Genomic DNA, 230,686 nt, shown 5'->3' on the forward strand with positions numbered 1-230,686 from the left:
TCCTCCTCTATTATTCAACGCATAATCTTGCGACAAATATTGTTTAACACCTCCAATTGTGGCATAATATCTCATATAATTTGCACCACCGTAAACTGATGGCTCCTCAACAATCGGATACGTTGCTCCATCTTTCACGAAAGACACGTATTTTCCTGCAGCATCTAAAGTTGCATTATAAAAAGCATACTCATATCGATTGGCCTTCGCATTAAACACGGTCCAATAAACAACAGGGGTCTTCTTACCCGCTTTATCCAAAGTGTAATCAGGTGTGATAAATTGATTTCTAACATCTTGTGGGAACCTTTTCACCGTTTGCAAATAGGTGCTTGCTGCGTACATTTCACCCCAGCCTGCATTATCAATAACAGCAAACATAGAACCCAACATACTTCCAGCCGCGTATTGTCCAGGTTTATTTTCTACACGAAATGCAAAAATAGTTTCGGCATTATTCTCCGGGGTTGCTTGAGCATAAGTTGGTAATGCATCCTTAGATAACAAAGTATATCTTCCCGAATTGATTACTTTGTCGGCATATTCTAAGGCTTTATCATTATTCTCCATATAAAGATAAACTCTAGATAATAAAGCTTGAGCAGAGGCTTGCGTAGCTTTAACATTATTTTTAGAATCACCTGCCATTAAAGTTTCTGCTTTTAGCAAATCTTCAACAACCGCGTTATAAGACTCCCCAACAGTAGAACGCACTGGTCTTTCATCAATACTACTCGTTTTCTTCAAAGGAATCCCCAAATTACTTTGTCCTTGTGAATACGGGAAAGAGTACAATTGAAGCATTGCAAAATTGGAAAAAGCTCTTAGATAGTAAGCTTCACCAAGCATATGATCCAAAGCTGCCGATTTTCCTTCTTTTAAATTTTCAAAAATAGCATTGGTTGCGTTTACTGCTTGGAGACCGTCGTTCCAAACTGCATTTGAACGAGCACCAGATGCATTCCTTAGATAGTTATAAAATTGAGACAAATCATCCGAAGATGCTGAACTCATATGGATTTCATCGGCACCAAAAATACCCGCTCTGTATAAATTTAAACTAGCACTGTTTCCTACGTAATCGGTTGCTCCGTATGATAGTTTACTATAAATTCCATTAAGAAACTGCTCTAATCCAGTTTCTGTGACCACAACTTGGTCTGTAATTGCACCGTCATAAGGCTCTCTATCTAAATTACAACTTACTAAAGAGGATAGTACAAGTGCTGTTAATAATATCTTTTTCATAATTCGTTCTTTTAATTAAAAGGTTGCATTTAACCCGATTGATGCTCCTTTAGGCGCAGGGTAGTTTACATAAGAATAGTTAGAACCTCCTGAGTTATTCCCTGTATATCCCATTTCTGGTGAAAATCCAGAGAATTTCGTAAACATAAACATGTTTTCTAAATTCACAGATAACCTTAAGCTCTTAATCATGTTGTTTGCTGGTAAAAACTGCTTTGGCAAGTCATATGACAAGCTGATACTTCTAATTTTAAAGAAGCTTGCATCTTCTAAATACCTTGTTGATTCTCCATTAGACTGTCTCTTATCTTCGTAAACCAATGATGGGTGAGTCGCATTTGCATTCTGTTCCGGTGTATTGTTTACGCTCCAACGAGACCAATCTTTTGTAAGGACCATCTGGTTATAGAATGGATAAATACCATCATTATCTGTGAAATTTTGTCTCATGGCGTTATACAAATAACCGCCTTTTGAGAATGTTGCTTGGGCTGCTAAAGTAAACCCTTTGTAGCTTAATGCCGTAGAAATACCCCCTGTAAAATCTGGTAATCTAGATTTGTCTTTAAAATTAATATAAGTCGCATTACTATAGGTAGTAGTCGTTGTTTTTGCAATGACAGCATCTGGATTCGCCGTTTGATAATCACTTAGAGAAGCGACTCTGGTATCACCTGTATTGTATGATCCGTTTCCGTCTTTGTCAATATAATACATTGTCCAAAGTGGATTTCCATTCGCTGCATCTACTCCTGCCCACTCTCTTAAATCATAGGTATAAATTTGCTCACCAACGGTATATCTGAACTGTCCTGACTTGTAATTTTCATTCGCCAACTCAACAAGTGTTGATTTGTTTTTAGCAAAATTAAATCCGATATTCCATTTAAAATCTGACTTTTTGATAACATCTGCATCAATCGAAAATTCAATACCTCTATTTCGCAATGTCCCGAAGTTAACGACTTGAGATGTATATCCTGTTACAATCGGTAATTGAAGGTTCGTAATTAAGTCTTTCGTTTCTTTATTATACCAGTCAAAAGTAACATTAATACGATTATTTAAGAATGAAATATCCGTACCTAGGTCTAATTGATAAATTGTTTCCCATTTTAAACCAGTGTTTCCAAAAGCACTTGGGAAAAGCCCTACCAATCCATTATACGGTCTTGATGAACTTCTATTAAAATTCACATAATAGTCCGTCGGAGCATTTCCTTGTACCCCGTAACTTCCTCTAATTTTCCAACGATTAATCGTACTTGCTAATGGTTCAAAGAAGGCTTCATTGGAGATATTCCATCCTGCACTTACAGCCCAGAAAAGACCTGTTTTGTATTGTTTTGGGAATCGAGAAGATTGATCTATTCTAACGGACCCCTGCAATAAATATTTATCAGCATAGGAATATTCTGCGTTTGAAAGATAGGATTGGAATGCATATTCATTTTTTTGACCATTTGGCACGCCTAATGCTTCTGCACCGTTAGACAAAACTTCCGAACCTACAACCAAACCTTTCACAGTTGCTCCATTAGACTTGTACATATAGTCTTGATATTCATACGCTACTAAAGCATTAAATTTATGAACATCATTCCATGTATTTTCGTACTTCAACATTTGGTTTGTATACTTCGTCCATCGAATTGCATTAGACTGAGAAAGCTGTCCTTTGTTTGTTGCTTGCGAAAGCATCGAAGGATCTGAATACCCTAAACCATCATAGTTATAATACGTTAAACTGTTGGTTGAAATAAATTTCAAATTTTTCGCTAAACGAACTTCAAAATCTAAATTACCCTGTCCATTAAATGTATTGTTTTTCCCGTAAGACTTCGGTCTATCCAATAAATAATTTCCACGATCCCTTGAGAACCAAGGCAATGTATTGCTTGAACGAACGTCATAGATAGACCCATCTGGATAAAATGGAGAATCCCAAGGCATATTATACATACCGGCATACAGACTATATTCTTGATCATAAACCTGATCGAACGTAAACGTTAATTTTGGGCTGAATTTTAACCAATCGTAAATTTTACTTTCTTGATTTAATTTAGCACTAAAACGTTCAAGTTTATACCCTTTAACGGTTCCTTCTTCTTTATAATATCCTGCATTGAAATATGTTCTATTTCCATCAGAGGATTTGTTTAAACTTAAATTGTAATTGTTAACAACACCGACTTGTGTAGCTAAATCTAACCAATCAAAATCTCTTGTTATTTGATCAAGACTTGTGATTGGCGTCATTCCTGATTGCGTCGTATACTGCTTATTAAGCATTGAGAATATATCGGTTCCATTTGCTGCAAACTCAAGAAAACGCTCTTTCTGTTGTTGAGAATTCATTAATTTGAAATTCCCCATGTTGTAGAAGTTAAAGGTATTATTTACACTTAAACTTACCGAATTTCCTCTTCCCGACTTCGTTGTAATTACGACAACACCAGAAGCTCCTCGAGATCCATAAAGCGCCGTAGCGGCAGCATCTTTAAGAATAGTTACGTTTTCAATTTGATCCGGTGGTACATCTGCGTCACTGTGAATAATTACCCCATCAACAACGTATAAAGGGTTTTGGTTAGCCGCAATAGAGGAAACTCCTCTAATTCTCATTACTGGCGATGATCCTGGTTTTCCAGCACTAACCGCCGCAACAACTCCGGGCATTTTCCCTTGTAACATGGTTTGAAAATTAGAACTGGTAACATCCTGCAATTTTTCTGCAGAAACAGTCGTTACAGACGATGTCAAAGTTTCTTTTCTTTGCTGCTTGTACCCTACAACAACAACTTCTTCAATTTTCTTTTCAGAAGAAATAGTATCTTTTGAATCATTAGTTTGCGCATGCAACAAACTTCCCATCAAAAAGAAACCTACCCCTACTGTAGAAATCGCTTTTCTTTTTACACTCATATTAAATCACTTTGTATTTAAGACAAGTTTATTCATTTTTTCTCAAAACCTTAACAAATATTAACATTGAATTAAAAAAAAATTATTTTGCAAAAAATGAGTACTGAAAATCAGAAATTTACATAAAATAGATCTTAAAAAATCGGGCAAAAAATATTTTTTAATTTCAGAATTTTTAAAATTATTTAGTTATTTTCTCTAAAAAAAACACCAATTATGGAACTGAATTCCAATAAAATAAGAAAGTGCAATAAAATTATTGCACTTTCTATCAATATATTTATATCGAAACTTTGACCTTATTGAACTTCTACATTCCTTCCAAGCGTCTTAAAACGAACCCCATTTTCTTGCTTTACGGTAATAGTAATTTCACCTGATTTACTTGTTTTAATATCGTGAATCGTTCCGGACTTTCCTTTATGTGTCCCACCTATTACTTTACAAAATGCACCGTCTTTTAATTTTGATAAATCCATACTTTAAGTATTTGTATCATTTAACATAGGAACAAATTTATAGGCACCAAAATCTTCTTTTTCAATTTCAGTATCCGACACTTTAGTAAAACGATATAAGATTTGCTCATCAATTGGCCCTAATGGGATCACCATTTTACCACCAATATTCAATTGACGTAATAATTCCGTGGGGAGAACTTCTGCTCCACAAGTCACTAATATTTTATCAAAAGGGGCAAACGTTGGAAGCCCAGCAAAACCATCACCAAATAATTGAAATTTAGGTCTATATAATAGCTGTCTTAGTTTCTTTGACGAGAAATCATACAAATCCTTTTGTCGTTCAACGGTGTAAACTTGTGCACCCATTTCTAACAAAACCGCCGTTTGATATCCGCATCCCGTTCCTATTTCTAGTACTTTTTCGCCATTTCGAACTTGCAAAAGTTCTGATTGTTCAGCAACCGTTGAAGGGTGTGAAATTGTTTGTCTCGCAGCAATAGGAAATGCCCGATCTTCATACGCATAGTCTTCGAAAATACTTTCGATAAACAAATGACGCGGCACTGCGTTCATCGCTTGAAGAACATTTTCATCTTGAATCCCAATTCTGGTTCTCAAATAATCGATTAAAATTTTTCTTTTTCCTCGGTGTAGAAAAGAATCCTGCATGATTGTATCCGTTTTTTAGAAATTCGTTTTGCGAACTTCTTACAAAAGTAGAAAATAAAAAGACTACAAGGCAAATAGAAAACAAACCAAAAATTTTACCCATTTTCGTATCTTTGACACAAAGAAAATTGATATGCTAAACGCAGGATTGGTAGGTGCAGGGCATCTTGGAAAAATACATTTGAAACTTTTACAAATGTCTGAGAAATACAACTTGGTTGGTTTTCACGACAAAGACGTCGAAAATGGAAAAAAACTGGAAGCCGAATTTGGATACAAGTATTTTGAAAACTTTGACGATTTACTAGATCAAATCGACGTATTGGATATTGTAACGCCAACAATCTACCATTACGATTTTGCTTTGAAAGCGATTGACAAAGGAATTCATTTTTTCATTGAAAAGCCAGTTACTCAAACCTTAGAGCAAGCCGAAGATTTACTTCAAAAATGTACGGAAAAAGGCATTAAAGTTCAAGTTGGTCATGTTGAACGTTACAATCCGGCCTTCATCGCAACTAAAGAGTACATCAACAATCCGATGTTTATCGAAATCCATCGTCTCGCAGAATTTAACCCTCGTGGAACTGACGTTTCTGTGGTTTTGGACTTAATGATCCATGATTTGGATATTTTGTTGAGCATAGTGAAATCAAAAGTGAAAGACATCCATGCAAGTGGTGTTTGCGTCGTTTCTAAAACTCCAGATATTTGCAATGCCAGAATCGAGTTTGAGAACGGCTGTGTTGCCAATTTAACGACTTCAAGAATCTCAATGAAAGCGATGCGTAAGTCCCGTTTTTTTCAGCAAGACGCGTATATTTCAGTAGATTTCTTGGAGAAAAAAGCAGAAGTTATTCGTATGAAAGAAGCTCCCCTAGAGCCTTCTCCATTCGATATGATTATTGAAAATGCGGACGGTGAGAAAAATCAAATCCTTTTTGAATATCCAAATATTCAGTCGAATAATGCGATTTTGGATGAACTTAATTCTTTTGCAGAATCCATCGAATTAGATCAGCCGTCTCAGGTTTCTCTTCAAGATGGAACTGAAGCTTTAAAAATTGCCCTAAAAATCATGAATCTGATTCAGAAATAAATCAACGAATTTCAAAAAATAGAAACCTGAAGCAGAATTGTTTCAGGTTTTTTTGTTATGATATTTTGAAATTTTGAAATTCACGCCGTTATCATTGTCTCAAAATGAGATTTTGTAGAAAATTTTTCTATCTTTATCAAAATTTACATTTCTGCTATGAAAAAATTAAGCATTCTAGGGATCGTTTTGGCATCTCAATTTTATTTTGGACAAGGGTTTTTGAAAGTTGATGGGCAAAAAATAGTTGATGAACAGGGAAACAATGTGGTTTTAAAAGGACTTGGACTTGGTGGCTGGATGTTGCAAGAAGGATATATGCTAAAAACAGCCGATTTTGCTGGCCCGCAATATCAAATTAAAGCTAAAATCGCCGAATTAATAGGTGAAGAGGGAAAAAACGAATTCTACGCAGCTTATTTGAAAAACGGCGTAACAAAAAAAGATATTGACGCTCTTGCAAAGTGGGGATTCAACTCCGTTCGTTTGCCAATGCATTATGATTTGTACACGCTACCAATTGAAAAAGAACCTGTTAAAGGTCAAAACACATGGTTAGAACAAGGTTTCAAAATGACAGATGAACTTTTGAAATGGTGTGCAGATAATAAAATGTATTTGATTTTGGATCTTCATGCAGCGCCTGGTGGACAAGGAAATGATGCAAATATTTCGGATAACGATAAATCGAAACCAAATCTTTGGGACAGTGTTGAAAACCAAAATAAAACCATTGCACTTTGGAAAAAGCTGGCGGAACGTTACAAAGATGAAGCTTGGATTGGTGGATATGATTTAATTAATGAACCGAATATTAATTTCACAGGAAGCAATCCGAATGGAACCGATGAACAATCGAATGCACCGCTTTGGAAATTGCAAAACGACATCACCAAAGAGATTAGAAAAATCGATAAAAAACACATTATTTTCTTAGAAGGAAACGGTTGGGGCAATAACTACAATGGTCTTACCACTATTGAAGACAACAATACGGCTTTAAGCTTCCATAAATATTGGACAAACAATAATACAGGTTCTATCCAAGGAATTTTAGATTTGAGAAAAAAATTCAACGTTCCGATTTGGTTGGGTGAGACGGGCGAAAACTCCAATGTTTGGTTTGCTGAGTTGAATAAACTTTTGGATGATAATAACATCGGTTACGCATATTGGCCAATGAAAAAAATCGACAATATTGCAGGAGTTACCAATGTAAAAATCACGCCTGAATATCAAACTTTGTTGAATTATTGGAAGAATGGCGGAACGAAGCCAACACCAGAATTTGCAAAAAAGGCATTGATGAAAATTGCGGATAATTACAAATTCGAAAATACTGAAGTTAAAAAAGATGTTATTGATGCTCTTTTCCGTCAGGTAAAAGAAGACACAACGCTTCCTTTTGAAAAAATGAGTGCTCCAGGAACAATAAAAGCAACATCCTACGACTTAGGACGAATCAACAGTGCGTATTTCGATAAAGACTTCCAAAACCTTTGGGTGAGCGATCCTAACCAACGTTCTGAATGGAATTCGGGTCAAAAATTAAGAAACGATGGTGTCGATATTTATCAAGATGGAAACACCTATTATGTAGGTAAAACCGAAGCGGGAGAATGGTTGCAGTACACTTTCGATGTGAAAAAAGCCGGAAGTAAGCAGGTTTCTTTAGAATATGCATCGCAGGAAAATGGAGAAATTCAGATTACAGATGCAAAAGGAAACGTTTTGGCTACTTATAAACTTAATGCTACGGGAAGTTATACAAGTTGGAAAAACTCCAGCCCTGCAAAAATCAACCTTCCAAAAGGGCAAAACAGTTTGCGAGTTCAGTTCAAATCGAATGGAATCAACTTAAAAGCCATTCATATCAAATAAAATTAATTTTAAAATCCTTTTCCAACCGAAAAGGATTTTTTATTTTCGATACATGAATAAATTCCTTCTTTTTCTCCTTCTACCCGTTTTTTGTTTGGCACAAAAAAACAGCTTAAAATCTAACCTTAACGCACTTACAAAAGACAAAAAAGCCACGATTGGCATTTCTGTAAAAGGAATTGATTTCCCGTTTGAATTCAATAATTCTCATGCAAAAGAGCATTTACCGATGCTAAGTGTTTTCAAATTTCATATTGCAGCAACCGTTTTAAATGAAGTTGATCAAGGAAAATTCAAATTAGATCAGAAAATTTTAGTCAAGAAAAGTGATTTATTAGAGAACACACACAGCCCAATTCGAGACGACTATCCTAATGGAAATGTGGAATTAACTTTGAACCAAATTATCGATTACACCGTCGCAAAAAGCGACAATAATGGTTGTGATATTCTATTACGTATGCTTGGTGGAACGGAGAAGGTACAAGCATTTATGAATTCGAAAGGCGTAAAAAATTTTCAAATAAAATACAACGAAGAATGGATGCATAAAGGCGTGGAATATCTTTACCCAAATTATTCATCGACGCAATCCATGTCTCAGCTTCTTTCGGTTTTTGCGAAAGGAAAAATCCTTGCTAAATCATCAACCGATTATCTTATGAAAATCATGTTGGGAACGTCTACAGGAACTAATAAGTTAAAAGAACAACTTCCAAAAGGAACTTTGATTGCCCATAAAACTGGATCTTCAGGGAATGTAGGAAATTTAACGATAGCAGAAAATGATGCGGGAATAATCACACTTCCTAACGGAAAAAGATATGCAATTACCGTGTTTGTAAAGGACTCTAATGAATCTTGGGAAACCAATTGTAAGTTAATTTCGGATGCTTCAAAAGTTGTTTGGGACTATTTTAACCAAGAACAAAAAGGGCTATTCTTTCATTTGAAGTAAGTTTCTCATTTTCATAATTCCTCGTAAATACGTACATTTAGGCTTAAATTTTAAACCTAAAAAATGAAAAATATTGTCGTTATTGGAGCAGGAACTATGGGCAACGGAATCGCTCATACATTTGCGCAAACAGGCTTCCAAGTGAGTTTGGTGGATGTTTCTCAAGAAGCTCTAGATCGAGGATTAAAAACCATTACGACCAATCTTGATCGTATTATTGCGAAAGGAAATCTTACCGAAGAGCAAAAAAATCAAACCTTAGGGAACATTAAAACGTTTACAGACCTAAAATCTGCAGCAACCAACGCTGATCTTATCGTAGAAGCAGCCACTGAAAACCAAGATCTGAAGTTGAAAATTTTCGGTCAAATGGATGAATTTGCACCTCAAGATTGCATTTTAGCAACCAATACATCTTCTATTTCTATCACAAAAATTGCCGCAGCAACAAAACGTCCCGAAAAAGTAATCGGAATGCATTTTATGAATCCAGTTCCTATTATGAAATTGGTAGAAATCATTAAGGGGTATTCTACGTCAAAAGAAACATTTGATTCGATTTACGAAATGAGCAAAACACTAGGAAAAGTTCCTGTTGAAGTGAATGATTATCCAGGTTTTGTAGCCAACAGAATTTTAATGCCGATGATTAACGAATCTATAGAAACATTATACAACGGCGTTGCTGGCGTTGAAGAAATCGACACCGTGATGAAATTAGGTATGGCTCATCCGATGGGCCCGCTTCAATTAGCAGATTTTATTGGTTTGGACGTTTGTTTAGCGATTTTGAATGTGATGTACGACGGCTTTAAAAATCCGAAATACGCTCCAAATCCATTATTAGTAAACATGGTGATGGCAGGAAAATTAGGTGTAAAGTCGGGTGAAGGTTTCTACGATTATTCCGAATCAAAAAAGGCTGAAAAAGTAGCAAAAATGTTTGCGAAGTAATTGAAAAACTTCGAGATAAATAATTGACAAAAATTAAATTCAGAGACTCATCGTTTTTCAATAAAATTAGTATCTTTGAATCAAGTTAAAATCTTTTACAAATGAAATTACCTAAGTTTTTATTAGCAGATAACACAGAATTTCCTGAAGATCTATTCGTAGTGCATACAGAATATCCGCGTTTTATCTTGAACGTTGAAGAGGAAGAAGTTGAGTGGCTTGATGATTTAGAAGGCGACGACGAAGAAACCATGGCGGATGAAGCAACGAAAGTAGTAGAAGCAGCATTCAGATGGTGTGATGACGAACTTGCAAAATACGAAGAAGACGAAGAATAATTCGTAATTAAAATAAAAAAAGGAACTCGGTTGAGTTCCTTTTTTTATGCTTAAAACTAAAATATTAGTTGCTTTTGTTCAATTTCATTAACAATAGTCCGTCTTTGTAAAGCTCCAAAGTCGTTCCAGAAACCACATAACGGTTTGCTTCACTAAGAACTTTCAAGAAATTATCTTCAACAGACATATTATCACAAAACATTTTTGTAGATCCCATTTTCCCAGCTGTAAAACCTCCAGCAGAAGGATTCAGAACCACTTCACCGAAATAATTGTTACATCCAGCGTTACCCGTCAACTTTCCATTTTCTAGGTTTAAAGTTGGCGTTTTACCTTTCACAGATTCCGCTAAAACCCATTGAGAGTTTGCAATAGAAGGCTGCGCTTTTCCTACTTTTGAAGTAGATGATGTAGCTGTACAAGATGCCAAAACCGCTCCTGCAAACAGACATATGAATACATTTTTCATAAGATTACTTTTTAGGTTGATCAAAGGTACAAAAAACCAGTATAAAATCGTATTCAAATAAAAAAAACACTGAAATTTCAGTGTTTTAGTAAATAATATTTTGAAATACTCGATTTTAACGTAATGTTGCACCGAAATCCTTCTCATACGTTTTAATTAATGAATTCATCACTTCGTTAATATCTTTATCTTCCAAAGTCTTTTCTTCATTCAACAATTCGAAACTCAAAGCATACGATTTTTTCCCTTCTGGAAGGTTTTTCCCTTCGTAGACGTCAAACAAATTAATCGCTTTCAAGTACGGTGATTTATTCTTTTTCGCCGCTTCATACAATTCGGAATACGAAATATTTTTATCTAAAAGCAACGCCAAATCTCTTCTAATTTTATTGAATTTTGGAATATCAACAAACTTCAACGCTTTTGCTGAACGAAGCTCTTGTGCTGTTTCCAATTCAATCTCAGCGTAGAAGCATTCTTGATCGATATCAAATTCTTTCATCAACGAAGTGGATACTTTTCCGATTCTAGCGACAACTTTTCCTTCATGTTCAAACACCATGGCATCTGAAAAACGGAAATCTTCAATTGCCTTTTCAGTTAATGAAAGTCCTAATTTCCCAAGCAAAACTTCAACATAGCCTTTCAAATGAGAGAAATTTGTTGTTGATTTTAGAGTCAACCAATTTTCCGCAACATCTCTTCCCGAAACTAAAACAGCCAATTGCTTACGCTCTAAATATTCTTCCGTCTTGTGGTAAATTTTACCCAATTCGAAAAACTTAATATCCGGATTTTTTCTATTGATATTGTACGCTGCATTCTCCAACATCCCTTCAAGAAGAGATGTTCGCATAAACGCCAAATCCGAACTTAGAGGATTCAACAATTTCACTGGATTTTCACTTACATATTTCTCAGCCGTTAAAGAATTGTTCATAACCTCGTGGAAACCGTAGCTTTGCAACAATCTCGCCCAGAAATTTTCTAGTGCATCTTGATCTTCAGCACTCAATTTTACGGGAGTAAATGATATTTTCTTAGGTGAATCGATCTTGTTGTATCCGTAAATTCGCAAAACCTCTTCAATAACGTCAATTTCTCGTGTTACATCAGCTCTATACGCCGGAATAGACAATTCTAAACCATTTGGAATTTCATTTAAAACAGAAATTTCTAATGATTTCAAGATTTCTTTAATCTTCTCACGGTGAATTTTCACTCCTAAAATTTGCTCCAATTTCGAAAAACGTAAAATCACATAATGATTTTCAATTTTCTTTGGATATTGCTCTAAAATAGGACCTACTAATTTTCCACCAGCGATATCTTCAATTAGTTTAATCGCATGAGTCAATGCCGTACGCGTTAAATTTGGATCAACACCACGTTCAAAACGGAATGATGCATCGGTAGAAAAAGCATGACTCTTAGCCGATTTTCGAATCGCCACAGGATCGAAATACGCACTTTCTAAGAAGATTGTAGTCGTTTCTTGAGAAACTCCAGAATCTAAACCTCCGAAGACGCCACCAAAACACATTGGTGTATTATTTCCATCTTTAATAATGATTTCGTGCCCTTTAATTTTGCGCTCTACTCCATCTAACGTTGTAAACAAAGTTCCTTCTGGTAAAACGCCAACTTTCACTTTTTGACCTGCAATTTTAGACGCATCAAAAGCGTGTAAAGGCTGGCCTAAACTATGAAGAATATAATTTGTAATATCTACGATATTGTTAATTGGCGACAAACCAATTGCTTTCAAACGATTTTGAAGCCAAGCCGGAGAATCTGCAACTTTAACATTTTCAATCACCGCACCCATATAACGTGGACAAATAGCTTCATCTTCAATTTCGATAGAAAACTCATGTTGACCTTCAATTTCTAATGATTCAGACTTCACTTTCAAGAATTCTGATTTCATTTGATTCGAAACCAAATACGCGTGCAAATCTCTTGCAACTCCATAATGCGACATCGCATCAGATCGGTTTGGCGTTAATCCAATTTCAATCACTTCGTCTTTTCCTAACTCAAAATACTCAGCAATTTTTTTTCCTACTTCATATTTCGTTTCGTCCAGAACCATGATTCCAGCATGATCTTCGCTAAGACCAAGCTCGTCTTCGGCACAAATCATTCCTTGAGAAACTTCGCCACGGATTTTCGCTTCTTTAATTTCAAAAAAGCTACCGTCTTTTGCATAGATTTTTGTTCCTACCACAGCGACAGGAACCGTTTGTCCTGCTTCCACATTAGGAGCGCCACAAACAATATTTAAAATTTTTCCAGAACCAACGTCTACCGTTGTTTTCTTCAATTTATCTGCATTCGGGTGTTTATCGCAAGTAAGTACTTTTCCTACAACGATCCCTTCCAAACTTCCTTTGATACTCTCAAACGTATCAATACCTTCTACTTCTAGACCAATATCCGTAAGGAATTCTCCTATTTTTTCAGTTTTTAAGTCGGTTTTAATGTAGTCTTTAAGCCAATTGTTAGAAATCTTCATTATGTTATCTTTTCGTCAGTAAAATTTTGTCAATTCGTTGACCGTCTTTATCTATAATTTCGAATACAAAATTATCAAATTCTATTGAATCTCCCACATCGGGAAGCTCAGGACTTTGATTTAAAATAAATCCGGCAACGGTTTGTATGTTATTCAGAACCTCTTCAGGAATATCGATTGGAAATTCTTTGGAAAATGTTTTCAAAGAAAATTGCCCATCAACCAACCACGAGTCTTCTGACCTTTGTGTTATTCTGAATTCGTCATAATCATCTTCGGACATATCGCCAAGCAACGCATCCATAACATCGTCCATGGTAAGCATTCCTTGTGTATTTCCGTATTCGTCGATAACGATTCCGTAATGTATTTTTTGTTTTTTAAATGATTCTAAAATTCGGTAAGCCGTCGTATGTTCCGTTACAAAAACAGGCTTTTTCATGTAATTTTGAAGGTTGAAATTCTCCATCGATGCATGAAGAAAAATATCTTTCATCAAAACAATCCCAACAATTTTATCCAAATTTCCGTCTTCGGTAACAGGATATGCGGAATGCGGTTCTTCTTTGATTTTTGCAATCACTTCTTCATACGTATCCTCCAAATCAAAAACCAACAACTGATTTCGGTAGGTGAATAAGGAATTGGCTTTGGTATCGCCTAATTCAAAAACACGCTCTACAATATCATGTTCAATATCTTCAATTTCGCCACCTTCGGCACTTTCTTTAACAATAGATTTAATTTCTTCCTCAGAAACTCGAGAATCGATTGTTTTTTTGATTCCAAAAATCGTTAAAAGAAACTCGTTTGTCTTTGTCAACAACCATACAAATGGAGATGTAATCAAAGACAACAATCGCATCGGTTGCGAAATAATCACCGCAGTTTTTTCAGGAAATGTCATTCCTAGTTGCTTTGGAAATAACTCACCAAAAACAATGGAAATATAGGTGATAAAAACAACGACAATTGGTCCTGAAATCTGAGCTGCATACGGCGCCAAAAATGAAATCTTACTTAGCAAAGCAGAAACGTGACCGCTTAAAGCCTCGCCAGAATAGACCCCGAGCAAAATCCCAATTAACGTAATCCCAATTTGTACTGTTGAAAGGAATCTCGCCGGTTTTTCCGTGAGAGATAACGCTGCTTTTGCTCCTTTACTTCCTTTCTTAGCTGCATTCTCTAATTTGAATTTCCGAGACGAAACCAAGGAAATTTCAGACATTGCAAAAACGCCATTCAACAAAACCAAAATAACAATGATGATTAATTCCATAAGGGTTTATCTAAAAAGAATTTGAGATCTGAACTTCCATCCAAATCTCAAAAACAATTCTTATTATGATCTATTACATCCCAATGACCGGCATTGAAAGCATCAAAATATTTTCGTTTTCTTCTAAACCATCAATTGGCTCGATGATTCCTGGACGGTTCGGTTGCGACATCTTCATCGTGATATCGTCTGCACTTAAAACAGAAAGCATTTCCGTTAAGAACTTAGAACTGAAACCAATATTGATATCTTCACCGTTATAATCACATGGAATCTGCATGTCTGCTTTGTTTGCAAACTCTGTATCTTCTGCATGAAGATGAAGGATATTTCCCGATAATTTGAAACGAACTTGGTTCGTGGATTTGTTAGACATGATAGAAGCTCTACGAATAGCGCTTAACAACAAGTTTCTGTTAATCGTTAACAAGTTTGGATTTTCTTTCGGGATTACCGCAGAATAATTCGGGTATTTCCCATCAATTAAACGGCAAATCCAAATATGATTTCCAAAAGAGAATTTCGCCATGTTATCGCTGAATTCAATTTTCACATCATCATTCGCATTTGCTAAAATATTTTTGAAAATTGAAAGCGGTTTTTTCGGCATGATGAACTCCATTGGTTCCGAAATTAAATCCGTTCTCTTGTATACCACCAAACGGTGAGAATCAGTAGACACGAAGTTGGTTTCGTTTTCACCAAACTGAAATAAAACTCCCGTCATAACAGGACGTAAAGAGTCGTTACTCGTTGCAAACAACGTATTGCTTAATGCTTCAGAAAGAACTCCTGAAGGTACGGTTACACTTTTCGCAGCATCAAATTCTGGCAATTCTGGATAATCTTCTTCGTTGTCTAATGCCACCGCGAAATTATCTTTTTCATCCAAAATTTCCAACTGCTTGCCAGTTCCCTCTTCGTTATCTTTCACTGAAAGCGTCAAAGGTTGCTCGTTATATGTTTTTACAAAATCTTGAAAAATCTTTGCAGGAACTGCAATTTTTCCTTTGTCATCCGACTTCACTTCCAAAGAAGTAATCAAGGTAGTTTCCCCATCTGATGCCGTAATGGACAAATTATTTTGGTCCAATTCAAATAGAAAATTTTCTAAAATAGGTCTCGATTGAGAACTTGAAATAACACCGCTTACGGTTTGCAGTGCTTTCTGCAATTCACCACTTGAAACAATAAACTTCATACTTTGCTTAAAAAATATATAATTGTACAAATATAATTAATTGGCCTTGAATAATAACTATTAAGCACTTAGAGTTTTCAACAATAGACTGATAATTTAGTAAATTTCAAAGCAATCGTTCTATTCATCAAGTTTTAAACTATCTAAAATATTGACATTTTTGTAATCGTTGATGGAAGCATCGAAAATTTCTGCGGTGTAATAACTGATGTTAACTTTCTTTTCTGATTAAATTTGTACTTTTATCCGTTCAAATACCTCGTACCATGAAGAAACCTTCTTTGTTTCGAAGCTTTATTCATTCTGGAAACGGAATTCTCCTCGCTCTAAAAGAAGAACGAAATATTAAAATCCATTGCGCTGCATTAGTAGTTAACATTGCTTTGATTTTTGGTTTAAAATTAGATCGCGTGGACGCTTCCATTATTTTAATTTGCTGTTTTATGGTGATCGGATTTGAAGCCCTGAACACCAGCATCGAGAAACTTTGCGACTTTGTTGAACCCAATTTCGATAAACGTATTGGAGCGGTTAAAGACATTGCCGCAGGAGCGGTGTCCATTGTTTGTATTTGCGCCGTGGTGGTTGGAATTTTAATTTACAAGCCGTATTTATTCTAGTTTTTTTTGAAATAAAATCGATTTATTATAAAAAACAGTTTCGGGCGCCTGCGGCGCCCGAAACTATTATATCCACTGAAAAAATCAGTTCAAATTATTTAAAATACTCCACTCCATTTTTGAAAATATTATGATAATTTGCCGTTGGAATATTTTTCATTAAACCTTCTGCAAAACGTTCTGGATGTCCCATTCTTCCGAAAATCTTTCCGTCTAAACTCGTGATTCCTTCAATTCCGAATAAAGAATTATTTGGATTGAACGGCATTCCGTGCGCGATATTCCCATCAAAATCGATGTATTGTGTTGCGATTTGCCCGTTTTTGTAAAGTTCTGTCAACACTTCTTCTGAAGCCATAAAACGACCTTCACCGTGAGAAATCGGAATCGTATATTCCAAACCTTTCATGCCTTTTAGCCAAGGAGAATCTTCGTTTACGACTTTCACATTCACCATTTGAGAAATGTGTCTTCCAATGGCGTTGTGCGCCAAAGTTGGAGAATTTGCATCCAAATCACGGATTTCACCATAAGGAAGCAATCCAGATTTCACTAATGCTTGGAAACCGTTACAAATTCCTAAAATCATTCCGTCGCGTTGCAATAAAGCATGAACGGCGTCTTTCATCTTTTGGTTTTTCAAAACATTCACAATGAATTTTGCTGAACCATCTGGCTCGTCACCCGCAGAAAAACCTCCTGAGAAAACTAAAATTTGAGATTGGGCGATTTCTTTTACCCAAGCATCAATACTTTCATTTAATTTATTAAAATCAAGATTGATTAACGGCAAACTCGAAACTTCCGCACCTTCTTTTCTGAAAGCATTTTGTGTTTCGTATTCGCAGTTCGTTCCTGGGAAAACTGGCGCGAAAACTTTAGGTTTTGCTAAACCATGTTTCTTAATATTGATTGTTCTTGGACTTGTAGAATTTAAGCTTTCATCGATATTGACAACAATTTTCTCTTTCTCCGAAGTCGGGAAAAGGTTTTCGAAAGTACCAACGAAGTTGGATTTCAGATTTGAGATTTGAGATTCGAGATTGTTGATTGTTAAAACTGAATTATCAACAACATTTCCGATTTTTTGTAAAGCCGGATGCGATAATTCTTCAACAGATTCGATGATTAAACCACCAATATTTTTTTCTAAAATTTGATTTTCCTCTAAAGAAACAGTCGCTCCGAGATTATTTCCAAATGCCATTTTCGCCAATGCAACCGCTACTCCACCTTCTTTGATGGTTTTTGCAGAAACAATGGTTTTTTGTAAAATCCCATCATGAATAAACTCGTAAACGTCTTTTAAAACCTCATAATTTGGAAGTCCATTTTCGACCGTTTGATGGTAAAAATGGTACAAATGATTTCCACCCAATTTAAATTCTGGCGAAATAATATGACGTTTTACACCGTTTGCACACGCAAAAGAAATCAAAGTTGGTGGAACATTAATATTTTGGAACGTCCCACTCATCGAGTCTTTTCCGCCGATTGCAGCCAATCCAAGATTCATTTGCGCATTGTAAGCTCCCAACAACGACGCCATTGGTTTGCCCCATTTATCAGGTTGATTTCCTAATTTTTCAAAATATTCTTGGAAACTCAAACGGATTTTTTTGTAATCGCCACCCATTGCAACGATTTTCGAAACGCTTTCTACAACAGCATTTGCAGCACCAACCATCGAGTTTTGACTCGAAATATCGGCATCAAATCCCCAACTTGCCAAAGAAACGGTTTCTATGTTTTCAGCATTCAAAATTGGAAGCGTTTGCACCGAGCCTTCCATTTCTGTCAACTGATATTTCCCTCCCAAAGGCATTGCAACCGTCGTCGCCCCAACCGAAGCATCGAACATTTCTAACAATCCTTTTTGTGAAGCGTTATTTTTATCTTTTAAAATGTTTACAAAATTCTCTTCTGTAAACTCTATTTTTTCTGTTTTTACAGGTTCTAAGTGCGAAATTTCAACCGTTTGCGTTTTTGCACAACCGTTCGTATCCAAGAAATCACGGCTCAAATCCACAATTTTATTGCCTTTCCAGAACATTTGCATTCTTCCAGAATCAGTCACTTTCGCAACCACAACCGCTTTGATGTTTTCTTTTTCGCAGAACTCAATGAATTTCGCTTCGTCCTTTGCTTCAATAACCACTGCCATTCTTTCTTGAGATTCAGAAATCGCCAATTCAGTTCCGTTCAAACCTTCATATTTTAAAGGCAAAACATCCAAATTAATTTCCAAAGAATCTGCAATTTCACCAATCGCAACAGAAACGCCACCTGCGCCAAAATCGTTTGATTTTTTGATTAAAGTCGTTACCTCAGGATTTCTAAACAAACGCTGAATTTTACGTTCTTCAACGGCATTTCCTTTCTGAACTTCCGTAGAAAGCGTATGAATAGAGGTTTCGTCTTGTTCTTTTGAACTTCCCGTTGCTCCACCAACACCATCGCGACCTGTTGCACCGCCTAAAAGCACCACTATGTCGCCATTTTCAGGTTTCTCACGACGAACCCACGTTTTCGGAACTGCGCCAACTACGAAACCAACTTCCATTCTTTTGGCTTTGTAACCTTCGTGGTAAATCTCGTTCACTAAAGTTGTCGCCAAACCGATTTGGTTTCCGTACGATGAATAGCCGTTTGCAGCTTGTTTAGTAATCGTTCTTTGAGGAAGTTTCCCAGCAATTGTATCTGAAATTGGTTCTAAAACATTTCCAGCACCCGTCAAACGCATCGCTTGATAGACAAACGCACGACCCGACAAAGGGTCACGAATTGCGCCACCAAGACATGTTGAAGCCCCACCAAAAGGCTCAATTTCCGTTGGGTGATTATGCGTTTCATTCTTGAATAATAAATACCAAGGTTCTTTTTTACCATCGTACTCAGCTTCGATTTCAATCGTACAAGCGTTGATTTCGTCTGAAACCACAAGGTTTTCCAAGTTCCCTGTTTTGCGGAAATATTTGGCCGCGATAGTACCCAAATCCATTAAGGAAATTGGTTTTTCTTCGCGTCCTAAGAATTTTCTTTTTTCTAAATAATCATTGAAAATAGTTTCTAAAGTCGATTTAAACTGACCTTTGAATTCAATTTCCGTTAACTCTGTTTCGAAAGTCGTGTGACGGCAATGGTCGCTCCAATACGTATCCAAAACTTTAAGTTCGGTTTCTGTAGGATTTCTATTTTCCGATTTAAAATGTGCTTGAATAAACTCTAAATCGTCCAATCCAAATGCAAAACCATGCTTATTGTAAAATTCGTTAAGTTGTTGATTTGTAAAGTCGACAAATCCTTCATAAACGATAACAGGTTGTGGTTCGTTTTCAGCTGGAATTTCTAATTTGGATAAATCTTTTTCCTTAGATTCTACTTTGTTAATCAACAAATCCTTGATTTTAACCAAATCTAAATCATTAACTCCAGAAAGTTCAATTAATTTTCCACTTCTAACCGTTGCGTTGCCATTTTGCGTCAACAAAGAGATACATTGCTCTGCAGAATCGGCTCTTTGGTCGTATTGACCAGGAAGAAATTCAGTTGCAAAAAAGGTGTTTTTCGCAGGATTTTCTTCGTGCAGAATATCGGTCACTGGATCCACAAAAGTAGAATTCACCACCTTTTGGAAATCGGCATCTTCAATTCCGAAAATATCGTAAACATTATAAACTTTCACGCTTGCGATGTTGGGAACGACGTTCAAGATTTCCGAAAAAATCTTTGGACTTTCCACATCAAACAAGCCTTTCTTTTCTACAAAAATTCTTTTATTCATTTTAGATATTAGATGTTAGACATCAGATATTAGATTTTTTTACTATTTCGTCACTTCGAGTAGAATTTGAAAAATTCGTATCGAGAAGTTCTAATAAAAGTTCTCGATACATTTTTCTTCACTTTGTTCAGAAAAACACTCGAACTGACGTTGTATTTCTACTTTTTTTTTGCGGTATGTTTTTCGCAGCCCGACCTGAGTGGAGCTCTTTATTATTTTTTGCAAAAAAAATAATAAAAGCGGGAACGGAGGGCGGAAATAGCTGCCATAACAAAATTTGAGATTCTAAATTCGAGATTTGATATTCCCCAAACCACGAAAATTAATTTCAAATAAAAATTAAAAATGCAGCCGACAAGACTGCATCAAATTTATACTTTTAAATCTGCTTCAAGACCAATTAAATCCGAATATTTATCCGTGATAGGCTTCGCCTCGTTTTGGATAAATTCTTCCGTTTGTATCGGCGCAAAACCAATGAAGTTTTTCGGGTCCATTACTTCCGCAATCTTCGATTTGTCCATTTTCAGGGAAGAATCGTTCATTAATCTTTCGATTAAATCGTTTTCTTTGCCTTCCATTTTCACTTTCTTAGATGCTTCCATTGAGTGAACGCGGATAATTTCGTGGATTTCTTGGCGGTCGCCGCCTGCTTTCACTTCTTCCATAATCACATATTCTGTCGCCATGAACGGCAATTCTTCCATAATATGTTTGTGGATACGGTTTTCATACACTACCAAACCGTCCATAATGTTGTTCCAAATCAACAAGATGGCATCAATCGCTAAAAATGCTTGCGGAATTGTTAAACGTTTGTTTGCTGAATCATCCAAAGTACGCTCAAACCACTGTGTAGAAGCCACCATCGCCGAACTTGACGACAACGACATCACGTATTTTGCTAAAGCTCCGATTCTTTCCGAACGCATTGGATTGCGCTTGTACGCCATCGCTGATGAACCGATTTGGTTTTTTTCGAACGGCTCTTCAATTTCTTTTAAGTTTTGAAGTAAACGTAAATCGTTCGTGAATTTATGGGCAGATTGAGCAATATTTGACAACAAAGCCACCACTTTTGCATCAATTTTTCTATCATACGTTTGTCCAGAAACACCGAAAACTTTTTCGAAACCGAATCTTCTTGACAATTCTTTATCTAAAAGTTTTACTTTGGAATAATCGCCATTAAAAAGCTCCAAGAAACTTGCTGCTGTTCCTGTAGTTCCTTTCACACCACGGAATCTTAAGGTTTCTAAGAAAAATTCTAATTCTTCAAAATCCAAAATCAAAGATTGAAGCCACAAAGTCGCTCTCTTCCCCACCGTGGTTAACTGCGCAGGTTGGAAATGCGTGAAGCCCAAAGTTGGCATATCTTTATATTTAATCGAAAAATCTGATAATTTTTTGATCACGTTTACCAATTGTTTTCTCACAATTTTTAAACCGTCACGGATTTGAATTAAATCTGTATTATCTCCCACAAACGCCGAAGTTGCCCCCAAATGGATAATTCCTTTCGCCAACGGTGCAACGTCTCCATACGTGTGAACGTGCGCCATCACATCATGACGGAATTTTTTCTCATAAGCCGCAGCCGCATCAAAGTCGATGTTTTCTGCTTGCTCTTTCAATTGATTGATTTGCTCATCTGTGATGTCTAAGCCTAAATCTTTTTCGATTTCTGCCAATGCAATCCACAATTGTCTCCAAGTTCTGAATTTATTATTCGGGGAAAAATTGTAAAGCATTTCCTCACTTGAGTAGCGTTCTTCAAGAGGATTTTTGTAGGAATTCATTGTTTCTTTTTACTTTTTTAGATGTACAAATTTAGTGATTTCTATCGAAATATTTTGGTGGAAATTTTAGGAAAAGAAAAAGGCGTTTCTCAAAGGAAAAACGCCCATTTTCTATTTAAAATATCGATTATTTTGACCAGTTAATTCGTGTTGTTTTCACTTCTGCGGAAGAAGTTCCGACCATCACATCAAATTCTCCAGCTTCCCAATCAAATTTTAATTGGCTGTTGTAGAATTTCAATTCTTCTGGTGTAATGTTAAACGTTACTTTTTTGCTTTCTCCTTTTTTCAAGAAAACTTTTTGAAAACCTTTCAACTCTTTTACCGGACGTGTTACGCTTCCAACCAAATCACGGATGTACAACTGAACAACCTCAGTACCATCGTAATTCCCAGAGTTAGTAACCGTTACCGTTGCTTGAATGGTTTGATTTCCTTTTGGGTTTGTATTGGAAACCGCTACATCTGAATAATTGAATTTCGTATAACTCAACCCATATCCAAACGGATACAAAGGCGTATTACACTCGTCCATATAATTCGCACGGAAACGATCGTACTGACATTTTTCCACCGAATTTTGATTCAATGGACGACCTGTATTTTTGTGATTGTAGTAAATTGGAACTTGACCTAAACTTCTTGGGAACGTCATTGGAAGTTTTCCTGAAGGATTCACCTTTCCGTAAAGAACATCTGCAATCGCATGACCTGCTTCAGAACCCGCAAACCAAACATTCAGAATCGCATCTGGTGTATCTTTAATATTCGTTAAAGCCAATGGACGACCTGTAAACAAGACAACCGCAATTGGTTTTCCTGTTTTCTTCAACTCGTTCAATAAATCCACTTGAGATTGAGGAATTGTGATTTCTGCTCTTGAAGACGACTCACCACTCATTTCCGCTGATTCGCCGATTGCTAAAACAATAACATCTGCTTTGTTTGCCGTTTCAACCGCTTCTTTTAACATCACTTCTTTCGAACGGCTATCTCTATCCGTCAACTTTCCGTGAGCTGCATAAACATTTTCTAATTTTTCGCTGTAATCCACGTTCGCACCTTTAGCAGAAATGAATTTAACATCCTTTCCAAATGTATCTTGCAAACCTTTCATCAACGAAATTGCGTTGGCATGTTTTGCACCAACACTCCAAGTTCCAGGCATGTTAAGCGAATTATTCACCAATGGCCCGATTACCGCTACCGTTCCTGATTTTTTCAAAGGAAGAACGTTGTTCTCATTCTTCAATAAAACCATTGAATTTGCAGCAACATTACGTGCAATTTCACGATTTTCTTTGCTGTAAACTTCTTTCGCTTCTACTTTTGGATCGCCGTATTTGTATGGGTTTTCAAACAAACCTAAATCGTATTTTGCCTCCAAAATTCGTCTTGCCGCAAGTGTGATTTGAGCTTCGGTAACTTTTCCTTCGGAAAGAGATTTTTTTAACGTTTTCAAGAAACCTTCACCAACCATATCCATATCAATTCCCGCATTCATTGCTAAAGCTGATGACTGCTGCAAATCTCCCATTCCATGGTCGATCATTTCGTTAATCCCTGTATAATCAGTTACGATGAAACCACCAAATTTCCACTGATCACGAAGAACATCCTGCATCAGCCATTTGTTCCCTGTTGCAGGAATCCCGTCTACTTCGTTAAATGAAGCCATAACCGAAGCTACGCCTGCATCAACAGCCGCTTTGTACGGTGGAAAATACTCATTAAACATACGAATATGACTCATATCAACCGTATTATAATCCATACCACCTTCTGGAGCTCCATACAAGGCAAAGTGCTTAACACAAGCCAAAATCGTTTGATCTGCTGCCAAATCTTTTCCTTGATACCCGTAAACCATTGCTTTTGCGATCTCACTTCCCAAGAATGGATCTTCACCCGAACCTTCGGAAACTCTTCCCCAACGAGGTTCTCTAGAAATATCCACCATGGGTGAAAATGTCCAATTGATACCGCCTGCTGCAGATTCTCTAGCCGCAACTTGAGCAGATTTTTGTACTAAATCCATATCAAACGAAGCTGCCAAACCTAAAGGAATTGGGAACGTAGTTTCGTATCCGTGGATGACATCCATCCCGAAAAGCATCGGAATTTTTAATCTACTTTTTTCAACAGCAACTTTTTGTACTGCCTTAATTTTTTCTGCTCCTTTAATATTAAAAAGCCCTCCAACTAAGCCTTGTTCAATCTTTTTACCGATATCCGAACTTTGCGCTTGCCCCGTTGTAAAGTCTCCAGAGGTTGGCAAATTAAGTTGTCCGATTTTCTCGTCCAAAGTCATTTTGGCTACTAAATTATCGATAAACGCTTTTTTCTTGGATTGATATTGCGCGGTTTGAAAACTCTGAACCGGCTTATGTACCAATTCTTGCGCCGGGAATACCGATGCCAGCAAAACAGAGGCTACTACAATTAATCTTTTCATTATACCATTATTTTGAGGTTGTACTTACTTTTTTCTGTGAAAACATCCATTCGTAAAGTTTCGGATCCGAATAGGTAGAATCCCAAGAATTGTGATTATCATTAGGAAAAATCACCAATTCGGCTTTTGGATTTATAGGACGTAGTTTTTGATAAAAATTGAATGCATTTTCTGGAAGAACGATATCGTCCATTCCGCCATGAAAAATTTTCATATTCAAATCTTTGTAATGATGAATATTCGCTTGCATTACACGATCTGTCGGTGCACACACCGAAGCCACAGCAGCAAACATTTCAGGATGCTCCATTGCAAGAGTTAATGTTCCCCAACCGCCCATAGATAGGCCGGTAAGATAAATTCTCGAAGCATCAATCTTGTATTTCGACTGAATTTCTTTAATCAAATGGTAGATTGCATCCGTATCCCACCATGTATTTGAAGGACATTGTGGCGCTAAAATAGCCACCGGTTCCATCATTAAATTTTTGTATTTGAAAGGTCCGTTCACCTTCACTTTATCCAAATCAATTCCTCTTTCGCCAGCTCCATGTAAAAAAACCATCAGCGGAACCGAACCTTTCGCATCTTTTGGATAATCTAAAATATACGAAATGTTTTTCTGCTCTTTAACTTCTTTGTTAAAATTAGCTTTCACTTCTTGAGCTTGCATGAACGAAAGTCCAACAAAAGAAAGCGAAAGACCTATAAAAATTGATTTCAACATATTCAATTTAGTTTAAATTAAAATCCATATTGCGTTGAATGAAAACCTAACTTCTTCAATCCTTGTTGAATTTCAGGTGCATTCATCATTAATTTCCATAATAAACCCGTACGATAATTTTCAATCATCGGCGAAATCGTCCCTTGATCGATTGCTAAATACCGTTTCGTTACCCAATCATACTGCAACGATGTTGCATCATACGGCCCTGCAGAACCAATAAATTCCGGATGTTCCGTATATAAAAAACGAAGCATCGCCATCGATTCTTTTGGCGTATACGGGAAGCTGCTTAACGCCGCAGTTGGCGTAACCACCCCGTTATCATTATTCGGTTGGTGCGCTGTATAGCCAACACTTCCATCTGCATTTCTCGTGTAGGAAGCCGTTGTTCCCCAATAATTTGAACTATAGCCTTTAAATTTATTAGGATTTTCAACATGGAATTCATAGTTAATTTTCGCGTGATTACGCGTCACATCCCAGAAATTTTTCACCATTTTATCGGACAAACCACGAGGATCTAAACCAATGTAGGAATACTGAGCCCAGAAAAGTGGACCGCCATATTCTTCGGCGCCATTATGTTTTACAACTAAAGGCAATCCATATTTTTTCTTGTCTGTTAGATACTTTCCGTCTCTCGCCCAACCTTGATAATAAACTTCTGGTTTGATAGAGTGCGTTGGAGAAGCTGCCGCCATAATATACGTAATCAACGTTTCATCATAACCTTGAAGCTTATGATTCATCTCCCAACCGTATTCTTTAGACCAATGCCAATATAAAACGTTTTGGCCTTGCGTGTACCAATTCCAATCGATACCACGCCAAAGCTCATCGCATTTTTTTGCTAATGCTTTTTCCTCTGCATTTCCGTTTTTAAAATATTCACGCACCATTAGTATTCCCGAAGCCAAAAAAGCCGTTTCCACCAAGTCGCCGCCATTATCTTTTTTTCCAAAAGGAACGGTTTTTCCGGTTTCACCATTGATCCAATGCGACCAAGCACCATGAAAACGATCGGCTTTTGCTAAGAAATCCATCATGTGAGAAAGCCGTTTCACCACATCTTTTCGAGGAACAAAACCTCTTTCTACACCCACTAAAATCGTTGCCAAACCGAAACCCGAACCTCCAGTTGTAATGACATGAGCATCATTTTGAGGATAAACCCCATCTTCGTGATACCGCTCTCGTGCTAAAAGTGAATTCGGTTCTGCAAAATCCCAAAAATACTTCAGCGTTTGCTTCTGAACCAAATCCATAAGTTGTTGGTCTGAAACATTTTTGGAAACTACGGTTTCCGTATTCGATTTAGAGATTTGAGGTGTACACGCGGCAAATAATGACGCTACACTTATTGTAATAAGAACATTCTTTAACTTCATACATTCAATTTTACATACGTTCAAAAATTAGGATTCGAACAAAGATAAGAAAACCACTTTCCTAAAACCCATATTTTGAGGAATGGAAACCTAGTTTTGTTAATCCAACTTTAATTTCAGGAGCGTTCATAAATAAACTCCACAAAAAACCTGTTTGATGATTTTCAATCATCGGGGCTATTGTCCCTTGATCAATTGCTAAATATCGCGGTGTAACCCAATTAAAATGTGTAGAATATGCATCATAAGGACCCGCAATTCCTACATATTTATCTTTATTTTCATTATATAAAAATCGAAGGACATTCATACTTTCTGTCCACACATAAGGCATACTAGAAAGTGCCGCGGTAGGAGAAATTACTCCCGTATCGTTACTTGGAGAATGCGCTAAATACCCAGTAGTTCCATCTTGATTTCTAGTATAACTTGCGGTTAATCCCCAATTTTTAGTTCCGTAACCGTTCCACTTTTTTGGATTAGCAACGGCATATTGAACCATAATTTTAGCATGATTCGTCACCACATCACCATAATTAACAAAATCATCGGATAAGCCATTCGGATCTAATCCTAAAAAGGAATATTGAGACCAAAACATAGGTCCTACATTTCCATTTTGACCATTATGAGCAACAACCGTTGGAATACCATATTGAACACTTCCTGATTTGATCATCCCACTTCTTGCCCACCCTTGCGTATATACCTGTTTTGAAATTGAAAAACTAGGAGAAGATGCTGCCAAAACATAGGTAATCAGCGTTTCATCGTATCCTTGAATTTTCATATTCTTAGCAAATCCCGAAGTTGGTGACCAATGCCAGTATAAAACATTTTGGTTCTGAGTATACCAATTCCACTCAATTCCTTTCCAAAGTTCATCAGCTTTTGTTGCCAAGTCCTTTTCTGTTTGAATTGTTGATGATTTAAAATATTCACGAACCGTTATTAAACCTTGTGCTAAGAAAGCGGTCTCCACCAAATCACCACCATTATCATCCGCTCCGAAAGGAATAACTTTCCCAGTTAATCCATTGATCCAATGCGGCCAAGCACCGTGAAAACGATCTGCTTTTTGTAAAAAATTAAGAGCGGTAGTTAATCTAGAAACAGCTTCGGCTCTAGGAATCGTACCATTCTTAACTCCCACAAGAATCGTCATTAAACCAAAGCCAGAGCCTCCAGTAGTTATTGTTTGCGCATCATTGCCAGGATTATCTGTATGGTATCTTTCGCGAGCAAGTTTCGAATTGGATTCGGCAAAGTCCCAAAAATATTTTAAAACATCGGCTTTTACCATGGTGAGAAGTTCAGCATCCGAATACGTTGGCTTAGGTGGGACAACAACAGGCGGTTCGGGTGTAACACCTTCACCAGAATCACTGCTACAACCAATTGCAAACAAGCTAATTATTGAAATAACGCAAAGTTTCTTCATAATTTCATGATAAAAAAGGGGAAGTAAAAACTTCCCCTTTAATGATTATTTCTTTTTAGTAAATAATTGGGAAACTTCTGCAGCTGAAAGCGCTGAAGTATACATTCGGAATTGATCTATTCCTCCAGCCCATCCGTTCTTCAACCAGTCATCCGCCTGATTTGTCACTTCTGCTGCTGAGAACTCTTGCGGTCCCGCTCCGATTTTAAGACCTGTAATTTTACTAGGTTCAAGAAGTATATTACCGTGCCCTGTCCATTCCGGAACGTAAGCATGGGCTTTTCCATCAAAATACAATGTCATTTTGGAAGTAGCGGCATCATAAACAAATGCTAGATGATGCCAATTTCCGTCATAAAAACCGGTTACAGCATTCGCATTCACCCATTCAAACCACTTTTCCGAAGTTGCATCTTTCACAAAAAACTTCACTGCAGGTGTCGCTACCGTACCTTCTGTTAACAAAAACATAGATCCCGCCGACCAGTGGTATGAAGCTGCTGTAGGCATACTAAAGATATGATCGGTCTGAAGTTTTCCTTTTTTCGCCCAAACAGAAACCGTGAAACTTTTTGCATTTTGCGCAAAATCGTTTGCACTTGTATATTTGATGTATTTATACTTATCCCCCTGAACTGCTTTACCACTAACCCCATCAATGGAAGCCAATGGATTGCTTGATGGAAATTTTGCACGAATACTATCCACAGCATTCATTAATGCATTTTCACCTGTTCCATCAAAAGCGGTATAGAATTTTAATGGTCCTCCTGGAGCATTCGCATCTTTAGGGTAATCAGCTGGAAGTTCGGGACGATCAAGTTCTTGACAACTCCAAACCATTGCTGCTAAAGAAAAAATACCTAAAACTTTAAAAATATTTCGTTTCATTTTGATTATTCTTTAAAAAAAATTAATAATTCGGGTTCTGTACAAGAACACCTTGAGATTTGTCAATCGCTTCTTGAGGAATTGGGAAATACTTATTACGCTCTTGGTAGCCTTTTGCCGCCAAAACTGTAATAGCATCCCCCCAACGAACAAGGTCATAGAATCTTTCGAACTCCATACCAAATTCAACTCTTCTTTCCTGCTTAATAGCGTTACGAATAGAAACCTGATCCCCTGCTGTTGTGTTAGCCAAACCTGCACGAGTTCTAATCGCATTAACCCAAGTCGCTGCTTTTGCTGTTTGTCCTAATTCGTTTGCTGCTTCTGCTGCAATAAGCAAAACATCTGCATAACGGAAAATTTTAATATTCTCCCAATGGTTTTTTGTTTGCGCATATTGTGTTCTCTCCGCTGGCAACGTGTAAGCTTTACCATTCCAATATTTCTGAGCTAATGGTGGCGAATCTGGAAGCGTAAGTCCTGGCGTATTATAAATATCCGGACCACCAGAGGTAAGAATTGTCGTTTTCTTACGCAAATCTCCGTTTTCGTATGCTGCTACCAAGCCTACTGATGGAACGTTGAAGCCCCATCCTAAATCCCAAGCTCCAGAACCACGGACACCTTGACTTTCATAAAAATTATTGGAATATTTCGTTGGAAAATCATATGTTTTTTGAACTTCAAAAATGGATTCTTTTGAATTGTTTCCCGCTTTTGTAAATTCTGTATCATATGAAGTGTTCAAAGCGTATACCCCTGAATTAATAACACTTTCTGCAGCAATTTGTGCTTTAGCATAATCTTTCTGAACCATATACAGTTTCGCAAGAATTGTATTTGCAAAACCTTTGGTTGCTCTACCTAGATACGCACTTGCCCATTGATTTGGAAGATACTCTAACGCATCTGTTAAATCTTTAACAATTTGAGCGTCTACTTCTGCAATTGTGTTTTTAGCTGCTACTTCGTCTTTAGGAACGTCGATTGTTTTCAAGTTAATTGGTACTTCTCCAAAGTCACGACGTAACTGGAAGTAACAATAAGCACGAATTGCTTTAGCTTCTGCAATATTGATTTTCGTTCCATCACTTGTATCTCCAGATGCCTCGGCTTCGTTAATTAGCTCATTCGCATCATAAATAATTTTATAATGTCCATTCCAGCCATTTTTGATATGGCCGTTCGTTGCTACATATCCAAAATTATCAAATACATTACCATCCGCAGAGGCGTCCGTAGAGGTACTTCCTTTATCAGCATCATCTGCTCGAATAGAGTGCGTCCATACATAGGAAAAATCACTTACTCCACTTTCCGTTCTCATACTTGCATATAATCCGAAAGCTTGCGCTTCATATCCTCCTACAGTAACTTCTGTTCCTACGGGACGTCCTTCAGGTTTCAGGTCTAGCCATTCATCAGAACAACTTTGGAAAGACAAAGCCGCGATAGAAAGTACACCTGTTACTACTATTTTTTTATAATTATTGATTTTCATTGTTGATTCGTTAAAAAGTTGCGTTAATACCAAAACTCACAATTCTTGGGTTAGGATACCCACTTCTGTTTACTCCAAATTCGGTTGCAGAACCACCAAATTCTGGTGTAAATCCATTAACATGATCCCAAGTTTTCAAATTCTGAATATTGAAATATAATTTCAAAGCTTGAAGGCTGTATCTAGAAACCAAATCTTTGTCAAAGTTATATCCTACTTGGATATTTCTAATTCTAAAGAAACTTCCATCTTCAATCATATACGTTGAATTCTCTCTGTTATATGATGTTCCTGAATAGCTTCTTGGTTCCCAATTCGACGTTCCAGCTCCCGTCCAACGATCCATACGATCTTCTCTATAATTGAAAGGTGCAAACGAGTTTCCATTACCCCAGTTTCTAAACACTTCGTTTCCGTATACTCCGTAAAAATCTACATTAGCAAAAAGACCTTTATAGTCTGCACCAATGCTAATTCCATACGTAAAATCTGGAGTTGGGTTACCAATCACCGTTCTATCATCTGGTGAAATTTTACCATCACCATTGATATCTTTATATTTGAAATCACCAGGACCAACATCTCCAATAGTTGATGCAGGAGAACCTAAGATATCAGCATAGGATTGATAAAGACCATCAACAACGTATCCATAAAATGCGCCTACTGGCAATCCTTTTTTATAGATAGAAGGATTGTAATACACTTCATAACCATCTTCTAGTGTACTTAAAACTTTAGTCTTCGTCGTTGTTAAGTTTCCATTGATAAAGTAACTAAAGTCTTGAGAAACTTTCCCTTTCCAACCTGCAGTAAATTCAAAACCTTTTGCTTCAATAGAACCTGCGTTCATAAAGTAGTTCGGGTTACCTGGAACGTAATTCAGTAAATCTTCTGTTTTCTTATTATAGTAAGTTGCATCAAAAGATAATTTTCGTCCAAAAAACATGGTTTCAATACCCACTTCATAGGATTTTAAATGCTCCCAAGATAAATCCGTAGATTCCTCATAGGCTTTAATAAAAGCTGGATAAAGGTTTCCATTAAATACACCTGTTCCCCCTTCCATATAGTACGGATATCCGAAATAATTGTAAGGCGTAAACTGGTTTCCTAAGTCACCATAAGATCCTTTAATTTTTAAAAGATCCAATCCTTTTACATTAGCCATAAAATCTTCCTTAGTCACCTCCCAAGCAGCTCCTACCGACCAGAACCAATCAAATCTATTTCCAGATGCTAAAGCAGAAGATCCATCATTACGTAAAGATCCGTTTAGCATATATTTCCCTGCATAGTTGTACAAAACTCTTCCTAAATACGAAACTTGTCTTGTTTTGTAAGCCGAAGTATTAACTTCTTTTGTTGTAGAATCTACAAAATCAGAATGTAAATACCAGAATCTTTTGTTATTCGGAATTTGCCCAAGCGGATTTGTTAAACTTCCTCTTGCGTTTCCAGACATACTATTATACTCTCTATTAATCGTCTCGAAACCAGCCATCACAGTTAATTCATGCTCATTCCACTTATTTTTGTAAGTAAGGAGTTGATTTTGTTGGAATGTAAGATCTCTGTTTTCAAACTGATTAATGTTCGTCAAGATTCGTCCTGAATATGGAGAAACGGAATTCGTTTCTGGAATGTAAATATTAAACACAGGCTGATATCCTCTTCCAGTACCATTTCTATAATTTACGAAATAGCTAGAACGGAATGTAAAATTCTTTGCAAAATCAAATTCCACATACGCATTCGGGTTAAACTGGAAATCTTTGTTTAACTGTGTATATTTATGACCTTCAACTAAAGCTAAAGGGTTCCCAATTTGTGCTGCCCCCAATTGCTGTGGTAACGAGTTGTACAACCCATAATAATCACCAGCAATTGTGTTGATAGGTGCAACTACAGGCGTAGCATTTAAAGAAGACTCAAACCCACGAGTTTGTGGAAGATTTGCGTACGATCCTGTAAAACCAAATCCAGCTCTTAACCCATTGGTAATTTTAAGATCGTCGTTAAACTTCATCGTCATACGATTATAATCTTCATACTTAATATTTCCTTGTTCTGTTTGATAACCGAATGAAAAACTTACTCTGTTTTTCTCAGAACCGTTAGAAATAGTCACATTGTGTTGCGAAATAATCGGTCCTTTTTTACGTATTACATCAACCCAATTTGTATTTGCATTAAATAAATCAAATAAAGCATAAGGTGCAAGACCTTGGTTTGCTAGATCTTCATTATAAAGCGTTCTAAACTGATCACCATTTGTGACATTCGGGCGATTATCCAACGACTTCACTCCTATCGAAGAAGTTAAATTCACTGTTGTTTTTCCTGATTTTGCACGTTTAGTGGTTACAATGATAGCTCCGTTGGCACCACGGCTACCGAAAATTGCAAGAGACGATGGATCTTTTAGAATTTCCATCGATTCAATATCCGCGGGGTTTAGGAAATCAATATTATTAGCAAATACACCATCTACAATATAAACGGGATTCACCCCATTAATAGATACCGTACCTCTAATTCTTACATCGGCTTGTGAACCTGGTTGACCAGAGTTAACAATAGAAAGCCCTGCAACTTTACCCTGCAAAGAGTTTACGGGGTTAGATGCAGGTTTATCTGCAACTACATCCCCTTGTACTCTAGCAATAGAGCCAGTAAGGTCACGCTTTTTGGCTGTTCCATACCCAATCACGACAACTTCCTCGATCTTTGTTTCTCGAGACGTAGTGTCACTTGGCGTTTGTTGTGCCATCATGTCATTCCCAAAATAGAATGCTGCAATTAGGCACGACAATTTTAATGTCGTTTTTCTCATACTAGTTAACAATTTTCTTTAAGATTTTCTCCATACTCATTCATATAAAGTAAGACAAACAAGTATTGTCTCAAAGTTAGAAAATATATACTAAATTTTATATTTTTTTTAAGACAGTGTTAATTTACGTTAAATAAACACTTTGGCGTAAATTTTGACTAGCTTGTTCTACTAAATCCAAGTATTATGAATACCAAAAATGTACTCATTGCCACCGTTTCTGTTGTCGGAGTTGCAACAGTGTCTCATTCTTGTGTTGCGTTGGCAACATCAGCAATCGGAGTATCCATCCTAAAAAAGGTTTTACTAGGCGGAATTACGAAGGGAGTCGGTATTTTCAAAAATAAAAATGCATTCTTACAAAGTGACCTTATTGATAAAGCGTTACCGAAAGAGTTACGAGCAATAAACACATTGCTAGAAGGTGTTGCGCCAAATCTTGTCGCAAAAGAAAAAGACTATATCGCACAAGCAGCTGCTTATACCGTTGATCTTTCGGAACCAATTTTGGTGAATGCCGTTAATTCCCTTACCAGCCAAGATGTAGAGCGTATTGCTACTGGAGGCCAAGGAATGGCAACTCAAATTTTGAAAGAAAAAACATCCCAACAATTGATTCAGGCCATTATGCCGAAGGTTGATCAAAAGCTTAATTAATTTGACATTATTCGCCCTATTAACAATGCATTGAAAGCTAATAATCTGTTAGGGAATATCTTAGGAAATTCGAGTACTCCAGCGGACGGTTCAATGTTGAGTAAATTGGCTTCAGAACAATTGGTAAACGGATTATTTAATATTATAGAAGACTACGAAAAACAGAATGCTTCCGAAATCTACAAAGCTTTTGGGAAATAGTCGTACCTTCGTTAAAACGAATTAAACTTATGAACATTTTAGAACAAAATAGCGCCAAAGATCCAGAAGAATTTTATGCGTCTCTTAGTGAGAAATTAACCGAAACACATGACTTCCCAGAAGATTATGTTTACAAATTTATCATCCCAAGTAGCGAGCAAAAATTAACGGAGATCTACCGTGTTTTTGATGGTATCAAAACATCTTTTTCAAACAAAGAAAGTAAGAATGGAAAATACACGTCAATAACGGTGAGTGCTTTTGTATTAGACGCTAATCAAGTGATTACTATCTACAAAGAAGTTGGTAAAATTGAAGGTGTAATTATGCTGTAAAATTTTATCTAAACCATAAAAGAATCCCCGAAACTTTGTTTCGGGGATTCTTTTATTTATCATGAATTGATTTATTGATGCGCCTCAACGAACGTTTTAAAAACTTCGAAAGGCCGACCAACAACTGCTTCTTCATTAAATTCTAAAATTGGACGTTGTAGTAATTCAGGATTCGCTTCTAAAACCAAAAACAATTCTTCATTGCTCAGATTTTTATCCGAAAATTCTTCTTGAAATAATTTTTCATTCGTTCGAACGATATCCAAAACGGGAACTTCTAGTTTTTGAACCAATTTTTCTAAATCTTCTTTAGATAAAGGATTGTTCAAAATATCAACCAATTGATACGGAATATTTTCAGTTTCTAAATATTCTAACGCACAATTAGATTTGGAACAAAACGAGTTATGATACAGCGTAAACATAATATATCACCTAAAATAAACCGTGTAATTGACCTTCAATTTTCTCCAAAATGAAACCAAAATCTTCCGGTCTTTCTACGAAATCCAAATCATCAACATCAATAATCAACAATTTTCCTTCATCGTAATTATTGATCCATTTTTCGTATTTTTTGTTCAGTTTAGAAAGGTATTCAATACTAATCGAAGCTTCGTAATCACGACCTCTTTTGTAGATTTTCTTCACCAAATTAGGAACATCCGAACGCAAATAAATCAACAAATCTGGAGCCGAAACGAAAGATTTCATCAAGTTAAAAACCGACGTATAATTATTAAAATCACGATCCGTTAAAAGATCCATGTCATTTAAGTTTTCCGCAAAAATATGCGCATCTTCATAAATCGTACGGTCCTGGATAATATTTTTCCCACTATCACGAATCTCCTTCACTTGGCGGAAACGGCTTCCCAAAAAGTAAATTTGCAAAGCAAAACTCCACTTCGACATATCCGAATAAAAATCCTCCAAATACGGATTATGATCTACATCCTCGTACTGCGCATGCCATCCGTAATGTTTCGCCAACATCCCGGTAAGCGTCGTTTTTCCTGCGCCAATATTTCCTGTAACGGCTATATGCATTCTAAAATCTCAAAAAATTAATTGAAAATCAGACAGATGGCTCAATCACCTGCCCTACTGATTGATTTCGTAAAGATAGACTTTGTTCGTTCTATATTCAAAGTAGGAAGCGGAGTTTTTATCCACAATTTCTGCGGAAGCTTTTGAAAAGTCCTTCCTGATACCTTCTAGCGACGTATACGAATAGATTTCATCGGGAGTAAAGAGCAGAATTCGCTCATTTTCTCTTTTGATTTTTTTCAAATTCGGGATTTCTTTTTGAAATAATTGATTTCCTTTAAAATCATAAACTTGAAACTCTTTTGAAGAAATTAAATACAATTTCTGATTAAAAACCACCATCGAAATAACGTCGCTAAAATCTAACGACAAAGGAAATGAATTAATGACTTGCTGATTTCTAAAATTGTATTGAATCAAACGTCGTGAACTTTCTTCCAGCAACCATATTTGTTGCAAATCTTCCGCATAAGCAGCTTTGATAAATCCAAAATTCAATCGAAAATCAACTTTCTGAATTTCATTTAAATTTTGATCAATCACTTTCAGTTCTTGGGCATTTTCCGAAAAAAGCATGATGCTCAACGGATTCTGAACATTTTGCAAACGAAAAGGAACCGTCATCATGAGCCGACCTAAAATTTTTCCTGTAGAATCCGTTTTTGTTAAACTAAAATCTTGCGTTTTATAAAGATAAAAATTACCATAATCATCCAACTGCATTTCCTTCACCCCTTTCAACTTAAAAGAATCCAACGCCACCTGACGTTGCGCTCCCATAAAGGAAAAACAGAAAAATAAAAGTGTGCAAAGGATTTTCGACATAGACCAAATATACAAAAAAAGACGCTCGAAAGCGTCTTGTATTATTTGTGCTTAAGGTACTTTTGTGAACACCAAATCTTTTGTCACAGGAAGATAGACTGTTAAATCTAAACTTTTAGGACAATCCTCTTCTAAAAGCAAACTTGAATTAGGTAAGTAGGTCCAGTTTATATGTGTAGCATCTAGCTTCCGTAGCAATACAGAACCATTACCAACCCCACAATTCGTTCCACTATAAATAAATGATAATACATTTAAACGGGATAGTTTAAAAGAACTTACCAATTTATTTAACCATCCAGCAGAATTTCGAGAGTCAATCAAAACCTTGCCTGTGCTATCTTTTACGACAAACTTGACATTCAGTTGATCTGTATAATAGTACCCTTTTAATGCTGAAGCTTGTTTTCTAACTTCCTTTTCAAAATATAACGTGGTTTCTTTCCCTTGAAATTGTGCTTTATAAACACCTACATATTGATCCAATTCGTTTTCTAAATCTTTCACATACGCATTATTAGGCAAATCCATATAACTCGTATTCAATGGTAGTATGACCTCTTGGGCGTGGCAACTCACGGAACCAAATAGGAATACAATTATAAATAGAACTGTTTTAAACATATTTTTTTTCATTTTTTTGTTTTTTTTTAATTTGTTGGACATTTTTCATCTTTTGGACCCCCACTTGAATCTAAGACTATATTATTAATGTTTAAATTTCCATTATCATCTTCATTTACCCTTTGAAGACTGAATAAACTGGAATCTAGCCCCATCAACTCTAAAAGTTTGTAAAATAGAACTTCAAAACCTTTGGTACCCATATAATTTCCATTTTGGGAGGTATAGAGTGGCGAATCTCTCAATGCCAACTCTAATTTTTGGTATTTGACACCTAAATCATCAAAATTATACATCTTATTCGCAATTGCTTCTGCTTGTTCTTTTGTTCCATTAAATCGGAGAAAATATTGAAAATACTCGTACCCTCCATTGCATGTATGACAACCTTCCTGCGAGCCAATCATACCTGCAAAAGCTTCAAAAGGTTCTACACCCGCTGGTAAAGACATCACTTGTTTTGCAAAGGTATGTACATCACTCCCAGAAAACATTTTGATACCCGACGGGGTATGGTTATGTATATAACCTTTATAATTGCTTAAATTCGTTAAATAAACACTATGCTCTTTTCCTGGTACTGGTGCCCCTGGCTTCCCTTTAAAATCAACTTGAAAAGCAATCTCACCCCCCCTTTTTAGATTTACCTTTAAGGCTATCTATTGCAATTTTTATCTCAGAATTACCATAAAGTTCTTTTCTCGTTTTATCACAAGGATCACCATAAGACAAAGCAAAATCAAATTCGGCAACACATTTAGTAACTGGGTTACTGCATTGATTTCCGCCCGTACCCGAACCTCCTCCAGTATCCGGTCCAGACCAATTTCCTAATCCACCACCTATAGACCCACCACCGACAGGGTAACATACCCTTTCCTCAGTAACGGCATCTAAAGTCGTGTGCGAATACGTTAGTACATTATCTACATTCCAAATAAAATAATGGTCTGTATAATGATAGGTGAAAACTTTGAGACATTCCATTTCCGCATCTTGAGCTTGGGTATTGATCTTTGCAAATGGTTTCATTCCAGCAAAAACTTGCCCTCCATAAACTCCATCCTTATATCGCTTATCAAAAGCAAGCTCATCATTCTCTAAAAACAACTTTAGTTGCCCAGTAAAATCTTTTTGATCAGTAATACTCGCAACTAAATTTTTTGAATTAAAACTAGGGTTAACTTTTAGCAAATAAAAACTAACATGCTCATCACTTCCTTTTGCTATCAAGTGAAAATGCGTTTTATTATTAGGATTCCCATTGACTTTAAGTGCAATAGGAAAAGTGGTTATATTATCTTGAAAATAATCGGAATAACTCGTTTTTCCTTTATTCCATTCTATCTCAAATGGAATTTTCACAGTACTTTGAAAACGATTTTTATTTTTATTATAGATTTTATAATAATCATTTTTCGCATTAGCATTGTAGATATCATCTCGAATACAGCTTGTCAAGAAAGAAAGAAAGAAAGAAAGAAGTATAGCACTCCTTAAAAAATTAAGTAGTTTTTTATCCATATTGTGTTTATTTTTACGAAGCCAATATAAGTAAAATCTTTATATTAAAATGAAAAAAATAAAAAAGACGCTCGAAAGCGTCTTGTATTATTTGAATTGAACTTCGTAAATCGTTGGCCACATTTTCCCAGTAATCAACATATTATCACCTTTGAAAGCGATTCCATTAAGAACATCATCCACTCCTTTGGTGTGTTTTTTTGCAATTTCTGTAAAATCAAAACTTCCAACAACTTCACCCGTTTTAGGATCGATTTTAAGAATAATCGGTTGTTGCCAAACATTGGCATAAACAAATCCGTTATGGAATTCAAGTTCGTTTAATTGATCGTAACCTTTTTTATCACTTGCTACACCAATCTGGCGAACTACTTTGCTTGGATCGTTCGGATTTAAGAAATATAAAAACTTGGTTCCATCAGAAAAAATTAATTGCTTTCCGTCGAAAGTCAATCCCCAACCTTCTGCAATCATGTTAGAATATGGGAATTCGCTCAATAATTTCAATGAATTCTTATCGTAAACAAAGCCTTTTTTATTCTGATAGGTCAACTGATAAATTTTGTCACCAACTACCGTTGCGCCTTCTGCGAAAATATCCGCCGCTTGATCAACAGATTGCGTTGGCGTTGTGCTGCCCAAAGAATATTTCCAAAGACGTGAAGTCCCGTACTGACCATCACTTTCCAAAATCATATTATCCACATATTGGAAACCTTGGGTAAAACTTTTAGGATCGTGAGGGTATTCCTTTACAATTTCGTATTGAATTTTTGCTTCTGGAGTTTTAGAATACACATTAATATTCGCATCTTGCGAAATGGTTTCGCCATTAGATTTTGTAATAACAAACGTAACCGCATTGGTTCCTAAAGTAAAATAAGCTGGATCCACCACCATTTTATCGGTTTCTTTTTCTCCAAAATTGATGGTTACTTTTGCTGCATTATCTAAAACATCAGCTGGAAGTTGAAGCGCATCACCAAAATGATATCCTTTATCTTCCATCGAAGTATTGTATTCATTTAATGTATTTAGGATTTTTTCATCCTTGTTACAAGATGCCAAAAGAGTGAGTGCCAATACAGAAATAAATAGAGTACGTTTCATTATCACAAATTATTTTTTCAAAAATACGCTTTTGTTACGGATTTGTATCAAAGCATGTTGTTTATTAGCCGATAATTAGCAAATTTTATACCTTTCCTAAAATCCACAAAAAAACGCAGACTCCTATAAATCTGCGCTGAATAACTTTTATCGGGGAAGTTTTTTAATTCTCAACGAATTCTTTTAGAGATTTTTCTACAATTTCTTTCCAGCCTTCTTCGAAGCTTTCACGAGAAAATGTGGTTCCTAAATGTTCGAAATTCTCCAAACCTTTATGCGTTAACGTAAGTACCGTTCCGTCGCCTTCGGGCGTCAGTTCCCATTTTACCAAGGTCTTATCTTTGGTATATTCAGGGTACGTCCAAGAATGTTTTAATTTTTGCTGAGGAATTATTTCTAGAATCTCACCATGATGCAAATACTTGTTTTCGCCTCCAGGTTCATAAAAATTGAACGCTTGATTCATTTCTAATTTGAAATCTGGGATATCAAAATACCATTTTTTCATATTTTCTTTGTCGGTAATTGCATCCCAAACCTTTTCTACTGGCGCATTTAGCTTTTGTTTTACAATAATATTTTCGTGCATAGTACTATGATTTTTTGGTTTATCTAAAGTTAGCCTTTATTCCCGCGAAAGCAAAAAATAAACATGTAATAAATATCATGAAACTCTTTTTAAAGTATTTTTGCACCCAATACGTCTTTGAATTAATAAACTGAAAAAAACAAGATTTTGAAACTTTTCAAAAAAATTACAATGACATTAATTATACTCATCATCCTTTTGGTAGTTGGTGTTTGGGCATTTATGCAGCAAGATCAATTCGGAAAATTACCAACTGGAAAACGCTTGGAGCGCATCCAAAAATCTCCAAATTACAAGGATGGTCAATTTAAAAATCTAAATCCCACACCGCAACTTTCAGAAAATTCATCGTTACCCAAAGCTTTATGGAAATTTGTTTTTGATAAAGTGGAAAACGGAACGCCGAAAAAACCTTTTCATTTTGTAAAAACGGAAATCAACAAGATTCCAAGTAATGAAGATGTTTTTATTTGGTTCGGACATTCATCCTATTACATTCAAACTGATGGAAAAAAGATTTTAGTTGATCCTGTTTTCAGTGGTGCCGCTTCGCCCGTGAAAAGCACAACAAGAGCGTATGCTGGATCTGATTTGTATACAATAGAAGATTTTCCAGAAATCGATTATCTTGTCATTACGCATGATCATTGGGATCATTTGGATTATGAAACGGTGAAAAAACTACAACCCAAAGTGAAAATTGTTGTTACTGGTTTAGGAACCGGAGCTCATTTAGAACATTGGGACTTCCCAGAATCTAAAATCGTTGAATTGGATTGGTTTGAAAAGAAAGATTTTAACAATCAATTTGTTTTCAATGCAGAACCAGCGCGCCATTTTTCAGGACGTGGATTCAAACGTGATCAGTCTTTATGGATGAGTTTTGTAGTTCAAACGCCAACAAAAACGATTTACATTGGCGGTGATTCGGGTTACGATACGCATTTCAAAAAAATTGGAGATAAATACCAAGGGATTGATTACGCAATTTTAGAAAACGGACAGTATAACGAAGATTGGCGGTACATCCACATGCTTCCTGGCGAACAGGATAAGGCAATGCTTGATTTGCAAGCCAAAAATTTAATTCCGGTTCATAATTCCAAATTCAAACTTTCTAAACACTCATGGAAAGAGCCTATGGAAAAAGTAGTAGAAAATAAAAAAGGGAATTATGGACTTCTCATGCCTCAAATTGGTGAAAAACTTTCACTTTCGACTGATGCTAAAACATCAAATTTGTGGTGGAAAACCTTAGAATAATCCCATTTTAAATTCGATAAAAAGTCTCAAATCTATTTTGGTTTGAGACTTTTTTTATTTTCGAATTAAATGGTATCTTGACCTACTTTAAATTTTTGAAAACAAATCAAAAGAATCAAGTAGACAATAACAACGAAACAATGAATCAAGAAGCCTATATTTTGGATGGAGTTCGCTCTGCAATTGGAAATTTCAAAGGAAGTTTAGCAGCTGTTCGTACAGATGATCTAATCGCGGATGTAATTAAAGCTTTGGTAGAAAAAAATCCAAATATCCCAACCGACAAAATTGACGATGTAATCATTGGTTGTGCCAATCAAGCGGGAGAAGACAACAGAAATATAGCAAGAATGGCGTCTTTGTTAGCTGGTTTACCAACGACCGTTCCCGGAGAAACCGTTAATAGACTTTGCGCCTCTGGAATGAATGCTATTTCTCATGCTTTCCGAGCAATAAAAGCCAACGAAGGTGATATTTTTATTTCCGGCGGTGTAGAAGGAATGTCACGCGGTCCGTACGTTCTTTCGAAAGCAGAAATGGGTTTCGATACCAATCAAAAAATGTTTGACAGTAGTTTTGGTTGGCGTTTTATCAATCCGAAAATGGAAAAAATGTACGGTGTTGAAGCGATGGGAAAAACCGCAGAAAACTTAGCCGAAATGTATTCCATTAGTCGGGAAGATCAAGATCAGTTTGCTTTGGCTTCTCAGCAAAAAGCGGCAAAAGCCCAAGAAAATGGAATTTTAGGGGAAGAAATTATTCCTATTTCAATTCCACAAAAAAAAGGTGAAGCCTTAGTTTTCAACCAAGATGAATTCATTAAAGCGCAAACAAATTTAGAGAAATTAGGTTCGTTAAAAGCTGCATTCAAATCTGATGGCAGTGTTACTGCAGGAAATGCATCGGGATTAAATGACGGTGCTGCGGCTTGCTTTGTCGTTTCGGGTGAAGCAGTGAAAAATTTTAACTTGAAACCTTTAGCTCGAATTGTTTCCACTGCAGTAACCGGAGTAGAACCTAGAATTATGGGAATTGGCCCTGTTTCAGCGTCTCAATTAGCATTAAAAAGAGCTGGACTTCAATTAGAAGATATGGACATCATCGAACTTAACGAAGCCTTTGCTGCGCAGGCTTTGGCGTGTACACGTGAATTAGGTTTAGCAGATAATGATGAACGCGTAAACCCTAATGGAGGTGCGATTGCTTTAGGCCATCCTTTAGGCATGAGCGGAACTCGAATTGTTGTTGCAGCGGCAAAAGAACTTAACAGAAGAAATAAACGTTACGCACTATGTACCATGTGTATAGGCGTTGGACAAGGCTATGCATTAATTTTAGAAAATTGCAACCTTTAAAATGAAAATTATACTATTATATTTAACATAATGTGAAATATTTTAAAAAAAGTATATATTTGCAGTGAAGGGATTGAGAATTATTAGAAAAACTGTCCTTCATAAAACTAAACCACAAAACTAAACTTGAGAACATGAAAAAATTCAGATCAAACTGCCCATTGGCGCGGAGTCTCGATCTTGTTGGAGACAAGTGGACCATGCTAGTTTTACGAGATATATCTGTAAAAGGCACGGCAACGTATAAAGACCTTGCAGCAATGCCAGAAGGTATTGCAACCAACACTTTAGCAGAAAGGCTAGACAAATTAGTCAGGGCAGAAATGCTTATCAAAACCAAAAGTGAAAAAAACAAGTTGGTTTTCAATTATCAAATTACAGAAAAAGGAAAGCAACTGCTTCCGGTTCTCAATGCTTTATCAGATTGGAGCATAAATCATCTTTTCCAAAAAGATGAGCTCGCGCACCTCGCGTACTAACATCACATCATTATTTATATTTTATTAAAGACTTTACATGTGTAAAGTCTTTTTTTAGTATTTTTAATAAAATTCTCACACCTAAAATGAAAGCAATACTTCTTTTTTTCATTTTATTAGTAGGCAGTTTTCATTCTGCTCAAGGTTTTGTATTACCCGTCTCTAAAAAAACAAAAATAAAATTCAAGCTTCTTAATAATCTTATTTTTATTCCCGTGAATGTTAATGGTGTAGAGCTTACATTCCTTTTGGATTCGGGCGTTTCAGAAACGATACTTTTTAGTTTAGAAAACAAAACAGTGAATTTTGAAAAAATGACCAAAACCGTTTTCAAAGGTTTAGGTAGTAATATGCAAGTCGATGGTTGGGAATCTACAGGAAATACCGTTAAAATAGGGAGTAATTATGTGGACAACCATCATATGATCTATTTAATTTTAAATGAAGAATTTAATTTTTCTGATCATATCGGAATTCCAATTAATGGAATCATTGGTTATAGTTTTTTCAAAAATTATCCTTTGAAAATTAATTTTCAAAAGAAAGAAATCATCTTCTATCCCGATCAGAACACTTTTGAAAAAGAAGCTTCGAAAAAATACAATGAACACCCAATAACGCTTGAACTAAACAAACCCTATATTTGGTTGGATGTACAACAAACCAACGAATACGTTTCTTCAAAAATGCTCATCGACATCGGAAACAGCGATGCCGTTTGGCTTTTTCCAAGTTTAATTCCGAATTTTAAATATAACAGACCTAATATTGAAGATTTTCTAGGACGTGGATTTAATGGAGACATTTACGGTAAACGAAGCCGCATTCATCGCGTTAAAATAGGAAACCATATTTTGGAAAAGCCCATCATTGCAATGCCCGACGAATATTCGGTTCAGCATTTAAAATTGGTTCCAGATCGCAAAGGCTCCATTGGAAATGAAACATTGCGACGCTTCTCCGTTTTACTAAATTATCCTGAAAAAAAGATTTATTTCAAACCAAATTCTGCGATTCGGGAACCTTTCCATTTTAACATGAGTGGCTTGGATATTAAACACCATGGTATGATTTGGAGTAAAGAGCTAGTTCATATAAACACGGAAGGAAAGAAAGCTGGAATTTCTGATGCAACACCAACATATGACACAAGAAAAACGGAACTGCAATATAAATTTGTTTTGGTTCCCAATTACATCGTTGCTGGCGCTCGCTCAGATTCACCATCCTATAAAGCCGGAATTCGAAAAGACGATCAATTAGTAAAAATTAATGGAACTAGCGTTACCAAAATGTCTTTGGAACGAATCAACGAGCTTTTCAAATCTGAAAATGGTAAATCTATTCATATTAGTATTGAACGCAACGGAAAACTACTGAATTTTGAATTTCACCTAGAAGACCCAATTCCTTATGACGACTCAGAATAACAACCCGATCACAGAAGAAAGTACATTTGACCGAATCCGAAATAGGCCTCGGTTCAAAATGCATACCCATCTCGAGCCTGAGGAATTTGAAAAAATCATCATGGCGAGTTTGAAAGAACATCCAGAACTAACGGGAAATGTCAATCGTGAAGTTTCTACAATCATTGTAAAAACACAAGATCATCCTTTTTGGAAACCTAACCTCGCTTTGAGAACCGAAATAGAAGATGGCACTACCGTGATACGAGGAATATTTGGTCCAAACGGAGATGTTTGGACTTTAGTGATGTTTCTTTACTTTCTTTTTGGCATTGCGTGGATGGTTTTTATAACCCTTTGGTTTGTTGGACTTCAAATCAATTCCACAGATTATACTTGGGGATTACCTGCATCAATAGGCATGCTGATGATCATTATCTTCTTGTATTTTGCCGTACGAATGGGACACAAAAAAGCCGAACCTGAAATGGAAAAACTACGTGACTTTGTTATAAAATCTACGTTGAAATATGAAAAAACTAGCTAGTCGCAGGCGTTGATTGAGATTGAGAATTGGGTTTTTGCTCAGCTACTTTAGCCGCTAAAACCTCTTCCCTATTTTTCTGTTCTTTAAGGATTTTCTCCTTGAATGGCTGAATTTCAGAATTCATTTGTTCCACAGTAATCGTTGTTGCATTCGGGTTTTTGTCTAAAACCTTCCAAGGTTTTTGCTTTCCCCATCCGTATTCACCAAAGACGATTACAGGGATTCCATTGGCTTTTACTGTTGCTCCGCCTTTATTTAAAACCCATTGTTCACCAAAGTTAAACATCCACTTCGCATCGTCCATCAACATTCTCAAACAGGAATGTGATGCGGGATAACCAGGCAAATCGTATTGATGCCAACCAATTCCTAGAGTATTATGAATATTGAAATTGTATGGTAATTTCCAAGATTTATTCACGGTAGAAATAGCGAGTTCCTTTTTCCAGTTTGTGAACATTAAACCGGTTTTTGTCTTTGCTGCTTTTTTACCCATACTCGATGGACCCCATTTCACTAAATTCCCGTTTTCATAGGCTGCATATGCTTGAATTGGATAGGAAAAAACCACCAATTTTCGAACATCCTTGGCGATATCTAATTGTCTTGGGAAAGGAGAATATTGTAAAAAATCGGATTCGATTTTATTTGGAATCATCAACGTATCAGCACGCCAAGCATTTTCCAAATCCAATCGATTGAGCGCCAAAATAGTATAGCGTTCTTCTTTCGTATATTTTTCTTTAAAAGCTGCCATGACCGAATCCTTCTTTTTCGCCGGAAACAGCATGGCAGTATATGTAAAAGTCTCTTGTGGGACGACTTCTTTAGGTTTTTCTTTGGTAGCAGAATCTTGCGTAGTCGAATTTGAATTCGAAGACCCATCTTCTGCTTGGGCATCTTTTTTACATTGAATTAAGGAAATCGCTACAAGGAAAGTTGCAGCATATAGCAAATACTTTTTCATAGTTTAATTTACCCTAAAATCAAGGCAAGAATAATACCAATTTATTCCCATTCTATCGTTGCTGGCGGTTTACTGGAAATATCGTAAACAACTCTGTTAATTCCTGAAACTTCGTTGATGATTCTTGATGAAACAATCTCTAAGAAATCGTAAGGTAAACGACTCCAAGTCGCCGTCATAAAATCAATTGTATTGGCAGAACGAACCGCAGCTGTATATTCATACGTACGCTCGTCTCCCATCACGCCAACAGATTTCACAGGAAGTAAAACAACGAATGCTTGAGAAACCTTTTCGTATAAATCGTGTTTGTATAATTCTTCAATAAAAATATCGTCTGCTTCTTGTAAAATGCGCACTTTTTCGTGATCAACTTCACCAAGAATACGAATTCCTAAACCAGGACCTGGAAATGGATGTCTATACACCAAATGATGTGGAATACCCAACTCTTCACCAACTTTACGAACTTCATCCTTGAATAATTCGCGAAGCGGCTCTAGCAATTGCAATTTCATATCTTCTGGAAGTCCACCCACGTTATGATGCGATTTAATTACCGCTGAAGGACCTTTTACAGACTGACTTTCGATGACATCTGGATAGATTGTTCCTTGCGCTAAAAAGCTTGCATTTTCGAACTTTTTCGACTCTTCATCAAATACGGCAACGAATTCATTACCAATGATTTTTCTTTTTTGTTCAGGATCCGAAATACCAACCAATTTATTTAAAAAACGATCAGCAGCATCAACCATTTTGATATCCATGTGGAAATGCTCGCCGTAGTTTTCCATTACTTTTTTCCCTTCGTCTTTTCTCAAAAGTCCAGTATCAACGAAAATACATGTCAATTGATCGCCAATTGCTTTGTGAATAAGTACGGCAGCCACAGAAGAATCAACACCTCCTGAAAGTCCTAAAATCACTTTCTTATCGCCTACTTTTTCTTTAATATCTGCAATTGTTCTGTCGATATAATTCGTTAAAGCCCAGTTTTTCTCTGATTTACAAACGTTGAAAACAAAATTTTCAATCATTTTCGCTCCTTCATCGGTGTGCGAAACTTCAGGGTGAAATTGCAACGCATAAATTTTCTCTTTTTCATTAGCCATCGCAGCGATAACATCAGATTTTCCAGAAATTTCAAATCCTTCTGGAACTTCTTCAACCTCATCAAAATGACTCATCCATACCGTAGAATGTCTCGAAATTCCAGACAAAATGGAATTAGAACGAACCACTTCAAATGTTGATTTTCCATATTCCCCTTTTTCACCTTTCTTCACTTTTCCACCCAAAAGATGCGTTGTTAATTGCATCCCGTAGCAGATTCCCAAAACCGGAATTTCTTGTTGAAACAAAGCTTTGTCCACCAAATGAGCATCTTCTGCATTCACCGAACTCGGACCTCCTGAAAGGATAATCCCGCTAGGTTTTTTCTCCAAAATCTCGCTTAAAGGCATATTAAAAGGAACAACCTCTGAATAAACCCCTAATTCTCGTACTCTTCTGGCAATAAGTTGGTTGTATTGCGAACCAAAATCTAATATGATAATTCCGTTTTGCATCGTAAATTGACTGAAATAAAAAAAAATTAAATAAAATTCTGCTTTGCAGAAATACTAAAAAAAATGCCCCGAATTTTCAGGGCAGTATCTTGCTAAAATTTACCGATATCGTCTCTGTAAAAAGCGTAATCAAAATTAAGGGGAAGTGCATCTTGGTACACTTTCTTTCTTGCGTCATCATACGTATCGCCAACACCTACAAGGTTAAGAACTCTACCACCAGACGTTACCACTTTATTACCGCGCATTTGGGCACCTGCGAATAAAAGTTCGCTGTGTGTTACTTTATCCATCCCTTTGATTTCGAAACCAACTTCGTGATTCAAAGGATATCCTCCTGAACACATCACCAAGCAAACTGCTTTTTGATTCTTAAATTTCAACTCAACCTCTTTTCCTGCTAAACAATCTTCGATAACATCCAAAAGATTATTTTCTAGCAATGGAAGTAAAGACTGCGTTTCTGGATCTCCCAAACGCATGTTGTATTCTAATAGGTATGAGCCGTTTTTCGTCACCATCAAACCAAAGAAAATAAATCCGTGGAAACCAAGACCTTCTTCATGAAGCCCTTTCAAAGTAGGTTCTAAGATATTTTTTTCGAAATCTTCTTGATGTTCTGGCTTAAATTCTGGACTCGGAGCAACGCTTCCCATTCCACCTGTATTCAAACCTTTATCACCATTTCCAACTTTTTTGTAGTCTTTCACCGGGATACAAGGGAATAATTTCTTTCCGTTTGAAAATGCAATGATCGAAGCTTCGAAACCATCCAAATAATCTTCAATAATCACTTGAATACCTGCATCACCGTAGATTTTAGAAATCATGAATGAATGCAAAGTTGCTTTTGCTGACTCGATATCGTCGCAAATTACAACCCCTTTTCCACCAGCAAGACCGCTTGCTTTAACTACGATTGGGAACGTTTTCCCTTCCAAATAATTCAACGCATCTTGGTACGATTCGAAAACTTTAGCTTCTGCTGTTTTCACACCGTATTTCTGCATGAATTTCTTAGAAAAAGCCTTACTACCTTCCAATTGAGCGGCACGAGATTTAGCTCCAAAAATACGAAGACCGTTTTCTTTGAACTCTTCTACAATCCCATCAACAAGTGGAGCTTCTGGCCCAACAATCGTAAGATCTATTTTTTCTTTTAACGCATAAGCCGCCATTTCTTTAGGCGTTGATGCGATAATATTTTTTCCTAATTTATCAGTTGTTGCATTTCCGTTCGCAAAATACATTTCCGAGATTCTAGAATCTTTGCATAATTTATTTGCGATTGCGGATTCTCTACCGCCGTTTCCTACAATAAGTATTCTCATTAGTGTTCTATAAGTTTTATGACCAACAAATTTACATTTTTGCATGGGTAATGCAAAAATTATATGTTCTTTTTTTATTAATGTAAAAAGTGACGCATTCCCGTGAATAACATCGGAATATGATGCTCGTTCGCTGCCTCAATACTCTCTTCATCACGCATACTTCCTCCCGGCTGAATGATCGCTTGGACACCTTCTTGAGCACAATAATCAACCACATCGCGAAATGGGAAAAACGCATCTGAAGCCAAAACTAAAGCGCCATCAAACTTTTCTTTTGCACGTTCAATCGCTTGCTGAGTCGCCCAGATTCGGTTTACTTGTCCACCACCAATTCCTAACGCTTGAACGCCATCTGAAACAACAATCGCATTAGATTTTACATACTTAACAACTCGTTGAGCAAAAAGTAAGGCTTTTCTTTGTGCTTCCGTAGGTTCTAACGTGGTTACTGTTTTAATATCCGTTGAAAACTGATTATCGTTGTCTTGAACTAAAATTCCACCATCTACTTTTACCCAAGTTTGCTTGTCGCTTAATGGATTGGTGATTTTAATAATTCGAAGGTTTTTCTTCTTTTTCAAAACTTCCAAAGCTTCCTCCGTAAAGTCAGGAGCCATCACAATTTCTAGGAACGTTTTGTTCATTTCCTCTGCGGTCGATGCGTCCACAGTAAAGTTAGCTGCAACAATTCCGCCAAAGATAGAAACCGGATCACATTCGAATGTTTTTTGGTAGGTTTCCAAAGCCGAAGTTCCGATCGCAACTCCACAAGGTGTGGAATGTTTTACCGCGCAACAAGCCAAATCTTCTTTGAACTCATTAACCACTTTCCAACAAAGATCCATATCTCTTAAATTATTAAAAGACAACTCTTTACCACCTAATTGTTCAAAATCCTTCATCGCTCCGTTTTCTACTGTAGAAACGTAGTAAGCAGCCGTCTGATGCGGGTTTTCACCATAACGCATATCTGCTACTTTTTTATACGAAGCATTTAAATATTGAGGATAGTCTTGATCCAGAAGCATTTTTGCAATTGCTGCATCGTATGCGGCCGTTAAATTGAAAACTTTTCCAGCCAATTCTTTACGAGTTTCTAGCGTTGTATCACCAGAATTCGACATTTCTTGTTGAACTTTTTCGTAATCTTCAACATTCGTGATTACTGTCACTGATTTGAAATTCTTCGCTGCAGAACGCAACATGGAAGGTCCACCAATATCGATGAATTCTACTTTTTCGTCTAAAGAAATATCTTTGTTTGCGTTTTCGAAAAATGGATACAAATTCACAATCACCATATCGATTAACCCAATTTGATGTTCTTTTACCGTATTCATGTGCTCTGCATTATCACGAACCGCTAACAAACCACCATGAACTTTTGGGTGAAGCGTTTTCACACGACCGTCCAACATTTCAGGGAAATCAGTCACCTCATCAATCTGAATTGGCGCTAAACCCGCATCTTTCAAATGCTTGAATGTTCCACCAGTTGAGATTAATTCGTAGCCTTGAGTTTCTAAGAATCGGGCAAAATCAATCAGATTTGTTTTGTCTGAAACACTGATTAATGCTCTTTTTTTATCCATTTTTACTTTTTATTTTATTTTTATAAGATTGTAGAATCAAGAATCGGGGTTCAAGATTTTATCTATTGCTTTTGGGAAGATTTCGTACTCAAGATCGTGAATTTTGGTAGCCAATGTTTCTGGCGTATCCGTTTCATCAATCTGTACCTTTCCTTGAAGAATAATTTCACCCTCATCAATTCCAGAAGTTACGAAATGTACCGTTGCACCACTTTCCTTTTCTCCCGCTTCAATTACCGCATTATGAACGTTCATTCCCCACATTCCTTTACCACCAAATTTCGGTAGCAATGATGGATGAATATTGATGATTTTACCTTTCCATTTATCGCAGAAATCTGGTTTCAAAATCGAAAGGAATCCTGCAAGAACAATTAAATCTGTACTTTCAGGAATCAGCATATCCAATTTATCTGAAAATGATTTCCCACGAGGAATTAATACATTTTCGATCTTATGATTTTCAGCTCGTTCTAATCCAAAACACTCGCGATCTGCAACCACTAAATTGACCTTCGCATTGCGAATTTCACCTTGATCAATACAATCAATAATTCGTTGCAAATTCGTTCCAGAACCCGAAATTAATACTGTGATATTTTTCATTTTAGATATTAGATGTTAGATTTTAGATATCAGATCTGAGAAAAATCTTGGATCTAGTATCTGAAATCTAGTATCTCTTTAAACTAATTCAATTTCTTCGTTGCTTTCTGTAATTGTTCCGATTTCGTAGGTATCGTCCAGTAAATCCATTACTTTTTGCGCATCAGCTGCATCAACAACCACGACCATTCCGACACCCATATTGAATGTTCCAAACATTTCTTTACGTTCAATACCACCACGTTTTTCAAGTTCCAACATAATGGAAGGAATCTGAATTTTTGAGGTTTCGATAGTTGCACACAAACCTTTTGGAAGAATACGCGGAACGTTTTCAATCAATCCACCACCGGTGATATGTGCAATTCCGTGAACATCAACTTCGTTAAGAAGCTTGTGAACTGGTTTGTAATATAATCTTGTTGGAACCAATAACGTTTCATATAAAGGTTTTCCTTCAAATTCTTCTTCAAAATTTGGGAACACTTTTCTAACTAAAGAAAATCCGTTTGAGTGAAATCCAGAACTTGGAATAGCTAAAATTTTATCTCCAGCTTTAATTTTAGAACCATCGATAATTGCATCTTTTTCTACAATACCAACGCAAAATCCAGCAACATCGTAATCTCCTGGCTGATACATCCCTGGCATTTCCGCGGTTTCACCACCAATCAAAGCACATTCGTTGTCTTTACATGCTTTTACCATTCCTAAAACGATTTCCGCAGCAACGTTAGAATCCAACTTGCCACACGCCAAATAATCTAAGAAAAACAAAGGTTTTGCTCCATGACAAAGGATGTCATTCGCGCACATTGCGAAACAATCTACCCCAATAGAATCGTATTGTTTAGTATCTAAAGCTATTTTCAATTTGGTTCCTACACCATCGGTACCACTCACCAATACGGGATTGTTGTATTTTCCGATTTCATAAAAAGCCCCAAAGCTTCCCAAATTGTTCAACACATTTTTATTGTGGGTTTCGGCAACTGCAGTTTTTATTTTATCAACTGTTTTGTATCCTTCTTCTTTGTCTACACCTGCAGATTTGTACGTGTTACTCATTGTTTTCTTTGTTTTTGGTTTTCTTTTCTTGGAACAGTAAAGACGCAAACCTTTTTCTATCTACGTCTTTATGCCCAATTGAAATTACGACTTCTCGCAACTTCACTTTCACTTTTCATTTTTGCAAGTTCGAACCCGAAAGAACCCCTTGCTTAGATTTATTTCAAACATAAAGTCTGAAAAAATTACGCTCCCAAAAGGAGAATAAAAAAGCCGACAATCGTTCAGATTATCGGCCGTTATATTTTTAGACACTTGTAGAGCCTGCTTTTTTTCCTTGCAGTCGAAAGGTGAAAAATTACGCTCTATGGTCTGTATATTCACTGGGTAAATTCTTTGATGCAAAATTAAAAAAATAAAAAGAAAAATCCTACTACTATTTCTCCACAATCATGTTTCAGTCTTTTCTAAAACCCACACCAACCCTTTGACAATCAGCTAAAAATCAAATAAAACAGAGTTAGATTTAAACTAAATAAAGCTTTTTGTCGGCTTTTTTACTTTGCTAAAATCGCTTCTAGCTGTGCAATTTTCGCCACTTTTTCGACCAATTCTTGATTCTTCTCTTCGTTGGTAATTTTTCCCTCAGTCGAGTTGAATGAATCGTAGAAAAATGGAAGTGAAAAGGTATCAACCACATTTCCTCCATGAAATGGGAAACGATTTGCGGCAGCTTCTAAAACTCCTAAGCCGCCTCTACCACCTGGAGAAGTTGACATTAACAACATCGGAATTTCGCCCCAAACCGTTCTGTCCTTGATTCTTGAAACCCAATCAAATACATTTTTGAACGCTGTAGAATAAGTCCCGTTATGCTCACCCAAAGCCACAATTAACAAATCTGCTGAATCTACTTTTGCTGCAAAATCTACTGCTTCTTGAGGAATTCCCGACTTCACTTCTCTTTCATGCTTATAAATGGGCATTTCAAAAGGATTCATATCCAAAACTTCCACCTCATCAAATCCTGTAAAAAGACTCGCCGCATAGGCTGCTAATTGCTTATTAATTGATACCTCCGAGTTACTTCCTGCGATTGCTACTATTTTCATTTTTTAATTAATTTATTATTGTAAAAAAGTGCAGAAAGTCGCTTTCTGCACTCAAAATTTGATTATTTTAAATACGATGGTAACTCCATTGGAACTTCCATCAACAACACTTCTGCATCTTCTGTTGCTTCTAGAGTAAAGGATTTTGTATCCCAAATTCCCAATCCATCTCGGGTATCCAAATCTTGATCTCCAACTTTTGCTTTCCCTTTCAATACGAAAACGTAAACACCGTTTCCTTCTTTATGCAATTGATATTCTCTGGAAACTCCTTTATCAAAATTAGCCAAATTAAACCAAGCATCTTGGTGAATCCAAACTCCAGCATCATCGGCATTTGGAGACAAAATTTGTTGAAACTCGTTTTGTACCGCATTTTCTTTAATACTAATTTGATCGTAACGAGGCTCTACTCCAACTTTATTTGGGAAAATCCAAATTTGTAAGAATTTTACTTCTTGATCTTTATTTTTATTGTATTCGCTATGCTGAACTCCCGTTCCCGCACTCATAACTTGGATTTCACCATTTCTGATCACCGAAGAAGTTCCCATAGAATCTTTGTGTTCTAAATCTCCTTCTAACGGAATAGAAATAATTTCCATATCCTTGTGTGGATGCGTTCCGAAGCCCATTGCTTGCGAAACAGTATCATCATTCAACACTCGAAGTGTACCGAAGTTCATTCGTTCTGGATTGTAGTAATTGGCGAAACTGAATGTATGAAAAGAGTTTAACCAACCGTGATTAGCGTGACCTCTTGTATTTGCTGCGTGAAAAATTGTTTTCATAATATATCTCATTTGTTATAACACAAATTTCCGAAAATTTGACCACCCAATCCATTGATGTAGGATAATAAATTAAAAAAGGCCACTTAAGATTAAGCAGCCCTCCAAAAAAAAATTAATTAAGAATTATATTAAAAGATTCAATACACTCGGGGTATCATTAAGATAGGCCTCAAAATAGCCCCGATCTTGCATTCGTTGTAACAATCCATCAAAATCGGATGCTTGTTGCAACTCAATTCCAACCGTTGCCAAAGCCGTTTCGCGAGAGTTTTTCTTCGTATATTCAAAAAAAGCAATATCATCAGTCGCGCCCAAAACATGAAGTACAAATTCTTTCAACGCCCCAGGACGTTGCGGAAATTTCACCATAAAATAATGTTTCAAACCGCGATATAACATCGCTCGCTCTTTGATTTCCTCCATTCGTGTGATGTCGTTATTACTTCCACTCACCACGCAAACCACATTCTTGCCCTGAATTTGATCTCGATATTGTTCTAAAGCGCTTATAGATAAGGCTCCTGCGGGTTCCAAAACCATTGCGTCTTTATTGTACAGCTCCAAAATCATCTCGCAAACCTTACCTTCATCCACTGAAAGACAATCGGACAAATAGTCTTTGCAAATTTCAAAATTAAGTGCGCCAACTTGCTTCACCGCCGCACCATCAACGAATTTATCAATCTCGGCTAATTCAATATTGAAGCCTTTTTGCAACGCTTCTTTCATTGATGCCGCACCTTTTGGTTCTACAGCAATTAATTTTGTTTTTGGTGATAATTGGGAAAAAACCGTCACAATTCCTGAAGCCAAACCCCCACCACCAACAGGAACAAATACGTAATCTATAGGTTCTGTTGCTTGTTCTAAAATTTCTAAAGCCAAAGTCGCTTGACCTTCGATAATTTGAGCATCTTCAAATGGATGAATAAATTCGGCGTCATGTTGCAAGCAATACTTCATCGCTGCGTGTTTTGACGCATCAAACGTATCACCCGTCAATTGAACGGTTACATAATCACCACCAAACATTTTTACTTGCTCCAATTTTTGTTTTGGTGTGGTGATCGGCATAAAGATTACACCATGAATTTTCAAATCATTACAAGCCAAAGCAACGCCTTGAGCGTGATTTCCTGCACTTGCGCACACGACTCCACGACTGGTTTTCCTTTCTTGAAAAGCGGATTTTATTTTATGATACGCACCACGTAACTTATACGAACGAACCGGCTGTAAATCTTCTCTTTTCAAGAAAATTTTAGCACCAAGATCATTTGATAATCGGTGATTGTGCTGCAATGGCGTTTTCACCACTACTTTTTCTATGTTTTTTTGAGCGGATTTGATTTGCTCGATCGTTATTTCTAAAACTGTTTCTTTCATTTGTTTTTAAATTCTTAGGCTTGAAAACAATCTATTTTTGAATTCTGTGAGAACATTTCCAATTCTTCATTTGATTTCACTTTTCCCTCGTGAAGTTCGAGTTTATGGGATAGTTTTTTAGGAAGTTGACTTTCAAAATGACCAACGTAAATCAAGGTTTGTCCAGCTTCAGATAAATCATCAACCAACTGATTAAAAAATGCAATTTGATCTTCATCCATTCCTTGACAAGGCTCATCAAAAACCAATAATTTAGGCTTTTTCACAAGTGTGCGAGCCAATAAAACCAAACGTTGTTTTCCAACGGAAAGACTTTTTAATTTTTGTTTTCGAACATCTTCTAAATCAAAGTAATTTAAAATCTCATTCAACTGTTGATTTTGAATAAAACTCAATTTTTCTAAAACGCCCATCGCAGAGAAAAATCCTGAAGCAATCGCATCGGAAACCGACATTTCACCATCAAAATACCAATGCAATTCAGGTGAGATAACGCCAATTTTATCTTTGATTTCCCAAATACTTTCGCCACTTCCTCGTTTGGAACCGAAAAGTTCAATATCGTTCGCATAGGATTGCGGATGATCAGCGTTGACTAAACTCAACAAAGTTGATTTTCCAGAACCGTTTGGACCTTTTAACAGCCATTGCTCACCAGATAAAACGCTCCAATTCACCTGATTCAGAACGGCTTTTTCACCGTATTGAATGGTTACATTTTTGAAATCTAATATTTTTTCTTTGGTTGAGTTTCCAACTTTCAAAAAAGCAGGAAATAGTTTTCTTGTTTGATTTTTGCCGATTTTTTGTTCGTATTTGTCAAGAGGTTTCAAAACTCCATTTTCTAATTCGACTTCTTGAACTGGAATTGACGTTGAAATTTCATCATTTGAAAAAATGAGAACACAAACATTTTCTTTGACTAAAGATTCCAAATGACGCGTCAAATTCTCTCGAGAATCCACATCCAAACCCGAAAAAGGCTGATCCAAAACCAAAAACTGCGGCTTCTTCAACAAGGCTTTGATGAGTTGCATTTTCTTATGTTCACCACTCGAAAGCTCAATTAATTGTCTTTCCCATTGAGGTTTCATTTGAAAAATATCCAAAATTTCATCTACTTCTTCTTGTGAAACCTTAGTATCAAATGCTAAAATGGATAGTTCTTGCCCAACCGTTTTTGTGTCTTGCCAAGCATAATTTTGATAGCGTTGCTGATAAAAAAAATTGCGATCGCCTTCCAAATTTTGAAATTCGTACCAATTTTCAACTACAACAATTTCAGGATTCCATTTTGAATTTGTAGAAAACTGAACTTCAATTTCAGAGGAATTCGATTCTAAACTTGAACCCAAATATTTCGCTAAAGTTGATTTCCCAGAGCCACTTTTTCCACGTATGATCCATAGTTCGCCCGATTGAAATCGAGCATCCAAGATGTTCAGCACAACCAATTGGTCGTACTGAAATCTTAGACTTTTGATATGGATAAACGTTTCTTTCAATTAGTTTGTTTTGATGGATTTCATGGCAGTCATCGCTTTTCTCAATTTGCGTCCAATCACCTCTACTTCATGATTTCTTAAAATATCGTTTACTTCAACTAGACGGGCATTATCCACTGAACCATCTTTCCCTTCGTTGTAATTTTTTCCAACCAAATCAACATCCACTTTCTTCATAAAGTCCGCTAATAAAGGCTTACACGCTTGATCGAATAAATAACAACCGTATTCTGCGGTATCAGAAATCACGCGATTCATTTCGAATAATTTTTTACGCGCAATCGTATTGGCGATTAGCGGCGCCTCGTGAAGCGATTCGTAATACGCCGATTCTGGCTTGATGCCTGCTTCCACCATCGTTTCGAAAGCCAATTCGACTCCCGCACGAACGAAAGCAACCATCAAGGTATAGTTATCAAAATATTCTTGTTCAGCAATTTTCACATCCCCAGCTGGCGTTTTTTCAAAAGCTGTTTCACCTGTTTCTGCTCTCCATTTCAACAAATTCGCATCGTTATTCGCCCAATCTTCCATCATCGTTCTGCTGAATTCACCTGACATAATATCGTCTTGATGCTTTTGGAAAAGTGGACGCATAATGTCTTTCAATTCTTCTGAAATTTCAAATGCTTTTAACTTTGCGGGATTACTCAAACGATCCATCATTCCGCTTACACCACCATGTTTCAATGCCTCTGTAATTACTTCAACACCGTATTGAACCAATTTGGATGCATATCCAGGATCAATTCCTTTTTCAACCATTTTATCAAACGACAAAATAGATCCGGTTTGCAGCAAACCACATAAAATCGTTTGTTCGCCCATTAAATCAGACTTCACTTCCGCCACAAAAGACGATTTTAAAACACCTGCTTTGTGACCACCTGTTCCTGCACAATACGCTTTTGCTTCCGCCCAACCTTTTCCTTGCGGATCGTTTTCTGGATGCACCGCAATAAGTGTTGGCACCCCAAAACCACGTAAATATTCTGCACGAACTTCGGAACCCGGACATTTTGGAGCCACCATAATCACCGTTAAATCCTCACGAATTCGCATTCCTTCTTCGACAATATTGAAACCGTGTGAATACGAAAGTGTCGCTCCTTGCTTCATTAAAGGCTGAACCGTGTTGATTACGCCCGTATGTTGCTTGTCTGGTGTTAAATTGATCACCAAATCTGCAGTAGGAATCAGCTCTTCGAAGGTTCCAACGTTGAAATTATTTCCTGTTGCATTTTTCCACGAATCTCTTTGCAGATCGATCGCATCTTGACGCAACGCATACGAAACATCCAAACCGCTATCACGTAAATTAAGACCTTGATTAAGACCTTGCGCACCGCAACCTACGATGACGATTTTCTTTCCTTTAAGCGCATCTACACCATCCGAAAATTCAGAAATTCCTAAAAATTCAGCGTGACTAAGTTGATCTAATTGTTCTCTTAAAGAAAGGGTATTGAAATAATTTGTCATTTGTTTAATTCTAGTTATACTACTTTTTATAATGTATTTGTGTTTTTTCTTTCGACTACATCGTAAAAACGTTGTCTTGTTGGTCTAAATATTCATTTTCAACCAAAACTGGCGAAGGTTCTTTTCGTTCGAATTGAAGAATTTTCTTGTGGAAACCTTCGCTATTTTTAATGATCGCAATTCGAGCACTTCGTACAAACTCAATAAGTTCATATTTTGTTAATTCGTCTGTAAGTTTATCAATTTCTTCTCTGTGGCCCGACGTTTCGAAGACGATATAGTCATTTCGAATCACGACTGCATTTGCACCATATTGTCTTAAAAGTCGCTCTACATACACCTTTTCTGTCACAACGTTGGTCGGAACTTTGAATAAAGCTTGCTCTTGCCAAACGATTTCGTCATCCGTATTGTAGTATGCTTTCAGAACCTCGATTTGCTTTTCCATTTGGCGGCAAAGTTTTCGTACAACTTCCTCCGCTTCGTGGATAACAATCGTAAATCGATGAATTCCTTCCACTTCAGATGGTGATGTATTTAAACTTTCAATATTGATTTTTCTTCTTGAAAAAATTCCAGCGATACGACCTAAAAGCCCGATTGAATTTTCCGTAAAAAGCGATATGGTGAATTCTTGTTTTTCCATTTTTTAATCTTTTAAAATTATTTCAATCGGATTTCTGACACCGACGTTCCTTGCGCTACCATTGGGAAAACGTTGTTTTCCTTCCCTACCATCACTTCCAATAAATACGATGAATCGTGATTAATCATTTCCTCAAGAGCGTTTTTCAAAACATCACGTTCCGCAACTCGTTTTCCATCAATTCCATACGATTTAGCTAAAGCCACAAAATCTGGACTTGTAATATTCACAAATGAGTAGCGTCTATCATTGAATAATTCCTGCCACTGACGCACCATTCCTAAGAATTGATTGTTTAGAATTAGGATTTTTACTTTCGCACCAAACTGCATAATCGTTCCCAATTCTTGCAAGGTCATTTGGAAACCTCCATCCCCGATAATTGCAATTACCGTTCTTTCTGGAGCCCCGTACCACGCGCCAATTGCCGCTGGAAGACCAAATCCCATGGTTCCTAAACCTCCGGAAGTCACACTCGATTTTGATTTATTGAATTTTGCATATCGACAAGCCACCATTTGATGTTGACCAACATCCGTAACGATAACCGCTTCACCTTGGGTAATTTCGTTGATTAAATTCACCACTTCACCCATGGTTAGCGTATCACCGGTAGGTTGAAGTTCTTTTTGAATCACTTCTTGAATTTCTTCTTGTTCTAAATCTCGGAACTTCTGCAACCATTCTGAATGTTGATTGGGTTTTAACATTGACGTAAGCAACGGTAATGTTTCTTTACAATCTCCCCAAACCGGAACCGTTGATTTAACATTTTTATCAATTTCGGCAGGATCAATATCGAGATGAATAACCTTTGCTTGCTTCGCATATTTGTCTAAACGCCCTGTAACACGGTCGTCGAAACGCATCCCTACCGCGATAAGAACATCGCATTCGTTGGTCATCACGTTTGGTGCGTAATTCCCATGCATTCCTAACATTCCCACGTGAAGCGGATGATCGGTTGGCAGTGCACTCAATCCCATAACCGTAGCTGCCGACGGAAGACCTGCCTTTTCGATAAATTCTTTAAAATCCTGTTCCGCTTTTCCTAAAATCACCCCTTGACCAAACAAAACCATTGGCTTTTTCGCTGAATTAATCAATTCCGCAGCTTGTTCAACATAAGACTTTCTAACCTCAGGTTTTGGACGATAGCTTCGGATATGATCGCATTTTTTATAGCCTGCATACTCGAAAAGTTGCATTTGAGCATTCTTTGTAATATCAATAAGTACAGGGCCTGGACGACCTGTATTTGCAATATGAAAGGCTTTCGCAATAGCCTCGGAAATTTCAGAAGCATCCGTTACTTGATAATTCCACTTGGTAACTGGCGTTGTAATGTTAATCACATCCGTTTCTTGAAATGCATCAGTCCCCAAAAGAGACGCGAAAACTTGTCCCGTAATGCAGACCAAAGGATTGCTATCAATCATGGCATCTGCCAATCCCGTCACTAAATTTGTTGCTCCAGGTCCACTCGTTGCAAAAACAACGCCCGTTTTACCCGAAGTACGAGCAAAACCCTGAGCGGCATGAATTCCACCTTGCTCATGACGAACCAAAATATGATTCAGCTTATCTTGATAATCATACAAAGCATCGTAAATAGGCATAATTGCTCCACCCGGATATCCAAAAACAGTTGTTGTTCCTTCCGCTAACAAAGCCTCTAGTACGGCTTTTGCACCTGTAATTTCTTGCGTATTCCCAGTGGAAGCCTTTTCTTTTTCTTTCGTTTCCATCAAACTCATACTATAATTATTTTGCGATTCTAAATTTTTATAAATCGGTTACACAACCTTGTGAAGCATCGGCTACCGATTTAGCGTATTTGTATAAAACACCAGATTTCACTTTGAAATCGGGCTGAACAAAATTTTGTTTTCGTGAAGCGATTTCTTCCTCAGAAACCATCAAATTCATGGTATTGTTTACCGCATCAATTTCAATAACATCACCGTCTTTCACCAAGCCAATTAAACCGCCTTCAAACGATTCCGGTGTGATATGACCAACGACAAAACCGTGTGTTCCACCAGAAAATCGACCATCGGTAATCAAAGCCACATTTTTTCCTAATCCAGAACCCATCAAAGCCGAGGTTGGTTTCAACATTTCAGGCATTCCCGGTGCTCCTTTTGGACCTTCATTTTTAATAACAACCACGTTTCCTTCTTTAATTTTGCGATCTTCAATACCTTGGATAAATTCTTTTTCACCATCAAAAACAACCGCTTCGCCCTTGAAAAAGTCACCTTCTTTTCCTGTAATTTTTGCTACAGCCCCTTTCTCTGCAAGGTTTCCGTACATGATTCGGATATGTCCCGTTTCTTTAATCGGATCTTTGATGTCTTTGATGATATTCTGTTGGCGATCAATAATTGAAGTCACATGCTTTAAATTCTCCGCCATTGTTTTTCCGGTAACCGTTAAACAATCGCCATGAAGCAAGCCTAAATCCAATAAATATTTCAAAACCGCAGGAACTCCACCTACATTATGCAGATCTTCCATTAGATATTTTCCGCTCGGTTTTAAATCTGCTAAAAGAGGCGTTTCATCACTCATTTTTTGGAAATCATCCAATGTTAAAGGAACTCCAATACTTTTCGCAATCGCAATAAAATGTAAAACTGCATTGGTACTTCCTCCCAAAATCATTATTAAACGCAATGCATTTTCAAATGCTTTGCGCGTCATGATATCGGAAGGTTTGATATCTTTTTCAAGAAGAATTTTTACGTAATGACCAGCAAACGCACATTCTTCTTTCTTTTCGTTGCTCAAAGCAGGATAGGAAGACGAGTACGGCAAACTCATTCCCAGCGCTTCAATCGCTGAAGCCATTGTATTTGCCGTGTACATTCCGCCGCACGCACCTGCACTTGGACAAGAATGCTGAATTATTCCTTGAAAATCTTCTTCCGACAGTTTTCCAGCCAATTTATTTCCTAAGGCTTCAAAAGCGGAAACGATGTTTAAATCCTCTCCTTTATAATGCCCTGGATGAATACTTCCTCCGTAAACCATGATAGATGGGCGATCGAGACGAGACATCGCAATTAAAGAACCCGGCATATTTTTGTCACAACCTGGAACCGTAACTAATGCATCATAATATTGTCCCGCGCAAACTGCTTCGATAGAATCTGCAATGATATCGCGGCTTACCAAAGAATAGCGCATTCCATCCGTTCCGTTGGTCATCCCATCGCTAATTCCTATTGTGTGGAACATCAGTCCCACCAAATTTTCCTTTTTTACGCCTTCTTTTACAATTTCGGCAAGACCGTTCAAATGCATATTGCAGGTATTTCCATCGTAACCCATACTCGCGATGCCCACTTGCGCTTTACTGAAATCTTCTTTTGTAAATCCGATCCCGTAATACATCGCTTGTGTAGCTGGCTGCGTAGGATCTTGAGTTAATGTCTTGGAATATTTATTCAACTCCATAAGTTTCCTTTTCTTTTAAATATGTATAATCTTGTTCGTAAACTAAATGTCTGTACGCTTGCTGAATTTTAGATGAAAGACTGTCTTCCCACGATAATTGGAAATCAACCTCATCCATAGAACCTAGTGCGACAACCTCCGCCGCTGTTCCACAGAAAAAGGCGGCATCCGCACCACGCATTTCTTCTGGTTTGAAAAATTTTTCTTCAACAGGAATCCCCAATTCTTCACATAAATTCAAAACAGTTGCTCGCGTAATTCCTGGAAGAATGCTTCCTTTCGCAGGCGTATATAGTTTTCCATCTTTTTCAAAAAATACGTTGGCTCCAGAACTTTCAGCAACATTTCCGTTAACATCAAGAACAATTGCTTCATCAAAACCTTTATCTTTTGCTTCTTGACATGCTAAAATTGAATTCACATAATGTCCACTGACTTTAGCTTCCACTAAAAATGCATTTGGATTTGGACGCTGAAAACTTGATGTCATCACCCGCATTTGATTTGCTAAATACCCATTATCCCAATTCCAAACTTCAATTGCTAAATAAGACATCTGGCCTTTGGAAAGTGCCATATTGGGCGAACACAACACAATTGGACGAATATAAGCGTTCGTTAAACCATTCATTTCCAAAAGTTGGTAGGTAAAATCAACCATTTCTTCTGTGGTGTACTTCAACGGAATCATCATCATCTCCGCTGATTTCCGTAATCGATCGTAGTGTTCTTTTGCCTTGAAAATTTTTGTCCCGTTTTCGGTTGCATAAGATTTAATTCCTTCAAAAACGGCATAACCGTAATGAAGAGATTGGCCGTATAAATCTGTTTTGGCCTCGCTTGCTTTCTTAAATTCCCCATCAAAAAATAGGACCGTGTTGTTGTCGTAGTACATATTCATCTTACTTGTTACTTTAATTTTTCCCATTAAAAAAAGCCATCCTGCGGTGAGGATGGCTTTTAAAAAAATTTACTTTAAAACTTTATTTTTTAATGTGCACATATTACCATCCTCACTATTGGCTACCAATAATGTTAATAATAATGATGATAATATGCAGTGCGCTGTTCATAAATTGTTGATGCAAATCTAGAGAGTAATTTTATAACCACCAAACATTTTTTCAATAATTTATTAAAAATATATTTTGAAGGTTATTTTATTATCATTTAAACACCAAATTTAATATTTGATTGAATTAATGAAATTTAGACTAACGTTTTAAAAATGAGCTAAAAAAAATCCGTGTAAATGCGGATTTCTATTTAAAAATGTACTTGTTTTATTTCTTCTTCGATAATTTTGGGTTCTTCTTTGCCTTCGCCCTTAATTAGGAAAACGGTGACTGCCGCAATGAGCATACAAACGCCACCTACAACCACATATTCCATGGCATAATTTCCGAAAATATTAGTAACAATAGGCCCTCCAAAGATTCCATTGATAATTTGTGGAATCACAATAAAGAAATTGAAAATCCCCATATACACTCCCATTTTGTTCTGCGGAATTGCATCAATAAGCATCGCATAAGGCATTGCCAAAATACTTGCCCAAGCAAAACCTAATCCCAACATGGAAATCCAAAGAAGATTAACATCTTTGATAAAATACATGGAAATTAGTCCAAAACCACCACATACTAAAGCTATAGCATGGGTCTGTTTTTTACCAATCGCCTTCGCAATCGGCGTTAATGCAAACGCAAATGGAATCGCAAATAAGTTATACAAACCAAACAATTCCCCTGTTAAATCCCCAGCATCATTAAATAATTGTGATTTCGTATCATCAGGGGACAAACCAAAATGATGCGTTGCCAAACCACTTGTGGTATACACCCACATCGTAAATAAAGCAAACCAGGAGAAAAACTGAACAATACCTAATTTTTTCATCAATGATGGAATTTTTGCAAAATCCTTAAACATATCCGAAAATTTGGAAGGTTCTGGCTCCACTTCTTCGCCTTGAAATTCTCTAAATTCTTTAGGTGAATACTCTTTCGTTGTTAAAATCGTATATACAATGGTGATCAAAAGCATTGCTGCACCAACGTAAAATGAGTAGATCACATTATCGGCAACGTAGCCTTCAGCAGCCACATTCGAAACGCCTAATTTCGTAAGCCAGCTTGGAAGATTGGATCCAATTACAGCACCAATACCAATTAAAATAGTTTGAACGGAAAACCCGATGGTTCCTTGATGTTTCGGCAACATATCGCCCACCAAAGCACGAAAAGGCTCCATTGCAATATTAATTGACGCATCCATCATGGCTAGGAAAATAACGGCTAGCAACAAAACATTAGCAGCAAGCAAATGCGTTGCAGAAGCTGCATTTGGGAGCAGCACCAAACCAATAGCGCATAATACAGCACCAATCAAGAAATACGGTTTTCTTCTTCCCAGTGGACTCCACGTATTATCGCCCATGTGACCAATAATTGGCTGAACGACAAGCCCCGTGATAGGCGCCACCAGCCAGAACCACGAAAGTTCGTGAACATCAGCTCCAAAATTGGCTAAAATCCTACTGGCATTACCATTCTGCAATCCAAAAGCCATTTGAATTCCTAAGAATCCCATACTCATATTGACAATTTGAGCAATCGAAAGATTCGGTTTTATTTTTTTCTCCATAACGAGTTCTTATTGAAGTTCTAATATTAAGGAAGATTTCGGAGAAATCGTGATTTTTTCATTCGTTTTTACCGAAAATTCGCTACCTGAAATCACATCTTTCCCTTGGGTTTTCCCTTGAAGAGATTCAGCAAAACGAGCTAAGTCTAACGTTTGTTCTTTCTCATTATTATTGATAAGAACCATCACTTTATCTGTATCATTGTAACGAAAATACACAAACACATTATTTTCAGGAACGTAATTTGTTGTTTTTCCTGTGTGAATAACGTCTTTTGACTTTCTCCAATTCAAAACTTTTTGGGTGAAATCAAAAAATTCCTTTTGTTCTGAAGTTTGGGTTCTTGGATTAAATGCATTTTGCACATCGCCTTTCCAACCACCTGGGAAATCTCTTCGAATATCCGCATCACCTCCTGTAGGCTTGCTTCCACGCATTCCTATTTCTGATCCATAATAAATTTGTGGAATTCCGCGAACCGTAGAAATCAATGTTAACGCCATTTGATAGGCTTTAGAATCCCCATTGAAAATTTCGTTCCAACGCTCGGTATCGTGATTTTCAAAGAAAACCAAGAAATTATTGATATCAGGATACAAGAAATCGCTCGTAAACGAATTATACAACTGCACCATTCCTTTGTCCCAAGATTCTTTATTTTTGAACGCCGATGGCATTTCAGAAAACAACGTAAAATCCATTACTGATGGTAAATGTGAATTGTAACCATCAATTTCTCCGATTTTAGAGTCTTTTTGCCAATACGCGATATGAGCCGGTGAATACAACCACGCCTCCCCAACAATATTGAATTTTGGATATTCATCGGTGATAGCTTTCGCCCATTTCGCCATCGCATCCTTGTCATTGTACGGATAGGTGTCAACACGGAAACCATCTAAATCAGCATATTCAATCCACCAAATTGCATTTTGCGTCAAATAATTCAACACCAAAGGATTTCGTTGATTTAAATCGGGCATCGACGAATCAAACCAGCCATTCAAGGCTAATTTTCGATCCGCTTCCGAAGCGTTTGTATCCGCTTGCGTTGTTGTTTTGTAATTCGAACGTTTAAAACCATTCGGTTCGACATCAAACCAATGAATCCAATCTTTTGTAGGCAAATCTTGAATTAACCAATGTTTACTCCCCCAATGATTGGTTACGTAATCCATCACCAATTTCATATCTCGTTTTTTCAATTCACGAGAAAGTTCTTGATATTCCTGATTTGTTCCGTAACGCGGATCCAAACGGTACAAATCCGTTTGCGCATAGCCGTGATACGTTGTTTTATCTTCGTTATCTTCATTTGCTGGAGTTAACCACAACGTCGTCGCTCCTAGATTTTTAAGATAATCGAGTTGATTGATAATTCCACGTAAATCGCCTCCATGACGACCGTCAGGGAGATTTCGATTCGCTTTTTCCGTTAAACCTGGCATCGTATCATTCGAAGGATCACCATTGGCAAAACGATCAGGCATAATTAAATACATCACATCTTTCGACGTGAACGAATTTCGATTTGCCGAATTTGCTTTTCTGTCTTTCAATTCGTAAGAATAGGAATGTACTTTTTTTCCTTTCGAATTGATGAAATTCAAATTAAAACTTGAAGCCGAAATTCCTGCCAAATTAACCGTTACAAATAGATAATTTGGGTTTTCAACTTTCGTAATATTCGTTACAGGAACCTGATTGGTGGCTTCCACCTGATATTGTGCAATGTTCTTTCCATAGACCAAAATTTGCAATTCAGGATTCTTCATTCCCTTCCACCAAAACGCTGGTTCTACCCGCTGGATTTGACCAAAAACCAAACTCACCACGAGCAAAAACAACATACTAAGATATTTGTTCATGCTATTTTTAGATAAAAAACCTTAAGAAACCGAAGCTCCTTAAGGTTGATGAAACATTATTTTATAGGCTTAAGTGAGATTGCATAACCACCACTACGCGCCAATTTTACCGGAATTTTCGATTTTGAAGTCACCGTTTTTTTGTAGATATTGTAGCTCTGAGGATTCGTTACGTAATCTGCATCTTTACCATCTTCATACACCGTTGCTTCGTATTTCGCATTCTTTGGAAGGAATGAGAAATCAACCGTAAACGTACGTGCATTTTCATCGGTAACACCACCAACGAACCATTCATTTTTCCCTTTCGCTTTACGAGCCGTGTGAATGTAATCTCCGGGCTCAGCAGAAAGGATAATCGTATCATCCCAATCCGCTGCGACATCCTTGATAAACTGGAATGCATCCAAATGCTTTTCGTAATTTTCTGGCAAATCTGCCGCCATCATCAAAGGCATATACATAACCACATACAATCCCAATTGTTTAGCCAAGGTTGTCGTTACAAAACGTTTGTCATCTGGAAAATAATAATCCATTTTTGTTTGGAAAATTCCTGGTGTATAATCCATAGGACCGCCTATCCATCGAGTAAATGGAAGAATTGTATGATGATCCGGATCATTCCCACCGAAAGCGTCGTATTCTGTACCACGAGCTGCTTCCGCTGCAATCCAGTTTGGATACGTTCTGCTTTCACCAGTCGGACGAACCGATTCGTGAGAATTTACCATTACTTTATGATCCGCTGCCATATCTAAAATTCGGTAATAGTGGTTGATTGTCCATTGTGAATAATGATGTTCACCACGTGGAATAATATTTCCTACATATCCCGTTTTAACAGAGTTGTAGCCGTACTTATTCATTAATTTGAATGCTTCAGGAGCCCATCTTTCGTAATTCGTCGCCGAACCCGAGGTTTCGTGATGCATAATCAACTTAATTCCTTTAGAATGTGCGTAGTCATTCAACATTTTGATGTCGAAATCTGGGTAAGGCGTCACAAAATCGAAAACAAATTCTTTAGAATGTCCGAACCAATCTTCCCAACCAACGTTCCAACCTTCCACCAAAACGCCATCAAAACCATGTTTAGAAGCAAAATCAATATATTCTTTTACCTTGGTATTGTTTGCTGCGTGGTTTCCGTTAGGCTTTAATTTATCAAAATCGGTTTTTCCGATATGAACGTTTTTCACTGTTGAATACGCCCATTGCGACTTTCCGAAAATCATTTCCCACCAAACACCCATGTATTTGGTTGGTTTGATCCACGATGTATCTTTAAATTTCGTTGGTTCGTTTAGATTAAATAGCATTTTAGAAGCCATAACTTCTTCCGCTTTTGGTGAAGCGATAATCGTTCTCCAAGGCGAAACTGCGGGCGTTTGGATATATCCTTTTGCTCCTTGCGCGTCTGGAGTTAAATGCGTTTTGAATTTAAATTCAGATGCATTTACTTCCAAATGAGCTGCTGGATAATTAAGAACAGCCGCTTCTGCAACGTTGATATACAAAGGCGAATTGCCTTCTTTCTTCATCATTAATGGAACTTGAACTCCATTTTTCACCAAACTTTGAGACGCATTTCCTTCGTATGATTTTGGCCAAAGAGCTGGAATTTCAGACACTTTGCTGGTTTGGTTTTTATATTCTTGCGTATCGTAATCCGCAGCCAACCACCAAGCTTTCATGTCTGTCGGGAAATCAATTTCCGTATCTTCTTCTTGGATAACAAAATAGTTCAGATTTTCTTGTTCTGGAAACTCATAACGGAATCCCAAACCATCGTTAAACATTCTGAATTTAACAATCATATGACGTTTTTGATCGGGTTGATCCAGCGTAATCGCCAATTCGTTATAGTGATTTACATAGGATTTTTTCTCGCCTAATACGGGATCCCATGTTTCATTTTTTGAATCTCTTTTCTCGTCAATTTTTACAAAGCCAGAATTAAGATCTTTTCCTTTATTGGTCGTTGTTTCGATCTCAGATGCAAATTTAATATCACCATCTTTCACCAATCGGAGTCCCAATTTGGAATCTTCTACAACGGTTTTTCCCTCGTAAGAAAGCTTATAATAAGGTACTCCCGACTTCAACTGAAAATTCATTTCAAACTTTCCGTCTGGTGATTTCAATGATTGCGCATGCAACATCGCACCACCCATCAACAAAAAGAATGCACTGGTTTTTAAATACTTCATGTAATTATTTTTAAGCTATAAAAGAGGAGCCTGCTGCTGTGCAGCAGCAGGCCCCGATAAAATTATTAGAAATCTAATTTACTTCTTTACAAAAACGTAAGCTCCTGTAAAATCGTTAAAATAGATTGTGTACGTTCCTGCTTTCACCGGAATATTATCTCCACCTGGAGTTCCCGTTCCGAATAACTCAGACTTCGATCCCCAGTTTACATCCCAAGAATTGTTTGCACGGAATTTTGCTTCACCGTCCTTCAAAACAACGTTAGAAATCACCCATAAATGACTGTCTGTTGCAGATTTTGTCATTGCCGTACTGCTGTCCCAAGAATTTGGTGTCGCATCTCCGATGATTCCAACTGTAGCATATGCCGTTGTTGTAGGAATAACTTCTGTCAATGTGTACGTTAACGTACTTACATTCAACGTTAGTTTATAATATCCGTCTTTAGCGACAGGAATATTTCCTGAACCACCACTAGCACTTAATTGTCCAGCAGCGTCTCCAAGACCGTATTGGTTATCCCAACTTCCTCTTGTTTTGATTAATTTGAAACCTCCTGCTTTGAAGAATCCTGAATACGTGTAAACCGTAGGAGTTACTCGAGAATTCAATAATGGATACATTAAATCGTTGGTTGCTGCATTATCCCATCCAGCAGCCGTTGCATCACCAATTAGATACAAGAATACATTGCTTTCGAAAGGGGTTACTTTAACCGTTACTAGGTCTGAAACTAAATCAATTGTTCCACCTGTAGATTTTGTTGAAGCACCTACTTTTAAATCATATTCTGCTGCTGTACCCGGAATTCCTCCCAGTTTCAAAACAGCATCATTTAATTGCGATTGCGTTAAAGCCAATTCTTTAACATTCGTAGATGTTCCTAAAACTTGGAAGGCTGTTGTACCTTTTTTCGCAATTGAAAGTGTATAAACAACATCAACACCATACGATTGGTAATCTGACCAAGTGAATTTTGGAAGATTCTCCGCCGCTTTATCTACTGCTAAAACCAAGGCTGTTCCCGCTGTAGGAGCTGTAATAATTGGTTTTTTCACAGGATAAGGTGTTACATCAAAAGAAATTGCATTTGAATTTCCTGCAGCCGACTCTACTCTTACGAACACTTTTTGCGCTTTATACGGATTAACTCCCGCTTGCAACATCGCCGTGTTTAACGCTCCGATATTCGTTTTATATGAATTGGTATCTGATTTTCCTAATTCAACTTTAGAAGCAAAATCTTCTGTTGACGAAACAACCACTGTAAAAGGTGCTCCCGTAGTAGCTTCCCAAGACAAAATAAATGGGTTATTTGCCATTGTTGCGTACAACACATTTGCTCCCAAAGTGGTATCATTCAACTTGAAAGTAGCTTCTGGTGTCGTCCAATCTCTATCTGCATCATCCGTACAAGCGATAATCGCCACAGCCGCCAATAGAGGTAATATGAATAATTTAAATATATTTTTCATGTGTAATCCGCTTATTTGATTGTATAAGTACCTTCCTTAATGTTTACAGAAATGGTATATGATTTTCCACCACCATTGAATTTAACGTTACCGTTATCTCCTTTTGGTCCTAAGAAACCTGTATTTCCAGCATTATCTTTCATGATGTTACCCCATTCTAAATTACCCCAATCTTTTTGACCTAGGAATTTGAATTCGGCACCATCAGCAATCGTTGTTGTGTACTCATAAACACCATCCGATACTTTAGCCATTGGGATTGCGTTTCCAGCATTCCAATCATTTCCTGCAACACTTCCTACTAAGTAAATCTCCGTAAAGTTATACGTTGGAATTGCAGAAGCCGTAGCTGTTAACGTATGTTTCCCTTCCGTAGCGTCAATAACAATTTTGTAAATACCACTTTCTCCTGAGAATGTCATATTCTCATCGTCTCCCGCAGATTTTGCAATATTGTCAGAAACTGATTTAAAGTATTTATATCCGTCTTTCGTTGCAGATGCATCAATACTATAGTTGATTGGATTCCACGCTTTTTGACCTAAGAATCTAAAGTTTTTCCCTTTTTCTAAATACGTGTAAATTGTATTTTTATATTCCGTTTGGAATAAAAGAATCGCTTTCGTTTCTGACCAGCCAATCGCAGAAGCTTCCCCTACAAGGTAGAAATCTGGATAGTCAATAATCACCACATACGGCGTAATCGTTAAAGGAGTTACATTAGAAGTTGATGCAAGAGAGTCGTTTCCAAGATAAGAAACCACACGTACAAACATTTTCTGTGCAACATCCGGAACCAAACCGATATCACCTGCCGCTTTATTCATTTGGCTTACCGTAAAACTTGTAACAGACTCTGATCCGGAAACCGTTGCTAATGTTACTGGAGTTTTGAAATCTTCTGTTTTTGATACCTCAACTCTGTATTTGACTTCTACAGGAACCGAATATTTAGCAGGTTCCCAATTAACTGTCAACACAGGATTTTCTGGAAAGTTTTGATCTAAGAAAATCTTATCCGTAGAAAGATCCATCACAATCGGAGCGCCCGAATTATCAACGGTAATCAGCTCACGATCGTCGCACGAGATGATACCTAAAAGCATCACCAAGGCAAGGAAAAATTTATTAAAAATTGATTGTTTCATTTTTTGTAAAATTTGTTATTAGTACCCTGGATTCTGAACTAAATTAGAGTTCACCACCATTTCGTTATTCGGGATTGGGAAAAGGTTTCTGTAGTCTTCTACAGCAGCACCATTTTTCGTATTTCCTTTCCAAGGCCATAAATAAGCCGAAGTTGTAAATCTTCCGTAACGAATAAGGTCGGTTCTTCTTGTCATTTCCCAAGAAAGTTCTCGAGATCTTTCATCCAAAATAAAATTCAAGTTAATCGCTGCAACGGTACTTGCTTTTGCACGAGTTCTCAGTTGATTAACATATCCTAATGCTTTAGAAGCATCACCACCACCACCTCTAAGGTTGGCTTCAGCGTACATTAAATAAACATCAGCTAGACGATAAACAGCTAAATCTGCTTCAACCCAGTTGTCATGAGAACCAGCTTTGCCATCGCTTTTAATGTTTTTATACTTGATAAATGCATATCCATCCGTAAAGCTTCCCAAATCATTGATTTCCAATGTTTGTCCGCTCTTATGGAAACGACCTCTTGCATCAGCAGCCTCAAAACGGTTAACAAAAGATGACGTGGTACGTAGACCACCCCAACCTCCGTTGACACCGAAAAGCGCTGGATCCATATTTCCACCAATAGCAGCGTGAACTAAGAAAGTTGTTCCACCATTGGTTTGTGTTTTCTGACCGTCATAAACGATAGAGAAAATATTTTCTGGATTGTTTACATTGTTATCCGCCAAGAATAAATTCTCATATTTCGGATTCAAAGAATATCCAGAATTGATTACTTTATCTGCATACGTAATAACATCTTGATTACGCTCTGTTCCTGAATATACTTTAGCATTCAAATACAATCTTGCAAGAAGCGTCCAAGCCGCTGCCTGATCTACTCTTCCGTACAGATTTGATTTTGGAGCTTTCAATTCGTTTGAAGTTGCCAATAATTCGGATTCAACGAATTTAAATAATTCTGGACGCATAATCTGTTTTGGAACCGCTTGACCTGGAGTCATTGTTTCATCTACAAAAGGAACGTTTCCATACAAATCTAACAAATGATAATATGCTTGTGCTCTTAAGAAACGAGCTTCTGCACGCATTACTTTCGCTTCTTCAAGATTTGCTCCAGAAATTCCGTTTGCTGCTAAACGCTCATCCGTTGTATTACGCATAAACTCATTGGTAAACGCAATTTCTGTATACAATCTGTAAAACATTGCGTTGTTGAATTCATTCGTTGGCGTCCAAATCATTTTATGGAATTCGTGTAACGTACCGTCATTCCATCCGATTACCGCTTCATCCGTGGTTACTACTTGCATGATATACATCAAACGCATGTAGTTTGAGAATCCACCATCAATATCAGCGATATCTCCGCCACCATCTCCACCTTCTTGTCCACCAACAGCTAATCCGCCGTAAAGTTTCGCCAAAAGGTTGTTATAATTATTAAAATCTTTGAAAAGACTTGCTGAGGTAAGTTCTGTAATTGGCTCTTGTTTCAGATCGTCAACACAAGACGTCATCGTCAAAGAAAGCCCAAGAACTACGGCAGCTATTGATTTTTTATAGAATCTAAAATTTTTCATTGCTTACTTTTTAAAATTGGAAGTTTAATCCTAACGAATACACTTTTGGTCTTTGGTAGAAACCGTTATCGATATTTCCGAAGATTTCAGGATCTACACCTGAATATTTCGTTACAACGAATACGTTTTGAGCCATACCAAACACACGAAGGTTGCTTCCAGAACCGAATACATCACCAAAGTTGTATCCTACTGTTAAATTATCCATTCTCAAGAACGATGCATTTTCTACGAAAATATCACTCCAATATTGTGGAGCTCTGAATCCGTATCCAGCCGCTGTAGAAGAGATATTTTGCAAATATTCGTTTGTTGCAATACTCTGAATTGTAGATTGTGATGCAAAGTTATTGTACACGTAATTCCCTATTACTGCTCTTAAAGCTGTAGAGAAATCCCAGTTTTTGTATTTCACTTTTGTTGAGAAACCAAACGTTGCATCTGGAGTTGTTGATTTGTAGAAATATTTGTCTCCATCTGCAGAAACTTTTCCGTCTCCGTTACGATCTACATAAACACCCTCTAGAGGCTTTCCATTGGCATCATAAACTTGTTGATACACATAGAATCCGAAAGGTGTGTATCCTACGGCATGTCCTTGAACCGTATTACCTGTACCACCAGAAATTCCACCAACTTGGTTTACATAACCGTCTTCCACTTGTCCAGAGAACGATGTGATTTTCGGATTATAATGTGCTGCATTAAAGCTAAAATCCCAAGTTGTCGTTTCATTTTTAACTGGAGTTACATTCAACACAAATTCAAATCCATCAGTTTCCATTTCACCAATGTTCTTGTTGTTTCTGTTAGAAAATTCTCCCGCAGGTACTGCAACATTAGCAAGCAAGTTCACTGTATTTTTCTTAAACCAATCAAATGAACCAGAGATTCTATTATTCAAGAAACCATAATCTAAACCGGCATTAACCGTTTTTGTCGTTTCCCAAGTTAGATTCGGGTTGTACTGAGTTGGACGGTACATGAAATAGAAATCGTCTCCAAATCCGTATTGAGCCGTTCCTTGCGAAATATTATACGATGGGAACGAGTTATACCAACCACCAATTTCTTGCTGACCAGTTTCTCCATAACCTGCTCTTAATTTCAAATCTGAAAATACTTTTGAACCTTCCATAAAACTTTCGTTCATGATTTTCCAAGCTCCAGAAACAGAGGTAAACGTCCCCCACATATTGCTGGTATCGTCTGTTCCGTTGTAGAATCTTGAAGTTCCATCACGACGAACTGCTCCTGTAAGGATATATTTGTCTGCAATCGTGAAAATTGCTCTTCCGTAGAAACCTAATAAAGTTAATTCTCCTTCGTAACGGTTACTAGAAACTGGTAACTTTTCAGGATTCCCAAAAGACGTTGTCGCAACAGGAACCACATTTGTGAAGTTTTGATATGAATATCCAGCCATTAAATCAACCTTCGTGTTGATTGCTGTAACATTCTTCACGTAATTCAAATACGTTTCAATTAACTTGTTCGTTTTTTCTTGGGTATAATCTCTTCTTGTACTCACGTTGTTAGAAGCAACTACACCGGCATAGTTAGGAAATTCGGTAACCCCTCCTGTTCCTTTTTGATAATCGTAACCAGCATTAACATTCCAATGCAAATCTGGCAAGAAATGGAATTTATAATCCAATTGTAAACTTGCAATACCTCTAAATACGGTAGACATATCTTTTCTTCCGTAAAGCGATCCTAGTGGGTTTCTTGTTGCATTAACATTCAAAAGATCAGCAGTTTGCCACCACTCCCAATAATTAGCAACTCGATTTCCACGTGCTGATTGATCATACACCTCCTGAGTAGGGTCAAAATATTGAGAAGCACCAATAACGCCTGCATTAAAGCGGTTTTCTGTCATGGTACCTTTCAAATTCGCCGTTACACTCAGGTGGTTATCGAAGAATTTCGGAGTCAAATTCAAACCAACGGAAGTTCTTCTAAACTCGTTCGTTCTAATAATCCCGTTTTGCTCGTTATATCCTAATGATAAACGATACGGTAATTTTTTTATTCCACCAGAAATAGCCAAGTTATTATCCGTTCCCCAAGCTGTTTGGAAAACGAGATCTTGCCAATTGGTGCTTGCATTTCCTAGTTTGTCAATGTAGTTTTGTGAAGCATTTGCTTTTACAAATTCTCTAAACTCATCACCGCTTAATACACCAAGGTTACCCATTTTCGTTGAAACGGAACCTGTTGTAGAAAAGCTAATTTTCATTTTTCCAGAAGATCCTCTTTTCGTCGTAATTAAGATTACACCATTAGAAGCTCTGTTACCGTAGATTGCAGCAGATGAAGCATCCTTCAAAATACTGAATGACTCAATATCATCTGGGTTAATTAATGCCAATGCATTACTAGCACCACTAACACCTGCGAAATCCATTGGGATACCATCAATAACAATTAGCGGGTCGTTGGATGCACTTAAAGAAGCACCACCACGAATACGAATTGTAGATCCAGATCCAGGATTACCACCGTTACCAGTTACCGTCACACCCGGAGCTTTACCTTGGATCAATTGATCTGCAGAGGTAGAACCACCGTTAAAATCTTTCGAAGAAATGGATGCGATAGAACCTGTAAGGTCTTCTTTCTTTTGCTTACCATAACCAATAAGAACAACTTCTTCGATTTTTGTCTCTTTCGATGTTGTATCGGCTACTTGTGCATTCATCAGTGATCCTGCCAATAGGAAAGCAGGAGCAACCTTCAAAACTTTAGAATAGTTTCTCACAAATAATAATTTTTGGGGATTAATAATCAATTTTTTCTTTTAACGTTCCAAAAAAATTGGTCTCCCAATTTATAAATATTTTAATATACATTAAAAAAAATTAACATTACATATATCATCCCTGAATAATATGCATAACCACGTTGAGATAATGCGTATTTTACTATAATTTTCGTACATTATAGTACAAATTTTTTCCACCAAGGAATCTTAAAAACGATTAAATATTAAACAATTGTTTAACAAATAGAACCTGAAAATTCCATTTTCTCATACTAAATTATCCAAACAATCGTTCTCGCTACTTTTCTGCGATGTCGTATATTTGCATAAAATTGGAAATAGAATAATGTCAAACAGAAAAATGATAACCGCGGCGTTGCCTTACGCCAATGGACCTGTTCATATAGGGCATTTGGCTGGTGTGTATGTACCGGCGGATGTTTACGCAAGATTTCAAAGACGATTAGGACAAGATGTTGCGTTTATTTGCGGATCCGATGAACACGGGATTCCCATCACGATTCGTGCAAAAAAAGAAGGCGTTACCCCTCAAGATATTGTTGATAAATACCATGGAATCATCAAAAAATCATTTGAAGATTTAGGAATTTCATTTGACGAATACTCAAGAACAACTTCGAAGAAACATTATGAAGTGAGTCAGGATTTCTTTACGAATCTCTATTCCAACAACAAGTTTTTAGAAGAAGTTTCGGAGCAATATTTTGATGAACAAGCAAATGAATTCCTAGCCGATCGTTATATCGTAGGAACGTGCCCGAATTGCGGTAACGACAATGCATATGGTGATCAGTGTGAAAAATGCGGTTCTACCCTTTCGCCATCGGAGTTGATTAATCCAAAATCGATGTTGAGTGGAAACGTGCCCGTTCTGAAGCCAACAAAAAACTGGTATTTACCTTTGAATGACTACGAAAATTTCTTGAATGAATGGATTATCGAAGGTCATAAAAACGATTGGAAACCCAATGTTTACGGACAAGTTAAATCTTGGTTAAGCGAAGGTTTGAAGCCTCGTGCGATGACTAGAGATTTAAACTGGGGCGTTCCTGTTCCGCTTCCTGATGCAGATGGAAAGGTGCTTTATGTTTGGTTTGATGCACCAATTGGTTACATTTCGTTCACTCAAGAATGGGCAGAAAAGAATGGAAAAAATTGGAAAGATTATTGGCAAAACCCAGAATCTGATTTAATTCACTTTATTGGAAAAGATAATATTGTGTTTCATTGTATTATTTTCCCTGCCATGATGAAAGCTCACGGCGATTATATTATGCCAACCAATGTTCCTGCGTTCGAATTTTTGAATTTAGAAAATGAGAAGATTTCAACTTCAAGAAATTGGGCAGTCTGGGCACATGAATATGTTGAAGAATTCCCAGGACAGCAAGATGTTTTGCGTTATGCATTGCTTTCTTCGGCTCCTGAAACCAAGGACAATAACTTCACTTGGAAGGATTTCCAAACCAAAAACAATTCAGAATTGGTGGGGATTTTCGGTAACTTCATCAACAGAGTTGCAGTTTTAATTCATAAATATTATGATGGTGTTATTCCGCAAGGCGATGCGAATGCTCCAGAATTAAATGAAATTTCCAAAGCTGCGAGAGAAATTCACGAATTCTTAGACAAATTCGAATTCCGAAATGCATTAACTGCTTTGATGAATTTGGCTCGATTTGGAAATCAATATCTACAGACCGAAGAACCTTGGAAAACCATTAAAGACAATCCTGAAAAAACAGCACAATCGTTGTTTGTTGGAGCTCAAATTGCGGTTGCATTGGCTCAACTTTCAGAACCGTTTATGCCATTTAGCTCAGAAAAATTACTACACATGTTCCAAGTGGAAAAAGCATCTTGGACAACCGTTGAAAACAACAAAGTGCTTGTAGAAGCTGGACATAAAATTAATGAAGCGGAACTTTTGTTCTCGAAAATTGAAGATGACGTGATTGTCGCTCAAATCGAAAAATTAGAGAATACAAAGCAAAATAATAAGAAAACCAATCCCAACGCCAACCCAATGAAAGACGAAATTACGTTTGATGATTTTACAAAAATCGATCTAAGAACAGCAACAATTATTGAAGCTGAAAAAGTAGAAAAAGCAGATAAATTATTAAAACTAACCGTTGATACAGGTGTGGATGTACGAACTGTAGTTTCTGGAATTGCAGAAAGCTTTACACCAGAAGAAGTTGTTGGAAAGCAAGTGATGATTTTGTTGAATTTGGCGCCACGAAAAATCCGCGGTATCGAATCTCAAGGAATGTTATTGCTTACAACAAAAGAAGACGGTAAATTATCTTTTGTAACGCCTGATGATTCTGTACAAAACGGAATTGAAATCGGGTAAACAAAAAATACTATTTTAAAATACGAAAAGTTCTCAAAAACGATGTTTTGAGAACTTTTTTATTAATTTAGTTCAACCAAAATGGAACGACATGAGAAAAATCGATCAACTTTTTGCAGAGTATGGTGAAAGCCACCAAAACACAACGAACAAACTGATTCATTGGATTTGTGTCCCACTCATTTTTTGGACAATTTTAGGCTTTATATCGATTATTCCTGCGCCACATTTGTGTTTTTCTTATTACGGATGCATTAGCATTGCAAGTCTTGTAGCAATCATTTTGGTCAGTCTTTTCTATATACGATTGTCGCCGCTCATCACATTCGTCATGGTTTTTGTGATGTTGATTATGGAATATTTCGCATATCAAGTAAATATTTCTTGGGGACATCAATCGTGGATTGTTTTCCTCAGCGTTTTTGTAGTGACTTGGATTTTGCAATTTGTTGGTCATAAAGTGGAAGGAAAAAAACCGAGCTTTTTGAAAGACCTTCAATTTCTGTTGGTTGGCCCAGCTTGGCTATTGAGTTTTATTCTAAAAAAATTAAATATCAACTATTAATATCAAAAAAAACGGAGAATAAGTCTCCGTTTTTATTTTCTTATGTTTCTAAATTACTCGTTGTAATGGGATTTAACATCATTTAAAACTACATCGGGATTAGAATCTGTAGAAGTTCCCAAAGTAATATTTAAATTTTTGTATTGCGGTGTATCCAAAAGATAATTTCGTAATTCTTCTTGTGCAATTCCAGGTCCTGTAACATATAAATCAACGGAGTTGGTAATTGCTTTTTCGATTTCTTTATAAAATTTTACCTTGTTTGTTTTCTCAGCATTATTCGCTGCGTTTTCATTTGAATTCCCGTGTTGCACATCCGCTTTTAACGTATCAGAAACATTCCATTCGGTCACTTCAAAATCGTTATGGTTTTTTACAACAACTGCTTTTGTTTGGTCTATCCAAAGACCCGCTAATTTTTTATCAGACATAATTTTATGATTTTAATTATCCAAGAATCATCAATTATCATGCAAAGCATATCATAATACTTGTTAAAAAATAAGTAAAGAAGTTATTATATAAAAAGAAGCCCCAACAATATAAAACTGTTGGAGCTTCCGTGAAAAAAAACAAGGATTTTATATATTACTAACACCACCGGCATCTTTCAGCTGGTTGATGGTTTCTTTCAGTAATTTTTGTTCTCTTCTTCGGCGTCTTGCGATGTAGGATTTCCCTTTCAAAACTCGAATTAAACGAACTTCGGTATGTTTTATTCTTCCAAAATGATGGAAATAAATATAAATCAGAATGAAAAATCCTGCGATACTTACCAAGCCAAGAAGCTTTTTATTGGCAACGAGAATGGCATTTAACTGGATGGCTTTCAAATTAGCCATTGCCGCTTGCGGATTTAAAATCATACTGTCCATATGAACTGCCAAATCGCCAACCGCCTGAACTTGAAATTGATATTGAATCCACGAAAACGCCGCTGAAAACAAGCCAATCGTGATAAACGAACGCCAACATAAAACGAATCCGAATGCCGGCAAAAGGTCATTAACATCCAACTTATCCATCGCGTAATACCAAACCCCGATGAAAAGACTACACATGCCGTAACCTTTTAAAAACATCGGAAGATACCAACGTTCAAAATTCATTTCAGGAACCATGGAAAAATAAAGGATGATGCTAAACATCAGCATTGCGCCAAATCCAGAAAAAATGAACATTCTAAGATTAAATTCTTTTTTGAACCAATACAAAGCCACAATTGCAGCCGCAATAAGTCCAGGAATCATCAAAAGATTCAATTTCGCATTCGTCATTTGATCGTATTGAAGAACACCCAACGCAAAGGTATTTTGCATCGATCCAAGCGCCATGTACATTCCTAAACAAAATAACATGAAAAGCCCATGCTGAACGTTATTCTTTTTAAAAATATTAAATGATAAAAATGGACGTTTTAGATGGGATTGACGGGCAATCAGCAAGACTAAGCTCACGACAAAACCAATGGAATTCCATACGATATACGGCGAATTGAACCAATCTTGTTGTTTCCCGAAAGACAGTACATAAGCCAACATAAAAAACGTTGCCACAAACATCAACATACTCATCCAATCGATGTAATACAACGGCATTTTGAGTGCGAATCGTTTATCATGCATGAAAATCCAGCTCATCAGCGCCAAAATCAAACATGTAACCGCTGTTAGAATATAAAAATATTCCCAATTGTAGAGGATCGAAAATTCGACCACGTAATAATTCGCCAACTGTGAAAGTACGAGCACAAAACCGTACAACATGCTGTAAAATGCGCCACGACTGGGCACCATCATCATAAGCGGCAGCATAAATTCCATAACAACAGCCATCTTTAAAAACCCGATCAAAAGGGAATTAATAACGATAATCCACGGATTTTCGGTTGTCCCACTAATGAATAATAACGCGGCTAAAGCAATTAAAATAAAAGTGACTTTATCTCGAATTTTGAAACGCATTTTTAGTCGAATAGCAATCGGCATCACCGCGCCCATCCCAATGGATGAAACGAAATTCGCCATCATATAATATTCTGTCATGGATCCCGAATCACTCGCCATAAAAGCGATGTTTCCCGTGTAAATCCCGCCCATTGGCATCAGAATACCTGCGAAAAGTATCACCAGTAAAAGCTGGACAGGTTTCGGAACCCAATCATTAAATAATCCTTTATTGTACATTGTTGTTTTTTAGATGTTAGAAATTAGAGATCAGATGCTAGACTTAAGATTTCAGATTTATAATTCTTACATAAACTGCTTTACGCCTTGTTTCTTTTCTGATATCTGACATCTGCTATCTTGGTTCTTGATTCTTGGTTCTTGACTCTCATGTCCACTATTTTTCCAGCTTCAAAACCATGTTCATCCCTGCGCGTAATTGTTTTACTTTCGCAGCATCATTTTTATCTGTAAACTCTATTCGAACTGGAATACGTTGCTGAACTTTCACAAAGTTTCCTGTTGAATTATCCGTTGGTACTGCGGAATATTTAGAACCTGTTGCCGCTGAAATCGCTGTAACAACACCTTCAAATTTTTCACCACCCAAAGCGTCAGCCGACATCACAATTTTACTTCCAATCTTGATATTTGGCATTTGACGTTCTAAAAAGTTCGCAGTCACCCATTTGCTTCCTTCCAAAACGATGGTCGCAACTTGTTGACCCGGCTGCATTAACTGACCTTCAGAAATCGTTCTTCTTCCCATAATTCCGTCGTAAGGTGCTGTAATAACTGTATACGAACGATTTAATCGCGCCATATCCAAAGCAGATTTGGTTCTTTTAATTTCCGCGTCGTTGATTCCGATTTTGGATTTTACTTCCGTAATCGAAAGGTTCGCCGATTGTTTTTGATTAATCAAAGTTTCGTAAGACGCTTTCAAGGCATCATATTCCGTTTTTACAGCGTCGTATTGTTGCTTTGTAACCGCTTCCGCAGCCAAAAGATTTTTATATCGATTTAAATTTTGTTCTGCATTCCAAAGTCTTGCTTTAGCTCCTGCAATGTTCGATTCCATCACGTTAACGTTATTCGAAACTGTATTCACCGAAGATCCTGTTGCACTTTTTTGAGCCAAAGCGTTTTGATAAGCCGCTTCCGCTTGTCCAAGTTGCGTTTCGATTTCACGTTCATCCAAAACAACCAACGTATCGCCTTTTTTCACAGCTTGATGTTCATTGAATTTTATTTCTTTAATATATCCCGAAACCCTTGTATTAATCGGGTTAATGAATTCTTCAACCTGCGCAGCTTCGGTGTAATTTTTATCTCCAATGTGGAAATATTGCGTAATCAACCAATAAATTCCAAATCCGATAATCGCTAAAACCAAGACGTTTGAAATCATCGATTTTGCTTTGTTTTTCTTATTTTGTTTTACTTTTTCAGCCGTTGTAGGTCGCGAAACGTGTTGCGTTTTTGGTTCGTTTTCCTGATGCTGAGTTGTATTTTCTTGTTGTGTATCCTTGTTTTCCATTTGTAATTGTCCGTTATTAAAGAGTTCCTGTCGTTTTTAGTAAGTTGTAATATTGATACAGAACGTTGATTTCTGCATTGGCAAAGTCCAGTTCTGCTTGAAGTTTTTGGTTCTGGGCATCAATCATTTCGGCTTGTACTGCTAATTGATTTAGATATTTAGCCTCAGTAATTTTGTAGTTTTCTTCCGCTAATTTTTTCGAATCGTTGAACAAATCCGCTTGCTGAATCGCTTCCACATATTTCACATAAGCCGCATTAACGCCAACTTCCAACTGATCTTTGATAAGTGAGGTCGCCTCGTTAGCTTGCTCTTTTTGCAATTGTCCCAACTTCACTTTTTCTTTGGTTTTGTAGAGATTATCAATATTATAACTCAAAGAAATTCCGCTTTGCCACGAATTTGTATACATGTCCATCGCTGGAACCCTTGTCGTTATTGGTCTTTGCATATTGTAACCTCCGAAAGCCGCAATGGTGGGCATTTTATCCGTGTTAATGATTTCAATATTCTTATCCGCAACTTCCACGTTTTTATAAGCCGCTTTTATTGCTGGATGATTTTCGAATGCTAAATTTTGATAGTAATCTCTATCCAAACCTCTTTCCTGAATATCTATACTTTCTGTCGGATTGATTTGTGAGTTCGGATTTAATCCTAAAGCAACGTTTAACTGATACGTAACTATTTTTCGGTTGTTCTCTAAAACCAAAAGCCCTTGATCCAAATTCTTAATCGCCAATTCTGCACGAATTACTTCATTTCGCGTAATCATGCCTTGTTGATAGAATTTTTGAATATTTTTTAAACGTTCTTGAGCTAATTTTTTGTTGTTCTGATAAACTTCCGTTTGATTGATTAATTTGTAGATGTCCAAATAATTGGAAGTCACCAAAAACTTCACATTTTGTTGATCTTTTTCAACATCCAATTCGGCTAATTGTTCGCGTAAATCATACATTTCTATCGACTTATTCACCAATCCACCTTTGAAAATAAGTTGCTGCGCTTGTACGGAATACGTGCTTCCGTAATGCGGCATTTCCACTTTGGTCGAATTGGAAAGATCCTTATCAATAATGAGTGCGTTTCCTAGAAAGAACTGACTTGTAGATGCTGTAATAGAAGGCAACTTCTGAAGTTTTGCAACTTCGGTTTGTTGTTTTGCAATGTCGATATTTTTTGCTGAAACTTTAAGTTGCTGATGGTTTTGTAAAGCCAAATCCATCACTTGATCTACAGATAGATCGCGAGATTCTTGAGCATAAGACAGTCCAAATGTTAGTAGACTGAGTGCTAACATCGTTTGTTGTACCTTGTTTTTCATTGTTTTCCTTGTTGTTATTTTGAAGTTTTTTCTACTTCAATTTTCACAGGACAAAGGTAGGTTGCTAAACAAACGTTTAAAATGATTCAGTTTACGTGTTTTGATGTTCAAAAGTAAGATAAAAATCTAAAATTGATTTCGATACTGAGAAGGACTCAAATTTTCATGTTTTTTAAAGAAATGACTGAACGAATATTGATCACTGAATTTCAGCTCGTTAGAAATCTCATTAATCGGTTTTAAACTCGAACTGAGTTGCGCCTTGGCTTCGTTCAAAACAAATTCATTTAGAATCTGAATGGCACTTTTCCCAAAAACTTCTTTTAAAACCACAGTTAAATGTCTGCTTGAAATCATTAAGCGTTGCGCATAATATTCTACGTTTCGTTCAATTTTAAAATTTCCCGTAACCAGTTTTATAAAATCGAACGCAATCTCCTGAGAGCGTGACATTTTCTGTTTGGATATCTTCCGTTGATGTGCGACAATATTGGCCAATTGATAAACCAAAGCCGCAAATAAAGATTCAATAATTTCGATTTGATACTCCTGTTGATCGATGTTCTCGATATAATATTGAATATTGAGAACATTTTGCCACAACACCGGAAACTCGGATTCGCTTGCTTGATAGCCTTTCTTAAATTCGGCGCGAATACTTCGAAAAGCGTGAAGTCTATTGAGTTTTAGGTTAAGTGTATCAAAAAAATTTCGGTTATAAGCAACGATAAGAATATCGATATTTTCACTGTATTCAAGGATTTCGTAAACGGAAGTGCTATCAATAAGAATTACGCCGTTTTTATGAAGCGTGTACACATTAATCTGTTCACGAAGCTTGATAGAACCTTCTTTCAAAAACAAAAAAGCAGGTCTTGCGGGATGATACGGATGTCCTACAACCAAATGTTCCAAAAGATTTCCTTTGCTAAAAACTTTGGCCGCGTCAAAAATCATATTCTTACAATTTGTTCAAAAGTAAGAATATTAATTTATTTTATTTATACAATTTTGCTAAATACGAATCCTCTTCTTGAAGAACTTTAACTATTTTAAAACCGTTATTTTCAGCGGCATTTTTTAAGGTTTCAAAATCCAAATACAACCATTTTATAGGTTCTTCGGATTCTCCTTTATAATGAACAATGTAGTCTAATTCGCCATAGTAACCATCCGCAGGAATGTAATAACCACCATCTTCATCTTGATCGAACATGTACAAAATATCCGTCCCATCAATTAAAATTTGACCGTCTTTTTCTAAAAGCTCTGTCAACTTTTTCAGATAAAAATCAATAACATTCAAACTTTGAAAAATTCCTGTGCCATTCATCAACAAAAGGATCGTATCGAATTTCTGACCTTCAAATTTCATAATATCGCCTACCCAAGTTGATTTCACACCTCGAGCATTGCAAACTTCGATGGATTTCGGAGATATATCCAAAGCCAAAACATCTAATTTTTTTTCGTTTTGCAAATACAAACTATGAGAACCTGCACCAGAACCGACGTCCAAAACCTTTCCTTTAGCCAAAGCCAACGCTTTTTGTTCAATCGCATTCATTTCTAGAAACTCCCGAAACAAATAAGAAACTGGAAGTTCATCAAGTTCAGAAATGGAGGTTTCCGTTTGTAGATCTTCCGGTTTTTCATTGTAATAAAAGTCCCAAATCGCCTGACCCATTAAATCTTTCATAGAAAAAGTTTGAGCAAATTAATCGTTTAAAATCTTAAAAACCTCACCCAATTCTTTCACCAAATCTGATGGAAGAACCGATTCTTTGGAATATTTCTCCGTGGCAAAATCTCCCGCTTTCCCATGCAACCAAACACCCAAAAGCGCCGCTTGTAAACTCGTATAATTTTGTGCAATTAAAGACGTGACTATTCCCGTAAGAACATCGCCACTTCCTCCTTTTGCCATACCAGAATTTCCGGTAACATTATAGTACACTTTACGATCTGGTGTTATGATTTGAGTTCTATGATCTTTTAAAACGATGTAAATTTGATATTTCTCAGCTGCATTTCTAGCTGCTTCCAAACGTTCATACGAATTTTCAAATGTTCCAAAAATTCGTTCAAATTCCTTTGGATGAGGCATTAGTACTGAATCTTTAGGCAATGATTCTAACAAATCAAGGTCAAGCGAAATAATATTTAAAGCATCAGCGTCAAGAACTAAGGCTTTCGTACACTTTTTCAAAAATTTAGCAAAAGCCTTTCGTGTCGTATCTTCTGTGCCCAAACCAGGGCCAATAGCGGTTGTAAAATCGCTATCCACTTCAATTTTATCAATAAAATCTTCGCCTGCTTTAATAAACATCGCTTCTGGATTGGATGTTTGCATAATATGGTATCCAGAATCCGCCGAAATGGAATAGACCAAACCGCTTCCCGTTCTCAATGCAGCAGAAACAGACAGAACCGCAGCTCCCATTTTCCCGTAACTACCCGCGACAATTGCGGATTTTCCGAAACGACCTTTATGGGAAAAATCTTCCCTCTTTTTAAAGAAATCTTGGATTATTTCTTGATCGTTTACATAAAAATCAGTGTCTACTTTATCAATAAAATCTTGACTTAATTTAATATCCAAAATATGAACTTTCCCTGCAAACATCCCAGTTTCAGGATGCAAGAACGTTCTTTTCCACGTTTGGAATGTTAACGTATCATCGGCTCGGAAAATCACCGAATCTTTAGGGTGCAAGTCGTTTGCGAATAAACCAGACGAAATATCAATCGCAATTCGTCTGACTTTTTCAAGTTGATTAACTTTCTTAATCAACTTAGCCAAAACACCATCAATACGACGATTCAATCCCGTACCAAACAAGGCATCAATCACACATGAATTTTCTTCATATTTTAAATCCAAGGCTTTTTCGTAATCAATAATCTCAATATCGCCATTTTCACGAATACGCTTTAGATTTTTTGTGGCTTCTGATGTAAAATCTTGACCAATTACGGTAACAACTTTCACATAAAAACCTTTCTTTTTCAATAAACGAGCAATCGCAAATCCGTCCCCTCCATTATTTCCAACGCCACTTAAAATAGTGAATTGTTTTATCTGGTACAGATTTTTGGATATCCAATCAACACAAGCTTCCGCAGCACGTTCCATTAAACTAATCGACGAAACCGAGGTGTTTTTAATTGTAAAATGGTCACAATCCTTAATCTGTTTTGCACTTAAAATTTTCATAAAAATAAACTATATGCAAAATTACTGATTTACGGCCGTATTATCCTCCATCTTTACCCATTCTTCATATGATATTTACACGATTTTAACAATATTTTATTCTTCTGTAGGTATTTGGAAAATTAATTCTATTTTTGTCGAGAATTTAAAAACACTAAAAAATGGGATTTATTAAAGAATTCAAAGAATTCGCAATCAAAGGAAATGCATTTGATCTTGCAGTTGGGGTTATCATTGGTGGTGCTTTCGGTAAAATTGTTACCAGCGTTATTGATGATTTAATCATGCCAATCGTTGCTGCTCTTGTTGGAAAACCAGATTTCAGTAGTATCTACTACGCAATGGGTAAAGGGTCTGAACTAATTCCTGCAGGTGCGACGCTAGAAAAAGCAAAAGAAATAGCTCCAGATGCAGCAATCTTTGCTTACGGTAACTTTATTACCGTTGCTATTAATTTCTTTTTATTAGCATTAGTTGTTTTCATGATGGTGAAAGCGATTAACAAAATGAAGAGAAAAGAGGAAGAAGCCGCTCCAGCAGGACCAACTCAAGAAGAATTATTAGGAGAAATCAGAGATTTGTTGAAAAACAAATAAATTCTTTAGTACAAAAAATAAAAGCCACTTTTTCAAGTGGCTTTTTTTATGTTTCAATTTCAAATTATTGAACTTGTAAAATACTGCAAATTTGTTCTGCTAAGGAAAGGGCAATTCGATCTTGCGCTTCTACCGTCGAAGCTCCTGTATGAGGCGTCAACGAAATTTTAGCATGATTTAAAATTGCTTTCGAAGGTGTTGGTTCGTTAATAAAAACATCCAACCCGGCAAACGCAACTTTTCCAGAATCTAATGCTTCAATTAAAGCATTTTCATCGATCACACCGCCACGAGAGCAATTTACAACCGCAGCTCCGGTTTTCATTTTCGAAAACTCATGAGCTCCAATTACAAAACCATCTTTTTGAGCGGGAATATGCAACGTAATAAAATCAGCATGTTTCAAAACATCTTCCAAAGGTTCGGTCTCAATATCAACATTGATAAACTGATTGTTATAGAATTTTACTTTGATACTTGCTTTTCCAATATTGGTATCAGCGGCGATTACTCGCATTCCTAATCCTAACGCGATTCTCGCAACTTCTTGCCCAATTCTTCCCATCCCGATAATTCCGATGGTTTTTCCTCGTAATTCAATTCCTTCAGCGTAGGCTTTTTTCAATTTTGAAAACTCGGTATCGCCCACAACTGGCATCTTACGATTCGATTCTTCTAAGAATCGAGCTCCTGAAAAAAGATGCGCAAAAACCAATTCCGCAACCGAACCCGATGAAGCAGCTGGCGTATTGATTACATGCAGTCCTTTAGAACGCGCATAATCAACATCAATATTATCCATACCAACACCGCCACGACCAATAATTTCTAAACTCGGACATTGATCGATTAACTCTTTTCTAACTTGTGTTGCGCTTCGTACCAAAAGCGTTTTCACTTGATGTTCGTTAATATAGTCGGCAAGTTGATCTTGGAGAACTTTGTTTGTTTCTACATGAAATCCCTTGGCTGTCAAAGCATCAATTCCTGATTGCTCTAATCCATCATTCGCTAATACATTCTTCATTCTTAATCTTTAAATACTTCTACAGTCACTTGTTTTTCTACCAAATCTGTAAATTTTCCTTTATATCTGGTCGCTCGCACAATGTGGTTATCAATCCAATGATAATTTCCACCACGAGGTTTTCCGCAAAGCACACTATGGTATTTGAAACCGTGTTTATCTAACCAATCGATGGTTATTTGTTTCAAATCTTCGGTTCTAGAAGTGAAAAAACAAATCTGATGTCCTTCATCATACCAACGATTCACCATTTCCAAAGCATCTGGAAAAGGTTCGCACGTACTCATTCTCTCAGGTTCCTCATTCGGAACATCCTCCGTAATTGTCCCATCGATATCGATAAGATAATTTTTTACTCCATTTTTCAGTTTCGGACTGATTTTTCCATCATATTCTAGTTCCATAGTTGTTATTTTTTCACTGCAAAAGTACAAATAATTGGGGTTTTAAAATGGCGATTCAGAAGTAATTAACAATTTATTTAAGTAAGCGGAAAAGAAATCAATGCTACATTAGTATTTTTAGTATTTTTGAAAAAATCTTAATCTATGAAATGGCTTTCTATCCTATGTTTGGTAACGCTTTCTAATTGGGCTTTGGCACAAGAAAAATATGTATTGGTAATTCACGGCGGCGCGGGAGCAATGACCAAGGAAATGATGACACCGCAAATGGAAAAACAGTACAAAGAAAAACTTACTGAATCTTTACAAGCAGGTTACCAACAATTGAAAAATGGAAAATCCTCTTTGGAAGCCATTGAAGCAGCAATAATGGTAATGGAAAACTCGCCACTATTTAATGCTGGAAAGGGAGCTGTTTTCACTCATGAAGGGAAAAACGAACTCGACGCTTCGGTGATGCTTGGAAAAGATAAATCAGCGGGTGCAGTAGCCGGAGTTACTACGATTAAAAACCCAATTAAAGCAGCGATTGCCGTCATGCAAAAATCAAAACACATCTTACTTTCTGGAAAAGGCGCTGAAGAATTTGCGAAAGAACAAAATATAGAACTTGTTGATCCAAAATATTTTTGGACAGAAGATCGTTGGAAAGGCTTGCAAAAAGCCATAGAACGTGAAAAAAATACAGCAAAACCAAGTGCCCAATATTTCGATTCCAAAGAAGCGTTCTTGATGAATGATTCGAAATTTGGAACTGTAGGAGCCGTAGCCGTAGATAAAGATGGAAACATCGCTGCAGGAACCTCGACGGGCGGAATGACGAACAAGCGTTGGAATCGTTTAGGCGACTCACCAATTATCGGAGCAGGAACCTATGCAAACGAGCAAGTAGGTATTTCTGGAACGGGTTGGGGCGAATATTTCATCCGTTCAACAGCGGCAAGAACGTTGGCTGCAAAAATGGAATATCAGAATAAATCCGTACAAACCGCAGGACAAGAAGTGATTGATGAAATAGGAAAAATGGGAGGCGATGGCGGACTTATCGCTCTTGATAAAAACGGAAATATCGCAATGCCTTTTAACACAACGGGAATGTACCGTGGAGCTATTACGGAAAGTGGAAAAATTGTTGTTGACATTTACAAATAAGGAAAATGACGTTTAAAATTCAAAGTATTGAAGATTGGGATCAAGCTCTTGATTCAATCTTATTAGAATTCCACTATCCTATTCTTCTTTTAAAAGGAAACTTGGGAGCGGGAAAAACAACTTTCACGAAGGAACTTTTAGTAAAATTAGGTTCTACAAACGAAGTTTCTTCGCCCTCCTACTCCATTGTAAACGAATACGACACACCCAAAGGAAAAGTCTTTCATTTTGATTTGTATCGTCTTAAAAACATTGAAGAAGTTTATGATATTGGCATGGAAGACTATCTAAGACAGGGCGTTTTATCGATTATCGAATGGCCAGAAGTGTATGAAGAGGACCTTTTAGGATTGCCATATCATATTTTAACCATCACGAAACAAGACGAAACGAGGCACGTAGAATTTTCTACAATTGAATAATTCAATTAACGTATATTTGTAGCCCAAATCATCCACTAAAAAAGTATCATATTGCATGAGCGGATCTATTTTTACTCCTTTTACAGAAGAAGATTTACTTCCTAAGGAAGAAAAACTTGAAGTATTAAAAAAAGGCAAAAAATTCAGCATTGGGATTCCAAAAGAAAGGGGTCTTAACGAACGTAGAACGTGTATAACTCCTGACGCAGTACAGGTTTTGGTGGATAATGGCCACAGCATAATCATTGAGGAGGGTGCAGGAAACGGTTCTTTTTACACCGATTTACAATATGCAGAAAGCGGAGCAACCATCGTTACCGATCCTAAAGAAGCTTTTCAGCAAGATTTAATTTTAAAAATTAATCCTCCAACAGAAGAGGAAATTCAATATTTACGACCGTGTTCGTATTTAATTTCGGCGTTGCAAATTAATCTTCGCGACAAAGCGTATTTTGATAAACTTGCCGAAAGAAAAGTAAATGCCATCGCTTTTGAATTCATCCAAGACGAATACAAACAATTGGCGCTAGTTCGTTTAATTGGTGAAATCGCAGGAACCGCATCTATCCTTTACGCATCCGAATTATTAGCACTTTCCAACGGATTAATGTTAGGTGGAATTACAGGAGTTCGTCCAGTAGAAGTGGTAATTATTGGAGCAGGAATCGTTGGTGAATTAGCAACAAAAGCCGCTATTGGTTTAGGCGCAAGTGTTCGTGTTTTTGATAATTCATTGTCAAAACTAAGACGTTTACACACGATTATCGATAGCCGAGTTCCAACTTCGATTATTGATCCGAAAGAATTGGCGAAAGCTCTTCGTAGAGCTGATGTTGTTATTGGAGCTCTTCCAAGATTAAACATGCCACCAATCGTTACCGAAGATATGGTGATCAATATGAAGAAAGGCAGCGTGATCATTGACGTAACGATTGACAACGGAAAGGTTTTCGAAACATCTGAATTAACAACACAAGACGATCCATTCTTCACAAAACACGGCGTTATTCATTGTGGACTTCCCAATTTAACATCAAGAATTCCGAGAACCACGACAAAAGCCGTTTCTAATTTCTTTTTGAGTTATATTTTAAATTACGACGAAGAAGGTGGTTTCGAAAATATGTTGTTGAAAAACAACGAAATGAAACAATCGTTGTACATGTACAAAGGCCGTCACACCAAGAAAATGCTTTGTGACAAATTTGGTTTAACCTACCACGATATCAATCTTTTAATTTTTTAATGAAGTAAGCTATTTGCTATGATCCGAAAATTAAAGTTCTATATTATAGGACTCATTCCTGGAGTATTATTGGTATTTTTTATTCTGAACCAAAAAGGAGCAAGTTGCTCTGGATACCTTCCCAACAGCCGAGTAATTGCGGAAACTTTGAGCAAAGAGTTTGTTTTTACTCCTAATGTAAAAACCCAAATGCAGGCTTTAAATAAAGACGAAAAATTCATTAAAGATAGCTTAATCGCAAAGGGAAAAATCGACTTTGATCGAAGTAAAGCACAAGAGAAACCATGCCCTAGTTACGTTGTGATTTATCCCGAAAAAAGTCCGAAGTACGAGCTTACGTACAAAAAATGCGATAAAGAAGTTGAAGTTCTAGACCTTAAAACATTGAAGTAATATAAAAATTATCGTCAATATTCTTGGTCACCAAAAACAGAATTTCTAAATTCGCATCAATGAAAATGATTCACAACGCATATTATTATAGCTATACTAACCTCAACTAAGGATTAGGAGCCTATTTGCGTATTAAAATAATAGTAAACCTCGTCCTTTTGGCGAGGTTTTTTTAATGAAAACAACATATGAAAATTAGCATTATTGGAGTAGGATTAATTGGAGGATCGATCGCTCTGAATTTAAAATCAAAAGGATTAACCAACAAAGTAATTGGGATTGATCAGCAAATTAAACACTTAGAAGAAGCTTTAAACCTGAATATTATTGATGAATATCGCGATCTCGATAGCGGAATCCGCGATGCTGATTTGATTATTTTAGCTATTCCGGTAGACGCGGCGAGAAAGGTTTTACCCTCCATCTTGGATCAAATCACCGATAAACAAACGGTAATGGACGTTGGCTCTACAAAAGCGGGAATTACAGCAGCTGTAAAAAATCATCCGAATAGAAATCGTTATGTTGCTTTTCACCCGATGTGGGGAACCGAAAATTCAGGTCCTTCTTCAGCTTTAGCCGAAAGTTTTGCAGAACGGGCTGCTGTAATTTGCAATCAAGAAGAATCTGCGAAAGATGCGATTGAAACGGTAAAAAAAGTAGCTGAAACCTTGGGAATGCACACCATTTTCATGAACGCCGAAGATCACGACATTCATACAGCGTATATTTCTCACATTTCACATATTACGTCATTTGCTTTAGCCAACACGGTTTTGGAGAAAGAAAAAGAAGAAGATACGATTTTTCAGTTGGCGAGTTCCGGCTTTTCAAGTACGGTTCGTCTTGCCAAATCACATCCCGAAATGTGGGTTCCTATTTTCAAACAGAATAAGGAAAATGTTTTGGATGTTCTTAATGAGCACATTTCACAACTTCGAAAATTCAAATCCGCTTTGGAAAAAGAGAATTTTGATTACGTAGAAGATTTAATTCGTAACGCAAATAAAATCAGAGGAATACTTAAGTAATCCTCTGATTTTAATTTATTTTTTCTTAATCTTAATCCATTAACACTCAGCAACATTCACAGCAATTGCTAAACCGCCTTCAGACGTTTCTTTAAAGCGTTCATTCATACTCAACGCGGTTTCCCACATCGATTGAATCACTTGATCTAAACTTACTCGAGCCTTCGACGGATCCCCATCAATTGCAATATTAGCTGCTGTAATCGCTTTTATTGCTCCCATGGAGTTTCTCTCAATACATGGAATTTGAACCAAACCAGCAATCGGATCACACGTCAATCCTAAATGATGTTCCATAGCAATTTCGGCAGCCATTAAAACTTGAGCAGGAGTTCCACCCATAATTTCCGTTAAGCCAGCAGCAGCCATCGCTGATGACACGCCGACTTCGGCTTGACAACCACCCATTGCTGCAGAAATCGTTGCATTTTTCTTAAACAATGTTCCAATTTCGCCCGCAACAAGGATAAAACGAATAATATCTTCTTGCGAAGTGAATTCGGTAAAGCATTGCGAATACATCAAAACCGCCGGAATAACACCACTTGCACCATTTGTCGGTGCTGTAATGATTCGACCGAAACTCGCATTTTCTTCATTTACAGCCAATGCAAAACACGAAACCCATTTATTAATCGTCGTAAACGTTCCTTCTGCCTGTTTTACCAAATCGAACCATTCATCTAAATTATGGTAGACTTTATCACCCAACAAACGTCTGTTTAGTTCTGGTGCACGTCGAGAAACATTCAAACCTCCAGGTAATATTCCTTCTTTATTAACTCCTTTATAAATACATTCTTTGATTTGTTGCCAAATATGAAGTGCATTTTTCTCCGTTTCTTCTTTGGATCTCCAACTTTCTTCGTTCAAGAAAATCAGATCTGAGAATTTTTCCAAGCCTAATTTATCGCAATACTTAGTAATATCCGCCCCTTGATGACAAGGATATGTGGTACGAATAGAGAATTTTTCAATTGACTTTTTCTCTTTGGATTGAATAAATCCACCACCAACAGAGTAAAAATCTTGTTCGAAAACGCTTCCATCTTCGAAAACGGCTTTAAAAATCATTCCGTTAGGATGGTAATCCAACGTCACTTCTTTATTTAAAATCAAATGATGACCGTAAATAAATGGAAGCCATTTTTCACCTCCAAAACTGATCTTTTCTGAATTTTTTATTTCAGCAACTTTCGCGTCAATCGTCGTTGTATCAATCGTTTCAAAATCTTCGCCACTTAAACCTAACATTCCCGCGATGTCTGTTCCATGTCCGATGCCGGTTTTGGCCAGTGAACCAAAAAACTCAACAAAAACTTCTTTAACATTTTCTAAGGAACCGAAGTCTCTTTTTATGATTCGGATGAAAGCAGAAGCTGCATTCCACGGCCCCATGGTATGTGAACTAGACGGGCCAATACCCACCTTAATAATTTCGAAAACTGATATTGATTGCATAAGGGAAAGATAACTAAATTTTCGTGAATTTGAAAGTGCTTATTTTTCGTGTAAAATTTTCTGAAGAAGGCCCGAAACCTCTTTGTATTTGGTTGCTGGAAAAAGATGTGTTCCCCCTTTTACGATGTAATCTGGGTGCGAAAATTTGGGTGGAAAAACAATATCTTTTTCACCTAAAATCTGAATAACACCAGGAGTTTCTTCAAATTTCCAGTCAGATATTTTTTCAATCGACCATTTTAAGTAATACGGATCTTTTACTTTAAAATATTGTAAAAGTTTCGGATTTTTAGGATCAAAAATCTTTCGAACCAACGTGTACATCATCGCTGATTTCTCATTGAACAAACTTGTAGGTAAAATTTTTGCGATTTTTGTGACTTCACCCGCTTTTATCAAACGAGATTTTTCTTTATCCGAACGAATACTTCCTAAAATAATGGTTTTGGTAGCAGGTTTCAGCTTATTAATTTCCTGAACAATGATACCGCCAAACGAATAGCCCAACAGCGAAAACGGTTGCGAATCATCGATACGATCAGCCATTCTCGAAATATAATGTGGAAATGATTCGTCTTTATCGGGAATCATCCAATCGAGAAATTCAACTTCGACGTTTTGCCCAAAGTCTAACCGTTCCAAAACTGAAAAATCAGCACCTAAACCACTAACGATATAGAGTTTCATCCGTCAAAAATAAAAAAAAGAGCAGTAAAAACTGCTCTTTTATGTTTTATGCTAACAAAAATTATTTTGCTGTTAACTTTACCACCATATCAACATCATCTTTGATCATTACATCCTTCATTGAAGAGTTGTAGCTGATATCAAATTTCTGTCTGTCGAAGCTAAATTTAGAAGATTCTAAAGTTACCACACCTTTCGCTACGCTAATTCTAGCTGGGAAAGATACCGGATTTGATTTTCCTTTGGCCGTTAGAACTCCGTTCACAATATAGTTAAACGTTTTGTCTGTATTTCTCTTAACCGACGTAATCTTGTATGTTGCTGTTGGAAACTTATTTGTTTCGAAGAAATCACCATTCTTTAGGTGTCCATTCAGCTTTTGTTGGCTTTCTCCAGAAACGTCAGTTGCATTGATAGAATTCATATCCAAAACGAAAGATCCGCCAACCAATTGATTGTTTTTCAACGTTATTGAACCTGATTTTACATCTACAGTTCCGTTATGTGAAGAAGATTCTGTTTTTGCGATTTTATATCCCCACCAATGTACGTCAGACGAAACTACTTTTTTTACTTGGCCAAATGCCATTCCTCCAACTAGTACTAATCCTAAAGCTAATTTTTTCATTGTTATAATTAAAATTGTTGATGCAAAAATAAATCTAGATCATGCACGAAACATTGATCTAGATCAATAAAATATGTTGTATTACAAATTAATCTTCAAAAAACGCACCATAATAAGCCGCGCCTTCAAGAATTGAGTTCTTGTTACGTAAAACATACAACGGAATATCTTGTAGTAAATGCTGCATTCTATCCGAAATTAAGAAATCCTTGTAGAATTTTTGTTTGTTGAACAAATCAAACAACGCATCCGTAATATCTCCCGTAATAATTAAAGCGCCGGTTGCTTTTAGTTTCAAAACCAAGTTGTTTGCTTCACGCGCTAAAAATTCTGAATACATTTCCAACGTTAAATTAGCCAAACGAGAATTTCCTTGCGCTGCATGCTTTGCTAAAGTTGGCAAAAATTCACCTGCTTGTAAATCCGCTTTCAAGTCGGCAGATTCTTCATGTCTTCCAACATCACGTAAGAAACGGAAAACATTGTAAATACCATCTTTCGACAATACATTTTCCCAAGTTACGATGCCGTAAATCTTGTTCAAGAATTGATAAAACTGAATTTCAAAATCATTACGAGGTGAAAATTCCGAATGCCCACCTTCTGTTGCAAAAGGGCGCAGACTCACACCATCCCAGAACAAACCTGCCTCTCCTAGCCCATTTCCAGGAGCAAGGATTGCTACATTCCCTCGTACTTTGTTTTCAGATGTGTGAAGAATTTCTAATAAAGTTTGATCAAAATCGGCTAAACTATACGCCGTAGCTTCTAAGTCGTTAATTAGCGCAACTTTGCTAGCGCCTAACGCTTTTTTAATTTCTTCTTCATCTAGTGCCCAAGGTAAGTTCAGTGTCTCACACTTTCCATTAATTACAGGTCCCGGAACTCCAATCGCAATACGATCAAAATTTCCTTCCTGCTGTATAAAATCTTTAGCCATATTTACAAATGAAGCATAGTCTTTTGTTTGATATGTTTTCTCTGAAATACTCCCAACATTCCCATCAACACATGTATAATGAGCCAATCTACTTTCTTTCAAACGTAAATCTGCTGCCAAGATATTCTGATTCTTCGTTGTCTCACATTGTTTCCCAGGCGAATACAACGGAAATGAAAATTTTGTATTGTTATCCATTTTCAAAAAAGTTTACTTTCAAATATACAGATTTTGAGCGTAAATCAATACATAAAAAAAGCCTTTCTAAATTATTTAGAAAGGCTTTGTATTAATCTTAATCTCTTTTGTAATGCTTATTTCCCTAAAGGAATGTTATACGATACACCAACTCCTAAAGAACCAGCGTTGTATTTTTGATCTCCAATTTTACCATCATCACCTGTAAAGGTTTTTTGATATTGTACGGCAAAATTCCAATCTCTGTTGTGGTATCCAATTTCTGGCTTAATGTATAAACCACCGTTTGGTCTATCCACATTAGAGTTTGCAGCTACTTTGTCATCACCTGTGATGAAACCATAACCGATATCTGTACCAAAATAAAAACCAGTTTGTTTAGGATAAATTCTAACTAACGCTGCTACTGGTACTACACCAAAGTCGTTGTTATCATTACCATTATTTTCCTTTCCGAAAAAATGTGTGTAACCTGTTGCTACCCCTAAACCAAATCCTGGAGTTACTAAATTTTGATAAGCTACATCTAATCCTGCTGATGCCGAAGCATTTTCAGCTGGTACGGCAAGACCAACATTAGCACCTACTTTAATCATGTTATTCATCATTGCGCTTTGAGCACTAACTACTCCTGCTGTCAATAATCCACCTGCTACTAATACTTGCTTGAACATATTCATAATTTCTAATTTTTTAAATTTTAACGAGGTGAGTATTGTCAAAATCGTGCCAAAGCAGTTTTTTGCGAGTGAAAAAGCAACCGAAAAACACACAATAAACTGATTATCAATACTTAAAAAATTAAACAAGTGTTTGTTTTACAAGATTACTAAGAAATTCTATAAGCATCGATTTGAGCTAAAAAAGAACAAAACCCCAATAAAAATTGGGGTTTTGTTTCCATATTAAGGTCTCAATTATTGAGAAATCTTTTGTTGTTGCTTACGAGCTTGCCTTTCTTCAAACTTTTTAACGATAAAGCCAATAATAAAGGGCGCTGCCCACGTAAGTACGGTTCTAATTATTCTAGGATTCATAATATATGTTTATTTAAGGATGAAAAACACAAGTATTAAGCCAAAATCCTCCCCACCTTAAAATATTACAATAAAAATGAGGCATCCTAAAAACTAAAGTTAGCTTAACCCGGTAATTAAACCATCTTTATCAATATTCATTCCTTCCGCTGCAGGAAGAGATGGCAAACCAGGCATACGCATCATATCACCCAAAATTGGAATAATAAAACCAGCTCCAGCGGCAAATTCAAATTCACGAACCGTCACTCGGAAGTCTTTCGGGCGGCCAATCTTTTTCTCGTCATCACTCAGCGATTTTTGTGTTTTCGCCATACAAATCGGTAACGAATCAAATCCTAAATCGGTAATAATTTTCAAATCTTGTCTCGCTTTCTGTGAATAATTAACGCCATCTGCCCCGTACACTTCACGTGCAATAATCTCAATCTTATTCTCTATCGTGTCATTTATTGAATACAAAGGTTGATAATCGTTGTTGCAATAATCAGCGCAATACACTACTTCTTCAGCAAGTTCCTTCATCCCTTCTCCGCCTTTCGTAAATTCATCCGCTAAAATTGCCTTTACACCAAGTTTTTTACATTCCTCTCGAATAAAATCAATTTCGGAATCGTCATCATTTGCAAAATGATTAATCGCTACAATTGGGCGAAGTCCAAATTTGAAACTATTTTCAATATGTTTTTTCAAATTCTCGATTCCTTTCTTAACGGCAGCTAAGTTTGGTTTTTCGTACTCTCCTTTTTTTGCGTCTCCATGATAACGAAGTGCGCGAACTGTTGCGACAATCACATACGCGTCAGGTTTCATATTTCCGTAATGGCATTTGATATGGAAGAATTTCTCAGCTCCCAAATCGGCACCAAATCCAGCTTCAGTAACCACGTAATCTGCTAATGACATTCCCATTTTCGTAGCAATAATCGTATTGGTTCCTTGAGCAATATTTGCAAACGGACCACCATGCAAGATCGCTGGATTATTTTCTAAAGTCTGAACCAAATTTGGCTTAATCGCATCTTTCAACAGAATAGCCATCGCACCCTCGGCTTTTAAATCACGAGCGTAAATAGGTTTTTTATCAAAAGTATATCCTACGAAAATGTTTCCTAATCGGACTTTTAGATCTTCAAAATCATTGCTTAAACAAAGAATTGCCATGACTTCGGACGCCGGTGTAATATTAAAACCCTCTTCGCGGACAATTCCATTAGTTGCACCACCCAAACCAACAACGATATGACGCAAACTGCGGTCATTCATGTCCATAACACGCTTCCAAACGATCGTCCTCGGATCGATATTCAAACTAAATTTTTTGTTTTGAAGGTTGTTGTCAATCAATGCAGATAGAAGATTATTTGCTTTTTCAATTGCGGAAAAATCTCCGGTAAAGTGCAAATTAATATCTACCATCGGGATCACCTGCGCATAACCTCCACCTGCGGCACCACCTTTAATCCCAAAAACTGGTCCTAAACTTGGTTCACGAAGTACAGCAATTGATTTCTTTCCGATTTTATTGAGTCCATCATTCAAACCAACAGAAACGGTGGTTTTTCCTTCTCCTGCAGGTGTTGGATTAATCGCCGAAACTAAAATTAATTTCGCTTTTTTAATTTTTTCTTCATCTATATAATGTAATGGAATCTTGGCTTTGTATTTTCCGTAATACTCAAGATCATCATCGTGAATATTAACTTTTTCTGCAATTCTTTTAATTGGTAAAATGTTCGCTGCTTGCGCAATTTCAATGTCTGTAGGAAAACTCATAATTCATCTAATTTTCTTGGGTTGCTATCAAAATTACACAGATAACTTAACTTAAAAAAAATTTATGAGTTGAGTTTTATCAGTCGGACTTTATGATGAAAATTCACTAAATTAAAAGATAAACTAGTAAAAAAAATAATGAGAATCTAGAAATTCTACAAAGGAAACCATGAAAAAACGCTTTAATTTTTACTCGAATAAAAAAAAAAAGGAAAATTTGACATATACAATTTATAATCAATTATTTAAACCCATTTTTTAACTTGCTAAATTCCAGAAATCCATAAAGCAAAAGGTTTTTTTGCGTGAAAATATCATCTACTTTAGCAGTGTGAAAAGGTGAAGAGATGCAAATGATGGAATGCAAAATCTCCTAACTAAAAGCAATTCGAGTTTTAATTGAATTTTTCAAGTAAGACACAGATTTTTTTCTAACAATAAATTCCTAAAGGCACAGGGAATTTATTGTTTTTTTTTTGCTCAAATTTACGATTTATAAGCTTTCGTAATTTTCAGTTGCCAACTTTAAAGTTTTTTCAATCCTTTCGCGCAACTTCGTTGGTTTTAGAACGGTCAAGAACTCTCCCATTCCTAGGATCATTCTTTCTAACTCAAAATTAAGCTGAACACAAATTCTAAAAGTTGTTCCGTTTTCATCTTCTTTCAAAATCTGTTGACTATGATGGAAAGGCTTTGTTTTGACATATGGCGCGTGTTTCTTGGAAACAAAAAAATCTACATTTCGTGGACGTTGCGTTTCTGAAACCGTTGCACCAATGACCTCTCCAAAATAGCGATCAGCATCCAAATTATAATCGATGTAAGTTGAATTTTCATCTTTATTAATTTCTTGCATTCTGTCCAAAGCCAAATTATAAAGCTTTCCTTTGTGAAGACAAATCAAAAACCAACGGTTATTATATTCTTTCAACAACTGCGGATGGACAGTCATGTTTTGTGCTTCTCGAGCGGTAAAACTTTGATACAAAATTCGTAGAACTTGCTTGTTGAGAATCGCTTGATACAAAACATCAATGTATTCTAAACCTTTTAAACGCTCGTTTTTATCGAGATGAATAATTGATTTTTGTTGTGTTGCCTGTATCGAATCTTCTAATTTTTGGATAACCCCATTCATTTCCTTGAACATCGAAAAATCCTTAAACTGTTTCAAAACCTGAACCGCGTCGGTCATTGCTTTCAAATCACTTTCTGTAACCGAAATATTATGAATACTATATTCGGGATCACTATATCTGTAATATTTTCGTTCGTAAACCTCAATAGGCGCTTCATAACCGAATTTTTCGCTACGCATATTCTGCAAATCCAATTGTACGGTACGCTTGCTCACAAAGGATTCTTTACCTTCAAATTCGAACAAAGCTTCAGAACACTCATCGATTAAATCGTCAAGCGTATATTTTTTATACTTGTTCTTCAAGCATTTGTCTAGAGTTTTATACCGAATTAAGGCGTTTTTATTAGAAGACACGGAATTTGGATTTGAAAATTAGTATTTGAAATTCTGATTTTTAAAACCTAAGATTTAATTTCTAAAGCATTACCTTCAAAGGAAATTCCGTCCCATCCGAACTTTATAAAATTTCGGATGTTTTGATGATCAGCAGCTTCTGGATGTTCCAAAACATCTTTGCGATAGAAATCTCCGAACAGATTTAATGTTTCGTCTTGTGAAAGTTTATTGAGTTTGGCAAAACTAAAAATCTTGCACGAACCATTATTCTGATTGGCTTCGTTTACTGTCTCACCATTTTTGAACTTCGTTGGTGTGAAAAGGTAATTCGCATCAATAAATGCAATAACATCATTGAATTGAATATTCTCGGGCTCGTATTTAAGTTGATCTAAAATCATTTTAACTTTAATTATTTGATAAAAATAATCAACCTAAACAATCTACGCAACTTCAATGCGTAATAAATTTTTGAGTACAAAAAAAGCTTGTCTCTTTCGAAACAAGCTTAGATATTATAACGCAGTAAAGATTACTTCACGATTTTAATATTAACTGCAGAAAATCCTTTTGGAGATTTTTCTTTCTCGTAAGTTACTTTGTGACCTTTTTTCAGTTCCTCTTCCGAGTTGTTGATGTGGAAAAAGATATTTTCTTTCGATCCGTTTTCGGTAATGAAACCATAACCTTTATCACTCAAGAATGTAATAATTCCTGTGATTTCGGTATCATCCACCTCAATAGGAGCTGCGCCCAATTGAATATCATCCAGGTCGATTTCAATTTTTTCACGTTGGTCTGGTGGCGTGCTTGTCAATTGACCAAACTCGTCCACGTACATAAACATTTCGTCAAGCGCTTTACCTTTATTGTTATCAGATTTGCGCTCTTCGCGGCGTGCCGCTTTTTCTTTTTGTTTCTGTTGTTTCTTTTTAAAGTTTTCTTTTTTTGAGAAAGAATCTGCCATAAATATTTTAAAGTTTTATTTTAATGTTACTAAATTACACGTTATATTGAGTTCAATTTTCGGTAAAAACCTACTTTAATTGACCTCTTCATTTTTCGAGAATCCCGAGAGATTTCTCTTCTATTTGTCGTAGTTTGTATTTAAGTTGCTGGTAAAAGCAGCGAAAAACTGAAAGTAATGAATATAATAAACTCTTCTAAGTTTACGAAAAACAAGTGCTTTCTTTACTAATGCGGTACAAAGATACGATAAAAGAAATTAATAACGGTAGTTTCTTAATTCTGTGCAGATTATATTTTCATTGAAAACTTTTTTTAGAAAAATTAAAATATTTTTTTACTGCGCAAAAAGATTGCGCAATAGGGTTTTTACTTTGCATCATCAAGTTAACAGGAAAGTTATAAACGTCGAATTGCAGCAGCCTGACTTGAGCGGAAATCCTTTTGTAAGGAACGAACAAAAGATTGACTACGCCGAAACACTCCGTTAGGTTTGGGAGCCCTTCGATAAACTCAGGATAAACTACAGGCGGAAATAGCTTCCAAAAAAAAAATAAAAAAGATGAAAATTACAGGAAACGAATTAATTGCTTTAGGATATCAACCAAAAAAATGGTTTACCGAAGCTTTGGAATACATCAACGAAAACGACTTGTCACAAGCGGAAATGGAAGCTTATTTGGAGCAATTCCGTGCGCCAGACCCAATTCCGTTAAAGGAAAAAGCGGAGGATTTTGTCATCAACATTAAAGCGGAAAACGAAGCCGAGGAAGATAATGTGCAAAAAGTAATCAGAACAATGGAGGTTTTGATGAAGACGCCGACTTTGGTTTCAGGAGCGTTGATGCCGGATGCTTGTCCGACTGGTCCCGAAGGGCATATCCCTGTGGGAGGCGTTGTGGTCGCGAAAAATGCGATTCATCCAGGATTTCACTCGGCGGATATTTGTTGTTCGGTGATGTTGACGGATTTCGGGAAAGTGGACCCAAAAGTGGTTTTGGACGCTGCGCATTCGATTACGCATTTTGGTTACGGAGGACGTGCTCGAGGTGAACAAATGCCGATGAGCGTTGAATTGATGGAAGCTTTTAGAGAAAATATGTTCTTAAACGACGAGCGATTAATTAGCATTGCGCGTTCGCATATGGGAACTCAGGGCGATGGAAATCACTTCTTATTTGTCGGGATTTCTAAAAATACAGGAAACACAATGATGGTGACGCATCACGGCTCTCGTGCGCCTGGAGCGGCTTTGTATGATAAAGGAATGAAGGTTGCGAACCGTTTCCGTCAGGAGATTTCGCCTGATACGTTGAAGGAAAACGCTTGGATTCCTTTTGAAACCGAGGAAGGTGAAGCCTATTGGGAAGCCTTGCAATTGATTAGAAAATGGACCAAGGAAAATCACGAAGCCATTCATAATGCAACTTTGGAGAAGTTGAACATCAAAGAACTAGATAGATATTGGAATGAACATAATTTCGTATTCAGAGACGGAAATTTATTCTACCATGCGAAAGGAGCAACGCCGCTGGACGACAAATTTTTGCCGGATATTACAGGTCCACGATTGATTCCTCTGAATATGGCGGAACCGGTATTGATTGTAAGTGGTGCTACAAACGACAGAAATTTAGGTTTTGCTCCTCATGGCGCGGGAAGAAATTTCAGCAGAAGTCAGCATAAAAGAAGCTTGGCTCATAAAACGACTGAAGAGATTTTCGCGGAAGAAACTGCCGGTTTGGATATTCGGTTTTTCACGAATGATATCGATATTTCCGAGTTACCGAGTGCGTATAAAAACGCGCAGAATGTTCGCGCTCAAATTGAAGAATACAATTTGTGTAAAATCATTGACGAAGTGCTTCCTTACGGTTGCATTATGGCAGGTGACGTGCAGAAAAATGCACCTTGGAAGAAAAAGAAGAAGTTTAGGAAGTAGATTCAAGAATCCAGATGCTAGATTTCAGACTTGAACTTTAGACTTTTAACTCCAAACTTTAAACTCCAAACTACCTCTTCCCACTCGGTTTCATTTTCATAATTGAAAAAAACGAGTTGCTAAACGCGGAAAGACTTTTGTAGCCTACCTTGTAAGCGATTTCGCTCATTGTGAAACGTTTGGTATCGATAAGTTCTATACTTCTTACAATTCGGATGAGCTGAATGTATTTTTGCAATGTTATGCCCGTTTCTTGCTTGAAAATCCTTTGCAAGTTTCGAGTTGACATTTTTGCAATTTCGCCCAAATCATCGGTGCTTACATTGTATTGATAATTTGCGTTGATGTAATGACAAACGGGAATCAGGCGAGAATCCGTTGGTACAGGGACTTGCAAACCAAAAGCGTCGTTACAAAAGTTGGGTAAACTTCCCAACAAAGCTTTTAGAAAAAGATGTTGCTCTGGATTTTCTTTTCGTGCTTTGTTCCACTTTGAGGCGTAAAACATCATTTCTCTCAAAACTGTTGGCGCTTCAAAAACGTGAACTTCATTATAAAAATCTTTTTTAGGAGCCGACTTAAATAAAATCAACATCGGATTAACTGCCATCGCATCGGAGGTTGTCCGATGTTTTTTGTTGGCAGGAATCCAAATCACATTATTCTGCGGAACCAAATAGATTTTCTGCTCGATATGAAAATACTGATAACCTTCCTCAACATAGTTCAACTGATAATAATCGTGCGAATCTTCTTTATCATCGTGCTTCCAATCGCTTTCGTACCAAACATAAGAGTTGATTTCCAAATGCTCGACATGTTGTCCGCGATCTTCTTTTGTGTCTTTAAAACTCATTTTGTCGTTTTAAATATAATTAATGGCAAATTTAATACAAACGACATTATTAATTTTGCAAAAGCAATATAGAACCTCAAAAAGTTCTTTCAATAATTAGCTCGACAGAAAATATGAATAAAGAAAATACCAATAAAAATCTCGCGTGGCTCGGTGTCTTGGTTGTGATTTTGGTTTCCAGCAATCTGCGTTCGCCCATTACGGCGGTTAGTCCGATTTTGGACGAAATAAAAAATATCTTTCATCTTGATAATTTGGAGGCAAGTTTACTCACGTCTATTCCCCTTTTTGTGTTTGCAACCTGTTCCATTTTGGTGAGTAAAGCCGCTGCGAAAATCAATATTCGTACAGGTTTGTTGATTTCGCTTATCATTTTAATTGTCGGACTTTACATCAGAATTTACGGAAATGTGACATCGCTTTTTGTAGGTTCACTAATCCTTGGATTGGGAATTTGCATCGGAAATGTCCTAACTCCCGCCTACATCAAAAATATTTTCCCCAACAAAATCGGAATTATGACAGGCGTTTTTTCCGTGGCAATGAGTTTGGTTGCTGCTTTAGCATCTGGTTTGAGTATCGATCTTGGAAAATGGACAGGAATGGAATGGAAAGGTTCGTTGGGAATCTGGGTTATTGGCGAAATCCTTGCGTTAATCGTAGTTTCGGCGGAATTAATTACTGGTAAAAAAACAACTCAAACTGCGACAAGTGCGATTGCTATGACAAAATTTAATATTTTTAAATCCAAACAAGCTTGGAGCATTAGTATTTTTATGGGACTTCAATCTTTGGTGTATTATTGCCTTGTTGCTTTGCTACCAACGGTTCTCGTAGATTTTGGAATGCAAAAATCCGAAACAGGCTGGGTGCTTTTTGTCCTTCAAATGGCGATGTTGCCTGTAATGCTTTTTAGTCCAGTTTTGGCAACAAAAATGAAGAATCAAAAAAGTTTAATTTACTTAACTGGCGGACTTTTCCTTATCGGTTTGTTGATGCTCACCATCCTAAAATCTCAATTGGTTTATGTTAGCGCAACTTTAATCGGAATTGCGGGCGGATTGGCGTTTAGTCTTTCGATTTTGTTCTTTTCACTCCGAACAAAAACCATGCACGGAACCATCAAAATCTCTGGAAAAGCCCAATCTGTCGGTTATCTTATCGCTGCTTGTGGGCCTCCGATTTTCGGAAAGTTACATGATTGGGATATTTCTTGGCAGTATTCGTTTTACTTTTTGATAGCCTGCGTTCTCACCATGACTTATTTTGGTAAAAAAGCTTCAGAACCAAGATTTGTTGAAGATTACTAAAAATCTAAAATTTAATTTCAACCAAAAATCGACTTATTAATTTAGATCGATTTTTTCTATTTTATTTAATGGAAATTTAAGGATTGATAAGTCTTCAGTGGCATAATTTGTGTCGCTATCTTTTCAAATTTTAAAATTATGGATACTAAAAAATTATTTGATCTTAGTGGCAAAACAGCCATTATCACTGGTGGTGGAAACGGCATCGGCAAAGCAAGTGCGATTATTTTAGCTGCTTTTGGTGCTAATGTCGTTGTTTCGGATTACAAAACTGAAGATGCTGAAGCGGTTGCAACAGAAATCGAGAATAACGGAGGAAATGCAATTGCATTAAATTGTGATGTGACGAAAGATGAAGCTCTAGTAAATTTGGTCGATAAAACCTTAGAAAAATACGGTAACATAAACATTCTCGTAAATAATGTTGGCGGTGGTGGCGCTGGTAAAGAAAGTCCATTTGATATTGATGTCGAGCAATTCAAAAAAGTGTTTGAAATGAATGTTTTTTCCATGTGGCGTTTGTGTCAATTGGTGGCACCTCACATGAAAAAAGCGCAATACGGAAGCATCGTAAACATCACGTCTATGGCGAGTATCAATAAAAGTCCTGCTATAAGCGCTTACGCTTCTTCCAAAGCTGCTATTAATCACATGACAGCTAACTTGGCTTTCGATTTTGGACCAGAAATTAGAATTAACGCCGTTGGACCTGGAGCAATAAAAACGCATGCTTTATCCACAGTTCTTACCCCAGAAATTGAAAAGAAAATGTTAGCTCATACCCCTTTGGAGCGTCTCGGCGAGCCAGAAGATATTGCTGGTGCGGTTCTTTATTTTGCAGCACCCATTTCAAGTTGGGTGAGCGGGCAAACGCTTTTCGTAAATGGTGGCGGCGTGCAAACTTTAGATTAATTCAATTTTAAAATTGACTTTGACGATTTTCGAAAAATTAAAAGTTTTTTCAATAAATTTAAAATTAATATTTACTACGCAAATAGATTGCGTACCAAGGCAATTACTTTGCATCATCAAACAAGGAGATTGTAGCTCAGTTGGTAGAGCAACGTAAAACACTTTATTAAGTTTGAACCTTCTCAAAGAGGTGTGATAGTAAAGTTACTTCGATTATTAATCCGTGTGACGCTGGTTCGAACCCAGCCAATCTCCCAAAACGGAAGCGGTGTGAGGATACTGGTTACTTCGTTCAATGGAAAAAAACACCATATTCAGATTTAACCGCTTCTTATTTTTAATTTTAAAAAAGAAAAAAATGTCAAAATTCAACTTAAAAAAATCAATTTTCGGAACCGGAAAAATTGCAGGCGAAACCACTGCAAAAGCTGGGAAATATACAGATTACGAGTTGTTAAGACGTGTAACGCTTGCCAACCTTTTATTTGAATCCAATTACTATCAACCTGCCGACGAAATTATGACGCAGATTGAAAATTTGTGTTCAAAAGTTTCGGGTGAGCAAATTGTAGAATTGGCTTTGGAATGTCGTTTTGAGCAAAAACTGCGACACACGCCGCTTTGGTTATTGATTTTAGCCAATGAAATTCACGATACGCCCGTGAAAGACGCGATTGCGAAAATTTCGAATCGACCAGATATGACCATGGATCTTTTGCAAATGTTGAAAGTGAGAAATGGTTCTTACAAAATGTCGAAATCCGTGAAAAAAGGCTTGGCTAAAGCGTTTGACAATTATGATGAATATCAAATTTCAAAGTACAAAAAAAGCAATTTAGAATTATCTTTAGTTGATGTTGTGAATTTGGTTCACCCAAAACCGACGCCAAAAAATGAAGCAGCTTTAAAAGCTTTAATTAATGATGAATTGAAACCTGCAAATACGTGGGAAGTTGCTTTCTCACAAGGTTCTGACAAAAAAGCAACTTTCGAAAGAATGATTTCCGAAAAAAGTTTGGGTTCCTTGGCGATTTTGCGAAATCTTAGAAATATGATTGAAGCGAATCTTTCCCGAAAAGATATCCAAAATGCGATTTCTCAGGTGAACAGCGGTTGGTTGACGCCTTTAAACTTTTTGGCTGCGCAAAGAAATGCCCCAGAATTTACTTCGGATATTGATAAAGCAATGAAAAATTGCTTTTCTCAAGAGAAAATATCGGGAACTACCATTCTTGCCATCGACGTTTCGGGAAGTATGGGCGGAATTACGAGTTCTAATTCTAAATTTTCGAGAATGGATTTGGCTTTTGCGATGGCAGCTGTTGGAACTTATGTTTTTGAAGATTTAATCTTGGTTTTCACCGCAGGTAGCGATGCAGCGCGTAAAGGTGCACATCTCGTTTGGAAAAATGGTAATGGACTTGGACTTTTTGATCATTTCAATGATATTTTCGAAAAATTAGGCGGCGGTGGAATTTTCACCTACCAACTTTGCGAATGGTTGAAGGACGAAGGTTACGCAAAAGATGCGGATCGATTGGTGGTTATTTCGGATAGCCAAGATATCGACGCACATTACGGTTCCGCAAAAATCCCTGACACAAAACCATATCAATCGTCGTATATCATTGATATTTCCTCGCACACACATGGAATAAAAACCAATCATTGGACCGCGGAAATCAACGGTTGGAGTGATAAAGTTTTTCAATACATTCGTGCGTTGGAAAAGGATTTGAATTAAAAATTAATTCTTGTATTTATAATAAATCCACCTCGTTTTGAGGTGGATTTTTTTTATTTCTTCTTTGATTTTTTAGCAATTTTATTGTATTCCAAACTAATCTTCATCCAATAATCAAAATCATTGACTTTTCTGAAACCTTCTGGCTCAACATAACAATATCCGCTCATCTGTTTGCCCTTCATAATCATCGGAAGGAAGCCAATTTTGCTAGAAACTTCTTCTTCCAAATTCGGATTGTAACGTAGCATCAAATTATCACCGCTGACATTGACACACATTTTATCATCAACCAGAAAAGCCAAACCTCCAAACATTTTCTTTTCAATAATATTTAGACTTGGGATTTTCGCGAGATATTCCCGGATGCGGTCTGCTAAATCTGTATTGTACGCCATTTTTACACAAATGCGGAAAAACCGGTAATTGCTCTTCCAACAATTAATGAATTAATTTCTTTCGTTCCTTCATACGAGTAAATCGCTTCGGCATCGGCAACAAAACGAGCGACATTATATTCGAGCAAAATTCCGTTTCCACCCATCACTTCACGCGCTCTACTCACAATATCACGCATTCTCAACGTACAAAAAACCTTGGCGATGGATGCGTGTTCATCTTTCAAAATACCTTCATCTTGCATTTCCGAAAGTCGAAAAACCATGGTTTGCATTGCCGTAAGATTTGATAGCATTTCCACCAAATGCCCTTGAATTAACTGAAAAGACGCAATCGGTTTCCCGAATTGTTCTCTTTTTCGGGTGTAATCTAAAGCATTTTCATAGGCACCTCGAGAACATCCAACCGCCATCCAAGCGACTCCAGCTCGAGTCATTTGCAAAATTTTTGCGGTATCTTTAAAGGAATTGGCTTTTTGAAGTCGATTTTCCTCCATAACCAAACAATCTTTCAGCGTAATCAATCCATTTTGAACGATTCGAAGTGCCATTTTCCCCTTGATTTTTTCTACTGAAAATCCAGGATTATCTTTTTCAACAATGAAACCTTTCACTTGATTATCATCTAAATCTCGAGCCCAAATAATCACCAAATCTGCAAAAGTTGCATTACCAATCCACTTTTTTTGGCCATTGAGAATCCAACCTTCCGGCGTTTTTTTACACGTCGTTGTTAAACCTCCCGCAGCGCCAGAACCAACTTCTGGTTCCGTTAAACCAAACGCACCAATTTTATCGAATTTCTGCATCTGAGGAAGCCATTTTGCTTTCTGTTCTTCGGAACCACAAACGTAAATGGAACCCATCGAAAGACCAGACTGAACGCCAAAGAATGTCGCAATCGAGGCATCAATTCGCGCCATTTCCATCGCCAAAACGCCTTCCATAATAAAAGGAAGATTTGGGCAACCGTAACCATCGTAGGTTACCCCACAAATATTGAGTTCTTTAAATTTTGGGATAAGCTCAAAAGGAAACTCATCATGCAGCCAATATTTATTAACGATTGGTGCAACTTCTTTCTCCATAAAAGCTCGAACTTTTAGTTGAATTTCACGATGTTCAGGACTCAAAGTATGATAAACGTCGTAAAAATCGCCATCAATAGGCGGAAGTTCACGTTTTGGATGTGAAGAAGATTCCACCATTTTCATCAAACCTTTTAATTGATTTTCATCCAATTTAGAAAAAGCTTGCATGACTTTGGGTAAATCAACTTTTTGAGATAACGCAGAAAGCTGATCAAAATCGATCTCTTTCAATAAATGAAATGCATCTTTTATTTTAGAAAATGTTCCGGACATAGTGTTGTGATTTTTTTTATAACGCAACAAAAATCAATCCGAGAACACATTTTAAGGTTTCAAAACTTTGGATTAAACTTTCAGAATCCCCCGAAATCCGCGAGACGCATAATACGATTCGGCGCCATTATGATACGTAAAAACATGATTATAACGGCGATCACAGAAAATGGCACCTCCCAATTTCCGAATTTCATCAGGCGTGTACACCCAGCTCGATGTTTTTTTATCAAATTCACCTAAAGTCTGCAAATGACGGTATTTTTCCTCATCTAGAATTTCGATTCCCATTTGGGTAGCCACATCCATTGCGTTGTTCGCAGGTTTATTTTCCTTTCTGGAATCCCATGCTGCTTTATCGTAACACAAACTCCTTCTTTTAGGCGTTTCCACAGAACAATCAACAAAGAAAAAATCAGAATCTTTTGCATTAAATACAACGACATCAGGTTCACCTTCCGTTACTTCCATTTCATTAATCGACCATAATTTTTCTGGCGATTGTTCTAATTTTGATTGAACTTTTTCCCAAGTAATATTGGGATGTCGATTTGTATTTTTGTCAAAACGAGTTTTTAAAATGTTTAAAATTTTGTCTGAATCGGATTTAGAAAGTTGGCGTTTCATCGGATTGAAATTTCAGTAAAAATAAAAATTATTGAAATTAAAATGGAGAAAAAAAGATCTACGATTCCAAAATAGCAACAATCTCTTTGAAGCCCATTTCTTTTGCATGTTGTAGAGCTGTAATTCTATCTTTATCAGGAATCGATAAATCTGCTTTATTATCTTTTAAAATCTGAATAATTTCTTGGTATTTTTTGCTTCCATTTCCGAGAACAACCGCTTCCATTAAAGCTGTCCAACCCAATCGGTTCACATGATTGATTGGAAAACTTTTTGTTGTCGCCAAAATTTTTACGGTTTCAACGTGACCGCGTTCACAAGCTGGAATTAAAGCCGTTCCGTTGTAGCGATTAAAAACATCGAATTTGGCTCCATTTTCTAGGAATAATTTCACCAATTCAGTTTGTCCGCTCGCTCCAGCGTACAGAAAAGCGCTATCTAAATTTTCCGCTTGTAGATTGACATCTGCTTTGTGAGAAACCAATAATTTCGCCATTTCGGTTTGTTGATTGAGTGTCGCAATTAGCAATAAAGACTGTCCGTTTTTGTTTTGAGTATTTACATTTGCGCCTTTTTCTAGAGCAAATTTTACGGCTTCAATTTTATTATTTTGAACTAAATTAATGATATCGGTTTGCTGCATAACATTTTCTGTTTGAGAATTTTTAAAATTTGATGAACAAGCATTGACACTTGCGAAAGAGAGAAGGAAAAGTAAGGTTTTCATAGACTCTGTTTTAAAACTAAATTATTCCGAAGATACGGAAAACCAAAAAACCACCCCAAATTGAGGTGGTTCTATACTTATGTTAAGCTCGATTAAGCTTGTTCTGCTGGTTTGTCTCCTTCTGGTTTTGGAGCATCGCCTTCAGTTCTTGGCTTTTGTTCTGGCTTTGGAGGTCTTGGAAGAAGAACTTTTCTTGAAAGTTTCATTTTCTTACGATCGTCGTAACCCATGAATTTCACTTCAACTTCGTCACCTTCCGCATAAGGAACTTTGTCTAAACGCTTCCACTCGATTTCTGAAATGTGTAGAAGACCTTCTGTTCCTTTTGCAATCGCTACGAAAGCTCCGAAATCCATTACTTTCACAACTTTTCCTTTGTAAACTTCGCCTACAACTGGTACGAAAGTGATTTCGTTGATTTTTGCAACTGCAGCGTTGATTTTCTCTCTGTCAACACCAGAAATCTCGATACGCCCGATTTCGCCAACTTCTTCAATTGCGATAACAGTATCCGTATCTTTCTGCATTTGCTGAATGATTTTTCCTCCAGGTCCGATTACCGCACCAATGAAGTCTTTAGGAATTTCCATCATCACCATTTTCGGAGCGTGAGGTTTCACGTCTTCTCTTGGTTCTGCAATCGTTTCTTTGATTTTTTCTAAAATATGTAATCTTCCGTCTTTTGCTTGCATTAAAGCCTGCTCCATGATATCCATAGAAAGACCTTGGATTTTGATGTCCATTTGACAAGCTGTAATTCCGTCCTCAGTTCCAGTCACTTTAAAGTCCATATCACCTAAGTGATCTTCGTCTCCTAAAATATCCGAAAGAACTGTAAATTTTCCTGATTTTTCATCAGTAATCAATCCCATTGCAATACCTGAAACTGGTTTCTTGATTTGAACTCCAGCATCCATCAAAGCCAATGTACCAGCACAAACTGTTGCCATTGATGATGAACCGTTAGATTCTAAAATATCAGAAACGATACGGATTGTATACGGATTTTCTTCAGGAATCATGTTTGCTAAAGCTCTTTGAGCCAAGTTTCCGTGACCAACTTCTCTTCTTGAAGTTCCTCTTAATGGACGAGCTTCACCTGTTGAGAATGGTGGGAAATTATAATGTAAGAAGAATTTTTCATCGTGGTTGGTAACAACGCTGTCTACCATGTTTGCATCTTTAACCGAACCTAAAGTTACCGCTGTTAAAGACTGAGTTTCACCTCTTGTGAAGATTGCAGAACCGTGTGCTCCTGGTAAATAATCGATTTCTGACCAGATTGGACGAATCGTTTGAGGATCACGACCATCAAGACGAACTTTTTCGTTCAAAATCATTTGACGCATCGCTTCTTTTTCCACATCGTGATAATATACTTTTACGAAAGGCGTAACTCTTTCCAATTCTTCAGGATTGTCAACATATTGAGCTAAGAAATCGTTAAGAACCGTTTTAAAGTTTTCACCTCTTTCTTCTTTAGCAGAAGGCGTTTTCGCAACTTCGTACACTTTATCGTACGTTTCTTTCCAAACTTTTTCACGAATGTCTTCGTCGTGAACTTCGTGAGAATATTCTCTTTTTGGAGAAGATCCCGCTACTTTTGCAGCCAATCTTTCTTGAGCTTCAATTTGATTGATGATTTCTTTATGCGCGAATTGGATAGCTTCCAACATTTCTTGCTCAGAAATTTCTTTCATTTCTCCTTCTACCATTACGATAGAAGATTTTGTTGCTCCAACCATAATATCCAATTCGGCGTTTGCTAAATCTTCATATTTAGGGTTGATAGCTAATTTTCCGTCCAATTTTACAACTCTAACTTCAGACATTGGTCCGTTGAAAGGAATATCTGTAATCGCGATCGCAGCAGACGCCGCTAAACCAGCTAAATCATCAGGAATTGTTTGTCCATCGTAAGAAATTAGGGAAATCATCACCTGAACTTCGGCGTGGAAATCTTCAGGGAATAAAGGTCTCAAAACTCTGTCTACCAAACGCATCGTCAAGATTTCTTGATCTGATGGTCTTGCTTCTCTACGGAAAAAGTTTCCAGGGATTTTTCCACCTGCGTAGAATTTTTCTCTGTAATCTACTGTTAAAGGTAAAAAGTCAACTCCAGGGTTGGCTTCTTTGTTGGCTACAACGGTTGCAAGAAGCATCGTTCCGCCCAATTTTACAACAACAGAACCATCGGCTTGTTTCGCCAACTTTCCTGTTTCAAGCGTAATTTCTCTTCCGTCTGCAAGAGTAATCAGCTCAGTGATTGCTTGTGGTGCACTCATAAAAAATGTCTTTTGTACTCCGTATTGAGTACGTTAAATTATTTAAACTCTTTAAATTTTCGTGGGCAAAGATACGGAATTTAGGCGGAATGGAAAATCGCAAAAACTAGAATCTGAAAATAAACAATTGATAATATGTCTGAAAAATAATGCTGTAATTTCACCGAATATTTACACGAAAGTTTATGAAAACGATTTTAAATTTAGAATATCTCGGATTATTAGTACTAGGAATTTTTGCTTTTGCACAAACGGGATGGTCTTGGTGGTGGTTTGTAGGCCTATTCTTCGTTCCTGATATTTCGATGTTGGGATATTTAATAAATCCTAAAATTGGTGCTTTTTTCTATAATTTGTTTCACCATTTAGGTGTTGCGATATTGGTATTTTTAGCAGGAAAATATTTTGCAATTCCAGCAGTTGAAATTGCAGGAATTATCTTATTTTCTCATTCTGCATTTGACAGAATTATGGGGTATGGTTTGAAATATTCTGACAGTTTTCAGAATACACATTTAGGGAAGATTGGGAGGGTGAAATAGTTCAGATTTAATTCTCAACAGAATTTCGGATTCCTTTTTGATCTAAAGAGGATTGCAATTGCGAAATAAACTTTCGAATGGTCGCTTCCGATTCGGGCATTATTGCATTTTTTGCGCTGAAAAGTAAATTAAACGACGAATCACCATTTTTCTTAAAAATCTGAAATCGACCTTTATAACCAGGCGACCGATATGCTGGTCCAACAACACGAAATACAACTTTATCAATCTCGGAAATTCTGTATTTTGTAAATAAAAGATTCGTTGCAATTAAATGGTCTCCCTCAATTATAAATGGATCAGGATTCATTCTTTTACCGATAAACACAATCAAAAGACCAACACCAAGGCTAATTCCCAAAATCCAAAATAAGGCATTCTGATCGGAGTTACTACCTGACTCCGTTTCTGCAATAAAAATTTCTTTACTATCCGGCTCAGTTAATTCGGAACGACTTAATTCTCGAATATCATCACCTCGAAAACTCGAAGCATTGATAACATTTAAAGCAGCTTGAGGATTTTTAAATTTATAAACAGCCGAAGACATCAACTGTGAACTTCCCATATCGTCAAAGAAAAAATAATCGTCTCCAGACTTCCAAACACTTCCATCAGAAAGCCCTTTGGATTGAAGTTTTTGAAACGGAAAACCTGGCCTCCTGTTCAATTCCATCAACTTTGTATTTCTGCTATCCAAACCTCGATTTCGCACACGAACTTCCTCTGAATCAAAATAATAAATTTTATTATTACTCAGAAAAACACCCGTTTCTATTTCTTTAAAATCAGAATAGTTAAAAATATTATCCCCAAAGCGTTCCACTTTCTTTTTGGCTGAATTGTAAAAATAAATTCCATTTTTGGAAGTAAAAAACACTTGATACGCATGTTTCAGATCACTTGTAAGAAGCTTGTAAGGCGCATTTTCTTTATCAAAAGCGATTCCATCTGCATACACGAAACCATTTTTAGAATCGTACAAATATGTATTTCTTCCGGGAATATCAGCTACAATATCGATTTCATACATACTCGAATCATACTTTACATCCAACAAATTCGTATGATAATATACGTGTTCTCCATCCGTAAAATACGTGTTACTTTCTCGATCAAACGCATTCTTTTCCTTGATGTAAATTGGTTTTAAGGTTTTTGGATTTGCTTTCGGCAAGAGTTTGCCTTTATAAAACACTTGATTATCAGTCGTTGCAATTCCGTATTGTGACTGGGCTTGATAGGTTTTTCCATCTGGCATTTTTTCATACGCATACCAATAATCTTGAGGCTTATCATTGAGTTTGAATTGATATCCTATCAATTTCAAAATATATTCAAAAGCACTCATATGACTATTCCGTTCCGAATTGGAATTAGCATAATATGTGGTCACACCATCCGTATAATAATTATTCCCGATAGGTCTTACTTTTGTGGGATTGAGACCTTCCAAAATTAAATTCCCAGCATAGACATGGTTCTTATCAAAACCAATATGGCTATCATGATAGGTATCTGGAAAATAGCGAAAACTAGCAGCATCAGCTCCTTTTATTTCGTAATCGCCACCACTAGGAACCGTCGCATAAATCTTTCCATTTCCTTTTGAAAATATCCGATTGATCGATTTTAAATTCTCTCCTTCAGTTGAATTCCCAACATCAAATGTTGCATAGACTAAGGCAAAAATCATAAAAAAAGCAAACCTAAAAACGCATATAATATGTTGCGGTATTTGTACAGCATCGTCTATTTAAAAGTTAGTAAACTCGTTTACTACAAGATTAAGGTGACCAAATTTAACAAATTAATTAAAACTTGACTAGTCATCCCAATTTTAGAAATGAAAGCATAAAAAAAGCAACTCGTTTCGGAGTTGCTCTTTGTTTTTTATCGGTAAGATTATTTTCTCAATCCTAATTCAGCGATAATTGCTCTATATCTGTTGATATCTTTTTTCTTAAGATAATCCAACAATCTTTTTCTTTTACCTACTAATTTTACCAATGATTTTTCAGTATTGTAGTCTTTGTGATTTGACTTCAAATGACCTGAAAGGTGGTTAATTCTGAAAGTAAATAAAGCAACCTGTCCTTCAGCGCTTCCTGTGTCTGTTGCAGATTTACCGTGTTTTGCGAAAATTTCTGCTTTCTTTTCTGTAGTTAAGTACATGCAAATATTATTTAATGATTATTATGTAACGAGCTGCAAAAGTACAACTAAATACAAAACCTCGCAACTATTTTTTAATTCAAAAATAAAAGTATAGAAAAAATAGTAATTTTCTATTGATAAGTATAACGAAAATCAGCCAATTGGAACTATCTTTGCATTGAAATTACGTGATGAAAAAAAATCGATTAGCTCTTGTTGTTTTGGTACTTGTCGCAGGCGGGCTTGCTATTGCGAAAGCACAATCATTTTCCTCCAATGGAAATCTGGACGCTCAGTCTTCGGACCTTCAACAAAAGAAGATCATTTATTTCAATCCGGAAGTTTTCCCCAACGTAGAAGAAATTAAAGATGCTACCAATACTGCATTTTTCTCTGCCGTATCCGACAAAATACTTTCTCTTCCTAAAAATGCAATGCTTCGTGCAGATGCGCCGGTAGAATTTGACAATATTGATGTGGAATCCATCAAAGAATATTGCAAAAACAACAATGCTGATTTTGCGGTTGTTCCCAAAGTACAATACTTCAAAGTAGGTTTGGGCAAATACGTTTTCTCTAATCAGGTTGTTGTAAGTATGAAACTTTACGATGCTGATGGAAAATTTATCACAGAAACCAATTACGACACCTACAAAAAGAATATGCGTCTTTTAGGTTCTGCAGAGAACTCAGTTAAAGTGGGCACCAAAGGAGCCATTACTGAAATTATTAAAAATCTTAAAAAAATCCGGAGGAGTAAAGTAGATCAATTCTAGCATCAGCTACACGAGAGGACCGCAGCGTGACATTCGTTATTCTGTTTAATTAAAAGTAACTTTGCAAAAATTCAAGCTTTGACTTCAAAAGAACTATTCTTCAACCCTGCCGATATTGCCGAACATCTTAGCGAACTGCCAGCAGATCAAAGGTTAATTGATTTCCTGAAGGTTCCCAAAGAATATAAGGCCGACGTTTTTTCGCATCTTGATCCCGATTTCCAGGAAGAAACCATCCGAAGTATTGGTTCTGATCAAGTTTCGGAAATTTTAAATGGAATGAGCCCGGATGACCGGACCGCTTTGTTCGAGGATTTTCCGGATGAACTCATCAAATATTCCATCAATCATCTTAACCCTCAAGAACGCAGAATTGCCCTAAAACTTTTGGGCTATGACGCCGATTCTATTGCACGTTTGATGACGCCGTATTACATCCAAATCCGAAAAGAATGGACTGTAAAACGTTGTTTAACGCAAATAAAAAAAGTAGGAAGCAAGGTGGAAACCATGAACCACTTATATGTTGTTGATGAAAAAAACCGATTAATAGACGATTTAACCATCGGAGCACTCCTTCTTGCCGAAGAAGACACGCTGGTGTCCGAAATTACAGACAATCATTTTGTAGCCATTCCAACAAAAACATCGAAAGAAGATGCTGTTTCGTATTTTGAGAAGTACGACCGCACCGCGCTTCCCATCGTTACAGATGCTGGCGTCCTGGTAGGAATTGTAACTATTGACGACATCCTCGATCAAATCGAGTCACAAAATACCGAAGACATTCAAAAATTTGGTGGTTTGGAGGCACTAGACGTTCCCTACACGCAAACGCCACTTTCCGAAATGATTAAGAAAAGAGGCTATTGGCTTATCATTCTCTTTTTCTCGGAAATGCTTACTGCATCAGCGATGGGTTATTTCGAGGATGAAATTCAGAAAGCGGTAGTTCTTGCTCTTTTCGTTCCATTAATTATTTCCAGTGGAGGAAATTCTGGTTCGCAAGCGGCAACCTTAATTATTCGTGCTATGGCGTTGCAAGAAATCTCATTGAAAGATTGGTGGTACGTCATGAAAAAGGAAATCTTAACCGGAATTTTCTTAGGTGGAATTTTAGGCTGCATCGGGTTTTTACGAATTATGGTTTGGCATGAACTCGGAATTTTTGATTATGGAGTACATTGGCAATTTGTCGGTCTAAGTGTGGGCGTTTCCTTAATCGCCATTGTGTTATGGGGAACAATTTCAGGATCGATGGTTCCATTTATTTTGAAAAAACTTAATCTTGACCCTGCAACCTCATCGGCACCATTTGTAGCTACTTTGGTAGACGTAACTGGACTTATCATTTATTTCAGTATTGCAGGAATATTCCTTAGCGGAAGATTATTGTAATCCTTTTTCCAAGAAAATTGTATTTTAGAATTCTCAATCGAAAAAAATATGAGAATTGTATCGTTAGTTCCGTCCATTACAGAAACGTTATTCGATTTTGGTTTGAATCACGAACACGTTGTTGGGCGTACTAAATTCTGCATTCACCCGAAAAATGTAGTAGAAAAAGTCCCCATTATAGGCGGAACGAAGAATCTGAATATTGAAAAAATAAAGGCTTTGAACCCCGATTTAATTATCGCTAACAAAGAAGAAAACGTCAAAGAGCAAGTGGAAGAATTAATGAAGGATTTTGATGTAATGCTCACCAATATTGAAACGATTGAAGATAATTACTACTTTATAAAATCCATTGGAAGACTTTTACATCAGGAAGAAAAAGCGCAGAAATTCTATTTAAAGGCATACGAAAGTTTATACGAAAACAAGGCTTCAAAACCATACAAAATCGCGTATCTTATTTGGAAAGATCCGTATATGACCGTAGGAAACGATACGTTTATTCATCATATTTTAACGGAATTAGGTTTGGATAATCAGTTTAAAAATCAAAATCGATATCCTGAAATTCAAGTAACAGATTTGGAAAAAGCAGACGTTATTTTACTTTCCAGCGAGCCGTATCCTTTTAAAGAAAAGCATTTAGACGAATTAAAGGCTCAATTTCCAACCAAAAAAATCCTACTCGTTGATGGCGAAGCTTTTTCGTGGTTCGGAACTCGAATTGCAAAATGCGGAAACTACTATAAAGAATTACTTCAAGAAATTGAAAACTAAAAAAGAGCGAAAAATTTCGCTCTTTTTTTACTTATTTTTAAATCAAATTTGATTTACATAATCTTCGAAATCTCGCCACAAAGCCATTCTAGCATTTGACGATCTTCATCCGTAAAAGGATCTATTTTATGGGAATCAATATCAATTTGACCAATATTTTTTCCATCCTTAAAAATCGGAACCACAATCTCCGACTTCGTATCCATTGAGCAACTCAAATAATTATCTTGCAAAGTCACATCAGGAACCACAAACGTTTCGTTAGAAACAGCCACTTGTCCGCAAATTCCCTTTCCAAAAGGAATTACCGTATGATCCGTTTCGGCACCTACGTAAGGACCTAAAACCAATTCTTCTTTATCACCATTTCGGAAATAAAATCCCGTCCAATTAAAGTAGGAAATCTCTTGATCCAAAAGCGTACAAATCTTCTGCAACTTCCCTTCTGTCGTATCTTTCGGACTTTCTAAAATAGAAAGTAAACGTTTTTTTAATTCTGTGCTCATACCAATTCTTCTAAATTCATTTCATCACGATACCCAAACATTCTGCGCTCTTTAATCATATCCGAAACGCCTACTGGAAGCTGATCTTCCCATCCTGATTCGCAATGGCTAATCTTCTTTAAAATATCTCTTGAATAGATTTCCGAAAACGTTGGATTGTAATTTTTAATATCCAAAATTCGCTTATTCAGCTTGAAATATTTGTATAGCTCCTTCAAATTGGACTCTACTTTCAAGTTTTCAGCATTCAAAACTTCGCCTGTATCAGGATCTTTGTACGGATACAAATACACGGTAACATCCTTTCTAAAGAACTTCCCGAAAGCTTCCAAAATTCCGCCAGACAAGTTGCTGTAGTACTTTTCATCAAAAACACCAAGTAAATTATTCACTCCCATTGCAATACCAATTTTTTGGTTGGTAAATCCTGCGAAATAATCTGTCAAACGATAGTATTCTGAGTAATTTGAAATAATAACATTATAGCCCAACATCCCTAAAACATCCACCCTATCAAGGAAATCACGCTCATCAATATCACCTGAAGCCGTTAAATTTGAAATCGTAATTTCAAACAAAACTTCTACTTTTTCCTTCGTACTCACGGTGTCTTCCATGAACATTTGAAGTCCATTTTCGAACATATCAACATTCACCAAAGTTACAGGTCTGAAGCTTCCACGAACTGCAAAAACATTCTTTTTATACAGTAAATCTGCGGGTAACATATTGTTTCCTTCCGGTGTGAAAATCACGGCATCCGTCATCCCAGATTTTACCAATTGAAGCGACATCAAGCGATTATCAACGTATTCGAAAGTCGGTCCCGAGAAATCAATCATATCGATTTCCACATTATCTAGCGAAATATCATCGTATAAAGATTCGATTAATCGACGTGGATTATCACTATAATTAAATGCCCCATAAATAAGGTTAACACCCAATTTTCCTAGTGTTTCTTGCTGAAGCGTTGCATCATTTTCTCGAAACTTCACATGGAATACGATTTCATTATATCCTGCCTCTGGCTCGCTCTGAAAACGAATTCCGACCCAACCATGCCCTTTTAACGTTTTATCAAAATTGATGGTCGTTACCGTATTAGCATACGAAAAGAACTTTCTATTGGGATTGGTCTCCCGAGAAATTCGCTCTTCAACCAAATCAGCTTCATAACGGAGCATTTTTCGTAAACGAACTTGAGTAACGTATCTATTTTTGGGTTCTTTCCCATAAATAGCATCACTAAAGTCTTTATCGTAAGCAGACATTGCTTTTGCAATGGTTTGAGATGCACCACCAGCTCTAAAAAAATGACGAACAGTCTCTTGACCGGCGCCAATTTCGGCAAACGTTCCGTAGATGTTCTGGTTTAAATTGACGGCTAAAGCTTTTTGTTTTGGAGTAAGAATTTGGGTTACCAAAGACATTTTTTAAATTTTCGTAAATTTACCAAAATAAATACATTCCTTCAAAACATGAAGTTGAAATTTCTCGGCACCGGTACTTCACAGGGTATTCCCGTCATTGGATCAACAGATCCCGTGTGTTTATCTAAGAATCCGAAGGACAAAAGATTACGCAGCTCTGCCCTACTGACAACTTCTCATGAAAAAAAAATCTTAATTGACTGTGGTCCCGATTTTCGCCAGCAGATGTTGATGAACAACGAAAATGACATCCAAGCTGTTCTATTAACGCATGAACATAACGATCATATTATTGGTTTGGATGATTTGCGTCCGCTAATTTTCAAAAACAGGGCAAACATGCCGATGTATTGCAACGAAAGGGTTTCGAGAGAAATTAGTTCACGATTTCCCTACGCATTTGTAGATCATAAATATCCTGGAGCTCCCGCATTTGATATTCATTTGGTTGATGAACAACCATTCGAAGTTGAAGGAACAGAAATTATACCCATCCAAATCGAGCATGGAGAGCTTCCTATTTTAGGGTTTAAAATTAAAAACCTCGTGTACATCACAGATGCGAGCAATATATCAGAAGTTGAAAAAGAGAAATTAAAAAATCTTGATTTCCTCATCGTCAATTGTTTGAGGAAGGCTCCCGCTCATCATTCGCATTATATTTTACCGGAAGTTTTAGACTTAATTGCGGAGCTAAAACCTCAGAAAACCTATCTTACTCACATCAGTCATCATCTCGGTTTCCACAATGAAGTTGAAGCTGAATTGCCGCAACAGGTTCATTTAGCGTATGATGGATTGGAGCTCGAATTTTAATTGAAATTTTTTGAAAAAAAATTCTTTTTTAAGAAAAAAATAGTTTTATATTTGCACACCAATTTAAAAGCAGCCCAGGTGGCGGAATTGGTAGACGCGCTGGTCTCAAACACCAGTTCTTAGGAGTACCGGTTCGATCCCGGTCCTGGGTACGAAAAAAGCCTTTTAATCTATTGATTATCAGGCTTTTTTATTTTATCAAGGGACAAAATAGGGACAAAAATAGTTGAAAAGTGATCTTTTTAAAGTCTCTGACAGTAATTGGTTTGTAACTTTAGTAGGTTTTTTAAATGCCAACATATAATTCAATTAATTTCATAAAAAATACAGGCATTTTTGCCTGCATTCTAATATTAAAAGTTATAGTAAGATTATTTAACAATAATTTTCCGTGCTTCCTGTTTTCCATCAACTTCTAAGATCACAATATAATTTCCTTGTACTATATTTTGAAGTTGAATTTTATTATCTCCCTGTTTTACTATCGGTGGTTTTCCTCTTCGTTTGCTGTCAAAAAGAACACAAAATAAAGAGTGAAAAAGGAGGAATTGATATTATTGCCAACATTTACTATAATGCTTCAAAAAGTTTGGACGATTATCAGCAGATTATCATTTCAAGAATGAATTATCATGATGATGACCTTATCGAACTGGTTCCAAACATTAGGATTCCGGAACTAAACGATAGTATTTATTATATCCGTGATTCAGTTTATTACAATATTGGAACGATGATGCATTCAAAATCTCTTGTTTTCAAAGAAAAACTTTCAGAAAAGCCGAAACAATTGTCCGACAAAAAATACGGGGCAGTTTGGGTAAATATTCCGATTTATGATTACGAAATGCGTAAAGACCTAACGGATACAATTCTGTATGGAAAGAAGAATTTTAAACGTTTTCAGATTGCTACAAAAGAAAGTTACAGCATTTTTTATGTAGCTAAAACCGATACGATTCTCCCTTATTCTATGAATCGAATTGCTGACAAAGATTACTCAGGAAGATTGGAACGCATTGACAGTTATGACAAAAAAAGGATTTATTTTCGACCCTTATTCTTTTGCCAAGAAAATATTGGGATAAAGAGGCATCGGGAATTTTTGAGTATAACCATGCATCTTTATGCAAACTTGAAAGATAATGTGATCTGTACGTCAGGATCTTAAAAGATAATCCCGAACCATTTTTGATTCGGGATTATCTTTTTCAAGAATTTTAGAGTATATGCAATTATTTACACTCTGTATTTACAGGATTATTGCGAATTTCCCCACCGCCTGGCAATGTAACATAATAATCGGTTTTATATGCATTTCCAGATTTGAAAAAATCAGTAGAAACAATCTGTGCTCCACTCGAAAACGCGGCATTGGCACGTGTTTTATCATTAACTTTAGCTTCATAGGTTTCTATATCTGATCTTGTTCTAACCAAATAACCATCAGAAACGGCTTGTTTTATTTCGTTCTGGCGAATAATCGCATTATCCAGTAAGATGAAAGCTGCAAAACTATCTTCTCGTTCTCCCTGCATAAACATCAATCGTTCTTTCAGAGAGTTATTTTGAAGATAAGGATTTTCTTTTGTTGAGTTGGTTCCTGCGGCTCCAGGAAGCAATAAAAAAACAAATTTCCCTTTGCTTTCCTTCAAAGTTGGCCAGTTTTTATTAAGAACTGCTTCTTTCAAAGTTTTATATTTGCCTTGGATTTGCTTGGGTGTAATGAGTTTATCTACTCCCAGATATTCCTTCACTTCTTCGTCCAAAGCATTATATGCAGCTTTATCAAATGGTAACACTGTAGTACTGTTCGGGAAAATAGGGAATCCGCTGTCTTTCGCTTCTATCATAATGAAAACAGGAGAATGTTCAGGATTTTGATTTGACCAGTTTTTAAGTTCTGTCAAAGCATCTTTAAAGGTAGGATAATGCGACCGAAAATCAATATCAGCAACATGCAATACTTTAAAACCTGGTTTTTCCAATCCTTTTTTATTATGAACAGCCAAATCTGTAACGCCTTTCTGATTCAGTATTTCATAAGTAGCAGGTTTTAAGAAACGTCCGCCTTCCGGATCATAATACACGTCTATTTCCAGACTTCTCAAATTAGCATTCAATTGGTCATTGAAATTTGGATGATTATAATTTAACCCTTCCAAAAAATTAATCTCATTAGGATGAAATTCCTTCATTTTCGCTTTTTGCTCTTCGCTCATTTTCCCAGTATATTTTTCCATCAATTTATTGATAATAGGAGAAGCGAAATCCAAAACCTTTTGATCTACAGGTTGTGCATAAGAATTGTGTGTACCTAAAACCTGTATTTCATTAATTTTTAAATTATTACATTTTCTGTTTAACACAGATTGTTGTGCATGGCTAAACGAAAAGAATGATAAAGCCGATATAGTGATAATTTTTTTCATTTTTCTATAAATTAAAGTTTAATCCAATTTGTCCTCTGATTCCGGAATAAGAAAGATTTTCCAATCTGTCTTTAGTTCCATGATAATATCGGTTGGGTTCGTTGAAAATATTATTGAGTTCCAGGAAAATGCGAAGACGCTTTGTAAAACTGTATGATGCTGAAAAATCTATAGTGAAATTTTTATCAAAATGCTGATAATGTTCTGGACCCGCTGCACTTCTAACTTCACTTACATAAGATCCTTTGTAGTTACCTGCAATACGCCCCATAAATTTGCTGGTCTCATAAAACAGAATCGCATTGAAAATATGTTTCGCCTGATTAGGGATTGTAGTTTTCATCGTCCCAACTTGCGTCCCTTTTTCATAGATGGGCATATCCATATTGGAATCTATAAAACTATAATTTCCTTCAACCCCAAAATTTTGCAGAAATCCAGGTAGTGAGTCAAATCGTTTTGAAACTCCTAATTCTACTCCGAATAAAGTAGCATTTTCTAGATTTCTTGGGGTAGAAAAAGTATAGGGAGTACCATTAACCTGAACGATAGATTGATCCATATAGATAATATCCGAAATCGACTTGTAGAATACACCTCCGGAAATCATATCCAATTTCCCGAAATAATGCTCAAACATCAAGTCAAAATTATTGGAAAAAGTAGGTTTCAGCTTTGTATTTCCCTGTGAAATAGTTTGAGCCAAATCGTTTATAATAGTTCCCGGATTGAGGTAATTGAAATCTGGTCTTGCAAAGGAACGGGTGTATGCCGCGCGGAGAATAGTGTTGTTATGAATATTCCATTTTGCATTTATCATCGGCAGAGAAGCATTATAAGTATTACTTTCTTCAATATCTTCAACGGCAGAACCTTGGCTGTTGGAGGTTACCTTTTTTCCTTTGAACGTAATATCGTTATACTCATTTCGGATTCCTCCCAAAACCTGAAATTTATCTGAGAATTTGATTGTAGCCATCGCGTACGCTGCCCAAACATTTTCTGTTCCTGTATAAGAACTTGCTATATTAGATGCCGTATTATTACCTTGTACCTGTATTAGATTAAGACTTTCCTGGACATCAGGATTGTAAAACTGATCAATCTGCCAGTTGGTAATTTGGTTAATGAGAACGCTATTGTAAGGATTATTTAGTGCATTCATAAAACCACCATTCAACGGGAAACCTTCCGTCTGATACTGATTGAGATAAGTATGAGTAGCCCCCGGGATTCCCAAACCTGCTGCAGGCATCCATACCATTGTTTTAGCATTGATTTCTTTCTCTTTGTTCAAAACTTTAGTTCCAAACTTAAATTCCAATTTTTCGTTGGTTTTGTATTTAACATCTACATTTGCCCGTAAATCGGTCTCATCATTTTTATTTTGAGAAAGGATAACCTGATTCAGGCGAAGTTTGGCAGGATCTAAAGCGGCTTCATTATGAGGAAGAATCATGTCGTAGGCATCTCCTACTCCGTCTGGGGAATCTATGCTTAAATATTTTCTCCCTTCGGAAAGATTTCCATAAGTCATTGGTTGGATAAAGTTCACGATAGGATACCCTCTTCCGTCTTTATCAAGATTTTCGGGAGAATTAAATTTGAATGAAGATCTGGATTTTGATGCTGACCAATCCATTTCCCATTTGTTTATTTTATGAATACCACCTAATTGGAAAGAGAATAAATCTGTTAAGTAATCTGCATGTCGTGCCTGTAAATTCAGCGTTTTTGCATCAAAATTAAAATAGGTTTCCCGTACTGTCTGTTGGTCGAGATATTGGTTGTACAATCCTTTGAAATAAATCTTATTGTTTTTGTTAAATTCATAATCCAATCCGAGATTGAATCCTAAAGTTCTTCTATCAGCAACATAGTCTCTGAGTTGAAGCTGGTTCAGGGAATAAGATGCTCTTTTATCTTCCAGTGCATAATTATAAATTCCTCGCACTTGATCCAAAGCACTGGAACGATTCCAAATTACTGCTGAAGAAATGAATTTCAGTTTATCGGTTATTTTATTTCCATAAACAACTGATGCATTGTAAGTTGGAGATTGCGACATATTCACATATCCCCCTCCCAAACTTGCGGACAACACCTCTTTGTTTGGCGAAGAGCGGGTGATGAAATCTATGCTCCCACCAATAGCATCTCCGTCCAGATCAGGTGTTAAAGACTTTGACAATCGTACATACTGAATCAATTCCGAAGGGAAAATATCAAACTGAATCCCGCGATTTGCGTTATCTCCACTCGCACTTGGCATTCTGTTTCCGTTCAAGGTAGAAGATGTCCACTGAATAGGAGTCCCTCTTACCGCCACGAATCTCCCTTCTCCCATATCTCTTTCAATAGAAACACCTTGCATTCGCTGTACTGCGTCTGCGGCATTACGGTCAGGGAGTTTTCCGATGGCATCTGCAGACAAAACTTCGGTAATAGTGTTCGAGTTTTTTTTCATTGTCAATGCTCTTGCCTGTGAACCTTTGTAAACACTGGTAATGACAACACCATCTATAGTTTTTGTTTTACTGGCTCCTAAAAGTTGGATGATACCGATGTTTACAGGCTGCTTATTTTCAACCGTAAAACTGTGGGTTGTATTATCATATCCCGTATATTCTATTTCCAGAATATAATTTCCATCAGGAATGCCTGCAAAAGAAAAACCACCATCGACGTCAGACGTAGTTTCATATTTTGTGTTTTGAATGAACACTTTTGCATTGGGAATGTTTCCCTGCTGGTCTGTAATAATTCCGTTTACAGAAGTCTGTGCAAAAGCAAATGTTCCTAGGAATAAACATGTAAGACCAGAAATCAATAGTTTTTGACGATTCATAATAGATATTTTAAAAATTTCTGTATCAAAAGTCTATTAATTGCAAATAAAAAAAGTTCGGATAAACTTATGCGAACTACAACCCTGTTTCATTATTTACAAAATCCTGATTTACAGCAATCTAAACACATTAACAAAAGGTTAATTTTAAATTTAAAAATAAAATATGAAGAAAATCATGATCAAAAAAAGTTCTAATAAGTTTAAAAAAACATATTAAAATTCAAAAAATGCCTCTACTTGATCGAAATTTTAAAATAAATTGGTGGGAATGAAAATTTAATCTGAATAATAAAAATACGATCATATAAATATAAATCGTTGAACTCATAATTTTTAAAACCTATGAGGTTTAGATAAAATTTATCCGTTCTTAAGACTTTAAAGAAGCTTTATATTCTGTAGGGGATATTCCGAATTCTTGTTTGAAATATTTATAGAATGTAGATTTTGATTTGAAACCACAATCGTATGCTGTATCTATAATATGACTATCCGGGTTGCTGTCCAATTTTTTTTTAAAATGCTCTACCCTTTTCTTATTGGTATAATTATGAAAATTAGTTTCCATGTAGGTATTGAAGGTCATGGTGAGCTTATTTTTATTAACAGCAATGGTTTCTGATAGTTTATCTAACGTAAAATCATCATTCAGATATTCATCTGATTTTTCATAGAATTTTTCAATTTTTGTACAAAAATCTTCATACTGAGTGCTTTTTATACTTACATTATCATATTTAGGTTTTTTTGTCACCAAAACCTCTTGGGTCTGCACAATATTTTTCCCTTCTATATTTTTTCTTAGATACAGAAAATTGACGTACAGAATCCATCCAAAATGTACTAAGAAAATATAACTGTAAACCTGTCTAACATTTTCGTTTCCATATCCCAAAACATACAAAAAATAATAAGTAATTACGGTTGTGATAATGAATATGAGAAAATAGAGATATGTTTTTCGAAACGGTAATAACTCTTCTTTAGCCTTATAATTTACAAGAATATAAATAGAGATTCCTAAAAACAGAATCCAATAGTAAATGTAATAATTAAAAATTTTGGAATATGCAGAAATGATTTCCTTACTCGAAAGCCATTCGTGAATTCCGAAAACAGACAATACATTTAATACAAATATTGCGCAGAATGGAATCAGGAGATATTTAATGTATTTTTTCCATCTTAAACCTGTGATGAGACAGGAAACATATAGTAAAATAATGCCCTTCAGCAAACGAAAACTACTAGGAATACTGGTGAAAATTTCGATATTCCTAAAGTGATTTATGAAATAGTATTCGTAAACAAAATCTAATAATACTATGGTAACATATAAATTGAGATAATGAAGAAAATAAACGTTTTTTCTGTTAATAAAAATCAACAAAATTAGGGTGATTAGAGCTTGGAATATAACACCGGCAAATACGAACTGCATGGTTTAGTATATCAATCACAAATATACTTTATTTATCATTTTTTATATATTAAATTTGTGTTACTCCGAATATCATCCTAAATGCCAATAAAGAATATAGATGAGAAAACAACCTAATTTTTTAATTCATGATCTAGCTAATTCCCAGAATCAAAATTCATTTTGGGGATTTTATTTTCAAAGATAAAATTTTAACCTGTTAGGTTCTTATATGCTTATTTTTCGAAAATTGAAGAATGAAAAAATCTCCGTCCGAAAAATTATACAACTTTTAGTTAAGCAAAAGACCATACCTTTTTTCTTTACTCAGAAACCAATCATAAGGAATTTTATTTTCCCTATTTTAATTGCTCTATTTACAAGATAAATATCTTTGCTTTTTTCGGAAATGGAAAAGTAGATTTCAATTCCCGTATCTTTTATTCTCCCATACTTTGTATGAATCAGAATTGAAATCAATATCTTTTTTTTCTGATTTTCTGACTTTTTATAGAACCACAGATAATGAATTTTGGTGCTTTCCACGAAGATGAGCGTCTCTTTCTGACTTTCAATCCGGATTTCTTTTTTTGGACTGGTTTTTCATCGTTCAAAAGTTTAAAAGTTTATAAGTTAATAAAAATAATGCTTAGGTAAAAAAGAAACTGACTTACATCAACTTCAACAAAAATATTAACTCTTATGAAAAATTTACATTCTTATTTTCTTATTGAAAATAGCCCTCATTTTTCGGATGGGAACCGACATTTTTGTTCTGAGCATTACGCTTCTTGTGCGGTAATTATGCGTGCATTTTTTTAGTTCCGAGAGCAAAACCTGGTAATAATCATAAGTTCCCTGAAGCTCAATGACGTTTTTTCTAATGATTTCATCATCATCTTCGGTAATGGTTACATTGCCGTATATATCGTAATATTTCTTATAATGCTCGAAAACTTTTATTAAATCTTCGTGCTCCTTATTATCAATTTTCTTCATAACATTCGATGATCGATTTTCAATAAAACTCTTCTTCATTCCCTCTCTAATTAATGTTTTGCAATGCTTTCTTCAGTAGGGTTTCGTCGGGGTTTCCCAAATCCGAAACCGGTAGAGTCTGAAATTCATCTACCGAAATCGCAGGCGAAATTCCGTTATTGTAATTCCCTTCATTATTTGAATTGAACAATTTGTAAATCATCGGATGAATCTGCCACGATATTTTCACAGGATTTCTCTTATCCTCAATATCCCAACCCGACATATCTTTTCCCATTGTTTTGGTTCCGATTTGAACGACCTCCATATACGGTTTAAGATTGTTAATTACGATCTCCGAAGCAGAAGCCGTACTTTCTGTTGTCAAAACATACACTTTATGCAATCCTAAATTTCGGGTAAATAAGGAATTGAAATTCTGCGAACCTGTATCATAAGCGATTTGCTGGGAAAATGACAGTTTTACTTCACCACCGTTTTTGTTTCCTTTGTAAATGATGAACGGCGAATCGCCTGAAATTCCTGACGGAATCATCGCACAGAGTGCGGCTGAAACCGCTACCTGACCACCATAATTGTAACGCAGATCAAGGATTAAATTTGAAATTCCTGCGGCTTTAAATTCTGCAAATTTATTTGCTAAGGAAGATGACATTCCGTCCATAAAACTGTAAATGTACAGATAGCCGATTTTCTTTCCGTTCTGTTCAAAAATTTTGGAAACCAAAGGTTGGTCAAACGTAAAACTTTGATAGATCGTAATTTCATTTTCATTTGTGATATTGCCATTTTCCCAGCTTCCAACCATTAATTTCATCGGTGAAATAATGGCAAAAGTTTTTCCATTCTGTTGCAATACCGAATAGTCGAAGCCATACAAACTCCGCACTGTTTTGCTATATGTGGAAGCATCATTTTTATCCAAAATTGAGGAAAACCTATCTTCTGAACTTAATAAACTTTTGAAAAATTTTTGGGTTGGAAGACTGTAATCCGGTTTTTTCGGCATTTGTTCTGCCCAGTAATAATAACGTTTCAGGGAATCCTGAACCCAAAGATTTACAGACTCCGTAGTTCCTTCTGCAAAGTTCGGTCTCGAATCTTCATCATCAATCCTGTTGCAGGAGAATAATGTGAAAGTGCAAAACAAAATCAGCCAGGCTCTTATTAATTCTCTCTTTTTTGTCATTCTGAGTTGGTCAAAAGTCTGATTTACAAATAATCAGCAACATCAATATCGCCTTTTACAACCACGGTTCCGTTTTCTTCTTTTTCCTGAAGAACGATCATATTCACACGGTCGTTGTTGATGTACACCTGTTTCAACGTTGCTTTAATCAGGGATGAACCAAAATAAGGTTCAGTGGTCCCTGGCTTGTACAGTTCCAGATAAACGGATTGGGTATTGCCGAAATTATTATAAATCTGAACGGATGTAAATTCTTTTTTCCCGATCTCTTCAAAGGTGGCGAGAACAACACCATTTTCTCTTTTGAGAACACCTTTTACGTTTTCCAGACTGCTGCCGGAAAACTCGCCCAGATTTGGGAAGATGAACTCATATCCGATTTTACCGAGATTAACGGTAGGTTTCGTTGCCGATGCCTGAAGAAAAATTCCGGGCAGGTTGAAAAAGTTGAGCGTTTTAAAATCGTCCACATTGTCATAAGTGATGTCGAATTTTGCAATTTGTACTCCGGTGTCGTGGTTATAAATTCCGAGAATGTCGGTTTCTCCTTTGTCCAACACAAATTTTATTTGGGTGTTGATATTGTTGGTATAAGAAGTATTTCCACCTATGGTTACGGGTTCACCATTGAGGCGAAGCTGCAAAACATCGGGTTTGGAATATCCTTTAACGTTGATTTCTGCCGGTTTTTGGGCAATATCATAAGGCTGCAAACGTTCATCCGTACAGGAAAACAGTCCAAGACCTACTGCAAATAGTAGTGCTATTTTTTTCATAATGATCTTTACTTTTTTTATTAAAATTTTTATTTTCTACTTCTAATGTTTACGCATAAAAAAACGTGTAAACTTTATTGGTTTACACGTTTTTTATTTTGTTTGAATAAATTTATTCTTCTTTTGCAAGTTTCAGAATTTCGTTGATGAAGTTATCGCTTAACCAAACATTTTTGGCTCTCAATTCCAAAAGCAGAGGTTTTAATTCCGGGATAAAGCCCAGTTGTTTTGCTTTTATGAGAATACCTACCGTTCCCGTAATTTTGAGTCCAGCGTGTTTGGCGTGGTATCTTCCCAAAGTTTCGTCAAGGATGATTAAATCTGCATTTTTCTCAGTAGCCAATACAATGGCTTCCGCTTCACCTTTATCCAAATCCAAGAAATAAGAAAGGGATTCTTCGTTTCTTATTTTTTCGATTTTAATCCATTCTATTTTCGATAAATCCAAATAATACTCTTTGTTTTTTCCGGCTTCGATTTCGTTAAAAACTTCCTGAGGAATTGCAATTTCATTATACAAATCCTTCATAATTTGAAGTTTCCCGATTTTCAGAAGTGAAATAATGGGTGTTGTATTGGAAACGATTCTAAGCATTGTTCAAATCTTCGTTTAAATCTTCAACGCTCAGAAATTCTACATTATATTTCGAGAGCAATTCCAAAAATTCTACTCTTGTGATATGTAAGACTTTGGCAGCCATTCCTGAAGAAATTTTCCCTAATTCAAACAACTTTACAAGAGCCGAAATTTTTATTTCTTTCCCGAAATCGCTTTTGTTCATTCTCATAGAATTAGCCAAAAAATCCGGATATTCCACTGATATTACTCGTGCCATTTTGTTGCTTTTTAATATGACGAATTTACGAAAATTATTTACATTTTACTCTTTCGATTATTTAAGAATGTCTTATTCTGCACCATTTTAGTGCAAAATAGATTCAAAAATGCACTTCGTGAGTGCAATATCTATTTCGTGTAAACCAATAATGTCAATGAACGCCTTTTCCTCCCCCCAGCCCCCTCCAAAGGAGGGGGAGCTTTGGGAAATTAAAACCTACACAGGTTTTCTTTGTACCCGGCAATTAAACCAATAATTGCCGGGCGAATAGTTTGGTGCTGTATGCTGTACGCTTTATGCTTATGGCTTATTGCTTACAGCTACCTACTTCTTCACAACCTTATGGCTGCTTACTTTGCCGTCTGTTTCCACTTTTACAAGGTAAACACCCTTTGAAAGAGAACTCAGATTAAACTGCCCGTTGACAACAGAACTGCTTAAAACCTGCTGTCCTGCTGTATTGTAAACCGAAACATTGGCTTTGCTTACGCCTTTCAAATACAATACATCTTCTACCGGATTTGGGTAAAGTTGGATGTTGTTTTTGTTGGATTCTACAGTTGCCATTGTTCCCAAATCTACTTCTACCAATTTTGTGTAATATGGTGTACTTCCGTTTGTTCCATCAAAAGTTACCAATTTGGTAATAGCGTTAGTAGCAAGATCAAAGCTGAACATTGTGCCGAGTTCCGCAGAACCACCATAGGATGATAAACCGTATAATTTACCGTCGGATGCCTGCATCAATGAGCCTTGAGGATTGCTTCCATTATCGAAATCAAAATCGGCTTTTGTGGCATAAGTACTGGTAGCTGGATCGTATTCAAAAATAAGTCCGCTGCCGCCGTTTCCTCCTGATGCTAAACCATAGAATTTTCCATTGGATGCCATACATAAAGTTCCCATAGGATTTCTGCCGTTAGCTCCGCCAAAGTCCACTTTTTTGGTTAATACCGCTGTTGCAGGATCAAATTCGAACAGGATTCCCGAAGCATTTGCTCCTCCTTCCCGGGTCATTCCGTACAGTTTGCCGGATGCTTCCACAAGGTCTCCATACGGGCGGCTTCCGTTGTCATTGTTGAACTCTATTTTTACCGAGTAAGCCGACGTAGCAGGGGCATACTCAAACAAAACGCCTCTGTTACTGTTGGCATCGCTGCTGAGATAGGTCATCCCATAAAGTTTTCCGTTGGATGCCTGAACCAAACCACCTTGCGGTTCTTTTCCATTTGCTCCGCTAAACGTCACTTTTACAGCATAAGTGTCCGTGGCCGGGTCATATTCAAATAAAGTTCCGTTATTGGATGCTCCGCCTTTGGAAGTCATTCCGTATAATTTCCCGTTGTCCGCCTGCACTACACTTCCAAATGGACTTGAACCGTTAGTACCTGAAAAATTTATTTTTACCGTATAACTTCCCATTACAGGGTTATATTCAAATAATGTCCCGGAATTACTGGCTCCTCCAAGAAAAGTCATACCATAGAGTTTGCCGTTAGATGTCTTTGTCAAACTACCACGAGGGACAAGTCCTTCTGCCAGATTGCCGGCATCAAAATTTTTCTTTATGATGTAAGTTTGAGAACTTATCTCATAACTGAACATCACTCCATAGTTTCCGGAGCCGCCCATACTCGTATGTCCGTAGAATGTTTGGGCATTTGCAAAGCTCAACACAAAGATTGCTCCAGTTAATAGAAATTTTTTCATTTTTTACTTTGTAGATTAAAAACATAAACCCCGAAAGTAACATCCTTTGGGGTTTACGAATAAAAAAAATTACTTCTTAATAAACTTCGTTGTGCTTACTTTGCTGTCTGCTTCTACCGACAGGATATAAACGCCTTTTGGCAATGCACTTACATTAAGTTGCCCGTTGGTAACCGCTTGCTTGCTTACCAACTGTCCGGCAGTACTGTACACCGCTGCATTGGCTTTGCTTACGCCTTTAAGATAAAGTACGTCTGTTGCTGGATTGGGATAAACCGTTACCGATGCTTTGGCTTTTGTATCAGATGCAGCCATATATGAATCTGCGTAGATGCCTATTTCATTAATATTAAGGTTTCCTAACTGATATTGGTCTACAGAAGAACCTGCCCTTTTCAATCCTATGTAAATCTTTTTCCCTGCAAAAGTGGAAATATCCATAATGGTTTGAGAAAATTCATTGGGGTCTGATGCCCAAGGCTCCATATCATTACTCCATAAAACGTAAGGAGAAGCATCAAGGCTCAAAGTTTCAAAATTCGCCAAATCCGGGGATTCTGATATATAAATATCTAAGCTAATCTGATGTTGTCTCGTATCCATTAATCTCCAATCTACTGCTAACTGTATAAGTCCTGAAGCTCCCTCCAAATCAATTTCAGGAGAAATTATCCAGTTATTCTCCAAATCCATATTAGGGACATAAGTATTGTCTAACTTTCCATTGGAATATCTCAATACATCTGCAGTTCCCTCAGTCGTTTGATATGAATTATTAGGGTCGGAATACCAGTTTTTGCCTTGTACCCATTGGTTGCCATTTCCATCCAAATCGTGAAAAGTCCAGTCTGCAACATCAGCTGCCGAATCAAAGCTGTTGATATACACCAATTCCTGTGCTTGCATCATACCAAGACTTAGTACAGCAAACGATAAAATAAATTTTTTCATAATACTAAATTTTAAAATTGTTTTTTCTGTTTCATCTATTTTTCTCCGTTTCTTTTCCTCTGCTTCCGTGGGTGTCGCGATCACCGTTGGGTGCAGAGGGGGTGTTCAGGTTCGGATGCCTGTGGGTTCTGTATTCCGTAGGTTGCACCTACGGTTATTGATATACGTTCCGAGGGTTGTGCCTATGGTTATTCATATTACGAGGGTTGCACCCACGTCCCGTAAGTGCACCTACGGTTATTGATATTCAGCCCCTTCGGGGCTGTGCCGGTGCGCTGCACCTCTGCACAGCAGTGTGCAGGCATCCTGCACACTGCTATACTATACTGATGGTACGTGTTGCACTACGTGCCTCTTTCAATAGCTTGCCTCCGCTGCCACTGAACTGGGTGGTTACCGTAAGTGTGTATTCCCCGGCTGCCAGCCCCGCCGGCAGGAGTATAATTAGTTTGGAAGGATCGTTTACCGCCACCATATCCAGAGGAACGGTGGTTACCGCACCACCTGCCACAGCAGTAAGCGTGATGCCCACCTCCGGCTTATCGCCCTCCACTTTTATTTTGCGACCATACAGGATGTAGTTTCTGCCTGCCGTAGCGGTGCCGTCCACCAATCGGGTAGAGGCATCTTCTCCGCTGATGATATACATCGTGTCGCCTTTTTCGCCCAATATGTTTACAGAGGTTTCTTTAATCCCCTCCCGCAGTTCCTTATCCTGTGTAAAGGAAATGTAGATGCTGTTTTTGCTGCTGTCCCAGGTGCCACCATAGACTACGCCCCGAAATTGTGGCACGGCACGGAACATCCCCGTATTAATGCTGTAGCCGCTCAGCAGGCGGTTTTTCACCACACGGTGGTACAGGTTGACCACGTGTTCTAATGTCTCATTTCGCAATCCTGTATCTTCCTGCTTCATCAGATTCAGGATATCCTGCTGTGTAAGGTTTCCTGCGGATTCCAGAATCAGGATTTTGTCGGTTTTGTCGTCATTGGTTACAGTATTGTCCGCCAACCACGCTTTTAAGGTGTATTTTGCCATATTGTTTTGTTTTTATTTATTTTTCTTTTTTTCCGTGGGCTGCACCCACGGCTATTGATATTACGCCCCTTCGGGGCTTGCTAAAATGTATAGCTTACACTAAGGCTAAATGTCCGTCCATTATAGGCACGGAACGTGATTCTGTCATATTGTTCATCATATTTATCAGTTGCACCCGGAGCCAACTGATACATTTCTCTTGCTGTAGAAAAGGTACTTCCCGTACCTTCTTTGTTTATATAAGAATTAAGGTTATTATAGTATTCTCTTACCCTATTGAACATATTCTTGACATTGAACTTAAATTCCAGATTTTTATCTTTCAGCATTTTGTAAGAAATCTGTGCATCGGCAACGGCGTAAGGTCTTTGGATTTCTTCTCCATTATAAGCATATCCTACGGTGATATACTGGTCGCCTTTGGCATTCCACAAGAAATTCAACCCCAAACGGTCGCCGTCATACGACAATCCCAAGTTATACGCCCAAGGAGTCTGCCCATATAAAGGGCGGCTGACCTCATAGGTTTCATCGGTGTCTTCTGTTTTTTCACGGTCTTTGAAAGCAATGACTTTCGTATCGTTATAGGTGAAATTTCCACTGATAAAAAGGTTTTCGAGGAAAGAATCTTTTACAATAAAACCGAGATTTTTTCTTGCTTCTACCTCAAGACCTTTCAGCTTTGCATTTTTGGAGTTTAGATTATATTGGTAGAGATTCCCCTCCTGAGAAATATATCCCTCCCTTTCAATGGGACGGTCTATGTTTTTGTAATACAATCCTGCGGAAAGAATCTCGCCCAATCCCGGAAACCATTCAAATTTGAAATCGTAATTATCAACCGTAGAAGACGTTAATTCCGTGTTATAAATCAGGGCATTGGACATCGGGTCGAAATACGGAAGCCCTGTTCTTTCATTAAACTGCGGACGAAGCACGGCTTTACCATAAGCCAGTCTCAGATTCATTTTATTGGTTGGGCTGTAGGTAAAATTGGCAGACGGCATCCACTGCCAAGCCTTATCGTTAATCGGTTCTTTTTTTACATAGTGGTTATCGTCTTCATCGACTTGCTGGGAAATCAAATCATATTTGAAATATTCTGCACGCACACCCCACACCAAGCGGAATTTGCTCCCCAAGCGGTTGTCGAACATTATATAAGGAGCGTGTTGGGTTACCTTACCTTCATATTTATTGTTTTTGTAAAGAGGGCGTGTCTGCCAACCGATACCGCCTTGCTCATAATGAGAACCATCGAACCAATCGGCAAGAGAACCATCCATTAACAGATAATTTTTTTCGTTGTTCGGGACATCTCTGTTTTCATCCACTCTCAGAAAGAATTTTTCCTGTTGGTTGGTATTGTTTTTCAGCGCTCCGGCATAGCCAATTTTAATATCGTTTTTAAAATTTTCAGCGTTCAAACTCCATCTAAAAGATGCCCCGAAATTGTAATCGGTTTCTTTGTTTCCAATATATCCTCTCGAAAAATCATTACTGGAATTGTATATTCTATGATATGAATAGATTTCATTACCGTAAATTCCATAGTAACTATTGTTTTGTGTATAATCCTTGGTGTCCGATTCCACATCGGTTCTTGCGGCAAACCAAGCCACCTCGGTATTTCCGATTTTGTGATTTCCCTCCAATTTGTTTTGCAACAAAGTTTGGAAAACTGGATAATCCGTGCTTTGTCGTATCGGCATTGGAAGAGATGATATTTGGGATGCATCGTTATTGGGAACAACTCCGTGATAGAAATAAGCATAGGGGGCTTCCGCTCCTCCAACCGATATATTACTCGAATATTCATCCCAGCCGGTTATCATTGTCAGCGTATTGTCATAAATATGGGTATAAGAGTTACGGAACGAGATTCGGTGTTTGCCCAATTGCAAACCAAAGTTCAGCATTACTGCTGCAGTGGAATTATAAGTGTAAGACGCTCCTTTATTTTTATAGTTGAAAAATGAAACCTCTCCTTTATCATTGATAAGAGAAGCATTATCCATCCATCCTCCTCTTCCCGTATGGTCGATGTCCAATTTATTTTGCTCATTTCTAAGGGTTAAAGCACCGGCAAATCCCCATTTGTTGTTGTTTTTCATCGGGAAACTTTTCCCAAATGCCAACTGCATATTAGAGTTAAAATCCGCCGTTGTTTTAAAGGTAGAAAAGTTGTCTTTAAACTGTTTAGACTGCTCAAAAAACAACGGGTTGTTCCAGTCCATTGGCTCTAATCCTTTCGGGAAATCCCTTGTACCATCATCATATCCGAAATAATCATATTTCCCACGCTGCCGTGTGAGAAATTCTTTAGAGGTAGAAATATCATTGTAAGACGTTCCCATACTCACGGTGATGAAATCTTCATTCGGGATATCTTTGGTTTTTACTTCCACATATCCGCCTGCAAAGCTGGCGTTCATATCGGGGGTGGCGGTTTTGCTCACGACCACACTTTCTACCATTGCCGTCGGGATAATATCAAAAGAGAAATTGTTGTTATACGCCTCCGTACTCGGCAGGTTAATGCCGTCCATTGCAGCGGTATTCCATCGTTCGCCCATAGAACGTACTACTACATATTTGTTGTCGATGGTCGTGATGCCAGTTACTCTTTTCAGGGTTGCACCCACATCACTGTCGGGTGTTTTGGTGATTTGTTCGGCTGAAATACCATCGCTCATCTGGGCAGCTTTTTTTTGCTGTGCTAAAAGTCCAGCTTGGGTATCTGCCTTTCGCAATCCGGTAATCACGACTTCTTTAATGGCGGTTTCTTTTTCAGATGCAGCTTTCAGAGCAAAGGAAACGGTGTTGGTTTCATTATTGGCAATCGTGAGTTTCTCTACCCGTAATGCATTATATTTTTCTGCTTTTATGGTGAGGGTATAAACACCTGAAGGCACATCCAGAGAAAAATCTCCGTTGTTATCGGTAATGGCAGTTTTTCCTGCAACACTGATTACCGCTCCTGCAACGGGTTCGCCAACTTCGTTAACTATTTTTCCGGATAATCTTCCGACACCCTGCTGAAAAGCACTGCGGACAATCATAAAATCTTTTTCTCCTAAGAGTCTGAAAGTAAACCCTGTGCCGGCAAGAGATTTTGAAAGGAGCTCTTCAGGAGATTTTATGTCTCCCGAAATTTCAGAAGCCGTAATATTTTTCAGAAGTTGCTTATTGAAAGCAACGTTTCTGCCTGAATTCTCACCGATTTTCTGAAGCCGATCCGAAAGAGGTTCTGCATTGTAAATCTTAGTCTGTGCGTATGTGGATACGGTAAGGTGACACGCTACAACCAGTACAAGAGGTTTCAGCAGTGCAATATTTATAAATGTTCTTTTCATTGAATTTATTTGAGAGATAATGAATAATGTTTACTGATTTTTCCGGTTATTTGTAAAAGACGATCCTGTTCGTTTCGATTTTGTACTTCAATTCGTTAACGCCGGCTATAGCGACCGCGATTTTTTCCAGACTATCGTTTTCATCGAAAGTGGCAGTAAGGCGTACTTCATCTTCCGGAACTCCTTTTAGTTCAGCTTCAGTATTAAAATTATCTTTTAGGCGCATCGCGATTTCAGAGAAAGGGGCATCAGAAAAAGTGATTTTTCCGGACATCCAGGCAGAGGCAATAACAGCATCGGCTGTAGAAACTTTAACCGTGTTGAGTTTTGCCTTATAAGTTAAGCGGTCGTCCGCCGCCAGTACTGCAAGTTGCTGGTTCCCTTTTATAATTTTTACCTTTCCTGTTCTTACGGTAAGACTGTTCTCACCCAATGCTTTATATGCCTTGATATTGAAAGAGGTTCCTAAAACTACGGACTGCATACCATCGTAATTCACAATAAATGGTTTTTCCGGATTTTTTGCCACTTCAAAAAATGCTTCCCCTTCCTTTAACCAAACTTCACGAACGGTGTTGCCAAAGTCTGATTTGCGATATGAAAAAACAGAAGCATTGTTCAGGCTAACAACGGAGCCGTCCGGAAGTGTAATGGTACGTAACTCCTTAGAATTAGTTGTAATGGTGATCCAGCCGGATTGATGCTGCTCTGTACTTGCCCCTTGTTTATTAAACCAAAACATCAGTGAGGTGAACAATCCTAAAACAAGTATTGCAGCAGCGGCTGCAACGCGACGGCTGAATGAAAAGATTTTTTTGTGTCGCGATGGTACATAATTTTTCTCGATAAAAGCACAAACATTCTGACTGCTTTTTTGCCTGTGTTCTTCATCAATTTCACCGGCGTATTTTTGTTTATAAAGATTTAAAATATCTTTTTCTTCATCTGTAAGAGAGGTTTGGGTAACTTCTCTTTCCCAGAGTTTCCAAACAAAGGCAGATTTTTTTCTGTTGTCATCTGCAAACAGGTTAGGTCTAAATTTTCTCACGTACTAAACTTTAAAATTATATTTCAGAAAGTATAAATAATCTCGTTCGGCATACCTCCTATCTAATTACGTTTGGATTTGAAAACTTCCCGACGGGGAATTCATAATTTATTAACAAATCATTCGGTTTTTGCAACAGGTGAATTTTTGAAATACATAATAACAAGCTGTTAAATAGGAGTTTATGATAAAAAGACCATCTGTTTTTTTAATAAACTATTGATATAATTACACGAATTATTAACAAATAATTCATTTTTAATACCTTAAATTTGTAATTGTGAAACTGAGTGTTAGTGATGCTATATTGATACAAAAAATTCAGGAAAGAGAATATTCTTCTTTCCTGACATTGTATGAAAGATACTGGAACAGTTTATATGATATGGTGTTTTTGAGAACCAAAGACAAAACCATCACCGAAGAGCTGTTGCAAAACCTTTGGATAAAAGTATGGACAGAACCGGAGCAGCTGACAGCGGATGAAAAGGGAAACGCTTCAGGATTTCTGTTTCGCTCTGCCCATTTCCGAATTCAGGATTATTACAGAAGCCGTTACCGCAATGCGAATGTTGACCTTATTGATGATTTGGAAGAAGACCTTGACCGACATCTTTTTGAGATGCCGGATGATGAATACTTTGAAATACTAAAGGAAGGAAGCATCGGGCAATTATTGGAAGCAGTAGAGGATATTGTTAAAACAATGTCGCCCACGGAACAGACCGTTTATGACTTCAGGATTAATCAGTTACTCTCTGTAGAAGAAACAGCTGCGAAAATGGGTGTCAGTAAAAAGACAGTAAGTAACAATCTGAGTAAAGTATTGAGCGAAGTCCGTTCCCAGCTTGCCCCAGAGTATAAATCTTCTAAAAAGATGATTGGCTTGTTGCTTTATTTACAACTGCTATCGGAACTCAGTTAAAATTCTTATCTCTTCATTCTTCTTGAAGCAATTTCCTCATTTTTTGATGAACTGAATCTTAGACTTTCTTTATATTTCTCTTCCATCCACGTCTGGCTTTTTTCTCCATTAATTTTTAGGGTTTTAGCCTTTTCTTTTTCATCATACTCAATACTCATTTTTAGATTTTCAACTTTGAAGCTTTTAAAATGCCGTGAAGAATAGATTTCTCCTTTGATGTGGATTTCTTCTTTTTCCAGTAATGCTTTAATAAGTGTAGGAGGTAAGCCCATTTTTTCACATTCTATCACAATAGGAAGGGTGTCTTTAAGTTCGGGGTGGTAGTCCAATAGTTTATTAAAAACTTTTTGCTGCTTTTCTATGTTATTTTCCAGTTTTGAAACTGATTCCATTAATTTGCCCTGTTCCTTCTCTTTTTGATTTTTTAAACCAATCATTTCCTTTTTTATATGCTCATTTTCCCGCTCCAATTTCTTTGTTTTAGAACCTGTTATCGCATTGGCAAAATTCTCAACAATCCTCTTTGAAGAAATATTTTTTTCAATGGACTTAAGCTCGGATTGTTTTATATTCTTTTCCTGCTCCAACTGTTGATTTTGAATATGTAGGTTCCGATAATATTCAGACGTAGAAATATGTTTGGCTTCCGAACCCTCTATTCCTCGTCTTAATCCGTATTTTGCCATTGCCGTGGCGTAAGTATTCTGATAATGCTTCAGTTTATTTCTCGCCATTACATCATCGGCACAAAGGCGGTTGTTGTTTTGGTTTTTCTTTTTATAACTGCCAGTGTTCTCTTTTTTTGCTTTTCTTCTTTCTCCTGAAACAATCGGAACAATAGTAGCGTGGATATGAGGTGTCTTTTCGTCCATATGCAATACTGCCGAAACCAAATTTTCTTCTCCAAATGTTTCTTTCAACCAATCTAGATTATCATCGCACCAATGATTTAATTGTTTATTGTTCTCGATGGCTTTCATTGTTTCGTGTGTTCCTGACAACATAATCCTAATTGCCCGTACCTGATTGATTCCAATCTTCCTTTTCAAATTAGCATTTTCCAACCTATATTGTATTGCCGAAGTTCTATTTTTAATTTTTTCAGGATAAGTAATCATTTCTTTGTTGAGATGACTTCGTGAAGAATCGGCATTTTTCGGATGGATGGTTCTTTCTATATGGGCTGACATTCCGGAGTCATTTCCTTTTGCTTTTTCCAAATGTAAAACGGTATATGACATTGCTTTGAAATTTAATGGTTAAATAATTCGGGGGTTTCCAAAGGGGGATTTCCCCCCTTGGCTTATTGGGGCTTTTTTAGTGTAGTGCAACGGAGCGTTAAGAAAAAGCCCTAATAAGCTATGGCTTTTTTTATAAAAAGCCTACCGTGCAACCGCTATCTTTTCCGTCTATAAGAGTTTGCCTGCTCTGATTGTCTGCTCTCTTCAATATCATTAGCCAAATTATTTTTTAGATTTTTCTCACTTTTCAGATAATCGTTCAGGTCTTTGTGATTTTGGTAATGGCTTGATTTATCAATGAGATTTTTACCAAATGATTTTAAATAGGAAGTCGCTCTTCGTCCGGCTTCATCATTATCTAAATAGGTCATTATAGTATTATGTGATGTGATGAACGATTCGGCTTTTTCCAGATTACTGACAGAATTGAGAACAACACTGCTTTCCTGCAAATGAAAATTATTTTTGAGCGTTAAATACGAAAGGTAATCCACAAAGCCCTCAAACACTTTGCAGAAATCATTCCCGATTCTGTTTGTGGTGGGAGCTTTTGAGGTGCAACCTTTAAAATATTTATTCCGCAATTCATACCCATTCATATCGTTCTTATAACCAATGGCAAAATAATTCTTGTCATTAACCAAATAGCTCACTTCTTTGCAATGATGCATTGCGATGTTCACATTAATTCCACGCTCTAAAAGATAATTAATCAAGGCAGGATTTTTAATATCCCGTATGTTGTAAATTATTAATGAAGGAGGTCGTTCATTCTGAATCCGATTCTTTCCGTGAAAAGAAAAATCCTCATTGTGATTAAATCTCTCATTTCCCCTAAGTAACGATATTGCTTTTGCGAAATCACATTTTTCAATTTGCATTACCAAATCGATAAGAGTTCCGCCAATATTTGCACCGTAATCTATCCATAAATTTTTCTCGAAATCTACTTTCATACTTGCGTTATAATCTTTTCTAAAAGGGGAATGGTACAGTCCGTAATATCCACGGTCTTTTGCAGGGAAAATATTTAACTCTGCGAGATAATTTTTTATGGAAATTCTATTTATTTCTTTTGCGTTCATTGTTTTTTCTATTTTTTTTCTTTCACCCGCAAAGAAAATTGCGGGTTATTGGGTTTAACAGTATGCGTTCCGGTTTAAACCCCTAAACTGGTTTAGTATAGTTTACATATATATACACCCATCCTAAACTAAACCTGTTTTTCAGGCGTTAGTAATAAAAATCCGGATTAAACTTGTAAAATTTATCTTCTTTGAGAATCATTCTTTTATTCTCAAGAAAAGATTTCAATTTTTTGGCTTTGTTGATTCCGAAATTGTGTCCTGTTGAGGCGTAACTGCTTCGCAATTTTCCAATTAATGAATTGTACGACACCAACACAGATTCCGAAAACAATAGTTCCAGAGCTTCTCTATGCTTTTCCTCACTGACTTCATTATAATCAAATGCCTTTCTGCTTCCTGCCTGCTGGTGCTGATAATCGTTTATCATTTCCGGCAGTCCGTCTTCATTAATTGAAAAAGCAAAAGGTTCAAAATCTTTGTCCCGAATATGCATAGCGGTAACGGAGCTTATATTCTTATCAAATTCATTTTTAGTAATTTGAAGAATAGTTTCCGCCTTATTGTTAAGCTCCGTCCCCAAATGTCCACGAGTATTATCATCTCCTTTATTTAAGTGTAATACCGTATGAATATGAATTTTCCGTTCATCAGTCCATTGCATTAGTTTCGTGATAATATCCGTGGATTCTGAGGGACTATTAATGTCGTGTGCGAGGTCACGAATTCCGTCAATAATCACTAATCCCAATTGCTCAATATCATAAATTGCTTCTTCGATTTTTCTCAATCTTTCTTTTGTGGCATAACCACGAAGACTTAAAAATTCCAGATTTTTAGGGTGCTGATTCAAAGGAAACCCTGCAAGCTGAAGTATTCTTGTCAATACTCGCTTGCAGTGGAATTTACTTTGTTCCGTATCAACATAAAGTATCTGGCGTTTCCCAATGGGCAAAGAAGATGTGTAATTCAATACCGTGCTATTGGTTAGGGCAGAAGAAACGATTGCACAGATGTTGAATGTTTTTTTGCTCTTTGCTTTTCCGGTAGAGGCACTGAAATTTCCCAATGTTCCAATAATGGAATCTTCGATTTTTAAAACCACAGGAGGAGATTCAAAATAATCGGTAATTAGGAGTCGGGCTTCTTTCCAGGAACTGACGGGTTCAACAGGAGGAAGAACGGATTTCATCTCCGTTTGCATAATCTATTTCAGGTTTTTCCTTTTAGAAAATGCAATGAATGAAGATGCCATTTCCTGTATTTCCTGTTTTGACCTTACTGGATTCTGCCTTAACCAGTTTTCAAGTTCTTCCTTGTCAAAATAGAGAATTTTTCCCTGCGGCTTGTAATGCGGAATTTGACCACCCGACGTGAGTTTGTACAGATAACTTTTTGATAGATTTAAAAATTTGCTCGCCTCCTCAAAGCTGAGAACATTTTTTTGAATGAATTGATTCTTTTCTAATTCGGAAATTCTTTCTTCTAATGACTTTTCCATTTTACATTATTTTGATGATTAACAAAATGAGGCTGCGCTACCTCTCTCTTTGTCGACAGGGCAAATGTATAATGGAAAAAAGCGGAAACTGATTGATAATGATTGAGGTCTTAACCCATTCTCACTGTTTTTTCAGTTGTTTGATGTATTTGTCAATGATATGACAATCTTTAGGCGGTTTTTCTCTACTGTCTTTAACTGCAGTAGAGATATTGTTTTGTTTCAGTACCGTTCCGTTGTATGACAGAAACAATGATTTTCTTGCACTCAAAGACTGCCAGTCTTCAACAATTAGGCTTCGGTCGTCTAATGCAGTGAAGAAATAAGCAAAAAGTTTATTTTTTCTATTGGCAATGATTAATGGCTGTTTTAAAGTACACATAAATATTTCATTCAATGTGTCTGAAGTTATCGTTTTTGAAAAAATCCGTGCTTCATTTATACACTGTGTTAATATGTCTATCTGCCAATTTTCAAAATTTGCTCTGAAATTTTGCTCTTTATTTTCTTTTTTTACTTTATGCTCTTTCTTCTTCTGGGGTTCTACAAATTGAAAATTAGTAGCGTTTAGAGGCTTTTCAGGTTTAATTAGACTTTTCAGATGTTTTGCATAAAGATGGAACGCCTTATAATTGATAATTGCCGATAAGTAGGGAATTCCCTCATTATATAGCATTGGAGTTTGTGTATAATTTTTGACAACGAGTAACACAATGTTAAATTCTGCATATTTTTTCTTTTCTTCGGGAGACAACATCTCTATAAACGGACTTTCCCAAAGAAAATCGGTTGTTTCGATATAATCCGATAAGGATTTCAAAATGGGGTTTCCTCGAAGCAAAATCATTAATTCGTCAGAAATCTTTTCTAATTCTTTTTTAGTTGCATTATTAAACTGTTCTTCATTCAGCAAGTCTTGTTTAATGGAATAGGAATGCGAAAATGAAGTGTAAACCTTATCAATACATTGATTTGCAAAATATTGTATGTTTTTTATGTTGCGTTCTAATTTACTCATCTTTAGATAATTTACACCAAATCCATTTTAATTTCTGGTAGTGCATTGATCGCTTTTTCTTTTAGCGAATCTACGGCTCGTGTGTATTTTTCGGTATGTTTCAATCTTGAATGCCCCAAAAGGCTTGCAACTGTTTTAATGTCCGTTTGGCATTCGCCCAAAAGATTAACAGCAAAAGAATGTCGAGCGCAATGCCAAGTAATGTGTTTATCAATTCCCGCACGTTTCACCCAAGTTCGTAACGCTTTTAGGCATCCTGTATGGCTAGGTAAGCAAAAAATGTAATCATTTTTTTTTGGGGGTTCGCCTATGAGCTGTAATAATGTTTGGTTTAATGGAATAATTACTACCGAATTTTTGGAGTGTCCTTTAGTTTTAGTTTGTTCAAATTTGATGCGTTTTCCCGAATAATCTACATTGCTGTATTTCAAATCAATCACATCGCAATAGCGCAACCCTGCATATAAACAAAAAAGAAATGCTCTGCGGACTTCGGTGTTTTGATAGGGCGTTTGCGCAAGTTGCTGGATTTCGTCTAAGCTAAGCACGTCCTTTTTCAAACTATTTTCATCAACAATACATTGAATGCCTGTGCAAGGACTTTTTAAGATAATTCCTTTATCTACTGCACTATTGATTATTTTTTTAAAGCGTTGATAATAACTAGCCGCCCCTTCACCAATAGAATGATCTTGCAAATACTCAACATACGATTTTATCATATCAGGCGTGAGTTCATCAAAACGTATTTTTTGTTTGCGATGAGGATAATCCTTCGCCATAAAATCCTTGAATCTCTCGAACGCTCCCACAATCATCCGAATATCTTTTTTGGTGTAAGCATCGATATAATTTTGAAAATAATCATATAAATATGCTCGCTGTTTAACCGGACTTATGAGACCAAAAGCGGAATGATTGAGTTCACTTTGCCTTGCTGTCCGAATTTCTTCAGCAAGTTGTAAAGTCTCTTTATTCGCCGCCCTTTCGTCTTTGTTTTTGGGTTTTGCAACAACATAAAGTTTAAGATATTCTTTTACCCTTATACCGTCTCTGTAAATATCAAGAAAAAGCGAAATATTGCCATTTGCCAATGGTTTTTCCCTCAATGTTACGTTGTTTTTCTTTGTCCCTCGTCTTGCAATCATAACCAAAATTTATATTTACTTTTGTTTTTCCTTTCTTTCACAAAGCTAATAATTAATTTTTATCGAGGGACAAAATAGGGACACTAATTAAGGAAAAATAGGAATATAAACGAATAAAAGCTAAAAGAACGAAATAGTAATTATCTGATAATCAAAGGTTTGTTTGTTTTTGTTTTCTGATATTTTCAGGGTTTTGTATCGGTCCTGGGTACAAAAACTTCGGAGTTCGCTTCGAAGTTTTCTTTTATACATATTTCGCTAAGTTTTCTATTTTTCTACAGTTATTCAAGAGACAATACAAAATTTGATACATTTGTTAAATTTCCATTTAAACTGAATTTAAAATACATGATACGAAAGTTTTTAGTGCCAATTTTTGTATTATTTTCGATTTTTATCTTGGCTCAAGAAAAAATTGATAAAGAAAAGAAAGCAAAGTTCGAACACTACTATTTTAAGATAAAAATAAATGAACCGCCGCAATTAGAAAACGGCAAATTAATGCTTAGTTACGCCCAAAGCGATAATGATTTTGCGTTGGCCTATTTAATGTTGGGCGACATTAGCTATAGTTCTGGAGATTTTGTTGGCGCGATAAAATATTTAGAAAAAGCACAACCATACAATGATAAGTCTAATGATATAGACTCCAAACTAATGCTTTTACAATCGCAAATTCAGTCGTATCGTAGGGCGGGTTTAATTTTTGAATCTGATGAAGCTTTTGCCAAGTTGAACGTTCTTGCTAAAGAAACAGATGAATACAACAGGGCAATGTACCTTTTATATTCACAGATGAAGATTTATGATATTGATGAAAAATATTGTGAATCGGCAAAAACGAGAGAAGCATTTTATGCAAAACTTCTCGAAACTTCTACAGAAACTGATGGCAGCTACCGATATCAATTTGCTATACTATCACAGCTTTGTTACGTCTATATCAAATGCGGAAATATCGCCCAAGCCAAAATCACAATGCAAAAGGCTGAAGATATACTGGCAAAAATCACAACAGAATCCGCCATAAATATGTTGGATTTCTATTATATGGACAAGGCGCTTATTGCTAAAGCTGATAAAGACGAAAATTTGGTAAAAATCTATTTTGATAAAGCAGCGCAAATTTCTGTAAAATACAAATCGCCCGTTGTAACCAAGGAAATTATTAAGGAACGATTGGCTAATTGCAATGATACCGCAGAAAAACGAGTTTTATTGCTTCAAGAATTGCAAGACATAAACAAAAAGCAAACAACGGTTTCGCAAAAGTTAACCGAAAAAGAAACACGAAAATTAAAAAATACGCTTGAAGAGCGGGAAAATAAATACTTCAAACTAGCGATTATTGCGGGCTCTCTAGCACTTTTGCTTATCGGATTTTTTGCTTTTTATAGAATACGATTGGCGAAACAAAAAAAAGTATTTCACGAAAATAGTAATGAGATTATGAGTCAATTGCAGTCTCAAAAGTTACACGATGAAGACAAACTTATAAAAAATCATACGGAGAAAGAAAGCTTCATCAACGCTGAAACGGAAAAGGAATTAATTAAAAAACTTCAACAATTTGAAGATCGGAAACAATTTACCAAAAGAGGACTTACAGCTACGCAAATGTGTACGCTTTTAAACACCAATTCTAAGTATCTACATTATATTTTAAAAACCTATCGAAACTCGGATTTTGCATCCTATCTTAATGATATTAGGATAAATTACATTGTTAAAGAAATGCATGAAAACCCGAAATTGTTGCAATACAAAATTGCCGTACTGGCAGAAATGTCAGGTTTTTCATCGCATACCCAATTTGCGAAAGTTTTCAAAGAAAAATTAGGAGTTTCACCTTCAACATTCATAAAATTTAAAATTGAAGAGAACGAATCACATTCGTAATCTTAACTTCACAATAAAAAGACAAACTCCTCACAATTTGTGAGGAGTTTGTTGTTAATCATTTAAAATTTAGAATTAAGGCTTCCAAAATGTCCAAACCGTACCGTTATAAACAGCTAATTGGCGCGCAACGGTATCATAAACCATCATTCCCGCCGCAGGATTACTAATGTTTAAATGTGGACTTTCTACTTTAGGAAGAATCATTGCTTTATTCGTGTCCGAAAGAACCAAAACACCAGGCGTTGTATCCGAACCTCCATTGCTACCAATAACCGCTTTTGCGGAAGCTAATTCCGTTTTTGTTGCTTGTAGAGACAAATCTACTTTTCCTGTGGTATCTTGTGTAAGATCTTTCCAGATTCCTGATGATCTTAATTTTACTTTTTTATCTGTAGAATCAAAAATTAAAGTTCCATCAACAACTCCTGCATTTGCAACGTTGACATCTGATGTTACCCATGGCAATACAATTCCTTTGTTTCCCGATCCAAATTCTAAAGAAACGGAAGGCGAACTAATTGTTGTACCACCGATATTAACCTGTGCTTTTAAACCATACAATGAAATTGTTAAAGCTAAAGCGATATAGTATTTTTTCATGCGATTAAATTTAATTTTCGGAACCAATTAAGGAGTTTTTCTGAACAAACTCCTCATCGGCTCCTGATTTTTAAAAAACTTCAAAGGTTAGTTTGGACAAGTTTGCTGTACCATACAATACCAACCAAATGTTGCTCCTTTATCTTTTGTTGTATACACTTTAAGACAGTTATCAACGGTGTCGTAAACCATCATCCCTTCAACAGGTTGTGCTAAAGCTGTAATTTGAGCTGTTGTTAATCTATTTACGACAAAACCTTTTGTTTTAGCCTCCAACGCTGTCCAAGCTCCTTTTCTCACCATTGGCCAATTATCACCCGTAGAACCTGCTCTTCCTAAAGCAGTTATACCATGTTTTGTATCTAAAGTAGTTCCCGTCGTTGCTCCCGGTTTATAACAATAGGATTTTACAGGAATTGAAACTGGACTACAGATATTAGAAATTGTTGGATTAGAATCAATAACTAACACATAATTTTGAGCATTCCCCACATAAAAACCTACCATTGTACCCGAACTTGTAGCTGATGGTGCTACTGATGCAGTTGTATATTGTGTGTCTAACAATTGTTCACCCGAATCAACAACGCCATTATTATTTGCGTCGTTATAAAGCATTAATTTCAATTGAGACTTCACATCATAGGTTGCATCTGTGTCTGTAATCGTATAATTGATGGTATAATTAGTAGATGTTCCAACGGCCGTAAAACTACTATTTGCAACCGTTGCTGTAATACTAGGTTTGAAAGCTTTTAGGGTTACTTTTTGGTTTGTTCCCGTAGGATATTCCAATTCACATGAATTTCCATTAATAGCACACGTTAAAGTTGTACCGATAAAAGTATTCATGACCACTTCGTTTGTCGCTGCACAACTTAACGCCGAAGTATTCACCACTTTTAACTTAAAATTAAACTGAATGGTATTTGCTCCACTTGCGTTGCTATAGCCTTTTGGAATCGTCCAGATAATTTGACGTTTTCCAGTTCCATCAATCACCGATGTTGGCTCATTTACAGCTGGCATACCACTATAATTATTACCCGCTTGAAGTGAATACGAATTTGGTTGATAATCATACGCCGGATCTACAAAAACCTTAATCGTTTCTAATGAAGAAACTGCATCACCTTGATTAATTACTGTTATTCTCATTTCTTCACCATCGTTAATCTGATGATTTCCAATATTATTTGGATTTTCAAGTGTAATTAAGCTATTCACATAGGTTTTTCCTTGAATTCCACCTCCTAATTCAATTGGTTGTGAATCTAATTTTAAAGCGGTCATTTGCGCTTGACATCCTGATTGATACGGAATAGTATAACCAATTTTCGAACCTGAAATATAGTTTCCAACACCTCCTGTATAACAAACAGTAGCTACTTGATATTTTAAGATGAAGGATTTTGGATCAACCGAATTGGATGTTCCAGGAAGTCCTGAAGTTACAAATGGAATGCTATTATTAGAGTAAATATTTACTTTAAACGTATTTCCACTAACCAATGTTGGATCAGAAATTGCGTAATCAACTCCGTTGTAGTTCACTTTAAAACTTCCCGCTACAAAATGCATTCCTGTTGGGAAAGAAAGCGTAGGTTCTATTTTGTAGGCATACCCATTGGCTCCATTGGTAACCTTTAATGTTTCGTCTATTGGTGCACAAATTGAGAACGATTGGTTACCACTGCTATTTACGGAAGATTCTATTGTCAAAGCCGGGTTTTGCGTTGTGATGCTCATGTCAACGTCTGGAGCTGTCCATAAAGGTCTCTTTCCTTGGCTTTCAAATCCTATTGTAGGATCTGTAGGGTATCCAGAACACTCAAAACTTGTTTTCACTTTAAAAGAATCGGTTCCACATACGGTAAAACTGTTCGATTTTATCGTGAAGGTTTTTGCGCCCACTGGTAAACTTCCTACTTTTGCCCAATATTTTCCTGTTCCATAACTCTCCATCGTAATTTGAGTGGCACCATCCCACAATGTTGGCGTGATGTTGTTATTCGGAACTTCAATAGCTATCCAAAAATTAGAAATTGCTGAAGTAGACGTGTTGGTAATCGTTAATGGCCAAGATGCCGTATTGGTAGCCGTTGTATGGTTAGGCGCTGCCGATGTTACCACATAATTCAACAAAGAAATATTGGTAGTACTTACACCAATCGTCCCTGCACTTCCCGTAATCGTTCTAGGTGTATCAAAATTCAAAGAAAATTGTCCTGTTGCTACATTTGGCCAAATTCTGAATTGTGGTTGCGTTTGCTCATACGTTCTGTAGAAATTATTTACTGTAAATCGAAAATTAAAACTTGAGAAATCAAAATTATTGGTCGCTCTTTGACGCAGCCAAGTACCATCATTTATGAACGTATACTTATCAAATAATCCAATTGGATTAGGCTTTCCATCGATATCAAATCCATAGGTAACTAAAGGATCCGAAATTTTTATTGACGTACCTCCCGGGATACTTTGTGTTGTTTGTCCTTTTACAAGTGTAATTCCTGCAGGAACCAATACTTCAACTCTATCAATCTTTTGATTATATCGGTATTCTGTTGGAAATAAATTTCCAACCTTACTACTATTTCGAGAAAATTCTAATTGAAACGAAAATGAACTTTCGGTACACTGCGCAGCAATTATTGTTGATGGCCCTGTAATTGAGTTTTCTACATAATATGAAAAAATTGTGGCTTTATCAGCTTTATTTCCTCCAACAATTGTATTTCCCCCTAGCGTTACAGTTGGGTAGGTATTAATCCCTGTTAGCACATATCCTGTATTGGAATCTATTGGAGTATTTGCGTTTAACGAATATAAATCTTGATTCACAACAAACTGAGGATTGAAACTAATTTTTGCATTTGCAGCGCGTGTGATACCAGCCAACGGACCGCCAGTTTGAAATAATTTCATAATATCAAAAACATAAGATGTTTTCGCTTTTCCATCACTTCCTGTATAGCTTGCGTTGGAAGTATAATAAGTATTTGCAGAAGCAGCAGGAATAGTAAAAGGTGTAGAAACTCCAGTTGTTGGGTCTGTGTAAGAACCTGTTATTGCCTTTATTCCTCCATTTGCAACACCTGGTGCCAACCAATTGTGCTGATCGTATTCAAGTGTTAGGGTTGCGGACGTAAATTTTGGATCGATTAAAGTTAATCGATATGCCATAACTCCCTTATCTCCATTCAGATAATTATTAAGTTCACCTCCTGGAATATTACTCTCAACTGCAAGCGTTGTACCCGCAGCATTTGTATATCTAAAAGTTTGTCTTTTCATATCAAAACTATCAATGTTCAAGCCTTGAGAAGTCCCACATCCTAGTGAGAAGTTTGGAGATGTACTACATCCTAATTCTGGAATATACACATTGGTAGCATCTCTAAATAATGCTGCAGAAAACTTCACATTATAAACACCATTACTATTACAACTTCCATCTACTTTTAATGGTACAGTTAATCTTCCTGTAATTGCTAAGTTTGCTGCACCTTGGTTAGAAGCAGTAGGTTTTAAGTCATAATAGTAAATATGATTTTGAGGATCACTTACCGAGGAATTGTAGGTAAGAGAATACTTTGCCGTATCCGAATACGTTGGCGTTATTGCCGTATTTGGAATAACTCCAGGAGGTAATAGGACTTTCACTCTCCAAAATGCGTTTCGAGCATTTATATTGAACCCTGCACCAGACGAAATCGTGGTTGCATTCGCTCCAAAAGTATAGGTTGCTGAAAAAGTGTTATTTGTAACAGCGTCAAAATTCACATTTCCATTTGGTGCAATAATATCTGATGATTGGTTAATAACCCCCATCGTAAAAGGTGTATTTGTTCCTAAAGCACTATTCGCTTCGTTAAATGATTTATCTACCCCACAAGAATTGAAGTTTATCAATCTCCATTTTACCGCATCAACACCACTAGTTCCCGCTCCGTTATAATATCCTGGCTTACACGCTTCATTCATGGTTGTCATCAATTGTTCTAGCATCGCCGTGATATTCACCGATTTTCCAGCTGGTAAATCGTTAAAATACCCATCTCCATCCAAGTCTTCTAAACCAACTCCAGCACCATCAGGGTCTGTAGTAAAATTAAATTGGGCAACATCATTAGCATCATCAGACATAGAGTTCCCATTTACTTTAAAATTAAAGAAGTTTAAGTATGCTTTTTTTAATGGCGTATCACCATTTGTGGCAAAACCAAACTGAATTTTTATTTTTAATGCTGGACCGGTCCCTGTATTGGTTAGTGTGTAGTTTGCTGTATCCGCTTCACTGGTTAAAAATCCTGGCCAAGGTTGTTTTGTTTGGGTCATTGTTAGTTTTGGATCTCCTAACACGGTTCCTGTTAAACCGACAGATGATGTATTCCCTGTTTGACATGCGGTTGTTGTATCGCATCCGTAACCTGGTTTAAAACTTATTGTCTCTCCAGTCGTACAACTCAAAAGTTTAACCGAAATTTTGTTCGAATAAACTTCATTTTCTTCAAAACGGGTATTTTTATTCCCAATGGTTGCGATTTGCGCACCAGTAAGCTCTAAAACATCCGTTTGTGAAGTTCCGGAAGGCGTCCCCAGTGTTAACACACCTACAGGAGATGTTACAGAAACATTAGTGCTGTGGGTAATGTATATTTTGATATTATTACTATACGTGTTTGCACTTTGTCTTACGTTATATGTATAATCTTGAGTCCCTAATACATTAATTGTTGCACTTGCTGGCGTAACCGTTGTTACTTCAAGAAGCGAGTATTGTACATTCGGTAAAGCCACTTCTTTGCTCAAAGCTCCGGTTTTGTACGTAATGGTTCCTGAATTAATCGTTGGGCTACACGGAACAGTCACGGTATAGGCTATAGTTGTTAAATCTGAAGCTGACGTAAGCGCACTAGTCAAGGTAAAATCAACTCCCGTTGGCGTTGGCGTTGCTGTAACGTTACCAGAAACCAAGGTGTTAAATTTAACTCCGTCGGGTAATGTTGTAGAGATAACCGTTCCAGAAGGAAGTGGTCCATAAACATTAAACTTAAACGTCCCAGGATCACCACATGCCACCAAATTGACGGGCATGTCTCCTGAATTTATCGTTATATTTTGAGCATTAATCTTATAAATGCTCAATAACATCATAAGAAAAACTAAAAAATATTTATTTTTCATTATCTATTTGTATTTAAATTGTATTGTTTTGAAATAAGAATTTTCCTAATTCTTATAGTAAGTCAGATTGACTCTTTGAATTTGATATTAGATCAAAAATGGTGGTGGCCTCACGGAAAACTCGTGCAAGAATTTTTGCGAAAAGTTACTATCCACTAGAGTTCTAAAAAGAACTTTTGGCTCTTCAATGCGATTTTTTACGGTATAGTAAAATGTCCGTTTCCATAGCACAATTACATGTACATCTGGAAGCAAACTCGTAACACGCGAATATGATCCTTTCGTGAAATTAGAGTTGACAGGAATTGAAAAATTAGTCCGAATAAAAACATCTTGCGGAAGCTTTTTCTTTTCCGATGTTTTTACAATTTCCTTTGTGATTTTCTCTCGAGAGCGAACCTCTACAACCCTAGGACTGTTTTTGAACTTTTTCTCGTTGGGTATTTTGACGATCTTAGAATTCGTAAGTAAATTTTGGTTACTTACCACGGCATCACCATAAACGTAAATTTCAGCTATTTGCTGGTTTGTCGTTGATGAATCTTCAACTGAATGAGTAGCAAAGACAGAAATATTGAAAAGAATAAACAGCGTAGCGAGTAACTTTCGGTAAAAAGTCACCATCACTACATGATATCTGCGGTTAATTCTCATAAATTATCTATCAATAGCTTCTTACTTACTTTTTCTAACTAGACTTTAAAGACCTTTTTCCAAGCCGAAATCGAATTTCGACTCACGTTATAGATGCGTGCCAATTCAGAATTCGAACAATAGTTTCGTTTTTGATAATGTAAAATCGATAAAATCGTTTCCTTATCATAAGACCGAAACTTTCCATTCCCTTTCATAGCTGCCTCTTTTCCAAATACGAGCTTATTAAACTTTAAAACCTCAGAAACACTTAGCTCTTTCTCACTTGCCAGTTCTATTTCTGCAATCTTCTTATCCGGAAATTTCTCGTTCAAAATATCTTTGAAGATTTGTAAATAGTTCGGTTTGCCCCCATTCTCCTTCATCTTCATCATAAATGATTTGGCCGTTCAACTACCTGATCGTATTTTGATATCCACTTGTAAAGAGTGGTTTTTGGAATATTATAGCGCTCCATTACGGCAGTTTTAGACATTTTTTCCGTTCGTAACTGTTCAAGAATAAATTGAATAATTTCTTGCGTATAAATGTTTTTGCGGAAAACAGGAAGCTTGGGCTTATCTGTTTTCTTTTTTGCAGAAAGTGGTGCGTATAAAATAAGGTGCTGACTGTAGCAGCGGAAGAAATCGTAATCCAAAATTTTGGATACTTTCAAGAGTGTATCCGTTTTAATTGCGGGATTGGCTAAAACGGACAGAAGTTGATTTTCAGAAATGCGTAATGCACTACATAAGTGCGTAGTTTCAATACCTACCTCCTCAATACGTTCTTTTATAAGATCTCCAATATGTATCTCTTTAAATAGCATTTCTCCGCAAAATTTGTGTTTGTTTTGCAGCAAAAGTATAAATAGAGATTGGGAATTCTCACTTAACTCATAGTGAAAGAAAGAAAATACGGAAACCTATTTTCTTACTAAATAATTGAAAATCAGAATACTTATTTTGTAAAATAGTAAATTGGAGAGAAAAGTAGCTCAATCGAAATATGGTTTATTTTATTTTAGATTTTCCAGTAAAAATGAAAAAGAAGATAAAAAAAATAGGAAAAAAAATCCTCTCCAACCAAGGTTGATAGAGGATTTTTAATTTTACGCAATTTGAATCTACTTCAGCAGTTCGATGATTGCAGTATTATTCTCACGTACGGCATAATCCAAAGCTTTGTTTCCTTTAGGATTTGACACATCTTTTTTTGCACCAGCTTTTAGAAGCTCTTTTACCATGTCTAATTTTCCATACTGAGCGGCGTACATTAGCGGCGTTTTGTCTTCACAGGACTTTTCGATGTCAGATTTCGAATCAATTAAATATTGAAAAACCTTTATTCTATCCGTCTTTATTGCAATTACAATGGGAGAATACGTTTTTTTGTTAACCAAGAAACATTGATTATGCTTTTCAGCAAATGCCGTTTTAAACTTTTCTACATCATCATATTTGAATGCGTAAACTTGATCCGCATTTAATTCTTGAGCACCAAATAAGCACATAGACCCTAGTAAAACTAAAAGTCCAAATCGTACATTTTTCATCGTTTTTTTATTTTAAGGTTGATATTCTAATAAATCAGCTGGTTGACAATCGAGTGCTTTACACAAAGCCTCTAAGGTTGATATTTTCAAAGCCTTGGCTTTTCCTGTTTTAAGAATGGAAAGATTCGCTTGGGTAATTCCAATTTTATCGGCGAGTTCTTGAGACTGCATTTTTCGTTTCGCAAGCATTACATCGATATTAAAAACTATAGCCATACTTATATTGTTAAATCAGTTTGTTCTTGTAATACGATTCCTTTTTTGATAATATCTTGGTATAACAAAACCAGAATAATCACAAATACATGCAGAAAAATTAGAATCAATCCATCATCTAGTAAATTTATAGCTGACCCTGAACTAATAGCTTTATAAATAGTGTACGCTATCAAAAGAATAATGGGTATAATATTAATCCATAGAAAACGTTTTGCAGCCTTTAAATTGGATGTAGAAAATGAATTATTTGAAGAAAAAATTGCAAAGAATCGCATCATCAAATAAAAATAGAAGCTGTATAAAGCAAAAAACAAAATCATCGATGCCATCTGATACAAACTAGGAGGAAAAGAAACTACGAGATCAACAAATGGGAGTTTCATACTAATTACTTCTTGACCAGATCCCGTATGTCCAATATTCAAGAAATCAAAGTGAAACCATCCTTGTTCCTGAATAAGAAAACAAATTACTCCAAATACGATATACAAAAACAGCAAAAGGCTGAGAATAAAACTTAGTTTGGCAAAACCATAAATAATTTTAGGGAACGTTAATTTCATGATTACAATATTTTTTTATTGCAATTTTACATCTTTTTATCGTAATACGATAATTTCTAGGAAATAAATTTTAAAAAAGTTATTTAAATATCTTAAAAACAAAGAGATGTGACTACGTCATAACTTCATAGGCTAGATTAGCAAAAAAACTAATATAGACTTATGGAAATGAAAAAGACACAAGAAATCAAGGCATATTTAACTTTTGTAAAGAAACTGCAAGTTCTAAAATATGCGAAAGAATATGAAAATAGTGAAAAAGTAAGAGAAATTTTCAAAAAACATAATTTAAAAGTAAATTTGGAGAGCTATTTTGCTGGTTGTGCAACTGGAATTAGTGGATGCAAATTATGACTGCGGATAACATCGTATTGGCGAAATGGCATTAAGGGAGAAATTGAAAGTTTCTCCTTTTTTTGTCGCAACAGCCTTTTATATTTCCTTTTTCCATAAATTTAGAAAATAATAAAAGGCTGCAGCTTAGCTTAGTGCAAGATTGAAAGTTTTCGCTTTCTAGTCCGTCATTATCGCCAATATGCGGCTCGCTAGCTGACATTTTATAAAGCAGAGTAAAACCAAATAAGGATATTGAAATGAAGACATTATATTACGTTTTTTTGATCGGAATTTTATACTTAACAAGTTGTTCTACTACCTCAAAAACAAATGATCCAATTCCCAAACACGAAACTTTTACGATTAAATCTAAACAAGTTAACGAGGATAGAGTCATTAATGTATGGACACCTGAAAATTACAAAACAAGCACGGATTCTTTATCGGTAATTTATATGGCTGATGGAGGTACAAAAGAAGACTTCCCTCATATTGCAAATACGCTTGCAAAACTCATCAAAGAAAAAAAAATCAAACCAGTTATTCTTGTAGGCATTGAAAATACGCAAAGAAGACGAGATTTAACAGGATTTACTGAAATTGAAGAAGACAAAAAAATTGCACCAATTGTTGGTGGTTCAGAAAAATTCAGAGCATTTATTAAAGACGAACTTTTCCCTGAAATAAACCGACGTTACCGAACAACAAAAGAAAAAAGTATTATAGGAGAATCCGCATCTGGACTTTTTGTGATGGAAACATTTTTTTTAACGCCCGAAATGTTCGACAATTATATTGCTTTTGATCCTTCATTATGGTGGAACAATCATTATTTAGTTAGAACGGCTAAAGAACATGTAACGAAATTTCCTACAACTGATAAGCGACTTTGGTTTGCTAGCTCAAATGCCAAAGATATTGCACCTTATACAAAAGAGTTAGCAGGTATATTAAAAACAGAAAGCCTTATAAATTTGAAATGGAATTACGCTGACGAACCAAAAGAAAAACACACGACAATATTTAGAGCAACGAAAGAAAAAGCATTAATTTGGACTTTAAACAAAGCTGAATAAAAACGTTAGCTAACATTATATTGGCAAAACCTAAATAAGTGGTTCTATGCCCAAAAAACATCATCTTCGTTTGGCCAAAAATGGAAATAAAGTTCACTTTTAGTCCGCAAGTCACCAAGACACGGCTCGTTATACGATATAGTGCCGAAAAACACCGTTCTTGAGTGAATCACAATATTTGGTAGTTATGTATAGAAATAGTTTATGTGCATAAAATGATTTTGTTTCTGGAATATTAATTTTTATCTTTATCTCTATGAACGAAAGAATTTTGAACATTAAAGAAAAGGAAGAATTTCACAACAGTTTTTCAGACTTATTAGATCAAATTAATGTTAAGCTGGATGAATGGGAAATCCTTCTTCCAAAATACAAACAGCTGATGGATTACTACGGTAGTCAGCAATGGCGCGAAGATTACGAAAGTAGTGAGAAAAATGAGTTTCCCCAAGATTTAGCTTGCGGTATTTTGGCGGAGGACACATTGTACAACTTGTTTGGAGCACAGAGAGAATTAGCGTTAAGGATGCTGAAAGCGGCAACCAGTGCTTTGGAAAATTAATGGTTTCAAAGTTTTTATTTTTAAGTAAGATATTGGATGTAGTGTTTTTCCAATGATACGCATACCTATTTTCGGAGCTGAAGTATAATATGGGAGAAGATTTCCTTGATAAATTTTTTAAGCCGCCCGCTTCAAGATACATGCTCAGAACCTTCAGAATTTCTTTCAATTTTTCAACTCTGACCTTTACAAACTTCGCACTGAACCTGACCAACAAAAACTGTAAAATACCACATCGAATAACAGTGTATTGGCAAAACCTAACGAAATGGTTCGACAAAGTCAAATGCAGGGTTACATATAAAATAGAAAAAGTGGAAATAGTTTTCCGCCGCTGCTTTTGCCTCTGTCTCGTTTAATTTTTTAAAAAGAATCGGCGAACGTTCAGTTTCATATTGTTTTTTTCTTTAATTTTAACAATCTGAAACCTAACGAAGTGGTTCGGCGAAGTTAAAAAGTTATCTGAACTTGAACATTTGTTCAAAGTAAGCTCGCAATTGCCTTCGGCGAATCTTCGATTTCGCCACACGAGCGCAGCTAACTGTACGAAGTAAATACCTTTTCCGTTGTGTGCAATAGAACAGAAACCCCTAATGTCAAGTTTTGTCAAAGAAAAAAAAAATTTCCATTTTTCAACCATTTGATTTTAAAAATCAATTTGTTGACTTTACTAAAAATCAAGAAGTATGGAGAGAAAGTATAAACAACTTTTTCATTCACGCTCTGAACGACAAAACAATAAATCTGAAACTGCCATTACCACCGCATAAAAAAACAGTGAATGATTTTTTCATTGTTACCGATGGTTTTGCCAAAAGACAAGTCGGTATCAATTCGTATGAAATTCACAAAAACGAATTAGTAATTGTACCGCAACTACAAGTTTCTACTACGGACTTTTATTCGGAAAATATTAATGGTTTTTATTGTCATTTCTCTGATGATTTTCTTGCTGACAATTCAATTTTGCTGAATTGGCAACTAAGTGATAAATTAAATAAAATAACAATAGACAAAGACAGAACAGAGCGAATCTGTCAATTACTCAAAATCATCAACAATCTGTATAGAAATAATTGGAACCAAAACAAGAGGCTAATTGTCCAATACTTACGAACTGTTATTACAGAAATAAGCTTTCAAAAAACAGAAATCAATTCCGAAAAAATTAGCAGAAAACGAGACATAACATCAGATTACATCAAATTGATTACTGCCAATTTGGATAAAGGGTATACCATTAGTGAATTAGCAGAAATATTACATATTACTCCAAATCATCTGAATAAAACCATAAAAAATCACTTGGGTAAATCAGCTCAAACGGTCTATAATGAAATTCTCATACAAGAAGCTAAAGTACTTCTTTTACAAACTTCAAAAGACGTAGGTGAAATTGCATTTGATTTAGGTTTCAATGATATCTCCTATTTTGGTAAGTTTTTTAAAAAACGATCTGAACAAACTCCATTAGAGTATCGAAAAATGATTGAAAAATACCAATAATTGATTTGTTATTGCATTAAAGTCCTAGGTTGGAGATTTAATTTTGCACAAAACAATTTTAAATTATGTATTATTTCAACAAAGTACTTTTAGGAACAACTTTATTTATGTCTGTTTTTTCAGCCAAAGCACAGGATAATGTGCCTCCTGTGCCAAAAAATCCGCCTATTTTTATGGAAACTTTTGCAGGCGACCGTGCATTGGCTTATCAGATGATTATCAATAAAAAATTGCAAAGTGTACCTAAACTTGGCTTTTTTGGTGTTACCAATATCCAACCCGAATGGGGAGAACCAAAAATGAACGATTATATGGTTCAGGGGAATCTGACATACAGTATAGTTAGAGGAATTGACTTGTCAAGCGGTTTTATTTGGAATCCTATTGATGGAATCCGTCCATCGGCAGGAGCTATTTTCTCTTATGGTAATCAAGAATTATTAGCAGTAGTAAATCCAAGAGTTGATCTATCAAAAAATGCAAATTTTGACGCGCTTGCTTTAATAGAATATAAACCAAAACTAACCGAAAAATTAAATATCTATACAAGATTACAAGGATTATATACCCATAATCTAGGATATGACTTTCATACAAGAAGTTATATAATGCTTCGTGCTGGGTTAACTTATAAAGATATTACTTTCGGGGCCGCGGCCAATTTTGATTGGTATGGACCTTTGAAAACCAATAAAAATAATTTCGGAGGATTTGTTGCTGTAAACCTTTTTTAAGAAAAATACGGCACACAACATCGTATTGGCAAAACCTAACGAAGTAGTTCTACGAAGTCAAATGCGGGGTTATATAAATAGAAAGATTCGAAAAATTTATCCGCCGCTGCTTTTGCCTTTTTCTTGTTTAACTTTTTAAAGGAATCGGCGAACTTTCAGTTTCATAATGGGTTCTTTCTTTTCTTAATCTAGATAATCTGAAACCTAACGAAGTGGTTCGGCGAAGTTAAAAAGTTATCTGAACTTGAACATTTGTTCAAATTAAGCCAGCAATTGCCTTCGGCGAATCTTCGATTTCGCCACACTAGCGCAGGGAACTGTACGAAGTAAATACTTTTTCCGTTGTGTGCAATAGTACAGAAACCCCTAATGTCAAGTTTTGTCAAAGAAAAAAAACATTTCCATTTTTCAACCATTTGATTTTAAAAATCAGTTTGTTTATTTTACTTTAAATCGTTAATTTAAGATATGCGTATAAAAAGTCAATATATCTCCACATTAAAATGGAAAAATAAATTATATTCATAATTAACATGTAAATGATATTTTTATCAACTTCTAAGCTATACGGATGATGTTGATTTAAATCAGAAATTAGAAGAATGGGAAAATTTTTATAACTTCAATAGACCTCATGGATCTTTTAAAGGAAAAACTCCTTACGAAATATTAAAATCTAAACTAAAATAATTAAATTTAAAGTCTACGAAGTGATGAAGTACGACAAGTATGACAATAGTATTGAGAAAATGATATTATAAGTCACTATATTCCCAATAAAAATGTTGGCACCGCGGTGAAAAATTAGAATCCACTCCCTATCTTCTGGAAATCAGAGAAAAAAATTTAAGTCAAAGTCAAAATCTAATTATAAATCCAAAAAAGAACGGGTTTTTTAGATTTTTGAAGCATTGGGTCTAACGTTTTTAAGGCGTTATTTGATATCGTTGGACAACCCCAACCTTCCGGGGAACCTTTTGGGTAAACTTCTGCATCGCTCATCAAATTCCAAGAATGGAAGACAATAAAACGCGGCAAGGCATTCGAATTGGTTTCTTCTAAACCGTGCATGAGATATTTGACACCAATTCCCCACTCGCTTGTTCCCCGAGCTCCTAATTTATATTTTCCCAAAGACGAAAGATGACTTCCATCTACATTAGAAAAAGTGGGATTTTCTTTGGTATCGTCTGAACTCCATGAGGCAGAGCCACATCCATGACCGACTAAAAATTGATGGGAAATTTCTTGCTTTGCAAAATCCCAAATGAAAAAGCGATTGACTCCCGAATGCAAGCTCATATCCACCAAAATACAGAATTCAGCATTGTATTTCTTGGCCTCTACAAATTTTAATGCTTCGTCGGCTTTTGACTTCAACTTTTCAAGATTAACCTTCGGCTTTTCCAAAATCGCTTCCACTTCATGTAAAGAAGAAGAGTTTTGAGTCAAATTCGGCTCTTTCTGACATTGAATTAAAGTAAAAACGATTAGGAAGAGAAAGTTTCTCATTTTTTATAATGTTGAAAAATTCCGAAATCGGTTGGTGTCCAAAGTGCTGCTTTTTGTCCAGCCGCCTTCAGACCATCATTCGCCCACGTATTGCATGTATTAAGAAAACTGTAGCTACTTTTCGCATCATAAAACGCATCATCATTTCCATAAACCGCATTGGTCGGAATCAAAATCACTTTTCCAGCAGAATCACGATCAAATTTATCTTGAATAAACTTCACCAATCGTTTGTATTGAGCATCAGTAACAGAAATTTTGACGCAATCTTCGCCTTCTTTCATTTGATTGTAAAATGTGCAATGCATCGCCGATTCGCTCATCCAAAACGCTGCTTTTACGGCTGTTGAAAATTTTAAATCAGCCCAAGTTGGTGTATCCAAATAAAAACCTTTGTCTCCCCAACCTACAGAAAGATAGTTGAAATCCGTACGCTTTGATTTGGTGTTTTCGAAAGGGATTTCTTGACGCCAATCGTAAATATCATTCACCACCGGAACAACTAAATCCGTATGAACTCCATTCGTTAGAATATAAATATCGACTGTCTTGGGATCGTTCGTTTTCTCTGCAGAAACAGGAATATACGGTAGTAAATAGCCGAAAAGCGCGTAAACAAGAACAATTCCAAGAAGTATTCCTACGGCTTTTAGTATGTTTTTTAAAATTTTCTTCACGTGATTTTTTTTCAAATATAAGTTTTCGTTTAGAATAATTCAATGATTATCGAGCTATATTAATAAATTACTACAAAATCAAATTCAATTTGGAAGAAACAAAAATTTTACTTAGATTTAGTTACACCAAAAAACAAAATGATATGCACAAGAAAAGTAAATCTCAAAAAAGACTAAAAAACCGAGTGAAATTTCCGCCAAAAAGAGTTCAGAAAAAACGCTAAAACTTCTTTTTCCTTTCATTTTCATATCGCTTATTTCGTGTAAGCAAACTTTTCGACTCTCCATTTTTCTCCTTACCTACTAAGCGAGCTCAATCATTTCCCCCTTTTTTCAAATCGTTTTCTAAGAACTTCATATTTCGCATCAAGCCTGCATACTTCGTTCTTTTTACGGGAGATTTTCTAAATATTTCTGAAAATAATTCCTGTGTAATATCCTTCCAATCTTCTTTTTTATATGTTTTCAAAAAGGAATTCGGAGCAAATTTCGGTTGCTTATGTGGCGTTGAAAATCGGTTCCACGGACAAACATCCTGACAGATATCGCAGCCAAACATCCAATCTTCCATTTTATCTTCAAAATAACTTGGAATACTGTCTTTCAACTCAATCGTCGCATACGAAATGCATTTACTTCCATCGATAATTTTATCCGAAACAATAGCCTCTGTAGGACACGCGTCTATGCATTTTCGACATGTTCCGCAATGATCGGTTGTAGGATGATCGGCAATTAAATCCAAATCGCAAATAATCTCCGCTAAAAAGAAAAACGATCCTTTTTGTTTGGAAATAATATTCGCATTCTTCCCCATCCAGCCGATTCCCGATTTTTTTGCCCAAGCACGCTCTAAAACGGGAGCTGAATCAACGAAAATTCGAAATCCAAATTCGCCGATTTCGTCTTGCAATTCCGCAACTAAATCACGCAATATAGCTTTAATTACGTCATGATAATCTTCTCCATAGGCATACTTCGAGATTTTAAAATCTTGCGCTAAGGTTTCTTCTGGAAAATAGTTGTACGCTAATGAAATGACCGATTTACTTCCTTCCACAAGCAATCTGGGATCAAGACGTTTATCAAAATAATTCTCCATATAGCCCATCTCGCCATGGAAATTATTCCGTAACCATTTCTCAAAATGAGGCGCTTCCTCTTCCAAAAAATCAGCTTTTGAAATTCCGCACGACGTGAAACCAAACTCAATAGCTTTGGTTTTAATTAATGTACTGTGGATTTCTGCTAAGGAAGACTTCATTTTCGTTTGCAAAACTAACATTATTTTATAAATTTGTTAGTCGGCTTTTCCATGAAAAGTTGTGCTTTTTAAATTTAAAATATCAAAAAACCAGAACATTATGTCATTAGAAGAAGTATTACAATCAGGAAATTATAAATTAATCGACGTTCGTGAGCCACTAGAATTGGATATGGACGGAAATATTCCAGGAGCGGAAAATATTCCTTTGGGACAAGTTGAAGATCGAAAAGAAGAAATTTTGGCTATCGAAGGACCTGTAGTTCTTTTTTGTAGAAGTGGAAACCGAAGCGGAAAAGCATTGGATTTATTAACTGCTGAAGGCTTAAAAGAAGGCTACAACGGTGGCGGATGGGCCGAACTAAAGGAAAAAATTGAGGCTATCTAAAATAAAAAAACTGCTCCCAAAAGGAGCAGTTTTCGTTTTCATTCATATTAACAAAAGATCCGAAGACCTATTCTTTCAATTTTTGTAAATATAGGAAAGTACGCTAAACCAGCAAATTTTTCTTTAAAAATTAACATTCGCCGAGTTCTCAAACTCTTCCAAAAGGTTTTCAAAAACCTTAGAAACAGGCAAAATGTCTTTAATTAGAGCACTTACTTGACCAATTTCTAATTCGCCTTCGGTAAGGTTACCTTCAAACATTCCTTTTTTTGAACGACCTCTTCCTAAAAGAGTTTTCAGTTTCTCGACATCTTTTCCTTCTTGGTAAATCTGTTCAACTTGGTTATAAAATTCATTTTTAACCATACGAACCGGAGCCAATTCTTTCAACGTTAAAAACGTATCACCTTCTTGCAATTGCGTAATTTTCTCCTTCCAATTATCGTGGCTACTAGCTTCTTCCGTCGCCGCGAAACGTGACCCAATCTGAACTCCATCCGCTCCTAAAACCATGGCAGCACGCATTTGCGAACCCAAAGCGATTCCACCAGCGGCGATTAATGGTTTTGAAATATGTTGACGAACATTCGGAATTAAGCAAAACGTTGTCGTTTCATCACGCCCGTTATGTCCACCCGCTTCAAAACCTTCAGCAACAATGGCATCAACACCAGCATCTTCACATTTTATTGCAAATTTGGTAGATGAAACAACGTGAGCAACCTTTCGTCCTTCTTTTTGGAACATTTCCGTGTAGGTTTTTGGATTTCCAGCAGATGTAAAAACAATTTCAACCTTTTCTTCTAAAATAATTTGAATAATTTCCTCCAAATCAGGATACAACATCGGAATATTCACCCCAAAAGGTTTCGTCGTTGCTTGCTTGCATTTTTGGATGTTCTCTCGAAGAATATCCGGATACATACTTCCGGCTCCGATTAGCCCTAATCCGCCGTTATTGGACACTGCAGCGGCCAAACGCCAACCCGAATGCCATATCATTCCGCCTTGGATAATTGGATATTGAATACTAAATAATTGTGAGACCTTGTTTTGGCTTTCTTGAGCTTGTTTCAGCTTCGTAGCTGCTCCGAAATCGATAAAATTACTCATGAAGCTAAAATAAGACTTTTTGAGAAACTTCAAAAATGGTAAAAAAAGAAAAACCTCGAAAAAATCGAGGTTTTTAGTTTATCTTAAATAAAATTAGTTCTTTGCTACGGGAACTTCTTTTTTCAGTAAGCTGTTGAATTCGCAAGTATCGTAACGCTTGTTAATGGAAACAAATATGCTCGGCAATTGCTCTTTCACATATTTTTCTACCATCTCGCCACGTTTCTTATTCAAAGCAAACTCACGGATACGTTCATAATCGGTTGCAATATCCAATTGGTGCGCAGGAATCACATCGTTTATCATCAACATATTCACCGTTTTTCTTTTATTCGCTTCATCTTCATAAACCTCCGTCATATCGCCTTTATTAAGTCCAGCGATTTGATACGCTACCACAGCTGGCAAATTCACTTTTTCAAGCTTATCTTTCCCATCTTGGTTCGTTATAACTCCAGCGTTGAATTTCGTTCCTTTATCGTCAGAAAACTTATAAGCCGCTTCTCTAAACGTCATTTTCTTTTCCTCAATTAACGTTCGGATGCTATCCAATTCTTTTTTTGCAGCGATCATTTCCTCTTTTGTAGGAGTCGAGTTCAACAAAATATGTTTTACATCGTAGTTCTTACCCGATTTTTTAACCAACTGAATTAAGTGGAAACCATAATCGGATTCTACTGGCTCGGACATTTCACCTTCTTGAAGATTTAAAGCAGCTGCTTCAAAAGGTTTTACCATTTGACCTTTCGCTACATTGGTATACAAACCTCCATTCGAAGCCGAACCTGGATCTTCAGAGTAAATTCGTGCCATATTTTCGAAGGTTTCACCGCCTTCAATATCTTTTTTAATCTTCAGTAACTTATCGCGAAGCTCTTGTTTATGCGCTTCGGTAAGTTTAGGATACATCACGATTTGCGCCAAAGAAACCTCATCTTTCACTTCTGGAAGTTGAAATTTATACTGATTGTAAAAATCGGTTACTTCATTTGGCGTCATATCCGCACCCGAAGTGACTCTTTTATATTTTTCTTGTCCGTAATATTGATCAGAATCGTACTTTTCAATCATCGTTTTCATCTCATACGCTGTACGGAAACCGTATGCTTTTAGCATCGCTTTTTCGTCTGGAAACTGAGCTGCAATTTGTTGAAATTTATTATTCGACATTTCACGGATGGCATCCGCACGATTTTCAATTAAGGTATCACGCTTTGCTTCGTAAATCAATAATTTATTATTCAGGAGTCTTCCTAAAAATTCGCATTTATCGTTTACTTGATTTCCTTCTTGTTTTGAAAAATTCATTTGCTCTAGAATATCGGATTCTAAAACGATTTCGTTTCCGATAACCGCTGCAATGCCATCAATCAACTCGCCTGGCTTGGCTTGAGCATGAATTTGTGATGAAAAAACCGTAAAAACAAACAGAACTAGGGCTAAAACCCTCTTACTTTGTAACATTCTTCTAAATTAATTGTGCAAAATTAAACTTCTTACCGAGATTCTTTATATAAAATATTATAATTATTTCTTAAAATTCTTTTCCAATTCCTTTAAGAAACTAGGTTCAACTACGATTTTTGTCTTGGCTTTTTGCTGCGCAATCGTTTGCTGAAGCTCTTCCTCGAAAACTGCATCACGAATCATTTCATCCGCTTCTTCCTTCGTCATCTGCGTTGGTGGAACGATAGAATCTACCGCGACAACAACCGTTTTGTCTCCAATTTTTGTCGTGTTAACTCCTGCAGAAAAAGGCAATTTATTATTCACAAAAATATCGGCATCTTTCACCATTTTTCCTTCTTCAAAATGAACTAAAATTTGATTTTTAGCATTCAATTTGCCATAATATTTTGCTTTTAGCTTTTCCCAATTGGATTTATCTTTAATCTGTTTCTGAATTTCGCTCGCCATAGAATCGTCCAACAAAATCGCAACACGTCCATCTGCGCGCTCATCCCACATGAATTTGCTCTTATTCTTGTTGTAATAATCTGCCAATTTTTGTGGATTTTTATCGATTTGGTTTTTCAAATAATGCGAGAAAACATACTCTGAATACAACATTTTCTTCGCTTCTTTAATTTTTTGTGCATTTTCCGGCTGAAAATCAAAATCCTTGGAATAGGCCGTTAACACAAAATGACGAATCCTTGCATCGTAAAGCTCCTTCCACTCTTGTGGACCCACTTTTTCAATATTCGGAAATTCTTTCAATTCCTTTTGGAATTCCTCTAATTTCAATTGATTTTTACCATAGGTTGCCAAAACGGTATTCGGATTGGTTTGCTTTAAAAACGCTTGATACGACTTGGAAAGTTCCGAATTCACTTTTCCCATTTTGAAAGTCGAAGTCGCCATCATTTGATTAACAAACTGATCTTGAAGCTTCTGCGCATAATTAGAATTTATCATTTCACGCAAGAAAAATTCTTTTCTATCCGCATCCAACTGATATGGAAACATTTGATATACATTAAAAATGTAATATTTATCTTCTATCAAAATCGGTTGTGGAATATATTGACCCGACTTTAGCTTTTTAAATTCGGCATAAACTTCATCTGGCAACGTTGGCGAACCCATAACTACGCCACCGTTTTTCTTTTCTTGATCGGTGCTTCCAAATTCTGCGGCTACCGCTTCAAACTTCTTACCTTCCTTTAACGCTTGATAAATTTTGGTTTTTGTTTGTTCTGCATCTGCATTATTTGGATACGAAACCGTTCCAAATATCACATAGCCCAAACTTGGTCGGGTGTCAATTAACTTTGCAAAAGCGGCGTATCCGGAAGTATTCACCAATCGGGAAAAACTGCCGTTGCTTGCTTTTACCAAATCATCGAAAACCCCTTGATCCATAACTCCTGGCTTTACATAAACCGGATTAGGTTCTTGGGTTGTATATTTCTTTATCGCTTCTTCCATCGAGAGTTTTCCCGATTTCACTTCTTGATAAATCTTTTGATAATCATTTACGTCACCGTCCTTCTTTTCAACAATGAAAAATAGCATTTTTCGCTCCAATTGATTCGCTTGAACGTATTCCGTAAGCAACGAATTGGTTAAAGCAGGCGGATAAAAACGTTCTTTACGAAGTTCGCCCATTGTTTGCACCATACGATCTTTGAAAAAAGCAGCCGTATCAGCCTTTTTTTCCGCTGCAAACTGTTGCAACAGCAAAAATTCCTGCGAACTTTTCAAACTCTTTTCAATCCCGTTATTTTTCAATGAATACTCATTATCTCGTGCAAAATCTTTCGCAGAAATGCTGTCTTTTCCCACGATCATGTATTGTGAAAAAGCCATTTGAGTAAGAAGACAAGCTCCTAAGAAATATATTTTTTTCATCGGAATATCGAATTATTCTCCGTTAAGCGAAACTTCGAAAGTCGTTAATTGTTTGAAATTTTCGATTCTTTCCGAAAGTTGATTCAACGTAAGTTCTTCTAAACGTTCTGTACCGAATTTTTCTACGGTAAATGAAGCCATCGCGGAACCAATGATGATTGCTGACTTCATATTTTCGAAACTAAAATCTCCAGTTTTCGCCAAATGCGCTGCAAAACCTCCCGCAAATGTATCTCCGGCTCCTGTTGGATCAAAAACATCCTCTAACGGCAAAGCAGGAATTGCAAATATTTTCCCATCGTGGAATAATAATGCACCATGCTCTCCTTTTTTGATAATTACGTATTTCGGACCCATTTCATGAATCTTCTGAGCCGCTTTCACCAACGAATATTCTTTAGATAATTGTCTTGCTTCTTCGTCATTAATAGTGATAACATCTGTGTGTTGAATCATTTCCATCAACTTATCCCACGCGATATCCATCCAGAAATTCATCGTATCTAAAATCACAAGTTGTGGTCTTTTAGCCATTTTCTGCAAAACAGAAAGCTGAACAGAAGGATCTAGATTTCCTAACAACAAAACTTCCGCTTCTTGAGCATGCGCAGGAACTTTAGGATCAAAATCTGCCAAAACATTAACTTCTGTAGCTAATGTATCACGCGTATTCAAATCATTATGATATCTACCGCTCCAAAAGAAACTTTTTCCGTCTTTAACCACTTCTACACCATCAACATTCACATTGCGAGACGTAAGCATATCAAAATATTCTTGCGGGAAATCACCTCCTACAACAGAAACCAAAGAAACATCAGTTTTCAAAATTGCCGAAGCCAAACCAATATACGTTGCTGCTCCACCTAAAATTTTATCTGTCTTACCAAAAGGTGTTTCAATGGCATCAAAAGCCATAGATCCTACTACTAAAAGTTTCATATTATTGTTATATTATTTTCTTAATTCTTTAGATTTCCACTCAAAACTGTCCAACATGTGCATGATATCGTTTTTTATATAGCTAATTGCTGGCGCTAATGAATCGGGTTTTGGGCGGGTGTTAAAATACAAATTGGCCGTTATAAAATGTTTTGTACTGTCGGTTGCGTAAAACTGAATATTTGAAGCACTTTGCCCTTTCAATTCATAAAAATTTCCAAAAACTTTACGTTCTGGATATTCAAAAAACTTGGTATCAATTGCCGATGCTTTAACCGTATGTTCATATACCATCTTTTCCGCTTCTTTTACATGCGCATCAAAATCGTTGCGAATAGGAAAATAAGTAATGAAAACTTTCGCATTCATTTTCGGATAATCGATATAATACCAGCAAGGTTCTTTTCCAGGACTTACTTTTGCAAAATCCGAATATTCAAAACTATAGCCACAAGGTGAAGAAAACGTCTTGTATTGAGGTCTTGGATACTCCAATCTCAATTCGCCATAGGGTTTTGGCACCACTTCTTCCGAACAAGAAACGGCCAATACAGCGATTAATCCCAAAACGATTTTTCTAAACATCCGGCAAAAATACAAATTAGATTTCAGATATGGCTAGGTTTTAAAACCGCCTTACGAATTGATTTTCAATAAAGTTTTGAAGCGGTTTGGGAAACGACTTTCCATGAAAATCTTCCAAATCGGAAATTTGAAGTTGATATTTCTTCGCAAAAGTCTCCAATTCTCGATTCGAAGCCAATTCAACACTATTAATTTCAATTGTTAATTTTCGGTGAGAAAGCTTATGAATCATCGTTTCTTCATGATAAATTACGAAATCTTCCTTTTCAAAATCAGCATTCGGAAATTCAAACAAATTTTTCCAAATTCCCGATTGATCGCGTTGCTGAATTAAAAATTTCTCCCCAAAATGAATAAAATAATACGAAAGCTTTTCTTCCAAAACTTTCACTTTCGATTTTTTAACAGGAAAATCTAAAACGGAATTGGTTTGATAGGCTAAACAATCTTTCGCAATCGGACATTCACCACAAAGTGGATTTCGAGGCTTGCAAATTTCAGAACCCAAATCCATCATGGCTTGATTAAAATCACCCGCTTTTCCTTTGGAAAGGATTCGATGGGCCAAATCCGAATAATACTCAAAAGCTTTGGAAGCCGATATATCAAAAGAATCTGCAAAAACACGAGAAAGTACTCTATAAAAATTTCCGTCCACCGCGACACGATCTTCTCCAAAACTGATACTTGAAATCGCCGAAGCGGTATATTTTCCTACACCTTTCAACTTTAAAATATCTTCAAATTTTGATGGAAAAATCCCGTTAAAATCTTCAACAATTTGTTGCGCTGCTTTTTGAATATTTAAAGCACGAGAATAATATCCCAAACCTTTCCAATAAAGTAGAACTTCCTCTTTTTCAGCACTTGCCAACGAAAAAACATCCGGGAAACGTTCAGAAAAACGTTCGAAATGCGCCATTCCTTGGGAAATACGAGTTTGTTGAAAAATAATCTCTGAAATCCAGATGATATACGGGTCTTTGGTTGTGCGAAACGGCAATTCTCTTCCGAAATGAGCGTACCATTTCAAAAGCTGCTCACCAATGTGAAGAAAATCAGCGTTTTGTTTGTATCGATTCAAAAAATAACTTTATATTTGCAGTCCAAAATTAAAAATAAAATTAGGAAATGACAAAGGCAGAATTGGTAAACACAATTTCGAATAAATTGGGTACTGAAAAGAATGAAACACAGAAAGTTATCGAGGCTTTCATGCAGGAAATCAGAACTTCATTATACACAGGAGAGAATGTATATTTGAGAGGATTTGGTTCATTCATCATCAAAACCAGAGCAGCAAAGACGGGGAGAAACATTTCTAAAAACACAGCAATTGAAATCCCGGCACATAATATTCCGGCTTTCAAACCTGCGAAAACTTTTGTTGACAAAGTAAAAACTAAAGTTACAGTAAAATAAAATCAAATAAGTATTAACACATAAAAAACATTTTTCAACTATGCCAAGCGGAAAGAAAAGAAAAAGACACAAGGTAGCTACTCACAAAAGAAAGAAAAGAAGAAGAGCGAACAGACATAAGAAAAAGTAATTTTTCCTACATAAAAAATATAGTTGATGGATATCTTGTTTATACTTCATCGACTATATTTTTGTTTACAGCAAGATTTTTTTCACCAAAATAACCACTATGAAGAAAGAACTGATTGTTTCTCATGAAGGTAATTCAACAAAAATAGCGCTCCTTGAAGAAGGACGTCTTTTTGAACTTCATGAAGAAACCGGGAACAACGACTTCGTCGTAGGTGATTTATTTTTGGGGAGAATAAAAAAACTGGCGCCGAATTTAAACTCGGCATTCGTTAATATTGGATACGAAAAAGATGCTTTCCTACATTATCAAGATTTAGGACCGGATTATCTGAGTTTCAGAAAATACGTAAAAGACATCTTTTCAAAAAAACAAAACTCTTCTAGCTTAAAAATCTTCGAAAAGCAAGCCGAAATCGACAAAAACGGAACTGTGGACAAGGTTCTTGCAAAAGACGACGTCGTTTTATTGCAAATAACCAAAGAGCCTATTTCAACAAAAGGGCCTAGAATATCCACCCAAATCTCCATTACAGGACGATTTTTGGTATTGATTCCGTTCGATAATAAAGTTTCTATTTCGAAGAAGATCAAAAGTTCAGAAGAAAAAGAACGTCTTAGAACGCTTATTGAGAGCATCAAACCGGAGGGTTTCGGCGTGATCATCAGAACCGTTGCCGAAGGCAAAAAAGTGGCTGAATTGCACCAAGATATGGGCTCTTTGGTTTCCAAATGGGAAACGGCGTTTAAAAACATTCAAAAACAAAAAGTTCCGTCTAAAATTCTCAGCGAAGAAGACATTGCATCAGCAATCTTGCGAGATAACTTTAACGCGGACTACGTAAACATCATCTGTGATGATGAGCAAATGGTGAATGACATGAAAAACTATGTTGATGTCATCGCACCAGAACGAAAAAATATTGTGCAATTCTACGACTCGCATATTCCGCTATTAGAATATTACAACGTAGAAAAGCAGCTGAAACAGAGTTTCGGGAAACACGTGAACATTCCTAGCTCCAAAGGAGCCTATCTTGTGATAGAGCATACCGAAGCTTTACACGTTGTAGACGTAAACTCAGGACCTAATATTTCTGCAGCGACTACCAACAAAGAGCACGCGCTTATGGTAAACAAAATGGCTGCTACAGAAATCGCAAGACAATTGCGATTACGAGATATGGGAGGTATCATTGTTGTGGATTTTATCGATATGGTAAATCCAGAACACCGAAGATTGCTGTACGAACATTTTCGCGAAGAAATGAAGCGTGACAAAGCAAAACACAAGATATTACCTCCGAGCAAATTTGGATTAATCCAAATGACAAGACAACGTGTACGCCCAGAGAAATACATCGAGACCAACGAGGAAAACCCGAATGTAGATGGCGAAATACACGCACCTATTGTTATTGTGGAACGTATTGATGAAGCAATACGTAACATTATGGCAAAAGAAAAAGGAAAACTTTTTCTCCACGTTCATCCGTTCATTGAAGCTTTTTTAACAAAAGGGCTGATGAGCATACAGATGAAGTGGTTTTTAAAATACAAAAAGTGGGTCACGATTATTCCGAGAGACTCATTTAAGTATCTTGAGTTCCGCTTGTATAATAGCGACAAGAAAGAGCTCTTTCAATATTCCAATTAAGACGGTATTACAGTTTTAAACAACCTAAAATACATCATCTTCCGCCGCACAAAGTGCGGCGGATTTTTTATGCAAAAAAGGCACCCAAACCGGATGCCTTAAATACAAAGAAAATGTGTATGAAAAACTAATCTAAAGAGATTCAAATTTAATTGCAGTTCCTCCGCCTGGTGCTAAATTAAGCTCTAGAACCGTTTTGGAATTCACCTTTTTAGTTGTGATTTCTACTGGATATGGATTCGACTTATAATCTGCTCCTTTTCCATCTTGATAAATCACCGCTTTATAGGATTTATTCTTTGGTAAGAACGACAGCGAAACTTTCAGTTTTCGTGCGTCTTTATTCGTAATACTTCCCAAATACCAATCGTCGGATTTACGATCTTTACGAACCACAGTCGTGTATTCACCAATTTTAGAATCCAAAAATTTCGTATCTGCCCAAATCGCAGGAACTTCTTTCACAAATTCAAATTCTGGTTTTCCTTCGTAATTTTCAGGAAGATCCGAAGCCATCTGAATCGGACTGTACATCACAACATACAAAGCCAATTGTTTTGCTAAAGTCGTTTGAACACGCGCTCCAGAAGGAACTTTATAACTTAAATCAAACGTACCTGGTGTAAAATCAAAAGGTCCCGAAAGCATTCTTGTAAACGGCATAATCGTCGTGTGTTCTGGTGGGTTCCCACCATCCGCAGACCACGCATCATATTCTTGCCCTCTTCCCCCTTCTTGACTCACCAAATTTGGGTAGGTTCTTTGCAATCCCGTTCCTTTAACTGGCTCGTGATTGTTGATCATAATTCCGTATTTGGCTGCTGTCTCCACTACTTTTCGGTAATGACGAACGCCGTATTGCCCATCATGCCATTCTTTTTTATCCAAATATTTGTTTACGTACCCCGTTTTCACCGAGTTGACACCCAAACTTTGATAGAGTCTGAACGCATCTTCCATTTGACTTTCATACCCTCGAGTTGCGCCCGCCGTTTCGTGATGTCCAATTAAGCGAACTTTCTTATCTCGAGCATAATCGGTAATCGCTTTGATGTCGAAATCAGGATAGGCTTTTGTAAAGCTAAAACTATTACCATCAGCCGTCCAATCTCCGTCCCAACCTTCATTCCAACCTTCGACAAGAACGCCATCTAGTCCGTGTTTAGCCGCGAAATCGATATATCTTTTCGTGTTTGCTGTTGTTGCACCATGTTTTGGACCTTGCCCCCAAGAGAACGTTTCCAAATGCATTCCCCACCAAATACCGATGTATTTTGACGGTTGTAACCACGATTCATCCGCAATTTTTGAAGGTTCATTTAGATTCAACATCATCGTCGATGTTGCTAAATCACCTGCTTTTTCACCTGTGATGATAATTCTCCAAGGCGTGTTAAATGGCGCCGTCGTGTACACTTTTACCCCATCCGACCAAGGAACTAATTCGCCTTTGTAAACGCTTCCGTTTTCTCTTTTTAACGTCATGGATGCAAAATCAGTAAGATTTGCTTCATGAATCGCAAAAAAATTTCCGTCTTTGGTTTCAAAAGTGGCCGGTGTATTGATGGTATCCGTTTTTGAAATCGGCGTTTTACGATATAAACTTTCGTAATACGAATTTTCACGATGAACAGGAATCCACCAAACATCGATATCACCATTGATTGCGAACTCCGTTTTTTCGTCTTTAATACGAACGTTCCGAAGATTTTCCTGCTTCGGAAAAAGATATCTAAATCCTACTCCATCATCAAAAGCACGAAATTCTAAATTCACCAATCTCGGTTGGTTCGACGTTTCTTTAAGTTCGAGTTTCAGTTCGTTGTAGTGATTTCGAATGGTTGAAAATTCACCTAAAGGTATATTCCAATTCTCATCAAAACTTCTTTTTTCAGAATTCACCACTTGAAGATTCGCGCCAATAGGCTGTTCTCCAAAAAAATTAAAACCTAAAGCCGAAGGCTTGATGATTTCCTTACCTTTAAACTCAACACTATATTTCAGTTTTCCCGCAGCATCTTGCTCCACTTTCACTTTGTTTTTCCCGTTGGGTGAAACCAATTGAAAAACCTGCTGCGCATGAGCAAAAATGAATCCGAGACAACTAAAAATTAAAATACTTGATTTCCTAAACATATTTCCTTTTCATTTAAACTATTGAATTTGACTTAATTTACTTATCGCTGTAGTTGCTTGATTGGCTGCAAAAAGAGCGGCAACCTCATCTAATTTTCGTTGAACATCCGAATTACTAGGATATTTCTTTCTCAACTCAAACAACTTGAAGATTTCCGGAAAAACATCCGTTTTTTCTTGAACCCCAGCGAAATTTTTCAGTTTTTGAACATACGAGAATCCAAACTCTTTGGTCGGTTCAATCATCGTTCCTTCCCCGAAATCGTTCCACGTGATTAATTGAAGATGCTTTAAACCTGAATTTTTCGCCAAGTTTAAGGTTTCATCGAACGTCGCTCCGTTGTTATGCGGAATACTCCATCCCATATTGCTACCGCCTCCACCTTCAGCATAATAATCTACAAATCCTGGATAAGCACCAGCAATCGCTGTTTTCAAGGTCTTAATTCTGTTTGTGTAAAAATCCACTAGCGCATTACTATCCTTGTACACCCACGCAAATTCCCCTTGAGCATTTGCTCCTGCCTGATCAGATTGATTCCAAAGCGTTAAGAATTCTGGTTTTTGCTCAATCACTGAAAATGCCGTTGTCCACTGATTTGGAGTTGTCAAACTAATGGGACCAAAATTGAGTAACAATGGTTTTCCGTTAAGTTTTATATAGTTGGAATCTCCAAAATAATGCTTGTTCATATAAAAAGCATCCACACGAGCAGCACTCGCAATTGTTGGCGCTAAGCCAGCTCCTACAATATCCGGTAAGAAACGATCTTCGTAAACTAAAGCGTAATTCATTCCCAATTTCTTACACATCTCAATAATTTGCTCAGAGTTGATGCGATTGTCTTTAAAATCATTCAAATCGAACGAACCATACCAGTTTATCAATAAACCATCGACACCTGAATATTTCATCGTTAGCAAATGATTTTCAATCACATAAGGATCTCCACTATGGTACGGACCAATCATGGGATAGTAGTGCGAAGCAATCTCCCGTTTGCCGTCTGGTGAAATTTTATCTGGATTTTTATTTGCCATCGTCCAATGGTATCCCCATTTCCCGTTTGCCGAGCTTTCGTTGGACTCAAACCATGGCATATAGTGCATATACAACTGCATGGAATTGGATTTTGGAATCGCTACTGGCGATGGATATTCTACCGTCCCACCTCCTTCGGAAGGACTATCATTATCGCTACAATACGTAAGCGAAATACAAGCAGCTGCTAGAGCCACCATCGAAAAAATTCTTTTCATAATCGTACGTATTTACTCTTAATAACCTGGATTTTGTTTCAAATTTGTATTGGTAATCAACACTGTTGATGGAATTGGGAAAATATTTCGATAAGCTGCTGTTGCTCCTTTTTCCCACCATGGCTTGAAGAAAGTTCCGAAACGAATATTCGTTGTTCTTCTCTGTCCTTCGAAAATGAATTCTTTCATCAACTCTTCGTTCAGATAATCCAATGTAATATTATCTGGAGCTTTGGTTCCTGTTCTAGCTAAAACTTGATCCACAAGAGGTTTTGCTAAACTTGGATTTCCCATTCTCACATGACATTCCGCTTGAATCATCAACATTTCTGCATAACGAACCAACACCCAATCGTGATCTCTTTCGTACTTTTCACCCGGCTTTTGCTCGTATTTGTTGATTCTTGCTCCTTCATTTTCTTTCGCACTAGCCAAACTGGTGATGTTTTCAGTATAGGTCAAAGGTTCGCCATTATCCATTACAATTGTGCTTCCTGTAGCCAAACTAATTTGATCTCCAATTGCTAAAGATTTTCTTCGTTTATCTTCTTCGCTAAACGCTGAATAAACGCCTGGCTGCGCCGAAATTCCGTTTGCACACCAAGGATAATCTCCGTTTGCTGCAACCGTAAATCTGTGTAAATAGTGGAAACTCATCGATCCGATGTAATTACCCACCGTTCCTGCTTTTGAATCAAAAGGAATAGAAAGGATGATTTCAGGAGAATTTTGATTTTCAACTAAGAAATTCCCAAAATAATCTCCATTTAAAGAGTGTCCTTGTACACTTTGAGCCGCTTTTAAAGCATCTGCCCAACGTGCTTTTCCTGTATAGACTTCCGCATTCAGATACAAACGAGCCAACAAAGCATAAGCAACATTTTTGGTGAATTTTGAATAGACTACACCACTTTTTAAATGCGGTAATGCGTCATTCAATTCTTTTTCAACAAAATTGAAAACCTCAGCTCTTGACGAGTTGGTTGGCAACGTTAAGTCCGCAAAATCCGTTACGATGGGAACATTTCCGAAAATATCCAAAAGCAATAGATAATAATACGAACGAACTGCCTTCAATTCAGCATAGATAGGTTCCTTTTCTTTGGTAGAAAGTGCTGATTTATCAATTTGATAAATAATAGAATTTACTTTTGCAATTCCGTTATACGCATATCTCCAAACCGAGAATACCAAAGGGTTTTGCGGCGTCCAGTCGTGTCTTTGCATTTCTTGATAACGCCCACCATCGTACCAGTTCACACCACGAGTTGGAATAGTCGCTTCATCCGAAGATACTTCGTTAATGAAAAACACTTCGGTCGTAGGAAACGATGTCGTGATTTCATCTGAAAAACCTCGTAATGACGAGTACGCACCTCCCACCAACGCTTGAACTTCGGCAGGTGTCGTCCCAAAACTTCCATCCGGAACCGTGCTATAAAGCTCTTCGTCCAGATTGGTACACGAAACGGCCAAAACCGCACTTAACATGAATGATAAAAATATTTTTGTTTTCATTGTGATCAATAATTTTCAAAAAGATTAATTAGAAAGGGTGAAATTAAGCCCCATTGAAATCGTTCTCGGTCTTGGATAGTTGTTGAAACGATCAATTCCCGGACTTGCTAAACCTGTGTTATCCACCTCAGGATCGGTTCCTGAATATTTCGTAAACACCCATAAATTCTGTCCTGTTAGATAAATTCGTAATGAAGTTCCGTAGTTTTTCAAAGGAACGGTATACCCTACCGTCACATTCTGGATTCTAAAAAACGACGCATCTTGAATCCAATAGCTAGAATACGTAGGTGAAGATTTTACTGGAGACGATAAAAACGCATCCGGAACATTGTACGCCGGAAGTCTGTTTCTATCATACAACATCATTTCTGTCGCATTCAAAACATCTTGACCGAACATTCCGTATCCAGCAATCGACATATCCAATCTCTTGTAAGAAAAGTTGAAATTAACCCCAACCGTGAAATCCGGCTGAACATCTCCAATTTTCTTCTCCTCATCGCTCAAAATAAAGTTTCCTTTATCATCCAGTCCAAGATATTCTCTTCCCCAGAAAGTTCCTACAGGATAGCCTTCTGCAATAATCTGCGCATATTGGTTACTCATTCCTGAAAGCCCATGTAATGAACCTGATTGAATTAAATCGGCTTGATAAATTTTATTACTTAATTTTTCGATTTTCTGCTTGTTGGTTGCAAAAGTGAAATTTCCACTCCACTTAAAATCCTCGGTTTTAATGAAATCTGCATTAATAGCTGCTTCAAAACCTTTATTACGCATCGTTCCTACGTTTGCCAACATGGTTCCTACCAAATATGGCGGTTGCGGAACTTGGTATGTATACAACAAGTCGTCCGTCTTTTTATCGTAATAATCTAGGGAAACATTCACACGATTGAACAAGCTAAAATCCGCTCCGATGTTAATCTGCTTCGTTTCTTCCCATTTCAAATCTGGGTTTGCATTCTGAACTGGAGAATACGCCAAAGCCCAAGTTCCCGTTTCTGGATTGTAATAACTGTCTTGCCCAACACCTAAAATCGAAAGCGACTTGTACTCACCAATACCATCTTGGTTACCTGTGATACCGTATCCCGCTCTGAATTTCAAATTCGTTAACCACTTGCTCGCTCCTTCCATGAAGTTTTCATCACTAACGCGCCATGCAACGGAAGCCGATGGGAACGTTCCCCATTTGTGATTCGCACCAAAACGGCTTGACCCATCACGACGAATCGTTCCAGTGAAAAGGTATTTTCCTGCATAGCCATAATTTAATCTTCCGAAAACCGAAGCTAAATTGGATTTTCCTTTGTAGGAATACACATCACCTAAACGGTAATTGCTTCCTGCTCCTAAATTATTGTACCCAAACAAATCCGTTTCGAAACCACTTCTTTGCGCGCCAAAACCTTCGTAAACATTCTCTAAGAATGAGTATCCCGCCATAGCACCAAACGTATGATCTGCCCACGTTTTGTTGTAATTCAAATACGTTTCAATTTGAGAATTCAAATATTCACCGTAGGTTTTTTGTCCCCATCCTTTTTCATTCATCCCTTCCATAATGGCGTACGAAGGTTTGTAGTTGCCACCTTGCGTCCCATTATATTCCATAGAAACATTTATAACACCTTTCAAATCATCGCTAAATGAAGCTTCCGTTTTTGCAAATCCCATCAAACGAATTTTCTTCATATCCGACGTTCGGTTATTCATCAACTCCACTGGATTTTCGTAGATAGAACCTCCAACAGACGTATATTTTCCATTTGCATCACGAACTGGAATGGTTGGATTTAGATTGAATGCTCTTTCGAAAATTCGATAATCCAACGGATGCCAACGATCCATATTCGCCATGATTCCTAAATCAAATTTCAATGCTTTTTGCAATGCATATTGATATCCTGTGATATTCGCACTCAAACGATTTAAGCCTGTTGTTTTGATAATCCCTTGGCTATCCAAATACGACAAAGACGCTCTAAAACCGCCATTATCTCCAGCCGTTGACAATCCTAATTCATGTTGCTGACTAAACGAAACGCGTTGCAATTCCTTTTGCCAATCGGTGTTTCCACCATAATCAACCGCTCCCGAGATATTGTTATCACGAACGTACTTCCTCCACTGATTAGCTGAAAGCATATCTACATTATTCGATGCGTAACCAACTGCTGCGTAATTATTGTAGGTGATTTGACTACGTTTCAAACCGCTTTTTGTTGTAATGATGATCACACCATTCGCACCTCTAGAACCGTAAATTGCTGTTGCCGAAGCATCTTTCAATACATCAATGGATTTAATGTCTGATGATTGAACGATATTGATATCAACCCCAGGAATTCCATCAACAACCACTAAAGGATTGTTGCTTGCGGTAAGCGACGTCCCTCCACGCAAACGAATGGAAGCTCCCGAACTTGGGTCACCCGTTCCTTGCATAATCGTAAGACCTGCAACGCGCCCTTGTAAAGCCTGTTCCGTAGATGTTACCACACCTTTCATTAAATCATCCTCATTCAAACTTGTAATTGCTCCGGTTAAATCTCTCTTTTTCACAGATCCATACCCAACAGCAACAATTTTCACCTCTTCAATTTCGGTTTCTTTTCCTAACGTATCTTTTACAGCCTTTTCATCTGTATTTTGTGCAAAAGTCAAGGAAGATGCCAAAACCACAAGTCCTAAGGCAACCAATCTTTTAATGGAAGAATGCTTTCCTATTATATCTGTATTCTTATTCATTTTGTTCTCACTTTAATGGTTAATCTAATTGCTTCAATGGTATATTAGTATCAAGAATTGTCTTGTCTTTGTTGTCTTTCAGTAAAAGATGGATTTCTTTCACATCAATTCCTTCCAACTCAGTTACAATATTGATAAACCCTTTAATTTCTAGCTTTGTTCCGACAAATTCACCTGTAAATTTCTTAGCTCCGGCCGTTACGGTATAAATTAATTTTGTTACTCCTGACTCGTTATTGGTACGAATAATTCCAAGTAAATCTCTCTTGCTAATTTGTTTCGGGAACAAAACCAAAGCTGGCGGCGGCGGCGGAACAACGGCTCCTGCATAAATCACCTGATCACCAGAATTCGCTGCCCAATCTTGCTTCACAAAAAGGAAGGTTATATTTTGCATTGCATAATCATCTGGTAAGCCGTAGTAGGTTTTCGGAACTAAATCCATTTTATACAATCCGTTTCCTAGGTCTTTTAACTGAGTTTTAGCTGCAATTTCTGGCAACCAAGCTTGATATTCTTGCTTAATATCCCAGTCATTAACACCACTGTGGAAATGAACCGTTCCCGGCCCATCAAAACCAGCAACCATATTTGAATTGAATAAAATACTCATTCCTGCATCCGCAGTTGGCGCAGCTGGATAGGTTTTGAACATTACTTTTTCTCCTAAGAATGATGAAAAATCAGTGTAGGTAACGTTAACAACCTCCGATTGTTGACTTCCGTTTTTGTTTTTAAGACGCATCCAAAAACCTGCACTTCCTTTGATTTGCTCTTCCGTCATTTTAAAATACTCAGTCGGCGTCAAAGTAAAACTCCAGATCATATTTCCTTCATACTTCAACTTGGCAAAATCAGAAGAGTTTTCCCAGTTTTCAGCATCCGGCTCTGAAGGTGACCAAATCCACATAAACAAATCCTGATTCTCTGCAAAACCAGAACTCGAAAGATCGAAATACCAAGTCACTTTTTCATTGTACTTGTACACAACGGGATAAGACCAAACTTTGTCCGGTGCTCCCAACGTTTGTGTTTGTGCATTCATCAAATTTGATTGAATCGCAAAAAGTGAAAAGAGTAGAAATAATACAATTTTTTTCATGGTTATTCGAATGCTTTAAGTTTATAATTGTACGATACGAAAGGGGTTCCTCCCGAAGTTCTTTTTAACTGAAGCTCCATCTCCTTTTGCCCACCAGGAACAGAAACGAAATTCAATTCATCAATTTTTTGAGACTTGGCTGCATCTTTATACAAATACAATTTCACCGCTTCTCCACCCGTCAACTGGAAATCGTTACTCAATGCCCAATATCCTTTTTTCAAGAACAAAGCAGGAACGTCACCCGAAACTTCATACGTAGTTGGTCTATTTTTTTCATCTACGTTTAACGTAATCATGAAATCTGGAAAATTGAAATACGAACTGATGTTTTGATCAACAGGAGTAAGTCCTCCACTTTTTGCAATCTCATCAGTCATCTTAAGATTCATAAGATACCAGCTTCCATTCACTTTTTCATAGAGTGTAATTGGCTCAACAAAGGAACCATCATCCACGTCGTTGCACCCCAAAAACATGGCGCAAACACCTAAAAAGTAAAGTTGTTTAATTTTCATAGTGACGATTTTTTTATAGTTATAGGACGAATCTACTTTTTTGACTATCCTAAAAAAAAATATTCTAAAAAAATCAAGATAAATTGTCTAACAAAATAATTTCAAAACTCTTATTATCAACATTATACTTGAATTAACAAGAAAATAAAATCAAGAAAGAATTGAGAAAATCAAGGTGATTTTTTTAACAAATAGTAACATTTTGTTATAATTTATTTGCATATTTACCATCCAAATGTTACAAAATCTTAACATTTGATGTTTTTAATGGATTTATACAGCACGACGTATCGGATGAAATATTTAAGGTATTCTTTAAAATTAGGATGCTTTCTTCTCCTATTTTTTGCTAGCACTTTCTCGGGACAATCCAATGATGCATTATTACGTGATCTAGACAAAAATTTGTCTGAAAAAAAACTATTTGTAAAAAAGAAACAGAACAAAATCCGAAGTATTGAAGCGCAAATACATAAAAACAGACTGGCGAACGACGACGATGGTTTGTATGAGAACTATCTCGATTTATACCAAGAATATCGATCGTTTAAGTATGACTCTGCATATCATTTTGTTGAATTATCAAAGCAAATAGCGAATAAGCTAAATTCTCCAGAAAAACTTACCAAATCAAAAATTCGAGAATCGTTTATTTTGGTTTCTGCAGGCTTGTTTAAAGAATCATTGGACACATTGAGTAGTATTCATATCGAACCATTCCAGCCAGCAATAAAATTTGATTATTACATTACGTATGCTCGTGCTTACTATGACCTTGCCGATTACAATAAGGATGAGCGTTTTAGCATAAAATATCTTCAAAAAGGAAATGAATTATTAAATCAAGCTATTCAATATGCAGAGCCAAATAGTAATGAATATTGGTATTCGAGAACATTAAAACTTTTAAAATACAATGAAAGAGATCAGGCTCAACAAGAATTTCTAAAATGGATTGCTCATGGAAATTTGGATTCCTACTATGGAATTGCGACCTCAAGTCTTGGTTTTATCTATTTGGATAATGGGGATTCGGAAAAAGCGATACATTATCTAACATTAGCAGCAATTTCTGATGTAAAAAACGCCACGATGGAAACGGTTGCGCTCCGAAATCTTGCCAACGAACTCTATAAAAAAGGGAAATACGAAAAAGCGAATGAGTATATTGGAATCGCGATGGATGATGCTACGTTTTATAACGCTCGACATCGAAAATTTGAGATTTCAACCATTCTTCCGATTATTGAGAAAACGCAACTTGAAAAATTAAGTCAAAAAAGTTGGCTATTGACCATTGCAACGGTAATTTTAGGCTTACTTCTTTTGGTGTCAATCGTTTTCCTGTACATCATTTTCAAACAATTAAAAGAACGAAACAAGTCGAGAAAAGTTCTCAATGCGTCGCTATCCAACTTCAAAGAAATCAATAAAAACCTCAGCGAAGCCAACACGATTAAAGAAGAATATATTGCGTATTTCATTAACGCCATTGCGGATACCATCAACAAAATTGAAGGCATCCACAAAAGTACCATCCAGAAAATAACCAATAACAAGCAGAATGAAGCGATAATTTCGCTCAAGAAATACAATACAAAGCTGGAAAGAGAGCATATGTTCAAACAATTTGACGAAATTTTTTTGAAGCTCTTCCCAACATTTATCGACGAGTTTAATCAGCTTTTTCCAGAGAAGTATCAAACCTTTCTTAAAAAAGGTGATTTACTGAATACAGAGCTTCGAATTTTTGCGTTGTATCGTTTAGGAATTCGAGACTCCAATCAAGTGGCCAACTTTCTGGATCTTTCTGTAGCGACAATTTACACCTATAAAACAAGGACTAAAAGTAAATCAGACCACAAAATTGAGTTCGAGCGAAAGATTATGGCAATAAAATCCAATTAACGAAGATTATCCTTGAGTAATCTCAAATTTTATCCTATCTTACTCTATATTTTGATGAAATGCAAGTATTTGGAAAAGACCTAATTAAGAAAATAAAAGCAGCAGAATTAACCGGTGAGCGCTCGCATTGCATTTACTCACCACCATATCGACCACTGTATTCGGAAGAAGAGATTTTTGAGAAAAATCCAAAATTGGCAGCGGTAAACATTCTCTTGTATCTTAAAGACGATCGTTGGTATTTTCCTTTAATATTGAGAAGTGAGAACGAAAAAGATCGACATAGTGGCCAAGTTTCCTTACCTGGAGGAAAAAAAGAAGAAGCTGACCTTACATTTCGGGAAACAGCAGTTCGAGAAACAGAAGAAGAAATCGGTGTTGACCGTCATTATATTCGTGTCATTCGAGAATTGTCTCCAATTTATATTCCGCCAAGTAATTTTTACGTTCATACCTACATTTCATTCACCAAAAAAAATCCTGCTTTCACCTTGCAAGAAGGAGAAGCTGTGGAATTAATTGAATTTCCGATAGAATCTATTTTGAATTTGGACGAAGAACCAGAAATGATGGCTTTACCGTCATCTCGTGGAATTGAAGTCCCTGTAATCACCTTTGAAAATTACATAATTTGGGGTGCAACTTCAATGATTTTAAGTGAATTCCGTCAACTGCTCAAAAATTTGTAAATTCGCAGCATTGTAGCAGAATAATGGCTAAGAAGAATATATTTTTTGATGCATTTGGAACACCGTATTTCCTGAAGAGATTGGTGATTTTTATTTTCGGTTTGATTTCGTACCGACGATTCAACGGCTTTAACAAGTTGAAAATCAGCGGAACAGAAAACCTAGTTGACTTACCCGATTCCAATGTGCTTTTTGTATCCAACCACCAAACGTACTTTGCCGATGTTGCGGCGATGTATCACGCATTTTGCTCGGTGAATAATGGGTATTTGAATACGATAAAAAATCCGATTTATTTACTCAACCCAAAAGTTGATTTTTACTACGTAGCAGCGGAAGAAACCATGAATAAAGGTTTTCTTTCTAGAATCTTTAAAGTTGCTGGAGCGGTTACGGTAAAAAGAACGTGGCGTGCCGAAGGCCAAAACGTGAACCGAATGGTGGATTTAACAGAAGTAGAAAACATCATGAAAGCCCTTGATAACGGTTGGGTAATCACATTTCCGCAAGGGACAACATCTGCTTTTGCACAAGGAAGAAAGGGAACCGCAAAATTGGTAAAACAACAAAGACCTATCGTTATTCCGATAAAAATTAATGGTTTCCGGAGAGCTTTTGATAAAAAAGGCCTAAAAGTAAAAGTGACTGGTGTAAAACCTACGATGGAGTTTAAAGCGCCATTGGATATCGATTACGATAACGAAACGCCACAGCAAATCTTGGATAAAATCATGATTGCCATTGAGCAAACGCAAGATTTTAATATTCTTCACGAATACGACCAAGAAAGGAAACAAAAACAAACGGATTCGCCCAATTCTTAATTCAGAATTTCATTAAAGTATGATTGATTTTTCTGGTATTTCTGCTCAGCAAACGAAAGTTTTGCTTTACAGAACACAACCACAGACAAACGATATTTTAGATTTCATCTTCAATTTTCACGGAAAGCAAGTTGATTACTTTGTGGAAGATGAAACCTATGCACCCAAAGCTGATTTCGTTCTGTTAAAAACGGATAACGCAGATTTTGCTTCACAATTTGCGCCAACGATAGGTTTTATTGGGAACGATGAAAATCCTGAGAATCCAAATGCAATTTTAAGTTCGATAACCGGTGGCGGAATTGTAGTTTATCCTGAATTTTATTCAGATTGGGACAGAGCTGTTTTACAAACCACCAATTTCTTTCGAAAGATTCCCTATTCAGCAACTAGAACAATATCTTCTAACGAAAAAGTAATTTTAGATACCGAATTTGGGGAAGTTGAATTTCCAATTTCGGATGCAAAAGTTCAGAAAGAAATTCTAGGATTGATGCATTTTTGCCAACATATGGGCATTATGGATGATGACTTTTACGAAGCGCTTACCGCTTATTTTTAACAATTTACAAAACAACATACAAGGGCCAATTTCTTTCGAAATTGGCCTTTTCATTTGAAATTTTTAATTGAATTCGTATTTTTTCAAATTATTAGTATCTTTAAGAACATCAATTTTACAAAACTCATGCACTACATTTCACGTGGGGAAATTCCACAAAAAAGACATACGATTTTCAAATCGCCAGAAGGTAATTTTTACTATGAACAATTGTTCGGAACTGAAGGTTTTCACGGAATTTCTTCGTTGTTGTATCATGTTCAAAGGCCTACGCAAATCAAGTCAATTGGGAATGTAGTAGATGTTACGCCAAAAGTAGCTGTTGAAAAAAATGTGACGCCTCGACGTTTTCAAGGAAAAGATATCAAAGCGGAAAAAGATTTTCTGAAAAGTAGAAAAATCCTCATGTTCAATAACGATTTGAAAATGGGATTAGCAAAACCAACCGATTCCATGAAGTATTTCTACAAACATGGCGAATGCGACGAGTTGTATTTCGTGCATGAAGGTTCCGGAGTATTGAAAACGATGTTGGGAAATTTACCATTCAGTAAAGGCGACTATTTGATAATTCCACGCGGAACCATTTATCAAATGGAGTTTGAAACATCGGAAAATGTTTTATTTTTCATTGAAAGTCAATCGCCAATTTATACGCCAAAGCGCTATAGAAACGAATTTGGACAACTTTTAGAACATTCGCCATTCTGCGAACGTGATGTTGTTGTTCCAGAATTTGTTCCACCAGTGGACGCCAAAGGCGATTTCTTGATTAAAGTAAAAAAAGAAAACCAAATCACCGATTTTATTTATGCAACGCACCCTTTTGATGTCGTTGGTTGGGACGGTTTTTTCTATCCATTTAAATTCAACATCAAGAATTTTGAACCGATTACAGGGCGAATTCATCAACCGCCACCAGTTCATCAAAATTTTGAGGGTCACAATTATGTCGTCTGTTCATTCTGCGCACGGATGTACGATTATCATCCTGATGCAATTCCTGCGCCGTATAACCATTCCAATATTGATTCTGACGAAGTTTTGTTTTATACCGAAGGGGATTTTATGAGCAGAAATCACATTGATTTAATGGATTTCACGCTTCATCCTGGCGGAATCGTTCATGGTCCGCATCCTGGAGCGATGGAACGAAGTATTGGAAAAAAATTCACCGACGAATATGCGGTAATGGTTGATCCTTTCCGACCGTTAAAAATTACGGAAGATGCTATAGCCGTAGAAGACGAAACCTACAAAACGTCTTGGCTAGAGTAAGTCCAACCATTTAATTTACAAAAACATACCCGAAATTTTAAATCCATCAATATGATAGATTTCAGCTAGGAATTCGTCAAAAATTTTTAGCTTTAATATCTTTAAAACTATTTTTATGATTGAGTTTGTGAGTGCCGAAGAGGCTATTTCCGAGATTAAAAGCGGAGATCGAATTTTTTCTCACGGTTCGGCTTGTACCCCGAACATTCTTTTGGATGAATTAGCACGACAAGCAAGTCGACTTTCGGATGTCGAATTTGTTTCGATTACCCAACAAGGCCGTGTTGAAATCGCAAAACCCGAATATAAAAATAGTTTTTTCATCAATTCGTTATTTGTTTCGACGCCTGTGCGCGAAGCCGTGAATTACGAAAATGGTGATTTTATTCCGATATTTTTAAGTGAAATTCCAACGTTGTTTAAAGGCGGACATTTACCATTAGATGTTGCATTGATAACGGTTTCACCACCTGATCATCACGGATATTGTACGCTAGGAACGTCTATTGACGTTGCGAGATCTGCCGTAGATTCGGCAAAAATGATTATTGCCGTTGTCAATCCTAAAATGCCTCGAACGTATGGTGATTCCATGATTCACAAAAGCAAAATCCACAAAATGGTTTGGAGCGATGAAGACCTTCTAACAATTGATTACAGTTCAAAAGTCGGTGATATCGAACGTAAAATTGGTGGTAATGTTGCTGAATTAATTGACGATAAAGCCACACTCCAAATGGGAATCGGAACCATTCCCGATGCGGTTTTACAAGCTTTAGGAAATCACAAAGACCTTGGAATTCACACCGAAATGTTGAGTGATGGCGTTATTGATTTGATAAAAAATGACGTTGTCAACAACAAATACAAAGGTTTCCATCCGAACAAAACCATTACAGCTTTTTGTTTTGGAACACGCAAACTTTACGATTTCGTTGATAATAATATTTCCATCTCGTTTATGGATGTTGAGCACGTTAATTTCCCGATTAACATTATGCAAAACAAGAAAATGCATGCCATTAATTCAGCCATTGAAATTGATTTAACAGGACAAGTTTGTGCCGATTCTATTGGCTCTTATCAATATTCTGGAATTGGCGGACAAATGGATTTCATGCGTGGTGCCGCTTTAAGTGAAGGTGGAAAACCAATTATGGCGATTTCTTCACGTACCAAAAAAGGACTTCCACGAATTGTTCCGTATTTAAAACAAGGCGCTGGCGTTGTTACCACTCGAGGTCACGTTCATTATGTGGTTACGGAATACGGAACAGCTTATTTGTATGGAAAGAATTTAAAACAGCGAGCGCGAGCTTTAATTGAAATTGCGCATCCCGATGATCGCGAAATGCTTGAGAAAGCGAGTTTCGACCGTTTCAGAAATTTCTAAATCAAAAAGTAATTTTTCGTCCGTCCTGAAATAGGAAAAAAGTCTTGTCAAGAGCCTTTCTAAATTAAATTTCCTAGCAAATATCATCCTCTCGAAAAGGCTTTTTTCGTAAATTTGAAGGAAAAGAGAGCAATCTGAAAATGAATGGAATTTTCCCACTCATTTTTGGATAAAAATTGGAATTTAATAGTAAAGAAATGATAGAACGAATTAGATTAGAAAGCCTGCGCGACAAGGTTACGACGGCCGAAGAAGCAGCCAAGCTTTTCGAAGACGGCATGGTTGTGGGCGCTAGTGGTTTCACCAAAGCGGGCGACAGCAAGGCGGTTTTAGCAGCTTTAGCGGCGCGTGGCACGAACGAAGATCTTAAAATCACTTTAATGACGGGGGCTTCCCTTGGACATGACACCGATGCAAAATTGGCGAACGCGGGAGTTCTTAGTAAAAGAATGCCTTTCCAAGTGGATAGAACGCTTCGTGACAAAATTAACAAAGGAGAAATCCTTTTCATTGACCAGCATTTAAGTGAAAGTGCGGAGCTATTGCACAACAAAAACCTTCCACCAGTAGATATCGCTGTAATCGAAGTCGCGTATATTGATCGTGACGGAAGTTTGGTTCCGACAACATCGGTTGGAAATTCGGTAACTTTTGCGGCGCTTGCAAAAAAAGTAATTCTAGAAATCAACACCCAAGTTCCGGAGTCGGTTTATGGAATTCACGATATCTATCAAGCGGAAGATTATCCACATCGAAATGTCATCCCAATTGTAGCACCATGGAACAAAATTGGACGAAAAACCATCCCTGTTGATCCTTCTAAGATCGAAGCGATTGTTTTCACCAACTTAAAAGATAGTCCAGCAGACATCGTTGATCCCGACGAAAAGACGACTGCTATTGCAAAACATATTCTGAATTTCTTTGAAAATGAAGTTCGTTTGGGACATTTAACAGATCGTTTACTTCCTTTACAAGCGGGAATCGGAAAAGTTGCGAATGCGGTTCTTTCTGGATTTAAAGATTCAAATTTCTACGACTTAACGATGTTTTCAGAAGTTCTTCAAGACAGCACGTTTGATTTAATTGATGCGGGAAAATTAAGTTTTGCATCAGCGTCATCGGTTACCGTTTCTGAACAATGCTATAACCGCGTCTTCAATAATTTGGATAAATATCGAGACAAATTTGTTTTGAGACCGCAAAACATTTCCAACACGCCGGGATTAATTCGTCGTTTAGGAATTATCGCCATTAACACCGCAATAGAATTTGACATTTATGGAAATGTAAATTCTACGCATATCAGTGGATCGAAAATTATGAATGGAATTGGTGGTTCAGGAGATTTTGCAAGAAACGCCTATTTAAGTATTTTCGTAACGCAAGCAGCATCTAAAAACAATGCTATTTCGCATGTTCTACCGATGGTTTCGCATACCGACCACACAGAACATGATGTGGATGTTTTGGTTACGGATATTGGTTTGGCCGATTTACGAGGTTTAGCACCAAGAGAACGTGCGCAAACGATTATCAACAATTGTGTTCACCCGGATTTCCGTGATGAATTGCAATCGTATTTTGACAGAGCTTGTGAACGAGGTGGCCACACACCACACCTTTTAGAAGAGGTTTTCAGCTGGCATATGCGTTTGAAAGAAACGGGAAGCATGAAAAAAGAAGCCGCTACGGTTTAAAAGAATCATAGTACTACTATAAAGTCTGCATTTTTTGCAGGCTTTTTTATTTCTAAGATTATATTTTAAAGTTTAAATTCTATTTAAATGAAAGTTTCTGAATAATTTTCGCATTTCTCTACTAAATTTAAAGAGAAAATAAAAATCATGTAAAATGCATTATACCAGCAATTTACATCACCCTAATTCAGCATCAAAAAATAAACTGAATATTTGTATATTAGGGCAAATAATAAAAAACCATCATCATGTCAAACCTAACCTTTGCAGAAAAAATAGCACAGGCAGAAAATTTTCTTCCAATAAACGGAACAGATTATATTGAGTTTTATGTAGGAAATGCGAAACAAGCCGCTCACTTTTACAAAACCGCTTTTGGTTTCCAAAGTGTTGCGTATGCAGGACCAGAAACTGGTGTTCGCGATCGCGCATCGTATGTGATTCAACAAGGAAAAGTACGTTTGGTTTTAACCACAGGATTACGTTCAGATTCTCCAATTAACGAGCATGTAAAAAAACATGGCGATGGTGTCAAAGTTTTGGCTTTATGGGTAGATGATGCCTATGCTGCTTTCGAAGAAACAACGAAAAGAGGAGCGCAACCGTATTTGGAGCCTACAACTTTAACGGACGAGCATGGCGAAGTTCGCATGTCCGGAATTTATACCTACGGAGAAACCGTTCACATGTTTGTAGAACGTAAAAACTACAACGGAGATTTCATGCCGGGTTACCAAAAATGGGAATCAGATTATCAGCCAGAAGAAACAGGTTTGTTGTATGTTGATCACTGTGTTGGAAACGTAGATTGGGATCGCATGATTCCTGTTGTTCAGTGGTATGAAGACGTAATGGGATTCGTAAATATTTTAAGTTTTGATGACAAGCAAATCAACACGGAATATTCAGCTTTGATGTCTAAAGTAATGTCCAATGGAAATGGATATGCGAAATTCCCAATCAATGAGCCAGCAGAAGGGAAGAAAAAATCTCAAGTGGAAGAATATTTAGACTTCTACGAAGGTGAAGGCGTTCAGCACATTGCTTTAGCAACGAAAGATATTGTACATACGGTTACGGAATTGAAAAAACGTGGAATTGAATTCCTTTCTCCTCCTCCAGAAGCGTATTACGAAATGATTCCGGAACGTGTCGGAGCCATTGATGAAGATATTAAAAAACTTCAAGAATTAGGAATCTTAGTGGATTGTGACGAAGAAGGTTATTTGCTTCAGATTTTCACAAAACCGGTTGAAGACCGCCCTACTCTTTTCTACGAAATTATTGAAAGACATGGCGCTCAAAGTTTTGGTGCCGGAAACTTCAAAGCTTTATTCGAAGCATTAGAAAGAGAGCAAGCTCGTCGAGGAAATTTATAATTTTGGTGTAAAAATTGCTATTTTCGTGGCTAAATAAAAACACATGAAGAAGATTTTCGCATTCACTTTATTCTTAGTTCTAGCTGGTGCGGCGCAAGCTCAATACGGTTCTATAAATGCAATTTTGGATCGTCTAGAAGAAAAAAAAGGAATTAATCAAAACTTGACTCACGTTGATATCGATAAAAAGAAATTTATGTTGGTGAAAGATTTTGAAGATCATACCGAACGAAATTTCGTCATTTTGGATGGCAATAAAGTGACCTATGTGGAACTTTTTGACGACAAAGCAGATGGAAAAACCAGTTCGAATGTTTTTTCTGGAGATTTCGTCCGCAGCAATAAAAATATCATTTCGGTACGATGTGATCAATTGGAAGGCAAAAAAATACCCATTCCAATAACCAAAACCTTTCTTTTGACGCAGCAAAAAAAGATTTTATATCTCGTTGACGTCAACAATAAAGACCGATGGATAGACGAAAGTTCATTTTCGAAGAAATAAGCAATACGCCAGATAACTTAAAAGTTCAGAATTTCATTCTGAACTTTTTTTAGTACTTTTAGGCTACAAAATTACGTGTATGAAATCATTTGTAAATTACCATCCAGAATCCGATTTTTCAATTTATAACATCCCTTTTGGGGTTGCTGTTTTCAACAAAGAATACATTGCGTGCGCCACCCGAATTGGCGATATGGTTGTTGACCTTGCGACTTTGTACGATTTCGGATACTTCGATGAAATTACGGAACTTAAAGAAAACGTTTTTGAAGCGTATACGCTAAACGAATTTATAGAATTAGGAAAACCGATTACCAATGCGGTTCGTGAAAAAATTCAACAACTTTTAGCTGAAGATTCTGCTTTGTCGAAAGATGAAAAAACCATTCAAGATTGTTTCTACGACTTAGATAAAGTAGAAATGATGATGCCGGTTCATGTACAGAATTATACCGATTTTTATAGTAGTATAGAACATGCAACTAACGTTGGAAAAATGTTTCGTGATCCTGAAAACGCGCTTTTACCCAATTGGAAACACCTCCCTGTAGGTTATCATGGTAGAGCATCATCGATTGTCGTTTCAGGAATCAACTTCCATAGACCAAAAGGTCAAATGAAACCTGCTGATGCAACGAAACCTGTTTTCGGACCATGTAAACAATTGGATTTCGAATTAGAAATGGGGTTCATCGTTAATAAAAATACAGAATTGGGGGAATCTATTTCTGTAAAAGATGCGGAAGATGCTATTTTCGGCTTGGTTTTGTTCAACGATTGGTCTGCACGAGATATTCAAAGTTGGGAATACGTTCCGCTAGGTCCATTTTTAGGGAAAAATTTCTGCAGTTCTGTTTCTCCTTGGGTCGTAACCTTGGAAGCTTTAGATCCATTTAGAACGACAACACCAACACAAGATCCAGAAGTTCTTGATTATTTGAAATTTGAAGGGGATAAAAATTACGACATTCAATTAGAGGTTGGTTTGCAACCTGAAAATGGAGAAGAAAATGTTTTAGCAAAAACGAATTTTAAATTCATGTATTGGAATATGTGTCAGCAGCTTGCGCATCACACCGTTAATGGTTGTAATGTGGAAGTTGGCGATTTATATGCTTCGGGAACGATTTCTGGAAGTGAACCATCGTCATTTGGTTCCATGTTAGAGTTAACTTGGCGCGGTCAAAATCCAATCACTTTATCCAACGGAAGTTCAAGACAATTTATCCAAGACGGAGACACGATAATTATGCGTGGTCATGCCGAAAACGGAGAAATCCGAGTTGGATTTGGTGAGGTAAAAGCGAAAGTTCTTCCAGCGTTGTAAATTCAAAACTCATGAAAACATTCAATCCAAAGGAAGTTTCTTCACAACAACTACAAACTCTAATGCAAACGGCAATTGCGCCAAGACCAATTGCTTTAGCATCAACGATAAATCAAAAAGGTGAAATCAATCTTTCACCTTTTAGTTTTTTCAACATGTTCAGTACCGTTCCGCCAATTGTGATTTTTTCACCTTCGAGACGCGTTCGGGACAACACAACAAAACATAGTTTAGAAAACGTTCTCGAAATTCCTGAAGTGGTTATTGGAATTGTAAATTTCGACATTGTACAACAGATTTCTCTTGCGTCAACAGAATACGAACAAGGTGTAAATGAGTTCATTAAATCAGGGTTAACGATGACCGATGCCGATTTAGTTCAACCCAAACTTATTTCCGAATGTCCTGTAAATTTTGAATGTAAAGCTCTTGAAGTGAAATCTTTAGGCGATCAAGGTGGCGCAGGAAATTTGGTGATATGCGAAATTTTGAAAATCCACGTTAGAGAAGAATATTTAGATGAAAATGGAATTCTCGATCAGAAAAAGCTGGATTTAGTCGCGCGTTTAGGTGGAAATTGGTATTCCCGAAATAACGAAGCCAATTTATTTGAAGTTCCGAAACCTTTAGTAACTAAAGGAATTGGATTTGATCGACTTCCAAAAGCCATTCTAGAAAGTAAAATTTTAACTGGAAACGATCTCGGAATGCTTGCAAATGTTGAAATATTAAATGGAACTCAATTTTCCAGCGATCCTGAAAAACACCAAAAAGCGCAACTTCATCTTCAAAAAAATGATATTGAAGCGGCTTGGAAAGAGCTTTCCGAATAAAAAAACAAAAAACACAATGGAAAATAATCAACATCATCCCGATCGTAAGGACTTTCAGATCGACCGCATGATTCTTTTCACCGATGCCGTTTTTGCTATTGCCATTACCCTTTTGGTGATTGATATTAAAGTTCCGGAACTTGCGCTAAAAGCCAATGAACAAGATTTCTGGATGGCGATGTTGACTTTATTGCCCAAATTTGTGGGCTTTATTGTTAGTTTTTTCTTTATCGGTTTGTATTGGTTTTTGCATCATAAATTGTTCGGCTATGTCATTAATTACACCAATAAATTAGTTTGGTTGAACATTATTTTTCTGTTTTCCATTGTTTTAATTCCGTTTTCTACATCCGTTTATAGTGAATTTTCTACGGATGAACACATCCATTTGGTAGGTCCTTACATGGTTTACGTCATCAATATTTGCTTTACAGGAATCATGCAATATCTTTTGTTGAGATACGTGTACGATCCTAGAAATAAAGTTGCGACACATTTACCAGACAAGTACACGCAAATCTCATCGTTGCGAAGAGCCTTAATGATTCCGATTATCTTTTTCATTTCGCTCCTAATAACCTTTATTTGGCCAGAATATGGAAGGGCATTTTTGTTCACGATTCCGTTTTTCACGAGACTATTTCGACCGAAAAAACCAAGCGTACACCATAAAAAAAGAGAGCAAGTTTAATTTGCTCTCTTTTAATTTTATTTGGTTTCTTCTTCTTTATCCACATCCAATTCTAAATTATTCTTTAGATCCGGATTGAGTTTGAAATACTTGTCTTGTTTCTGTTTCAGCTTGATATTCAACAATTCAACCGCTAAACTGAACGCTAAACACGAGTAAATAATATTCTTACTTACATGCTGGTGAATACCTTCTGCAACCAACATAACCCCGATTACTACTAAGAAACTCAAAGCAAGCATCTGCAAACTCGGATATTTGTTGATGATGTTAGAAATTGGTCCTGCAAACGCCATCATCATAGCGATAGACACGATAACCGCGATAATCATTAACACGACATTATCTACTAAACCAACCGCTGTTAGGATTGAATCTAGCGAGAAAACCATGTCCACTAAGATAATTTGGATAATTACAGTGGTCATTAATCCTGAAGCATTTGCTGTAGATTTCGGTTTGTGATGGTCGTCAATCTGCATTTTCGAGTGAATCTCAAACGTTGATTTTCCAATTAAGAAAATACCTCCCATCAATAAAATGATATCCTTCCAACTCAATCCGATTGGAATTTCGGTCCCGGGTTCGTGAATAAATCCGATGGTGAAGACGGCTTCTTTCAAGCCAATAATCCAATTGATCATGAGTAGCAAAACCACTCGGAAAAGCATTGCTAAAATCAACCCGATATTTCGAGCAAATTTTTGCTTTGCAGCTGGTAACTTATTCGAGATAATGGAAATAAAAATAATATTATCCACTCCCAAAACAAGCTCCAAAAAGGTTAAGGTAAGTAAACTCACCCATATCGACGGATTCGAAAAATCCGGCATTTCTAGTGCACTAAAAAAATCCATATTGTTTGTTCAAGTTTGTTTTTTGCATTTAATACCCGAAAATGTCTTCTAGGGTCAATTCTGCAAAAATACCTAAATTTTCGATGGCTTTAGTATCTAGATTCTCTTTTTTTCCTAACAATAGGGTATTAAATTTTAGGGATTGAATGTGAGATTTAAAAAACTCCGTCAATTCATCCAAAGTCAACTTCTGGATTTCTTCATACATCCATTTTCGGTGATCTTCTGTAATACCAAGTTTTCGAAGTTGAAGTGTATTAAAATAGATGTTCGTTCGCTTGATTCGTCCCGCTTCAATCTTCTTTAAAGCCGCCGTTTTTGCACTCTGAAACTGCCCTTCCACTTGCGGGAAGTCATTCAATAAATTTTGAAGCGTCTCAATCGCAATTCCTAATTTATCAGGTTGCGTCCCGATATACGTTTGTACATAATCCGGATGTAAAAGTTCTGTATTTGGCTGATACGAAACATACGCCGAATACGCCAAACTCTTACTCTCACGCATTTCTTGGAAGACGATTGAAGACAATCCTCGACCAAAATACTCGTTAAAAACATTGATTTTTCCTAAGTCACGAACCTCAACATCTTTTCCTTTTGCAACACGCGACATTTCCACTTGCACCATATCGTAATTGGAAAAATAAACTTTGCCACCCGTCTCCGGTTCTGGAAACACTTTTTTTGCTGGATTTTCTAAAGAAATGGGTTCCAATTGTTTTTCTAAATCGTGTTTGATCTCTTCGATCGATTGACCGTAATAGAAAATTTCGTAGTCTAATTTTAAAAGTTTTGCGACTTTCAAAATCAGTTCCGAAGGATTAATTTTCTTTAATTCATCAGCTGGAATAGAATTTCTAAATCTCGAATCGGTTCCGAATTTTGCATAATTCAACAAGCCAGACATGATGCGATTTTTATCCTTTTTCGCGGCATCTCGACTTTCTAAAATGGTTTGAACAAAATCATCGTAAACAACCTGATCCGCTTTTGCATGTCGCAACCATTGTAAAATTAAATCTAAACCTTTTGCAATCTGCGATTTCAACGCCGTAATGCTAATTAAAGTTTGATCTTGAGAACATTTAAAGTCGTATTGAATTCCGAAATGATAAAACGCTTCGCGAAGTTGTTTTGCATCGTATTCCTTCGTCCCTAAAAACTGCAAATATTGTATTCCTAAAATCAATTCACGATCGTGATCGGTTCCCACCGGAATCACCAAATGAAGTTGATTAACTTCATTATACTCATTGGTCACGAAACTTAATTTCCGTTCGCCAACCGCATCCGTTTTGATTTCCTTTTGATAATCGATAAATTCAGGTTTAATACGTTCTGGTTCTTCCGCCAAAAGTTCTTTTAGAAACTCGGATTGAACATCACGATTCAACTGGATAGGTGTAATTCCTGGATTTTCTACGTGAATCAAATTTTCATTTTCGCCACGTTCTTTGTAAACTACAACATAATTCTCTTTGAAAAATGAATTTGAAAAATCAATAATTTCTTGTTTCGTAACACTTGCGTACGCATCCAACTCGTCAACTTCCGTCTTCCAACTGCGTTCTTTGATGAAAACATCATACAAATTGGTTGCTAAACCATCCGCCGTTTCTAGAGCTTTCAAACGTTGAACTTTAAAATCATTCACAATGGCTTCCAAAATCCAATCCGGAAAATTTCCTTTTTTTACTTCGTCAATTTGACTCAACAAAAGCTGAATTCCCGCATCTAAACTTTGCTCTTCCTTTGGAACAATGACCATCGACACGTAACCATATTCCTTGAATCCCATAGCATAGGCTTGCGCATACAATGCTTTTTGCGCTTGGTTGATGTTCAAATCTAACAAACCTGCTTCTCCTTTGTTGCTTAAAATATTGGCAACGATATCCGCCAACATCGACTCTCGAGTTCCGTAACTATCGGTTCGCCATGCGATTTGAACTCTTGGAATTGTTGGACTTTTCACCGTTCTTTTGTGAATTTCCGTAATCGGTTTTTCTTGAATTTTCTCCTTTTTTGGAAGTTCGCGAAAAGCTAATTTCCCAAAATACTGATCGACAAGCTGAATGGTTTTATCAAATTCTAAATCTCCAACCAAAACCAACGCATAATTGTTTGGAACATAAAACGTATCAAAATACTGATGAATTGCCTTCATCGAAGGATTTTTCAGATGTTCTGCTTTTCCTAAGGTCGTTTGCTGACCGTTTGGATGCGTTGGAAATAATAATTCCATCAATTCGTAATTCACCAATCGACCGTCGTTGTCTTGCGCTCGATTAAATTCTTCATAAACCGACTCCAACTCCGTATGGAAAAGACGTAAAACCAAATTCGAAAAACGATCGTGCTCGATTTTAAGCCATTTTTCTAACTCGTTACTTGGAATATTATTTTTGTAAACCGTTTCGTCTAACCACGTATGCGCGTTGGTTCCCGTTGCACCCAACGACGAAATTGCTTTGTCATACTCATTCGCAATCGCCAAGCCACTCGCTTTTTGCGAAACCTCATCAATTTTTTGATAAATTTCACGTTTCAGCTCGGGGTTTTGTTCCTTTTTATGCGCTTCAAAAAGATCAGAAATCTCGTCCAAAAGAATTTTTTCTTGCTCCCAATTTTGAGTTCCTAATTGCCTCGTCCCTTTGAACATCATATGTTCTAAATAATGCGCTAAGCCTGTATTATCCGCAGGATCTGCGTTGGAACCTGTACGAACAGGAATAAAGGTCTGGATTTTCGGAGCATCAAAATTTTGAGCCAAATAAACCGTTAATCCATTTTTCAGTTGATAAATTCGTACCCCATTCGGATCATTTTTTACAGTTTGATAGGTATATCCGTGTGCATCGGTATGTTGAACTTCCTGAGAAGTTGTTTTTTCGTTTAAATTCATTTAAAATAACTTGACACAAATTTACGGAAAAGTCAGCTTCTTTTGTGTTCAAATCAAAAGGTTTACAAAGGATTTGATGATGAATCTATGCCTGTTTTTTCTTCCACTTTTTCTTGCAGCTCTACTTCTGTATCCGTTGTATTTTTTTCGCGATAGACTTTTTCACCAACCAAGCCAGAATCCCCTAAAGCACGACCTTTGATAAGCCAAGCTACTCCAAATAAAACCAAAGAAAGCGCTTCAAAAACCAATGTCGAATGATAAAACCAATCTAATTTCGCCGCAATTGGAATTAAAACGACACAGAAAACGATGCCCCATCCGCAGAATTTGTAAATATGATTTTCATTAAAAACACTTACAGGAATTTTGGAGTTTTTCTCTTGTCCTAACGTAAATACGTTAATCGCTAAAATCGCAAATGACAGAAACAAAACGGCCGCACATCCATAATGCAAATAGCCTATCCATTGCCAATTGTAGGGAATAAAACTCATTAGTTTCACATGATCTCCGATGGGAAAAGTCGGAAAAAGCGCCACTCCAAAAGCCATGAAACCAGCAATATTGGTTAAGGCATTGTCGTTTTTAAAGAACTGCGCATTGCCATATCCTTTATACCGAATCATGAATAACCCCACCGCACAAAGAGTTCCCGTGAAAATTTCACGAAAATTGGTGTAGTAATAATCGCTAATGGAAGGTTGAATTTCTGTTTTAAAAAAAGGAAAAAGCGATAACAAAACTAAAATTATCGGCAAAGAAATCCCTAAATAACCGATCGTTCTGCGGATTCTTCGAAAGGTTAACCGAAACAGATCATTAACATTTGCATCGGGTTTGAGTTGCGTTTTCATGGTTGTATTTTCCAACTAAATTAAGAATAAAAAAAAGACGACTCATTTGGTCGTCTTTATACTTTTTCAAAATTGAGTCTATGCTAACTCATCTACCCATTCTTTGATGGTAACATTGGAAACTAAACCTAGTTTCACAAAAGGATCATTTTTTACAAATTCTTCCGCAGATTCGCGATCGGTAAAAATCCCCATAGCACCTTCTCCTGGAACGGAAAACGGACCAATCCCTAGAATTTTTCCGGCTTTCACAAAACGATCTTCATTCGCTTGGTGCCCTGGAAAAACTTCCATCATTTGCTCCATCGTAACGTTCGGATTGCTTTCGTATAAAACAACTGTTTTCATATTTTTATAATTTGGTGTTCTTTCTTAATGCGCTTCCAACCAATTATCACCAACACCAACTTCCACCAAGAGAGGAACTTTGGTTTCGAAAGCCGATTCCATTTCGGTTTTGATGAGTTTTGATGCGGTTTCTACTTCGTCAATTGGAGATTCAAATAAAAGTTCATCATGCACTTGAAGGAGCATTTTTGTTCTTAAATTTTGAATATCCAATTCGTTATCAATTTTTATCATTGCAATTTTGATGATGTCCGCTGCACTTCCCTGAATTGGCGCGTTTACAGCGTTTCTTTCTGCATGCGCACGAACTACAAAATTATTGGAATTGATGTCTTTCAAATGGCGTTTTCTTCCCAAAATCGTTTCTACATAACCTAATTCACGGGCTTTTTGAACTTGTTCCGCCATGAATTCTTTTAGTTTTGGATAGGTTTCGTAATAGGAATCAATCAATTCTTTCGCTTCTTTTCGCGAAAGTCCGGTTTGATCCGCCAATGCAAAAGCACCTTGACCATAAATAATTCCGAAATTCACCGTTTTGGCTTGACTACGCTGCGTTTTGCTAACCTCTTCAATTGGAATTTTAAACAATTTCGCCGCCGTTGAAGCGTGAATATCTTCCCCATCTTGGAACGCTTTAATCATGTTTTCTTCACCAGAAATTTCAGCTATTAAACGCAATTCAATTTGAGAATAATCGGCAGAAATAATCTTGCTGCCTTTATCCGCCACGAATGCGCCACGAATTTGTTGTCCGCGTAAAGTTCGAATCGGGATATTTTGCAAATTCGGGTTCACAGAAGCCAAACGACCTGTTGCGGCCGTAGTTTGCGAGAAATTGGTATGAACGCGGTTGTCCAATTTTTCAATCTGAGTTGGCAACGCATCCACATACGTTGATTTCAACTTTTGGTAGGTTCTGTATTCTAAAATATATTTAATGATGTCGTGTTTCGCTACTAATTTTTGAAGAACATCTTCAGAAGTCGCGTACTGACCCGTTTTTGTCTTTTTTGCTTTGGGATCGAGTTGCATTTTCTCAAACAAAATTTCACCCAATTGACGAGGCGAATTCATGTTAAACTCTTCACCCGACAGTTCGAAAATCTTTTCTTCAAGATTTTTCAGATCGTTTTCTAGGTCTTTGGATTCTTTATTCAACCAATTTTCATCGAGAGAAACGCCTTCCAATTCCATTTTTGCTAAAACCACCATCAAAGGCATTTCCACTTTGAAAAATAAATCTTCCAAACCCTCTTTTTTCAGTTGAGGAGCAAAAAGTTCGTATAATTGATAGGTTACATCGGCATCTTCCGCGGCGTAATTGGTTTGTGTAACCAAATCGGCATCACGAAATGTTCCTTGATTTTTACCTTTTTTTCCAATAATGGTTTCAATGGAAACAGGTTTGTAATTCAAATAAACTTCTGAAAGATAATCCATTCCGTGTCTTCCATCGGGGTTCAAAAGATAGTGCGCAATCATCGTATCGAAAATCGCTCCCTGAATTTCTACACCGTGAGATTTTAAAACTTTATAATCGAATTTAAGATTATGAGCAATCTTCAACACCGATTCTTTCTCGAAAAATGGTCTGAAAATTTCCAAAGTTGCCGCCGCTTCTTCCTTGTTTTCAGAAATCGGAATATAATACGACAATCCTTTTTTATAGGAGAAACTCATTCCCACCAATTCGGCTTCCATCTCGTTAAGCGACGTGGTTTCGGTATCAAAACAAACCGCTTTTTGAGCCATTAAATTTTCAACTAAAATCTTCTGCGCTTTCGGCGTGTTGATGTATTGATATAAATGATCGTTGTTCTCAATCGTTGATTTGGACGAAGTTGCATGATCTAATTCCTCAAAATTTGCGAATAAATCTAGCTGGATTGGTTGTTGGTTATCGGTTGTCGGTTGTTTGTCGTAGCGGGAAATTTTATTGGGATCAACTTCTTTGTTGTCAGTTGTTGGTTGCTGGTTTTCGGTTGAAAATGCTCTGTAAAGATTTTCATATAACCTACGGAACTCAATTTCCTCAAAAACTTCTTTTACTTTCTCGAAATCCGGAGTTTCAAGATCGTATTGTTCTTGGTGAAATTCGATGGGCGCATCGCAAATAATGGTCGCTAATTTTTTAGATAAAATTCCGCGTTCTGCGCTGGCTTCCACTTTCTCCTTGATTTTTCCTTTCAATTGATCGGTATTCGCCAAAAGATTTTCAATCGAACCATATTCCTTTAAAAATTTCATGGCTGTTTTTTCACCAACCCCTTCCAATCCAGGAATATTATCCACCGCATCGCCCATCATTGCAAGGAAATCGATGACTTGTTTTGGATCGTTGATTTCGTACTTTGCTTTCACTTCATCAACTCCCAAAATTTCAATATCGCCGCCCTTTAATCCAGGTTTATAAATCTTTATTTTATCGGTCACCAACTGCGCAAAATCCTTATCTGGAGTTACCATAAACGTAGTGTAATTCTCCTTTTCGGCTTTGCAAGCGATGGTTCCGATAACGTCATCGGCTTCATAACCTTCAACGCCCAAAATCGGGATATGCATCGCCTCCAAAATTCGATGAATGTATGGAACAGCAATTTTTATTGCTTCGGGAGTTTCACTTCTATTGGCTTTATAATCGGCGAAATCATCTGTACGAACGCTGGCTTTTCCGACATCAAAAACCACGGCTAAATGGCTCGGTTTTTCTCTACGAATCAACTCGATTAACGAGTTTGTAAAACCAAAAATTGCGGATGTATCTAAACCTTTACTTGTTAATCTCGGGTTTCTGATAAGCGCGTAATATCCACGAAAAATCATGGCATAAGCGTCGATAAGAAAGAGGCGTTTGTCCTGTGTTGCGTCCATAAAACAAAGATAGGAAAATTGAATAGTAGTTTTAAGAATTCTCCTAACTTAAAAAAGAACTGATTTTCAAAATATCAAGTTCTCAATTATTTTTTCGTCTTGAGGATTGATTTATGATTATATTTAAATAAAGAAAAAATCAATGACCTCAATTCCTGTTCGATATGGTAAAGAAATTTTGATTTTTATGAATCTAACATTTCTATTTTGCTTTCTGGCAAGCTATGAAAACCCACATAAATGGGGTTTAATTACACTATTACTTACCGTAATATTCGCTAATTATGTGCTTTTAGGAATTAAATATTCCATTGACGATCAGAATCTTTACATCAAAAATAGCATTTTCGGTACTACAACGATTTCCATAAAAGATATTAAATCCATTAAAAAAACGGGAAATATTCTCTCTGCCCCTGCACCAAGCATATTTGGAAGAGTTGCCATCTCATTAACGTTTCATGACACGGTGATTAGTCCACTACATTATGAGGAATTTAAACAAATGCTATTGAGTAGAAACCCTAAAATTGAATTTACAGATTAAAAAGGTTCCTTATCTTTGCCGCTTGAAAAATTAAATGTAAGTATATGGCATTACAAGCTGTACTTTTTGATATGGATGGAGTGATTGTTGACACAGAACCTCTTCATAAAAAAGCCTATTATCAAGTTTTCGAAGATCTTAAAATTGAGGTAACACCTGAACTTTACGAAAGTTTTACAGGTTTTTCAACTCGAAAGGTATGCACCACGTTGAAAAATCATTTTGACCTTCCTCTGGAAGTGGATGAACTTTCAGCACAAAAGCGAAGCTACTTCAAACATTGTTTCGATAACGACACCGAATTTGATTTGCTTCCGGGCGTACGAGAGCTTTTTGAAAGCTACCGTAAAGCCGATATTACTTTGATTCTGGCTTCGTCCGCAGCCATGAATACCATCAATTGGGTTTTGGAAAAATTTGAAATCGGTTTTTATTTTAAAGCCAAAGTGAGTGGCGACGAATTGGCGGAATCCAAGCCAAATCCTGAAATTTTCAATATTGCAGCCCAACTTTCGGGAAAAGACAAATCGGAATGTATGGTTATTGAAGATTCTACTAATGGAATTTTAGCGGCACATCGAGCCGGAATTTTATGTGCTGCGTATCAAAGTTTCCATTCAAAAGGGCAAAATTACGAACTTGCCAATATCGTCGTCGATGATTTACGAAAGTTAAAACCAGAACTTCTAGAAACTTATTTTGTATAAAAATTTAGGTTTTCCATCCAGCGGCGCCTTTGGCGCCGCTGGATGGAAAAGAATTAATACGAGATTCGGCGGCCTTTGGCCGCCGAATCTCGTATTAATATCCTAGTAATTTTAAAACATCACCAGGTGTTTGTTCTTCTCGGAAAACCTCGTACGTGAAGTTTCCTTCTTCATCTTTATCAATTAAAATATGTTTGGGTTGAGGCATCAAACAGTGATGAACTCCACCATAACCACCAATCGTTTCCTGATACGCTCCCGTATGGAAAAAACCAATGTACAAAGGTTTTGTATCATTATACGTTGGCAAATAAATCGCGTTGGTGTGTTGCTCAGAATTATAGTAATCATCAGAATCACACGTTAATCCACCTAAGAAAACTCGCTCGTAAGTATCATCCCAACGATTTAATGGCAACATAATAAAGTGACGGGAAATCGCCCAAGTGTCTGGAAGCGTCGTCATAAAAGACGAATCAATCATATTCCATTTTTCTCGGTCGTTCTGACGTTTTTGCGAAATAATTTTATACAAATGACCTCCACTTTCACCCACGGTAAAACTCCCAAATTCTGTATAGATATTTGGTTCTTCAACCCCTTCCTCTTCGCAGAATTTCTTAATCTGAGAAACGATTTCATTCACCATATATTGGTAATCGTAATCGAAATTTAAAGATGTTTTTATCGGGAAACCACCGCCAATATTCAAAGAATCAATTTCTGGAGCCACCTTTTTCAAACGCGCATAAACTCGAAGACATTTGTATAATTCGTTCCAATAATACGCCGTGTCTTTAATTCCCGTATTAATGAAGAAATGCAACATTTTTAGACGCGCATTCGGATGTTCCGCAATTTTTTGACTGTAATACGGGATAATATCCTTGTATCCAATTCCTAAACGCGAGGTATAAAATTCGAACTTCGGTTCTTCCTCGGAAGCAATACGAATCCCAATATTAAAGGTCGTATCAATACTTTCCGTTAGCTTATCCAATTCGCGATAGTTATCTAAAATTGGGGTAATATTTTCGAATCCTGAATTAATTAAATCCGAAATTTTATTCAAATAATCATCTGTTTTGAAGCCATTACAAATCACTTCAATCGATTTATCAAATTTACCTTCATCATACAAAGCTTTCACAATATCCATATCGTAAGCAGACGACGTTTCCATAGAAATATCGTTTTTCAAGGCTTCATCCAACACAAATTTAAAGTGGCTGGACTTTGTGCAGTAACAATAGCGGTAATTTTTGGTGTATCCTGTTCGTTCAAAAGCTTCTTTAAACCACGCTTTTGCTCTTTGAATATTCATAGAAATCTTAGGAAGATAGTTGAATTTAAGCGGAGTTCCGAACTTTTCTACCACTTCCATCAAAGGAATATCATGAAATTTGAGATTGTTTTCTTCGACGTTGAATTCCTCCGTTGGGAAATACAAAGTTTGGTCGATAAGCTCTGAATATTTAATTTTCATTTCTTAACTAAACGTTTGTGGGTTGATAAATACATCAAATTTTGGAGATGCAAATTTGGTGAAAAAGTTTTAATATTTTATGTAAAATTTAAATAATGTAACACAAACACCCATTCAACATAAAATCAAACAATTACAACAACTATAAGCCTAAAAAAAGCAAAAGATTTCCATCTTCAAAATCGATTTCTAAATGCTCGCCTACTGCTATATTTCGGGTTCCTATACGTTTGGTTTGATCTAGATCTTCACCATTCAAAGGCCAATTCAATCCTTTCGTAGTCACATTTTTTGCAAACGGAAAAGGATATAAAGAAACCAATTGTCCGTCCGAAACTTTAGTTTTAAAAGATTTCGGAATAAAAAAATAGGTTGAAAATTCATCAAAAAAATGAATTTCCAACTGTTCTTTGAAGAAACTCGCAACGGTAAGATTTCCTAGAAAATGATCCATTTCGCCACCACTTCCGCCGTACACATCCACATCAGAAACTCCTTGTTCCAAAAGTAGTTCTAAGGCTTTTTGAAAATCCGTTTTATCTTGATCGGGAGTGAAAATAAATTTATCCTGATAAACTCCAGAATCTTCACCCGAATGCGAATCAAAATCACCGGAAATAAAATCCAATTGATCTAAAGGGAAATCAAGTTCTTTCAAATAATGAAAAGCACCATCCGTACACGCAATCACATTAAAACCAGCCAAGGAAGGAAGTTTTTTGGGCGGCTCTCCATTTATAAACAACAATGCTTTCATCAAGTCTAGATCAAATAATTAGGCTCTATCACGAGGATTCCAATATTCTTCGGGTTCATTTTGAGTTTTCGACACATAACGCGCCAACACAAAAAGATAATCGGAAAGACGGTTGAGATATTTAATCAACTCAGGACGAACCTCTTCGATTTCGTTTAATTCGACCATGGAACGCTCGGCACGACGACAAACCGTTCTCGCCACATGCAATGCTGTAGCTGCTTTGCCTCCTCCAGGAAGAATAAAATATTGCAAAGGTTCCAAATGCTCTTCAAAAGCGTCCATCCAATGTTCTAATTCTTCGATTTCCGTTTCTGATATAATCAAAGGTAACCGAGGTTTCCCATTTGCCAACATCAATTTATCTAGTGGTGTAGCCGATTCTGAACCAACAGTAAACAAATCAAACTGGATTTTTTTTAATTGCTCAATGACTTGTTCATCTTCAATTTGACATTTAGCCACTCCAATAAAGGAATTCAACTCATCAATCGTTCCGTAAGAAACCACTCGTGCATTGGCTTTTGAAACCCTCGTCCCGCCGTAAAGCGCTGTATCTCCTTTGTCTCCTGTTTTCGTGTAAATTTTCATAAGCAAAATTTGAATGCTAAAAATACTAAATATGATTTGCAACAACGAAAAAAAGACTTGATTTCTCAAGTCTTTTCTATTATGGAACCCATTTTTTGGATTTCTTAAAATAGCGAATGGTTAAATAATAAACTCCAAAAACCACGACTGCAGCAACAGCAAGTATATTTCGGAGCTGCGTATCGCCATTTGTAAGTTGCGGATACTTAAACAGTAAAATCAACGCAATACCTGTTAACCAAATGAATTGCGTGTTATATTCTTTAATAAGCCAACGTTTCCACTTAAACTCCATTGAGCCAAAAGTCTTTCCGATTCCCGCTAAATTAGGAATCCAGCGATGAACTTTTCGTGTATATTCATCAAACTGAGCACCGAATTTACCTCGTAAAAAATTCTCTTCGGCTAAAACAATACATTGATAAATAAAAAGGAAAAGCGGCATGACAATAAATGTGTAGATTAATGAATTAGCCATAATTCCCACACCTAAGAGCATCAAGATATTGCCAACATATAAAGGATTACGAACATGTGTAAATATCCCTTCAGTAACCAGACCATCTGCATAAACCTTCTTTCCTAAACCACCACGAACGATGTACGCAAGACCAATCGTTCCACCACGAATTAACTGCCCCGTAACTGTGATTAGTAATCCTAAAATTATAGGAAACCAATAGTATTTTTCACCATAAAATCGCTCAGGAAATAAGTCAGGTGAAGGAATAAACAATAATAAATACAAAAAAATGAACAGGAAATTCCTGTACTTGAAGAAAAAATTACCAATCTCTATCATAGTTTACGCGCAATTATACCAGTGAAATTATACCATTTGAAAAACACTTCGACTTCTTGGAAACCAGCTTCCTTAAGCATATTGACATTTTCGCTGGTTTTATAAGGGATGAGAACATTTTCTAACGCTTCTCGTTTTTGAGAAATCTCAAGTTCGCTGTAGTTGTTTCTTCTTTTGAAATCGTAATAGAAGTCAATAAAGTCTCGATTTAAGGATTTTTCTTCCGTAAGTATCTTTTCAAAAAGAATGAATGCCGAACCTGGAACCATGCCTTCATAAATTTTCTTTACAATATCTAAACGATAAAGTGGTCTGATAAATTGAAGAACCAAAACCATAGAGACGACTGATGCATTGTGTACAGGAACCGTTTTCGTCAAATCAGCAACTTCCAATTTAATTTCTCGATTAAGATGAAAACTGTTGAGTTTTTCTTGACATTTATCGATCATTTCCTGGGAATCATCAATCCCAACAAACGTAATTCCTCCTGGAACCAATTTGTCCATTAACAACATGGTGGTTCCTGTAGAACATCCCAAATCATAAATCGATGTTTCTGGTTGCGCATATTTGGCTGCGAGCTCGCTGGTCATCCTTTGCATTTCCTGATAAAAAGGAACCGAACGACTCACCATGTCATCAAAAACGCCCGCCACTTTTTCATTAAATTGAAAATCAAATTGAATTTTCTGTTTTTCGCTAAAAACCTTGTCAGAATGGCTGTCGTCTAGCATATTATTTTTTTTTCAAAAATAAACTAAAATCTAGTATCTAAACTATTTTTCTTTCGATTTGAATAAATTTTTAACAAACTTTTTCCACCAACCTTAAGGAAGTGTTAAAAAACAAGGACAAAAAACAGTTTTTCTACAATACAAAGCTTTATTCCGAATCCTTGTACGTGTGAATGAGTTTATCCAAATTGAGACTTCGAGCTGATGCATCAAAAATCTCTCGATACGTTCCATCCATCTGAACCAATTCGTCATGCGTACCGCTTTCTACAACGCGTCCTTTTTTCATCACATAAATACGATCGGAATCCAAGATCTGAGAAAGCGAATGCGAAATAATCACCACCGTTCTTCCTGCTTTGATAGCATCCAACGAATTTTTGATTTGCTCGGTTGCAATCGCATCCAAACTCGCGGTAGGTTCGTCTAGGAAAATAATTGGTGGATTTTTCAAAAACAAACGCGCAATCGCAATTCGCTGTTGTTGGCCTCCCGAAAGTTGCGTTGCATCGTGCTGATAGCCTTCGTTGAGCTCTAATATTTGATCATGCAAATAGGCTTTTCGAGCCGCTTCCTGAACTTCTTCAAAACTAGCATCCATTTTTCCGTATCGAATATTATCTTCAATACTCCCTTTAAAAATGTGATTTTTCTGTAAAACCAAACCAATTTTATCTCTCAAAAACGTATTATCGTAGTCATTAAGATTGGTTTTATCTAAGAAAATAGCGCCATTGGTTGGGAGGTAAAATTTACACAACAAGTTAATCACCGTTGATTTCCCGGCGCCACTTAATCCAACCAAAGCGGTGGTTTTCCCCGACTCAATAACCATATTTACGTCATGCAAAGCCTGAACTCCATTAGGATACGTGAAATTAACATTTTGTAATTCAAATTCCCCTTGAATTTTATTTTCCGTAAACGTTCCGTTGGGTTCTTTTTCGCCATCCGCGTTTAAAATATCAAAATAACCTTCGGCATAAATCATCGCATCATTCATATCATCATAAATCCGATGAAGCTGACGAATAGGCGCCGAAACGTTGTTAAACAACATCACGTGCAACATGATCGCACCAATGGTCATTTGTTGATTTAACACCAAATAAACTGTCAAAAGAATGATTAAAACAACACCAATTTGCTCAATAAACGATTTGAATCCGTCGTAAATAAAATTGGTTCTTCGCGTGTACAATTGGCTTTCCATTAAGTCCATCTGCAAATCGTACTGCTTTTTGCCCTCAAATTTTTCTTGAGTAAAACTTTTGATCACCATGATGGAATTAATCAAATTCAAAAGTCCCGATGTTTTTTGCTCACGTTGATTACGCAATTGCCGTCTAACACCCGAAAGTTTACTGGCTTGCAATGAACTCACATAGAAATAAATGGGAACTACAATCGTAGAAACCAAACCTACATATACATTTTGCATATACATCACCACCAAAGCAATAATCGCTGTAGAAAACAACGGTAAAATATCAATAAAGAAATTCTGAACCAATCGCGTTAAACTTTCGATTCCACGATCGATTCGTGTTTGCAATTTCCCCGAATCGTGTTCTTCATCGGTAAAATACGAAACTCGATAGGTAAGGATTTTATCAATCGCATTCTGAGCCAAAACCGAACTTACATTAATTCGAATTTTTTCGCCATAAAATTTTTGACCGAAATTGATAAAAATATTAGCCACTTCTTTCACCAATAAAATCACGGTAATAACCACCAATACATGAATTCCTTCGACCATAGGATCGGGAAGATGGGTAAGATTGGTTACCTCATCAACGGTATATTTTAAAACAATCGGGTTAACTTGGGCTGATAAAGCGCCTAATAATGTGAGAAACAGCGTCCCGTAAATCATTTTACGATACGGTTTTATGAACGGAACTAATTGCTTATAAATCCCCCATAAAGTTACTGTTCGTCGGAAAGGTTTGCTCATGAATGACGTGTTGACTTACACAAAGATAAGCAACTCTGTGAGCAAGAAATTCATTTAATAATCGGAAAATTTTACAAAATGAGCATTAATCTTCAAAGAAATACGAAGCTTGATACGCCAATTCTGGACGAGAAAACGCCTTTCCTTCTGCTTCTGCTTGATCTTCGCTGTATGAAAAATTGATTTCTTTTTTCTGAAACAAGAACGATGAAAACTGATTTTTATCCAGAACTGAATTAAAAATCGTTTCAATATCCGAGTTCGCTAAAGACGCAAAACTAATATCTTCGAAACCGTAGAACAATCTCAAATTATCGGCTTCGCTGAAATTAACATCCACAAAATTTTGAAACTGCTGTTTGGTATCAAAATTACCTGCCCAAATATTGTAAACGTATTGTTTTTTATTGGCTTTATTGAGAATATCCTGATACACGAAGTTTTCTCCTAAATACGCTTCTCGAACCTGAGGATCGTTCGCCAAATCTGCTGGCAAACCTTCCTTTAAAATTCGACCTTCGAACATAATATAGGTTTTATGCGTGATAGCTAAGGTTTGTTGAACATTGTGGTCGGTAATTAAAATCCCGATGTTTTTATCCACCAAACTTCGAACGATCTTCTGAATATCCTCCACCGCAATTGGGTCAACTCCAGCAAAAGGCTCATCCAAAAGAATAAAATTAGGACTAGTTGCCAGACAACGCGCGATTTCCGTTCTTCGTCTTTCCCCTCCAGAAAGTAAATCTCCACGGTTTTTACGAACATGTTGAAGCGAAAACTCTTCAATCAATTCGTCACATTTTAATTTCTGCTCTCGTTTTGAAAGTTTAGTAAGCTGAAGAACACCCATTAGGTTATCCTCCACACTTAGCTTTCTAAAAACGGAAGCTTCTTGCGCCAGATAACCAATACCCTGCTGCGCACGGCGATACATGGCATCGGTTGTAATATTTTTGTTATCTAAAAAGATATTTCCCGAAGTAGGCTTCACCAAACCAACCGTCATGTAGAAAGTCGTGGTTTTCCCCGCCCCGTTTGGACCAAGCAAACCAACAATTTCTCCTTGTGACACTTCTACAGAAACTCCTTTTACTACTTTTTTGGGTCCGTATTCTTTAACTAAATTTTCTCCGCGCAAGATCATAGGCGCAAAGATAAATATTTTTGAGCCAAATAAAATAAATCTCGAAATTCAAAAAAACTTTCTGTATTTTTGAGAACAATCTAAAAAAAAGACTATGGAAAATTATGGCTACACTGACGGCAGCCAGCCACCTGCACCTTACAGATCTGAAAAAAAATTACCAGCTGGATTACTAGCGATTCTTTTGGGATCTTTAGGAATTCACAAATTTTATATGGGGTACAATAAAGAAGGAATTATCTTGCTTCTTTCAACAATTATTATCATTCCGTTACTAACGATTTTCACTTGTGGAATCGGAAGCTTCTTGTATCCAGTCGTATTTGTCATCCCAATCATTGAAGGAATTATTTACCTTACGATGAGTGATGAACAATTTGACAACACCTACATCAAGAATCAAAAACCTTGGTTTTAAAATACAAAAGGAGGCTTTCGCCTCCTTTTTTTAGTTTATATCCTGCCGAATTTACGAAGTCAATAAAATGGCAGCTTCTTTAGCAGCATAGGTGAAAATCATATCTGCACCCGCACGTTTTATACACGTTAAGCTTTCTAAAATCGCTTTATCGTTATCCAACCAACCATTTTGAGCCGCCGCTTTCAACATCGCATATTCTCCACTTACATTATACACTGCAATTGGTAAATCGATCATCGAGCGAACTTTTGCTACAATATCCAAATAGGGCAAACCTGGTTTAATCATAATGATGTCAGCACCTTCATCCACATCTTTCTGAACTTCATCTAAGGCTTCTCTTGAATTATGGAAATCCATTTGATAGGTTTTTTTATCCGTTGGAATTTCAACATCTTCTTTTGGAGCTGAATCTAAAGCACTTCTGAAAGGTCCGTAAAACGAACTTGCATATTTTGCAGCGTAGGAAAGAATTCCGACATTGGTATGTCCACTTTCTTCCAAAGCTTCACGAATTACAGAGACACGAGCATCCATCATATCACTAGGCGCGACAACATCAGCACCTGCATCAGCGTGAGAAACTGCCATTTTGGCTAAGGCTTCGTTTGTTGCGTCATTATCGATTTTTCCTGCATTGATAATTCCATCATGTCCGTAAATTGAATACGGATCTAACGCAACATCAGGCATTACAATCATTTCTGGAACGGCATCTTTAATAGCCTTAATCGTTTGTTGCATCAATCCGTTTGGATTCCACGCTTCTTTACCCGTATTATCTTTAACATCATCTGAAACTTTCATGTACAGATTCACCGCTTTAATTCCTAAAGAATACAATTCTTTACATTCTTGAACAGTAAGATCGATACTTCTTCTAAAAATTCCGGGCATCGAATCGATAGCCTCTTTTTTTCCTTGCCCCTCCATAACGAAAATAGGCATGACAAAATCATTGGTTGTAAGTACGGTTTCACGTACCAAACTTCGAATAGACTCGTTGGTTCTTAATCTTCGATTTCTTGAAAATATAATCATTTTTGGAATACTATTTGATTAAAAAATTATACTGCAAAGGTAAACATTCCTTAGGGGAGAAAGCCGTTGTATATTAATTTGATTTTTAATACATTTGTAAAACTCGAGGTGAAAACCTTTTTGTGTATGAAGAAACTTTTACTATCTCTATTTTTCGTCGGATTATTTTCAGTAGCTGCACAAGCGCAGACAAGCCAGAGAGAACCGATTTCCGCCAGTCAAAAGAATGACGATGGCGTTTTGGTGGCGTACCCAAATCCAGCACGAGATGTTTTGGTTTTGAAGTCAAAAGATGCTAATCTTAAAATAAAATCCGTTACTTTTTATTCCATTTTGGGAGTTCAAGTAGCGGCTTACAATGTAAATTCGGGTTCTTCGGAAATTAGATTAGATCAATTAAAATCAGGAAAATATTTATTGCGATACACGTTGAGTGACAACACCCAGAAAGTAACGCAAATCATCAAACAATAAAACATAAAAAAACTCTGAATTTCTTCAGAGTTTTTTTATTTGATTTTTCTTTTCTTCTAATATTCTGCTTTTCCTTCTTCATCAGACTTTCCTGCCAATGCTTTTGCAGAAGAGGTTCCAATTCGTTGAACACCCATTGCAATCATATCCAAAGCTTCTTGGTGTGTACGGACTCCACCCGCAGCTTTTACAGGATGCTTTCCAGCATTTTCTAGCATAATTTTAATTCCTTCCGGTGTTGCTCCATTCGGCTTTCCACCTTCCGTTTGATAAAAACCAGTAGATGATTTAATGAAAATTTGATCTTCTTGACCTTGAAAATTTTCAGCAGACCATTCTACGATGCTTTTCGTAACCTCAGCGATTTGATCATCAGTAAGTGCTGCAATTTCAATAATCCACTTCACTAATTTCTGATTATCCAAACCAAGTTTTGTACAAGCAACAAACTCGTCTTTCACTTTCTGGATTTCTCCTGATTTGAAAGCTTCGTAGTTCAAAACATAATCCAATTCATCAACTCCGTCTTCAACTGCCTTTTTTGCTTCTTCAAGTTTATGTTCTGTAGAATATGTTCCTTCATGAAAGCCAATAACCGTTCCTACCAAAACATCCGCATTTTTTTCTTTGATGTACTGCGAAATCCTTTTCACATACTCTGGACGAATCATCACTAATATAAAATGATTAGCTATCGCTTCGTCTGTTACTTCTAAAACCTTTTGGAAGGTTTCTTTTTCACTTAAACCAGATTGTGCAGGTGTTTTTAAATAGGTGGAATCTAAATAGTTTTCTATTGGCAACATGCTTAATTATACTTTTAATTGTCTATTAATACTTTGTTCCAAAGATATGAATGTTTCTGTTCTTGTTACGCCTTTTAGCTTCTGAATTTTGTTCAAAATTTGCATTAAATGGTCGTTATCTCTACACAAAACTTTCAAGAAAATGGTATAATTTCCTGTTGTATAATGCGCTTCAACAACTTCATTGATTTGATCCAAAGCCGAAACCGCATCTTTATAATGACTTGGCTGATCTAGGAAAACACCGATGTACGAAACCACCTTGTACCCTACTTTTCTAGGATTAAGAAACGAAACCGAATTCTCGATAATTCCCGCTTGTTCTAATTTTTTAATTCTTTGGTGAACCGCCGTTGTAGAAATCCCTACATTTTTAGAAATGTGTGCTAAAGAAGTTTTGGCATTATCCATCAACATGTAGATGATCTCTTTGTCTACAGAATCCAACTGATACCCCGTGTTTGTTGCAATTTTCATTTGATGTCTTTTTTATGTTTTTTAGTTACGTTTCATGGGTTCCGAATTGCATAACAACTGGAAAATGATCGCTATATCCTCCCAAATATCGAGAGCCGGCATAGGTTCGGAAAGGTCTACCACGAAAGCGCTTGTCATTACTTCGTAATTTGTCCGAGCTAAAAACATCGGCTCCCAAAAACTGCAACGATGTTTTTCCTTGCATGAAGTCTTGGGAAATCATAATTTGATCAAACAACAACCCATTAGAATAGTGAAAGGTTGAAAAAATGCGTTTTTTGTAAATCTCAGAGAACGGATTGTACATTTTTGTCTGCTCGCTGATTTGCAACAAATTTTTTATGCCTTCGTCGTCGGGGTTGGTATTGAAATCCCCCAAAACAAGTACCGGCTCATTCTCCTCTTCTGCGTTGTTTTTTATTCTTTTTTTCAACTCGCCCAAGATGTAATCACGTTTGGGTTTGTTAATATCTTTTTCTCTTTTTGATGGAAGATGCAAAACATAAACATGAAAAACATCTTCTTTATATTTCAATTTACAATACAAAATATCTCGTGTTGTATCGTAATTTTCTGGATTTTCGTCTTCAATTTCGAACAAATACGTCATCGTTTCCGAATCCAAAATCTCTATTTCTAACGTATTGTAAATCAATGCAACATCAATACCGCGCTCGTCTAGACTATCAAAGTGTACAAAATCATAATAGGGATGAAAGGGCGCCAATTTCATTAAGTCCTGCAAAGGCTGATCGCCTTGAACTTCACTTACACCAGCAAAGAGCGGCAATTTGCCATATTTCAGCTGAACTTGATCGAAAACATCTGCGATTTTGTACAGCTTATCCAAATACCTTCCTTTCGTCCAACTTCGGAAACCGTTGAAGTTTTTTTTATCTTGAATAAACTTAGAATCTGCTGGAATAAACAGATTTTCAAGATTATAAAACATAATCAGTTCCTGAGCTCTAGCCACCTCCTCTTGTAATGCATCCATAAAATCGGCGTAAAATTACCACTAATTTTTGTGTTTTTGAAGTTTTAATCTACAAAATGGGAATTATGTAAAACAATTTTCTGAAAAATATTAATATTAAAAATATTTTTCTTCAAAACAACGATTCGCTCATTTGAAAATTGACAAAATATCAGCAAAAAAGCAAAAGAAAGATATTGATTCATAAAAAAATCCTTTTATATTTATCTAAATATTAAAAACGTGATACTATGCAGAAATTTATTTTTTCATTTCTTTTTCTGATGGGTTTCTCGATTTTTGTGTTTGCACAAAAAATAGATGTAACCTATAGCGTGTCCCCAGCTAGTTTCGACGAAAATGAACAAATCACCATCACGTTCACAAACATCAACGAAACCACTTGGGGAACACAAGATTTATACCTTTGGTCGTGGGGTATTACTACGGACAACCAATCTCACGACAGCGTAACTAACGGCGTTTGGGAGAATTCAAATGCCGCTAACAAACTTACCAGACAAAGCAATGGCACGTACACCATTAGTTTTGTACCAAAAGCATTTTACGGGAATCAAAGTTTATCTTTAAAACAAATTGGATTCCTTGTTAAAACGCTCAATGGAGCTCCACAATCCAAGGACTATCTGGTCACTGTTGGAAAACTTCAACTAACTCTAAATCAACCAGCGGAAAACAGCATTCAGTTTTTAACGGGAGGTTCTTCGTACACCGTTACAGCGACAGCTTCGATAGATGCAACATTTGATTTGAAAGCCAACGGAGTAAGTATTTACCAAACTACAACTCCTTCGACCAACTTTTCCTACCCTTACATCGTATCAGGAAATAAAGATTTTGAATTGGTAGCAACTGTAGGAACCAATGCTGTCACGAAGAAATTTACCATTAACGAAAAACCACCACTTACGGTCGCACCAATGCCAGCTTATATGCAGCAAGGAATTTCGTACGACCCGAATGATCCAACCAAAGTTGGTTTAGCTTTGTATGCACCTGGAAAAGATTTCGCTTATGTGATTGGAAGTTTTAATGGATGGCAAGACAATTCAAGTTCTTTGATGAATGTAGATAGTAGCAATCCTAATTTATTTTGGAAAGAAATTACTGGCCTTACACCTCAACAAGTCTATACTTTTCAGTACAAAACAAGTGATAAAATTGTTGTAGCAGACCCCTATTCTCCGTTGATTTTATCACCGGATGATGATCAATGGATTTCGCCTTCAACGTATCCAAACAAACCCGCTTATCCAGCTGGACAAAGTTTTGATGTATCGGTAATTCAAACCGGAATGCCAAATTATCCTTGGAAAGTGGCCAACTTCACCAAGCCTGCAAAGGAAAAACTAACAGTTTACGAACTTCTTGTTCGTGACTTTACGGAAGGCAGAACATGGCAATCAACCATTGATAAAATCCCTTATTTAAAAGGATTAGGAATCAATGCCATTGAATTAATGCCGATTATGGAATTTGAAGGAAATGACTCTTGGGGTTACAACCCATCATTTCATTACGCCATTGACAAAGCTTACGGAACCGCCGATAAATTCAAAGAATTTGTAGACATCTGTCATCAAAATGGAATAGCGGTGATCTTGGACATTGCACTAAACCATGCTACGCAAAGAAATCCACTAGTACGAATGTGGAATACCAATCCGTCTGGATATGGACCACCATCTGCAACGAATCCATTCTTTAACACGACGGCAAAGCATGCATACAGTGTTTTTGAAGATTTCAATCATTCTAAAGACGAAACCAAATACTACGTAAAACGCGTCGTAGAACATTGGATGAAAGAGTACAAAGTTGATGGATTCCGCTGGGATCTTACCAAAGGATTTACGCAAAACTGTTCGCCATCAGATGAAAATTGTACAGGAGCATACCAAGCAGATCGAGTTGCTATCTTGAAACAATATGCCGATTATCAATGGAATCAAGATCCATCATCGTATGTTATTTTTGAGCATTTGGGTGGTGATCAGGAAGAGCAAGAATGGGCAAACTACAAAGCTGCCGAAGGAAAAGGGGTCATGATGTGGAATAATTTGGTGAATCCATATAACGAAACAACGATGTCTTGGGCTCCGAGCAGCAATATTGATCGTGTAAATTACACGACACACGGTTTCACAGAAATGCGAAATATGGCTTATGGTGAAAGTCATGACGAAGAACGTTTGATGTACAAAAACCTTCAATATGGAAAAACGGATGGGGGTTACAACATCAAAGATTTAAACACCGCTTTGGATCGAATGAAAGGAATTGGCGCTATTCTATTGGCGGTTCCAGGACCAAAAATGATCTGGCAGTTTGGAGAATTAGGATATGATTTCAGTATTAATCAATGTCCTGATGGAACGAACGATTCAGGCTGTAGAACCTCTTCAAAACCTGTTGCTTTTACACTAGGTTATGATGTTAATCCGCCAAGAAAAGCCATTTACGATACATGGGCAAAAGTTTTGACTTTGAAAAACGCGAATGAAGTTTTCGAATCAAAAACCTTCCAAGTAAAATCAGGTGATTTGATGCCTAAAATTCACATTTCTAATCCAGCTTTAGCCGCAGGAAAAGTGAAAAATGTAGCTATTTTCGCCAATTACACAACAACACCTCAAAATGTAAATCCAGAACTTCCTTTTGCAGGAAATTGGTACGATTTGATGAACGGAAATAACGTGATCAGTTTTGCAACAGCAACGACTCCTGTTTTACTGCAACCTGGAGAATTTAGAATTCTAGGTGATGCGCAAGCTTCTAATTTAGGAACTTCGGATTTTTCCAATTCGAATGCAGCGCAATTGCAAATTTTGGAAAATCCAGCTTCAAAATCCGAAATTAAAATCCAATACAAGAAAGCAAAAAACGCAACAATTTATGTGTATGACCTTTCTGGAAAGTTGATTCACTCTCAAAAAGCGAAATCTTCGGAGAGTCAAGAATCGCTTCGAATTTCAGGAATTAAAAGCGGCGTTTATTTAATTCAACTCAAATCCGATAACGGAGCCGCTGTGGCTAAAGTTATTGTGAAATAATTTTTACAATTGTCATTCCGACGAGGAGGAATCTCAAATTTGTAAAGAGATTCATCACTCCACTTTGTTCCGTTCTGAATGACAAAGAATAAAAAAATCCACTTCCTAGGAAGTGGATTTTGCTTTATCTAAAAATGATCTTCAAGCAAATCTGGTCTACGTTCTTTTGTAATTCGAACCGCTTCATCATGACGCCATTCTTCAATTTTACCGAAATTTCCACTCAACAAAACATCAGGAACTCGCAAACCTTTGTATTCATCAGGTCTTGTGTAAATAGGTGGTGACAATAAATCGTCTTGAAAACTATCTGTCAAAGCACTTTGCTCGTCATTCAATACTCCAGGAAGCAAACGAATAACCGAATCGGCAAGAACGCAAGCCGCCAACTCGCCTCCCGTAAGTACATAATCCCCGATTGAAAGTTCGAAAGTCACATGCAAATCTCGAACGCGCTGATCAATTCCTTTGTAATGTCCACAAATAATCATCAAATTTTCTTTGATAGAAAAGGTGTTAGCGATTTTCTGATTCAACGTTTTCCCTTCGGGAGTCAAATAAATAATCTCGTCGTAAGTTCGTTCCGTTTTCAATTCGGAAATACATTTATCCAACGGCTCTACCATCATCACCATTCCGGCTCCGCCACCATAAGGCTCGTCGTCAATTTGCTTGTGTTTTCCCACACTCCAATCACGCAATTGATGAAAATGAACTTCGGCAAGACCTTTATTCATCGCTCGTTTTAAGATTGAAGCCTGAAATGGACTTTCCATTAACTCGGGCAAAACACTAATTATATCTATTCTCATTGTTCCGTTTTATTTGTTATTGTAGGCAAAATAATCAATCGTAGTGAGGAATCTTTGTTAAAATAACTCCACATCCAATTGAAGAATATCGCCAATTTATTTCGAACCGTTAAGATGAGCATCAAATGTAGAAACATCCAAAAATACCACGCAAAAGTTCCTTGGAACTTCCATTTTGGAAGATCAACAACGGCTTTATGTTTCCCGATGGTGGCCATCGATCCCATATCTTTATATTCGTATTCCTTCCAATCAGATTCCGATTTTTTAAGGAAGTTTTTTGCCAAATTCGCACCTTGATTTAAAGCTACATTCGCGACTTGCGGATGACCCGTTGGATATTTTGGCGTTTCCATATAGGCAATATCACCAATCGCATAAATTGATTCGTAACCTTTAATTTTATTAAAACGATCGACGATGAAACGATTTCGAACCATTTTATCTTCACCCAAACCTTCAATGACATTTCCCGTAACTCCAGCGGCCCAAATCACGTTGTTACTCGCTACCACTTTCCCACTTTGCATGGAAACAACATCGCCATCGTAATCTACAACACGTTCGCCGCTCCAAAAATCAACACCTAAGTCTTTCAGATACTTTTCAGATTGATTTTGAGCTTCTTTACTCATCACATCCAAAGGTTTTTCGGTAGCTGATACCAAAATAATCTTCAGATGATCAAAATTCATATGCGGATAGTCTCTTGGAAGCACTTCTTTCTTCATTTCGGCGAAAGCGCCCGCCAATTCTACTCCCGTAGGACCACTACCAACGATAACGATATTCCAATTTCCATCGTCGCTTCGTGACTTTTCGATAATCAACTTTTCAAAAGTCAATAATATTTGGTTTCGAATACTAATCGCTTCTTGGGTATTTTTCATCCCGTAGGTAAGACGTTCCATTTTTTCATTTCCAAAAAAATTGGTTTTACAACCTGTGGCGATCACCAATTTATCATAGGAAAAAACGGCGTCCGAAGTCACAATTTTATTTTCGTCAGGAATAATGCGCTCTACCTCCGACATGCGGAACTGAACATTCCTTGAACGTTGAAAAATCTTACGAAACGGAAACGAAATATTAGAAGGCTCTATCCTTCCGCTAGCAACTTGATAAAATAACGGCTGAAACATATGATGATTAACCCGATCAATAAGAACCACCTTCTGACCACTCTTCCCACTCAGTTTTCTAGCAAAACTAAGCCCTGCAAATCCGCCACCAATAACAACAATTTTATCACGCATACGAAGTTTTTTGCAAAATTAAGGTTTTTAAAACCAATCCTCACGAAAGCCAAAAAAATAAAATCGCTAATTCTAAAGATGAATATTTACTTTTGCAAACGAATGGCACAGAAAACGACTCGATCTAAAAAGAAAACCACCCGAAAAAGGCATCTCAATCGCCGCAAAAATTATCTTTTGCGCCGCGTTATTCTTTTGACCATACTTGCCATTGCTTTGCTTGGAACAGGTTACTACCTAAAAGAGAAAATTACGTTCTATTATGCGATGTATTTTAAAAAATTCGAGCATAAAAAACTGAAAAACAACGAATACGAAACCAATCGAATCAAAAATATTATTCAGGAATACAATGATAAAACGTTTGGAATCGACATTTCCCATTACCAACGCAAGGAAGACATTCAATGGGACAGTCTTTCCATCGCTAATGGCGCCATTCCTATTGACTTTGTTGTATTGCGAGCCACGATGGGAAATTCGAGTTCAGATAAACATTTTGATGAGTTTTGGGAATTGGCCAAAAAACACGAAAAGATTCGTGGAGCCTATCATTTTTATCGTCCAGACGAAGATCCGATTCAGCAAGCCAATAATTTTCTTGATAATGTCCAATTAGAAAGTGGCGATCTGCCACCTGTTTTGGATATTGAAAAAGCACCGCGACGAAAGTCGAACGAGCAACTTATCGCCGATCTTAAAGTTTGGTGCAAAATTATGGAAGAAAAATACGGAACCAAACCTATAATCTACACCTACTACTATTTTTATAAAGATCATTTACGAGGTGAGTTTGATGATTATCCTATTTGGCTAGCCAATTATAATGACGTGCTTATTCCTTCCGATAAAGATCCTTGGAAGTTCTGGCAGTTTTCGGAAAAAGGAATCGTTCACGGCATCAACACCAAAGTAGATCTTAATGTGTATAACGGTGGACTTTGGTCGTTGAAAGGCTTGACGATTGATTAATTCTTCAATTTTTCTTTTAGAAGTTCTTACGTTCCTTTTCTGAAAGGAATTTGTTTTTCGTATTTTTGCCGCTAAATTTTTTAGGAATGAATTACGTTGCTGCAGAAAATCTATCTAAATCGTATGGTTTAAAATCTCTTTTCAAAAACATTAGTTTTAATATTAATGAAGGAGACAAAATTGCCATCGTTGCCAAAAACGGAAGCGGAAAATCAACGCTTTTAAAGATTTTGATGGGAAAAGAAATTGCAGATGAAGGCGACGTAACCATTAATAAAGACATTCAAGTTGTTTTATTTGATCAGGAAATCGATTTCGAATCGAATTTAACGATTGACGAGTTCATGATGACTTTGGATTCGCCACCGATTTTAGCGTTGAAACAATACCACCATTCGTTGATTTCCCAAGACACGAAGGAAATGGAAGATGCGATCGCAGCAATGGAACTTCAAAAAGCTTGGGATCTGGAAAATGAGATGAAACAAATTTTATCTCAGTTAAAAATCACCAATTTACAAGCAAAGATGGGAACCCTTTCCGGTGGTCAAATCAAAAGAGTGGCTCTTGCGAAGCTTTTAACAGAAACGCGTGCCGAACATCGCCACACCTTGTTAATCATGGACGAACCCACCAACCACCTCGATGTGGAAATGGTAGAATGGCTAGAAAACTATCTGAGTAAAGCAAAAATCACTTTGTTGCTCGTAACGCACGACCGTTATTTCTTGGATTCCGTTTGTGACATCGTTTGGGAAATGGAAGATCAAAATCTTTACGTTCACCAAGGAAGTTACGCGACCTATTTGGAAAATAAAATGATTCGCGAAGAAAACCTCAATTCGACGATTGACAAAGCGAATAATTTGTATCGCAAGGAATTAGAATGGATGCGTCGCCAACCCAAAGCACGAACAACTAAGTCAAAATCGAGAATCGATGCGTTTTACGAAACAGAAAAAGTCGCAAAAACCAATACCAAAAAAGATGCTTTGGAATTGGATTTCGAAATGAAGCGTCTTGGAAAAAAGATTCTTGAACTTCGAAATATTGATAAAAGTTTTGGTGACAACCTTTTACTAAAAGATTTTTCGTATCAATTTCAACGTGGTGAGAAAGTAGGAATTGTCGGTAAAAATGGCGCTGGAAAATCTACTTTACTGAATATTATTCAAGGTTTAGAAGCGAAAGATGCGGGAGAAATTGAAACGGGAGAAACGATAAAATTCGGGTATTTTTCGCAAAAAGGTTTGCAATATAAAGAAGACGAACGTGTCATTGATTTTATCCGTGAAATCTCTGAAAACTTCCCATTAGCCAATGGAAGAACCATTTCGGCATCGCAGTTTTTACGTTTGTTTTTATTTGATGATCAAACGCAATATTCACCAATTTCGAAACTTTCAGGGGGCGAAAAACGTCGTTTGCATTTGATGTACGTGTTGTATCAGAATCCAAACTTCTTGATTTTTGATGAACCAACAAACGATCTTGACCTTCCGACATTAACGGTTTTAGAAAACTTTTTGCTGAATTTCCAAGGTTCACTCATTATTGTTTCGCACGATCGTTATTTCATGGATCGTATTGTTGATCATGTTTTGGCGTTTGAAGGCGAAGGGAAAATTAAAAACTATACAGGGAATTTCTCCGAATATCGCGAATGGAAGAAGAAACAAACCGACGAGAAAAAAGCTGTTGAAGTTAAAGTTTCAGAGCCTGAAATAAAAGAAGCAACTCCAACTCAAAAAGCTGCTCCTAAAAAGAAACGTTCATATAAGGAACAGCGCGAATTGGAAACGATTGAGAAAGAAATGCCCGAGTTCGAAAAGAAACGAAATACCATCCTTGAACTTCTGAACAACGAAAGTGATTACGAGAAAATCGCCAAGCTTTCTGCTGATTTAGAAAAAATTTCTGAGAAGTTAGAAAACCACGAAATGCGTTGGCTCGAACTGAACGAAGAATAAATTTAACTAAACGGAATCCATCTTTTTTCGCTTGAACTTTGCAAAGCAGCATCCACTAGTTCCATATTGACTACAATCTCGGAAGCTTGTGATGGTAACGCTTTTCCAAAAACAATATGCTCATAAATTTCTTGGAAGTAATGCATGTAATTTCCGGGCGAACTGGTCAATTCGTTTCGAATTTCGTTTCCATCCTCTAAAACAACATTAAGAATTCCGTCTGATTTGGTTAATGGAATTGTCCATTCTTCATTAAATGTAGGAATTGCTCCTGCTACCAATTCATTTTCCTGATCATCCGATCGTTCCTGAAGGAAACAACCTTTGGAACCAAAAAGTTTATAGGCATCGTGATCTTCTTTTGCAAAAACCGACGCTTTCAAACGCACTCGTTTTTCATCGGAATACGCTAATAAAATTTCAAAATAATCGTTAGCATACGCTTTTCCCTTCATCGAAAAAACATCGGCAAAAACAGAATTCGGTTTTCCAAATAAAACGACCGCTTGATCAATTATATGCGTTCCCAAATCGTGCAAAGCACCAGAACCCGGAAGATTCGGATCTTCTTTGTGAATTTTGGATCCTGCATGGGTTCGAAAACGATCAAAACGAATTTCAACTTCCTTGATTTCGCCTAAAATACCTTCCTTTAAAACAGATTCCACTTGCAGAAAATCTCGATCAAAGCGACGATTCTGAAAAACACTCAGAAAAACACCTTTTGCTTCCGCTAAAGCAACCAATTCCTTTGCTTCGGCAGAATTTACAGTAAAAGGTTTTTCAACAATAACGTTTTTCCCCGCTTCGATTGCCATTTTGCAATACTCAAAATGGGTTTGAACGGGCGTATTCACCACAACCAATTCAATATCAGGATTGGCAAGAAGCTCTTCAACACTTCGATAAATCGTAGAATCCGAATATTTTTCTTGCGAATCATTTTTGGAACGCTCAACAATTCCAGCTAAATGAAATCCCGGATGTTCCTTAAAAAACGGCGCATGAAAAACACGTCCACTCATTCCAAAAGCGCAAAGCCCAACTTGTATCAACTGCATACTGAAAGATTTTATGCAAAGATAAAATTTTGCGCCTTTTTCCTCGAAAAATGGAGCGATTTATTATAATATAAATGATAGTTTTGCATTAAGTTTCAATTATGTTCAAATCAGCTATTTTCCGACTTCATTTAATCGTTTTCCTTTGGGGATTTACGGCAATTTTGGGTAAACTTATCCAAACAGACGCTTACAAATTGGTTTTCTACAGAATGCTTTTTGCAGCACTTTTTCTGTATATTTTCAATCGATTTATTTTAAAACAGTCACTAAAGATTTCTAAGAAACTTCTTTTGCAATTATTCGGAATTGGTGCCTTTATGGGCGCGCATTGGCTTTTATTTTTCTATTCCATTAAGGTTTCCAACGTTTCGATAGCACTTTCTTGCTTATCGCTTTCAACGCTTTTTGCGTCGGTTTTGGAGCCACTCATTTTTAAACGGAAGATTGATCCTGTTGAAATCATCATTGGAATTATCATTGTCATCTGTATTTCCTTTATTTTCAAAGCTGAAATGAGCTATAAAGAAGGAATTATTGCTGGGGTTTTCTGCGCCCTTTTCGGAACTATTTTCTCCGTTTTGAATGGGAAAATTTATGGAAAAACCTCATCATCAAATATCATTTTCTATGAAATTTTTGGTGGTTGGCTGATTATTTCGTTGTTTTTTGCAGCAACAGGAAAAATTGTTGAATTCCATGAAATAAGTTGGAAAGATTTAGCGTTAATAGTCTTGTTGGCAAGTGTTTTTACCGCATACCCAATGCTTGAAAGCGTTAATTTGATGAAATATATTTCACCGTTTACTTTAATTTTAACGGTAAATTTAGAACCGGTGTATGGGATTATCTTGGCGTTTTTTATCTTTGGAGCGTCAGAACACATGACCCCCGTTTTCTACGGAGCTTCATTAGTAATGATTTTATCCATCTTTGCAAATGGCTATTTCAAAACAAAGAAGAAAGTGAAAACACCGATTGAAAATTAAATTCATGAAAAAAAAGATACTTTTTTTCCTTCTTTGCATCACTACTTTTTATAACGCACAAATTGTGCGTAAATACTCTAATGAGTTTCTCAATATTGGTGCTGGTGCTCGTGGATTAGCCATGGGCGGAGCCGTAATTAGCAATCAAGATGACGTATATGCCCCGATGTGGAATCCCGCAGGATTAACGGGTGTAGAACGAGATTGGCAAGGTGCGGCAATGCACGCAGAATATTTTGAATCTATTGCAAAGTACGATTATATAGCCTTTGCCAAGCCTTTGGATAACGAAGGAGGCGTTTTAGGAATCTCTGTTGTTCGATTGGGAATTGACAACATTCTCAATACAACGCAAATGATTGATAGTGAAGGAAATATCGAT

At 36.7% G+C, this 230,686-nt stretch carries 198 protein-coding genes, 2 tRNA genes and 2 pseudogenes (2 of these 202 only partly in view); 66 read left to right on the forward strand and 136 right to left on the reverse strand.

What is annotated here, in order from left to right; genetic code table 11:
* The 4 genes from AC5XHR_RS04030 to AC5XHR_RS04045 all read right to left on the reverse strand — a co-directional run.
* Positions 1-1,248, reverse strand: partial view of a RagB/SusD family nutrient uptake outer membrane protein gene (locus AC5XHR_RS04030; protein WP_495949489.1) — the 5' portion only. Its footprint begins 423 nt before the window's first position; the window shows 1,248 of its 1,671 coding nt (coding positions 1-1,248); the start codon lies at positions 1,246-1,248; its stop codon lies off the left edge, out of view.
* A 15-nt stretch (positions 1,249-1,263) separates the two neighbouring features.
* A complete protein-coding gene (locus tag AC5XHR_RS04035) occupies positions 1,264-4,176 on the reverse strand; it encodes a SusC/RagA family TonB-linked outer membrane protein (protein WP_495949490.1) in 2,913 nt (970 codons plus the stop codon).
* Positions 4,177-4,475: 299 nt separating this feature from the next.
* Complete coding sequence (locus tag AC5XHR_RS04040; protein ID WP_495949491.1) at positions 4,476-4,655, reverse strand: RNA-binding protein; 180 nt, start codon at positions 4,653-4,655, stop codon at positions 4,476-4,478.
* A gap of 3 nt (positions 4,656-4,658) precedes the next feature.
* The gene (locus AC5XHR_RS04045) at positions 4,659-5,309 is read right to left on the reverse strand and encodes a protein-L-isoaspartate(D-aspartate) O-methyltransferase (RefSeq protein WP_495949492.1); all 651 of its coding nucleotides are present in this window, start codon (positions 5,307-5,309) and stop codon (positions 4,659-4,661) included.
* Positions 5,310-5,442: 133 nt separating this feature from the next.
* Here AC5XHR_RS04045 and AC5XHR_RS04050 point away from each other — a divergent pair, with 133 nt between their 5' ends.
* From AC5XHR_RS04050 to AC5XHR_RS04070, 5 genes are all read left to right on the forward strand, one after another.
* Positions 5,443-6,408 (forward strand): Gfo/Idh/MocA family protein, encoded by a 966-nt coding sequence (locus AC5XHR_RS04050; protein WP_495949493.1) that lies wholly within the window; start codon positions 5,443-5,445, stop codon positions 6,406-6,408.
* Between the two features lie 156 nt (positions 6,409-6,564).
* Positions 6,565-8,286, forward strand: a complete 1,722-nt coding sequence (locus tag AC5XHR_RS04055) for a cellulase family glycosylhydrolase (RefSeq protein ID WP_495949494.1) — start codon at positions 6,565-6,567, stop codon at positions 8,284-8,286.
* A gap of 52 nt (positions 8,287-8,338) precedes the next feature.
* Entirely contained in the window at positions 8,339-9,244 is a 906-nt protein-coding gene (gene bla / locus AC5XHR_RS04060; RefSeq protein ID WP_495949495.1) for a class A beta-lactamase, subclass A2, read from the forward strand.
* Between the two features lie 63 nt (positions 9,245-9,307).
* The gene (locus tag AC5XHR_RS04065; RefSeq protein ID WP_495949496.1) at positions 9,308-10,198 is read left to right on the forward strand and encodes a 3-hydroxybutyryl-CoA dehydrogenase; all 891 of its coding nucleotides are present in this window, start codon (positions 9,308-9,310) and stop codon (positions 10,196-10,198) included.
* Positions 10,199-10,299: 101 nt separating this feature from the next.
* Complete coding sequence (locus AC5XHR_RS04070; RefSeq protein WP_495949497.1) at positions 10,300-10,536, forward strand: DUF8828 family protein; 237 nt, start codon at positions 10,300-10,302, stop codon at positions 10,534-10,536.
* A gap of 64 nt (positions 10,537-10,600) precedes the next feature.
* Here the strand turns inward: AC5XHR_RS04070 and AC5XHR_RS04075 are convergent, their stop codons facing one another.
* From AC5XHR_RS04075 to dnaN, 4 genes are all read right to left on the reverse strand, one after another.
* The gene (locus AC5XHR_RS04075) at positions 10,601-11,005 is read right to left on the reverse strand and encodes an META domain-containing protein (protein WP_495949498.1); all 405 of its coding nucleotides are present in this window, start codon (positions 11,003-11,005) and stop codon (positions 10,601-10,603) included.
* 115 nt (positions 11,006-11,120) lie between these two features.
* Entirely contained in the window at positions 11,121-13,523 is a 2,403-nt protein-coding gene (gene pheT, locus AC5XHR_RS04080) for a phenylalanine--tRNA ligase subunit beta (protein ID WP_495949499.1), read from the reverse strand.
* Between the two features lie 4 nt (positions 13,524-13,527).
* Positions 13,528-14,802: a hemolysin family protein gene (locus tag AC5XHR_RS04085; protein ID WP_495949500.1), complete on the reverse strand. Its 1,275-nt coding sequence runs from the start codon at positions 14,800-14,802 to the stop codon at positions 13,528-13,530.
* A gap of 73 nt (positions 14,803-14,875) precedes the next feature.
* Positions 14,876-16,003 (reverse strand): DNA polymerase III subunit beta, encoded by a 1,128-nt coding sequence (gene dnaN / locus AC5XHR_RS04090; protein ID WP_495949501.1) that lies wholly within the window; start codon positions 16,001-16,003, stop codon positions 14,876-14,878.
* 266 nt (positions 16,004-16,269) lie between these two features.
* Between dnaN and AC5XHR_RS04095 the strand changes: the two genes are divergently transcribed.
* Positions 16,270-16,623: a diacylglycerol kinase family protein gene (locus tag AC5XHR_RS04095; RefSeq protein ID WP_495949502.1), complete on the forward strand. Its 354-nt coding sequence runs from the start codon at positions 16,270-16,272 to the stop codon at positions 16,621-16,623.
* 94 nt (positions 16,624-16,717) lie between these two features.
* Here AC5XHR_RS04095 and AC5XHR_RS04100 read toward each other — a convergent pair whose 3' ends face one another.
* The 9 genes from AC5XHR_RS04100 to AC5XHR_RS04140 form a co-directional block, all read right to left on the reverse strand.
* Entirely contained in the window at positions 16,718-20,407 is a 3,690-nt protein-coding gene (locus AC5XHR_RS04100) for a phosphoribosylformylglycinamidine synthase (RefSeq protein WP_495949503.1), read from the reverse strand.
* A gap of 371 nt (positions 20,408-20,778) precedes the next feature.
* On the reverse strand, positions 20,779-22,206 hold the full coding sequence (purB, locus tag AC5XHR_RS04105) for an adenylosuccinate lyase (RefSeq protein ID WP_495949504.1): 1,428 nt from the start codon (positions 22,204-22,206) through the stop codon (positions 20,779-20,781).
* 127 nt (positions 22,207-22,333) lie between these two features.
* Positions 22,334-24,661 (reverse strand): beta-glucosidase BglX, encoded by a 2,328-nt coding sequence (gene bglX, locus AC5XHR_RS04110; RefSeq protein ID WP_495949505.1) that lies wholly within the window; start codon positions 24,659-24,661, stop codon positions 22,334-22,336.
* Positions 24,662-24,668: 7 nt separating this feature from the next.
* Positions 24,669-25,388 (reverse strand): carboxylesterase family protein, encoded by a 720-nt coding sequence (locus AC5XHR_RS04115; RefSeq protein ID WP_495949506.1) that lies wholly within the window; start codon positions 25,386-25,388, stop codon positions 24,669-24,671.
* A 17-nt stretch (positions 25,389-25,405) separates the two neighbouring features.
* Positions 25,406-26,779 carry a glucoamylase family protein gene (locus AC5XHR_RS04120; protein WP_495949507.1) on the reverse strand — a complete coding sequence of 458 codons (1,374 nt, stop codon included), beginning with the start codon at positions 26,777-26,779 and terminating at the stop codon, positions 25,406-25,408.
* A 61-nt stretch (positions 26,780-26,840) separates the two neighbouring features.
* Positions 26,841-28,220, reverse strand: coding sequence for a glucoamylase family protein (locus AC5XHR_RS04125; RefSeq protein WP_495949508.1), 1,380 nt, complete (start codon positions 28,218-28,220; stop codon positions 26,841-26,843).
* Between the two features lie 45 nt (positions 28,221-28,265).
* Positions 28,266-29,111 carry a LamG domain-containing protein gene (locus AC5XHR_RS04130; RefSeq protein WP_495949509.1) on the reverse strand — a complete coding sequence of 282 codons (846 nt, stop codon included), beginning with the start codon at positions 29,109-29,111 and terminating at the stop codon, positions 28,266-28,268.
* Between the two features lie 22 nt (positions 29,112-29,133).
* On the reverse strand, positions 29,134-30,612 hold the full coding sequence (locus AC5XHR_RS04135) for a RagB/SusD family nutrient uptake outer membrane protein (RefSeq protein WP_495949510.1): 1,479 nt from the start codon (positions 30,610-30,612) through the stop codon (positions 29,134-29,136).
* A 10-nt stretch (positions 30,613-30,622) separates the two neighbouring features.
* Entirely contained in the window at positions 30,623-33,448 is a 2,826-nt protein-coding gene (locus tag AC5XHR_RS04140) for a SusC/RagA family TonB-linked outer membrane protein (RefSeq protein WP_495949511.1), read from the reverse strand.
* 186 nt (positions 33,449-33,634) lie between these two features.
* Here AC5XHR_RS04140 and AC5XHR_RS04145 point away from each other — a divergent pair, with 186 nt between their 5' ends.
* Genes AC5XHR_RS04145 through AC5XHR_RS04155 form a run of 3 tightly spaced genes read left to right on the forward strand, consistent with a single transcriptional unit; the run spans position 33,635 to position 34,641 of the window.
* Entirely contained in the window at positions 33,635-34,105 is a 471-nt protein-coding gene (locus AC5XHR_RS04145; RefSeq protein ID WP_495949512.1) for a DUF4197 family protein, read from the forward strand.
* 30 nt (positions 34,106-34,135) lie between these two features.
* Entirely contained in the window at positions 34,136-34,306 is a 171-nt protein-coding gene (locus tag AC5XHR_RS04150; RefSeq protein WP_495949513.1) for a hypothetical protein, read from the forward strand.
* Positions 34,307-34,335: 29 nt separating this feature from the next.
* Positions 34,336-34,641, forward strand: a complete 306-nt coding sequence (locus tag AC5XHR_RS04155) for a DUF493 family protein (RefSeq protein WP_495949514.1) — start codon at positions 34,336-34,338, stop codon at positions 34,639-34,641.
* Between the two features lie 71 nt (positions 34,642-34,712).
* On the opposite strand, the gene AC5XHR_RS04160 is transcribed toward AC5XHR_RS04155, so the two are convergent.
* The 8 genes from AC5XHR_RS04160 to AC5XHR_RS04195 all read right to left on the reverse strand — a co-directional run bounded on the left by AC5XHR_RS04160 (position 34,713) and on the right by AC5XHR_RS04195 (position 40,363).
* A complete protein-coding gene (locus tag AC5XHR_RS04160) occupies positions 34,713-35,066 on the reverse strand; it encodes an ArsC/Spx/MgsR family protein (RefSeq protein WP_495949515.1) in 354 nt (117 codons plus the stop codon).
* 10 nt (positions 35,067-35,076) lie between these two features.
* Complete coding sequence (locus AC5XHR_RS04165; protein ID WP_495949516.1) at positions 35,077-35,691, reverse strand: deoxynucleoside kinase; 615 nt, start codon at positions 35,689-35,691, stop codon at positions 35,077-35,079.
* Positions 35,692-35,745: 54 nt separating this feature from the next.
* Entirely contained in the window at positions 35,746-36,516 is a 771-nt protein-coding gene (locus tag AC5XHR_RS04170; protein ID WP_495949517.1) for a hypothetical protein, read from the reverse strand.
* Between the two features lie 51 nt (positions 36,517-36,567).
* Entirely contained in the window at positions 36,568-37,182 is a 615-nt protein-coding gene (locus AC5XHR_RS04175) for a DUF6705 family protein (RefSeq protein WP_495949518.1), read from the reverse strand.
* Complete coding sequence (locus AC5XHR_RS04180) at positions 37,167-37,634, reverse strand: hypothetical protein (protein WP_495949519.1); 468 nt, start codon at positions 37,632-37,634, stop codon at positions 37,167-37,169. Before AC5XHR_RS04180 ends, AC5XHR_RS04175 begins: the two co-directional genes overlap by 16 nt.
* A 130-nt stretch (positions 37,635-37,764) precedes the next feature.
* Positions 37,765-38,664: a hypothetical protein gene (locus AC5XHR_RS04185; protein WP_495949520.1), complete on the reverse strand. Its 900-nt coding sequence runs from the start codon at positions 38,662-38,664 to the stop codon at positions 37,765-37,767.
* A gap of 87 nt (positions 38,665-38,751) precedes the next feature.
* Positions 38,752-39,774 carry a glutaminyl-peptide cyclotransferase gene (locus AC5XHR_RS04190; RefSeq protein WP_495949521.1) on the reverse strand — a complete coding sequence of 341 codons (1,023 nt, stop codon included), beginning with the start codon at positions 39,772-39,774 and terminating at the stop codon, positions 38,752-38,754.
* Positions 39,775-39,937: 163 nt separating this feature from the next.
* Positions 39,938-40,363, reverse strand: coding sequence for an SRPBCC family protein (locus tag AC5XHR_RS04195; protein ID WP_495949522.1), 426 nt, complete (start codon positions 40,361-40,363; stop codon positions 39,938-39,940).
* Between the two features lie 171 nt (positions 40,364-40,534).
* Between AC5XHR_RS04195 and AC5XHR_RS04200 the strand changes: the two genes are divergently transcribed.
* From AC5XHR_RS04200 to AC5XHR_RS04220, 5 genes are all read left to right on the forward strand, one after another.
* The gene (locus AC5XHR_RS04200; protein WP_495949523.1) at positions 40,535-41,626 is read left to right on the forward strand and encodes an MBL fold metallo-hydrolase; all 1,092 of its coding nucleotides are present in this window, start codon (positions 40,535-40,537) and stop codon (positions 41,624-41,626) included.
* A 140-nt stretch (positions 41,627-41,766) separates the two neighbouring features.
* Positions 41,767-42,981 carry a 3-oxoadipyl-CoA thiolase gene (gene pcaF / locus AC5XHR_RS04205; protein WP_495949712.1) on the forward strand — a complete coding sequence of 405 codons (1,215 nt, stop codon included), beginning with the start codon at positions 41,767-41,769 and terminating at the stop codon, positions 42,979-42,981.
* Positions 42,982-43,115: 134 nt separating this feature from the next.
* On the forward strand, positions 43,116-43,460 hold the full coding sequence (locus AC5XHR_RS04210; protein ID WP_495949524.1) for a winged helix-turn-helix transcriptional regulator: 345 nt from the start codon (positions 43,116-43,118) through the stop codon (positions 43,458-43,460).
* Between the two features lie 86 nt (positions 43,461-43,546).
* Positions 43,547-44,890 (forward strand): aspartyl protease family protein, encoded by a 1,344-nt coding sequence (locus AC5XHR_RS04215; RefSeq protein WP_495949525.1) that lies wholly within the window; start codon positions 43,547-43,549, stop codon positions 44,888-44,890.
* Entirely contained in the window at positions 44,874-45,416 is a 543-nt protein-coding gene (locus AC5XHR_RS04220; protein ID WP_495949526.1) for a hypothetical protein, read from the forward strand. Before AC5XHR_RS04215 ends, AC5XHR_RS04220 begins: the two co-directional genes overlap by 17 nt.
* Here the strand turns inward: AC5XHR_RS04220 and AC5XHR_RS04225 are convergent.
* The 22 genes from AC5XHR_RS04225 to AC5XHR_RS04330 form a co-directional block, all read right to left on the reverse strand.
* Positions 45,409-46,383, reverse strand: coding sequence for a L,D-transpeptidase (locus AC5XHR_RS04225; protein ID WP_495949527.1), 975 nt, complete (start codon positions 46,381-46,383; stop codon positions 45,409-45,411). The two genes, AC5XHR_RS04220 and AC5XHR_RS04225, sit on opposite strands and share 8 nt — an antisense overlap.
* Positions 46,384-46,424: 41 nt before the next feature.
* Positions 46,425-47,954, reverse strand: coding sequence for a glutamine-hydrolyzing GMP synthase (guaA, locus tag AC5XHR_RS04230; protein ID WP_495949528.1), 1,530 nt, complete (start codon positions 47,952-47,954; stop codon positions 46,425-46,427).
* Between the two features lie 92 nt (positions 47,955-48,046).
* Complete coding sequence (gene purD / locus AC5XHR_RS04235) at positions 48,047-49,285, reverse strand: phosphoribosylamine--glycine ligase (RefSeq protein WP_495949529.1); 1,239 nt, start codon at positions 49,283-49,285, stop codon at positions 48,047-48,049.
* A gap of 77 nt (positions 49,286-49,362) precedes the next feature.
* A complete protein-coding gene (gene purH / locus AC5XHR_RS04240; protein WP_495949530.1) occupies positions 49,363-50,880 on the reverse strand; it encodes a bifunctional phosphoribosylaminoimidazolecarboxamide formyltransferase/IMP cyclohydrolase in 1,518 nt (505 codons plus the stop codon).
* Between the two features lie 36 nt (positions 50,881-50,916).
* Complete coding sequence (gene purN, locus AC5XHR_RS04245) at positions 50,917-51,486, reverse strand: phosphoribosylglycinamide formyltransferase (RefSeq protein ID WP_495949531.1); 570 nt, start codon at positions 51,484-51,486, stop codon at positions 50,917-50,919.
* Positions 51,487-51,564: 78 nt separating this feature from the next.
* Positions 51,565-52,554: a phosphoribosylformylglycinamidine cyclo-ligase gene (gene purM / locus AC5XHR_RS04250; RefSeq protein ID WP_495949532.1), complete on the reverse strand. Its 990-nt coding sequence runs from the start codon at positions 52,552-52,554 to the stop codon at positions 51,565-51,567.
* A gap of 497 nt (positions 52,555-53,051) precedes the next feature.
* Entirely contained in the window at positions 53,052-53,606 is a 555-nt protein-coding gene (locus AC5XHR_RS04255; RefSeq protein ID WP_495949533.1) for an NADPH-dependent FMN reductase, read from the reverse strand.
* Between the two features lie 62 nt (positions 53,607-53,668).
* The gene (locus AC5XHR_RS04260) at positions 53,669-54,397 is read right to left on the reverse strand and encodes a pirin family protein (RefSeq protein WP_495949534.1); all 729 of its coding nucleotides are present in this window, start codon (positions 54,395-54,397) and stop codon (positions 53,669-53,671) included.
* Between the two features lie 126 nt (positions 54,398-54,523).
* Positions 54,524-55,786, reverse strand: a complete 1,263-nt coding sequence (ilvA, locus tag AC5XHR_RS04265; RefSeq protein WP_495949535.1) for a threonine ammonia-lyase IlvA — start codon at positions 55,784-55,786, stop codon at positions 54,524-54,526.
* 14 nt (positions 55,787-55,800) lie between these two features.
* Positions 55,801-57,291 carry an ATP-binding cassette domain-containing protein gene (locus tag AC5XHR_RS04270; RefSeq protein WP_495949536.1) on the reverse strand — a complete coding sequence of 497 codons (1,491 nt, stop codon included), beginning with the start codon at positions 57,289-57,291 and terminating at the stop codon, positions 55,801-55,803.
* Positions 57,292-58,773 carry a ketol-acid reductoisomerase gene (gene ilvC / locus AC5XHR_RS04275; protein WP_495949537.1) on the reverse strand — a complete coding sequence of 494 codons (1,482 nt, stop codon included), beginning with the start codon at positions 58,771-58,773 and terminating at the stop codon, positions 57,292-57,294.
* A 55-nt stretch (positions 58,774-58,828) separates the two neighbouring features.
* Positions 58,829-59,419: an acetolactate synthase small subunit gene (ilvN, locus tag AC5XHR_RS04280; protein ID WP_495949538.1), complete on the reverse strand. Its 591-nt coding sequence runs from the start codon at positions 59,417-59,419 to the stop codon at positions 58,829-58,831.
* Between the two features lie 17 nt (positions 59,420-59,436).
* Positions 59,437-61,167 (reverse strand): biosynthetic-type acetolactate synthase large subunit, encoded by a 1,731-nt coding sequence (gene ilvB, locus AC5XHR_RS04285; protein WP_495949713.1) that lies wholly within the window; start codon positions 61,165-61,167, stop codon positions 59,437-59,439.
* Between the two features lie 37 nt (positions 61,168-61,204).
* On the reverse strand, positions 61,205-62,881 hold the full coding sequence (ilvD, locus tag AC5XHR_RS04290; protein ID WP_495949539.1) for a dihydroxy-acid dehydratase: 1,677 nt from the start codon (positions 62,879-62,881) through the stop codon (positions 61,205-61,207).
* Positions 62,868-63,809 carry a branched-chain amino acid transaminase gene (locus tag AC5XHR_RS04295; RefSeq protein ID WP_495949540.1) on the reverse strand — a complete coding sequence of 314 codons (942 nt, stop codon included), beginning with the start codon at positions 63,807-63,809 and terminating at the stop codon, positions 62,868-62,870. Before AC5XHR_RS04295 ends, ilvD begins: the two co-directional genes overlap by 14 nt.
* A 338-nt stretch (positions 63,810-64,147) precedes the next feature.
* Positions 64,148-65,527 (reverse strand): MFS transporter, encoded by a 1,380-nt coding sequence (locus AC5XHR_RS04300; RefSeq protein ID WP_495949541.1) that lies wholly within the window; start codon positions 65,525-65,527, stop codon positions 64,148-64,150.
* Positions 65,528-65,536: 9 nt separating this feature from the next.
* Entirely contained in the window at positions 65,537-67,396 is a 1,860-nt protein-coding gene (locus AC5XHR_RS04305; RefSeq protein WP_495949542.1) for a glycoside hydrolase family 13 protein, read from the reverse strand.
* A 56-nt stretch (positions 67,397-67,452) separates the two neighbouring features.
* Positions 67,453-69,609, reverse strand: coding sequence for a glycoside hydrolase family 97 protein (locus AC5XHR_RS04310; protein WP_495949543.1), 2,157 nt, complete (start codon positions 69,607-69,609; stop codon positions 67,453-67,455).
* Positions 69,610-69,687: 78 nt separating this feature from the next.
* Positions 69,688-71,085 carry a SusE domain-containing protein gene (locus AC5XHR_RS04315; protein ID WP_495949544.1) on the reverse strand — a complete coding sequence of 466 codons (1,398 nt, stop codon included), beginning with the start codon at positions 71,083-71,085 and terminating at the stop codon, positions 69,688-69,690.
* A gap of 11 nt (positions 71,086-71,096) precedes the next feature.
* Positions 71,097-72,233: a SusE domain-containing protein gene (locus tag AC5XHR_RS04320; protein WP_495949545.1), complete on the reverse strand. Its 1,137-nt coding sequence runs from the start codon at positions 72,231-72,233 to the stop codon at positions 71,097-71,099.
* Between the two features lie 18 nt (positions 72,234-72,251).
* A complete protein-coding gene (locus tag AC5XHR_RS04325; RefSeq protein ID WP_495949546.1) occupies positions 72,252-73,820 on the reverse strand; it encodes a RagB/SusD family nutrient uptake outer membrane protein in 1,569 nt (522 codons plus the stop codon).
* A 10-nt stretch (positions 73,821-73,830) separates the two neighbouring features.
* Complete coding sequence (locus AC5XHR_RS04330) at positions 73,831-76,584, reverse strand: SusC/RagA family TonB-linked outer membrane protein (protein ID WP_495949547.1); 2,754 nt, start codon at positions 76,582-76,584, stop codon at positions 73,831-73,833.
* Positions 76,585-76,933: 349 nt separating this feature from the next.
* Between AC5XHR_RS04330 and metG the strand changes: the two genes are divergently transcribed.
* Positions 76,934-78,967 carry a methionine--tRNA ligase gene (metG, locus tag AC5XHR_RS04335; RefSeq protein WP_495949548.1) on the forward strand — a complete coding sequence of 678 codons (2,034 nt, stop codon included), beginning with the start codon at positions 76,934-76,936 and terminating at the stop codon, positions 78,965-78,967.
* Positions 78,968-79,058: 91 nt separating this feature from the next.
* The gene (locus AC5XHR_RS04340; RefSeq protein WP_495949549.1) at positions 79,059-79,532 is read left to right on the forward strand and encodes an Mpo1 family 2-hydroxy fatty acid dioxygenase; all 474 of its coding nucleotides are present in this window, start codon (positions 79,059-79,061) and stop codon (positions 79,530-79,532) included.
* A gap of 53 nt (positions 79,533-79,585) precedes the next feature.
* Here the strand turns inward: AC5XHR_RS04340 and AC5XHR_RS04345 are convergent, their stop codons facing one another.
* The 7 genes from AC5XHR_RS04345 to AC5XHR_RS04375 form a co-directional block, all read right to left on the reverse strand.
* A complete protein-coding gene (locus AC5XHR_RS04345; RefSeq protein ID WP_495949550.1) occupies positions 79,586-79,963 on the reverse strand; it encodes a hypothetical protein in 378 nt (125 codons plus the stop codon).
* Between the two features lie 150 nt (positions 79,964-80,113).
* The gene (locus AC5XHR_RS04350; RefSeq protein WP_495949551.1) at positions 80,114-81,718 is read right to left on the reverse strand and encodes an efflux MFS transporter permease; all 1,605 of its coding nucleotides are present in this window, start codon (positions 81,716-81,718) and stop codon (positions 80,114-80,116) included.
* 157 nt (positions 81,719-81,875) lie between these two features.
* Positions 81,876-83,018 carry an HlyD family secretion protein gene (locus AC5XHR_RS04355; protein WP_495949552.1) on the reverse strand — a complete coding sequence of 381 codons (1,143 nt, stop codon included), beginning with the start codon at positions 83,016-83,018 and terminating at the stop codon, positions 81,876-81,878.
* Positions 83,019-83,034: 16 nt separating this feature from the next.
* Positions 83,035-84,345, reverse strand: a complete 1,311-nt coding sequence (locus tag AC5XHR_RS04360) for a TolC family protein (protein ID WP_495949553.1) — start codon at positions 84,343-84,345, stop codon at positions 83,035-83,037.
* Between the two features lie 126 nt (positions 84,346-84,471).
* Entirely contained in the window at positions 84,472-85,302 is an 831-nt protein-coding gene (locus AC5XHR_RS04365) for a helix-turn-helix domain-containing protein (protein WP_495949554.1), read from the reverse strand.
* 40 nt (positions 85,303-85,342) lie between these two features.
* Positions 85,343-86,044, reverse strand: coding sequence for a class I SAM-dependent methyltransferase (locus AC5XHR_RS04370; RefSeq protein WP_495949555.1), 702 nt, complete (start codon positions 86,042-86,044; stop codon positions 85,343-85,345).
* Between the two features lie 18 nt (positions 86,045-86,062).
* Positions 86,063-87,562 carry an NAD(P)H-hydrate dehydratase gene (locus AC5XHR_RS04375; RefSeq protein ID WP_495949556.1) on the reverse strand — a complete coding sequence of 500 codons (1,500 nt, stop codon included), beginning with the start codon at positions 87,560-87,562 and terminating at the stop codon, positions 86,063-86,065.
* 161 nt (positions 87,563-87,723) lie between these two features.
* Here AC5XHR_RS04375 and mscL point away from each other — a divergent pair, with 161 nt between their 5' ends.
* Positions 87,724-88,158, forward strand: coding sequence for a large conductance mechanosensitive channel protein MscL (mscL, locus tag AC5XHR_RS04380; protein ID WP_495949557.1), 435 nt, complete (start codon positions 87,724-87,726; stop codon positions 88,156-88,158).
* A 64-nt stretch (positions 88,159-88,222) separates the two neighbouring features.
* On the opposite strand, the gene AC5XHR_RS04385 is transcribed toward mscL, so the two are convergent.
* Both AC5XHR_RS04385 and AC5XHR_RS04390 read right to left on the reverse strand, forming a co-directional pair.
* Positions 88,223-89,185, reverse strand: coding sequence for an NAD(P)-dependent oxidoreductase (locus tag AC5XHR_RS04385; protein WP_495949558.1), 963 nt, complete (start codon positions 89,183-89,185; stop codon positions 88,223-88,225).
* A 2-nt stretch (positions 89,186-89,187) separates the two neighbouring features.
* Complete coding sequence (locus AC5XHR_RS04390) at positions 89,188-89,589, reverse strand: LNS2 domain-containing protein (protein WP_495949559.1); 402 nt, start codon at positions 89,587-89,589, stop codon at positions 89,188-89,190.
* 144 nt (positions 89,590-89,733) lie between these two features.
* Between AC5XHR_RS04390 and AC5XHR_RS04395 the strand changes: the two genes are divergently transcribed.
* From AC5XHR_RS04395 to AC5XHR_RS04415, 5 genes are all read left to right on the forward strand, one after another.
* The gene (locus AC5XHR_RS04395; protein ID WP_495949560.1) at positions 89,734-90,741 is read left to right on the forward strand and encodes an isoaspartyl peptidase/L-asparaginase family protein; all 1,008 of its coding nucleotides are present in this window, start codon (positions 89,734-89,736) and stop codon (positions 90,739-90,741) included.
* Positions 90,742-90,746: 5 nt separating this feature from the next.
* Positions 90,747-91,163, forward strand: a complete 417-nt coding sequence (gene tsaE / locus AC5XHR_RS04400) for a tRNA (adenosine(37)-N6)-threonylcarbamoyltransferase complex ATPase subunit type 1 TsaE (protein ID WP_495949561.1) — start codon at positions 90,747-90,749, stop codon at positions 91,161-91,163.
* A 55-nt stretch (positions 91,164-91,218) separates the two neighbouring features.
* Complete coding sequence (locus AC5XHR_RS04405; protein ID WP_495949562.1) at positions 91,219-92,409, forward strand: alanine dehydrogenase; 1,191 nt, start codon at positions 91,219-91,221, stop codon at positions 92,407-92,409.
* Positions 92,410-92,430: 21 nt separating this feature from the next.
* Positions 92,431-92,802: a hypothetical protein gene (locus AC5XHR_RS04410; RefSeq protein WP_495949714.1), complete on the forward strand. Its 372-nt coding sequence runs from the start codon at positions 92,431-92,433 to the stop codon at positions 92,800-92,802.
* A 188-nt stretch (positions 92,803-92,990) separates the two neighbouring features.
* The gene (locus tag AC5XHR_RS04415; protein WP_495949563.1) at positions 92,991-93,833 is read left to right on the forward strand and encodes a prephenate dehydrogenase; all 843 of its coding nucleotides are present in this window, start codon (positions 92,991-92,993) and stop codon (positions 93,831-93,833) included.
* A 39-nt stretch (positions 93,834-93,872) separates the two neighbouring features.
* Here AC5XHR_RS04415 and AC5XHR_RS04420 read toward each other — a convergent pair whose 3' ends face one another.
* The 9 genes from AC5XHR_RS04420 to AC5XHR_RS04460 all read right to left on the reverse strand — a co-directional run bounded on the left by AC5XHR_RS04420 (position 93,873) and on the right by AC5XHR_RS04460 (position 103,004).
* Complete coding sequence (locus tag AC5XHR_RS04420) at positions 93,873-95,294, reverse strand: L-serine ammonia-lyase (protein WP_495949564.1); 1,422 nt, start codon at positions 95,292-95,294, stop codon at positions 93,873-93,875.
* Positions 95,295-95,333: 39 nt separating this feature from the next.
* Complete coding sequence (locus tag AC5XHR_RS04425; RefSeq protein WP_495949565.1) at positions 95,334-95,981, reverse strand: alpha/beta hydrolase; 648 nt, start codon at positions 95,979-95,981, stop codon at positions 95,334-95,336.
* Between the two features lie 61 nt (positions 95,982-96,042).
* Positions 96,043-96,609: a YceI family protein gene (locus tag AC5XHR_RS04430; protein WP_495949566.1), complete on the reverse strand. Its 567-nt coding sequence runs from the start codon at positions 96,607-96,609 to the stop codon at positions 96,043-96,045.
* A gap of 88 nt (positions 96,610-96,697) precedes the next feature.
* Positions 96,698-97,747, reverse strand: a complete 1,050-nt coding sequence (locus AC5XHR_RS04435; protein ID WP_495949567.1) for a glucokinase — start codon at positions 97,745-97,747, stop codon at positions 96,698-96,700.
* Between the two features lie 116 nt (positions 97,748-97,863).
* On the reverse strand, positions 97,864-98,427 hold the full coding sequence (locus AC5XHR_RS04440; RefSeq protein ID WP_495949568.1) for a hypothetical protein: 564 nt from the start codon (positions 98,425-98,427) through the stop codon (positions 97,864-97,866).
* 456 nt (positions 98,428-98,883) lie between these two features.
* Complete coding sequence (locus tag AC5XHR_RS04445; protein ID WP_495949569.1) at positions 98,884-100,560, reverse strand: formate--tetrahydrofolate ligase; 1,677 nt, start codon at positions 100,558-100,560, stop codon at positions 98,884-98,886.
* Between the two features lie 493 nt (positions 100,561-101,053).
* Positions 101,054-102,055: a helix-turn-helix transcriptional regulator gene (locus tag AC5XHR_RS04450; protein ID WP_495949570.1), complete on the reverse strand. Its 1,002-nt coding sequence runs from the start codon at positions 102,053-102,055 to the stop codon at positions 101,054-101,056.
* Positions 102,056-102,102: 47 nt separating this feature from the next.
* Positions 102,103-102,438, reverse strand: coding sequence for a HopJ type III effector protein (locus AC5XHR_RS04455; RefSeq protein ID WP_495949571.1), 336 nt, complete (start codon positions 102,436-102,438; stop codon positions 102,103-102,105).
* Between the two features lie 131 nt (positions 102,439-102,569).
* Positions 102,570-103,004, reverse strand: coding sequence for a cold shock domain-containing protein (locus AC5XHR_RS04460; protein ID WP_079667966.1), 435 nt, complete (start codon positions 103,002-103,004; stop codon positions 102,570-102,572).
* A 1,143-nt stretch (positions 103,005-104,147) separates the two neighbouring features.
* Between AC5XHR_RS04460 and AC5XHR_RS04465 the strand changes: the two genes are divergently transcribed.
* Positions 104,148-104,945, forward strand: a complete 798-nt coding sequence (locus AC5XHR_RS04465; protein WP_495949715.1) for an RtcB family protein — start codon at positions 104,148-104,150, stop codon at positions 104,943-104,945.
* 70 nt (positions 104,946-105,015) lie between these two features.
* Here the strand turns inward: AC5XHR_RS04465 and AC5XHR_RS04470 are convergent, their stop codons facing one another.
* Positions 105,016-105,801, reverse strand: a complete 786-nt coding sequence (locus tag AC5XHR_RS04470) for a helix-turn-helix domain-containing protein (RefSeq protein ID WP_495949572.1) — start codon at positions 105,799-105,801, stop codon at positions 105,016-105,018.
* Positions 105,802-105,914: 113 nt separating this feature from the next.
* Between AC5XHR_RS04470 and AC5XHR_RS04475 the strand changes: the two genes are divergently transcribed.
* From AC5XHR_RS04475 to AC5XHR_RS04490, 4 genes are all read left to right on the forward strand, one after another.
* Positions 105,915-107,111, forward strand: coding sequence for a CynX/NimT family MFS transporter (locus tag AC5XHR_RS04475; protein ID WP_495949573.1), 1,197 nt, complete (start codon positions 105,915-105,917; stop codon positions 107,109-107,111).
* Positions 107,112-107,249: 138 nt separating this feature from the next.
* A complete protein-coding gene (locus tag AC5XHR_RS04480; RefSeq protein ID WP_495949574.1) occupies positions 107,250-108,023 on the forward strand; it encodes a glucose 1-dehydrogenase in 774 nt (257 codons plus the stop codon).
* A gap of 125 nt (positions 108,024-108,148) precedes the next feature.
* A tRNA-OTHER gene (locus AC5XHR_RS04485) sits at positions 108,149-108,278 on the forward strand.
* Between the two features lie 103 nt (positions 108,279-108,381).
* Positions 108,382-109,767: a TROVE domain-containing protein gene (locus AC5XHR_RS04490; RefSeq protein ID WP_495949575.1), complete on the forward strand. Its 1,386-nt coding sequence runs from the start codon at positions 108,382-108,384 to the stop codon at positions 109,765-109,767.
* 53 nt (positions 109,768-109,820) lie between these two features.
* On the opposite strand, the gene AC5XHR_RS04495 is transcribed toward AC5XHR_RS04490, so the two are convergent.
* The 5 genes from AC5XHR_RS04495 to AC5XHR_RS04515 form a co-directional block, all read right to left on the reverse strand.
* Positions 109,821-110,165, reverse strand: a complete 345-nt coding sequence (locus AC5XHR_RS04495) for a TfoX/Sxy family protein (protein ID WP_495949576.1) — start codon at positions 110,163-110,165, stop codon at positions 109,821-109,823.
* A 2-nt stretch (positions 110,166-110,167) separates the two neighbouring features.
* On the reverse strand, positions 110,168-111,529 hold the full coding sequence (locus AC5XHR_RS04500) for an acyl-CoA dehydrogenase family protein (RefSeq protein ID WP_495949577.1): 1,362 nt from the start codon (positions 111,527-111,529) through the stop codon (positions 110,168-110,170).
* A gap of 72 nt (positions 111,530-111,601) precedes the next feature.
* The gene (locus AC5XHR_RS04505) at positions 111,602-112,156 is read right to left on the reverse strand and encodes a DUF4256 domain-containing protein (protein ID WP_495949578.1); all 555 of its coding nucleotides are present in this window, start codon (positions 112,154-112,156) and stop codon (positions 111,602-111,604) included.
* 58 nt (positions 112,157-112,214) lie between these two features.
* A complete protein-coding gene (locus AC5XHR_RS04510; RefSeq protein ID WP_495949579.1) occupies positions 112,215-112,883 on the reverse strand; it encodes an ankyrin repeat domain-containing protein in 669 nt (222 codons plus the stop codon).
* A gap of 92 nt (positions 112,884-112,975) precedes the next feature.
* Positions 112,976-115,168: a polyribonucleotide nucleotidyltransferase gene (locus AC5XHR_RS04515; RefSeq protein WP_495949580.1), complete on the reverse strand. Its 2,193-nt coding sequence runs from the start codon at positions 115,166-115,168 to the stop codon at positions 112,976-112,978.
* 185 nt (positions 115,169-115,353) lie between these two features.
* Here AC5XHR_RS04515 and AC5XHR_RS04520 point away from each other — a divergent pair, with 185 nt between their 5' ends.
* Positions 115,354-115,710 carry a DUF4260 domain-containing protein gene (locus tag AC5XHR_RS04520; protein ID WP_495949581.1) on the forward strand — a complete coding sequence of 119 codons (357 nt, stop codon included), beginning with the start codon at positions 115,354-115,356 and terminating at the stop codon, positions 115,708-115,710.
* A 7-nt stretch (positions 115,711-115,717) separates the two neighbouring features.
* Here AC5XHR_RS04520 and AC5XHR_RS04525 read toward each other — a convergent pair whose 3' ends face one another.
* Together AC5XHR_RS04525 and rpsO are read right to left on the reverse strand one after the other, a co-directional pair.
* The gene (locus AC5XHR_RS04525) at positions 115,718-117,406 is read right to left on the reverse strand and encodes a DKNYY domain-containing protein (protein WP_495949582.1); all 1,689 of its coding nucleotides are present in this window, start codon (positions 117,404-117,406) and stop codon (positions 115,718-115,720) included.
* Positions 117,407-117,615: 209 nt separating this feature from the next.
* Entirely contained in the window at positions 117,616-117,885 is a 270-nt protein-coding gene (gene rpsO, locus AC5XHR_RS04530) for a 30S ribosomal protein S15 (RefSeq protein WP_495949583.1), read from the reverse strand.
* 173 nt (positions 117,886-118,058) lie between these two features.
* Here rpsO and AC5XHR_RS04535 point away from each other — a divergent pair, with 173 nt between their 5' ends.
* The 3 genes from AC5XHR_RS04535 to AC5XHR_RS04545 all read left to right on the forward strand — a co-directional run bounded on the left by AC5XHR_RS04535 (position 118,059) and on the right by AC5XHR_RS04545 (position 120,818).
* Positions 118,059-118,643 carry a pyruvate decarboxylase gene (locus AC5XHR_RS04535; protein ID WP_495949584.1) on the forward strand — a complete coding sequence of 195 codons (585 nt, stop codon included), beginning with the start codon at positions 118,059-118,061 and terminating at the stop codon, positions 118,641-118,643.
* 78 nt (positions 118,644-118,721) lie between these two features.
* Complete coding sequence (mgtE, locus tag AC5XHR_RS04540; RefSeq protein WP_495949585.1) at positions 118,722-120,041, forward strand: magnesium transporter; 1,320 nt, start codon at positions 118,722-118,724, stop codon at positions 120,039-120,041.
* A gap of 48 nt (positions 120,042-120,089) precedes the next feature.
* Positions 120,090-120,818 (forward strand): ABC transporter substrate-binding protein, encoded by a 729-nt coding sequence (locus AC5XHR_RS04545; RefSeq protein WP_495949586.1) that lies wholly within the window; start codon positions 120,090-120,092, stop codon positions 120,816-120,818.
* A gap of 53 nt (positions 120,819-120,871) precedes the next feature.
* Here AC5XHR_RS04545 and AC5XHR_RS04550 read toward each other — a convergent pair whose 3' ends face one another.
* The gene (locus AC5XHR_RS04550) at positions 120,872-121,324 is read right to left on the reverse strand and encodes a GAF domain-containing protein (RefSeq protein ID WP_495949587.1); all 453 of its coding nucleotides are present in this window, start codon (positions 121,322-121,324) and stop codon (positions 120,872-120,874) included.
* Positions 121,321-122,757, reverse strand: coding sequence for a TonB-dependent receptor (locus AC5XHR_RS04555; protein ID WP_495949588.1), 1,437 nt, complete (start codon positions 122,755-122,757; stop codon positions 121,321-121,323). Before AC5XHR_RS04555 ends, AC5XHR_RS04550 begins: the two co-directional genes overlap by 4 nt.
* 48 nt (positions 122,758-122,805) lie before the next feature.
* On the opposite strand from AC5XHR_RS04555, the gene AC5XHR_RS04560 reads away from it, so the two are divergent.
* The 3 genes from AC5XHR_RS04560 (at position 122,806) to AC5XHR_RS04570 (ending at position 124,744) form a co-directional block, all read left to right on the forward strand.
* Entirely contained in the window at positions 122,806-123,573 is a 768-nt protein-coding gene (locus tag AC5XHR_RS04560; protein WP_495949589.1) for an MBL fold metallo-hydrolase, read from the forward strand.
* A 72-nt stretch (positions 123,574-123,645) separates the two neighbouring features.
* A tRNA-Leu gene (locus AC5XHR_RS04565) sits at positions 123,646-123,725 on the forward strand.
* Between the two features lie 437 nt (positions 123,726-124,162).
* Complete coding sequence (locus AC5XHR_RS04570) at positions 124,163-124,744, forward strand: hypothetical protein (RefSeq protein ID WP_495949590.1); 582 nt, start codon at positions 124,163-124,165, stop codon at positions 124,742-124,744.
* A 64-nt stretch (positions 124,745-124,808) separates the two neighbouring features.
* Here the strand turns inward: AC5XHR_RS04570 and AC5XHR_RS04575 are convergent, their stop codons facing one another.
* The 13 genes from AC5XHR_RS04575 to AC5XHR_RS04635 form a co-directional block, all read right to left on the reverse strand.
* Positions 124,809-126,005, reverse strand: coding sequence for a Ca2+-dependent phosphoinositide-specific phospholipase C (locus tag AC5XHR_RS04575; protein ID WP_495949591.1), 1,197 nt, complete (start codon positions 126,003-126,005; stop codon positions 124,809-124,811).
* 4 nt (positions 126,006-126,009) lie between these two features.
* On the reverse strand, positions 126,010-128,853 hold the full coding sequence (locus AC5XHR_RS04580) for a TonB-dependent receptor (protein ID WP_495949592.1): 2,844 nt from the start codon (positions 128,851-128,853) through the stop codon (positions 126,010-126,012).
* A 373-nt stretch (positions 128,854-129,226) separates the two neighbouring features.
* On the reverse strand, positions 129,227-130,297 hold the full coding sequence (locus AC5XHR_RS04585) for a helix-turn-helix domain-containing protein (RefSeq protein WP_495949593.1): 1,071 nt from the start codon (positions 130,295-130,297) through the stop codon (positions 129,227-129,229).
* 690 nt (positions 130,298-130,987) lie between these two features.
* Positions 130,988-131,314 carry a hypothetical protein gene (locus AC5XHR_RS04590; protein ID WP_495949594.1) on the reverse strand — a complete coding sequence of 109 codons (327 nt, stop codon included), beginning with the start codon at positions 131,312-131,314 and terminating at the stop codon, positions 130,988-130,990.
* 7 nt (positions 131,315-131,321) lie between these two features.
* Positions 131,322-132,464 carry a S41 family peptidase gene (locus AC5XHR_RS04595; RefSeq protein ID WP_495949595.1) on the reverse strand — a complete coding sequence of 381 codons (1,143 nt, stop codon included), beginning with the start codon at positions 132,462-132,464 and terminating at the stop codon, positions 131,322-131,324.
* A gap of 23 nt (positions 132,465-132,487) precedes the next feature.
* Positions 132,488-133,240, reverse strand: coding sequence for a hypothetical protein (locus AC5XHR_RS04600; RefSeq protein ID WP_495949596.1), 753 nt, complete (start codon positions 133,238-133,240; stop codon positions 132,488-132,490).
* Between the two features lie 112 nt (positions 133,241-133,352).
* Positions 133,353-133,835 (reverse strand): PIN domain-containing protein, encoded by a 483-nt coding sequence (locus tag AC5XHR_RS04605; RefSeq protein ID WP_495949597.1) that lies wholly within the window; start codon positions 133,833-133,835, stop codon positions 133,353-133,355.
* The gene (locus AC5XHR_RS04610) at positions 133,828-134,076 is read right to left on the reverse strand and encodes a UPF0175 family protein (RefSeq protein WP_495949598.1); all 249 of its coding nucleotides are present in this window, start codon (positions 134,074-134,076) and stop codon (positions 133,828-133,830) included. The genes AC5XHR_RS04605 and AC5XHR_RS04610 overlap by 8 nt, the downstream gene beginning before the upstream one ends.
* A 327-nt stretch (positions 134,077-134,403) precedes the next feature.
* The gene (locus AC5XHR_RS04615; RefSeq protein WP_495949599.1) at positions 134,404-135,789 is read right to left on the reverse strand and encodes a choice-of-anchor tandem repeat GloVer-containing protein; all 1,386 of its coding nucleotides are present in this window, start codon (positions 135,787-135,789) and stop codon (positions 134,404-134,406) included.
* A gap of 69 nt (positions 135,790-135,858) precedes the next feature.
* On the reverse strand, positions 135,859-136,740 hold the full coding sequence (locus tag AC5XHR_RS04620) for a T9SS type A sorting domain-containing protein (RefSeq protein WP_495949600.1): 882 nt from the start codon (positions 136,738-136,740) through the stop codon (positions 135,859-135,861).
* A gap of 316 nt (positions 136,741-137,056) precedes the next feature.
* Complete coding sequence (locus AC5XHR_RS04625) at positions 137,057-137,779, reverse strand: DNA-binding domain-containing protein (RefSeq protein ID WP_495949601.1); 723 nt, start codon at positions 137,777-137,779, stop codon at positions 137,057-137,059.
* Between the two features lie 80 nt (positions 137,780-137,859).
* The gene (locus tag AC5XHR_RS04630; protein WP_495949602.1) at positions 137,860-141,135 is read right to left on the reverse strand and encodes a TonB-dependent receptor; all 3,276 of its coding nucleotides are present in this window, start codon (positions 141,133-141,135) and stop codon (positions 137,860-137,862) included.
* Between the two features lie 46 nt (positions 141,136-141,181).
* A complete protein-coding gene (locus tag AC5XHR_RS04635) occupies positions 141,182-142,183 on the reverse strand; it encodes a FecR family protein (RefSeq protein WP_495949603.1) in 1,002 nt (333 codons plus the stop codon).
* A gap of 280 nt (positions 142,184-142,463) precedes the next feature.
* Here AC5XHR_RS04635 and AC5XHR_RS04640 point away from each other — a divergent pair, with 280 nt between their 5' ends.
* Positions 142,464-143,108 (forward strand): RNA polymerase sigma factor, encoded by a 645-nt coding sequence (locus tag AC5XHR_RS04640; RefSeq protein ID WP_495949604.1) that lies wholly within the window; start codon positions 142,464-142,466, stop codon positions 143,106-143,108.
* A 5-nt stretch (positions 143,109-143,113) separates the two neighbouring features.
* Here AC5XHR_RS04640 and mobV read toward each other — a convergent pair whose 3' ends face one another.
* The 6 genes from mobV to AC5XHR_RS04670 form a co-directional block, all read right to left on the reverse strand.
* The gene (gene mobV / locus AC5XHR_RS04645) at positions 143,114-144,349 is read right to left on the reverse strand and encodes a MobV family relaxase (RefSeq protein ID WP_495949605.1); all 1,236 of its coding nucleotides are present in this window, start codon (positions 144,347-144,349) and stop codon (positions 143,114-143,116) included.
* A 155-nt stretch (positions 144,350-144,504) separates the two neighbouring features.
* Positions 144,505-145,434, reverse strand: coding sequence for a DUF8464 domain-containing protein (locus AC5XHR_RS04650; protein ID WP_495949606.1), 930 nt, complete (start codon positions 145,432-145,434; stop codon positions 144,505-144,507).
* Positions 145,435-145,582: 148 nt separating this feature from the next.
* A complete protein-coding gene (locus AC5XHR_RS04655) occupies positions 145,583-146,638 on the reverse strand; it encodes an AAA family ATPase (RefSeq protein ID WP_495949607.1) in 1,056 nt (351 codons plus the stop codon).
* Positions 146,639-146,641: 3 nt separating this feature from the next.
* The gene (locus AC5XHR_RS04660) at positions 146,642-146,935 is read right to left on the reverse strand and encodes a helix-turn-helix domain-containing protein (RefSeq protein ID WP_474491476.1); all 294 of its coding nucleotides are present in this window, start codon (positions 146,933-146,935) and stop codon (positions 146,642-146,644) included.
* A gap of 121 nt (positions 146,936-147,056) precedes the next feature.
* Complete coding sequence (locus AC5XHR_RS04665) at positions 147,057-147,953, reverse strand: hypothetical protein (RefSeq protein WP_495949608.1); 897 nt, start codon at positions 147,951-147,953, stop codon at positions 147,057-147,059.
* Positions 147,954-147,964: 11 nt separating this feature from the next.
* The gene (locus tag AC5XHR_RS04670; protein WP_474490773.1) at positions 147,965-149,101 is read right to left on the reverse strand and encodes a tyrosine-type recombinase/integrase; all 1,137 of its coding nucleotides are present in this window, start codon (positions 149,099-149,101) and stop codon (positions 147,965-147,967) included.
* 501 nt (positions 149,102-149,602) lie between these two features.
* On the opposite strand from AC5XHR_RS04670, the gene AC5XHR_RS04675 reads away from it, so the two are divergent.
* Complete coding sequence (locus AC5XHR_RS04675; RefSeq protein WP_495949609.1) at positions 149,603-151,000, forward strand: helix-turn-helix domain-containing protein; 1,398 nt, start codon at positions 149,603-149,605, stop codon at positions 150,998-151,000.
* Between the two features lie 75 nt (positions 151,001-151,075).
* Here the strand turns inward: AC5XHR_RS04675 and AC5XHR_RS04680 are convergent, their stop codons facing one another.
* The 8 genes from AC5XHR_RS04680 to AC5XHR_RS04715 all read right to left on the reverse strand — a co-directional run bounded on the left by AC5XHR_RS04680 (position 151,076) and on the right by AC5XHR_RS04715 (position 159,763).
* Complete coding sequence (locus AC5XHR_RS04680) at positions 151,076-151,603, reverse strand: phage tail-like protein (protein WP_495949610.1); 528 nt, start codon at positions 151,601-151,603, stop codon at positions 151,076-151,078.
* Between the two features lie 87 nt (positions 151,604-151,690).
* Positions 151,691-156,793, reverse strand: a complete 5,103-nt coding sequence (locus tag AC5XHR_RS04685) for a phage tail-like protein (RefSeq protein WP_495949611.1) — start codon at positions 156,791-156,793, stop codon at positions 151,691-151,693.
* An 87-nt stretch (positions 156,794-156,880) separates the two neighbouring features.
* Positions 156,881-157,447 carry a hypothetical protein gene (locus tag AC5XHR_RS04690; RefSeq protein WP_495949612.1) on the reverse strand — a complete coding sequence of 189 codons (567 nt, stop codon included), beginning with the start codon at positions 157,445-157,447 and terminating at the stop codon, positions 156,881-156,883.
* A 38-nt stretch (positions 157,448-157,485) separates the two neighbouring features.
* The gene (locus AC5XHR_RS04695; protein WP_495949613.1) at positions 157,486-157,812 is read right to left on the reverse strand and encodes a helix-turn-helix domain-containing protein; all 327 of its coding nucleotides are present in this window, start codon (positions 157,810-157,812) and stop codon (positions 157,486-157,488) included.
* A 5-nt stretch (positions 157,813-157,817) separates the two neighbouring features.
* On the reverse strand, positions 157,818-158,255 hold the full coding sequence (locus tag AC5XHR_RS04700) for a transposase (RefSeq protein ID WP_495949614.1): 438 nt from the start codon (positions 158,253-158,255) through the stop codon (positions 157,818-157,820).
* Positions 158,256-158,552: 297 nt separating this feature from the next.
* Entirely contained in the window at positions 158,553-158,981 is a 429-nt protein-coding gene (locus AC5XHR_RS04705; protein ID WP_495949615.1) for an ankyrin repeat domain-containing protein, read from the reverse strand.
* Positions 158,982-158,993: 12 nt separating this feature from the next.
* The gene (locus AC5XHR_RS04710; RefSeq protein ID WP_495949616.1) at positions 158,994-159,197 is read right to left on the reverse strand and encodes a helix-turn-helix domain-containing protein; all 204 of its coding nucleotides are present in this window, start codon (positions 159,195-159,197) and stop codon (positions 158,994-158,996) included.
* Positions 159,198-159,199: 2 nt separating this feature from the next.
* Positions 159,200-159,763, reverse strand: coding sequence for a DUF2975 domain-containing protein (locus AC5XHR_RS04715; RefSeq protein ID WP_495949617.1), 564 nt, complete (start codon positions 159,761-159,763; stop codon positions 159,200-159,202).
* A 168-nt stretch (positions 159,764-159,931) separates the two neighbouring features.
* Here AC5XHR_RS04715 and AC5XHR_RS04720 point away from each other — a divergent pair, with 168 nt between their 5' ends.
* The 6 genes and pseudogenes from AC5XHR_RS04720 to AC5XHR_RS04745 all read left to right on the forward strand — a co-directional run.
* Positions 159,932-160,117, forward strand: coding sequence for a hypothetical protein (locus tag AC5XHR_RS04720; RefSeq protein ID WP_495949618.1), 186 nt, complete (start codon positions 159,932-159,934; stop codon positions 160,115-160,117).
* Between the two features lie 239 nt (positions 160,118-160,356).
* Positions 160,357-161,175 (forward strand): alpha/beta hydrolase, encoded by an 819-nt coding sequence (locus AC5XHR_RS04725; protein ID WP_495949619.1) that lies wholly within the window; start codon positions 160,357-160,359, stop codon positions 161,173-161,175.
* Between the two features lie 256 nt (positions 161,176-161,431).
* Positions 161,432-161,737 (forward strand): DUF4298 domain-containing protein, encoded by a 306-nt coding sequence (locus AC5XHR_RS04730; RefSeq protein ID WP_495949620.1) that lies wholly within the window; start codon positions 161,432-161,434, stop codon positions 161,735-161,737.
* Between the two features lie 603 nt (positions 161,738-162,340).
* Complete coding sequence (locus AC5XHR_RS04735) at positions 162,341-163,243, forward strand: helix-turn-helix domain-containing protein (RefSeq protein ID WP_495949621.1); 903 nt, start codon at positions 162,341-162,343, stop codon at positions 163,241-163,243.
* A gap of 65 nt (positions 163,244-163,308) precedes the next feature.
* Positions 163,309-163,977: a hypothetical protein gene (locus AC5XHR_RS04740; protein WP_495949622.1), complete on the forward strand. Its 669-nt coding sequence runs from the start codon at positions 163,309-163,311 to the stop codon at positions 163,975-163,977.
* 546 nt (positions 163,978-164,523) lie between these two features.
* Positions 164,524-164,667 (forward strand): annotated as a pseudogene (locus AC5XHR_RS04745) (IS481 family transposase); the annotation flags it as partial.
* 174 nt (positions 164,668-164,841) lie between these two features.
* Here the strand turns inward: AC5XHR_RS04745 and AC5XHR_RS04750 are convergent.
* The 3 genes from AC5XHR_RS04750 to queG all read right to left on the reverse strand — a co-directional run bounded on the left by AC5XHR_RS04750 (position 164,842) and on the right by queG (position 167,430).
* Positions 164,842-165,489 carry a murein L,D-transpeptidase catalytic domain-containing protein gene (locus AC5XHR_RS04750; protein ID WP_495949623.1) on the reverse strand — a complete coding sequence of 216 codons (648 nt, stop codon included), beginning with the start codon at positions 165,487-165,489 and terminating at the stop codon, positions 164,842-164,844.
* Complete coding sequence (locus AC5XHR_RS04755) at positions 165,486-166,166, reverse strand: TIGR02117 family protein (RefSeq protein WP_495949624.1); 681 nt, start codon at positions 166,164-166,166, stop codon at positions 165,486-165,488. The genes AC5XHR_RS04750 and AC5XHR_RS04755 overlap by 4 nt, the downstream gene beginning before the upstream one ends.
* Positions 166,167-166,479: 313 nt before the next feature.
* Positions 166,480-167,430, reverse strand: coding sequence for a tRNA epoxyqueuosine(34) reductase QueG (gene queG / locus AC5XHR_RS04760; protein ID WP_495949625.1), 951 nt, complete (start codon positions 167,428-167,430; stop codon positions 166,480-166,482).
* A gap of 100 nt (positions 167,431-167,530) precedes the next feature.
* Between queG and AC5XHR_RS04765 the strand changes: the two genes are divergently transcribed.
* A complete protein-coding gene (locus AC5XHR_RS04765) occupies positions 167,531-167,818 on the forward strand; it encodes a rhodanese-like domain-containing protein (RefSeq protein WP_495949626.1) in 288 nt (95 codons plus the stop codon).
* Between the two features lie 123 nt (positions 167,819-167,941).
* On the opposite strand, the gene AC5XHR_RS04770 is transcribed toward AC5XHR_RS04765, so the two are convergent.
* From AC5XHR_RS04770 to mutY, 6 genes are all read right to left on the reverse strand, one after another.
* Positions 167,942-168,931 (reverse strand): NAD(P)H-dependent flavin oxidoreductase, encoded by a 990-nt coding sequence (locus tag AC5XHR_RS04770; protein ID WP_495949627.1) that lies wholly within the window; start codon positions 168,929-168,931, stop codon positions 167,942-167,944.
* Positions 168,932-169,024: 93 nt separating this feature from the next.
* On the reverse strand, positions 169,025-170,395 hold the full coding sequence (locus AC5XHR_RS04775) for a peptidylprolyl isomerase (protein WP_495949628.1): 1,371 nt from the start codon (positions 170,393-170,395) through the stop codon (positions 169,025-169,027).
* A gap of 63 nt (positions 170,396-170,458) precedes the next feature.
* Positions 170,459-172,285 carry a peptidylprolyl isomerase gene (locus tag AC5XHR_RS04780; RefSeq protein WP_495949629.1) on the reverse strand — a complete coding sequence of 609 codons (1,827 nt, stop codon included), beginning with the start codon at positions 172,283-172,285 and terminating at the stop codon, positions 170,459-170,461.
* Between the two features lie 12 nt (positions 172,286-172,297).
* Positions 172,298-173,227 (reverse strand): PfkB family carbohydrate kinase, encoded by a 930-nt coding sequence (locus AC5XHR_RS04785; RefSeq protein WP_495949630.1) that lies wholly within the window; start codon positions 173,225-173,227, stop codon positions 172,298-172,300.
* A gap of 12 nt (positions 173,228-173,239) precedes the next feature.
* Positions 173,240-173,812: a gliding motility lipoprotein GldD gene (gldD, locus tag AC5XHR_RS04790; RefSeq protein WP_495949631.1), complete on the reverse strand. Its 573-nt coding sequence runs from the start codon at positions 173,810-173,812 to the stop codon at positions 173,240-173,242.
* A gap of 40 nt (positions 173,813-173,852) precedes the next feature.
* Positions 173,853-174,896: an A/G-specific adenine glycosylase gene (gene mutY, locus AC5XHR_RS04795; protein WP_495949632.1), complete on the reverse strand. Its 1,044-nt coding sequence runs from the start codon at positions 174,894-174,896 to the stop codon at positions 173,853-173,855.
* Between the two features lie 47 nt (positions 174,897-174,943).
* Between mutY and AC5XHR_RS04800 the strand changes: the two genes are divergently transcribed.
* Both AC5XHR_RS04800 and AC5XHR_RS04805 read left to right on the forward strand, forming a co-directional pair.
* Positions 174,944-175,234, forward strand: a complete 291-nt coding sequence (locus AC5XHR_RS04800; RefSeq protein ID WP_495949633.1) for an HU family DNA-binding protein — start codon at positions 174,944-174,946, stop codon at positions 175,232-175,234.
* A gap of 229 nt (positions 175,235-175,463) precedes the next feature.
* Positions 175,464-177,020 carry an Rne/Rng family ribonuclease gene (locus AC5XHR_RS04805; protein ID WP_495949634.1) on the forward strand — a complete coding sequence of 519 codons (1,557 nt, stop codon included), beginning with the start codon at positions 175,464-175,466 and terminating at the stop codon, positions 177,018-177,020.
* A gap of 132 nt (positions 177,021-177,152) precedes the next feature.
* Here the strand turns inward: AC5XHR_RS04805 and AC5XHR_RS04810 are convergent, their stop codons facing one another.
* From AC5XHR_RS04810 to AC5XHR_RS04835, 6 genes are read right to left on the reverse strand one after another with little or no spacing between them, the layout of a single operon-like run.
* Positions 177,153-179,156, reverse strand: a complete 2,004-nt coding sequence (locus tag AC5XHR_RS04810) for a glycoside hydrolase family 97 protein (protein ID WP_495949635.1) — start codon at positions 179,154-179,156, stop codon at positions 177,153-177,155.
* Positions 179,157-179,174: 18 nt separating this feature from the next.
* Positions 179,175-180,416, reverse strand: a complete 1,242-nt coding sequence (locus AC5XHR_RS04815) for a glycoside hydrolase family 99 protein (protein ID WP_495949636.1) — start codon at positions 180,414-180,416, stop codon at positions 179,175-179,177.
* Positions 180,417-180,434: 18 nt separating this feature from the next.
* Entirely contained in the window at positions 180,435-181,934 is a 1,500-nt protein-coding gene (locus AC5XHR_RS04820) for a RagB/SusD family nutrient uptake outer membrane protein (protein WP_495949637.1), read from the reverse strand.
* 24 nt (positions 181,935-181,958) lie between these two features.
* On the reverse strand, positions 181,959-184,691 hold the full coding sequence (locus tag AC5XHR_RS04825) for a SusC/RagA family TonB-linked outer membrane protein (RefSeq protein WP_495949638.1): 2,733 nt from the start codon (positions 184,689-184,691) through the stop codon (positions 181,959-181,961).
* Between the two features lie 19 nt (positions 184,692-184,710).
* The gene (locus tag AC5XHR_RS04830) at positions 184,711-185,793 is read right to left on the reverse strand and encodes a hypothetical protein (protein WP_495949639.1); all 1,083 of its coding nucleotides are present in this window, start codon (positions 185,791-185,793) and stop codon (positions 184,711-184,713) included.
* 2 nt (positions 185,794-185,795) lie between these two features.
* Positions 185,796-186,311, reverse strand: a complete 516-nt coding sequence (locus tag AC5XHR_RS04835) for a DUF5004 domain-containing protein (RefSeq protein ID WP_495949640.1) — start codon at positions 186,309-186,311, stop codon at positions 185,796-185,798.
* A gap of 294 nt (positions 186,312-186,605) precedes the next feature.
* Between AC5XHR_RS04835 and susR the strand changes: the two genes are divergently transcribed.
* The 12 genes from susR (at position 186,606) to AC5XHR_RS04895 (ending at position 199,400) form a co-directional block, all read left to right on the forward strand.
* Entirely contained in the window at positions 186,606-188,219 is a 1,614-nt protein-coding gene (gene susR / locus AC5XHR_RS04840; RefSeq protein WP_495949641.1) for a SusR family glycan utilization regulator, read from the forward strand.
* 59 nt (positions 188,220-188,278) lie between these two features.
* Positions 188,279-188,908, forward strand: coding sequence for an NUDIX hydrolase (locus tag AC5XHR_RS04845; protein WP_495949642.1), 630 nt, complete (start codon positions 188,279-188,281; stop codon positions 188,906-188,908).
* A gap of 23 nt (positions 188,909-188,931) precedes the next feature.
* The gene (locus AC5XHR_RS04850; RefSeq protein WP_495949643.1) at positions 188,932-189,732 is read left to right on the forward strand and encodes a lysophospholipid acyltransferase family protein; all 801 of its coding nucleotides are present in this window, start codon (positions 188,932-188,934) and stop codon (positions 189,730-189,732) included.
* Positions 189,733-189,751: 19 nt separating this feature from the next.
* Positions 189,752-190,294 (forward strand): hypothetical protein, encoded by a 543-nt coding sequence (locus AC5XHR_RS04855; protein WP_495949644.1) that lies wholly within the window; start codon positions 189,752-189,754, stop codon positions 190,292-190,294.
* Positions 190,295-190,420: 126 nt separating this feature from the next.
* On the forward strand, positions 190,421-191,572 hold the full coding sequence (locus AC5XHR_RS04860; protein ID WP_495949645.1) for a homogentisate 1,2-dioxygenase: 1,152 nt from the start codon (positions 190,421-190,423) through the stop codon (positions 191,570-191,572).
* Between the two features lie 115 nt (positions 191,573-191,687).
* Entirely contained in the window at positions 191,688-192,965 is a 1,278-nt protein-coding gene (locus tag AC5XHR_RS04865) for an acetyl-CoA hydrolase/transferase family protein (protein ID WP_495949646.1), read from the forward strand.
* Positions 192,966-193,162: 197 nt separating this feature from the next.
* Entirely contained in the window at positions 193,163-194,665 is a 1,503-nt protein-coding gene (gene scpC / locus AC5XHR_RS04870) for a succinyl-CoA:acetate CoA-transferase ScpC (protein WP_495949647.1), read from the forward strand.
* 248 nt (positions 194,666-194,913) lie between these two features.
* On the forward strand, positions 194,914-196,044 hold the full coding sequence (gene hppD, locus AC5XHR_RS04875; RefSeq protein WP_495949648.1) for a 4-hydroxyphenylpyruvate dioxygenase: 1,131 nt from the start codon (positions 194,914-194,916) through the stop codon (positions 196,042-196,044).
* Positions 196,045-196,087: 43 nt separating this feature from the next.
* Positions 196,088-196,549 carry a hypothetical protein gene (locus AC5XHR_RS04880; protein WP_495949649.1) on the forward strand — a complete coding sequence of 154 codons (462 nt, stop codon included), beginning with the start codon at positions 196,088-196,090 and terminating at the stop codon, positions 196,547-196,549.
* A gap of 79 nt (positions 196,550-196,628) precedes the next feature.
* Complete coding sequence (gene fahA / locus AC5XHR_RS04885) at positions 196,629-197,876, forward strand: fumarylacetoacetase (RefSeq protein ID WP_495949650.1); 1,248 nt, start codon at positions 196,629-196,631, stop codon at positions 197,874-197,876.
* An 11-nt stretch (positions 197,877-197,887) separates the two neighbouring features.
* On the forward strand, positions 197,888-198,709 hold the full coding sequence (locus AC5XHR_RS04890; protein ID WP_495949651.1) for a flavin reductase family protein: 822 nt from the start codon (positions 197,888-197,890) through the stop codon (positions 198,707-198,709).
* 16 nt (positions 198,710-198,725) lie between these two features.
* Positions 198,726-199,400, forward strand: coding sequence for a TMEM175 family protein (locus tag AC5XHR_RS04895; protein ID WP_495949652.1), 675 nt, complete (start codon positions 198,726-198,728; stop codon positions 199,398-199,400).
* A 17-nt stretch (positions 199,401-199,417) separates the two neighbouring features.
* On the opposite strand, the gene AC5XHR_RS04900 is transcribed toward AC5XHR_RS04895, so the two are convergent.
* The 5 genes from AC5XHR_RS04900 to polA all read right to left on the reverse strand — a co-directional run bounded on the left by AC5XHR_RS04900 (position 199,418) and on the right by polA (position 207,241).
* Positions 199,418-200,257, reverse strand: coding sequence for a TerC family protein (locus AC5XHR_RS04900; RefSeq protein ID WP_495949653.1), 840 nt, complete (start codon positions 200,255-200,257; stop codon positions 199,418-199,420).
* 28 nt (positions 200,258-200,285) lie between these two features.
* Positions 200,286-203,162, reverse strand: coding sequence for a M16 family metallopeptidase (locus tag AC5XHR_RS04905; protein WP_495949654.1), 2,877 nt, complete (start codon positions 203,160-203,162; stop codon positions 200,286-200,288).
* A gap of 62 nt (positions 203,163-203,224) precedes the next feature.
* The gene (locus AC5XHR_RS04910) at positions 203,225-204,019 is read right to left on the reverse strand and encodes a hypothetical protein (protein ID WP_495949655.1); all 795 of its coding nucleotides are present in this window, start codon (positions 204,017-204,019) and stop codon (positions 203,225-203,227) included.
* Between the two features lie 78 nt (positions 204,020-204,097).
* Positions 204,098-204,367, reverse strand: coding sequence for a YciI family protein (locus AC5XHR_RS04915; protein ID WP_495949656.1), 270 nt, complete (start codon positions 204,365-204,367; stop codon positions 204,098-204,100).
* Between the two features lie 24 nt (positions 204,368-204,391).
* Complete coding sequence (gene polA, locus AC5XHR_RS04920; protein ID WP_495949657.1) at positions 204,392-207,241, reverse strand: DNA polymerase I; 2,850 nt, start codon at positions 207,239-207,241, stop codon at positions 204,392-204,394.
* Positions 207,242-207,383: 142 nt separating this feature from the next.
* Between polA and AC5XHR_RS04925 the strand changes: the two genes are divergently transcribed.
* Complete coding sequence (locus AC5XHR_RS04925; RefSeq protein WP_495949658.1) at positions 207,384-207,788, forward strand: PH domain-containing protein; 405 nt, start codon at positions 207,384-207,386, stop codon at positions 207,786-207,788.
* Positions 207,789-207,832: 44 nt separating this feature from the next.
* On the forward strand, positions 207,833-208,495 hold the full coding sequence (locus AC5XHR_RS04930) for an HAD family hydrolase (protein ID WP_495949659.1): 663 nt from the start codon (positions 207,833-207,835) through the stop codon (positions 208,493-208,495).
* Positions 208,496-208,589: 94 nt separating this feature from the next.
* Here the strand turns inward: AC5XHR_RS04930 and AC5XHR_RS04935 are convergent, their stop codons facing one another.
* The 7 genes and pseudogenes from AC5XHR_RS04935 to lptB all read right to left on the reverse strand — a co-directional run.
* Complete coding sequence (locus tag AC5XHR_RS04935; RefSeq protein WP_495949660.1) at positions 208,590-209,981, reverse strand: type III PLP-dependent enzyme domain-containing protein; 1,392 nt, start codon at positions 209,979-209,981, stop codon at positions 208,590-208,592.
* A 142-nt stretch (positions 209,982-210,123) separates the two neighbouring features.
* Complete coding sequence (locus AC5XHR_RS04940; RefSeq protein ID WP_495949661.1) at positions 210,124-210,738, reverse strand: thiamine diphosphokinase; 615 nt, start codon at positions 210,736-210,738, stop codon at positions 210,124-210,126.
* 18 nt (positions 210,739-210,756) lie between these two features.
* Complete coding sequence (locus AC5XHR_RS04945; protein WP_495949662.1) at positions 210,757-211,329, reverse strand: cob(I)yrinic acid a,c-diamide adenosyltransferase; 573 nt, start codon at positions 211,327-211,329, stop codon at positions 210,757-210,759.
* Between the two features lie 79 nt (positions 211,330-211,408).
* Positions 211,409-212,077: a methyltransferase family protein gene (locus AC5XHR_RS04950; protein ID WP_495949663.1), complete on the reverse strand. Its 669-nt coding sequence runs from the start codon at positions 212,075-212,077 to the stop codon at positions 211,409-211,411.
* A gap of 50 nt (positions 212,078-212,127) precedes the next feature.
* On the reverse strand, positions 212,128-212,868 hold the full coding sequence (gene cmoA / locus AC5XHR_RS04955; RefSeq protein WP_495949664.1) for a carboxy-S-adenosyl-L-methionine synthase CmoA: 741 nt from the start codon (positions 212,866-212,868) through the stop codon (positions 212,128-212,130).
* 148 nt (positions 212,869-213,016) lie between these two features.
* Positions 213,017-214,747: an ABC transporter ATP-binding protein gene (locus AC5XHR_RS04960; protein ID WP_495949716.1), complete on the reverse strand. Its 1,731-nt coding sequence runs from the start codon at positions 214,745-214,747 to the stop codon at positions 213,017-213,019.
* A gap of 502 nt (positions 214,748-215,249) precedes the next feature.
* Positions 215,250-215,975: pseudogene (lptB, locus tag AC5XHR_RS04965) on the reverse strand (LPS export ABC transporter ATP-binding protein); the annotation flags it as partial.
* Positions 215,976-216,069: 94 nt separating this feature from the next.
* Here lptB and AC5XHR_RS04970 point away from each other — a divergent pair.
* Positions 216,070-216,393 (forward strand): TM2 domain-containing protein, encoded by a 324-nt coding sequence (locus AC5XHR_RS04970; protein WP_495949665.1) that lies wholly within the window; start codon positions 216,070-216,072, stop codon positions 216,391-216,393.
* 51 nt (positions 216,394-216,444) lie between these two features.
* Here the strand turns inward: AC5XHR_RS04970 and hemB are convergent, their stop codons facing one another.
* Entirely contained in the window at positions 216,445-217,437 is a 993-nt protein-coding gene (hemB, locus tag AC5XHR_RS04975) for a porphobilinogen synthase (protein WP_495949666.1), read from the reverse strand.
* 126 nt (positions 217,438-217,563) lie between these two features.
* Between hemB and AC5XHR_RS04980 the strand changes: the two genes are divergently transcribed.
* Positions 217,564-217,911, forward strand: coding sequence for a T9SS type A sorting domain-containing protein (locus AC5XHR_RS04980; protein ID WP_495949667.1), 348 nt, complete (start codon positions 217,564-217,566; stop codon positions 217,909-217,911).
* Between the two features lie 56 nt (positions 217,912-217,967).
* Here AC5XHR_RS04980 and deoC read toward each other — a convergent pair whose 3' ends face one another.
* Genes deoC through AC5XHR_RS04995 form a run of 3 tightly spaced genes read right to left on the reverse strand, consistent with a single transcriptional unit; the run spans position 217,968 to position 220,191 of the window.
* Positions 217,968-218,717 (reverse strand): deoxyribose-phosphate aldolase, encoded by a 750-nt coding sequence (gene deoC, locus AC5XHR_RS04985; protein WP_495949668.1) that lies wholly within the window; start codon positions 218,715-218,717, stop codon positions 217,968-217,970.
* Between the two features lie 6 nt (positions 218,718-218,723).
* The gene (locus AC5XHR_RS04990; RefSeq protein WP_495949669.1) at positions 218,724-219,194 is read right to left on the reverse strand and encodes an Lrp/AsnC ligand binding domain-containing protein; all 471 of its coding nucleotides are present in this window, start codon (positions 219,192-219,194) and stop codon (positions 218,724-218,726) included.
* Positions 219,195-219,219: 25 nt separating this feature from the next.
* On the reverse strand, positions 219,220-220,191 hold the full coding sequence (locus AC5XHR_RS04995; protein ID WP_495949670.1) for an endonuclease/exonuclease/phosphatase family protein: 972 nt from the start codon (positions 220,189-220,191) through the stop codon (positions 219,220-219,222).
* Between the two features lie 230 nt (positions 220,192-220,421).
* Here AC5XHR_RS04995 and AC5XHR_RS05000 point away from each other — a divergent pair, with 230 nt between their 5' ends.
* On the forward strand, positions 220,422-223,244 hold the full coding sequence (locus AC5XHR_RS05000; protein ID WP_495949671.1) for an alpha-amylase family glycosyl hydrolase: 2,823 nt from the start codon (positions 220,422-220,424) through the stop codon (positions 223,242-223,244).
* A gap of 128 nt (positions 223,245-223,372) precedes the next feature.
* On the opposite strand, the gene trmD is transcribed toward AC5XHR_RS05000, so the two are convergent.
* Complete coding sequence (gene trmD, locus AC5XHR_RS05005; protein ID WP_495949672.1) at positions 223,373-224,056, reverse strand: tRNA (guanosine(37)-N1)-methyltransferase TrmD; 684 nt, start codon at positions 224,054-224,056, stop codon at positions 223,373-223,375.
* Positions 224,053-225,312: an NAD(P)/FAD-dependent oxidoreductase gene (locus AC5XHR_RS05010; protein WP_495949673.1), complete on the reverse strand. Its 1,260-nt coding sequence runs from the start codon at positions 225,310-225,312 to the stop codon at positions 224,053-224,055. The genes trmD and AC5XHR_RS05010 overlap by 4 nt, the downstream gene beginning before the upstream one ends.
* 78 nt (positions 225,313-225,390) lie before the next feature.
* Here AC5XHR_RS05010 and AC5XHR_RS05015 point away from each other — a divergent pair, with 78 nt between their 5' ends.
* Positions 225,391-226,284 carry a glycoside hydrolase family 25 protein gene (locus AC5XHR_RS05015; RefSeq protein WP_495949674.1) on the forward strand — a complete coding sequence of 298 codons (894 nt, stop codon included), beginning with the start codon at positions 225,391-225,393 and terminating at the stop codon, positions 226,282-226,284.
* Positions 226,285-226,370: 86 nt separating this feature from the next.
* Positions 226,371-228,254 (forward strand): ABC-F family ATP-binding cassette domain-containing protein, encoded by a 1,884-nt coding sequence (locus AC5XHR_RS05020; RefSeq protein WP_495949675.1) that lies wholly within the window; start codon positions 226,371-226,373, stop codon positions 228,252-228,254.
* A 2-nt stretch (positions 228,255-228,256) separates the two neighbouring features.
* On the opposite strand, the gene AC5XHR_RS05025 is transcribed toward AC5XHR_RS05020, so the two are convergent.
* Entirely contained in the window at positions 228,257-229,315 is a 1,059-nt protein-coding gene (locus tag AC5XHR_RS05025) for a Gfo/Idh/MocA family oxidoreductase (protein ID WP_495949676.1), read from the reverse strand.
* 101 nt (positions 229,316-229,416) lie between these two features.
* On the opposite strand from AC5XHR_RS05025, the gene AC5XHR_RS05030 reads away from it, so the two are divergent.
* Together AC5XHR_RS05030 and AC5XHR_RS05035 are read left to right on the forward strand one after the other, a co-directional pair.
* On the forward strand, positions 229,417-230,304 hold the full coding sequence (locus tag AC5XHR_RS05030; RefSeq protein WP_495949677.1) for a DMT family transporter: 888 nt from the start codon (positions 229,417-229,419) through the stop codon (positions 230,302-230,304).
* A 4-nt stretch (positions 230,305-230,308) separates the two neighbouring features.
* Positions 230,309-230,686 carry the beginning of a putative type IX sorting system protein PorV2 gene (locus tag AC5XHR_RS05035; RefSeq protein WP_495949678.1) on the forward strand. Its footprint extends 705 nt past the window's final position, so the window shows 378 of its 1,083 coding nt (coding positions 1-378); its start codon is at positions 230,309-230,311; the stop codon falls past the right edge of the window.

This window comes from Kaistella sp. CFF1-2, assembly GCF_059509915.1.

Bases quoted from the DNA above. Each gene is read 5' to 3' on its own strand.
- AC5XHR_RS04350 (WP_495949551.1), bottom strand. From the start codon at position 81,718: ATGTACAATAAAGGATTATTTAATGATTGGGTTCCGAAACCTGTCCAG.
- AC5XHR_RS04590 (WP_495949594.1), bottom strand. From the start codon at position 131,314: ATGAAGAAGAGTTTTATTGAAAATCGATCATCGAATGTTATGAAGAAA.
- pcaF (WP_495949712.1), top strand. From the start codon at position 41,767: ATGAATCAAGAAGCCTATATTTTGGATGGAGTTCGCTCTGCAATTGGA.
- AC5XHR_RS04910 (WP_495949655.1), bottom strand. From the start codon at position 204,019: ATGAAAACGCAACTCAAACCCGATGCAAATGTTAATGATCTGTTTCGG.
- AC5XHR_RS04495 (WP_495949576.1), bottom strand. From the start codon at position 110,165: ATGGCGTACAATACAGATTTAGCAGACCGCATCCGGGAATATCTCGCG.
- AC5XHR_RS04765 (WP_495949626.1), top strand. From the start codon at position 167,531: ATGTCATTAGAAGAAGTATTACAATCAGGAAATTATAAATTAATCGAC.
- guaA (WP_495949528.1), bottom strand. From the start codon at position 47,954: ATGCAAAACGGAATTATCATATTAGATTTTGGTTCGCAATACAACCAA.
- AC5XHR_RS04675 (WP_495949609.1), top strand. From the start codon at position 149,603: ATGCTTAGTTACGCCCAAAGCGATAATGATTTTGCGTTGGCCTATTTA.
- rpsO (WP_495949583.1), bottom strand. From the start codon at position 117,885: ATGTACTTAACTACAGAAAAGAAAGCAGAAATTTTCGCAAAACACGGT.
- AC5XHR_RS04900 (WP_495949653.1), bottom strand. From the start codon at position 200,257: ATGGATTTTTTTAGTGCACTAGAAATGCCGGATTTTTCGAATCCGTCG.
- AC5XHR_RS04355 (WP_495949552.1), bottom strand. From the start codon at position 83,018: ATGGAAAACAAGGATACACAACAAGAAAATACAACTCAGCATCAGGAA.
- AC5XHR_RS04670 (WP_474490773.1), bottom strand. From the start codon at position 149,101: ATGATTGCAAGACGAGGGACAAAGAAAAACAACGTAACATTGAGGGAA.
- AC5XHR_RS04850 (WP_495949643.1), top strand. From the start codon at position 188,932: ATGGCTAAGAAGAATATATTTTTTGATGCATTTGGAACACCGTATTTC.
- AC5XHR_RS04140 (WP_495949511.1), bottom strand. From the start codon at position 33,448: ATGAGAAAAACGACATTAAAATTGTCGTGCCTAATTGCAGCATTCTAT.
- AC5XHR_RS04445 (WP_495949569.1), bottom strand. From the start codon at position 100,560: ATGAGTTTTCCTACAGACATTGAAATTGCGCAAGCAGCGAACATTTTA.
- bla (WP_495949495.1), top strand. From the start codon at position 8,339: ATGAATAAATTCCTTCTTTTTCTCCTTCTACCCGTTTTTTGTTTGGCA.
- AC5XHR_RS04305 (WP_495949542.1), bottom strand. From the start codon at position 67,396: ATGAACAAATATCTTAGTATGTTGTTTTTGCTCGTGGTGAGTTTGGTT.
- AC5XHR_RS04190 (WP_495949521.1), bottom strand. From the start codon at position 39,774: ATGAAACGTACTCTATTTATTTCTGTATTGGCACTCACTCTTTTGGCA.
- AC5XHR_RS04180 (WP_495949519.1), bottom strand. From the start codon at position 37,634: ATGTTTTCTGGGAGTGATGTACATACCTTTGCAAAACAAGTGATGTCT.
- AC5XHR_RS04830 (WP_495949639.1), bottom strand. From the start codon at position 185,793: ATGAAAAAAATTGTATTATTTCTACTCTTTTCACTTTTTGCGATTCAA.
- AC5XHR_RS04560 (WP_495949589.1), top strand. From the start codon at position 122,806: ATGAAGTTGAAATTTCTCGGCACCGGTACTTCACAGGGTATTCCCGTC.
- AC5XHR_RS04085 (WP_495949500.1), bottom strand. From the start codon at position 14,802: ATGGAATTAATCATCATTGTTATTTTGGTTTTGTTGAATGGCGTTTTT.
- AC5XHR_RS04545 (WP_495949586.1), top strand. From the start codon at position 120,090: ATGAGAATTGTATCGTTAGTTCCGTCCATTACAGAAACGTTATTCGAT.
- AC5XHR_RS05010 (WP_495949673.1), bottom strand. From the start codon at position 225,312: ATGCGTGATAAAATTGTTGTTATTGGTGGCGGATTTGCAGGGCTTAGT.
- AC5XHR_RS04595 (WP_495949595.1), bottom strand. From the start codon at position 132,464: ATGACAAAAAAGAGAGAATTAATAAGAGCCTGGCTGATTTTGTTTTGC.
- AC5XHR_RS04515 (WP_495949580.1), bottom strand. From the start codon at position 115,168: ATGAGTGCACCACAAGCAATCACTGAGCTGATTACTCTTGCAGACGGA.
- mscL (WP_495949557.1), top strand. From the start codon at position 87,724: ATGGGATTTATTAAAGAATTCAAAGAATTCGCAATCAAAGGAAATGCA.
- AC5XHR_RS04470 (WP_495949572.1), bottom strand. From the start codon at position 105,801: ATGAGTTTTAAAGACACAAAAGAAGATCGCGGACAACATGTCGAGCAT.
- AC5XHR_RS04460 (WP_079667966.1), bottom strand. From the start codon at position 103,004: ATGGCAGATTCTTTCTCAAAAAAAGAAAACTTTAAAAAGAAACAACAG.
- AC5XHR_RS04480 (WP_495949574.1), top strand. From the start codon at position 107,250: ATGGATACTAAAAAATTATTTGATCTTAGTGGCAAAACAGCCATTATC.
- purB (WP_495949504.1), bottom strand. From the start codon at position 22,206: ATGAATTCCTACAAAAATCCTCTTGAAGAACGCTACTCAAGTGAGGAA.
- AC5XHR_RS04785 (WP_495949630.1), bottom strand. From the start codon at position 173,227: ATGAAACTTTTAGTAGTAGGATCTATGGCTTTTGATGCCATTGAAACA.
- AC5XHR_RS04940 (WP_495949661.1), bottom strand. From the start codon at position 210,738: ATGAAAGCATTGTTGTTTATAAATGGAGAGCCGCCCAAAAAACTTCCT.
- AC5XHR_RS04340 (WP_495949549.1), top strand. From the start codon at position 79,059: ATGAGAAAAATCGATCAACTTTTTGCAGAGTATGGTGAAAGCCACCAA.
- ilvC (WP_495949537.1), bottom strand. From the start codon at position 58,773: ATGACAAATTATTTCAATACCCTTTCTTTAAGAGAACAATTAGATCAA.
- AC5XHR_RS04255 (WP_495949533.1), bottom strand. From the start codon at position 53,606: ATGAAAATAGTAGCAATCGCAGGAAGTAACTCGGAGGTATCAATTAAT.
- cmoA (WP_495949664.1), bottom strand. From the start codon at position 212,868: ATGCTAGACGACAGCCATTCTGACAAGGTTTTTAGCGAAAAACAGAAA.
- ilvA (WP_495949535.1), bottom strand. From the start codon at position 55,786: ATGAAAGAAACAGTTTTAGAAATAACGATCGAGCAAATCAAATCCGCT.
- AC5XHR_RS04345 (WP_495949550.1), bottom strand. From the start codon at position 79,963: ATGTCTGATAAAAAATTAGCGGGTCTTTGGATAGACCAAACAAAAGCA.
- AC5XHR_RS04440 (WP_495949568.1), bottom strand. From the start codon at position 98,427: ATGAATATGTTCAAGCAAGTATTAGTAGCAGGTGGATTATTGACAGCA.
- AC5XHR_RS05025 (WP_495949676.1), bottom strand. From the start codon at position 229,315: ATGCAGTTGATACAAGTTGGGCTTTGCGCTTTTGGAATGAGTGGACGT.
- AC5XHR_RS04500 (WP_495949577.1), bottom strand. From the start codon at position 111,529: ATGTCCGGAACATTTTCTAAAATAAAAGATGCATTTCATTTATTGAAA.
- AC5XHR_RS04185 (WP_495949520.1), bottom strand. From the start codon at position 38,664: ATGGATAAAAAACTACTTAATTTTTTAAGGAGTGCTATACTTCTTTCT.
- AC5XHR_RS04365 (WP_495949554.1), bottom strand. From the start codon at position 85,302: ATGATTTTTGACGCGGCCAAAGTTTTTAGCAAAGGAAATCTTTTGGAA.
- AC5XHR_RS04525 (WP_495949582.1), bottom strand. From the start codon at position 117,406: ATGATTTTTGCCTTAGTCTATGCAACATTTGATGTTGGGAATTCAACT.
- AC5XHR_RS04825 (WP_495949638.1), bottom strand. From the start codon at position 184,691: ATGAATAAGAATACAGATATAATAGGAAAGCATTCTTCCATTAAAAGA.
- AC5XHR_RS04815 (WP_495949636.1), bottom strand. From the start codon at position 180,416: ATGAAAAGAATTTTTTCGATGGTGGCTCTAGCAGCTGCTTGTATTTCG.
- AC5XHR_RS04810 (WP_495949635.1), bottom strand. From the start codon at position 179,156: ATGTTTAGGAAATCAAGTATTTTAATTTTTAGTTGTCTCGGATTCATT.
- AC5XHR_RS04520 (WP_495949581.1), top strand. From the start codon at position 115,354: ATGAAAACGATTTTAAATTTAGAATATCTCGGATTATTAGTACTAGGA.
- AC5XHR_RS04065 (WP_495949496.1), top strand. From the start codon at position 9,308: ATGAAAAATATTGTCGTTATTGGAGCAGGAACTATGGGCAACGGAATC.
- tsaE (WP_495949561.1), top strand. From the start codon at position 90,747: ATGACGTTTAAAATTCAAAGTATTGAAGATTGGGATCAAGCTCTTGAT.
- AC5XHR_RS04770 (WP_495949627.1), bottom strand. From the start codon at position 168,931: ATGAGTAATTTTATCGATTTCGGAGCAGCTACGAAGCTGAAACAAGCT.
- AC5XHR_RS04420 (WP_495949564.1), bottom strand. From the start codon at position 95,294: ATGCAATCAATATCAGTTTTCGAAATTATTAAGGTGGGTATTGGCCCG.
- AC5XHR_RS04860 (WP_495949645.1), top strand. From the start codon at position 190,421: ATGCACTACATTTCACGTGGGGAAATTCCACAAAAAAGACATACGATT.
- AC5XHR_RS04710 (WP_495949616.1), bottom strand. From the start codon at position 159,197: ATGGCTATAGTTTTTAATATCGATGTAATGCTTGCGAAACGAAAAATG.
- AC5XHR_RS04925 (WP_495949658.1), top strand. From the start codon at position 207,384: ATGACCTCAATTCCTGTTCGATATGGTAAAGAAATTTTGATTTTTATG.
- hemB (WP_495949666.1), bottom strand. From the start codon at position 217,437: ATGATTATATTTTCAAGAAATCGAAGATTAAGAACCAACGAGTCTATT.
- AC5XHR_RS04930 (WP_495949659.1), top strand. From the start codon at position 207,833: ATGGCATTACAAGCTGTACTTTTTGATATGGATGGAGTGATTGTTGAC.
- AC5XHR_RS04490 (WP_495949575.1), top strand. From the start codon at position 108,382: ATGTCAAAATTCAACTTAAAAAAATCAATTTTCGGAACCGGAAAAATT.
- AC5XHR_RS04195 (WP_495949522.1), bottom strand. From the start codon at position 40,363: ATGCACGAAAATATTATTGTAAAACAAAAGCTAAATGCGCCAGTAGAA.
- AC5XHR_RS04890 (WP_495949651.1), top strand. From the start codon at position 197,888: ATGAAAACATTCAATCCAAAGGAAGTTTCTTCACAACAACTACAAACT.
- AC5XHR_RS04395 (WP_495949560.1), top strand. From the start codon at position 89,734: ATGAAATGGCTTTCTATCCTATGTTTGGTAACGCTTTCTAATTGGGCT.
- deoC (WP_495949668.1), bottom strand. From the start codon at position 218,717: ATGTTGCCAATAGAAAACTATTTAGATTCCACCTATTTAAAAACACCT.
- AC5XHR_RS04050 (WP_495949493.1), top strand. From the start codon at position 5,443: ATGCTAAACGCAGGATTGGTAGGTGCAGGGCATCTTGGAAAAATACAT.
- AC5XHR_RS04750 (WP_495949623.1), bottom strand. From the start codon at position 165,489: ATGAGAAACTTTCTCTTCCTAATCGTTTTTACTTTAATTCAATGTCAG.
- AC5XHR_RS04980 (WP_495949667.1), top strand. From the start codon at position 217,564: ATGAAGAAACTTTTACTATCTCTATTTTTCGTCGGATTATTTTCAGTA.
- AC5XHR_RS04690 (WP_495949612.1), bottom strand. From the start codon at position 157,447: ATGAGAATTAACCGCAGATATCATGTAGTGATGGTGACTTTTTACCGA.
- AC5XHR_RS04700 (WP_495949614.1), bottom strand. From the start codon at position 158,255: ATGCTATTTAAAGAGATACATATTGGAGATCTTATAAAAGAACGTATT.
- purM (WP_495949532.1), bottom strand. From the start codon at position 52,554: ATGAGTAACACGTACAAATCTGCAGGTGTAGACAAAGAAGAAGGATAC.
- AC5XHR_RS04455 (WP_495949571.1), bottom strand. From the start codon at position 102,438: ATGATTTTAGATCAACTTAAATACGAGCCCGAGAATATTCAATTCAAT.
- AC5XHR_RS04780 (WP_495949629.1), bottom strand. From the start codon at position 172,285: ATGAAAAAAATATATTTCTTAGGAGCTTGTCTTCTTACTCAAATGGCT.
- AC5XHR_RS04990 (WP_495949669.1), bottom strand. From the start codon at position 219,194: ATGAAAATTGCAACAAACACGGGGTATCAGTTGGATTCTGTAGACAAA.
- AC5XHR_RS04915 (WP_495949656.1), bottom strand. From the start codon at position 204,367: ATGAAAACAGTTGTTTTATACGAAAGCAATCCGAACGTTACGATGGAG.
- AC5XHR_RS04605 (WP_495949597.1), bottom strand. From the start codon at position 133,835: ATGCTTAGAATCGTTTCCAATACAACACCCATTATTTCACTTCTGAAA.
- AC5XHR_RS04800 (WP_495949633.1), top strand. From the start codon at position 174,944: ATGACAAAGGCAGAATTGGTAAACACAATTTCGAATAAATTGGGTACT.
- purH (WP_495949530.1), bottom strand. From the start codon at position 50,880: ATGGATAAAAAAAGAGCATTAATCAGTGTTTCAGACAAAACAAATCTG.
- AC5XHR_RS04035 (WP_495949490.1), bottom strand. From the start codon at position 4,176: ATGAGTGTAAAAAGAAAAGCGATTTCTACAGTAGGGGTAGGTTTCTTT.
- AC5XHR_RS04200 (WP_495949523.1), top strand. From the start codon at position 40,535: ATGACATTAATTATACTCATCATCCTTTTGGTAGTTGGTGTTTGGGCA.
- ilvD (WP_495949539.1), bottom strand. From the start codon at position 62,881: ATGGAGTTGAATAAATATTCCAAGACATTAACTCAAGATCCTACGCAG.
- AC5XHR_RS04045 (WP_495949492.1), bottom strand. From the start codon at position 5,309: ATGCAGGATTCTTTTCTACACCGAGGAAAAAGAAAAATTTTAATCGAT.
- AC5XHR_RS04435 (WP_495949567.1), bottom strand. From the start codon at position 97,747: ATGGATAACAATACAAAATTTTCATTTCCGTTGTATTCGCCTGGGAAA.
- fahA (WP_495949650.1), top strand. From the start codon at position 196,629: ATGAAATCATTTGTAAATTACCATCCAGAATCCGATTTTTCAATTTAT.
- AC5XHR_RS04680 (WP_495949610.1), bottom strand. From the start codon at position 151,603: ATGAAAAAATACTATATCGCTTTAGCTTTAACAATTTCATTGTATGGT.
- AC5XHR_RS04835 (WP_495949640.1), bottom strand. From the start codon at position 186,311: ATGAAAATTAAACAACTTTACTTTTTAGGTGTTTGCGCCATGTTTTTG.
- AC5XHR_RS04550 (WP_495949587.1), bottom strand. From the start codon at position 121,324: ATGAGCACAGAATTAAAAAAACGTTTACTTTCTATTTTAGAAAGTCCG.
- AC5XHR_RS04040 (WP_495949491.1), bottom strand. From the start codon at position 4,655: ATGGATTTATCAAAATTAAAAGACGGTGCATTTTGTAAAGTAATAGGT.
- hppD (WP_495949648.1), top strand. From the start codon at position 194,914: ATGTCAAACCTAACCTTTGCAGAAAAAATAGCACAGGCAGAAAATTTT.
- AC5XHR_RS04705 (WP_495949615.1), bottom strand. From the start codon at position 158,981: ATGAAAAATGTACGATTTGGACTTTTAGTTTTACTAGGGTCTATGTGC.
- ilvB (WP_495949713.1), bottom strand. From the start codon at position 61,167: ATGGAAACGAAAGAAAAAGAAAAGGCTTCCACTGGGAATACGCAAGAA.
- AC5XHR_RS04225 (WP_495949527.1), bottom strand. From the start codon at position 46,383: ATGAAAAAGTATTTGCTATATGCTGCAACTTTCCTTGTAGCGATTTCC.
- AC5XHR_RS04125 (WP_495949508.1), bottom strand. From the start codon at position 28,220: ATGAAGAAACTTTGCGTTATTTCAATAATTAGCTTGTTTGCAATTGGT.
- AC5XHR_RS04320 (WP_495949545.1), bottom strand. From the start codon at position 72,233: ATGAAACAATCAATTTTTAATAAATTTTTCCTTGCCTTGGTGATGCTT.
- AC5XHR_RS04615 (WP_495949599.1), bottom strand. From the start codon at position 135,789: ATGAAAAAATTTCTATTAACTGGAGCAATCTTTGTGTTGAGCTTTGCA.
- AC5XHR_RS04895 (WP_495949652.1), top strand. From the start codon at position 198,726: ATGGAAAATAATCAACATCATCCCGATCGTAAGGACTTTCAGATCGAC.
- AC5XHR_RS04880 (WP_495949649.1), top strand. From the start codon at position 196,088: ATGAAGAAGATTTTCGCATTCACTTTATTCTTAGTTCTAGCTGGTGCG.
- AC5XHR_RS04620 (WP_495949600.1), bottom strand. From the start codon at position 136,740: ATGAAAAAATTTATTTTATCGTTTGCTGTACTAAGTCTTGGTATGATG.
- ilvN (WP_495949538.1), bottom strand. From the start codon at position 59,419: ATGGAAAAACAAGAATTCACCATATCGCTTTTTACGGAAAATTCAATC.
- AC5XHR_RS04325 (WP_495949546.1), bottom strand. From the start codon at position 73,820: ATGAAAAATTTTAGATTCTATAAAAAATCAATAGCTGCCGTAGTTCTT.
- AC5XHR_RS04655 (WP_495949607.1), bottom strand. From the start codon at position 146,638: ATGCAAACGGAGATGAAATCCGTTCTTCCTCCTGTTGAACCCGTCAGT.
- AC5XHR_RS04155 (WP_495949514.1), top strand. From the start codon at position 34,336: ATGAACATTTTAGAACAAAATAGCGCCAAAGATCCAGAAGAATTTTAT.
- AC5XHR_RS04575 (WP_495949591.1), bottom strand. From the start codon at position 126,005: ATGAAAAAAATTATCACTATATCGGCTTTATCATTCTTTTCGTTTAGC.
- AC5XHR_RS04390 (WP_495949559.1), bottom strand. From the start codon at position 89,589: ATGGAACTAGAATATGATGGAAAAATCAGTCCGAAACTGAAAAATGGA.
- AC5XHR_RS04360 (WP_495949553.1), bottom strand. From the start codon at position 84,345: ATGAAAAACAAGGTACAACAAACGATGTTAGCACTCAGTCTACTAACA.
- polA (WP_495949657.1), bottom strand. From the start codon at position 207,241: ATGGACGCAACACAGGACAAACGCCTCTTTCTTATCGACGCTTATGCC.
- purN (WP_495949531.1), bottom strand. From the start codon at position 51,486: ATGAAAAATATCACAGTATTAATTTCGGGTTCTGGAACGAATTTGCAA.
- AC5XHR_RS04505 (WP_495949578.1), bottom strand. From the start codon at position 112,156: ATGAAACGCCAACTTTCTAAATCCGATTCAGACAAAATTTTAAACATT.
- AC5XHR_RS04935 (WP_495949660.1), bottom strand. From the start codon at position 209,981: ATGAAAATTAAATATTCAGAGCTTATCGACCAAACTTTGTATTTCCCA.
- AC5XHR_RS04475 (WP_495949573.1), top strand. From the start codon at position 105,915: ATGAATAAAGAAAATACCAATAAAAATCTCGCGTGGCTCGGTGTCTTG.
- AC5XHR_RS04740 (WP_495949622.1), top strand. From the start codon at position 163,309: ATGTATTATTTCAACAAAGTACTTTTAGGAACAACTTTATTTATGTCT.
- AC5XHR_RS04650 (WP_495949606.1), bottom strand. From the start codon at position 145,434: ATGAACGCAAAAGAAATAAATAGAATTTCCATAAAAAATTATCTCGCA.
- AC5XHR_RS04310 (WP_495949543.1), bottom strand. From the start codon at position 69,609: ATGAAGTATTTAAAAACCAGTGCATTCTTTTTGTTGATGGGTGGTGCG.
- AC5XHR_RS04430 (WP_495949566.1), bottom strand. From the start codon at position 96,609: ATGAAAAAATTAGCTTTAGGATTAGTACTAGTTGGAGGAATGGCATTT.
- AC5XHR_RS04260 (WP_495949534.1), bottom strand. From the start codon at position 54,397: ATGAAAACAATTTTTCACGCAGCAAATACAAGAGGTCACGCTAATCAC.
- AC5XHR_RS04070 (WP_495949497.1), top strand. From the start codon at position 10,300: ATGAAATTACCTAAGTTTTTATTAGCAGATAACACAGAATTTCCTGAA.
- AC5XHR_RS04865 (WP_495949646.1), top strand. From the start codon at position 191,688: ATGATTGAGTTTGTGAGTGCCGAAGAGGCTATTTCCGAGATTAAAAGC.
- AC5XHR_RS04695 (WP_495949613.1), bottom strand. From the start codon at position 157,812: ATGAAGGAGAATGGGGGCAAACCGAACTATTTACAAATCTTCAAAGAT.
- AC5XHR_RS04970 (WP_495949665.1), top strand. From the start codon at position 216,070: ATGGAAAATTATGGCTACACTGACGGCAGCCAGCCACCTGCACCTTAC.
- AC5XHR_RS04995 (WP_495949670.1), bottom strand. From the start codon at position 220,191: ATGGATGCATTACAAGAGGAGGTGGCTAGAGCTCAGGAACTGATTATG.
- AC5XHR_RS04300 (WP_495949541.1), bottom strand. From the start codon at position 65,527: ATGGAGAAAAAAATAAAACCGAATCTTTCGATTGCTCAAATTGTCAAT.
- AC5XHR_RS04095 (WP_495949502.1), top strand. From the start codon at position 16,270: ATGAAGAAACCTTCTTTGTTTCGAAGCTTTATTCATTCTGGAAACGGA.
- susR (WP_495949641.1), top strand. From the start codon at position 186,606: ATGAAATATTTAAGGTATTCTTTAAAATTAGGATGCTTTCTTCTCCTA.
- dnaN (WP_495949501.1), bottom strand. From the start codon at position 16,003: ATGAAGTTTATTGTTTCAAGTGGTGAATTGCAGAAAGCACTGCAAACC.
- mobV (WP_495949605.1), bottom strand. From the start codon at position 144,349: ATGTCATATACCGTTTTACATTTGGAAAAAGCAAAAGGAAATGACTCC.
- AC5XHR_RS05015 (WP_495949674.1), top strand. From the start codon at position 225,391: ATGAATATTTACTTTTGCAAACGAATGGCACAGAAAACGACTCGATCT.
- AC5XHR_RS04120 (WP_495949507.1), bottom strand. From the start codon at position 26,779: ATGAAGTTAAAGAATGTTCTTATTACAATAAGTGTAGCGTCATTATTT.
- AC5XHR_RS04820 (WP_495949637.1), bottom strand. From the start codon at position 181,934: ATGAAAACAAAAATATTTTTATCATTCATGTTAAGTGCGGTTTTGGCC.
- AC5XHR_RS04465 (WP_495949715.1), top strand. From the start codon at position 104,148: ATGGGAACTCAGGGCGATGGAAATCACTTCTTATTTGTCGGGATTTCT.
- AC5XHR_RS04075 (WP_495949498.1), bottom strand. From the start codon at position 11,005: ATGAAAAATGTATTCATATGTCTGTTTGCAGGAGCGGTTTTGGCATCT.
- AC5XHR_RS04600 (WP_495949596.1), bottom strand. From the start codon at position 133,240: ATGAAAAAAATAGCACTACTATTTGCAGTAGGTCTTGGACTGTTTTCC.
- AC5XHR_RS04665 (WP_495949608.1), bottom strand. From the start codon at position 147,953: ATGAGTAAATTAGAACGCAACATAAAAAACATACAATATTTTGCAAAT.
- AC5XHR_RS04295 (WP_495949540.1), bottom strand. From the start codon at position 63,809: ATGGGAAAAATTAAAGTAACAAGTAAGATGAATATGTACTACGACAAC.
- AC5XHR_RS04385 (WP_495949558.1), bottom strand. From the start codon at position 89,185: ATGAAGAATGTATTAGCGAATGATGGATTAGAGCAATCAGGAATTGAT.
- AC5XHR_RS04170 (WP_495949517.1), bottom strand. From the start codon at position 36,516: ATGTCGAAAATCCTTTGCACACTTTTATTTTTCTGTTTTTCCTTTATG.
- AC5XHR_RS04855 (WP_495949644.1), top strand. From the start codon at position 189,752: ATGATTGATTTTTCTGGTATTTCTGCTCAGCAAACGAAAGTTTTGCTT.
- AC5XHR_RS04135 (WP_495949510.1), bottom strand. From the start codon at position 30,612: ATGAAAATCAATAATTATAAAAAAATAGTAGTAACAGGTGTACTTTCT.
- AC5XHR_RS04580 (WP_495949592.1), bottom strand. From the start codon at position 128,853: ATGAATCGTCAAAAACTATTGATTTCTGGTCTTACATGTTTATTCCTA.
- AC5XHR_RS05020 (WP_495949675.1), top strand. From the start codon at position 226,371: ATGAATTACGTTGCTGCAGAAAATCTATCTAAATCGTATGGTTTAAAA.
- trmD (WP_495949672.1), bottom strand. From the start codon at position 224,056: ATGAGAATAGATATAATTAGTGTTTTGCCCGAGTTAATGGAAAGTCCA.
- gldD (WP_495949631.1), bottom strand. From the start codon at position 173,812: ATGTTTAGAAAAATCGTTTTGGGATTAATCGCTGTATTGGCCGTTTCT.
- metG (WP_495949548.1), top strand. From the start codon at position 76,934: ATGTCAAACAGAAAAATGATAACCGCGGCGTTGCCTTACGCCAATGGA.
- AC5XHR_RS04725 (WP_495949619.1), top strand. From the start codon at position 160,357: ATGAAGACATTATATTACGTTTTTTTGATCGGAATTTTATACTTAACA.
- pheT (WP_495949499.1), bottom strand. From the start codon at position 13,523: ATGAAGATTTCTAACAATTGGCTTAAAGACTACATTAAAACCGACTTA.
- AC5XHR_RS04370 (WP_495949555.1), bottom strand. From the start codon at position 86,044: ATGAAAGATTTAATGGGTCAGGCGATTTGGGACTTTTATTACAATGAA.
- AC5XHR_RS04145 (WP_495949512.1), top strand. From the start codon at position 33,635: ATGAATACCAAAAATGTACTCATTGCCACCGTTTCTGTTGTCGGAGTT.
- AC5XHR_RS04210 (WP_495949524.1), top strand. From the start codon at position 43,116: ATGAAAAAATTCAGATCAAACTGCCCATTGGCGCGGAGTCTCGATCTT.
- AC5XHR_RS04715 (WP_495949617.1), bottom strand. From the start codon at position 159,763: ATGAAATTAACGTTCCCTAAAATTATTTATGGTTTTGCCAAACTAAGT.
- bglX (WP_495949505.1), bottom strand. From the start codon at position 24,661: ATGAAAAGATTAATTGTAGTAGCCTCTGTTTTGCTGGCATCGGTATTC.
- AC5XHR_RS04775 (WP_495949628.1), bottom strand. From the start codon at position 170,395: ATGTTACAAAGTAAGAGGGTTTTAGCCCTAGTTCTGTTTGTTTTTACG.
- AC5XHR_RS04405 (WP_495949562.1), top strand. From the start codon at position 91,219: ATGAGCGGATCTATTTTTACTCCTTTTACAGAAGAAGATTTACTTCCT.
- AC5XHR_RS04805 (WP_495949634.1), top strand. From the start codon at position 175,464: ATGAAGAAAGAACTGATTGTTTCTCATGAAGGTAATTCAACAAAAATA.
- AC5XHR_RS04685 (WP_495949611.1), bottom strand. From the start codon at position 156,793: ATGAAAAATAAATATTTTTTAGTTTTTCTTATGATGTTATTGAGCATT.
- AC5XHR_RS04165 (WP_495949516.1), bottom strand. From the start codon at position 35,691: ATGCATATAGCCGTTACAGGAAATATTGGCGCAGGAAAAACGACGCTT.
- AC5XHR_RS04610 (WP_495949598.1), bottom strand. From the start codon at position 134,076: ATGGCACGAGTAATATCAGTGGAATATCCGGATTTTTTGGCTAATTCT.
- AC5XHR_RS04100 (WP_495949503.1), bottom strand. From the start codon at position 20,407: ATGAATAAAAGAATTTTTGTAGAAAAGAAAGGCTTGTTTGATGTGGAA.
- AC5XHR_RS04905 (WP_495949654.1), bottom strand. From the start codon at position 203,162: ATGAATTTAAACGAAAAAACAACTTCTCAGGAAGTTCAACATACCGAT.
- AC5XHR_RS04660 (WP_474491476.1), bottom strand. From the start codon at position 146,935: ATGGAAAAGTCATTAGAAGAAAGAATTTCCGAATTAGAAAAGAATCAA.
- AC5XHR_RS04315 (WP_495949544.1), bottom strand. From the start codon at position 71,085: ATGAAAAATATATTTAAATTATTCATATTACCTCTATTGGCGGCTGTG.
- AC5XHR_RS04555 (WP_495949588.1), bottom strand. From the start codon at position 122,757: ATGTCTTTGGTAACCCAAATTCTTACTCCAAAACAAAAAGCTTTAGCC.
- AC5XHR_RS04130 (WP_495949509.1), bottom strand. From the start codon at position 29,111: ATGAAACGAAATATTTTTAAAGTTTTAGGTATTTTTTCTTTAGCAGCA.
- AC5XHR_RS04415 (WP_495949563.1), top strand. From the start codon at position 92,991: ATGAAAATTAGCATTATTGGAGTAGGATTAATTGGAGGATCGATCGCT.
- AC5XHR_RS04160 (WP_495949515.1), bottom strand. From the start codon at position 35,066: ATGTTTACGCTGTATCATAACTCGTTTTGTTCCAAATCTAATTGTGCG.
- AC5XHR_RS04115 (WP_495949506.1), bottom strand. From the start codon at position 25,388: ATGTTGAAATCAATTTTTATAGGTCTTTCGCTTTCTTTTGTTGGACTT.
- AC5XHR_RS04845 (WP_495949642.1), top strand. From the start codon at position 188,279: ATGCAAGTATTTGGAAAAGACCTAATTAAGAAAATAAAAGCAGCAGAA.
- AC5XHR_RS04215 (WP_495949525.1), top strand. From the start codon at position 43,547: ATGAAAGCAATACTTCTTTTTTTCATTTTATTAGTAGGCAGTTTTCAT.
- AC5XHR_RS04720 (WP_495949618.1), top strand. From the start codon at position 159,932: ATGAAAAAGACACAAGAAATCAAGGCATATTTAACTTTTGTAAAGAAA.
- AC5XHR_RS04425 (WP_495949565.1), bottom strand. From the start codon at position 95,981: ATGAAACTCTATATCGTTAGTGGTTTAGGTGCTGATTTTTCAGTTTTG.
- AC5XHR_RS04630 (WP_495949602.1), bottom strand. From the start codon at position 141,135: ATGAAAAGAACATTTATAAATATTGCACTGCTGAAACCTCTTGTACTG.
- scpC (WP_495949647.1), top strand. From the start codon at position 193,163: ATGATAGAACGAATTAGATTAGAAAGCCTGCGCGACAAGGTTACGACG.
- AC5XHR_RS04730 (WP_495949620.1), top strand. From the start codon at position 161,432: ATGAACGAAAGAATTTTGAACATTAAAGAAAAGGAAGAATTTCACAAC.
- AC5XHR_RS04375 (WP_495949556.1), bottom strand. From the start codon at position 87,562: ATGAAAATTTTAAGTGCAAAACAGATTAAGGATTGTGACCATTTTACA.
- AC5XHR_RS04055 (WP_495949494.1), top strand. From the start codon at position 6,565: ATGAAAAAATTAAGCATTCTAGGGATCGTTTTGGCATCTCAATTTTAT.
- AC5XHR_RS04535 (WP_495949584.1), top strand. From the start codon at position 118,059: ATGAAAAAAAATCGATTAGCTCTTGTTGTTTTGGTACTTGTCGCAGGC.
- AC5XHR_RS05030 (WP_495949677.1), top strand. From the start codon at position 229,417: ATGTTCAAATCAGCTATTTTCCGACTTCATTTAATCGTTTTCCTTTGG.
- AC5XHR_RS05000 (WP_495949671.1), top strand. From the start codon at position 220,422: ATGCAGAAATTTATTTTTTCATTTCTTTTTCTGATGGGTTTCTCGATT.
- AC5XHR_RS04220 (WP_495949526.1), top strand. From the start codon at position 44,874: ATGACGACTCAGAATAACAACCCGATCACAGAAGAAAGTACATTTGAC.
- AC5XHR_RS04510 (WP_495949579.1), bottom strand. From the start codon at position 112,883: ATGAAAACCTTACTTTTCCTTCTCTCTTTCGCAAGTGTCAATGCTTGT.
- AC5XHR_RS04625 (WP_495949601.1), bottom strand. From the start codon at position 137,779: ATGGCAAAATACACCTTAAAAGCGTGGTTGGCGGACAATACTGTAACC.
- AC5XHR_RS04585 (WP_495949593.1), bottom strand. From the start codon at position 130,297: ATGCAGTTCGTATTTGCCGGTGTTATATTCCAAGCTCTAATCACCCTA.
- purD (WP_495949529.1), bottom strand. From the start codon at position 49,285: ATGAGAATACTTATTGTAGGAAACGGCGGTAGAGAATCCGCAATCGCA.
- AC5XHR_RS04945 (WP_495949662.1), bottom strand. From the start codon at position 211,329: ATGAAAATTTACACGAAAACAGGAGACAAAGGAGATACAGCGCTTTAC.
- AC5XHR_RS04960 (WP_495949716.1), bottom strand. From the start codon at position 214,747: ATGATTTACGGGACGCTGTTTCTCACATTATTAGGCGCTTTATCAGCC.
- queG (WP_495949625.1), bottom strand. From the start codon at position 167,430: ATGAAGTCTTCCTTAGCAGAAATCCACAGTACATTAATTAAAACCAAA.
- AC5XHR_RS04175 (WP_495949518.1), bottom strand. From the start codon at position 37,182: ATGTCCAACAAATTAAAAAAAAACAAAAAAATGAAAAAAAATATGTTT.